The 230,686-nt window shown below is 51.5% G+C and carries 201 protein-coding genes, 15 tRNA genes and 1 riboswitch (2 of these 217 cut by a window edge); of the genes, 90 read left to right on the forward strand and 126 right to left on the reverse strand.

Going from position 1 to position 230,686, the window contains the following annotated elements; translation table 11 throughout:
- From arcA to KHS78_RS00855, 13 genes are all read left to right on the forward strand, one after another.
- Positions 1 to 402: the end of an arginine deiminase gene (gene arcA, locus KHS78_RS00795; RefSeq protein ID WP_211824266.1), read on the forward strand. 822 nt of this gene lie to the left of the window's left edge; 402 of the gene's 1,224 nt are visible here — the last part of the coding sequence; its start codon lies off the left edge, out of view; the stop codon is at positions 400 to 402.
- Between the two features lie 172 nt (positions 403 to 574).
- Positions 575 to 1,576 carry an ornithine carbamoyltransferase gene (argF, locus tag KHS78_RS00800; RefSeq protein WP_211824268.1) on the forward strand — a complete coding sequence of 334 codons (1,002 nt, stop codon included), beginning with the start codon at positions 575 to 577 and terminating at the stop codon, positions 1,574 to 1,576.
- 214 nt (positions 1,577 to 1,790) lie between these two features.
- On the forward strand, positions 1,791 to 2,795 hold the full coding sequence (gene argF, locus KHS78_RS00805) for an ornithine carbamoyltransferase (protein WP_211824270.1): 1,005 nt from the start codon (positions 1,791 to 1,793) through the stop codon (positions 2,793 to 2,795).
- A 144-nt stretch (positions 2,796 to 2,939) separates the two neighbouring features.
- Positions 2,940 to 3,878 carry a carbamate kinase gene (arcC, locus tag KHS78_RS00810; RefSeq protein WP_246505965.1) on the forward strand — a complete coding sequence of 313 codons (939 nt, stop codon included), beginning with the start codon at positions 2,940 to 2,942 and terminating at the stop codon, positions 3,876 to 3,878.
- A gap of 446 nt (positions 3,879 to 4,324) precedes the next feature.
- The gene (locus KHS78_RS00815; RefSeq protein ID WP_211824272.1) at positions 4,325 to 5,704 is read left to right on the forward strand and encodes a V-type ATP synthase subunit B; all 1,380 of its coding nucleotides are present in this window, start codon (positions 4,325 to 4,327) and stop codon (positions 5,702 to 5,704) included.
- A 3-nt stretch (positions 5,705 to 5,707) separates the two neighbouring features.
- Entirely contained in the window at positions 5,708 to 6,301 is a 594-nt protein-coding gene (locus KHS78_RS00820; protein WP_211824274.1) for a V-type ATP synthase subunit D, read from the forward strand.
- Positions 6,302 to 6,337: 36 nt separating this feature from the next.
- Entirely contained in the window at positions 6,338 to 8,137 is a 1,800-nt protein-coding gene (locus KHS78_RS00825; protein WP_211824275.1) for a V-type ATP synthase subunit I, read from the forward strand.
- A gap of 3 nt (positions 8,138 to 8,140) precedes the next feature.
- The gene (locus KHS78_RS00830; protein WP_211824277.1) at positions 8,141 to 8,590 is read left to right on the forward strand and encodes an ATP synthase subunit C; all 450 of its coding nucleotides are present in this window, start codon (positions 8,141 to 8,143) and stop codon (positions 8,588 to 8,590) included.
- A 34-nt stretch (positions 8,591 to 8,624) separates the two neighbouring features.
- The gene (locus KHS78_RS00835; RefSeq protein WP_211824279.1) at positions 8,625 to 9,299 is read left to right on the forward strand and encodes a hypothetical protein; all 675 of its coding nucleotides are present in this window, start codon (positions 8,625 to 8,627) and stop codon (positions 9,297 to 9,299) included.
- Between the two features lie 82 nt (positions 9,300 to 9,381).
- Positions 9,382 to 10,068 (forward strand): DUF2764 family protein, encoded by a 687-nt coding sequence (locus tag KHS78_RS00840; protein ID WP_211824281.1) that lies wholly within the window; start codon positions 9,382 to 9,384, stop codon positions 10,066 to 10,068.
- A gap of 64 nt (positions 10,069 to 10,132) precedes the next feature.
- Positions 10,133 to 11,980 (forward strand): V-type ATP synthase subunit A, encoded by a 1,848-nt coding sequence (locus tag KHS78_RS00845; RefSeq protein ID WP_211824283.1) that lies wholly within the window; start codon positions 10,133 to 10,135, stop codon positions 11,978 to 11,980.
- Positions 11,981 to 12,357: 377 nt separating this feature from the next.
- Positions 12,358 to 13,308 carry a carbamate kinase gene (arcC, locus tag KHS78_RS00850; RefSeq protein WP_211824284.1) on the forward strand — a complete coding sequence of 317 codons (951 nt, stop codon included), beginning with the start codon at positions 12,358 to 12,360 and terminating at the stop codon, positions 13,306 to 13,308.
- 92 nt (positions 13,309 to 13,400) lie between these two features.
- Complete coding sequence (locus KHS78_RS00855; RefSeq protein WP_211824286.1) at positions 13,401 to 13,826, forward strand: nucleotide triphosphate diphosphatase NUDT15; 426 nt, start codon at positions 13,401 to 13,403, stop codon at positions 13,824 to 13,826.
- 88 nt (positions 13,827 to 13,914) lie between these two features.
- Here KHS78_RS00855 and KHS78_RS00860 read toward each other — a convergent pair.
- Positions 13,915 to 13,990 (reverse strand) — tRNA-Glu (locus tag KHS78_RS00860).
- A gap of 125 nt (positions 13,991 to 14,115) precedes the next feature.
- Here KHS78_RS00860 and KHS78_RS00865 point away from each other — a divergent pair.
- Both KHS78_RS00865 and KHS78_RS00870 read left to right on the forward strand, forming a co-directional pair.
- Positions 14,116 to 14,769 carry a glutathione S-transferase family protein gene (locus KHS78_RS00865; RefSeq protein ID WP_211824288.1) on the forward strand — a complete coding sequence of 218 codons (654 nt, stop codon included), beginning with the start codon at positions 14,116 to 14,118 and terminating at the stop codon, positions 14,767 to 14,769.
- A 65-nt stretch (positions 14,770 to 14,834) separates the two neighbouring features.
- Positions 14,835 to 17,189, forward strand: coding sequence for a hybrid sensor histidine kinase/response regulator (locus KHS78_RS00870; protein ID WP_211824290.1), 2,355 nt, complete (start codon positions 14,835 to 14,837; stop codon positions 17,187 to 17,189).
- A gap of 9 nt (positions 17,190 to 17,198) precedes the next feature.
- Here the strand turns inward: KHS78_RS00870 and msrB are convergent, their stop codons facing one another.
- Positions 17,199 to 17,609, reverse strand: coding sequence for a peptide-methionine (R)-S-oxide reductase MsrB (gene msrB / locus KHS78_RS00875; RefSeq protein WP_211824292.1), 411 nt, complete (start codon positions 17,607 to 17,609; stop codon positions 17,199 to 17,201).
- A 95-nt stretch (positions 17,610 to 17,704) separates the two neighbouring features.
- On the opposite strand from msrB, the gene KHS78_RS00880 reads away from it, so the two are divergent.
- Together KHS78_RS00880 and KHS78_RS00885 are read left to right on the forward strand one after the other, a co-directional pair.
- Complete coding sequence (locus tag KHS78_RS00880) at positions 17,705 to 18,919, forward strand: pyridoxal phosphate-dependent aminotransferase (RefSeq protein WP_211824294.1); 1,215 nt, start codon at positions 17,705 to 17,707, stop codon at positions 18,917 to 18,919.
- Positions 18,920 to 18,954: 35 nt separating this feature from the next.
- Positions 18,955 to 19,419 (forward strand): hypothetical protein, encoded by a 465-nt coding sequence (locus tag KHS78_RS00885; RefSeq protein WP_211824296.1) that lies wholly within the window; start codon positions 18,955 to 18,957, stop codon positions 19,417 to 19,419.
- Between the two features lie 57 nt (positions 19,420 to 19,476).
- Here the strand turns inward: KHS78_RS00885 and KHS78_RS00890 are convergent, their stop codons facing one another.
- Positions 19,477 to 20,502, reverse strand: a complete 1,026-nt coding sequence (locus KHS78_RS00890; RefSeq protein WP_211824298.1) for a hypothetical protein — start codon at positions 20,500 to 20,502, stop codon at positions 19,477 to 19,479.
- A 162-nt stretch (positions 20,503 to 20,664) separates the two neighbouring features.
- Here KHS78_RS00890 and KHS78_RS00895 point away from each other — a divergent pair, with 162 nt between their 5' ends.
- Both KHS78_RS00895 and KHS78_RS00900 read left to right on the forward strand, forming a co-directional pair.
- Entirely contained in the window at positions 20,665 to 22,170 is a 1,506-nt protein-coding gene (locus tag KHS78_RS00895) for a M81 family metallopeptidase (RefSeq protein ID WP_211824300.1), read from the forward strand.
- A gap of 96 nt (positions 22,171 to 22,266) precedes the next feature.
- Complete coding sequence (locus KHS78_RS00900) at positions 22,267 to 22,686, forward strand: META domain-containing protein (protein WP_211824301.1); 420 nt, start codon at positions 22,267 to 22,269, stop codon at positions 22,684 to 22,686.
- Positions 22,687 to 22,709: 23 nt separating this feature from the next.
- Here the strand turns inward: KHS78_RS00900 and KHS78_RS00905 are convergent, their stop codons facing one another.
- Positions 22,710 to 23,636 (reverse strand): DMT family transporter, encoded by a 927-nt coding sequence (locus KHS78_RS00905; protein ID WP_211824304.1) that lies wholly within the window; start codon positions 23,634 to 23,636, stop codon positions 22,710 to 22,712.
- Between the two features lie 111 nt (positions 23,637 to 23,747).
- Here KHS78_RS00905 and KHS78_RS00910 point away from each other — a divergent pair, with 111 nt between their 5' ends.
- Positions 23,748 to 24,287 (forward strand): DUF924 family protein, encoded by a 540-nt coding sequence (locus KHS78_RS00910; RefSeq protein WP_211824306.1) that lies wholly within the window; start codon positions 23,748 to 23,750, stop codon positions 24,285 to 24,287.
- Positions 24,288 to 24,429: 142 nt separating this feature from the next.
- Complete coding sequence (htpX, locus tag KHS78_RS00915; RefSeq protein ID WP_211824308.1) at positions 24,430 to 25,302, forward strand: protease HtpX; 873 nt, start codon at positions 24,430 to 24,432, stop codon at positions 25,300 to 25,302.
- A gap of 66 nt (positions 25,303 to 25,368) precedes the next feature.
- On the opposite strand, the gene KHS78_RS00920 is transcribed toward htpX, so the two are convergent.
- The gene (locus KHS78_RS00920; RefSeq protein WP_211824310.1) at positions 25,369 to 26,688 is read right to left on the reverse strand and encodes a cytochrome P450; all 1,320 of its coding nucleotides are present in this window, start codon (positions 26,686 to 26,688) and stop codon (positions 25,369 to 25,371) included.
- Between the two features lie 11 nt (positions 26,689 to 26,699).
- Positions 26,700 to 27,404, reverse strand: coding sequence for a hypothetical protein (locus KHS78_RS00925; RefSeq protein WP_211824313.1), 705 nt, complete (start codon positions 27,402 to 27,404; stop codon positions 26,700 to 26,702).
- A 134-nt stretch (positions 27,405 to 27,538) separates the two neighbouring features.
- Between KHS78_RS00925 and KHS78_RS00930 the strand changes: the two genes are divergently transcribed.
- Positions 27,539 to 28,276 (forward strand): SAM-dependent methyltransferase, encoded by a 738-nt coding sequence (locus KHS78_RS00930; protein WP_211824315.1) that lies wholly within the window; start codon positions 27,539 to 27,541, stop codon positions 28,274 to 28,276.
- 6 nt (positions 28,277 to 28,282) lie between these two features.
- Here KHS78_RS00930 and bluB read toward each other — a convergent pair whose 3' ends face one another.
- The 3 genes from bluB to KHS78_RS00945 all read right to left on the reverse strand — a co-directional run bounded on the left by bluB (position 28,283) and on the right by KHS78_RS00945 (position 30,971).
- On the reverse strand, positions 28,283 to 28,936 hold the full coding sequence (gene bluB, locus KHS78_RS00935; protein WP_211824317.1) for a 5,6-dimethylbenzimidazole synthase: 654 nt from the start codon (positions 28,934 to 28,936) through the stop codon (positions 28,283 to 28,285).
- 80 nt (positions 28,937 to 29,016) lie between these two features.
- Positions 29,017 to 29,556, reverse strand: a complete 540-nt coding sequence (locus KHS78_RS00940) for a hypothetical protein (protein ID WP_211824318.1) — start codon at positions 29,554 to 29,556, stop codon at positions 29,017 to 29,019.
- Between the two features lie 290 nt (positions 29,557 to 29,846).
- On the reverse strand, positions 29,847 to 30,971 hold the full coding sequence (locus KHS78_RS00945; protein WP_343216854.1) for an ATP-NAD kinase family protein: 1,125 nt from the start codon (positions 30,969 to 30,971) through the stop codon (positions 29,847 to 29,849).
- Between the two features lie 242 nt (positions 30,972 to 31,213).
- On the opposite strand from KHS78_RS00945, the gene KHS78_RS00950 reads away from it, so the two are divergent.
- A complete protein-coding gene (locus tag KHS78_RS00950) occupies positions 31,214 to 31,423 on the forward strand; it encodes a PA1571 family protein (RefSeq protein WP_211824320.1) in 210 nt (69 codons plus the stop codon).
- Here KHS78_RS00950 and pdxB read toward each other — a convergent pair.
- Positions 31,413 to 32,558, reverse strand: a complete 1,146-nt coding sequence (gene pdxB, locus KHS78_RS00955; protein ID WP_211824322.1) for a 4-phosphoerythronate dehydrogenase PdxB — start codon at positions 32,556 to 32,558, stop codon at positions 31,413 to 31,415. The genes KHS78_RS00950 and pdxB overlap by 11 nt on opposite strands.
- 45 nt (positions 32,559 to 32,603) lie before the next feature.
- On the opposite strand from pdxB, the gene KHS78_RS00960 reads away from it, so the two are divergent.
- The 3 genes from KHS78_RS00960 to KHS78_RS00970 all read left to right on the forward strand — a co-directional run bounded on the left by KHS78_RS00960 (position 32,604) and on the right by KHS78_RS00970 (position 35,529).
- Positions 32,604 to 33,185, forward strand: a complete 582-nt coding sequence (locus tag KHS78_RS00960; protein WP_246505967.1) for an elongation factor P hydroxylase — start codon at positions 32,604 to 32,606, stop codon at positions 33,183 to 33,185.
- Positions 33,186 to 33,324: 139 nt separating this feature from the next.
- Positions 33,325 to 34,713 carry an MATE family efflux transporter gene (locus KHS78_RS00965; RefSeq protein WP_211824324.1) on the forward strand — a complete coding sequence of 463 codons (1,389 nt, stop codon included), beginning with the start codon at positions 33,325 to 33,327 and terminating at the stop codon, positions 34,711 to 34,713.
- 102 nt (positions 34,714 to 34,815) lie between these two features.
- Positions 34,816 to 35,529 (forward strand): hypothetical protein, encoded by a 714-nt coding sequence (locus KHS78_RS00970; protein ID WP_211824326.1) that lies wholly within the window; start codon positions 34,816 to 34,818, stop codon positions 35,527 to 35,529.
- Positions 35,530 to 35,580: 51 nt separating this feature from the next.
- Here KHS78_RS00970 and KHS78_RS00975 read toward each other — a convergent pair whose 3' ends face one another.
- The 4 genes from KHS78_RS00975 to KHS78_RS00985 form a co-directional block, all read right to left on the reverse strand.
- Positions 35,581 to 35,889 (reverse strand): BolA family protein, encoded by a 309-nt coding sequence (locus KHS78_RS00975; RefSeq protein ID WP_211824328.1) that lies wholly within the window; start codon positions 35,887 to 35,889, stop codon positions 35,581 to 35,583.
- A gap of 134 nt (positions 35,890 to 36,023) precedes the next feature.
- Positions 36,024 to 36,650, reverse strand: a complete 627-nt coding sequence (locus KHS78_RS00980; RefSeq protein ID WP_211824330.1) for a tRNA-uridine aminocarboxypropyltransferase — start codon at positions 36,648 to 36,650, stop codon at positions 36,024 to 36,026.
- A gap of 159 nt (positions 36,651 to 36,809) precedes the next feature.
- Positions 36,810 to 36,926, reverse strand: a complete 117-nt coding sequence (ccoM, locus tag KHS78_RS22390; protein ID WP_281416953.1) for a cytochrome c oxidase subunit CcoM — start codon at positions 36,924 to 36,926, stop codon at positions 36,810 to 36,812.
- A gap of 64 nt (positions 36,927 to 36,990) precedes the next feature.
- The gene (locus KHS78_RS00985) at positions 36,991 to 37,620 is read right to left on the reverse strand and encodes an alpha-ketoglutarate-dependent dioxygenase AlkB family protein (RefSeq protein ID WP_246505969.1); all 630 of its coding nucleotides are present in this window, start codon (positions 37,618 to 37,620) and stop codon (positions 36,991 to 36,993) included.
- Between the two features lie 70 nt (positions 37,621 to 37,690).
- Here KHS78_RS00985 and KHS78_RS00990 point away from each other — a divergent pair, with 70 nt between their 5' ends.
- The 7 genes from KHS78_RS00990 to KHS78_RS01020 all read left to right on the forward strand — a co-directional run bounded on the left by KHS78_RS00990 (position 37,691) and on the right by KHS78_RS01020 (position 47,439).
- On the forward strand, positions 37,691 to 37,969 hold the full coding sequence (locus tag KHS78_RS00990; RefSeq protein WP_211824332.1) for a YebG family protein: 279 nt from the start codon (positions 37,691 to 37,693) through the stop codon (positions 37,967 to 37,969).
- Between the two features lie 309 nt (positions 37,970 to 38,278).
- The gene (gene rapA / locus KHS78_RS00995) at positions 38,279 to 41,191 is read left to right on the forward strand and encodes an RNA polymerase-associated protein RapA (protein WP_211824333.1); all 2,913 of its coding nucleotides are present in this window, start codon (positions 38,279 to 38,281) and stop codon (positions 41,189 to 41,191) included.
- A 264-nt stretch (positions 41,192 to 41,455) separates the two neighbouring features.
- The gene (gene minC, locus KHS78_RS01000) at positions 41,456 to 42,298 is read left to right on the forward strand and encodes a septum site-determining protein MinC (RefSeq protein ID WP_211824335.1); all 843 of its coding nucleotides are present in this window, start codon (positions 41,456 to 41,458) and stop codon (positions 42,296 to 42,298) included.
- A gap of 178 nt (positions 42,299 to 42,476) precedes the next feature.
- Complete coding sequence (minD, locus tag KHS78_RS01005; protein WP_211824337.1) at positions 42,477 to 43,289, forward strand: septum site-determining protein MinD; 813 nt, start codon at positions 42,477 to 42,479, stop codon at positions 43,287 to 43,289.
- Positions 43,289 to 43,558 carry a cell division topological specificity factor MinE gene (gene minE / locus KHS78_RS01010; protein ID WP_211824339.1) on the forward strand — a complete coding sequence of 90 codons (270 nt, stop codon included), beginning with the start codon at positions 43,289 to 43,291 and terminating at the stop codon, positions 43,556 to 43,558. Before minD ends, minE begins: the two co-directional genes overlap by 1 nt.
- Positions 43,559 to 43,620: 62 nt before the next feature.
- Entirely contained in the window at positions 43,621 to 44,940 is a 1,320-nt protein-coding gene (locus KHS78_RS01015) for a M18 family aminopeptidase (protein WP_211824341.1), read from the forward strand.
- A 351-nt stretch (positions 44,941 to 45,291) separates the two neighbouring features.
- Positions 45,292 to 47,439, forward strand: a complete 2,148-nt coding sequence (locus KHS78_RS01020; protein ID WP_211824344.1) for a carboxy terminal-processing peptidase — start codon at positions 45,292 to 45,294, stop codon at positions 47,437 to 47,439.
- 45 nt (positions 47,440 to 47,484) lie between these two features.
- Here KHS78_RS01020 and KHS78_RS01025 read toward each other — a convergent pair whose 3' ends face one another.
- A complete protein-coding gene (locus KHS78_RS01025; RefSeq protein WP_211824346.1) occupies positions 47,485 to 47,835 on the reverse strand; it encodes a hypothetical protein in 351 nt (116 codons plus the stop codon).
- 139 nt (positions 47,836 to 47,974) lie between these two features.
- Between KHS78_RS01025 and KHS78_RS01030 the strand changes: the two genes are divergently transcribed.
- Together KHS78_RS01030 and KHS78_RS01035 are read left to right on the forward strand one after the other, a co-directional pair.
- Positions 47,975 to 48,616, forward strand: a complete 642-nt coding sequence (locus KHS78_RS01030; protein WP_211824348.1) for a histidine phosphatase family protein — start codon at positions 47,975 to 47,977, stop codon at positions 48,614 to 48,616.
- A gap of 101 nt (positions 48,617 to 48,717) precedes the next feature.
- Positions 48,718 to 49,008, forward strand: coding sequence for a cold shock domain-containing protein (locus KHS78_RS01035; RefSeq protein WP_211824349.1), 291 nt, complete (start codon positions 48,718 to 48,720; stop codon positions 49,006 to 49,008).
- A gap of 63 nt (positions 49,009 to 49,071) precedes the next feature.
- On the opposite strand, the gene KHS78_RS01040 is transcribed toward KHS78_RS01035, so the two are convergent.
- From KHS78_RS01040 to KHS78_RS01085, 10 genes are all read right to left on the reverse strand, one after another.
- Positions 49,072 to 49,977 (reverse strand): LysR family transcriptional regulator, encoded by a 906-nt coding sequence (locus KHS78_RS01040; RefSeq protein WP_211824351.1) that lies wholly within the window; start codon positions 49,975 to 49,977, stop codon positions 49,072 to 49,074.
- Between the two features lie 242 nt (positions 49,978 to 50,219).
- Positions 50,220 to 50,696, reverse strand: coding sequence for a hypothetical protein (locus KHS78_RS01045; protein WP_211824353.1), 477 nt, complete (start codon positions 50,694 to 50,696; stop codon positions 50,220 to 50,222).
- A gap of 209 nt (positions 50,697 to 50,905) precedes the next feature.
- Positions 50,906 to 50,982 (reverse strand) — tRNA-Asp (locus tag KHS78_RS01050).
- Between the two features lie 23 nt (positions 50,983 to 51,005).
- Positions 51,006 to 51,081: transfer RNA gene (locus tag KHS78_RS01055), tRNA-Val, on the reverse strand.
- Between the two features lie 33 nt (positions 51,082 to 51,114).
- Positions 51,115 to 51,191: transfer RNA gene (locus tag KHS78_RS01060), tRNA-Asp, on the reverse strand.
- A gap of 23 nt (positions 51,192 to 51,214) precedes the next feature.
- Positions 51,215 to 51,290 (reverse strand) — tRNA-Val (locus KHS78_RS01065).
- A 32-nt stretch (positions 51,291 to 51,322) separates the two neighbouring features.
- Positions 51,323 to 51,399: transfer RNA gene (locus tag KHS78_RS01070), tRNA-Asp, on the reverse strand.
- Between the two features lie 22 nt (positions 51,400 to 51,421).
- Positions 51,422 to 51,497 (reverse strand) — tRNA-Val (locus KHS78_RS01075).
- A 60-nt stretch (positions 51,498 to 51,557) separates the two neighbouring features.
- A tRNA-Asp gene (locus KHS78_RS01080) sits at positions 51,558 to 51,634 on the reverse strand.
- A 14-nt stretch (positions 51,635 to 51,648) separates the two neighbouring features.
- Positions 51,649 to 51,724: transfer RNA gene (locus tag KHS78_RS01085), tRNA-Val, on the reverse strand.
- Between the two features lie 195 nt (positions 51,725 to 51,919).
- Between KHS78_RS01085 and rdgC the strand changes: the two genes are divergently transcribed.
- Positions 51,920 to 52,885, forward strand: coding sequence for a recombination-associated protein RdgC (gene rdgC / locus KHS78_RS01090; RefSeq protein WP_211824356.1), 966 nt, complete (start codon positions 51,920 to 51,922; stop codon positions 52,883 to 52,885).
- Positions 52,886 to 52,945: 60 nt separating this feature from the next.
- Here the strand turns inward: rdgC and acpS are convergent, their stop codons facing one another.
- From acpS to rpoE, 13 genes are all read right to left on the reverse strand, one after another.
- Positions 52,946 to 53,320, reverse strand: coding sequence for a holo-ACP synthase (gene acpS, locus KHS78_RS01095; protein WP_211824358.1), 375 nt, complete (start codon positions 53,318 to 53,320; stop codon positions 52,946 to 52,948).
- Positions 53,317 to 54,066 carry a pyridoxine 5'-phosphate synthase gene (gene pdxJ / locus KHS78_RS01100; protein WP_211824360.1) on the reverse strand — a complete coding sequence of 250 codons (750 nt, stop codon included), beginning with the start codon at positions 54,064 to 54,066 and terminating at the stop codon, positions 53,317 to 53,319. Before pdxJ ends, acpS begins: the two co-directional genes overlap by 4 nt.
- Positions 54,067 to 54,098: 32 nt before the next feature.
- The gene (gene recO / locus KHS78_RS01105) at positions 54,099 to 54,830 is read right to left on the reverse strand and encodes a DNA repair protein RecO (protein WP_211824361.1); all 732 of its coding nucleotides are present in this window, start codon (positions 54,828 to 54,830) and stop codon (positions 54,099 to 54,101) included.
- 8 nt (positions 54,831 to 54,838) lie between these two features.
- A complete protein-coding gene (gene era, locus KHS78_RS01110; RefSeq protein ID WP_211824363.1) occupies positions 54,839 to 55,750 on the reverse strand; it encodes a GTPase Era in 912 nt (303 codons plus the stop codon).
- The gene (gene rnc / locus KHS78_RS01115; protein ID WP_211824365.1) at positions 55,747 to 56,433 is read right to left on the reverse strand and encodes a ribonuclease III; all 687 of its coding nucleotides are present in this window, start codon (positions 56,431 to 56,433) and stop codon (positions 55,747 to 55,749) included. The genes era and rnc overlap by 4 nt, the downstream gene beginning before the upstream one ends.
- Entirely contained in the window at positions 56,433 to 56,804 is a 372-nt protein-coding gene (locus tag KHS78_RS01120; RefSeq protein ID WP_211824367.1) for a DUF4845 domain-containing protein, read from the reverse strand. Before KHS78_RS01120 ends, rnc begins: the two co-directional genes overlap by 1 nt.
- A 20-nt stretch (positions 56,805 to 56,824) precedes the next feature.
- A complete protein-coding gene (gene lepB, locus KHS78_RS01125; RefSeq protein ID WP_211824369.1) occupies positions 56,825 to 57,661 on the reverse strand; it encodes a signal peptidase I in 837 nt (278 codons plus the stop codon).
- 9 nt (positions 57,662 to 57,670) lie between these two features.
- The gene (gene lepA, locus KHS78_RS01130; RefSeq protein ID WP_211824372.1) at positions 57,671 to 59,470 is read right to left on the reverse strand and encodes a translation elongation factor 4; all 1,800 of its coding nucleotides are present in this window, start codon (positions 59,468 to 59,470) and stop codon (positions 57,671 to 57,673) included.
- Positions 59,471 to 59,648: 178 nt separating this feature from the next.
- Positions 59,649 to 61,070 (reverse strand): DegQ family serine endoprotease, encoded by a 1,422-nt coding sequence (locus KHS78_RS01135; RefSeq protein ID WP_246505973.1) that lies wholly within the window; start codon positions 61,068 to 61,070, stop codon positions 59,649 to 59,651.
- 107 nt (positions 61,071 to 61,177) lie between these two features.
- Positions 61,178 to 61,669 (reverse strand): SoxR reducing system RseC family protein, encoded by a 492-nt coding sequence (locus KHS78_RS01140; RefSeq protein ID WP_211824374.1) that lies wholly within the window; start codon positions 61,667 to 61,669, stop codon positions 61,178 to 61,180.
- A 41-nt stretch (positions 61,670 to 61,710) separates the two neighbouring features.
- Complete coding sequence (locus KHS78_RS01145) at positions 61,711 to 62,700, reverse strand: MucB/RseB C-terminal domain-containing protein (RefSeq protein ID WP_211824376.1); 990 nt, start codon at positions 62,698 to 62,700, stop codon at positions 61,711 to 61,713.
- A 22-nt stretch (positions 62,701 to 62,722) separates the two neighbouring features.
- Complete coding sequence (locus tag KHS78_RS01150) at positions 62,723 to 63,364, reverse strand: sigma-E factor negative regulatory protein (RefSeq protein ID WP_211824378.1); 642 nt, start codon at positions 63,362 to 63,364, stop codon at positions 62,723 to 62,725.
- Between the two features lie 58 nt (positions 63,365 to 63,422).
- Positions 63,423 to 64,010, reverse strand: a complete 588-nt coding sequence (gene rpoE / locus KHS78_RS01155) for an RNA polymerase sigma factor RpoE (RefSeq protein WP_211824380.1) — start codon at positions 64,008 to 64,010, stop codon at positions 63,423 to 63,425.
- 295 nt (positions 64,011 to 64,305) lie between these two features.
- On the opposite strand from rpoE, the gene nadB reads away from it, so the two are divergent.
- On the forward strand, positions 64,306 to 65,898 hold the full coding sequence (gene nadB / locus KHS78_RS01160; protein ID WP_211824382.1) for an L-aspartate oxidase: 1,593 nt from the start codon (positions 64,306 to 64,308) through the stop codon (positions 65,896 to 65,898).
- Positions 65,899 to 65,906: 8 nt separating this feature from the next.
- Here the strand turns inward: nadB and KHS78_RS01165 are convergent, their stop codons facing one another.
- Together KHS78_RS01165 and KHS78_RS01170 are read right to left on the reverse strand one after the other, a co-directional pair.
- Complete coding sequence (locus tag KHS78_RS01165) at positions 65,907 to 66,332, reverse strand: protein YgfX (RefSeq protein ID WP_211824384.1); 426 nt, start codon at positions 66,330 to 66,332, stop codon at positions 65,907 to 65,909.
- Positions 66,304 to 66,570 carry an FAD assembly factor SdhE gene (locus tag KHS78_RS01170; RefSeq protein ID WP_211824386.1) on the reverse strand — a complete coding sequence of 89 codons (267 nt, stop codon included), beginning with the start codon at positions 66,568 to 66,570 and terminating at the stop codon, positions 66,304 to 66,306. Before KHS78_RS01170 ends, KHS78_RS01165 begins: the two co-directional genes overlap by 29 nt.
- A gap of 75 nt (positions 66,571 to 66,645) precedes the next feature.
- On the opposite strand from KHS78_RS01170, the gene ygfZ reads away from it, so the two are divergent.
- Positions 66,646 to 67,737 carry a CAF17-like 4Fe-4S cluster assembly/insertion protein YgfZ gene (ygfZ, locus tag KHS78_RS01175; protein WP_211824387.1) on the forward strand — a complete coding sequence of 364 codons (1,092 nt, stop codon included), beginning with the start codon at positions 66,646 to 66,648 and terminating at the stop codon, positions 67,735 to 67,737.
- A 59-nt stretch (positions 67,738 to 67,796) separates the two neighbouring features.
- Here ygfZ and KHS78_RS01180 read toward each other — a convergent pair whose 3' ends face one another.
- Positions 67,797 to 73,247 (reverse strand): transporter substrate-binding domain-containing protein, encoded by a 5,451-nt coding sequence (locus KHS78_RS01180; RefSeq protein ID WP_211824389.1) that lies wholly within the window; start codon positions 73,245 to 73,247, stop codon positions 67,797 to 67,799.
- Positions 73,248 to 73,374: 127 nt separating this feature from the next.
- A complete protein-coding gene (locus KHS78_RS01185) occupies positions 73,375 to 74,484 on the reverse strand; it encodes an enoyl-CoA hydratase/isomerase family protein (RefSeq protein ID WP_211824391.1) in 1,110 nt (369 codons plus the stop codon).
- 261 nt (positions 74,485 to 74,745) lie between these two features.
- Between KHS78_RS01185 and KHS78_RS01190 the strand changes: the two genes are divergently transcribed.
- From KHS78_RS01190 to KHS78_RS01200, 3 genes are all read left to right on the forward strand, one after another.
- A complete protein-coding gene (locus KHS78_RS01190; RefSeq protein WP_211824393.1) occupies positions 74,746 to 75,123 on the forward strand; it encodes a hypothetical protein in 378 nt (125 codons plus the stop codon).
- Between the two features lie 91 nt (positions 75,124 to 75,214).
- The gene (locus tag KHS78_RS01195) at positions 75,215 to 76,270 is read left to right on the forward strand and encodes a DUF1521 domain-containing protein (RefSeq protein WP_211824395.1); all 1,056 of its coding nucleotides are present in this window, start codon (positions 75,215 to 75,217) and stop codon (positions 76,268 to 76,270) included.
- Positions 76,271 to 76,272: 2 nt separating this feature from the next.
- Positions 76,273 to 76,569: a hypothetical protein gene (locus KHS78_RS01200; protein ID WP_211824397.1), complete on the forward strand. Its 297-nt coding sequence runs from the start codon at positions 76,273 to 76,275 to the stop codon at positions 76,567 to 76,569.
- Here the strand turns inward: KHS78_RS01200 and ung are convergent.
- The 5 genes from ung to prfB all read right to left on the reverse strand — a co-directional run bounded on the left by ung (position 76,560) and on the right by prfB (position 81,270).
- Positions 76,560 to 77,291 (reverse strand): uracil-DNA glycosylase, encoded by a 732-nt coding sequence (ung, locus tag KHS78_RS01205; protein WP_211824399.1) that lies wholly within the window; start codon positions 77,289 to 77,291, stop codon positions 76,560 to 76,562. The genes KHS78_RS01200 and ung overlap by 10 nt on opposite strands.
- Positions 77,292 to 77,293: 2 nt before the next feature.
- Positions 77,294 to 77,605: a PA3694 family proteiin gene (locus KHS78_RS01210; protein WP_211824401.1), complete on the reverse strand. Its 312-nt coding sequence runs from the start codon at positions 77,603 to 77,605 to the stop codon at positions 77,294 to 77,296.
- 124 nt (positions 77,606 to 77,729) lie between these two features.
- The gene (locus KHS78_RS01215) at positions 77,730 to 78,434 is read right to left on the reverse strand and encodes a TetR/AcrR family transcriptional regulator (protein ID WP_211824403.1); all 705 of its coding nucleotides are present in this window, start codon (positions 78,432 to 78,434) and stop codon (positions 77,730 to 77,732) included.
- Between the two features lie 93 nt (positions 78,435 to 78,527).
- Positions 78,528 to 80,066: a lysine--tRNA ligase gene (lysS, locus tag KHS78_RS01220; RefSeq protein ID WP_211824405.1), complete on the reverse strand. Its 1,539-nt coding sequence runs from the start codon at positions 80,064 to 80,066 to the stop codon at positions 78,528 to 78,530.
- A 108-nt stretch (positions 80,067 to 80,174) separates the two neighbouring features.
- Positions 80,175 to 81,270, reverse strand: a protein-coding gene (gene prfB, locus KHS78_RS01225) for a peptide chain release factor 2 (protein ID WP_211824407.1) whose coding sequence is annotated in 2 segments (ribosomal slippage) — positions 80,175 to 81,197 and positions 81,199 to 81,270 — 1,095 coding nt in all. Because the reading frame shifts where the segments join, the coding sequence is not laid out codon by codon here.
- A 170-nt stretch (positions 81,271 to 81,440) separates the two neighbouring features.
- Between prfB and KHS78_RS01230 the strand changes: the two genes are divergently transcribed.
- The 4 genes from KHS78_RS01230 to KHS78_RS01245 all read left to right on the forward strand — a co-directional run bounded on the left by KHS78_RS01230 (position 81,441) and on the right by KHS78_RS01245 (position 84,294).
- Complete coding sequence (locus KHS78_RS01230; protein ID WP_211824409.1) at positions 81,441 to 81,824, forward strand: hypothetical protein; 384 nt, start codon at positions 81,441 to 81,443, stop codon at positions 81,822 to 81,824.
- Positions 81,825 to 81,854: 30 nt separating this feature from the next.
- Complete coding sequence (locus KHS78_RS01235; protein WP_211824411.1) at positions 81,855 to 83,264, forward strand: class II fumarate hydratase; 1,410 nt, start codon at positions 81,855 to 81,857, stop codon at positions 83,262 to 83,264.
- A gap of 85 nt (positions 83,265 to 83,349) precedes the next feature.
- Positions 83,350 to 83,865 carry a flavodoxin FldB gene (gene fldB, locus KHS78_RS01240; RefSeq protein WP_211824413.1) on the forward strand — a complete coding sequence of 172 codons (516 nt, stop codon included), beginning with the start codon at positions 83,350 to 83,352 and terminating at the stop codon, positions 83,863 to 83,865.
- Positions 83,866 to 84,096: 231 nt separating this feature from the next.
- Entirely contained in the window at positions 84,097 to 84,294 is a 198-nt protein-coding gene (locus KHS78_RS01245) for a flagellar biosynthesis anti-sigma factor FlgM (RefSeq protein ID WP_211824415.1), read from the forward strand.
- Positions 84,295 to 84,321: 27 nt separating this feature from the next.
- On the opposite strand, the gene recJ is transcribed toward KHS78_RS01245, so the two are convergent.
- From recJ to KHS78_RS01270, 5 genes are all read right to left on the reverse strand, one after another.
- A complete protein-coding gene (gene recJ / locus KHS78_RS01250) occupies positions 84,322 to 86,058 on the reverse strand; it encodes a single-stranded-DNA-specific exonuclease RecJ (protein WP_246505974.1) in 1,737 nt (578 codons plus the stop codon).
- A gap of 127 nt (positions 86,059 to 86,185) precedes the next feature.
- On the reverse strand, positions 86,186 to 87,490 hold the full coding sequence (locus tag KHS78_RS22540) for an MFS transporter (protein WP_211824417.1): 1,305 nt from the start codon (positions 87,488 to 87,490) through the stop codon (positions 86,186 to 86,188).
- A 144-nt stretch (positions 87,491 to 87,634) separates the two neighbouring features.
- The gene (thrC, locus tag KHS78_RS01260; RefSeq protein ID WP_211824419.1) at positions 87,635 to 89,029 is read right to left on the reverse strand and encodes a threonine synthase; all 1,395 of its coding nucleotides are present in this window, start codon (positions 89,027 to 89,029) and stop codon (positions 87,635 to 87,637) included.
- A gap of 112 nt (positions 89,030 to 89,141) precedes the next feature.
- Positions 89,142 to 90,443: a homoserine dehydrogenase gene (locus KHS78_RS01265; protein WP_211824421.1), complete on the reverse strand. Its 1,302-nt coding sequence runs from the start codon at positions 90,441 to 90,443 to the stop codon at positions 89,142 to 89,144.
- A gap of 318 nt (positions 90,444 to 90,761) precedes the next feature.
- Positions 90,762 to 91,151, reverse strand: coding sequence for a group I truncated hemoglobin (locus tag KHS78_RS01270; protein WP_211824423.1), 390 nt, complete (start codon positions 91,149 to 91,151; stop codon positions 90,762 to 90,764).
- Positions 91,152 to 91,467: 316 nt separating this feature from the next.
- Between KHS78_RS01270 and KHS78_RS01275 the strand changes: the two genes are divergently transcribed.
- Positions 91,468 to 91,544: transfer RNA gene (locus KHS78_RS01275), tRNA-Pro, on the forward strand.
- 185 nt (positions 91,545 to 91,729) lie between these two features.
- Here KHS78_RS01275 and KHS78_RS01280 read toward each other — a convergent pair.
- From KHS78_RS01280 to ffh, 12 genes are all read right to left on the reverse strand, one after another.
- Positions 91,730 to 92,965, reverse strand: coding sequence for an MFS transporter (locus KHS78_RS01280; protein ID WP_211824425.1), 1,236 nt, complete (start codon positions 92,963 to 92,965; stop codon positions 91,730 to 91,732).
- Between the two features lie 122 nt (positions 92,966 to 93,087).
- Positions 93,088 to 93,906 (reverse strand): arylamine N-acetyltransferase family protein, encoded by an 819-nt coding sequence (locus KHS78_RS01285; protein ID WP_211824427.1) that lies wholly within the window; start codon positions 93,904 to 93,906, stop codon positions 93,088 to 93,090.
- 151 nt (positions 93,907 to 94,057) lie between these two features.
- Positions 94,058 to 94,837 (reverse strand): DsbC family protein, encoded by a 780-nt coding sequence (locus KHS78_RS01290; RefSeq protein WP_211824429.1) that lies wholly within the window; start codon positions 94,835 to 94,837, stop codon positions 94,058 to 94,060.
- A gap of 108 nt (positions 94,838 to 94,945) precedes the next feature.
- A complete protein-coding gene (gene xerD / locus KHS78_RS01295; RefSeq protein WP_343216855.1) occupies positions 94,946 to 95,833 on the reverse strand; it encodes a site-specific tyrosine recombinase XerD in 888 nt (295 codons plus the stop codon).
- A 330-nt stretch (positions 95,834 to 96,163) separates the two neighbouring features.
- Entirely contained in the window at positions 96,164 to 96,517 is a 354-nt protein-coding gene (rplS, locus tag KHS78_RS01300) for a 50S ribosomal protein L19 (RefSeq protein WP_211824431.1), read from the reverse strand.
- A 41-nt stretch (positions 96,518 to 96,558) separates the two neighbouring features.
- Positions 96,559 to 97,329: a tRNA (guanosine(37)-N1)-methyltransferase TrmD gene (gene trmD / locus KHS78_RS01305; protein WP_211824433.1), complete on the reverse strand. Its 771-nt coding sequence runs from the start codon at positions 97,327 to 97,329 to the stop codon at positions 96,559 to 96,561.
- A 2-nt stretch (positions 97,330 to 97,331) separates the two neighbouring features.
- Positions 97,332 to 97,913: a ribosome maturation factor RimM gene (gene rimM, locus KHS78_RS01310; protein WP_211824434.1), complete on the reverse strand. Its 582-nt coding sequence runs from the start codon at positions 97,911 to 97,913 to the stop codon at positions 97,332 to 97,334.
- The gene (gene rpsP, locus KHS78_RS01315) at positions 97,913 to 98,149 is read right to left on the reverse strand and encodes a 30S ribosomal protein S16 (RefSeq protein ID WP_211824436.1); all 237 of its coding nucleotides are present in this window, start codon (positions 98,147 to 98,149) and stop codon (positions 97,913 to 97,915) included. Before rpsP ends, rimM begins: the two co-directional genes overlap by 1 nt.
- A 290-nt stretch (positions 98,150 to 98,439) precedes the next feature.
- Positions 98,440 to 98,976 carry a YadA C-terminal domain-containing protein gene (locus tag KHS78_RS01320; protein ID WP_211824438.1) on the reverse strand — a complete coding sequence of 179 codons (537 nt, stop codon included), beginning with the start codon at positions 98,974 to 98,976 and terminating at the stop codon, positions 98,440 to 98,442.
- Positions 98,977 to 99,274: 298 nt separating this feature from the next.
- Complete coding sequence (locus KHS78_RS01325) at positions 99,275 to 101,659, reverse strand: LDL receptor domain-containing protein (RefSeq protein WP_211824440.1); 2,385 nt, start codon at positions 101,657 to 101,659, stop codon at positions 99,275 to 99,277.
- 630 nt (positions 101,660 to 102,289) lie between these two features.
- Positions 102,290 to 104,107 carry a hypothetical protein gene (locus KHS78_RS01330; RefSeq protein ID WP_211824442.1) on the reverse strand — a complete coding sequence of 606 codons (1,818 nt, stop codon included), beginning with the start codon at positions 104,105 to 104,107 and terminating at the stop codon, positions 102,290 to 102,292.
- Between the two features lie 640 nt (positions 104,108 to 104,747).
- Complete coding sequence (ffh, locus tag KHS78_RS01335) at positions 104,748 to 106,157, reverse strand: signal recognition particle protein (RefSeq protein WP_211824444.1); 1,410 nt, start codon at positions 106,155 to 106,157, stop codon at positions 104,748 to 104,750.
- 320 nt (positions 106,158 to 106,477) lie between these two features.
- On the opposite strand from ffh, the gene KHS78_RS01340 reads away from it, so the two are divergent.
- Both KHS78_RS01340 and KHS78_RS01345 read left to right on the forward strand, forming a co-directional pair.
- Entirely contained in the window at positions 106,478 to 107,287 is an 810-nt protein-coding gene (locus tag KHS78_RS01340; protein WP_211824446.1) for a cytochrome C assembly family protein, read from the forward strand.
- Between the two features lie 157 nt (positions 107,288 to 107,444).
- On the forward strand, positions 107,445 to 108,713 hold the full coding sequence (locus KHS78_RS01345; protein WP_211824448.1) for an HlyC/CorC family transporter: 1,269 nt from the start codon (positions 107,445 to 107,447) through the stop codon (positions 108,711 to 108,713).
- Here the strand turns inward: KHS78_RS01345 and KHS78_RS01350 are convergent.
- The 4 genes from KHS78_RS01350 to KHS78_RS01365 form a co-directional block, all read right to left on the reverse strand.
- A complete protein-coding gene (locus tag KHS78_RS01350; RefSeq protein ID WP_211824450.1) occupies positions 108,689 to 109,486 on the reverse strand; it encodes an SGNH/GDSL hydrolase family protein in 798 nt (265 codons plus the stop codon). The genes KHS78_RS01345 and KHS78_RS01350 overlap by 25 nt on opposite strands.
- Entirely contained in the window at positions 109,483 to 109,680 is a 198-nt protein-coding gene (locus KHS78_RS01355; protein ID WP_211824452.1) for a DUF1289 domain-containing protein, read from the reverse strand. The genes KHS78_RS01350 and KHS78_RS01355 overlap by 4 nt, the downstream gene beginning before the upstream one ends.
- Positions 109,677 to 110,213 carry a gamma carbonic anhydrase family protein gene (locus KHS78_RS01360; protein ID WP_211824454.1) on the reverse strand — a complete coding sequence of 179 codons (537 nt, stop codon included), beginning with the start codon at positions 110,211 to 110,213 and terminating at the stop codon, positions 109,677 to 109,679. Before KHS78_RS01360 ends, KHS78_RS01355 begins: the two co-directional genes overlap by 4 nt.
- 76 nt (positions 110,214 to 110,289) lie before the next feature.
- Positions 110,290 to 110,913: a CoA pyrophosphatase gene (locus KHS78_RS01365; protein ID WP_211824457.1), complete on the reverse strand. Its 624-nt coding sequence runs from the start codon at positions 110,911 to 110,913 to the stop codon at positions 110,290 to 110,292.
- 249 nt (positions 110,914 to 111,162) lie between these two features.
- On the opposite strand from KHS78_RS01365, the gene KHS78_RS01370 reads away from it, so the two are divergent.
- A complete protein-coding gene (locus KHS78_RS01370) occupies positions 111,163 to 111,693 on the forward strand; it encodes an NUDIX hydrolase (RefSeq protein ID WP_211824459.1) in 531 nt (176 codons plus the stop codon).
- Between the two features lie 11 nt (positions 111,694 to 111,704).
- Here KHS78_RS01370 and KHS78_RS01375 read toward each other — a convergent pair whose 3' ends face one another.
- Together KHS78_RS01375 and KHS78_RS01380 are read right to left on the reverse strand one after the other, a co-directional pair.
- Complete coding sequence (locus KHS78_RS01375) at positions 111,705 to 112,016, reverse strand: YqfO family protein (protein ID WP_211824460.1); 312 nt, start codon at positions 112,014 to 112,016, stop codon at positions 111,705 to 111,707.
- Between the two features lies 1 nt (position 112,017).
- Positions 112,018 to 113,175, reverse strand: a complete 1,158-nt coding sequence (locus KHS78_RS01380) for a 1-acyl-sn-glycerol-3-phosphate acyltransferase (RefSeq protein WP_246505976.1) — start codon at positions 113,173 to 113,175, stop codon at positions 112,018 to 112,020.
- Positions 113,176 to 113,441: 266 nt separating this feature from the next.
- Between KHS78_RS01380 and KHS78_RS01385 the strand changes: the two genes are divergently transcribed.
- From KHS78_RS01385 to KHS78_RS01395, 3 genes are read left to right on the forward strand one after another with little or no spacing between them, the layout of a single operon-like run.
- A complete protein-coding gene (locus tag KHS78_RS01385) occupies positions 113,442 to 113,981 on the forward strand; it encodes a tetratricopeptide repeat protein (RefSeq protein WP_211824464.1) in 540 nt (179 codons plus the stop codon).
- Between the two features lie 21 nt (positions 113,982 to 114,002).
- Positions 114,003 to 114,242 carry a putative signal transducing protein gene (locus KHS78_RS01390; RefSeq protein WP_211824465.1) on the forward strand — a complete coding sequence of 80 codons (240 nt, stop codon included), beginning with the start codon at positions 114,003 to 114,005 and terminating at the stop codon, positions 114,240 to 114,242.
- A 7-nt stretch (positions 114,243 to 114,249) separates the two neighbouring features.
- Positions 114,250 to 114,903 (forward strand): SOS response-associated peptidase, encoded by a 654-nt coding sequence (locus KHS78_RS01395; protein WP_211824467.1) that lies wholly within the window; start codon positions 114,250 to 114,252, stop codon positions 114,901 to 114,903.
- A gap of 14 nt (positions 114,904 to 114,917) precedes the next feature.
- Here KHS78_RS01395 and KHS78_RS01400 read toward each other — a convergent pair whose 3' ends face one another.
- The 3 genes from KHS78_RS01400 to KHS78_RS01410 are packed head-to-tail and all read right to left on the reverse strand — an operon-like array spanning position 114,918 to position 118,516.
- Positions 114,918 to 116,090: a serine hydrolase domain-containing protein gene (locus KHS78_RS01400; protein WP_211824470.1), complete on the reverse strand. Its 1,173-nt coding sequence runs from the start codon at positions 116,088 to 116,090 to the stop codon at positions 114,918 to 114,920.
- Positions 116,087 to 118,228 (reverse strand): ATP-dependent DNA helicase DinG, encoded by a 2,142-nt coding sequence (gene dinG, locus KHS78_RS01405; RefSeq protein WP_211824472.1) that lies wholly within the window; start codon positions 118,226 to 118,228, stop codon positions 116,087 to 116,089. Before dinG ends, KHS78_RS01400 begins: the two co-directional genes overlap by 4 nt.
- A 9-nt stretch (positions 118,229 to 118,237) precedes the next feature.
- Positions 118,238 to 118,516: a DUF1145 domain-containing protein gene (locus tag KHS78_RS01410; RefSeq protein WP_211824474.1), complete on the reverse strand. Its 279-nt coding sequence runs from the start codon at positions 118,514 to 118,516 to the stop codon at positions 118,238 to 118,240.
- A 213-nt stretch (positions 118,517 to 118,729) separates the two neighbouring features.
- Here KHS78_RS01410 and KHS78_RS01415 point away from each other — a divergent pair, with 213 nt between their 5' ends.
- Together KHS78_RS01415 and KHS78_RS01420 are read left to right on the forward strand one after the other, a co-directional pair.
- A complete protein-coding gene (locus KHS78_RS01415; RefSeq protein ID WP_211824476.1) occupies positions 118,730 to 119,218 on the forward strand; it encodes a DUF6231 family protein in 489 nt (162 codons plus the stop codon).
- A 10-nt stretch (positions 119,219 to 119,228) separates the two neighbouring features.
- Positions 119,229 to 119,714, forward strand: a complete 486-nt coding sequence (locus KHS78_RS01420; RefSeq protein ID WP_211824478.1) for a YchJ family protein — start codon at positions 119,229 to 119,231, stop codon at positions 119,712 to 119,714.
- A gap of 114 nt (positions 119,715 to 119,828) precedes the next feature.
- On the opposite strand, the gene KHS78_RS01425 is transcribed toward KHS78_RS01420, so the two are convergent.
- Positions 119,829 to 121,226 carry a hypothetical protein gene (locus tag KHS78_RS01425; protein WP_211824480.1) on the reverse strand — a complete coding sequence of 466 codons (1,398 nt, stop codon included), beginning with the start codon at positions 121,224 to 121,226 and terminating at the stop codon, positions 119,829 to 119,831.
- A 368-nt stretch (positions 121,227 to 121,594) separates the two neighbouring features.
- On the opposite strand from KHS78_RS01425, the gene KHS78_RS01430 reads away from it, so the two are divergent.
- Both KHS78_RS01430 and KHS78_RS01435 read left to right on the forward strand, forming a co-directional pair.
- Positions 121,595 to 122,569, forward strand: coding sequence for a TAXI family TRAP transporter solute-binding subunit (locus KHS78_RS01430; RefSeq protein WP_211824482.1), 975 nt, complete (start codon positions 121,595 to 121,597; stop codon positions 122,567 to 122,569).
- Between the two features lie 155 nt (positions 122,570 to 122,724).
- On the forward strand, positions 122,725 to 125,334 hold the full coding sequence (locus KHS78_RS01435; protein ID WP_211824793.1) for a TRAP transporter permease: 2,610 nt from the start codon (positions 122,725 to 122,727) through the stop codon (positions 125,332 to 125,334).
- Positions 125,335 to 125,431: 97 nt separating this feature from the next.
- Here the strand turns inward: KHS78_RS01435 and dinB are convergent, their stop codons facing one another.
- Positions 125,432 to 126,520 (reverse strand): DNA polymerase IV, encoded by a 1,089-nt coding sequence (gene dinB, locus KHS78_RS01440; protein ID WP_211824484.1) that lies wholly within the window; start codon positions 126,518 to 126,520, stop codon positions 125,432 to 125,434.
- A 141-nt stretch (positions 126,521 to 126,661) separates the two neighbouring features.
- Here dinB and KHS78_RS01445 point away from each other — a divergent pair, with 141 nt between their 5' ends.
- Positions 126,662 to 127,279 carry a lysophospholipid acyltransferase family protein gene (locus KHS78_RS01445; protein WP_211824486.1) on the forward strand — a complete coding sequence of 206 codons (618 nt, stop codon included), beginning with the start codon at positions 126,662 to 126,664 and terminating at the stop codon, positions 127,277 to 127,279.
- A 120-nt stretch (positions 127,280 to 127,399) separates the two neighbouring features.
- Positions 127,400 to 128,116, forward strand: a complete 717-nt coding sequence (locus KHS78_RS01450) for a response regulator transcription factor (RefSeq protein WP_211824488.1) — start codon at positions 127,400 to 127,402, stop codon at positions 128,114 to 128,116.
- A 249-nt stretch (positions 128,117 to 128,365) separates the two neighbouring features.
- Here the strand turns inward: KHS78_RS01450 and KHS78_RS01455 are convergent, their stop codons facing one another.
- The 3 genes from KHS78_RS01455 to KHS78_RS01465 form a co-directional block, all read right to left on the reverse strand.
- Complete coding sequence (locus tag KHS78_RS01455) at positions 128,366 to 130,213, reverse strand: ankyrin repeat domain-containing protein (protein ID WP_211824490.1); 1,848 nt, start codon at positions 130,211 to 130,213, stop codon at positions 128,366 to 128,368.
- A gap of 300 nt (positions 130,214 to 130,513) precedes the next feature.
- On the reverse strand, positions 130,514 to 133,999 hold the full coding sequence (locus KHS78_RS01460; RefSeq protein WP_211824492.1) for a hybrid sensor histidine kinase/response regulator: 3,486 nt from the start codon (positions 133,997 to 133,999) through the stop codon (positions 130,514 to 130,516).
- A 158-nt stretch (positions 134,000 to 134,157) separates the two neighbouring features.
- Positions 134,158 to 136,545 (reverse strand): RICIN domain-containing protein, encoded by a 2,388-nt coding sequence (locus tag KHS78_RS01465; protein WP_211824495.1) that lies wholly within the window; start codon positions 136,543 to 136,545, stop codon positions 134,158 to 134,160.
- A gap of 430 nt (positions 136,546 to 136,975) precedes the next feature.
- Between KHS78_RS01465 and KHS78_RS01470 the strand changes: the two genes are divergently transcribed.
- From KHS78_RS01470 to acs, 5 genes are all read left to right on the forward strand, one after another.
- Positions 136,976 to 137,455 (forward strand): invasion associated locus B family protein, encoded by a 480-nt coding sequence (locus KHS78_RS01470; RefSeq protein ID WP_211824497.1) that lies wholly within the window; start codon positions 136,976 to 136,978, stop codon positions 137,453 to 137,455.
- Positions 137,456 to 137,544: 89 nt separating this feature from the next.
- Positions 137,545 to 137,856: a DUF485 domain-containing protein gene (locus tag KHS78_RS01475; RefSeq protein ID WP_211824499.1), complete on the forward strand. Its 312-nt coding sequence runs from the start codon at positions 137,545 to 137,547 to the stop codon at positions 137,854 to 137,856.
- Positions 137,853 to 139,517 (forward strand): cation acetate symporter, encoded by a 1,665-nt coding sequence (locus tag KHS78_RS01480; protein ID WP_211824501.1) that lies wholly within the window; start codon positions 137,853 to 137,855, stop codon positions 139,515 to 139,517. The genes KHS78_RS01475 and KHS78_RS01480 overlap by 4 nt, the downstream gene beginning before the upstream one ends.
- 191 nt (positions 139,518 to 139,708) lie before the next feature.
- Positions 139,709 to 140,770, forward strand: a complete 1,062-nt coding sequence (locus KHS78_RS01485) for a PARP domain-containing protein (RefSeq protein ID WP_211824503.1) — start codon at positions 139,709 to 139,711, stop codon at positions 140,768 to 140,770.
- A 239-nt stretch (positions 140,771 to 141,009) separates the two neighbouring features.
- Complete coding sequence (gene acs / locus KHS78_RS01490; RefSeq protein ID WP_211824795.1) at positions 141,010 to 142,959, forward strand: acetate--CoA ligase; 1,950 nt, start codon at positions 141,010 to 141,012, stop codon at positions 142,957 to 142,959.
- A gap of 76 nt (positions 142,960 to 143,035) precedes the next feature.
- Here the strand turns inward: acs and KHS78_RS22405 are convergent, their stop codons facing one another.
- Positions 143,036 to 143,158, reverse strand: coding sequence for a hypothetical protein (locus tag KHS78_RS22405; RefSeq protein ID WP_281416956.1), 123 nt, complete (start codon positions 143,156 to 143,158; stop codon positions 143,036 to 143,038).
- 438 nt (positions 143,159 to 143,596) lie between these two features.
- On the opposite strand from KHS78_RS22405, the gene KHS78_RS01495 reads away from it, so the two are divergent.
- The 5 genes from KHS78_RS01495 (at position 143,597) to KHS78_RS01515 (ending at position 144,084) form a co-directional block, all read left to right on the forward strand.
- Positions 143,597 to 143,673, forward strand: a tRNA-Met gene (locus KHS78_RS01495).
- A 25-nt stretch (positions 143,674 to 143,698) separates the two neighbouring features.
- Positions 143,699 to 143,775 (forward strand) — tRNA-Met (locus tag KHS78_RS01500).
- A 26-nt stretch (positions 143,776 to 143,801) separates the two neighbouring features.
- A tRNA-Met gene (locus KHS78_RS01505) sits at positions 143,802 to 143,878 on the forward strand.
- A gap of 26 nt (positions 143,879 to 143,904) precedes the next feature.
- Positions 143,905 to 143,981 (forward strand) — tRNA-Met (locus KHS78_RS01510).
- 26 nt (positions 143,982 to 144,007) lie between these two features.
- Positions 144,008 to 144,084: transfer RNA gene (locus KHS78_RS01515), tRNA-Met, on the forward strand.
- A 49-nt stretch (positions 144,085 to 144,133) separates the two neighbouring features.
- Here KHS78_RS01515 and KHS78_RS01520 read toward each other — a convergent pair.
- From KHS78_RS01520 to KHS78_RS01555, 8 genes are all read right to left on the reverse strand, one after another.
- Positions 144,134 to 145,549, reverse strand: coding sequence for a purine-cytosine permease family protein (locus KHS78_RS01520; RefSeq protein WP_211824505.1), 1,416 nt, complete (start codon positions 145,547 to 145,549; stop codon positions 144,134 to 144,136).
- Positions 145,550 to 145,627: 78 nt separating this feature from the next.
- The gene (locus KHS78_RS01525; RefSeq protein ID WP_211824507.1) at positions 145,628 to 146,047 is read right to left on the reverse strand and encodes a hypothetical protein; all 420 of its coding nucleotides are present in this window, start codon (positions 146,045 to 146,047) and stop codon (positions 145,628 to 145,630) included.
- A 241-nt stretch (positions 146,048 to 146,288) separates the two neighbouring features.
- Positions 146,289 to 147,020 (reverse strand): ABC transporter ATP-binding protein, encoded by a 732-nt coding sequence (locus KHS78_RS01530; protein ID WP_211824509.1) that lies wholly within the window; start codon positions 147,018 to 147,020, stop codon positions 146,289 to 146,291.
- Positions 147,021 to 147,030: 10 nt separating this feature from the next.
- Complete coding sequence (locus KHS78_RS01535; protein WP_211824511.1) at positions 147,031 to 147,915, reverse strand: ABC transporter ATP-binding protein; 885 nt, start codon at positions 147,913 to 147,915, stop codon at positions 147,031 to 147,033.
- Entirely contained in the window at positions 147,912 to 149,240 is a 1,329-nt protein-coding gene (gene livM / locus KHS78_RS01540; protein ID WP_211824513.1) for a high-affinity branched-chain amino acid ABC transporter permease LivM, read from the reverse strand. Before livM ends, KHS78_RS01535 begins: the two co-directional genes overlap by 4 nt.
- Entirely contained in the window at positions 149,240 to 150,157 is a 918-nt protein-coding gene (locus tag KHS78_RS01545; RefSeq protein WP_211824515.1) for an ABC transporter permease subunit, read from the reverse strand. Before KHS78_RS01545 ends, livM begins: the two co-directional genes overlap by 1 nt.
- 109 nt (positions 150,158 to 150,266) lie before the next feature.
- Positions 150,267 to 151,388 (reverse strand): branched-chain amino acid ABC transporter substrate-binding protein, encoded by a 1,122-nt coding sequence (locus KHS78_RS01550; RefSeq protein ID WP_211824517.1) that lies wholly within the window; start codon positions 151,386 to 151,388, stop codon positions 150,267 to 150,269.
- A 192-nt stretch (positions 151,389 to 151,580) separates the two neighbouring features.
- A complete protein-coding gene (locus KHS78_RS01555) occupies positions 151,581 to 152,489 on the reverse strand; it encodes a sterol desaturase family protein (RefSeq protein WP_211824519.1) in 909 nt (302 codons plus the stop codon).
- A 180-nt stretch (positions 152,490 to 152,669) separates the two neighbouring features.
- Between KHS78_RS01555 and KHS78_RS01560 the strand changes: the two genes are divergently transcribed.
- Complete coding sequence (locus tag KHS78_RS01560) at positions 152,670 to 153,902, forward strand: metal-dependent hydrolase family protein (protein ID WP_246505981.1); 1,233 nt, start codon at positions 152,670 to 152,672, stop codon at positions 153,900 to 153,902.
- 59 nt (positions 153,903 to 153,961) lie between these two features.
- Here KHS78_RS01560 and amaB read toward each other — a convergent pair whose 3' ends face one another.
- A complete protein-coding gene (gene amaB / locus KHS78_RS01565) occupies positions 153,962 to 155,500 on the reverse strand; it encodes an L-piperidine-6-carboxylate dehydrogenase (protein WP_211824523.1) in 1,539 nt (512 codons plus the stop codon).
- A gap of 163 nt (positions 155,501 to 155,663) precedes the next feature.
- Here amaB and KHS78_RS01570 point away from each other — a divergent pair, with 163 nt between their 5' ends.
- Both KHS78_RS01570 and KHS78_RS01575 read left to right on the forward strand, forming a co-directional pair.
- A complete protein-coding gene (locus KHS78_RS01570; RefSeq protein ID WP_211824525.1) occupies positions 155,664 to 156,119 on the forward strand; it encodes a cupin domain-containing protein in 456 nt (151 codons plus the stop codon).
- Positions 156,120 to 156,277: 158 nt separating this feature from the next.
- Positions 156,278 to 157,288 carry a 2-dehydropantoate 2-reductase gene (locus tag KHS78_RS01575; protein ID WP_211824527.1) on the forward strand — a complete coding sequence of 337 codons (1,011 nt, stop codon included), beginning with the start codon at positions 156,278 to 156,280 and terminating at the stop codon, positions 157,286 to 157,288.
- Here KHS78_RS01575 and KHS78_RS01580 read toward each other — a convergent pair whose 3' ends face one another.
- A complete protein-coding gene (locus KHS78_RS01580) occupies positions 157,289 to 158,209 on the reverse strand; it encodes a DMT family transporter (protein WP_211824529.1) in 921 nt (306 codons plus the stop codon). It lies immediately after the preceding gene.
- A 265-nt stretch (positions 158,210 to 158,474) separates the two neighbouring features.
- On the opposite strand from KHS78_RS01580, the gene KHS78_RS01585 reads away from it, so the two are divergent.
- Entirely contained in the window at positions 158,475 to 159,959 is a 1,485-nt protein-coding gene (locus KHS78_RS01585; protein WP_211824531.1) for a S10 family serine carboxypeptidase-like protein, read from the forward strand.
- Positions 159,960 to 160,015: 56 nt separating this feature from the next.
- Here KHS78_RS01585 and KHS78_RS01590 read toward each other — a convergent pair whose 3' ends face one another.
- From KHS78_RS01590 to metN, 3 genes are all read right to left on the reverse strand, one after another.
- Positions 160,016 to 160,834: a MetQ/NlpA family ABC transporter substrate-binding protein gene (locus tag KHS78_RS01590; RefSeq protein ID WP_211824533.1), complete on the reverse strand. Its 819-nt coding sequence runs from the start codon at positions 160,832 to 160,834 to the stop codon at positions 160,016 to 160,018.
- 91 nt (positions 160,835 to 160,925) lie between these two features.
- Entirely contained in the window at positions 160,926 to 161,585 is a 660-nt protein-coding gene (locus KHS78_RS01595) for a methionine ABC transporter permease (protein ID WP_211824535.1), read from the reverse strand.
- Positions 161,575 to 162,609, reverse strand: a complete 1,035-nt coding sequence (gene metN / locus KHS78_RS01600; protein WP_211824537.1) for a methionine ABC transporter ATP-binding protein MetN — start codon at positions 162,607 to 162,609, stop codon at positions 161,575 to 161,577. The genes KHS78_RS01595 and metN overlap by 11 nt, the downstream gene beginning before the upstream one ends.
- Before the next feature lie 112 nt (positions 162,610 to 162,721).
- Positions 162,722 to 162,799: riboswitch (SAM riboswitch) on the reverse strand.
- A 333-nt stretch (positions 162,800 to 163,132) separates the two neighbouring features.
- Between metN and KHS78_RS01605 the strand changes: the two genes are divergently transcribed.
- Entirely contained in the window at positions 163,133 to 163,843 is a 711-nt protein-coding gene (locus tag KHS78_RS01605; protein WP_211824539.1) for a hypothetical protein, read from the forward strand.
- A gap of 7 nt (positions 163,844 to 163,850) precedes the next feature.
- On the opposite strand, the gene KHS78_RS01610 is transcribed toward KHS78_RS01605, so the two are convergent.
- From KHS78_RS01610 to zapE, 4 genes are all read right to left on the reverse strand, one after another.
- On the reverse strand, positions 163,851 to 164,843 hold the full coding sequence (locus tag KHS78_RS01610; protein ID WP_211824541.1) for a DsbA family protein: 993 nt from the start codon (positions 164,841 to 164,843) through the stop codon (positions 163,851 to 163,853).
- A 79-nt stretch (positions 164,844 to 164,922) separates the two neighbouring features.
- Positions 164,923 to 167,169 (reverse strand): heavy metal translocating P-type ATPase, encoded by a 2,247-nt coding sequence (locus KHS78_RS01615; protein ID WP_211824543.1) that lies wholly within the window; start codon positions 167,167 to 167,169, stop codon positions 164,923 to 164,925.
- Between the two features lie 170 nt (positions 167,170 to 167,339).
- Positions 167,340 to 167,642 (reverse strand): ArsR/SmtB family transcription factor, encoded by a 303-nt coding sequence (locus KHS78_RS01620; protein ID WP_211824545.1) that lies wholly within the window; start codon positions 167,640 to 167,642, stop codon positions 167,340 to 167,342.
- Between the two features lie 46 nt (positions 167,643 to 167,688).
- On the reverse strand, positions 167,689 to 168,807 hold the full coding sequence (zapE, locus tag KHS78_RS01625; RefSeq protein WP_211824548.1) for a cell division protein ZapE: 1,119 nt from the start codon (positions 168,805 to 168,807) through the stop codon (positions 167,689 to 167,691).
- 212 nt (positions 168,808 to 169,019) lie between these two features.
- On the opposite strand from zapE, the gene KHS78_RS01630 reads away from it, so the two are divergent.
- The 4 genes from KHS78_RS01630 (at position 169,020) to KHS78_RS01645 (ending at position 172,205) form a co-directional block, all read left to right on the forward strand.
- Positions 169,020 to 169,490, forward strand: a complete 471-nt coding sequence (locus KHS78_RS01630) for a Z-ring associated ZapG family protein (protein ID WP_211824550.1) — start codon at positions 169,020 to 169,022, stop codon at positions 169,488 to 169,490.
- 182 nt (positions 169,491 to 169,672) lie between these two features.
- On the forward strand, positions 169,673 to 170,299 hold the full coding sequence (locus KHS78_RS01635) for a transglutaminase-like cysteine peptidase (RefSeq protein WP_211824552.1): 627 nt from the start codon (positions 169,673 to 169,675) through the stop codon (positions 170,297 to 170,299).
- A 37-nt stretch (positions 170,300 to 170,336) separates the two neighbouring features.
- Positions 170,337 to 170,819: an acyl-CoA thioesterase gene (locus KHS78_RS01640; protein ID WP_211824554.1), complete on the forward strand. Its 483-nt coding sequence runs from the start codon at positions 170,337 to 170,339 to the stop codon at positions 170,817 to 170,819.
- A 99-nt stretch (positions 170,820 to 170,918) separates the two neighbouring features.
- On the forward strand, positions 170,919 to 172,205 hold the full coding sequence (locus KHS78_RS01645) for an MFS transporter (protein ID WP_211824555.1): 1,287 nt from the start codon (positions 170,919 to 170,921) through the stop codon (positions 172,203 to 172,205).
- A gap of 27 nt (positions 172,206 to 172,232) precedes the next feature.
- On the opposite strand, the gene trxB is transcribed toward KHS78_RS01645, so the two are convergent.
- A complete protein-coding gene (gene trxB / locus KHS78_RS01650; protein ID WP_211824556.1) occupies positions 172,233 to 173,195 on the reverse strand; it encodes a thioredoxin-disulfide reductase in 963 nt (320 codons plus the stop codon).
- 116 nt (positions 173,196 to 173,311) lie between these two features.
- Between trxB and cysZ the strand changes: the two genes are divergently transcribed.
- Positions 173,312 to 174,064: a sulfate transporter CysZ gene (cysZ, locus tag KHS78_RS01655; RefSeq protein WP_211824557.1), complete on the forward strand. Its 753-nt coding sequence runs from the start codon at positions 173,312 to 173,314 to the stop codon at positions 174,062 to 174,064.
- A 73-nt stretch (positions 174,065 to 174,137) separates the two neighbouring features.
- Here the strand turns inward: cysZ and KHS78_RS01660 are convergent, their stop codons facing one another.
- Entirely contained in the window at positions 174,138 to 176,468 is a 2,331-nt protein-coding gene (locus KHS78_RS01660) for an ankyrin repeat domain-containing protein (protein ID WP_211824558.1), read from the reverse strand.
- A 232-nt stretch (positions 176,469 to 176,700) separates the two neighbouring features.
- Here KHS78_RS01660 and pta point away from each other — a divergent pair, with 232 nt between their 5' ends.
- The gene (gene pta, locus KHS78_RS01665; protein ID WP_211824559.1) at positions 176,701 to 178,794 is read left to right on the forward strand and encodes a phosphate acetyltransferase; all 2,094 of its coding nucleotides are present in this window, start codon (positions 176,701 to 176,703) and stop codon (positions 178,792 to 178,794) included.
- Here the strand turns inward: pta and KHS78_RS22620 are convergent.
- Positions 178,791 to 179,156, reverse strand: a complete 366-nt coding sequence (locus tag KHS78_RS22620) for a nitrous oxide-stimulated promoter family protein (protein WP_211824560.1) — start codon at positions 179,154 to 179,156, stop codon at positions 178,791 to 178,793. The genes pta and KHS78_RS22620 overlap by 4 nt on opposite strands.
- Positions 179,140 to 180,252 (reverse strand): CNNM domain-containing protein, encoded by a 1,113-nt coding sequence (locus KHS78_RS01675; protein ID WP_211824561.1) that lies wholly within the window; start codon positions 180,250 to 180,252, stop codon positions 179,140 to 179,142. The genes KHS78_RS22620 and KHS78_RS01675 overlap by 17 nt, the downstream gene beginning before the upstream one ends.
- 192 nt (positions 180,253 to 180,444) lie before the next feature.
- On the opposite strand from KHS78_RS01675, the gene KHS78_RS01680 reads away from it, so the two are divergent.
- Positions 180,445 to 181,374 carry an acyltransferase gene (locus tag KHS78_RS01680; RefSeq protein WP_211824562.1) on the forward strand — a complete coding sequence of 310 codons (930 nt, stop codon included), beginning with the start codon at positions 180,445 to 180,447 and terminating at the stop codon, positions 181,372 to 181,374.
- A 42-nt stretch (positions 181,375 to 181,416) separates the two neighbouring features.
- Here KHS78_RS01680 and KHS78_RS01685 read toward each other — a convergent pair whose 3' ends face one another.
- Positions 181,417 to 182,094 carry a YiaD family glycine zipper/OmpA-like lipoprotein gene (locus tag KHS78_RS01685; RefSeq protein WP_211824563.1) on the reverse strand — a complete coding sequence of 226 codons (678 nt, stop codon included), beginning with the start codon at positions 182,092 to 182,094 and terminating at the stop codon, positions 181,417 to 181,419.
- 6 nt (positions 182,095 to 182,100) lie between these two features.
- The gene (locus KHS78_RS01690) at positions 182,101 to 182,742 is read right to left on the reverse strand and encodes an MBL fold metallo-hydrolase (RefSeq protein WP_211824564.1); all 642 of its coding nucleotides are present in this window, start codon (positions 182,740 to 182,742) and stop codon (positions 182,101 to 182,103) included.
- A gap of 365 nt (positions 182,743 to 183,107) precedes the next feature.
- Between KHS78_RS01690 and KHS78_RS01695 the strand changes: the two genes are divergently transcribed.
- On the forward strand, positions 183,108 to 184,070 hold the full coding sequence (locus KHS78_RS01695; RefSeq protein ID WP_211824565.1) for a carcinine hydrolase/isopenicillin-N N-acyltransferase family protein: 963 nt from the start codon (positions 183,108 to 183,110) through the stop codon (positions 184,068 to 184,070).
- 100 nt (positions 184,071 to 184,170) lie between these two features.
- On the opposite strand, the gene KHS78_RS01700 is transcribed toward KHS78_RS01695, so the two are convergent.
- The 4 genes from KHS78_RS01700 to KHS78_RS01715 all read right to left on the reverse strand — a co-directional run bounded on the left by KHS78_RS01700 (position 184,171) and on the right by KHS78_RS01715 (position 188,289).
- Positions 184,171 to 185,058 carry an EamA family transporter gene (locus tag KHS78_RS01700; RefSeq protein WP_211824566.1) on the reverse strand — a complete coding sequence of 296 codons (888 nt, stop codon included), beginning with the start codon at positions 185,056 to 185,058 and terminating at the stop codon, positions 184,171 to 184,173.
- A gap of 17 nt (positions 185,059 to 185,075) precedes the next feature.
- Positions 185,076 to 185,906 carry a phosphonoacetaldehyde hydrolase gene (phnX, locus tag KHS78_RS01705; RefSeq protein WP_211824567.1) on the reverse strand — a complete coding sequence of 277 codons (831 nt, stop codon included), beginning with the start codon at positions 185,904 to 185,906 and terminating at the stop codon, positions 185,076 to 185,078.
- A 48-nt stretch (positions 185,907 to 185,954) separates the two neighbouring features.
- Positions 185,955 to 187,061, reverse strand: coding sequence for a 2-aminoethylphosphonate--pyruvate transaminase (phnW, locus tag KHS78_RS01710; RefSeq protein ID WP_246505983.1), 1,107 nt, complete (start codon positions 187,059 to 187,061; stop codon positions 185,955 to 185,957).
- Between the two features lie 214 nt (positions 187,062 to 187,275).
- Positions 187,276 to 188,289 (reverse strand): alpha/beta hydrolase, encoded by a 1,014-nt coding sequence (locus KHS78_RS01715; protein ID WP_211824569.1) that lies wholly within the window; start codon positions 188,287 to 188,289, stop codon positions 187,276 to 187,278.
- A 204-nt stretch (positions 188,290 to 188,493) separates the two neighbouring features.
- Between KHS78_RS01715 and KHS78_RS01720 the strand changes: the two genes are divergently transcribed.
- Positions 188,494 to 193,395, forward strand: a complete 4,902-nt coding sequence (locus KHS78_RS01720; protein WP_211824570.1) for a ricin-type beta-trefoil lectin domain protein — start codon at positions 188,494 to 188,496, stop codon at positions 193,393 to 193,395.
- A 64-nt stretch (positions 193,396 to 193,459) separates the two neighbouring features.
- Here KHS78_RS01720 and KHS78_RS01725 read toward each other — a convergent pair whose 3' ends face one another.
- Positions 193,460 to 195,082, reverse strand: a complete 1,623-nt coding sequence (locus KHS78_RS01725) for an NAD+ synthase (RefSeq protein ID WP_211824571.1) — start codon at positions 195,080 to 195,082, stop codon at positions 193,460 to 193,462.
- 117 nt (positions 195,083 to 195,199) lie between these two features.
- Here KHS78_RS01725 and KHS78_RS01730 point away from each other — a divergent pair, with 117 nt between their 5' ends.
- Positions 195,200 to 196,855: a sensor histidine kinase gene (locus KHS78_RS01730; RefSeq protein WP_211824572.1), complete on the forward strand. Its 1,656-nt coding sequence runs from the start codon at positions 195,200 to 195,202 to the stop codon at positions 196,853 to 196,855.
- Positions 196,856 to 196,860: 5 nt separating this feature from the next.
- The gene (locus KHS78_RS01735; protein WP_246505984.1) at positions 196,861 to 198,228 is read left to right on the forward strand and encodes a sigma-54-dependent transcriptional regulator; all 1,368 of its coding nucleotides are present in this window, start codon (positions 196,861 to 196,863) and stop codon (positions 198,226 to 198,228) included.
- Between the two features lie 26 nt (positions 198,229 to 198,254).
- Here the strand turns inward: KHS78_RS01735 and KHS78_RS01740 are convergent, their stop codons facing one another.
- The 13 genes from KHS78_RS01740 to ribF form a co-directional block, all read right to left on the reverse strand.
- The gene (locus tag KHS78_RS01740; protein WP_211824574.1) at positions 198,255 to 199,973 is read right to left on the reverse strand and encodes an EAL domain-containing protein; all 1,719 of its coding nucleotides are present in this window, start codon (positions 199,971 to 199,973) and stop codon (positions 198,255 to 198,257) included.
- A gap of 89 nt (positions 199,974 to 200,062) precedes the next feature.
- Entirely contained in the window at positions 200,063 to 200,518 is a 456-nt protein-coding gene (locus KHS78_RS01745) for a type IV pilin protein (protein ID WP_211824575.1), read from the reverse strand.
- Between the two features lie 60 nt (positions 200,519 to 200,578).
- Positions 200,579 to 200,887 carry a hypothetical protein gene (locus KHS78_RS01750; protein WP_211824576.1) on the reverse strand — a complete coding sequence of 103 codons (309 nt, stop codon included), beginning with the start codon at positions 200,885 to 200,887 and terminating at the stop codon, positions 200,579 to 200,581.
- A 2-nt stretch (positions 200,888 to 200,889) separates the two neighbouring features.
- Complete coding sequence (locus KHS78_RS01755) at positions 200,890 to 204,762, reverse strand: pilus assembly protein (protein ID WP_211824577.1); 3,873 nt, start codon at positions 204,760 to 204,762, stop codon at positions 200,890 to 200,892.
- A 183-nt stretch (positions 204,763 to 204,945) separates the two neighbouring features.
- On the reverse strand, positions 204,946 to 205,518 hold the full coding sequence (locus KHS78_RS01760) for a pilus assembly PilX family protein (RefSeq protein WP_211824578.1): 573 nt from the start codon (positions 205,516 to 205,518) through the stop codon (positions 204,946 to 204,948).
- Positions 205,509 to 206,678, reverse strand: coding sequence for a PilW family protein (locus KHS78_RS01765; protein ID WP_211824579.1), 1,170 nt, complete (start codon positions 206,676 to 206,678; stop codon positions 205,509 to 205,511). Before KHS78_RS01765 ends, KHS78_RS01760 begins: the two co-directional genes overlap by 10 nt.
- 29 nt (positions 206,679 to 206,707) lie before the next feature.
- Positions 206,708 to 207,589 (reverse strand): type IV pilus modification protein PilV, encoded by an 882-nt coding sequence (gene pilV / locus KHS78_RS01770; RefSeq protein WP_211824580.1) that lies wholly within the window; start codon positions 207,587 to 207,589, stop codon positions 206,708 to 206,710.
- A gap of 286 nt (positions 207,590 to 207,875) precedes the next feature.
- A complete protein-coding gene (gene fkpB / locus KHS78_RS01775; RefSeq protein WP_211824581.1) occupies positions 207,876 to 208,319 on the reverse strand; it encodes an FKBP-type peptidyl-prolyl cis-trans isomerase in 444 nt (147 codons plus the stop codon).
- Positions 208,316 to 208,840: a signal peptidase II gene (gene lspA / locus KHS78_RS01780; RefSeq protein WP_211824582.1), complete on the reverse strand. Its 525-nt coding sequence runs from the start codon at positions 208,838 to 208,840 to the stop codon at positions 208,316 to 208,318. The genes fkpB and lspA overlap by 4 nt, the downstream gene beginning before the upstream one ends.
- A gap of 447 nt (positions 208,841 to 209,287) precedes the next feature.
- Positions 209,288 to 211,132: an ankyrin repeat domain-containing protein gene (locus tag KHS78_RS01785; RefSeq protein WP_211824583.1), complete on the reverse strand. Its 1,845-nt coding sequence runs from the start codon at positions 211,130 to 211,132 to the stop codon at positions 209,288 to 209,290.
- A gap of 269 nt (positions 211,133 to 211,401) precedes the next feature.
- The gene (locus tag KHS78_RS01790; RefSeq protein WP_211824584.1) at positions 211,402 to 212,454 is read right to left on the reverse strand and encodes a hypothetical protein; all 1,053 of its coding nucleotides are present in this window, start codon (positions 212,452 to 212,454) and stop codon (positions 211,402 to 211,404) included.
- A 191-nt stretch (positions 212,455 to 212,645) separates the two neighbouring features.
- Positions 212,646 to 215,462, reverse strand: a complete 2,817-nt coding sequence (ileS, locus tag KHS78_RS01795; RefSeq protein WP_211824585.1) for an isoleucine--tRNA ligase — start codon at positions 215,460 to 215,462, stop codon at positions 212,646 to 212,648.
- A 219-nt stretch (positions 215,463 to 215,681) separates the two neighbouring features.
- Positions 215,682 to 216,611, reverse strand: a complete 930-nt coding sequence (gene ribF / locus KHS78_RS01800) for a bifunctional riboflavin kinase/FAD synthetase (RefSeq protein WP_211824586.1) — start codon at positions 216,609 to 216,611, stop codon at positions 215,682 to 215,684.
- A gap of 343 nt (positions 216,612 to 216,954) precedes the next feature.
- On the opposite strand from ribF, the gene KHS78_RS01805 reads away from it, so the two are divergent.
- Positions 216,955 to 220,227: a hypothetical protein gene (locus KHS78_RS01805; protein WP_211824587.1), complete on the forward strand. Its 3,273-nt coding sequence runs from the start codon at positions 216,955 to 216,957 to the stop codon at positions 220,225 to 220,227.
- Between the two features lie 2 nt (positions 220,228 to 220,229).
- Here KHS78_RS01805 and KHS78_RS01810 read toward each other — a convergent pair whose 3' ends face one another.
- Positions 220,230 to 221,099, reverse strand: a complete 870-nt coding sequence (locus KHS78_RS01810) for a LysR substrate-binding domain-containing protein (RefSeq protein ID WP_211824588.1) — start codon at positions 221,097 to 221,099, stop codon at positions 220,230 to 220,232.
- Between the two features lie 114 nt (positions 221,100 to 221,213).
- Between KHS78_RS01810 and KHS78_RS01815 the strand changes: the two genes are divergently transcribed.
- The 3 genes from KHS78_RS01815 to KHS78_RS01825 all read left to right on the forward strand — a co-directional run bounded on the left by KHS78_RS01815 (position 221,214) and on the right by KHS78_RS01825 (position 224,598).
- On the forward strand, positions 221,214 to 222,338 hold the full coding sequence (locus KHS78_RS01815; protein ID WP_425513949.1) for an S-(hydroxymethyl)glutathione dehydrogenase/class III alcohol dehydrogenase: 1,125 nt from the start codon (positions 221,214 to 221,216) through the stop codon (positions 222,336 to 222,338).
- A 15-nt stretch (positions 222,339 to 222,353) separates the two neighbouring features.
- Positions 222,354 to 223,235: an S-formylglutathione hydrolase gene (fghA, locus tag KHS78_RS01820; RefSeq protein WP_281416957.1), complete on the forward strand. Its 882-nt coding sequence runs from the start codon at positions 222,354 to 222,356 to the stop codon at positions 223,233 to 223,235.
- A gap of 184 nt (positions 223,236 to 223,419) precedes the next feature.
- On the forward strand, positions 223,420 to 224,598 hold the full coding sequence (locus tag KHS78_RS01825) for a hypothetical protein (protein ID WP_211824589.1): 1,179 nt from the start codon (positions 223,420 to 223,422) through the stop codon (positions 224,596 to 224,598).
- A 56-nt stretch (positions 224,599 to 224,654) separates the two neighbouring features.
- Here KHS78_RS01825 and murJ read toward each other — a convergent pair whose 3' ends face one another.
- Positions 224,655 to 226,223, reverse strand: coding sequence for a murein biosynthesis integral membrane protein MurJ (gene murJ, locus KHS78_RS01830; RefSeq protein ID WP_211824590.1), 1,569 nt, complete (start codon positions 226,221 to 226,223; stop codon positions 224,655 to 224,657).
- 197 nt (positions 226,224 to 226,420) lie between these two features.
- Between murJ and rpsT the strand changes: the two genes are divergently transcribed.
- Positions 226,421 to 226,690: a 30S ribosomal protein S20 gene (gene rpsT / locus KHS78_RS01835; RefSeq protein ID WP_211824591.1), complete on the forward strand. Its 270-nt coding sequence runs from the start codon at positions 226,421 to 226,423 to the stop codon at positions 226,688 to 226,690.
- Between the two features lie 71 nt (positions 226,691 to 226,761).
- Here the strand turns inward: rpsT and proB are convergent, their stop codons facing one another.
- The 4 genes from proB to rplU form a co-directional block, all read right to left on the reverse strand.
- Entirely contained in the window at positions 226,762 to 227,886 is a 1,125-nt protein-coding gene (gene proB, locus KHS78_RS01840; protein ID WP_211824592.1) for a glutamate 5-kinase, read from the reverse strand.
- Between the two features lie 21 nt (positions 227,887 to 227,907).
- Positions 227,908 to 229,104, reverse strand: a complete 1,197-nt coding sequence (cgtA, locus tag KHS78_RS01845) for an Obg family GTPase CgtA (RefSeq protein WP_211824593.1) — start codon at positions 229,102 to 229,104, stop codon at positions 227,908 to 227,910.
- 171 nt (positions 229,105 to 229,275) lie between these two features.
- A complete protein-coding gene (gene rpmA, locus KHS78_RS01850) occupies positions 229,276 to 229,533 on the reverse strand; it encodes a 50S ribosomal protein L27 (RefSeq protein ID WP_211824594.1) in 258 nt (85 codons plus the stop codon).
- 17 nt (positions 229,534 to 229,550) lie between these two features.
- Positions 229,551 to 229,862 (reverse strand): 50S ribosomal protein L21, encoded by a 312-nt coding sequence (rplU, locus tag KHS78_RS01855; protein WP_211824595.1) that lies wholly within the window; start codon positions 229,860 to 229,862, stop codon positions 229,551 to 229,553.
- Positions 229,863 to 230,158: 296 nt separating this feature from the next.
- On the opposite strand from rplU, the gene ispB reads away from it, so the two are divergent.
- Positions 230,159 to 230,686, forward strand: the 5' portion of a protein-coding gene (gene ispB / locus KHS78_RS01860) for an octaprenyl diphosphate synthase (RefSeq protein ID WP_211824596.1). It continues 453 nt past the right edge of the window; 528 of the gene's 981 nt are visible here — the first part of the coding sequence; the start codon lies at positions 230,159 to 230,161; its stop codon lies off the right edge, out of view.

Genomic DNA, 230,686 nt, shown 5'->3' on the forward strand with positions numbered 1-230,686 from the left:
TTCACCCAGATGGATGTTGACTGCTTCACTTACTACCCTGACATCATGCGTGACGACATCGCCTGCTGGGAACTGACGCCTGGCGACAACGAAGAAATCGTCTTCACCACCGTTAAGGACGGCTTTGTGAAATCCATCGCCCGCGCTCTGGACCTGCCTGAACTGCGCATGATCCCGACCGGCGGTGACATCTTCGAAGCTGAGCGTGAGCAGTGGAACGATGCCAACAACGTTCTGACCGTACGTCCTGGCGTTGTTGTGACTTATGAGCGCAACATCTACACCGTCAAGAACATGGAAGAAGCCGGTATCACCGTGCTGACCATTCCCGGTGAAGACCTGGGCCGCGGCCGCGGCGGCGCTCGCTGCATGAGCTGCCCAATGGAACGTGAAGGTATCTAATTACCTTCCTGCAAGAATCAGGCACTCTGACGGGACAAACGGTAAAGTACTACTGACAAGACGGTCAGTGATTCAGAACCCGCCGCCGGAGTACCATGAGTGAAACAACAATCTGCCGCGAAAAGCGGCAGATTGTCCTTAACAAAAAATTGTTTTTAGGGATTTAAAGACCATGTCCTTCAATCTACGTAACCGTAACTTCCTGAAGCTGCTCGACTTCGCACCCAAAGAAATCCAGTACATGCTGGACCTGTCCCGCGACCTGAAGCGCGCCAAGTACGCTGGCTGCGAACAGCAGCGCATGAAAGGCAAGAACGTTGCCCTGATTTTTGAAAAGACCTCCACCCGTACCCGTTGCGCATTCGAAGTTGCCTGCTTCGATCAAGGCGCCAACGTCACTTACATCGGTGGCGGCTCCCAGATGGGCCACAAGGAATCCGTTAAGGATACCGCACGCGTTCTGGGCCGTTTTTACGACGGTATCGAATTCCGTGGTTACTCCCAGGAAGCCGTTGAAGAACTGGGCGAATACGCTGGCGTTCCTGTCTGGAACGGCCTGACTGACGAATGGCACCCCACCCAGATCCTGGCTGACTTCCTGACCATGATCGAACACGGCAAAGGCAAGCAGCTGAGCGAAATCAAGTTCGCTTACCTGGGCGACGCTCGCAACAACATGGGTAACTCCCTGATGGTTGGCGCAGCCAAGATGGGCATGGACATTCGCCTGGTTGCTCCCAAGGCATTCTGGCCAGAAGAGTCTCTGGTTGAAACCTGCAGCAAGATCGCTGAAGAAACCGGCGCCAAAATCACCCTGACCGAAGACGTTGCTGAAGGCGTTAACGGCGTTGACTTCCTGTACACCGACGTATGGGTATCCATGGGTGAAGCTGAGTCCGCATGGGCCGAGCGTATCGACCTGATGAAGCCTTACCAGGTGAACATGGACGTCATCGCCAAGACTGGCAACAAAGACGTTAAATTCATGCACTGCCTGCCTGCTTTCCACAACACTGAAACCAAGGTTGGTCAGGAAATCGCCGAGAAATTCGGCATGGAAGGCCTGGAAGTGAACGAAGAAGTCTTCGAATCTGCCTACAACATCTCCTTCGACGAAGCTGAGAACCGTATGCACACTATCAAGGCTGTTATGGTTGCCACTCTGGGCGACTAATCTGCTATTGATAGACCAAAAGAGGGGCTAAGCCCCTCTTTTTTATTACCCTGAATAACACACCGTTACCGCAACCTCCCCTGCCTCAGCCCTTCCCACAACGAAAACAAGCAGCGAATGCAGTATGTACTATCCTGTAGTCGTGTTTCATCACCTGCCACTTCAACGACAGGCTATCTACTCAATCCCTCAGTATCCAAGAGGATTCAGTACCATGTCTTTCAACCTGCGCAATCGTAAATACACCAAGCTGCTGGATTTCACCCCGAAAGAAATGCAATTCCTGCTGGACCTCAGTCGCGACCTCAAACGCGCCAAGTACGCCGGTTGTGAACAACAGAGACTGAAAGGTAAAAATATCGCCCTGATCTTTGAAAAAACATCCACCCGGACCCGCTGCTCATTCGAGGTAGCCGCCTTCGACCAGGGAGCTAACGTGACCTACATAGGTGGAGGCTCTCAAATGGGGCACAAGGAGTCCGTAAAAGATACGGCGCGGGTCCTTGGCCGTTTCTATGACGGTATCGAATTCCGGGGTTTCAAACAGGAACACGTTGAAGAGCTGGCAGAATATGCCGGCGTTCCCGTATGGAACGGTCTCACCGATGAGTTTCACCCCACCCAGATTATCGCTGACTTCATGACCATGCTGGAACATGGCAATGGCAAACAGCTTCACCAGATGAAGTGGTGCTATCTCGGTGACGGCAAAAACAACATGGGCAACTCACTCATGGTCGGCGCTGCGAAGATGGGCATGGATTTCCGCATTGCCGCCCCCAGCAGCTACTTCCCGGAAAAATGGATTGTTGATGAGTGCAACAAGATTGCTGAACAGACAGGCGCCAAAATCACCCTGACTGAAGACGTCGGCAAGGCCGTTAAGGACTGCGACTTCCTGTACGGCGATGTCTGGGTATCAATGGGCGAACCCAAAGAAGTGTGGGATGAGCGGGTGGGCGCCCTGAAGCCCTATCAGGTCAATATGGATGTCATCAAAAAAACCGGCAACCCGAAGGTAAAATACCTTCACTGCCTGCCCGCATTCCACAATACGGAAACCGTTGTCGGCAAAGAGGTCGCAGAACAGTATGGTCTTAAAAATGGCGTAGAAGTGACTGAAGATGTGTTTGAGTCAGAATACTGTATCGCCTTTGACGAAGCCGAAAACCGTATGCACTCCATTAAAGCCATCATGGTAGCCACACTGGGCGACTGACCGATCATCTTCCCCCGCACCCCCAAAGAGTGCATTTGAGCGCGGGTATTGATTGACCACAAATGCCATGGATGACACCTGTCATCCATGGACAATACCTGTCACGATTCGATCATTGACCGACCCATCCAGAGGATCAGGGATATGTTAGTTGTCATGGCCCTGGGAGGAAACGCGATTCTACAGCGTGGCCAACCCCTTGAGGCACACATCCAGCGTGAAAATATTCGAACCGCTGCCAAGTCCATCGCCGAAGTCGCCAAAGATCACCAGGTGGTACTGACCCACGGCAATGGCCCGCAGGTTGGCCTGCTGGCCCTGATGAATGAAGCCTACGAAGCGGTGGCCAATTACCCACTGGATGTTCTGGGCGCGCAGACCCAGGGCATGATTGGCTTTATGTTTGAACAGGAACTGCGCAACTTCATGCCGGGCCGCAAAGTCTGCACGGTTTCCACCCAGACGATCGTTGACCCCAATGATCCCGCGTTTGAGAGTCCTGATAAATTTGTCGGGCCGGTTTATACCTACGAAGAAGCCCAGGTCATCCAGGAAGCCAACCCGTGCTGGACCCTGAAACAGGACGGCAACTATTACCGCCGTGTCGTACCCTCGCCGCAACCCATGGAAATACTGGAACTGCCCTCGTTGCGACACATCGTGTCATCGGGCGATATCACCGTGATCTGTGGCGGTGGCGGCGGTATCCCGGTCCGTCGGGATGCTGACAACATGCTGCATGGTGTCGAAGCTGTTGTGGACAAGGATCGCGCTTCACGCACGCTGGCCGAAGGCCTGGAAGCTGATGCCCTGATACTGCTGACTGACGTCCCAGCCGTCGAAACCGACTTCGGTCAACCGGATTCGAAAAAGATCAAAGAATGCTCACCGGACGAATTTGAGAAGTTCCCCTTTGCGGCTGGTAGCATGGGACCTAAGGTAGAATCCGTATGCCATTTCGTTCGCTCCGGTGGTAAGTTTGGTGCCATCGGTTCGCTGGACAAGGCGGCGGAAATCCTGCTTGGACGCTCCGGCACCTTTGTCAAGGTAGATGTACCCGGTGGTATCACCTATTACGACTGAACCGACCAGACAACTATTCCAATTACAGCCTCTCACTAGCCGGGAGATGTCAGCCTCACACTGCGAAGTGGTATGACTGGGATCTCGCGGCAAAGTAGTGTCTGCGCATGGTATGTACGGACACAGCCGGCGGCGACGGTTTATACCATTGCCAACGGTGTTTGAAAACAGGGTTTGCCACGGGCCTGGTCCCGCAATTGCCGCCGGTTTAACCGGCTAACGTTGTTTGGCAGGCTTTGATCTATCACCGGATAAGGGTTTACGAAAACTGCGGCGCCGTTAGTTGTTCAGGGTGACAGAGTTTTCGTCGGCAAGGTGACGGAATCTGTTTTCAGCCATAACGGGCGGTTGCGTATTGTGGATATATGCCCATCGGGTCTGAAGCATTTGTTTTCCCTTTGACGCAGGGCCCCATGGCCCGAATTATAAAGGACAGGAAGAAGGCTATGTCCCAGAGTCTGTTACGTTATACCAACATTCTGAGTATTGTTGGTGACATTATCCGGGTCGAAGTACCCAACCTGAGCGACAGTAATGCTCAGGCGCGAAACGGTGATCTCGCCCTGATTGAGCAGAATGGCCAGGCCTATTCGCTTGCGCAGATCATCAAGCTGAACCGCGAAGAAGTTTCCCTCCAGGTGTTTGCGGGCACCAAAGGTCTCTCCACTGACGCCGCTGTCTGCTTCCTCGGCGAACCCATGAAAGCCGTATACTCCCCGAACATTCTGGGTCGTATCTTCAACGGCGCGGGTGAGGCGATTGATGGCGGACCGGCACTGGACCAGGATCCCCGTGTTGAAATCGACGGCCCCTCCGTCAACCCGATTCGTCGGGTACTGGCGTCACGCATGGTACGGACCAACGTACCCATGATCGACGTCTTCAACACCCTGGTTGAATCCCAGAAGATCCCGATCTTCTCCGTCTCCGGCGAGCCCTACAACAAGTTCCTGGCCCGGATCGCGATCCAGGCAGAAGCGGACGTCGTTGTCTTCGGTGGCATGGGTCTGATCTTCGATGACTACCACTTCTTCAAGACGGCTTTCGAAGAAGCCGGCGTATCTTCCCGTACCGTCATGTACACCAACCTGGCCTCTGATCCGACCGTTGAGCGTCTGATGATCGCCGATATGTCTCTGGCAGTGGCCGAGCATTTCGCCGTGGAAGAAGGCAAGAAGGTCCTGGTTCTGCTGACCGACATGACCTCCTACGCCGACGCCATGAAAGAAATCGGTGTTGCCATGGACAAGATCCCGGCTAACCGGGGTTACATGGGTGACCTGTACTCCCAGCTGGCTCGTCGTTACGAGAAGGCTGCCGACTACAAGGGCGCCGGTTCCGTCACCATCCTGGCAGTGACCACCATGCCAGGTAACGACCTGACTCACCCGGTTCCGGATAACACCGGTTACATCACCGAAGGTCAGTTCTACCTGCACGACGGCGTTATCGACCCGTTCGGTTCCCTGTCCCGTCTGAAGCAGATGGTTATCGGCAAGGAAACCCGGGAAGACCACAGCCAGATCATGAACACCATGATCCGCTTCTATTCCGATTCCGTGAACGCCAAGCAGAAGCAGGCGATGGCTTTCGAACTGTCTCCGTACGATGAGAAAGTCATCCGCTTCGGTGACCAGTTCATCGAAAACTTCATGAAGCTGGACGTTTCCATGAGCCTGGAAGAAGCCCTCGACCTGGCATGGAAGATCCTGGCTGACTGCTTCAGCCCAGAAGAGACGCTGATGAAGCAGAGCCTGATCGAGAAGTACTGGCCCGTGAAATCCCAGGTTGCTGCGGCAGCTGCCACTGAAACCGCCGGGGCATAAACCATGGCCAAGATTGCGCTGAACAAAAGCTCGCTTAACCGGGAAAAGCGCAACCTGAAAACGTTCAACCGTTACCTGCCGGCGCTGGAACTCAAGCGTCAGCAGCTGATGGCGGAGCGGAAAAAAGCAGAGGATGCTGTCAGGGAAGCGCGCGAGCGTATTGAGCAGATCGAGAAAGACGTCAGTGAGCAACTACCAATGCTCGCTTGTGAGGATATCAACGTCGAAGGTCTGGTACGGGTGACCAATGTCGTTCTGGGCGAACAGAACATCGTCGGTACCACCGTTCCTGTCGTTGAGAAAGTTGAGGTAGAAGTCGCACCGTACAGCTACCTGACCAAACCTCACTGGGTGGATTTCCTGGTGGAACGCCTGAAGGAAATGGTGGAACTGCATGTTGAGATGCTGGTGCGCGAACTGCGCTACCAGGAAATCAGCAAAGCGACCCGCACCACGTCCCAGCGTGTGAACCTGTTCTCCAAGGTTCTGATCCCACGCAGCAACAAAAATATCGCGAAGATCAAGATCTTCATGTCCGATATGGATCGTGCTGCGGTGGTGAACGCCAAGATCTCCAAAACCAAGATGGCCAGCTGACCTGCCCCGGCAGTCAGCCTAAAGCTGGAAAAGAGCATGAGTATCAAAACACTCAAGAAGATCACGCTCTATGGGCTAGCCAGCGAGAAGGAAGCCGTGCTCAGCGGATTACAGGAAATGGGGTGTATTCACCTGATTCCCCTGGCTGAGACTGCGGCTGCCCCCGAAGGCGAGCTCAGTGAGCCCCGGGCTGCAAAGGAGGCCTATAGTCACCTCCTGAGCTGCCCGGTCAAGCGACGGGAAATCCGTCGCATGGATGCCATGGACACTGACGAGGTAGTCGCCAAGGTTCTTGCCAACAAGAACCAGCTGCGTGCCGCGTCTGATGCCCGTGACAACCTGATCAAGCGGATCCAGGAAGTTCGCCCCTGGGGCGATTTTTCCTTTCCGGAACTGAATCAGCTGGATGATATCCGACTGTGGTTTTACGTGATTCCCCACCATGACATGGCGGCACTCGAGGATATCGAGATGCCCTGGGAAGTGGTGCACCGTGATCACAAAAACTGCTACGTCGTCCTGCTGAACAAAACAGAACCGGACGTCAACCTGCTGCCGGTCAAGCGCTCCCATGTGGGTGGTGACTCCCTGTCCAGCCTGGAACACCAGCTGGAAGAAGCGGAAATGAAGGTGGAGGATATCCAGGGTGAACGGGAGTCTCTGACCCGTTGGCTCTACGTCCTCAGCCAGATCGTTGCCCGCAAGGAAGACACCCGCTCATTGGAAGACGCTCGTCGTGTTACTCTCGACGATGACCAGTTTTTCCTGGTCTCAGGCTGGCTGCCTGCGGACGAAGAAGAGCGCGCCAGTAACTTTGTCGCCTCCTTTGCCGTAGCCGCCACCATCGAAGACCCGGCGCCGGAAGACAATCCGCCGACCCTGCTGGACAACCCGGAATCCGTCGCCGGCGGTACGGAAGCCATGGCTTTCTACCAGCTGCCCGGTTACCGGACCTGGGACCCCAGCACTGTGGTGTTCTTCTCGTTCTCCCTGTTCTTTGCCATGATCATGAACGACGCGGCCTACTGCGCCATCCTCGGCGGGCTCGTGTTCCTGTTCCGCAAGAAACTGGGTGCCAGCGAGACAGGCATCCGCATCCGTAATCTGGCCTACTTCATGTCAGGTATCGGTATTGTCTGGGGCATCAGCTCCGGCAGTTATTTCGGTTACACGCCAGACAAGGACACGCTCTTTGGCTCGCTGCATTTCATCGATATGAATAATTACGGCGCCATGATGAAGGTCTCTATCATCATTGGTGCGACGCATATCGTGATCGCGAACCTGGTCACTGCCTGGAATAACCGAACGCGCCTCTATGCACTGGCCCCCCTGGGATGGACACTGGCTATAGCCGGTGGCGTTGCCATCTGGCTCGGCATAACAGGTGACCTGGCACTGGTCTGGAAAACAACGTTTGGTCCTGCATTAGCCATCGCCGGTGCAGTGCTGATCTTCCTGTTCACCAGTACACGCCCGGTCTCCAGCGCGAAAGACGTACTGTTCCGGATCGCTGACGGCCTGCATGCGCTTTACAATATCTCCAGTGTTTTCGGCGATATTCTGAGCTATATGCGTCTGTTTGCCCTTGGCCTTGCCGGCGCGTCTCTGGCTGTGACCTTCAATACGCTGGCATTCCAGGTTCTGGACCGCATGCCAGGTATCGGTGTTCTGTTCTGTGCCCTGATCCTGATCGCGGGTCACCTGCTCAATATCAGTCTCTCCCTGATGGGTGGTGTTGTGCACGGCCTGCGCCTGAATGTGATTGAGTTCTTCAAGTGGAGCCTGACTGAAGAAGGCTACCCGTTTAAACCATTTAAAAAGCAAGAGGATTGATTCATGGAAAACTATATGCTGCTGCTGGGTTGGGCTGGTATTTTTGCTCCTATGGCACTGGGCGCCATCGGTTCCGGCATGGGTTGCTCCATCTCCGGTCAGGCGGCCTGTGGCGCCATGCTGGATGTTGAAAGCGGTTACGGTAAGTTCATCGGTCTGTCCGCACTGCCTTCCTCTCAGGGCATCCTGGGTATCGTTATCATGTTCATCCTGATGGGTACTCCCCTGACCGTTGACACTGCACCGGCCTTCTTCGGCATCGGCCTTCTGGCGGGTCTGGCGCTGCTGTTCACCGCTATCTACCAGGGTAAAGCGGTTGCCGGCGCCATCAATGCGTCCAAGAACAAGCCTGAAATCTTCGGTCTGTCTATCGCCCCTGCGGCTATCGTAGAAGGCTTCTCTGTATTTGCCTTCGTATTCGCCCTGGTACTGGCTGGCAACATCGCCGCCTAAGCCTGTCGATTAACGTTGCCAACAGGGTGAAGTCATGACTGAAGTAGCAAGTAACGTATCCGTCGGGGTACAGGAGCTGATCGAGAAGCTCCGCAATCAGGGCGTTGCCAACGGCCGCTCTGAAGCCGACAAGATTGTTTCCGACGCCCGCGCTGAAGCGGACCGGATTCTGGAAGAAGCACGCATGCAGGCCACTGACCTGGTGAACAAGGCGAAAAAAGAAGCCGACTTCACCATCAAGGCTGGCGAAGAGTCCCTGGAACTGGCCGGCCGTAACGCCGTGCTGGAACTGAAAGACTTCCTGCTCAAGCAATTCTCTGAGCAGATCCGTCTGACGGTCGCTCGCGATATGGAAGACCAGGGCATCCTCGAGAAGATGATTCTCGAAGTGGCCGGTCGCAATAGCCTGCGCGGTGAAGAAAACGTCGAAGTGATCCTGCCCCGCAAGGCCATCGGTGTTGAAGATCTGCGTGAGCACCCGGAAGCACTGAAAGAAGGCTCTCTGGCCTACTTCGCAGTGCGCCAGGGTAAGGAAATGCTGAGCAACGGCGTCACCTTCAAGGTCGGTGGCGAGAAGCAGACCGGCGTGACCTTCCGCCTGCGCGAGAAGAACATCGAAGTTGAGCTGGATGACACGGCTGTCAGCACCATGCTGCTGAAGCACCTGCAGCCCCGCTTCCGCGCGCTGCTGGAAGGCATCATCAATTAAGGCTTACGCTGCCGGCTGACGGTAACCGGACTCTTTTGAGATCCGGCTATCGGCTCCGGCAGCGGCTGTTAAGGAGCAAGCCATGGCTGAGAATGCCTGTTATACCTTGCTGACCTCGCTGCCGCACATTGATTCTCTGTTCAACAGCCGGATCACCCCGATCTCCCGCTTCCAGCTGGACCGTCGCCTGTCCATGCTGGATATGGCCGATCAGGAACGTCTGGTCATGATCGAGAATCTGCTGCACTGGGATCACCTGGCAGACGATGTCAACGAAAGCGCCCTGATCCGCCTGGCTGAAAAAGCCCGGGATCAACTGGATAGCCAGACGCTGCGCGAACTCGTGGACTGGCGCCTGGATATGCGCACCATCGTAGCCGCCCTGCGCCGCAAGCACCTGGGTGAAGCGGCGCCAACCACTGCCAAGTGGAGTTACGGCACCCGCTACGAATACATTCGTAGCCACTGGAGCTCACCGACCCTGGGTCTTGGCAAGGCGTTTCCCTGGATCAGCAAAGTGGCTGAGTGCCTGCGCACCGGCAACTGTGTTGAACTGGAAAAAACCCTGCTGCAGGCTGTCTGGGATCAGCTGAACCGGCTGGCCACCCGCCACCAGTTCGACTTCGAGGCAGTGGTTATCTACGTACTGCGCTGGAACCTGGTAGCCCGCTGGACCAGTTACGACACTGGCAAAGCACAGCTCCGGTTCCGCAAGCTGATCGACAAGAGCCTCGGCGAATTCAGGGACCAGTTGCCGGTCAGCAACTGATCACGACGATTTCATCTGCAGAACGGTCAATGTACCGACTGTGCTAGAAAAAGGTTATCGCGTTATGAGTACAACGCACGAACAAAACGCCACAGCCCGCGTCGTGGCCGTCAATGGTGACATCATCACCATTGAAACCATCGACAAGGGCGATGACAGCCGCGCCCTCGTCAAGAACGAAGTGGTTTACGTCATCCCCAGCCGCAAGCAGAACGAAAGCATTGATGAGATGCTGATGTCTGAAGTGCTGCGGGTTCACGGCAAGACCGCTGACATCCAGGTCTTCGAAGACACCCGCGGCGTCGCTGTTGGTGACTATATCGTCCAGACCGGTCAGCTGCTGTCCGTGGAACTGGGCCCGGGTATCCTGAGCCAGATCTATGACGGCCTGCAGAACCCGCTGGAAAACCTGGCCCAGCTGCACGGCACCTTCCTGCAGCGCGGCGTTCAGGCAGAAGCCCTGGACCGCACCAAAACCTGGTCCTTTGTCGCCAAGGCCCGTGTCGGTGACGTCCTGCGTGGTGGTGAGACCCTGGGTACTGTCCAGGAAGGTCGCTTCACCCATAAAGTGATGGTTCCCTTTGATCTGACCGGCAGCATCACCGTTGACTGGATTCAGGAAGGTACCTTTACCGTTGATACCGTTGTGGCCCGTGTCCGCGACGAGCAGGGTAAAGAACGTGAACTGAACATGATTCAGCGCTGGCCGGTACGTCGCTCCATTTCTGAGACCCTGTCCCAGAAAGGCGGCAAGACCACCCGTCACTACCCGACTGAGCCCCTGATCACCCAGCAGCGTCTGGTTGATACCTTCTTCCCGATCGCCCGTGGCGGCACCGGCTGTATCCCCGGACCGTTCGGCGCTGGCAAGACCGTACTGCAGCACATGCTGTCCAAGTACTCCTCTGCCGACATCGTTATCGTTATCGCCTGTGGTGAACGTGCCGGTGAGGTGGTTGAAACCATCGACGAGTTCCCGAAGCTACAGGATCCCAGTGGCGCCGGCTCCCTGATGGACCGTACCACCATCATCTGTAACACCTCCTCCATGCCGGTTGCGGCCCGTGAAGCCTCCATCTACACCGGCCTGACCCTGGGCGAGTACTACCGTCAGATGGGTTACAACGTTCTGATCCTGGCTGACTCAACATCCCGTTGGGCGCAGGCGATGCGTGAAACCTCCAACCGTCTGGAAGAGATCCCAGGTGAAGAAGGTTTCCCGGCGTACATTGACTCCGCCATCAAGGGTCTGTACGAGCGTGCGGGCGTGATCAGCAACGAAGACGGTGAATCCGGCTCCCTGACCATGATCGGTACGGTATCCCCGGCCGGTGGTAACTTCGAAGAGCCTGTGACACAGTCCACCCTGTCCACAGTAAAATGCTTCCTGGGCCTGTCCTACGACCGCGCTTACAAGCGTTTCTTCCCCGCTGTTGACCCGCTGATCTCCTGGTCCCGCTACCTGGATCAGATGAAGCCCTGGTATGATGCCAATCTGACTGCTGACTGGGTTCCCATGGTCAGCGAGATGCACAAGCTGCTGGTTCGCGGCGAAAGCATCAACCAGATGATGCAGGTCACCGGTGAAGAAGGTGTCACGCTGAGCGACTACATTCAGTTCCAAAAGTCCCTGTTCCTGGACATGGTCTACCTGCAGCAGGACGCCTTCGATCATATCGACGCAGCCTGCTCCCTGGAACGTCAGAAGTTCAGCTTCCGCCTGATCGTTGACCTGATTCGTCAGGACTACAACTTCGCTGACAAGAACGTCGCCCGCGACTTCTTCGTGAAGCTGACCGGTCTGTACAAGAACTTCAACTATGCGCACATGGATTCGTCCGAATACAAGGACTACCTGGAAAAGATCAAGGATCTGCGCAACCAGTATGCTGTCAGCGCCGAAGCGGCCTGATAGACGACTGTATCCTTACAGAAACAAAGGCCGGCATTTTCCGGCCTTTGTTTTTTTTTCACTGAAAATGGTCGATTCAACCGAATTTTCACTACCTGAAAAGCCAATAAGAAAACGATATTTATCAACAACACCGCCACTCACTTACCAAGTGTTAAATAACTATAACCGTAGTGACACGTAAACCTTATCCCATGTCAATGCACCGTCGATTATTGGTCGAAATACGTACAAAACACACTAGGAATCGGAACTAGCGCACCTAATATGGGTCTATACCGGAGTGAATCCCCTCTCGGATATACAATCCAGTACCGGTGCCGATAAAAAACCGGAATGGATCATCGAATCACCTAAGAAAGTAAGGGAATCCTGTCATGCGTATTGTCATCGCTCTGGGCGGTAACGCCATGCTGCAGCGCGGTCAGCCATTGGAAGCTGATATCCAGCGCGAAAACATCAGCAAAGCCGCTGAAATGATTGCCAAAGTTGCCCAGGAACACGAAGTAATCCTGACTCACGGTAACGGTCCCCAGGTTGGTCTGCTGGCTCTGCAAAACGCTGCCTACACCAAAGTTGCCCCTTATCCGCTGGACGTACTGGGCGCAGAAACTGCCGGTATGATCGGCTACATGATGGAGCAGGAACTGTACAACCACACCAATGGCGCCCAGATCGCGACCATGGTGACCCAGACTCTGGTTGACGCCAACGATCCTGCTTTCCAGGACCCGACCAAATTCGTTGGTCCGGTTTACAGCAAAGAAGAAGCTGAAGCCCTGGCCGCCGAAAAAGGCTGGGCCATCAAGGCTGACGGCGAATACTTCCGTCGCGTTGTACCTTCTCCGCTGCCCCAGGGCATCATTGAAGTTGAAATGATCCGCAAGCTGGCCGAGCAAGGCGCTCTGGTTATCTGTGCTGGCGGTGGCGGTGTACCGGTTCGCAAGGACGAAAACGGCAAGCTGGTTGGCGTTGAAGCCGTTGTCGACAAAGACCTGTCCGCTGCCATCCTGGCAGAACAGATGGGTGCCGATGCGCTGATCATCATGACCGACGTCAGTGCCGTATGCATCAACTTCGGCAAGCCTGACCAGAAAGAAATCCACAAGGCGACGCCTGACGCGATCACCTCTCTGGACTTCCCTGCTGGCTCCATGGGTCCGAAGATCGAAGCCGCTGCCAACTTCGTCCGTAAGGGCGGCAAGTTCGCCGGTATCGGTAGCCTGTACGACGTCGTTAACATTGCTAACGGCGTAGCCGGTACCTGGATCACCGAAGAAGCAGAAGGGATCTCCTACCACGAAGGTCGCAAGGCTGCCCAAGCCTGATCTGCCTGGCGGAGGCTTTGCCTCCGCCTCTTCTCCCTCCCTTCTTTATACTTCCCCGTACCAGCCCCCCTACCTCCAAGGTTTATTGACCTATGAAAACGCAATCCACCATTGCCGTTGGCGTTGGTGTCTTTATCATTCGAGCCGGCAAAATTCTGCTGGGTGAACGCACGGGTTCACATGGTGCGGATACATGGGCACTGCCCGGTGGCCACCTGGAATTCGGCGAAACCCCTGCAGACTGCGCTATTCGCGAAGCACTGGAAGAAACAGGTCTCAAGATCAGCGATATTGAGCCTGTAGCTTTCACAAACGACATTTTCGAAAAAGAAGGAAAGCACTACGTCACACTGTTTGTCAGGGCCAGACAATCTGAGGGGGAACCCTGCACAATGGAACCGGCAAAATGCAAAGGCTGGTCATGGTTTGACTGGAACGCCCTGCCGAAACCACTCTTCACTTCGCTGGAAAACCTGAAACAGCAGGGATTTGTTCTGCTTTCTGATGAACAATCATAACGAGAAGCCGAACAATACCGGCATTATTTGGCATTTATTACCGACATAAAAAAAGCCTTCTTACTAGGCAAGAAGGCTTTTTCAAATATGGCGTCCCCTAGGGGACTCGAACCCCTGTTACCGCCGTGAAAGGGCGGTGTCCTAGGCCACTAGACGAAGGGGACCTCATGGACGGCGGCAATAATAGGGGTTCACTTTCCGAGAGTCAACAGCCTGATCGCTATTCTTTTTCACATTCCATCGCGGTCATGTACACTCTCCTGACGCATAAAGGAGAGGAATGATAAGAATGAAACTCAAACTCCTGGGGGCACCGCTGTCGCCTTTTGTCAGGAAGACCATTCTGACCCTGAAACTCAAAGAACTGACTTATGAGTTGACCCCTGTTTTACCCTTCAATTTCCCTGACTGGTTTGTAGAACTCAATCCTCTCAAGCGCATACCCGTTTTAACTGTTGACGACACACCCATTGCCGATTCCAGTGTGATCTGCCAGTTTTTGGATACCCTGTCTGATACAACACGACTGATACCTGATAATCCGTTGGATGCAGCTCGTGTGCGATGGTTTGAAAAGTATGCCGATTATGAACTGGCGCCTCATTTAACCTTCACCATTTTCAGAAACCGTTTTCTTCTTCCGTCTTTGGGAAAACCGGGCGATGAAGCGGCAATCGAAAAAGCATTAACCAAGAAACTCCCCCCCATGCTCGCTTATCTGGAGCAAACACTGACAGACAATGAATTCCTGGTAGGCGACAGCATCACTCTGGCGGACATTGCCGTTCTCAGTCAGTTTCTCTCCTTTAGGCATGGGGGTGAACAGCCTGACAGTGACCAGTATCCACACCTGTGCGCTTACCTTGACCGGTTAATGCAACTCACTGCCGTGGTGGAAACCTGGGAGAAAGAGTGCGCCATTATCCAGAAAATGAAAAAATAGTACTCACCAACAGGGAAATCCGGCATCCTGATAAAACAGGTAACGGGCAGTATGACAGGGATGTTATGAAAACCAGACTCAGTGAACGCCTGTCTTACAAACAGGCCAGAAATACGCTGATACTCACCTTCCTGATTGGTGCACTGTTCAGCGTTATACAGGTCACACTGGACTTCTACGAACAGGATCATGCCATTGATCAGGAGATGCAGGCACTGCTCAATATCAGCAGTACACCGGCTGCACGCATCGCCTACAATATTGACGAAGAACTGGCCCAGGAACTGCTGCTAGGCCTCCTCCGATCCCCCGCTATCATCCGTGCCGAAATGACGGATGAAAACAACACGCCACTGGCAGCCATTTCCCGAGACATACAACACGACACTACCCGTGTTGTCAGCGATACCCTGTTTGGCAAGACACGCCAATACAAAAAACCACTACGTGTCGCCTACGATCCAGAAGAAAAGCTGGGCTTCCTGATACTGGAAATCGATACCTATATTTACGGCAGCAGTTTTATCAAGCGCTCAGTCGTTACTGCCGTCACTGCCATTATTAAGGGATTGATTCTGGCTATTGTCCTGTTGCTTCTGTTTTACCGCATGACAACCCAACCGCTGTCCGCGTTGACCCGGGATCTACGTCGGGTAAACAACCATGCCCGCACCCCCATTGCGCTGAAGTATCCGGCAGGTCATGAGTATGATGAGATCGGTAGCCTGGTTGACTCCATCAATCGCCTGCTGCATGTCATTTCCACCAACCTGAAAAAACGTCGGCAGGCAGAAAAGCAATTAAGAAATTACCTGGTTGATCTGGAAAACATTGTTGATAACCGAACCGCTGAACTGAATGCCCGTAACCGCCAGCTCAGGGATTCCAACGAGGAACTGGATCAGGCCCGCCAGGACGCAGTACTGATGGCTAAAACCCGTGCCTCCATGCTGGCCAGCATGAGTCATGAAGTGCGAACCCCTATCAATGGCATTCTGGGCATGATTGACCTGTTACTCGGGGACAACCCAACTGAGTCACAACAGGAAAAACTGCAGCTGGCCCGTGAATCCGGCATTATTTTGGTCCAACTGCTCAATGATGTTCTCGATTTCTCGAAATTTGAATCCGACAAACTCACGATAGAAGCCATTGTTTTTGATCTTCACGATACGCTGGAAACCGCGACGGCACTGCTGGGGCAAAGCGCTGCTGACAAAAACCTGATCCTGCAGAATCAACTGAATCGCTCCCTCCCCCATACTGTTGTGGGCGATCCCACCCGTTTACACCAGATACTGACCAACCTGCTGGGTAATGCCATCAAATTTACCCATCAAGGTAGCGTCACTCTCAGAGCCTGGGCCGATGTGCAGACTGATCAACGGTGCCAGCTGCATGTTGAGATTCGTGATACAGGCATCGGTATTCCCGAAGCCATGCAGGGGGATATTTTTACCGCTTTTTCACAGGCATCATCTGATACCACCCGAAAATTTGGCGGTACCGGCCTGGGACTGGCCCTGTCGAAAAAAATTGCTGAGGCGATGGGAGGCTCCATCACCGTGGAATCTCAACCCAATGAAGGAAGTCGTTTTACGGTGGTGTTGCCCTTTGAACAAACAGTGCAGGAAGCACAGCCATACCTACTAAACCACCCTGCAACAATCATCACCAGTACGACCGTGGCGATCGTAGCTCCCCCCGTATTAGCCTCTATCCTTTACAACTACTGTCGTGAATGGCGACTTGATAGCTGGGTTCCCAGCTGGCACGGCCCATGGCAGCAGCAGGACCTGGTACGTTTTTCAAAGACGGCTCTCCTGCTGACACACATTCAGCACCTGGTTGTTGAGAGACAGAATCCAACCCTATTGCTACAGAGTTCAGGTAATACCGCCTCCGATGTCCCTAAAACCGATGCTGTCGCATTGTCATTACCCATCAGAAAAGATCACCTTCATGCGACTCTTTCAGAACTCATCGGTCCTGACATTCACCATGCAACAGCCTCTTCAATGACGCCACCCAATGTCATTATCCAGGAAACACACCCCATGACCACCCGTATTCTGGTTGTTGAGGACAATCCAACGAATCTGATGGTCGCAGAAGGCATGCTGGAGCAATTAGGTTACCAGGTAACAACAGCACGGAACGGACAACAATGCCTGGATCGCTGCCAGCAAGCGTTATTTGATCTGGTATTAATGGATTGCAACATGCCCGTTATGGATGGCTATGAAGCCTGCCGACAACTGCGGAACAACGCAAAAACCTGTGATATGCCCGTGATAGCGCTCACAGCCAACGCCCTCAGTCATGACCGTGAACGCTGCTATCGGGCCGGCATGCAGGATTACATCGCCAAGCCCTTTGACCGTAGCACCCTGAAGCAAACGCTCGAAAAGTGGCTTTAAGGGATAGTGTTATTGTTCGGGTGGGACAAATGACAGTGCAACAGAGTTAATGCAGTAGCGCATACCTGTTGGCTGGGGTCCATCGGGAAATACATGGCCAAGATGAGCCTGACATCCGGCACATTTCACTTCAACCCTCACCATTCCATGAGAGGTATCGTATTCTGTGGTCACTGCGTCATCCGAGAGCGGTTGCCAGTAACTCGGCCAGCCTGAGCCCGAATCATATTTTGCCTCTGAACTGAACAACGGCTGATGACAACAGCTGCAGTGATACTCACCTTTCTCCTTGCAATGGTACAAGGCACCAGTAAATGGCGGTTCAGTCCCCTGCTGCCGACAGACCCGGTACTGCTCTGGTGTCAGCTGTTCCCGCCACTTGTCGTCAGTACGGCTATCGTTACGATCTGATCTTGACAATGGTTTCCCTCCTCCGGACGCGGTATGATTTCGACCTTAACACCCACAATGACCGCTGACCAGAGCCTGCAGCGGTCAGTTTTTTCGGGACAGCTATGTCTGAAATTCTCAAGTCGACCAAACTGCTCGACGTCTGTTATGAAATTCGCGGCCCCGTGCTCAGCGAAGCCAAAAAGCTGGAAGAAGAAGGCCAGCGCATCATCAAGCTGAATATTGGCAATCCGGCGCCGTTTGGTTTTGATGCCCCGGAAGAGATCATCCGGGACATGATCCTCAATCTGCCCGCGTCCCAGGGTTACTGCGATGCCAAAGGCCTGTTTTCCGCCCGCAAGGCCATCATGCAGTATTGCCAGCAACGGGACATCCGTAACGTTGAGATTGAAGATATTTTTGTTGGCAATGGTGTCAGCGAACTGATCGTCATGGCCATGCAGGGACTGCTGAACAACGGCGATGAAATGCTGATTCCCGCGCCGGACTACCCCCTCTGGACGGCGGCAGTCAATCTTGCCGGTGGCAGCGCGGTGCATTACATCAAGGATGAGCAGTCCGACTGGTACCCTGACCTGGACGACATTCGCAGTAAGATTTCTGCGAAAACCCGTGGCATTGTGATCATCAACCCCAATAACCCAACGGGTGCCGTTTATCCGCAGGAGATACTGGAAGGCATCGTCGAGCTGGCTCGCGAGCACAACCTGATCGTTTTTGCCGATGAAATTTACGACAAGATTCTCTATGACGGTACCGAACACACGGCACTGGCCTCTCTGGCCGACGACGTGTTGTTTGTAACGTTTAATGGGTTATCCAAGTCCTGGCGAGCGGCTGGTTTCCGTACCGGCTGGATGGTGATGAGCGGTGCCAAACATAAGGCGAAGGATTATATAGAAGGTCTGGGCATCCTGGCCTCCATGCGCCTGTGCGCCAATGTACCTTCCCAGCATGCCGTTCAGACGGCGCTAGGTGGCTACCAGAGTATCAATGATCTGGTATTACCAGGCGGCCGCCTGCTAGAGCAGCGAGACAAAGCCTGGGAAATGATCACCGACATTCCCGGCGTCACCTGTGTAAAGCCAAAAGGCGCACTGTACCTGTTCCCGAAACTTGATCCGAAGATGTACCCCATCGAAGATGATGAACAGTTCATTCTGGATCTGCTGCGTCAGGAAAAGGTGCTTCTGGTTCAGGGCTCCGGTTTCAACTGGCCGGCCAATGACCATTTCCGGATTGTCACCCTGCCGCGGGTCGATGAGCTGGAAATTGCCATTAACAGGCTGGCAAAATATCTGGACAGAATTCGCCAGTAATAGTCGCATCAAACAAAAAAGGACGCAGCAGGATCATGGCTGATATTCATATCGATGATTTCTTTCAGGACTGTGCATACATACTCCTGAAGCTGTATGGCCATTTTCCGCGCAAGGATGCGCTGTATGTGGATGACATTGCAGACTGCGCCCCTGTGGATGAGTACGGCATTCCCTCTGAACGCCACATGGCCTGTTATCAGACCATGCTATGGCTAGCGGAAGAGGGTTATCTGCGGTACGAGGATCGCATAGGTTTCAACGGACTGGATCAGGTAACGCTTACAGAAAAGGCATTTCTGAAGTTGGTCACACCAGTGAATCATGCAAGTATCGACTCAACATCACCTCCAATTGTAGGCCTGCAACAAGCCACTTTGGCGGCGCAACTGCGGCAAGCTAAAAGAGATGGAACCCCTTACAAACTGCGAAAAGTACTGGCAAATATGTGGCATGAGATTTTACCCGCCGACTGTAATACAACCGACGGCACTTCATAAGTGATCTCACCATTCCTGAAGGGCTGAAGCATTAGTAATACTAATGTTCAATGCCTTTTAGCCTTTTTCATCCTCTCGTTCAAAATCAAATGATTCCAGAATACTTTCCAACTCTGTTGAGTAAACGTCAATTTCCACTCTAACAACATCTGTAGTTTTTAGATGATGAAAGAAAACATTAAACAACTCACTTAAACAAAAATCCTCACGCACCATTGGCGGTGCAAAATATTGCACCATTTCAACCATGGCAGTTTTTTGCTTTCCTGTAGCTACTACATACAAAAAACAGGCACCACACCCAACATTTTGCTTATCTTCTACATAAAGCGAAATAGTACTCTTTTCAGTTATAGAAGAAAGAAGCCGCATATCATTGCCAATTCCATTGATTAATTTCCGCAACATCAAAGAATTAATATCACACCCTTCACATGACAACCTTACCTCATAACCAGACTTCCAATTTTCAAGACACGTTCTAACACGTACTTCTTCAGAATCCGTTAAATAATTTTCACGGCACGCATATTTACCCATCAAATAGTTTGGATATTCAAGCGTTGTTATATCCCTGATAGCAGTATGCATAAACAAACGAGAACCATCATCATCAGAAAAATCTCCCATTGAATCTTCTGAATCTGATGATGCAGAGCTAGCACTATCTTCACTCTTTGCACCTGACAGTGTCTCCTGTTCTTCATCACTAAAAAAATCAGCCAATAAATCCTCAACGCCTGAAATATCAGAAGATACATCATTTAATTCATGAGTGAAGGATGAATCCATTTCAGAAAAATCATCACATAGAATCTCCACACTTCTACCCGAAATAGTTTCAACATCAGATAAAGATTCCTGCACCTCATAATTTGCAACCTCAGCATTGACTTTCGATGGCTCTAATAGCTCAACACCCGGATTTCTTTTTGGGCTATTACCTGCTGAACCAGATTCACATCTGGCTCTCTTTTTAGATGTCGAGCGAACACCTCCCTCCCCATCTAAATCCTGAGAAGATCTTTGCTGTCCAGCATTCTTCAAATTTGAAGAACTACAGCTTGGACGTGATAATTCCATAATGATATATCCCTATACAATTTCCATAAAATAGCCAGTAATAATGGCAGACACCCATAAAAAATCACTAACAGATTCAGTTACCTCAGCTATCCATTAGTAAAAAACCAAAAGACTGCCATTATGAGGACTTCTCTGTTCATTCAAATATTGTTATTCACTATGCGTAGCCTGATCGCCATGCTGAAACATGAAACCAATACTTTCTCCCCAATTCCCACCAACTGGCCAAGATTTCAAGACTGGAGTGGTCTCACCGGCAACGAAGCACTGGCCTTTTATCGCGGTACACGCACCGTCATGGGCGCATTTATTGATCTGACAGAGCAATGGGGTGACAACATAGTCTGCCCTATCGCTGCTGAAGCCATGCCTTCGGCGCCTGCTGATGCTGAAACCTATGAATATCTGTCCAGCTTAATACTCGAATCAGTAGCAAAAGGGGTGGACAGAATACTCCTGGATCTCCATGGCGCCATGATCACCGAAAACACCAATGACGGAGAAGGCTCCCTGCTGTCGCGTATCCGAGCCATTGCACCGGCTACCCCCATCGCTGTCAGCCATGACTTTCACGGCAACCTGACACCCGTAACCCTGGACAACTGCACAGTGTTAACCGGTTATAAGACCTACCCTCATGTCGATCTTTATGAAACCGGCCAACAGGCAGGCATGATCCTTAATGAAGCCATGCAGGGTCACTGTCATCCCGTTATGGCATGGCAGAAACTGCCATTAATCTCCCATACCCTGAAACAGGGTACGGATGACAAACCGTTTAAATCACTCATCAAACTCTGCCAGGAAGCCGAACGGCAAGCTGGCGTGCTCAGTGTGTCTCTCTTTGGCGGTTTTCCCTTGGCAGACAGCCCTCATACTGGTTCATCCGTTGTGGTAGTTACAGATAATGATGACTTGCTCGCCAACCGTATTGCGACAGACATCGCTGAAGCCTGCTGGACCAAGCGCCATCAGCAGGTTTACCAGCCAACCTCGCTGAGTGATCAGATTCAAAAGGCAAAAAAACTCACAGAAGGCCCGATTATCCTGCTGGATCACTGTGACAATTGTGGCTCCGGAGGCACACAGGATGTCATGACAGTGATCCGTGCCGTCATGGAAGCCGGGCTGGAAGATGTCATCGTTGCCGCAGTCTGGGATCCCAAGGCAGTGGCCAGGATGCAGGCGGCAGGTGTGAACGCAGAGGTGGCATTATCACTGGGAGGCAATACCGATATGCCGGCTATCCAGCAATCCGGGCAGCCCCTACAGGTTCAGGGCAAAGTGATCAACCTGACCGACGGTCGTTTCCGGATTGATGGGCCCATGTATCACGGCCTCGAAGTCTGCATGGGACCTACCGCCGTACTGGATACCGGAAACATGCAGATTATCGTTGTTTCCCGCCATATAGAACCCTGGGATCCCGGCCTGTTCCACAGCCTCGGCATTGACCCTGAGCAAAAGCGCTACCTGCTTCTCAAATCCCGTATTCATTACCGCGCCGGCTTTGCAGACATAGCCAGGCACACCCTGTTGCTGGATGGTGATGGCGTCACCACCTCTGACTATCAGTTACTGTCCTTTCAGCAGCTGCAACGCCCTGTTTTTCCATTGGATCCCCTCTGTTCATTTGAACCAAACCCAGCGCCAAATAGTCTATGATCGGTGATTAATGCCAACACTCGCTTGACCGTACGATTTTAACGGTTAAAAGTAATCAGCATTAACGCTTTCGTTCCACTGAAAAAGCAGGTCATCATGAAACAATCATTCTGGGCTCTGGCACTCTTGCTGCTGGCGGGCTGTACCACGCATGAAGCCGTTACCCGCCAGGATCTTATGCATCATCACTGGGTGCTGACCTCTATCAATCAAAAAGCCGTCCCCGGCAAAGCGGCTGGACAGGCGCAACCCGATCTGGAAATTGGCGAAAACCTCACCGTCAACGGTACAACCGGTTGTAATCGCTACCGGGGCCAGGGAATCCTGGACGGCAGCCTGTTCAAGGTGCAACAGCTGTCCACGACCCGGCGTGCCTGTCGCCCCCCTTACAGCAATATTGAGCAAACGCTGACATCCGTACTCAATAGCGGCGCAGAGATCACATTGACCAAAGAGACGCTGACACTGAAAAATGCCCAGCACACGCTGGTATTTACCCTCAGGGACTGGCTATAAGCCGTCCCTAATCGGGCTGCAGCTCAGGCATGACGACGATGCAACGCTAACCACAAACCAGTCAGGATCAATCCACCCCCCACAAAATGATAGGAATGGAGCGATTCCCCCAGAAACAGAAAAGCCAGAAATGCCACAAACACCGGCATCAAACTGTTGAATAGCGAGGCACTGCTGGAGCCCAGCACTCTGACGCCATTATTCCAGGCGAGGTAAGAAAGAATCGAGGCAAACACCGTCACATAAATAAGCAACGCCACGCTCTGAAACGTCAAGGCAAAGCCTCCGACAAGCGAGTATTCCCATAGATAAAAGGGCATCAGTACCGGCATGCCGATGCCAACCAGCACCGTCAATATCACGATCCCCGGCAATGGTATGGCAAACCGTTTATACAGAACGGAGTACAGTCCCCAGAAGGTCACTGCCACTAGCATATAAAGATCCCCTCGCTGACTTTTCAGCTGCAATAATTGCTGCCATTCACCGCGGGAAATGACATACAACAATCCAGCCAGAATAATCAGCAGACCCATGACCTGACGCAGGCGCGGGATTTCATTCAGCAAAAAAATACTCAGAAGAAGGGTGACTAACGGCAGGGACGTCTGAATCAAGGCGATATTGACCGCTTGTGTACTCTGAGCGGCAAGATATAACAGGGTATTGAATGTCGTGATACTGAGCACTGCCAGCGTCAGTAAGCAATAGCGATAACGCCAGATAGTCCCACGATGTGCATGTATCTGCCGCCAGGTAATCAGCAATAAGCAGACAAAGGCAAAGAACCAGCGCCAGAATGCCAGCGCTACCGGAGGCACGACCCCAATACTCATTCGTCCTGCCACGCTATTCCCTGCCCAGAACAAAATCGCAGCCACCAACGCAATGGTTGCCGCCGCCCGATTGCCTGATGGCAAAAACCGCGCATAACCCTGACTATTTAACATGACACTCAACATCCCCAAGGCAGGGCATTGCTGCTGTACCCCGCCAAATGAAACTTTTATGATAAAAACCAGTCAACGCTAAGGCCTGATATCACTCAAAGGAGCCTGTGCATGGAATTATCCGACATCATTACGTTCTGGTTTGAAGAAATTTCACCGCGCCAGTGGTTTATTAAAGACAGTGACTTTGATGAACAGATTCAGCAACGTTTTTCTGATGTACATCAGACCGCGACACGGTGCGAACTGTCACCCTGGCGCGAGGCGCCGGAAGGCAGGCTCGCAGAAGTTATTATACTTGACCAGTTCTCCCGCAATCTCTACCGGGATACCGCACAAGCCTTTGCAGCCGACTCACTGGCCCTGGCACTGGCTCAGGAAGCGGTCAGAAACGGGGATGATAAGGCACTGACACCGCACCAGAAAGCATTTCTCTATATGCCATGGATGCATTCGGAATCAGCGGTCATTCACCATGAAGCCGTTGCGCTCTTTAGCCAGCCAGGATTGGAAGATAACTACCAGTTTGAATTGCGCCATAAAGCGATCATTGACCGCTTTGGTCGTTATCCTCATCGCAATGCATTACTGGGTCGCCAGTCTACCCCGGAAGAACTGGAATTTCTCCAGCAACCGGGTTCATCTTTCTAAACCCCTCTAATGCGTGTGGTCATACCATTGACTACACGCCATTTCTGACACAACCGTTACAAAAAAAGCTGGCGCAATGCCTTTGAAATCCTGACAATCGCCCGCATATAACCTTGACCTTACCCGCACCTGTGGAGATGCTATGAAGCGGATTGTTCTTTTCCTGGCGACCAACTTGGCCGTCATTTTGGTTTTGAGCATTGTCTTGAACCTGGTGTACACCATGTTCGGCATTAACCGTTCCAGCATGAGCGGACTGCTGGTACTAGCCGCCGTGTTCGGATTTGGCGGTTCCCTGATTTCCCTGTTCATGTCCAAATGGATGGCACTGCGCAGCACCGGCGCCCAGGTCATCGAACAACCCCGTAACGCCACCGAAAAATGGCTGCTGGATACCGTCGCTCGCCAAGCCCAGGCAGCAGGTATTGGCATGCCACAAGTGGCCATCTACAACGCCCCGGACATGAATGCCTTTGCTACCGGTGCCAATCGAAATAATGCGCTGGTTGCTGTCAGCACGGGACTGCTGAACAGCATGAACGCTGATGAGGCCGAAGCGGTTCTCGGTCATGAAATCAGCCACGTCGCCAACGGCGATATGATCACCCTGACCCTGATCCAGGGCGTGGTGAATACGTTTGTGATTTTCCTGGCGCGACTCATTGCCGGCGCCATCGACAGCGCCATGCGTAACAATAACGAAGATGGCCAGGGCTTGGGTGGTTTTGCCTATATGGGTATCGTTATGGTGCTGGAAATGGTCTTTGGTGTACTGGCCAGTGTCATTGTCATGTGGTTCTCACGGCAGCGTGAGTACCGGGCGGATACCGGTGGTGCGAACCTGGCCGGTCGCCAGAAGATGATTGCCGCCCTGCGGCGGTTGCAGAATAACATGGAACCCCAGCTGGAAGGCTCACTGATGGCGTTTGGAATCAGTGGAAAACACGGTGTCGCAGAATGGTTCATGAGTCACCCGCCGCTTGAAAAACGGATTGCAGCTCTTCAACAAGCCTGATCCTGCTTGGCAAACACGCTGAAACCCCAAATGCCCCGGCTGATACCGGGGCGTTTTTTCATGTTTTCAAAGCAGTTCAGGAGAAGCTGTTTGCTCCTCCTTATCTGATGACTTGTCCGGTACCGGTGGCGTCCAGGCCAATTCTAATGACTTCATGGTGCGATAGAGAAAATTGGGTTGGTACTCAATCACTTGATCCGCCTTGAGGTGTAAATCCGGGCAACGATCCATTAGCACTTCAACAGCAACTTGCCCCTCAAGGCGTGCCAGCTGGGATCCGAGGCAATAATGAATCCCTTTCCCGAAAGCAAGATGATGCTTAGAAACGTCTTTCCGGCCAGGCGTAAATGCCTCTGGATTCGTAAAGACCCGATCATCATGATTCCCTGAACCAAACAACACCTGAACCGCTGCGCCTTTGGGAATCGTCATCCCCCCCAGTTCCGTCTCCCCTGTTGTATAACGCATCATACTTTGCAGAGGTGAATCAAACCGCAGGACTTCCTCTCGAACCGTGGCAATCATACTGCGATCATGGCAGCAGGCTTCCCAAAGGGCGGGATCAGCCAAAAGGCGGTAAAGCAGATTACAAATCATGCTGGTGACTGTCTGATGCCCTGCCCAGGTGGCACTCATACAGACATTCACCATTTCCAGGGTAGTCAGGGGCTCCACACCCTCCTGCCGGGCATGGATCATATGCGAAATCAGATCCTGTTTCGGATGCCGACGCTTCTCCTCAATCAAATCATGAAAAAAGTGCTGGAAGGCGACAAACCCCCGGGCATTCTCCAGTTGTTCCTCCAGAGACAGAGGCGCTGCCAACAGAGCGACCCAGTCGTCACTCCATTGCTTCAGGTTAGCCAGGTGCTCACGATCCACACCGAGCACATCGCCAATGACAATCAGCGGAAAGGGGAAGGCGTAATGCTCAAGAATATCAACCTCACCACGATCCACAAACTGATCCACCACTTCGTTGGCAATGAATCGAATGTGCGATTCCATCGCCGTGACTATGCGTTGCGAAAAGGCCTTTCCCACCAGGCTTCGAATGCGGTCATGATGCGGTGGATCATTGTCAGTCATGCCCGGCACCTGGGGGTAACCCTGCTCCAACACTTCAACGACTTCTGTCGGCAACCGGCCACTGTTAACCGTGATAATACCTTTGCTGGAATAGGTATCGGTATCCTTGAGCACCTTAACGACGTCGTCATAATGTGTGACGATCCACATCTGGTAACGCTCACTGAAAAAGACCGGCTGCGTTTCCCTGGCCAGACGGTACATGCCATAAGGATCGCGGGTCTGTTCTGGCGACAATGGATTATAGGTAGTGCCGATATCCGTTGTTTCAGTCTGATGGAAAGGACATCCTGTCATTGTGCTCACCTTCACTGATTATCCGGTTGTTCAAAGGTTGTTGGCTGATGGCGAACCACTTGGCTCATACGCTGATGGCGCTCGGAGGCTTTCCTGTGACGCTCAAAATGTTCTTTTAACAATACTTCACCGGATTCAGGATCAAAGACCCAGAACCGGGATAGCTCCTCAAGCAGAGGTTCTTCTTCCTTAGATTGTGCGACTTCCGGCAAGGCGCTCGGACACTGCCCATGATCACGAATGAATGCCTGCAAACGTTGGTTTAACAGTGTCTTTTGTCGCTGGTATAAATCACCTGACTGACCCGACTTCCCTTGATGTAACACCTGCAAGCGATCGCTGATTGCCTGACACACTATCGGTGTATCAATCAACTGCGCGATTTCAGACATCACTGTTGTACAACGCGCCACATCCTGCACGACAGTAAAATAGTAATAGCCCAATAAAACACCGAGCAACCAATCTCCCGGTTCAGCACGATAGCGTGCTTCAAGCTCACTGAGGCCTGATGACGACTCATCATCGGATGATTGAACAAAAAAGAGGCTTTCCAGTGCATCTTTGCTTTTTCCCACTTCATGAAAGAAGTCGATCACATCCATCCCGTTATTGGTGTAGTTCACGGCCCTGAGTGGGCGGATATCCCTGATCTGCTGCTCCAAACGACTTCGCGGTATATTGCTGTCCTTCTTTATTGTAACTGGCTCGGTCATTTGCCCTTCCCTTGCCTTTATGCGCGCGCATCTTGCGACAGGTGATCGCATTTTGATTTAAAGCAGCCACCTCATCTACTCTATTTTTAGATAAGCACAGAGATCACACCATTGCACCGGGGAGGGGAAAAACCATGGACGTTCCCGTTATACCAAACACAGGACGTATATTAGATGTCTGGTTAGGCGGCCAGCATCATACGTCGGCAGACCATGAAGCGGCTCAACTGTTCAGTGGTATCTATGAGCGATTCCCGGAAGTTTTCCAAACCCTGAGGCAATACATTGTTCGCGCCTCTCAACAGCTTCATCAACAGGGCATTGATCGTTTCCTGGTATTGGGAGCAGGTATTCCATCCTGTGGCAATGTCCATGAAGCCGTTCCAAATGCCAGAGTGCTGTATACCGATATTGACCCATACAACATCGAACTGGGTAAACAGCTCTTAGAGAACACTTCGCGGGCTGATTACAGTTATTGTGATGCGAATGATTTCTCGACCTGTGACAAAGACGCGTTAAGGCAGGTGTTAGAAACCAGTGACACGTCGCCCATAGGCTATGTCGTTGTGGGTATTACTGTATTTATGCGAGATGAGGCGGTTTCCGCGTTGTTTCAATCGCTGTATGAGCATGCGCCTGCAGGCAGCCGGGTGATCTTTGATCTGGATAGTCACGCCTTGAGCCATTTCCCCGAAGCATTGGCAATACTTGGTGATAATTTTCATATGCGTACGCCGGAAGATTTCGCCACACTGATTCAACCCTGGCGCGTATCAGAACCAGGTATCCAGCCTGTACAGAGCTGGAACAACCACCAGCCAAATACAGACCTGCCGGTTTTCATGTATGGCGGCATTGCCAAAAAGTAATTCAGCCTAGCGACGTATCACCTTATTGCTCAGCGAACGACGCGTCTCCCAGCCTGACAGCTGTAGTTCCGGTTCTGTATGCTCTTCCTGGGGGTAGCCAAGACAAAGGTAGGCAATGAATTGCCAGTGATCCGGGACGTCGCAGATACCCTTCACCACGTCGGGATTCAGAATAGATACCCACCCTAACCCGACACCATGCGTTCTTGCTGCAAGCCACAGGGAGTAAATGGCCAGAACGGACGAGTAATGCAAGGTTTCAGGCATTGTCGACTGTCCCAGACCGTGCCCCTGATCAGGATTCACATCAACAAAAGTGGCAATCTGTACAGGCGCCTCACGGAGTCCGGCCAGTTTCAGGCTGGCATACCGGGCCGCCCGGGCACCTGAGAACTGCTGTAGCGCAGCGCTATTACACTGTTCAAAGTCTGCCGTTATCTGCGCCCGTCGCTCCATGTCGTCAACCATAATAAAACGCCAGGGCTGACTTAACCCAACCGAAGGCGAGAGATTGGCAATATCCAGCAACTCATCAACTAACCCATCAGGCAATGGACGAGTATCAAAACGTCGCACATCACGCCGCCACTCAAGCAGTTGCCGGAACTGGTTTCTGAAATCTTGATCAAAACGAGGTGGCGTCGCTGCCATTTTTTGCATAGAAAAGCCTCTCCCTGGCTCTGATCGAATGATTGTTTTTTACGGGATAACGGATCCCTGATTACACGTTACATTCTGACTTATTCACTGACAGGCGATGTCGATTCATGGCTGATCACCGGCTCATCCTGCTCTGTGTTAATTTTCAATGTTGCACTTAACGGCTTCTCGTTGGAAGTTAAGCTCGCATGATCATGGCTATTCAAGGTGACCTTGATCTCATTCTCACCCGAGGTGAAGTAATGCCCGGGCAGATGCTCATATGGCCCATAAAGGCGTTTAACTTTCTTGCCATTGATAAACAGATGCGCATGCCCCTGAGCCAGCTCGTCATGTCTAACCGCTGCATACTCGGGTGATTCCAGCTCAAAATTCCGGATATTAAGATGCAGATTAAAACCCGTCACTGCGTCGCGAAATAACAGCAGCGATAATTCCGGTACTTTCACACCCTCAGGCAACGCAACCATTTCCTCATGATGACAACAGGCACGATCTTCCCCGTGTTGCGCATGGGCAGAATGCATACTGTCTGCCAGCAGTGGTGTGATAGACGTACCCAACACACTGGAAAGAAAGAAAGACATCAAAATACGATTATTGCTGCGCCATTTGGCCATGACCACATCCAACCTCACATAATTGAAAAAGACTGATCAAGCGTGGCAACCGTTTATAAGGCTACCTAATAAAAAACATAGAACATTACGCATTGATTGCCTTATACCAATCCGATGGAGGAATAAGGTTGGAGGAGAGGGCTCTGAAGTGACAGTGCAAAAAAGTGCCTATGCTATCGACACTTGAACCCATTCGCTCAATGGCATATTGATAGCGAATGAAAAAAAGAAACTGACTGATACTTATAAGACAAGCCATGCCGAAGAAAACCCTTTCTCCGGCTTAACCGCTATAGCGTTGTAACAGGATAAAGAATCCGATCGTTATATCCCGTCAGTACAGTCATGGTGCCAGATAACGCCTTATCCAGTTCGGTATCGCCGGTATCCAGCAATAACGGCCGCCCATCCAGCTCCCTGATCTTGGTTTTTGTGGCCAGAACCAGAATATTGTCCCGCCCCACTGTACGGATGACCTCTGGACTCAGCTGTTGATTACCCCGCCCCAACAAATGTCCCTGACCACCTATCGCTGTGACCAACAGTTTGACCGGTTTATCCTTGATGTGCGCCAGTATGTCCTGTTCTGTCATATCCGAGGCAATCAAGGTTTCATTGCAGATCAGATCAACACCAAGCAGTGTATTTTCCAGCCCCAGGACATCCATCACTCCTTTGGTCGTTGAGCCCGGACCTACCAGGTAAAGGACATCCTCTTGCATGATTTCATCACGGAAATAATCGGCAATATCCTGAACCACCAGCGCTTCGACTTCACGCCCCGCCTGTTTAACCTGTTGAACAAAACGGCCTTCTTCCGGTACCAGCAAATCACCATAGTGCTTGGCCCTGACGCGTCCTTCCCGAAATGCGGACTCATCAATATCCCTGACATCCTGTTCCCGCAGGCCCACCAGCTCACCCCGAACCAGCATGGCGACCACTTCCCCTGCCGCAGACGGTGTCACCGCGTATACGCCTGAGTGAATTTTGACGCCTGCCGGAATCCCCAGCACCGGCTGCGCGGCACTCACACTGTTACAGATATTTCTGGCGGTACCATCGCCACCGGCAAAGAGAATCAGATTAACGCCAGCCTGCTCCATGGCGGTTGCAGCCGCTTCGGTATCTTCGGGGGATGTCGGCTTTTGCTCAGACCTGCCGAGCAACTGGTTTCCGAAACCCATGCGCTTCAACAAGGCGCTACCCATGTCATCACGCCAGGTCAGAAATTGAATCTGATCCTTAAGCGAAAGCAGTTTTCCCAGTGCAACCTCGGTTCGCGCCTCAGCCCGGGGAGTAGCCCCAAGCGCCAGCGCCTGCTCGACCGTTTCAACACCATCACTGCCCTTCAGGGCAACACGTCCGCCAAGGCCGGCAACCGGATTGATAATCAGTCCTATGGTAAACAACACAATCCCCCTAAATACCACAAACCGTTACAGAAACTGTTCTTGATGGTAACAGCCACTCAAGATACCCTGAAAGCGTCCGGTATCGGGTGACTGAAGACAACCTTTGATGATCCATGCGAGTTTTCAGTCCCCCTTTGTCACCAGGTTGTCATGGCTTGGTCATGGCATTGCCATAAAGGTTAGATAAGCTAAAGCCAATGGTAACCCGATAACACCGGACCCCAGGCCGAAGGAGATGATCAATGACTTACACTCTTAGCTCACCGACACAACAGCCGGTACAGGATCCCACCCAGGCCCAAAGACAGGATTGTTTTAACGGCGCCGCTATCGTTACTGAGGATGGCCGCGAGATCCCGATTACCGAAGCCATGCTGAAGGCAGCCTTTGAGCAGTTTGATGCCACTGGCACCATGTCCTGTCCAACCCATGGGTTTTCAGTTACTCACTGATCACCCGGAACCCCTGACCTTCAAGCAGGATTTGAACGTCTGGGGTCGTATTACGCAGGCGCACTTTCAATGATTGAAATTCACGCCGTTCCAGGTAGTTTTTTCGAAGCCTGTCGAAAACCATCGGAACGGCCTCCTCTCTCTGCCTGAGCGCCAGACGCAGGCGAACATCATCCCGCCTCACATCGTAGACTGCCCGCAGCGCCGTCGTAATTGCCTCTTCCGCCTGCACATCACTGGAGAACGTCAGACTCCGTAATACGGGAATCGGCATGACATTGTTGATTCTAACCCTGGCAGGCAATCCAAAATAACGGCACAGCGCCTGGTATATCATCCCGGTACCACGAATTTTTGCTTCCAGGCTATACCCGGCAATATGGGGTGTACCGATGGCCACATGATCCAGCAGATCAAGAGAAATGTCGGGTTCCTGCTCCCAGACATCCAGCACAGCAGTGATATTCCTCTGCTGCAATCGCGCCAGCAGCGCCAGGTTATCAACAACCGGTCCTCTGCTACTGTTGATCAGAACACTGCCTGGGCGAATCAACCCAATACGCTGCTCATCCAATAGATGGAAGGTCGGATGATCCCCCCCATTTGTTAAGGGGGTATGCAATGAAATGATATCGGCCTTCTTGAGGAGTTCATCCAGTTCGACCCTCTGTTCGGCTTTTTCCGCCGGAGCGAAGGGATCATGCACCAGACAACGTACGCCTGACGCTTCCAGGCGCCCGAGTAACCGCCCACCGACATGACCTTTACCAATAATGCCAACCACCTGATCCTTCAGCACAAAACCTAACTGCTCTGACAGGATATTGATCGCACTGAGGACATATTCAACAACCGAATCAGCGTTACAGCCGGGCGCATGAGCAAAGCCAATTCCCTGTTTCTGCAACCAGTCGGTATCCACGTGATCAATACCACTGGTTGCCGATGCGACAAATCGCACATTGCTGTTTACGAGCAACTCACGATTCACCTGGGTTACGGAACGAACCAGCAACACATCGGCATCAGCCACTTGAGCGGCATCCAGAGTCCGGCCGGGAACGCTGACAACCTCGCCCAAACCACCAAAAAACACATCCGCCAGCGGGATGTTCTCATCGGCGACAATTTTCATTCAACGCCCGCATCAACCTGATAGCCAAGATGACCGGATGGTATAATGCGCCCCGGCATTCCGCAAACCTCCGGCAACATTGACGTTATCATGCAACACAACACCCAGGATCTGGTTACACTGTTTAACAAAACCTTCCTTACAACGGACAATACCGAGCTAGCAGGCGGCTACAACGAACCGCTGTATCAGCCGGCAACACCAGATAACCCCACACATCGCATTCTCTTCACCCATGATTATTTTGCCAGTGCCCTGCATGAAGTCGCCCACTGGTGCGTAGCCGGACCCACGCGTCGGCAGCGGGTGGATTATGGCTACTGGTATGAACCGGATGGCCGAACACAGGAACAACAACACCTGTTTGAACAGGTCGAAGTCAGACCCCAGGCGTTTGAGTGGATTTTCGCCAACGCCTGTCGTTACCGTTTCCGAATCAGCGCAGATAACCTCATGGCAGGTAACAGCGCCTCTCACACCTTCAAAGACAATATATTCAAGGAAGTTCAGACAATTTTCTGCACAGGCTTACCTGCCAGAGCGCAGCGGTTTACCGATGCACTGGCACGATTTTATGGCTGTCACTCTCCACTGGAAGGATTTTCACGGCAATATCTCGATCAGTAGCAAAGCTACTATCAACGTTTCCTCCTGAAACCGGCGCACTTTGAGTAGCAATACTGACTTCTATCGTTTTTATAACAATTTAGAATCAAAACTAACGACAAATAACTTTTATATTCCGAAAAAACGACAGAAGTTATCAATGCACAGCCAAAAAACCCGGTTCCAGCGCTTTATGGCCGAAGCGAAGGAACTGATGATCCTCGCCGCCCCCATCATCGTCTCCCAGCTCTCCATGAGCGGTATGGGATTTATTGACACCAGCATGGCCGGCCAGGCCAGTGCGCGTGACCTTGCCGCCATTGCCATTGGCGGCAGCCTCTGGATGCCCTTCTACCTGCTGGTCAGGGGCACATTGATGGCTACTACACCCACTGTCGCTCATTTGTTTGGCGCGGGTAAAACAGACGATATTGCAGGTGAAGTTCGCCAGGGACTCTGGATTGCATTGATAGCCGGCTTGGTGGCCATGATCTACCTGCACAGCACAGAGCCCTTGCTGCGCCTGATGAAGGTTTCCCCTGACCTGATTGTCATTATCGACGAATACCTGAAAGCACTGGCCTATGGCGCGCCCGCCATCGCCATCTACCAGACATTGAATGCCTATTGCGAAGGTACATCAGATACCCGGCCAGCGATGATATTCAGTGTTATTGCATTGTTGCTCAACATTCCAGCCAACTACATCCTGATTTATGGCAAATTCGGTTTTCCCGCCATGGGCGGCGTCGGCTGTGGCTGGGCGACAGCGCTTGCCTTCTGGAGTATGGCGATCATGATGATGATCTATACCGCCTTTGGCCGAAAGCATAAGCCAAGGGGTATATTTGCTGCCATCGACCGACCTGTCGGTTCACGGATAGCGGAACACCTGAAACTGGGCTTCCCTATCGGAATGACCATGTTTATTGAGGGCAGTATCTTTGCCATTATCGCCCTCCTGATTGGTCGCCTGGGCGCCAGTACGGTTGCCAGCCACCAAGTGGCCCTGAACTTTTCCTCCCTGACGTTCATGCTGCCGTTAAGCATCAGCTTTGCCATCACCATCCGGGTCGGTCAATCGCTCGGCGCCAACAATCCGGAAAAAGCCCGGTTTGCCGCCTATGTCGGCCATGCCGTCAGTCTTTTCTTCGCCTGCCTGAGCGCCGGATTAATGCTGATCGCTCCTGAGATGATTGCCGGAATCTACAGCAGCAACCCGGAGGTCATACAGGCCGCCTCCGCTTTGCTGTTTTATGCTGCCATTTTCCAATTTTCTGACGCCATGCAGGCAGCGGCAGTCGGCTCACTGCGCGGCTACAAAGATACCCGCACACCAATGTTTCTGGTTGTCATGGCCTACTGGGCCGTCGGCTTGCCGATGGGCTATATCCTTGGCATGACCGATATCGCTGGTGACTCCATGGGCCCACGAGGCTTCTGGATCGGACTGGTAGCTGGCCTGACCATAGCGGCCTTGCTGCTTGGGCTCCGCCTCTACGCCACCAGCCTGAACCGGTGCCGGATGATTACCCCTCAAACGGCTTGATTCATCGTTCAGCCCTCCTCCAAATGGGCGATACATAACTCTATCGGCCTACATATTTCACTGGCCGGCAGGATGCCGGCCCGCCTGTCAGAAGGAGCTGTAATGGGTAGTGACAGCAATAACAACACCCCGTCTATCGACAAAGGCGACGGCCAGGTCGTCGACCTGTTTACCGGCAAGACCTGGAATCCTGACGAAGCCAGCAAAATCATCCGCATTGCCCCTGAGCTGGACGGGCTGGAAATGCTTTACAGTAACGATGCCAACCCGGATAAGCTGTTCAGCATGAAAATCCTCTGCTGGGCGCTGAACCAGAATGGTGAAATTGATGCGATGGTCCCCTGGCTGAGCCGGCTGGTCCCCTGCCGGGAATTAAATGATCCGCTGAATGGGCACTGGGAAGGCTATTTTGACAACTTCCATGAAGCCGTGTTTTATGACGCACCGCTCCACAAGGTCGTGGAACTGGAGAGTTCTGCATCCTATTACGACGCTGAATACACCACTGAACAGGACACTATCCAGGAAATTCCTGACCCCATTGGTACACATGCCGTGCTGACAGGCGACAAATTCCAGACAATCACCCTGACCCAGGTGACCAGCTGGCGCCTCCTTAACAATGGCGCCATCCAGGCCATGCTGGCAGACAGTGAGAAAGTAGAAAACACACCGGTGCTAGTAGGCGACGAGAGCTTGTATGCGGCCCAGGAACACACCGATTTCAAATACTTTTTTCACCATATCATTGCCAACAAGATCAAGGCGGGCGATCCGGAAGCTATGGCAGCCTTCACCCGCCTGCTTGATCTTTGACGACTGAGCAATCACCCAGCTTACTGGCAAGATAGTCTTTCGGAGCAGTGGCTATTTTCCGCCCCCTTTGCAATTGGGCGAAGCTGGCGCCTGCTGAACCGTTTGCCACTCATCCGGCGTATAGGTATGTAACGCCAGGGCATGGACACCACTTTCCAGCTCTTCAGACAGTACGCGGTAAACCATCTGATGCCGTTTGACCGGTAATTTACCGGCAAAACTGTCAGTCACCAGAACCACCCGGAAATGCGATTCCGAACCTGCTGGCACATTGTGCATGTGGCTTTCGTTGTTGATTTCCATATGCACGACAGCAAATGCTGATGCCAGTTTACTTTCTATCCGTTCCTGTACTTCCATACGTGCGACCTGCGATTATCGATGCCACTGACCAACAATGTCTGTAACCAATGGCTTCGCATGATAACACACAAGCCCGATTGAAAGGCTTACCACCCTCAGAACCTGACGGTTAAAACAGTGCTTTCCTCTATTCAGCTCATCTGATTTTTTTCATAATTTCTGGCATACAACGATTCCCCCATGGCGGTAATCTGATTACCTATCAACCGGTCAAATGCCGCCAGCATGCTGTCACAGGCAAACTGATCATGATCAAAGGCCCTAAGCACGTCTACCGCCGCCTCTACGGTTGATAGATAACCGGGCGCCGGCACTTTACGGATACGATACGCCGATAACTTATCCGTCGTAATTTGCACGGCAGGGAGCGTATGAAGGCAAGTGGACAGATAGTATATTTTCCGCGCTTTACGCCATGTTGCATCCAAGAGAATAAACAACGGCTTCCTGTCACCTGACCCGGCATTTACCACTGTATTCAGCGGCACAGCCCCTTCCTTTGGGAAAAGCAACCAAGGTTGGCAGCCCGGATCATTCAATCGTTCCATCAGGTAGGTATCCGATGAAAAATCTTCACCGACAAGAATCTCGGCATTCCCCACAGAAAGCGTGACGATTCTCGCCGTATTCAAGGCATGACGGGATTCATCGGGATGTTGGAGAATCAGTAAATCGACCGGTGCCTGATAAGCGATCAAATCATGACAGTAGCAGACAGATTCAGGACGACCGCAACGCGGGCAAGAAATACGGCTCATGAGAGAGAACAACAGGTAAGAGGAAAAAACGGACTATACGAGCACAGTACCACGTATATCAAACAGACAGGAAAAGAAAATCACTACCGCAAGAATAATAAAACAATAAGACAGCGCGTGAGTGGCTACTACCCAAAAACCACTCTCGATTGATTACGATTACTTGTCAGAATGGCGCTCCATATCTTTCTTGATAAACCAGGCGAAACCACCACCAAACGCAATCACCAATCCAACGGTGACTAAACCCGCTACCACAACCGTATCCAGGTACATAACCCCTCCTTCCTGCATTTTCGTTCTCTTTATGAATTCAGGCTAGCAGCACCCGGAAACCGCCCTATTGACACAGATCAATAACCCTTCGAAAAGTCAGGTTGATGCGGGAGGATATGTTTCTTTGTGTCTTTGGAATCTGATGTTGCCAGTGCTGCTGCATGCCATCCCCCATAAAGAGCAGCGACCCTGCTTCCAGGTTCAGGGTTCGCACTGGAATTGAACGATCCGTTTTATGACGCAACTGAAACCGTCGCGTCGAGCCAAGGCTCAGTGAAGCCACCAGCGGATCGCCCCCCAGTTCTGGCTCATCGTCCGCATGCCAGCCATTGCTATCCTGCCCCGACCGGTAAAGGTTCACCAATACACTATTGAATTCAGCCCCCGTCGCCTGCTCGACCCGCGTTTTGAGCGCATACAAATCCGGCAGCCAGGGCAACGGCTCCAGCTGAATCCCCGAGTAGCGATAACTGGCACCGGAATCACCATACCAGGCTTGCAGCCGGGGCAATGGCAGGGTTCGCCCAAATAATCGGATCTCATCCTGTCGCCACGAAACCGCGTCCAGCAGCTGTTGATACAACCGGCTGGCTTCCTCGACAGTCAACCAAGCTGGCCAGTACCGGCAGACACCGCCCGGCAAGGTGATGACTTCGCCACTCATGACATCTCTGCTGGAATCAGGACTTAACATTTGCCAACACCTGCCCTAGAATACTGTATAGATATACAGAATATCACAGACAAAAACCAAGAGGACCACCATGGCCGTTATCCCCATGTGGCAATGTGACCGGGACGGAAGCATGTTTGCAGATAAAAAAGCTGCCGAAGAGTATGATCGTCAACTGGAACTGGCTGCCAACCTGAGCAGCCTGCTGGAAAAACATTTCAGCACACTGGATGAAGAACTGGCCGAAAATATCGGTCTGCTGCTGGCCCGTCATAAGGACACCCTGTCTAAAGCCTTCAAAGGCAAACCCGAGCTGGTGCTGGAACTGCTGGGCGAAACCCGGCCAGAACCGTCAGCCGAGCCGGCCTGATAGGCACAGCACCCCAACAAACAAGCACTCCGCCTGCCCTGTCATCCACACAGCGGCGGCGTAGACTGAAAGCCGTTATCCGAAGGTGCCTCCCACTCCAACATCTTTGGATGCTTTCAGGTAAATCCCTGCTTCGCCGGAAAGATTCACTTTCCGGCATTTTATTCTCTAAATTTTCCAGCTTCACCTATGCTGTGCACCGACACCAATCATCCGGATTGTTTCCCGTTTCGGTCACCCCCATATTGAGTCTTTCCGGTTATCCGCTAACATACGCACCTTTTTATGTAGAGGGAGCAGGCAACCCCTATGGCAACATTCGTTTCTGGACAACGCTGGATCAGTGATACAGAGATCGAACAGGGGCTTGGCACCATTCTTACCATTGAGGCGCGAACGGTTACGCTACTCTACCCCGCCACTGGTGAAACCCGTGTTTATCGACTGGAAAACTGTCCGCTGACCCGCGTTATGTTCGCGGTGGGCGATACCGTTGAAAGTCATGAAGGCTGGTCACTCACCGTTATTGGCGTCAGGGAAGAAAACGGCCTAGTCACTTATACCGGTACGCTCGACAATGGTGAGCAACGGGACCTCCCCGAGTCCTGTCTCAGCAATTTTATTGAATTTAACAAGCCGCAGGATCGTCTGCTGGCGGGTCAGATTGACCTGAACAGCAATTTTTCGCTGCGTTACCAGACGCTCTGTCACTTCAATCGGGTCATTCAGTCACCCTTGCTGGGTTTGACTGGCGCTCGTGCCAGCCTGATTCCCCATCAGCTGCATATCGCGAATGAAGTGGGCAATCGCTTTGCCCCCCGGGTGCTGCTGGCAGATGAAGTGGGTCTTGGTAAAACCATCGAAGCCGGTCTTGTCCTGAGTCAGCAGCTGCTGACCGGTCAGGCTAAGCGCGTGCTGATTGTCGTTCCGGAACCTCTGGTTCACCAGTGGCTGGTCGAAATGCTGCGGCGTTTCCACCTGCGCTTCAGTGTGTTCGATGCAGAACGCTGCCGCAATGCAGATGGCGACAATCCGTTCAGCAGTGAACAGCTGATTCTCACCAGTCTGGAATTCCTGCGTGATCATCCGGAGCATCAGGAGCAGGTCGTTGACGCTGGCTGGGATCTCCTCGTGGTCGATGAAGCCCATCACCTGCTGTGGACAGAGTCCGAGGGTGGCAGCCCGGAATACCAACTGGTCGAAATACTGGCAAACAGCACTCCCAGCGTACTGCTGCTGACAGCAACACCGGAACAGCTGGGTGTGGAAAGTCACTTTGCCCGATTGCGACTACTGGATCCGGATCGTTTCCATGACCTGGAGCAGTTCCGTCAGGAGTCCGCCGGGTATGAGCCACTGGCCAAAGCCGTACAGCAATTGCTGGAAGCCGAGCAACTTCCCACCGAGCAGGCAGAGGTTATTGCCTCACTGGTGGGTGAAGAAGCGCAGCCACTGCTGGATATCCTGACGGCTGAAAGTCGGGAAGAGGAAGCCTACGATCAGGCAAAAGAGCAATTGATTCGTCTGTTGCTGGACCGCCATGGTACAGGCCGCATCCTGTTCAGGAATACGCGAGCCTCTGTCCCCGGTTTTCCTGGTCGTGTCGTGCAGGGATATCCACAGCCACTGCCGGAGCTGTACCAGATTGCGCTGGAAGAGTCCCGGGAAACCGAGCATCAGTTCAGGCATCAGCTGTTTCCGGAGCTGGCCTACCAGACCAACATCAAGGTTGATGATATGGATCCCTGGTGGAAGGTCGACCCTCGGGTCGAATGGCTTGCCAACCTCCTGAAGCTGTTGAAAAAGGAGAAAGTACTGGTTATCTGCGCCAACGCCACCACCGCCATGGATCTGGAAGCGGCTTTGCGCATTACGTCAGGCGCCCAGGCATCGGTGTTTCATGAAGGCATGTCCATCATTGAGCGTGACCGTGCCGCCGCCTGGTTTGCGGATGAAGACTATGGCGCCCAGCTGCTGATCTGTTCCGAGATTGGCAGTGAAGGCCGTAACTTCCAGTTTGCCCATCACCTGGTGCTGTTTGACCTGCCCTTCAACCCGGACCTGCTCGAACAGCGCATTGGCCGGCTCGACCGGATTGGACAATCTGAAACCATTCGCATTCATGTGCCTTACCTGGAAGGTACCGGTCAGGCTCGCCTGTTTCACTGGTACCAGGAAGGACTGGACGCCTTTGCTGACACCTGTCCTGCCGGTAGCGTCGTTTTCACCCAGCTGGGCGAAGAACTCACCGAATGGGTCAGCCAAATAGCGACAAACGAAACCGATGAAACCGGCGAAGCAAGCAGTCATGAGCTGATCAGCAAAACCCTGGCGCTCAACACAGAGATAGCCGGAAACCTGCGTCAGGGACGAGACCGTCTGCTTGAACTCAACTCCCGTGGTGCCGGTAGCAGTCATGATCTGGCCGCCGAGATTCGAAAACAGGATACACCAAAGGTTCTTCGAAACTACCTGGAACGGCTGATGGAAGGATTCGGCCTGGAAACCGAAGATCACTCCAAACACTGCCTGATCGTTCGACCGGGCAGCCACATGACAGTATCGAGCTACCCTGCTGTGCCTGTTGATGGGACAACCATTACCTTCAACCGCGACACCGCACTGGCACGCGAGGACATGCAGTTTGTCACTTGGGAACACCCCATGGTGCGTGAAGGCATGGAGATGCTGCTGACCAGCGAGACCGGTAATACGTCGGTAGCACTGATCAAGAACAAGGCGCTGAAACCCGGCACCATGCTGATGGAAGCGGTCTTTGTGGTTGAAGCCGGCGGTGACAGGAAACTGCAACTGCACCGGTTCCTGCCACCCACGGTGATTCGCACACTGATTGACCCCAACCTGAATAATCTGGCAGACAAAGTCAGCTTTGAGGGACTGGACAGTCAGCTGCAGAAGCTCAAGACCACCATGGCTCGCAAGGTTGTCAAAGCGCAACGCGAACCTATCCTGAAAATGGTCAACAAGGCGGAAGATTTCGCCCGTACCCGCGTGGCGGATATTATCAATGAGGCTTGCCAGGAATTGATTCAGTCGGTCACACGGGAAATCCGGCGACTTGCTGCATTAAAGGCGGTTAACCCAAATATCCGGGATGAGGAAATTGAATTCCTGAAACAACAGGCGGCCATTGGCCACCAGTGCCTGCAAAAGGCGCAGCTGCGTCTGGACGGCATTCGATTGATCTTCGCGGCGCAATAGTAAGTAACAGTCTCTCGGATTGGGTCTGCTCAGAGCATGAGCCCCTGCCCAATTCGAGAGGTATCTACCTACAAAACCCTGCATAACAGACACTCTTCCCCACCCCTAAAAAAAACGAATAACACCCAGCCCCCCCCTTCCTCCTTATCGTTTGCTCAGTTTTTATCCATCCTATTTCGGAGAGGGCAATAGTGCTTGCCACTCACTATCACAATCTCTAACCTAGCTCTAAGATGCCTGCACGCATGATCACCGGTAACTGCCATGACCAGCACGATTACACCCCATACTGTAAGCCCTTGCTTTCAGCTGAAAGGAAGCATGGTCACGCTGATGACCCTGGAGTTGTTTCACTTCAGCGAGATTGAATTTCGCGCCCAGCTTCAGACTCTGGTTGCACAGGCACCACGCTTCTTTGAAAACACCCCTGTCGTACTGGCTCTGGAACGCCTGAGCAATAACAGCAGCACACCGGACTTTGACCATATCCGTTCTCTCTGTGCCGGGTTTGGCATTAACATTTTTGCTATCCGCGGGGGCAACCATGCACTTCAGCAGGCGGCAGCCAATGCAGGGCTGGCCTGTCTGCCCGCGCAAAAAGGCAATACCGTCAAACGCAAGCTGGACCCAACCTCTCCACCCGCCAAGGAAATACCGTCAGCCAGTATCCTGCCTATGACACAGGCTGAACTTCCCCTGGATCAGAAACCTGAGGAAGGGACACCCGCATCAGACCAGAAAACAGCCGGAAACAATTCATCACAGCAACCTGAAAAAGCTTCACCGACGACCCGTATCATCACCCATCCCGTACGCTCTGGTCAGCAAATTTATCACCCTGGTGAACTGATCATACTGGCGCCCGTCGGTGCAGGGGCAGAAATTCTCGCGGACGGCAACATTCACGTTTATGGCCCCCTGAGAGGTCGTGCACTGGCCGGTGTTAATGGCAACAACAAAGCCCATATTTTCTGTCAGCATTTCGAGGCCGAACTGATTTCCATCAATGGCCGCTTCAAGCCGGCAGGTACAATAGATGAGAAATACTGGAAATCGGCCGTTCACGCCTGGCTGGATGAAGACAATCTCTGCTTTGAAGCACTGTGATACGAAGCTGACTTCGGCTTTCCAGACTGACGCTCCGCGCCAAAAATAGATACAATGACGCCGTGGTGCCACTGCCATGAGATCCGGGCACAGTTTCAGTCGCGACCACTGATTGTACAAGAATAAATCAGTCGTCTATTACCTGTACCCATGTAGTTTGTTTGTAAGGGATGATTCATTGGCCAAGATAATTGTTGTCACATCAGGCAAGGGAGGCGTGGGCAAAACGACATCCAGTGCCGCCTTCTCTACCGGCCTGGCCATGCAGGGTCACAAGACCGTTGTGATTGATTTCGATATCGGTCTGCGCAACCTGGACCTGGTCATGGGGTGTGAGCGTCGTGTCGTCTATGACTTTGTCAACGTCATCAATGGCGAAGCCGCGCTGCACCAAGCCTTGATCAAAGATAAACATACCGACAACCTCTACGTCCTACCCGCGTCCCAGACCCGGGACAAGGACGCGCTGACACTTGAGGGGGTTGAAGCCATTCTTAACCAGCTCAAGGAAGACTTTGACTACATTGTCTGTGATTCCCCGGCAGGTATTGAGAAAGGCGCACTGATGGCACTCTATTTTGCCGATGAAGCCATTATTACGACCAACCCGGAAGTCTCTTCCGTCAGGGACTCTGACCGCATCCTGGGCATTCTGCACAGCAAATCCCGTCGGGCCGAACAGAACCTTGAACCGGTCAAGGAACACCTGCTACTCACCCGCTACGATCCCGAACGGGTCATCAAGGGTGAGATGCTGAGCGTGGACGATGTCAGAGACATCCTGGCCATCCCCCTGCTGGGTGTTGTGCCGGAATCCATGGCCGTCCTGAAAGCCTCCAACCAGGGGCAGCCAGTCATTCTGCAAGATGATAGCGACGCCGGACAGGCATACAATGATATCGTCAGCCGTTTTCTTGGCAAGGATCTGCCTCACCGCTTCCTTGATATCCGGAAAAAAGGCCTGCTGGAACGGATGTTTGGGGGACGCTAATGAGCCTGTTTGACCTTTTCCAGAACAAGGAGAAAAAATCCTCGGCCTCTGTCGCCCGGGAACGACTGCAGATAATCGTCGCCCATGAGCGTGCAGGTCGGGACAGTCCCGACTACCTGCCGGCCATGAAGCAGGATATTCTCAACGTCATCAGAAAATACGTAGCGGTGGAAAATGAGGATGTCAGTATCCAATTCGACACTCGCGAAGAAGTCTCTATCCTGGAGCTCAATGTGACCCTGCCAGAATCATTACCTGGCACGAAATAACTTCATTCCGCTACAGGCCACTGGTATTCTGTCAGGCATTCACTCTGCCTGACAGAATACCCATGACAAAGCACACCTTCGACCGGAATACCTTCAATCAAAAACTGCTGACCTTTCTGGATCAATCGCCGACGCCATTCCATGCCACCCGGGAGATAGCGCGTCAGCTGGACAATGCCGGCTTTACGGCACTCAACGAACGCGATGCCTGGCAGTTGGCCCCTGGCAAAAAGTACTACACCATCCGCAACGGCTCCTCCATTATTGCCTTTACAACAGGCACAGGGAATTATGCGGAACAGGGATTTCGCATGGTCGGCGCGCATACTGACAGCCCGTGCCTGAAGGTAAAACCCAATCCTACGTTACAGGAAAAAGGCTGCTATCAACTGAGTGTCGAGGTCTATGGTGGTGCATTGCTGAACCCCTGGTTTGACCGCGATTTATCACTGGCCGGGCGAGTGACCTGGGCTGACCCACAGGGTCAGCTACACAGCTCCCTGATCGATTTTCGCGACCCTATTGCCATCATCCCCAACCTGGCGATCCATCTTGATCGGGAAGCGAACACCACTCATCCCGTCAATCCACAGAAAGATATCCCCCCTATTCTGTCTCTGCTGAAAAATGACGAAAAGATCGATTTCATGCAGCAGCTGACGAATCGCCTGAAAGCTGAGGAGCCGTCCAGCCAACCAGCGGAAATACTGGATTATGAGCTATTTTTCTACGACACACAGAAAGCTGCCATCATCGGAATGGAACAGGACTTCATCGCCTCTGCCAGACTGGACAACCTGCTGAGCTGCTTTACGGGTCTGCAGGCCCTGCTTGCAGCCGACAGCGAATCTCCCTGCTTGCTGGTCTGCAATGACCATGAGGAAGTGGGCAGCCAATCCGCCACTGGCGCACAGGGGCCGTTTCTGAAAAATGTACTCGAACGCATTATCGGTACAGGTGAACCACTGACCCGCACCATGCAACGCTCCATACTCATTTCGGCAGACAACGCCCATGCCGTTCACCCGAATTACGCCGACAAGCATGATGGCAACCACAGCCCGATAATGAACCAGGGGCCGGTTATCAAGATCAACGCCAACCAGCGTTACGCCACCACGAGCGAAACCAGCGCACTGTTCAGACATCTCTGCCAGAAGGCCAATGTACCGGTACAGAGCTTTGTGGCCAGAACCGATATGGGCTGCGGCAGCACCATCGGCCCGCTCACAGCAGCAGAACTGGGCGTGATGACGCTGGATGTCGGTCTTCCGACGCTGGCCATGCACTCCATCAGGGAACTCGCCGGCACAGAAGATGCCACCAACATGGCTAACCTGCTAACGCATTTCTACAGCGAAGAAAACCTGACCATTCTTTAAACCTGGCCGGGCAGAACCACACGGGTTTTGCCCCATTACCACCTCCCGGCATGACGTATGAATCAAGCCGTCCTATCCTGAAAACATAACGCAGGCAACCTGATCACCCCTTGGCATAGCGGGCTGCACGTGCAGTAGCAAATGCAGCTGTGGCGCGGCAAAAGGCAAAACTATCGCTTTCCCTGCCGCGACAGTTGTAGGTATCATGCTTGAGACGTCTGTAAAAAGGCTGAGTAGACGGCCGATTACCCAGAAACAGCCATCAGCGGGCTGGGTAGAAAAAGGAGTTGTCACCCATGCCGGTTATCCATAACACGCCAGGCAGACACTGATAAGAGAGCGAACCATCTGATGCATTTTAAGGCCCGAACTGCCCGTCTGAATCTGTTTTTTGTCCTGCTGTTGTCATTATCATCGACATTGGCTTTCGCCAAGGATAGCGAGAATAGTCATGTCGATACGGATAAACTGCTCGAACAGCAGCTTGATGTTCTCAAGCCAACGCTGAACCAGGCTATTGCCAGTGTCAATGTCGTGCAGCTACTGCAACGAAACTCCTACGAAAAAATCACCATCGACAACAACAGTTCAGACAAAATTTTCCAAAGCTATCTGGACACACTGGATCGCAATCGCAGTTTCTTCTTAGCCTCTGACATTAAAGAATTCGAACCTTACAGGAACGAACTCGACAGCGCACTGAAAAGCGGCAACCTGAAACCCGCTTTTGATATTTTCAACCGCTACATGCAGCGCAGCGAAGAACGCATCCGATTTGCCCTGAAGTATCTGGAAGCCGGGCTGAACAACATCGATTTCAACAAGAAAGAATCACTGACGATCGATCGTGAAAAATCCCCCTGGCTTGCCGATCGCAAGGCACAGGAAGATCTCTGGCGGCGTCAGCTGAAAGACAGCGTTCTGAACATGAAGCTGAACGAGAAGCCGCTGAAAGAGATCCAGGAGCTGCTTCACAAGCGCTACACCAATCAGCTGCGCCGCCTCCATCAGACCCGTAACGAGGATGCTTTCCAGCTTTACCTGAATGCATTCACGCAGCTCTATGATCCACATACCCAATACTTTTCCCCTCAGCGTGCCGAAACCTTTGATATCAATATGAGCCTGTCACTGGAAGGCATTGGGGCGGTACTCCAGTCAGAGGATGAATACACCAAAGTCGTCAGTATTGTACCAGCCGGGCCGGCAGACAAAGCTGGGCAACTGAAGCCTGGTGATCGCATCATTGCAGTGTCTCAGGGTGAGAATGGCAAGTTCGAAGATGTGGTCGGTATGCGTCTGGACGAAGTCGTTAAACTGATCCGCGGCCCCAAGGGCACCCAGGTGAAACTGGAGACCATCCCATCCACCAGCAAGGATGGCAAGACCCGCATTTACCCCATCACCAGGGACAAGGTAAAACTGGAAGAACAATCCGCCCAAAAAGAAATTGTGACCATCAAGCAGGGTGACAGAGATTACCGTATTGGCGTAATTGAGATCCCAGCCTTTTACATCGATTTCAAAGCCGCCCAGGCTGGTGATCCTGATTACAAGAGCACAACACGGGATGTGCGCAAACTGCTCAAAGAACTCAACAAAGAGAACATTGACGGCTTGATTATCGACCTGCGCAGCAATGGAGGTGGATCACTTCAGGAAGCTAACCAGCTCAGCGGCCTGTTTATCAATGACGGTCCAACCGTTGTTGTTCGTGACAGCCGGGGACGCACCGAGCCTCAGCAGGATCCTGACCCTGAAGAGGTCTACCACGGCCCCATGGCGGTCATGATCAACCGACTGAGCGCCTCGGCGTCAGAGATTTTTGCCGGCGCCATGCAGGACTACCAGCGCGCTGTCATCATTGGCAGCCAGAGCTTTGGTAAAGGCACTGTCCAGACCATCCAACCGCTCAACCACGGCCAGCTGAAACTGACCGTCGCAAAATTCTACCGCGTCTCCGGGCAGAGCACCCAGAATCGGGGGGTCATCCCGGACATCAGCTTCCCCTCCCTGTTCAATAAGGAAGATATCGGCGAAAGCGCATTACCCAATGCCCTGCCCTGGGATGAAATCAACCCAGCCAAGTTCAAGGCGTTTGATCCGCTGACCCCGTTCATGCCCGCTTTGCGCGAACGGCATAACAAACGCATCAGTAACAACCCTGACTTCCTCTATCTCAAGGACTTGAAGACCTTCCAGCAGCGTTATGACAGCAAAAACAGCATTACGCTCAACGAGAAGGAGCGCCGTAACGAAACAGAGGCTATGCGCAAAGAGCGACTCCGCCTTGAAAACCAACTGCGCAAGGCAAAGGAAAAACCGGTTTACAAGAGCCTTGAAGAGTTAGAGGAAGCGCAAAACGCCAACGTCTCCCAATACGGCAAACGTGAGGATGACAAGCCCGAGGAAGATGCCCTGCTGATGGAAAGTGGGAATATTCTGGCTGACATGATCGAACTGTCCTCCCGCTATATCGCAGATAGCGCCAAGCAATAACGTCCCTATGCGGCAGACAGCCCCTGTCTGCCGCAGCCTTTCTCCCTATAAAACGTTCAAATCAGCCCGCATTAACGGCTGCTCACTGACATCAAAACATACCAGCTGAGGCTCTATATCAAACCATTGAGAAAAGAGGCTGTAATCACGCGTACTTGGCCAAAGATCCTCATCTTCCACCCAGGCTTCCAGCTCATTCTCAAACAGCTGCACGGCATGTAACTTCAACCACTGGCCGAAATCGCCCTCCTGCTCCACCTCTTCGAACAGGTAAATCGAACCTTCAGCCCTGAATGCCTCAAGAGTCATTGCTTCATCCGGGTTCACTCGATTGGCCCATTCAACAAACACGGCAGTTGGCTTCAGGGAAACCGCGGACCGATTCAACAACTTCATTCTGTCACCCTGTCATTCGTTCAATAACAACCATTTGGCGCGGAATAATGACGGTTCAGCGCTGAACACGCAAACAACCAGATAATTCATCCCTTTTTTCTAGAATTAGCGCATCTTGCCGAAAACGAGGAGTAGGAGAATGCGCAAAGCACTCATCATTGTCCTGACATTTATCATGACATTACTGAATGCACCTTCGATGCTTGGCAAGGAGCACACCATTATCGTGATGCGACACGGCGAAGCCGATCACAATATCAGCGATCGCTATAATACAAACTCTGAGCACCCTGCTTATAGTCCGTCATACCTGACCGACAACGGCAAAGAACAGGTCAAAAGCAGTGCCCGCGCAATCAACAACCTACTCGACAAAGAAGTCCGTATCGCTCTATTCGCCTCCCCCCTGCCTCGCACCGTACAAACAGCAGAAATAGTGGCCGGAGAACTCCGCATGACTCAACAAGCGATCACGACAGACAGCCGATTGATAGAAACCAATGTGGGAAATCGTGAAGGCCTGCCACATGCTCAATTCGATGACAAAGATCCCTGGTTTCCCGATGACCCCATCGCCTTTGGTGGCGAAACCACTGAACAGATTACTGCCCGATTACAGGCATTTTACGACGAGACTCTTGCAGGGAGTGATACTGACGTCTTCATCATTGTGACCCATGGCTCTCCTGCACTGCTTTTCGCTCACTTAATACAGCCAAATGTTGCACATAGTCGCCTTGCAACGGCGGGCTTTAGCGTTTTTGTCATAAAAGACGATTAGCGTTGTTTTATTGCCTCTCTCAAGATCAATAAATGGGATTGCCTCAGCCGCCCTGATAAGGTTATCGTTTAATCAGGATCAACAATAATGAGAAGAGAAATATGGAGTATTTCATCGGCACCATAAAATGGTTCAGTAACCCGAAGGGAATCGGTTTCATCAACCCTATCAGCGAATCCAATAATCAGGATATTTTTATCCATTACAGCTGTATCAATATGGAAGGCTTCAAAACCCTCAAGGCCGGTGAAACCGTGAAGTTCCTGATGGGCAATGGCGCCAAGGGATTCATGGCAACAGAAGTCGTTCCCGAGACCGAGACACAATCAACCCAGCCAGCTTCTAACATTGAAGAATCAACGCAGGCTCAGGAACCCGAAATGGTCGATTAGCAGGCTAACGCCCTACCCCATCAACATCCTGACAATATCGACGATTCCCGGTTTGATGGTTAATCATTCCGGGATCAACCCGACTCCCTCGGTCACTGAAAACGCAATCTGCCCGCCGTCGATAGCAACCTGATGGTTAAGTTGCTTCATTAAGACCTGCAGACTCTCCAGACGATCGCACTCTTCGTGCCAACTGCAATAGATATGTCGACTGATGACCGGCACATCCTTCACTTGATACAAATCACCCGCAGCAATCAGCGTCTGCACCATTGTCAGCGGCAGATAAGCACAGCCACCATTATTCAGCAGGAAATCCAGTGCTACTCGGGCACTGTTAGTATGGAGAACAGGGGATGGCAAACTACTTAAATGACGCGATAACTCAATACCAAAGCGGGTCCCCCAATCGACCATCACCCAACCCATCTGCCAGGGCACACTACCCTCCATTATCGCTGTACTGGTGACCATCACAAGCTCCACCATCGAGAGTTCGCAATAACCCAGCTCATCCGCTTTGGGCGGATCAAACAAAATAGCGAGATCCAGAGTTCGATTCAGGAGTCTGCGCGCAACCACTTCCGGACTGACACTTTCTGCCCGGACAGCGACTCCCGGATTATCACTGAATATCTGATTAATGCGCTCCTGCAGCAAAATATCCCAGACATTTGGCGTCGCACCAATGGATATCTGAACATTCTGATCACGATCCAGCGCCACATCCAGCCGGGCTCGATCCCACGCGGCAAGGATTGCCTCTGCATGGCTTCTGAGCCGCTCACCGGCCGGTGTCAGCTGAATATTGTTACGGTAACGGGTAAATAGTGGTGCAGAGAGCTGTGACTCCAACTGCCGCACCCTTGAGCTTACAGCTGACTGAGTCAGATAAAGATTTTCTGCAGCCTTACCAAAATGCCGGGTCTTTTCGACTTCCAGAAATGTCTTCAAAAGCTCGGTATCCACAGAACAAAACACTCCTGACAGGCATTAATTGCCATTAAGCATAATAGTCACTCAGGCAACAGCGTTGCCTGTAAGACAAAAAAATCGGGATGCGATTGTCCAACAGTGTCTACCGATTTTCCACTCCATGGATCATCAAGGTAGGAGAAAGCCAGAATAAATACGACAGAATCAAAACAATCGGCATGAGAACCTAGAACACAAGCACCCACGCCGGGAAAGCAGATCAGACACAAACTGGCTTACACTTCATCCATCAGCGATTTGTAACCAAAAAGCTGCTTAATATCAGGCTGCTTGAGAAACTTCTGCAGCCAGAAATGACACCACTGCTGATTATCCAGTGCTGGATCCATGCCGGCAGGTGATACCTCTGCCCGCAACAACACGATCGGATGACGCTCCCCTTCCTCACCGACAACCTGGAACAGCAAACCGGCAGGACGCATCTCGTCTTCATCGTCAATGTCATCCAGAGGCTTGATCGATAGCATCAAATTAATCGACCAGAGCTTGTAATCCTGCTGAATCAGCAACTGAACGGGAACATCAAGCCCACCATCACTCTCAACAGAGAGACGCCTCCCATGCAGCACCACCGAACAGTCAAACTTCCTGATCATCAGTGACTCAATGGTTCTTTCGGAAGAATCACTTAACCACTCATTCAACGACGCTGCACGTGATACGAGCGCATCCTGCATTTCTTGTTTGTTCATACCCATTTCCAGACACGAAAAAACGGCGATTACATGGCTAGAATATGCAGTTAAAACAAATCCGGATTCAAATAAACTTTCTACTTGTGACGATTAAATTTTTTTATCGAGATAACACTGGAAACAGTCGCTTAAACGCGGAGCTTGGAGAGATCATTTTGGAGAAGACAAAAAAAAGCCGATCATTTCTGATCGGCTTTTCTGAAATATGGCGGACCGGACGGGGCTCGAACCCGCGACCTCCGGCGTGACAGGCCGGCATTCTAACCAACTGAACTACCGGTCCGCAGCATACTTGCTTTACTAACCTGGTGGGTGATGACGGGATCGAACCGCCGACCCTCTGCTTGTAAGGCAGATGCTCTCCCAGCTGAGCTAATCACCCAAAATCTTGCAATACATCATCTAGCAAATTAAATGGCGGACCGGACGGGGCTCGAACCCGCGACCTCCGGCGTGACAGGCCGGCATTCTAACCAACTGAACTACCGGTCCGCGACAAACTTGCTTTTTAACACTGGTGGGTGATGACGGGATCGAACCGCCGACCCTCTGCTTGTAAGGCAGATGCTCTCCCAGCTGAGCTAATCACCCAAAAATTCTTTCAAATATCATCAGTAAATAAATGGCGGACCGGACGGGGCTCGAACCCGCGACCTCCGGCGTGACAGGCCGGCATTCTAACCAACTGAACTACCGGTCCGCGACATACTTACTTTGCACACTGGTGGGTGATGACGGGATCGAACCGCCGACCCTCTGCTTGTAAGGCAGATGCTCTCCCAGCTGAGCTAATCACCCTTCCCGATGCGGTGCGCATTATAACCATAATGCGACTTAAATCCAGACCTTGTTGCAACGTGGCGGACCGGACGGGGCTCGAACCCGCGACCTCCGGCGTGACAGGCCGGCATTCTAACCAACTGAACTACCGGTCCGCTACAGTCTTGCGTGGTGGGTGATGACGGGATCGAACCGCCGACCCTCTGCTTGTAAGGCAGATGCTCTCCCAGCTGAGCTAATCACCCCTCGTCAGGACGGCGCGAATTATAAGCAGCATCGGTTACGATATGCAACCGATATATGCCCACCTGCGGGATTTACCCATTCCGGCTATTCTGGCGATCATTTCGCGACACTCTATATCCGTCTTTATCGCATCCGTCATCAAATGCCGAATGCATCTGTTACCATGACAGATACCAACAGTGGGACAGAGCATCATGTGGTTCAAAAACCTGATTTTGTACCGTTTCAGCAAACCGTTTGAATACACTGCTGAAACCCTGGAAGAAAAACTGGCGGAACAACGGTTTCGCCCCTGCAGCAAATCGGAGATGGCCAGTTTTGGCTGGGTGTCACCGGTGCCGGATGGTGACAGCCTGATTCATGCCAGTGGCCAGTTTCTGGTACTGACTGCAAAAAAAGAAGAGAAGCTGTTACCGGCCAGCGTCGTGCGTGACGCACTGAAAGAAAAAGTCGACATCATTGAGCAGGAACAGGGCAGAAAAGTCTTTAAGAAAGAGAAAGACCAGCTCAAGGATGAAATCACGCGCGACCTGCTGCCGCGAGCCTTCAGCCGATCTAATCGAACCAGCGCTTATATTGATAGCCGTAACGGCTGGTTGATTGTGGATGCTTCCAGCTTCCGGAAGGCAGAAGAATTAACCAGTTCCCTGCGCAGCTGCCTGGGCAGCTTACCTGTACTGCCTCCGGCACTGAAGTCAGCACCTTCTGCCATTATGACCCACTGGCTACAGCAGTCTTCGGATCTGCCCGCACCTTTCATTCTGGGCGATGAGTGTGAGTTGAAGGAACCGGGCGAAGAAGGCGGCATTGTCCGCTGCAAACGAGTGGATTTATTGTCTGAAGAGGTTAGCCTGCATCTCACGTCCGGCAAAGTCGTCAGCCGTATTGCCATGCAATGGGATGAGTCTATCGACTGCATTCTCGGCGAAGATCTCTGCATCAAACGACTCAAGTTCACTGACACGTTGCAGGAGCAGTCTGACGCACTCGATATTGAGGATAAAGCGGGACGTTTTGATGCCGACTTTACGCTGATGTCCCTGACACTGGAACGCTTTCTCAGCGAGCTCATCAACGCGCTTGGCGGAGAAGACACTAGTCGCACAGGGCAGGAAGCAGAACCTGTGATCACCGCAAAGCCTGAACTGGCAGAAGCTTAAACAACAAAAAAGGCGGAAGGGATTTTCCTTTCCGCCTTTTTTGTTCAATGATCGACGCCTCTAACGCTCCAGCACGACAAATGCTACCGCATAGTCCTTCTCATCACTGATCGTTACATGATGGGCACTGATTGCTAACTGCTCTCCCAACTGCTTTGCCGCGCCATGGAATACCAGAGAGGGCGCACCCTGCTCACTATTGGTCACTTCAATATCCTGAAACGAAACTTTACCAATACCAGTACCCAAAGCTTTGGCAGCCGCTTCTTTTACCGCGAAACGCGTTGCCATATAGGACACATGGCTACCACGAGCGATAAAAACGGCATATTCAGACTCGGTCAGAATGCGCCGAACAAACCGATCCCCCTGCCGTTCCAGCACTTGCTGGATACGCCGTATATCAATGATATCGGTTCCAATGCCCGCGATCATGCCTGATGCCTGGCCGCATCCAGCATGAGCATTTTCATTTCTCTTACCGCTTCTTTCAGACCTGTAAACATGGCCCTACCAATAATGGCATGACCGATGTTCAATTCATTGATGCCCGGAATAGCGGCCACAGGTTCAACATTCTGGTAATTCAATCCATGCCCGGCATTGACGATCAACCCCTGCTTGCGACCATGAGAAACAGCCCGCCGGATTCTCTCCAGCTCTGTGTGCAGGTCTTCCGGGGTTTTCGCTTCAGCATAACAACCGGTATGCAGCTCAATGGTCGGCGCACCACATCGGACGGCAGCATCAATCTGGACAGGCTCGGGATCGATAAACAGTGAAACATCAATGCCTTTTATAGCCAGCCGCTGGCAGGCTTCAGCAATACGCCCTTCCTGACTGAGCACATCCAGCCCACCTTCCGTGGTCAACTCTTCACGCTTCTCTGGCACCAGGCAGACATGGACTGGCAGCACCTGCTCCGCAATTACCAGCATCTCTTCGGTAACCGCCATTTCCAGGTTCATACGGGTCTGGAGCAAATCCTTGAGCCGATACACATCATGATCTTGAATATGGCGACGATCTTCGCGCAAGTGCAGGGTGATCCCATCGGCACCCGCCTCTTCAGCATCCAGTGCGGCCTTGACCGGGTCAGGAAATCGTATCCCTCTTGCCTGACGTATCGTGGCAATATGGTCGATATTAACACCCAGAAGAATACGGTTAATCGGAATCACTGACTACTCCCTCCACTGACTTGATCATTGACTCATACCGGATCGGCCTGCCGAAAAAGTTCACGACTGCGCAATGGTCTATTGCCGAGCAACGGGGCCAATGCCATCCGAGTCAGACGCTTAAGATCCGGTAACATCGAATCGGTAACCTCATTACGAGCAAACGCGTTCAAGACCACCCCGGAAAAACAGGGAACCCTGCCCGCCGGATCCAGCGCTCGGCAGGGTACAAACCCACTATCCTGCTGATAGAGATAATACTGATCATCACGAATCGCCTGCCCCTTCTCTCCGTCATACGACAAAGGAATCCCATAGCCCAGCGCTTCCAGCAAGAGTTTCTCAAAAACTCTCAGCTTGATCTCCAGTGGTAGCTGTTGGCTCAGACCGTCAACAAGCCACTCATAAAGATCAAACAGATTCGCTACCGCATCACCGGGCTGAAGCAGACGTATCAATAACTCATTGGCATACAACCCGCTATAGAGATACCTGCCCGTCAGCAGCAGATAACGATCCTGCTCAAGCTGTCGCAGGGTCTTGAGCTCTGCTTTCCCCGTCCAGCTAATCAGCAGACGGGAAAATGGCTGGAGAAGATGACCTCGCCGGGGCTTTCCCGCCTTAGTGGTAGCTCCCCGGGCGCCTGAAGCGACCAGGGATACTTTCCCATGATGACGGGTCAGGCAATCCACCAGCAAGCTTGTGTCACGGTAGGGCCGGGTATGAAGCACCCAGGCAGGTTGCAGGTCGAAGGTGTTAGCCATCAACCCTCTCAGGGCAACTCGGTATAACCAAGACTGGCCAACGCCCGCTCATCATCCGACCAGCCGGAGCGTACCTTGACCCACAGATTCAGCATCACCTTGCTGTCGAACAGTTTTTCCATATCCAGGCGGGCATCATGACCAATCACTTTCAGGCGACTGCCTTTATCACCAATCACAATCCGCTTCTGGCCTGGACGCTCAACCAGGATCAATGCGCTGATATGCAGCACACCACCATCTTCCTTGAACTCTTCAATCTCAACTGTAATCTGATAGGGAATCTCATCACCCAGCTGACGCATAATCTTTTCCCGTACCAGTTCTGCCGCCAGGAAACGGGAACTACGATCGGTAATCTGATCATCACCATAAAAATGAATACTTTCCGGCAGAAATCCGTGAACCAAACGCTCCAGCCGGTCAACATTGTGACCATTCTTGGCCGACATCGGCACGATATGGGCGAAATCCATCTTCCGCGACAGATCATCCAACCAGGGGAAGAGTTTATCCTTCTCAGTAATACGATCAGTCTTGTTCACAACCAGAATGACAGGACAACGACTGTGACGGACCGCTTCCAGCACCATCTCATCTTCATCGGTCCAGACCATCCGGTCGACAATAAAGATAATAACGTCCACATCTTTGACAGAAGAGGTCGCTGCCCGGTTCATATAGCGGTTAATGGCCCTGCCATCGTTTTTATGAATACCGGGTGTATCCACGTAGACAGCCTGCACATCACCATCGGTCTTGATCCCGAGAATCTGATGACGGGTTGTCTGGGGTTTACGTGAAGTAATACTCAACTTCTGACCCAAGATATGATTGAGTAGCGTTGACTTCCCAACATTAGGGCGACCAACAATCGCCACATAGCCACAACGACCTTCAGATACTGCCTGCTCAATCATTCTTCAACCTCCACCCCAAGCGCGACGAGGGCTCTTCGAGCAGACTTCTGCTCTGCCGCCCGCCGACTACAACCTTCACCTGCTGTCGATTCCACACCTGCAACAGAACAGTGAACTGTAAACGTCTGATCATGGGCTCTGCCATCAATACTGACCAGTTCATAGTGTGGCAGGGGCTGCTGACGAGACTGTAAATATTCCTGCAGCCGGGTTTTCGGGTCTTTGTTCTGCTGATCGCCCACTGAGAGTTTTTCAAGCCGACTGGCAAACCATGCGAGTATACGAGTACGGCAGACATCCATGCCGGTATCCAGATAAATGGCTCCAATCAGCGCTTCGACAGCGTCTGCCAAAATGGATTCACGACGATATCCACCACTTTTCAGTTCACCGGAGCCCAGACGAAGAAAGTCGCCCAGACCAAATTCCCGGGCAATCTCCGCCAGCGTAGCACCACGCACCATGCAGGCGCGCAGCCTGCTCAGTTGGCCTTCCTTTGCCTGGGGAAAACGCTGATAGAGGTCTTCGGCGATCACAAAATTAACGATGGAGTCGCCAAGAAATTCGAGCCGCTCATTATTACGGCCACCATAACTGCGATGAGTCAACGCCAGAACAGCCAGCTCACTATCGTTAAATTGATAGCCGAGCTGCTGTTCCAGCTTGTCTATGGATTGTTTCACTATTGCCTGATTTTCCTGCTATTCTTGAACGTCAGAACAGCATCTATGTTGTAGATCATTGGGACACGACGTTCATAGTTTACATCAATGATGATTTCGTTGCCTTCACGTCTGACTTTTGCGCTGTCTTCGATCAATTCCGGCAGATTATTGACCTGAAAACCTCGATCCAACCAATCGCGAACATCTGCTACAGAGGCATCTTCAATACCATAACGGTCTTCTATGGAATCCAGCGTTTTCTCAACGCTGAAGTTGTCATGATATAAAGGCGTAAACTTGACGATGCAAGTAAAGACGGCCGCTGCGAATGTCAGCCAAGCCAACACGGCAATCATCGACACCCCACGCTGCTCTTTCATTCCCTTCATGGCAGATCTCCAGCTGTTCTTCAGATTATCGATCCATTGTTTTTCAGATTAGGCAGATCAAACCAGCTCGGCCAGTGCATCCAGATATAGACTGCTTTGCCGACAATATTCGCTTCCGGGACAAATCCCCAATAACGGCTGTCATTACTGCGATCGCGATTATCGCCCATCACGAAATACTGCCCTTCAGGCACCGTCCATTCCGTCTGCGGCAGGCGATTTTCGATATCCATATCCTTACGGATCTGATGAGTTACTCCACCAATGGTTTCTTCATAGATCCGATAAACCAGATTTCTCCCCAGGCGCGGCTCAAACTCATCACGTAATTCAGCCACGAAGGTCTCTGGAACCCTCTCGCCGTTCACAAACAAGGCTTTATTACGATAAGCAATTTTATCGCCAGGAGCACCTATTACCCGCTTAATGAAGTTGATATTAGGATTCATCGGCTCCTTGAACACCATGACATCACCACGCTGCGGCTCATTCACCGCCACGACTTTGGTGCCGACCACCGGAAGCCGGAGGCCATAGGTGTACTTGTTAACCAGAATAAAATCGCCGACCTGAAGCGTCGGGATCATGGATCCCGACGGAATCTGAAACGGTTCATACAGGAATGAACGCAATACCAACACTATAAACAGAACAGGGAATACGGACTTTGCTGTTTCCACCATTCCCGGCTCTCTGGACAACCTGCCCAGAGTTTCCTCGTCTGCTTCTTCGACCTGCTCACGGTAACTGGCGACGGCGGCCCGGCGCCTCGGCGCCAGAACCAGAATATCGACAAGCCCGATCAAACCACTGGCAAACACGGCGATCACCAGGATAAGGGGGAAATTAAAGTCCATATCAGCCTTTTAATTGTCAACTTTCAATACAGCCAGGAACGCTTCCTGGGGGATTTCCACGCGACCAACCTGTTTCATGCGTTTCTTGCCGGCCTTCTGCTTCTCCAGCAGCTTACGTTTACGGCTAACGTCACCACCATAACATTTGGCCGTTACGTTCTTGCGCAGCGCCTTCACCGTTGACCGTGCCACAATCTGACCACCCATCGCTGCCTGAATCGCTACATCAAACATCTGCCGCGGAATAATCTCCTTCATGGCATCTGTGAGCTTGCGTCCCTTGCCAGCCGCATTGTCCTTATGCACAATCAACGCCAGCGCATCAACCTTCTCGCCGTTGATAAGAATATCCAGCTTGACCATTTTCGCCACTTCAAAACGATCAAAGGAGTAATCCAGGGAGGCGAAACCACGACTGACCGATTTCAGGCGATCAAAGAAGTCCAGTACCACCTCGCTCATCGGCAGGTCATAGGATACAGACACCTGAGTCCCCGTGAACTGCATATCACGTTGGATACCGCGCTTTTCCACACACAGGCTGATGACATTACCCAGGTACTCCTGCGGCACCAGGATATGAGCTTGAACGATGGGCTCACGAATTTCCAGGACAGCGGCCGGGTCGGGCAGGCGGGACGGGTTATCAATCTCCAGCACGTCCTCATTTTTCATCACGACCTGATAAACTACCGTAGGCGCCGTGGTAATAAGGTCAAGATCATACTCCCGCTCCAGGCGCTCCTGGATAATTTCCATGTGCAACATGCCAAGGAAACCACAGCGGAAACCAAATCCCAGTGCGTCACTGCTTTCCGGCTCATAAAAGAGGGAGGCATCGTTAAGACTGAGCTTCTCCAACGCTTCACGAAAATCTTCAAAATCATCAGAGCTGACAGGGAACAGGCCGGCATAAACCTGAGGCTTCACGCGCTGAAAACCGGGAAGCCGTGCGACTTCTGGTGTCTTGGCATGGGTCAGGGTATCCCCGACCGGCGCGCCATGAATGTCCTTGATACCGGCAACAACGTAACCCACCTCACCGGCTTTCAGCTCACCGGTAGACTGCCGTTTCGGGGTAAAAATACCGATATCATCCACGACATAGACTTCGCCGGTCGATTTAACCAGCATTTTGTCTTTCTTGCGTAGCGTACCGTTAACCACCCGAACCAGGGACACAATCCCCAGGTAGTTATCAAACCAGGAGTCAATGATCAGCGCCTGCAGCTCACCATTGATATTCCCCTCTGGTGGCGGAATAGCCGCCACCAGCGCCTCAAGCACATCTTCAATGCCCAGGCCACTCTTGGCAGAGCAACGCACCGCATCGGTTGCATCAATGCCAATGATTTCCTCAATCTCTTGAGCAACACGCTCTGGCTCGGCCTGGGGCAAGTCCATTTTGTTCAGCACGGGCATGACTTCCAGCCCCTGCTCAATAGCGGTATAGCAGTTGGCTACAGACTGGGCCTCCACACCCTGGGCCGCATCAACCACCAGCAATGCACCTTCACAGGCCGCCAGCGAACGTGAGACTTCATAGGAGAAGTCAACATGACCTGGCGTGTCGATAAAGTTGAGCTGGTAGACCTGGCCATCCTTCGCGGTGTAATCCAGCGTTACACTCTGTGCTTTGATGGTGATACCACGTTCGCGCTCAAGCTCCATGGAGTCGAGCACCTGCTGTTGCATTTCCCGATCACTCAGACCACCACAATGCTGGATAAACCGGTCAGCCAGCGTAGATTTTCCGTGGTCAATATGGGCAATGATCGAAAAATTTCGAATATGTCGTAAATCACTCACCGTGTGTCACTACTGCTCTAAATAGATTAACCCGCCCGCCTGTGTCAGGCGGGCGGGTTACGGCTAATGGAAACCTCTGTTAACGTACCAGTCTACCGTATTTACCAGTAGCCTGCTATCCGGGCATGGATCGTCAGGCTATTCGTTTCTACGAGTAGTGAACGTTATCCAGTCAATATCACTCCGCCAGACGGAACGTGATAAACCCAGGCATACCTCTGCGCACCACCAGCATGGAGATCGTCTTGTCCGCTGGCAGCTTTTTCACAATATTATTGAATTCCTGTACGGTCTTGACGTCCTGATGGTTAATCTGAGTAATGATATCGCCGTTACGCAGTCCTACCGCACGACCAGCACCACGACCTACCTGCGTGACCACCAGGCCAGACAACGATTTATCAACACCGAGGCGCTGACGATAGTTGTCGTTCAATGACTCAACATTGATCCCAAGTCGATTATCCTCACGGCTCTGTACTTGAGGCTTGGTTTTACCCTGCTCATCAGGCAGTTCACCGAGCTCGACGGTCTTGGTCAGTGACTTACCACGCCTCACCAGATCAACCTCAACTGCCTTGCCGACAGGTGTACGACCGACCTCCATGGGAAGATCGCTGGAAAACTTGATATCCCGTCCATTGAATCGAAGGATAATATCCCCCGGCTGCAGACCGGCCTTGCCCGCAGGCCCCTCAGGAATCACCTGACTGATCAGGGCACCGTGGGGCTTTTTGAGGCCAAAGGATTCAGCGAGACTTCTATCAACATCCTGAATCACGACACCCAGCCAACCGCGGGTGACATACCCTTTTTCTTTCAGCTGTTCAGCGACATCCATGGCATCATCAATGGGAATCGCAAATGAGAGCCCCATAAATCCGCCTGAACGTGTGAATATCTGGGAGTTAATACCAATAACCTCACCGTCCATGTTGAGCAGCGGACCACCGGAATTACCGGGATTGATCGGTACATCAGTCTGGATAAACGGCACATAACTTTCAGTCGGCAGGCTACGATTCAGGGCACTGATAATCCCCTTGGTGACCGAATACTCAAAACCAAAGGGAGAGCCAATGGCAAAAACCCACTGACCTGGCTTCAAATCATCAGAATCACCCAGCCGAATCGCAGGAAGACGCTTGGCATCCACTTTCAGCAATGCCAGGTCAGAGCGCTTATCCGCCCCTACCAGCTTGGCCTTGAATTCACTGCGATCATTGAGTCGCACGAGAATTTCGTCCGCACCTTCCACTACGTGGTTATTGGTCAGAATGTAACCATCATCGGAAATAATAAAACCTGAACCCAGCGACTGCGGGCGTGGCTGCTCAAACTGGGACTCATCCGGAATCTGCAGTCCGAAATAACGCCTGAAAATCTCAGGCAACTCATCACCATAAGGCCCATAAAGCTGCTGCCTGCCGGATTGCTTCGGCTTGGACAACGTACTGATATTCACAACAGCCGGCGATGCATTCTCCGCCAGACTCGAAAAATCCGGTAACTGCTCACTGGCAATTGCCAGCTGCATACTGAGCAACAGGGCGAGCACTCCGCCAAGCCAGCCGGCAACATTGACTCCAGGATATCTCATAGGATCCGTTTCCCCATCTCACAGATGATCAAACATTTCTGATACATTTCACCAGTCATCACAAACACAGAGATGACCTGACCGCCGCAGCATGACAATGACCATACTCATGTCATCGCAGGCTGATGTTCCGACACACCCTTTACTGCCTTTTCCTGATTCATTAATTGCCAGCTGAGCACGACTGGCTGCAACTGTTTCTGCCGATTTTCATTGTGGAAAAGACAAGCAGTAATACCAAAGCCTGCTCCCAGAACGAGCAAGCTAAAAATAATCAAATAACCTTCAGGCAGTCCAAGCCAGCTCCCAAACCCAATGGCAACAATCAAAAACAGCAAAGGGGATAGATAAACCCAAAATGAGGCTCTTAACATGGCAGATTCGGGTATACCGATAACCACTGCATCACCTTCCCGAACCGGAAAGTCACATAATGCGCGAATATGCATATGGGAAGCACTGTGATCGCTGATATGTCGTTTGAGCCCCTGCCCACAAGCATTTTGGGCAGAACAGGCGTCACAGGCGGATTTTCTTACGGTTTCCACAACAGCCAGCCGCTCTTCGACGGCGACAACACGTCCACTTTCTTCAATCATGAATCGTCTTCAAATGCTCTGACGTCTGTTATTACTACCGCCTACTTCGCCGGTGCTTGAGGGGGCGTTTCCATCTGGCGGGGTTTGACCGATACGGCAATACGTTCTGCCGTCCCCAACGGAATCTCGCCGACAACCGTCACATTATAATAAGCATCACCATTGCGGAAGACCCTGGACACAGCGGCGGTCGCTCCAGACTGTTCTGATGACTGACTCAACACCCGGGTCATGTCTTCTTCAACAAACACAGAAAATGCCGCCAGACCATCACTGTAAAGGAGACTGTCTACCGGTTTTTGACTGACAGGACTGACTGTTTTTCGATAACCGGTTTTATCAAAACCTTCAGGCACCCAACCCATCTCCCAACTTAAGGAAGCATCATCAGACGAGGCCACAGCGGCAGAACGATCCCTCCAGGCATGCTGCCCGGGAGGTATGACATTGGCTGCATCCAACGACCCTACATCCAGATCGACAAACTGGAAACGCTCCAGCACAGCCCCTTTGTCACCATGCATTTCAGATTTCAACAATAAGCCGGAGTCGTGATCCAGCCAGAGGTGATAGCCGTAGCGATGCTTGTCTCGGGGTAACAATTCGACATGACGACCGATACGATTGGCAACCCGTGCGTCACCGGCAAAACGCAGCTGATAATGATTACTGAGCTGCTGAAAATCCGTCTTGAAGCGGCCAGACAATGCCGACAGGTAACCCGGTTTTAGAGTAACCCCGCCCTGCCCCTGCCGGATATAGGCGATTTTCTGCCCATCTCGAATCATCTCACGGTAGGGGCCATCCAGATAAACCAGGCGTTCTTTCTCCTGGCCATCAACCACACCATGCATGACTTTGAGCGTCAGCAACCCACCAAGATTTTCGTAGATAAAAAAACCCTGATAATTTTCACTTCTAAAGGCTGTGGACATCCGGTCAAGCCATTCAACCGGTGATCCCTGCGGGGCTGCAGCGACTGGTAGAGCCCAGCTCAATACCAGTAGGCCGATCAGTTTCCGTGCGTGCAAAACCATTCCTTCCATCGCCAAACTAGGGTCTCTCAAAGCTGGCAGCCCTGACGAACGGCAACATACCCTGTGCGGTATAAGACGATTGCTGTTCAGCATGCTGTAACATGTAGGCACTGAAACGCTCACGGGCGACGCTGTCGGCAAAGACCCGGGCGCGGCTCAGCTGCGACGGCGTCAGGCCTTTCTGCTCCGTACCATAACCGGCCAGAACACCCACTGCGCCATAATCAGCCACCAGCGTGCCATTATCAGTGGCAACCGGCTGGACAGGCTCCCGAATGGAAGCAATGTCCTGCTGCCCTGCATCCTGGCCATTCCAGACCTGGACACCCACGATCACGGCCAGTGTCACGGATGCCGCGACAGCAAAACGCCCCAGTGATTGCCACCGCCCTGTCGAACGTTCTTCGGTATTAACGGCGGGCTCCTCACCGATGGCTTCACTCACAGCAGAAGACAGATCAATCCCGGCAAAGGCATTGTTCTCTTTACGCAGTGTTTCACCAATCAACTGGTAACTGAACGCCGTCTTTCTGAAGGCTTCATCCTTCTGCAGATGATCGAGCACCCGATGCATCTCAAGTTCATTGGCTTCATTATCCATCAGTGCGGATAATGACTCTTTCAGACGCCGGTCAGGCTGGTTATCGATCGCGGTCATGGGACACCTCACTGGACATGGTCGGCTTTACCCCGTTTCCCCACAGCATCATTAACGATTACCCCGATTTGCTCAGCAATGGCTGAATCACTTTATCTATGGCTTCCCTGGCCCGGAAAATACGTGACCGCACGGTCCCTACCGGACAATCCATGATCTCGGCGATATCTTCGTAGCTCAAGCCATCAAACTCCCGCAACGTCACCGCGGTACGGAGTTCATCCGGCAGGCCCTTGATAACCTTGAAGATCACCGCCTCTATCTCGTCTTTCTGCACATTGTGCTCCGGTGTCTCCAGATCTTTCAGGGGGTACGAACTATCCAGAGTCTCGGTGTTGTAGACGTCGACATCGGTATCCGGCGGACGGCGTCCTTTCGCCACCAGAAAATTCTTGGCCGTATTGATCGCAATACGATACAGCCAGGTATAAAACGCACTGTCACCTCGAAACTGCCCCAAGGCGCGATACGCCTTGATGAACGCCTCCTGGGTCACATCCTGCACTTCCTGAAAGTCATGCACATAGCTCCCAACAAGGCCGAGAATCTTGTGCTGATATTTAATCACTAGCAGGTCGAATGCACGTTTGTCCCCCTTCTGAACCCGACTCACCAACTGCTGGTCGGTTTCCTGTGCATCTGCCATAAATTGTCCTCAATTCTTCTGTCCAGGCTTCAGAGCCTAGCGCAAGAACCAACTACCCTGTTCTAACTCAATAGACAGTATCACTGACCAAAAGTTCCCAACATTCACATTTTTTTTCGCAAGACTGCCTGAGATGGGATTCAGGGAAGCATTTTTCAAGGAAAAACCGTCTTTGGAAAGGCCTGAAATGCACGGCAACTCCGTTTTCCCTTATTCTGGTTAGTACCTTTCCCTATAAGACCTGACTGCCTTAATATTCAACTCTAGCAAACATGACACGCGGTATCACAGAACAATGCAGCAGCATCAGTATGACGCTCTCGTGATTGGCAGTGGCGCGGCCGGTCTGGCCGTCGCCTTGAACCTTCCTGAAACAACCCGGGTTGCGATTCTGAGCAAGGGAGACCTTTCTGCCGGCTCAACCTATTGGGCCCAGGGGGGCATCGCTGCCGTGCTGGATGAGGGAGACAGCCTGAACAACCATCTGGGCGACACCCTGAGCGCTGGGGCAGGCCTGTGTAATGAGCAGGCCGCCCGCTTCACGGTCAGCCATGGCCGCGAAAGTATTGAGTGGCTGATCGAGCATGGCGTCCCCTTCAGTGAGGCCTCAAACCAGACGAATCTGCACCTTACCCGCGAAGGTGGACACAGCCATCGCCGGATCGTTCACGCTGCCGATGCCACCGGACGAGCGGTTTCCACCACGTTGATCAACAGGGTTCGTCAGAAAAACAATATTGATCTTTATCAGGATCAGATTGCCATTGATCTGATCACAACCCAAAAACTGGGCCTACCAGGCAACCGCTGCCTGGGAGCCTATGTGCTGAATCAAGCCAATGAATCTGTCGATGTCTTCAAGGCGCGATTTGTCATCCTGGCAACGGGTGGGGCAAGCAAGGTGTATCTTTATACCAGCAATCGGGATGGCTCATCCGGCGATGGTATTGCCATGGCCTGGCGCGCAGGCTGCCGGGTTGCCAATATGGAATTCAACCAGTTTCATCCAACCTGCCTTTATCACCCACAAGCTAAATCTTTCCTGATCAGCGAGGCCGTTCGGGGAGAAGGCGGCCAGCTGCTACTGCCTGATGGCTCCCGTTTCATGACCCGCTTTGATGAACGGGGCGAATTGGCACCACGGGACATCGTTGCCCGCGCTATCGACCATGAGATGAAACGGCTCGGCAGTGACTGCCTCTATCTGGATATCAGTCACCGTCCACGGGCATTTATTCTTGATCATTTCCCCAATATTCATGAGCGATGCCTGAAATACGGCATCGATATGAGCCAGGAACCGATTCCTGTCGTACCCGCCGCCCACTACACCTGCGGTGGCATTATGGTGAATCACGCGGGCAGAACCGATCTGAACGGGCTCTATGCCATTGGTGAATGCAGCTTTACTGGGCTTCATGGCGCCAACCGGTTGGCCAGCAATTCCCTGTTAGAATGCATTGTCTTTGCCCAATCAGCCGCCCGGGATATCTGCCAACAGCTGGATACGATAGCCGATACCCATGACATACCCGCCTGGGATGCCAGCCAGGTGACCGACTCCGACGAAGATGTTGTGATCAGCCACAACTGGGATGAGCTGCGCCGTTTCATGTGGGACTACGTCGGCATTGTACGAACCACCAAACGTCTGCAGCGAGCGTCCCACCGGATCAAGCTCCTGCAGCAGGAAATCCATGATTTTTACAGCAACTACAAAATCAGCAGTGACCTGATTGAATTACGAAATCTGGCACTGGTTGCCGAGCTGATCATCCGCTCCGCCATGAAACGCCATGAAAGCCGGGGGCTTCACTTCACGCTGGATTATCCTGAAACACTGCCAGTGGCCACAGACACTGTGCTAACCCCTACCCTATCCCTGTAAAAAACGACTCAATGGTTCAGCAGCAAGCGTACCCGAAGCGCTCTGAACGCTTCGGGATCCAGCGCATCAGAGAACAGCACGGCGTTATGAATTCGATGCCCGGAACGAAACTGAAGAATGGTCAGAAAAGGGGTAATCAGTGGCTGCCCGGTCAGCTCAACGCGAACCCACCCTGTTGCATCCAATGCGATGGACCACTGCTCACCGGCATACCGAACACCGTTGATAGTACGCGACTTGCCTAACCAGCCCTCCTCACGGAGTGCATCAAGCCAATGAAGCAAAATAAGAAAGGATAAAATAGCAGACCAGCCCCCTGTTCGAGCCAGCCAGGGTGCCATTCCCGCGACCAGGTGCGCTCCCGATACCAGCCACAACTGATACCGGGATCGCCTCAACTGCAGTTCAATGAACTGCAGGCAGGCTACGGGCACGATCCAGAATCATTCTTACCATATAGGCAATATCCGTATCCTTCGGCGCTTCCTGCTCCATAAACCAGGCAAACAGGTCAGCATCCTCACATTCCAGCAACCGGACATAACGCTGCCGATCCTCCTCTGACAGGGTCGGGTAAACCTCCCTGGCAAACGGCACCAGCAGAATGTCCAGCTCCAGCATCCCTCTTCTGCTGTGCCAGAACAGACGATTCATTTCTTCCTGAGTAGTCATTGGCTGCAAACCTGTCAGTAAAAACCGGCCACCATTATAGAAAGTAACAACATCGGCGGGAAAGGGATTTCAGTAGTGCTATCAAATGCCAAAATGCTCTATGATGAGCCCTCATCCATCGACGATTCACGATACACCATGAGCGACAATAACTGGAAAAACCGGCTCGAAGCACTGGGCGGGCGTTTCTCTGGTAACACATTCCTGGGACTGGCGGCGGACAATCCATCACCGGCTAACAACAGTGACTGCATGACTGTTCTCAGCCATGAGACCATAACGTCTGTATCGGGCCCTGATGCTGCGCGCTTCCTGCAGGGCCAGGTGACGTGCGACATCAGCCAGCTTGCGCCTGAACACAGCAGCCTTGGCGCCTGCTGCACCCCCAAAGGCCGAATGATTGCAAACTTCAGGGTACTGAATCATGACAGTCAGCTGTTACTCACCATGCCGGCCAGTGACAGCAACAGTCAGCACGACGCCCTGAAAACCCATCTCAGCAAATACATTGTTTTTTACAAAGCTGAAATTGGTGACGCCTCAGGCGAATGGCTCCGGATTGGCATTTTTGGGGATACCTGCGAAAAAGCACTCGGCAACCACTTCACCCTTCCAGAGCCCAACCACAGCGAATGTGGTGGTGGCTATCGCCTACTGCGACTTCCCGGCGTCAACCACCGCTATGAGTTGTGGCTTCAGCCTGACGCCGTCGATACCTGGTGGCCTCGCCTGACTGGATTATTTCAGGTGCAGCCAACCAGCGCCTGGCAGTGTGAAGATATACGGAACGGCATCGCCTGGGTTATTCCGGAAATCCGCGAAGCGTATATCCCCCAGCACTTCAACTGGCAGATACTGGAAGGCGTCAGTTTCAAGAAAGGGTGTTATACCGGGCAAGAGATTGTGGCCCGCATGCAATATCTCGGCAAACTGAAAAGTCGGCTCTATCGCCTTACCGGCACACTGGAAGAACTACCAACACCCGGCACGAAAGTACTGACATCATCAGGAAAAAGTGCCGGGGAAATCGTCTCTGCCATGACCGCTGAAAACACTGAAATTTTAGCCGTTCTACGATCAGATGCGATGGGTGACACGCTTTCAACAGAATCGTCTATAAATGCACCGCTCTCTGTTGAGTCGCTCCCTTACGACGTAGACGCATAAATACAGGGGTCACAAATACTGTTTCGTGCCTGTGCTGATATCAGGCGCGAAGCATTACTTCACGCGATCTCCTGCAGCAATTCTTCCAGCACTTTACCGGCATCCTCAAAATCATAATGCTCCATGCATTGCTTGAGGTCATTCAGCTTTTCCGTATAGCAATCCGCCTGAAGCTCAGACGCCAGCAGCGGGAAATAGTTAATAACCTCAGCATCGCCTTCCCTGAGTTTCAAACGTATCTGATCAATGATCTCAGCAATATCAGTCGCAGGATTCACCGGTATCGAAGAAGGCAGCTCGTCGGGCGCCGTCTCACATTGCTCCAGTGTGTCCAGCCCTGCCAGAACCTCTGACAGGTGACTTTCCAGGTGGAGAAGAAGGTCCTCACAATCAATATCGGATGCCGGATTTTGACGCAATCGATATTCCAGTGCTTTTGCGGTTCGGAACACACTGACGGCACCGATATTACCCGCTCCACCTTTCAATGAGTGACACTCATGCAGTGCAGCGTCATAGTCCCTCTCCCCCAACGCCTTACGAATAACCGCAGCCGACGCAGCATGCTCTCGTCGGAACGTAGCTAATAACCGGTAAAAGAGCGCACGATTATTCATCACACGCTGCAGACCCTGCTCAATGTCGATACCCGGCAACTCAACAGGCTTACTGGCAGACGGCAAACCTGCATCATTCTCTTTATCGTGAACATATCGTAACACCAAGCTATACAGCTCATCGAAAATCAATGGCTTGGAAATATGGTCATTCATGCCCGCTTCAATGCAACGCTCACGATCACCCGCCATGGCATGTGCCGTCATGGCTACAATGGGCAATGTTGCCAATTCAGGTATTCGTCGAATGATTCGGGTTGCTTCGTAGCCATCCATTTCCGGCATCTGGATATCCATGAAGACCAGATCCACCCGATTCTGACGCGCCATGTCCACCGCTTCCCTGCCATTGACTGCGAGGATGACATCAATCCCCATAATCTCAAGCAGCTCGGTGGCAACCTGTTGATTGATCTCATTGTCTTCCACCAATAGCACAGTAAAGTGCTTGCCGATCGCCTCATCCGCCAGAATGGCCGCTTCATTCAAGCCGGTATTATCGGTGAGTCTCAGTTGATGCAATGACTCCGGCAAATCTGCCAGTTCAGCATTCTCATCCGCCATGCCCAGCTCGACAGTGAAAGTAAACATGCTTCCCTTTCCAGGCTTGGACTCCACACGAATACTGCCATGCATCATCTCAACCAGACGTTTACAAATCGCGAGCCCCAGACCTGTCCCACCAAATTTCCGTGTCGTCGTGCCATCTACCTGGGAGAAAGAGGCAAACAGACGTGACAGCTTCTCACTCCGTATACCAATACCCGTATCCTCAACGGTAAGCTGGAGTTTCACCTTGTCTGACTCTTTGCTGAGCAAGTCCGCACTGACGGTCACCCGTCCTTTCTCATCGGTAAATTTGACAGCGTTGTGCGTGAGATTTAAGAGCACCTGACCCAGCCGAACGGGATCACCAATGTATTTGATAGGAAGATCTTCAGCAATCTTGCACTGAAAATCGATTTCCTTGGCCCTGATTTTCATGCTGAGCATATTAGTCATATGCGCAAAGACTGCCGACAGGTCGAAGACCACTTCTTCCATATCCAGCTTGCCGGCTTCGATCTTTGAGAAATCCAGAATGTCATTTATGATCCCCAGCAACGAGTCGGCTGCCGCATGGATCTTCTGGAAATAGTCCCGCTGGCGGGGCGACAACTGGGTTTTCATGGCCAGTTGGCTGAGTCCGATAATCGCATTCATCGGCGTACGAATTTCATGGCTCATATTGGCCAGGAAATGACTCTTGGCCTGGTTTGCCTGATCCGCCTCTTCCTTGGCTTTCTGAAGGGCGGCTTCTGCCTGTTTGCGATCCGAGATATTCCGCCCGGAAGCAAAGAGAAACCCCTCACCTTCATATTCCATGTAATTCGCGGTGATTTCGACCGGAAATACTTCATTATCCCGTGTGACTCGCAGCACCTCATAGGTCGACAGTTTACCGGTTGTGACCTTCTCCCATTGCTGCTTCCATGCATCCTCAGTCAGGCCCAATGTGATATCCATCGCATTCATGTTCAGGAACTCTTCCTGACTGTACCCCAACGCCTTACAGATCGACTTATTGACGTATTTGTGACTACCGTCTTTTCTGACCCACTGCACCTGGTCGGCGGAATTATCCAGAGAGAAACGGGCCATGGATAATTCTCTCTCTCGCATACGCTGTTCCGTGATATCAACCAGCGTACCCACCGCCCGTAACGGACGGCCTTCCAGGCTGTGGGATATCACTTTGCTTTTAATGCGCACTGTCGCATAACTGCCATCCTTGCGGCGCATGCGATAAACATACTGAAACGGTTCGCGACAATGGCTGAACATCTCGTTCATGTATTTGACCGTTGCGGCCTTGTCGTCGGGATGAATCAAGCGCTTCCAGGCCGATGGCGTCCCTTGCACCTCTCCGGGGGTATACCCCAGAATCAGCATATAGCGTGGGCTGAAATAGATTTTTCCCTCGTGAAGATCCCAGTCCCACAATCCGTCAGACGCTGCCTCCATAGCAAGCTGATAGCGCTCTTCGCTCGTCCTCAAGGCATCTTCGGCATTTTTTCGGGATTGGGCGATGGCAATCAACTCGCCAGCACGGCGTAACAGAATAATCTCATCTGCACTCCAGTGCTTGTCATAGTCACCTGTCACTTGAGCAATACTGCCTACCGCCCTCCCGGCCAGCATCATCGGCACATGAATGACAGACTGTACTTCCAGCCCCGTCATGGTCTCCAATAGCGCGGGTGCCGTTTCACCATTCAGCTCATTCCTGCTAACTTGGCAGACCTGACCCGCCAAAGGCCCTTCTCGCAGTGGTTGATAGTCGCTGCAGGTCAAATCTCTCAACCGTTCCTGCCCCATCCAGCTACCAACACGACACCATTGGAAGGGCACAGAGACAGCTCGACTATCGTTATCGTAACGAACCACATAGGTTCGATCAGCGGCCATAAATTCCGTCAGAACCTGCAAGGTAAAGCGAATCGCCTCTTCCAGCGGTTTATCCATGAACTGCCGGGTCACGTTACTGAGTACCCGATCAGCCTCCGCTCGAATCCTGAGCACCGATTCAACCCGTTGACGCTCGGCAACCTCCCTAGCCAGTTTACGGTTCCAGTAAACAATCAAAACCAGGGTGAAAATAATCAGAAGCAGGCCAATGGCGAATTCCTTATTCGGTCGCCAGGTATCCACCCCAAGCCTGACCCACTGCTCCTCAATGGTCTGTCGCTCCGCTTCCGATACGGAGTTCAATGCCTTGTTGATCAAGGTATTCAGCGTGGGATCATCTTTATGGCTGGCCATCCGATATCGAAAACTGAAACCCGCCTCGGATGCCACCCGCAGATTCGTAATTTTCAGCCGGTCTATCATGTAGCTGGCCGTCGCCAGGTTCACAATAAAGGCATCGATATGCCCCAGCGAAACCATCTTGAATGCAGCAGAAACACTGGGTACTTCCACCAGCCGCATCTTGACCTGGTGATTACGTAAATAGGAACGCACGCCAGTACCCGGTATAAAGGCCACTGTCTTGCCGTGAAGGTCATTTACCCCCTGGATACTATGATCAGCATCACGGGTAATAATCACGGAGGGTATTTCGAGATAGGACTTACTGAAATCCAGGTACTTGCCCTGATCTTCCGTAAACAGTGCGGAAGAACTCATGTCAGCCTGCTTCTGATAAATCAGACCCAGACTTTCCTGCCAACTGGTCACCCCGCTGATCTGGAATGTCACCCCCAGACGATCTTCAATCAGCTTTAAGTAATCGATCGCGACTCCTTCCAGCTGGCCATTATCACCCACAAAAGACAGTGGCGGCATCGTCTGATTCACCACCACACGAATGACCGGGTGTTCCTCAAGCCACTCTTTTTCCTGCGAGGTTAAATCCAGCTGACGGAAACTCACGCCAAAAAACCGGTCCGAGGCCTCAACAATCCAACGTTCTTCAATGGCCGCCAGTTCTGCCGGGGTGATCGCATTAAAGCCCTGGTTGATGAGCGGTAGTACGTCGGCGTTATCCAGGCGTACGCCCGCCGCCATGGTTTCTCGCACCAGGCTATTATCATTGGCGGTGATTTCACCGATTACGCCTAACTGATTCAATATGATACGAATCGCAACCGGCTCACCAACAAAGGTACGGATTTCACCCTCCAGCAATGCATGAATCATCTGTTCGTTGTTACTGAAGGTGATGATTTTGGCTTCCGGCAACCACTGCTCCATAAAGGACTGCTGTGACGAGTCGCCCAGAACCCCAATGCGTACACCCGCCAGGTCACTGTAGCTACTCACAGGCATATCGACACTGCGGTAAAAGAGTGTCGAAGACATCCCATACAGCGGCTCAGAAAAGGCGATCCATTTCTGCCTGTCACGGGTAGGGGTCAGGGCAAAATGAATATCCGCCTTGCCATTTTCCAGTGCTTCAAGACTGTCACTCCAGTTGCCCGTCCTGAAGCGAATAGGCCGTCCGGTCTTCTCAGACCAGAGCTTCCACATATCGATGAACAGGCCTGCCGGCTTGCCCAGCGCATTCACAAAAGCCAGTGGAGGAAAGCCATTATCGACCGCGACCGTCAACACGGATGCATCATGACTACTGGTATCTGAGCGCTTAAGCCAATCATCCTGTATCTGTGATTTTTCATATACAGGGATACTGTCCATTCCCTGGGCAATCATTCGCGGCAGATAAAAGTGGGATTTTGAGACACCGGCTTTGAACGTTGTGGAATACAGGGGCTTCTCGACCACACGGAAATCATCCAGAATGCCGCGGTTTGCCAAAAAATATTCAATCGCAGGCATTAGCCCTGCAATGACACGCACATCCCCCTGAGAGGCCGCATTAATCAATGCCATATAATCCGGGTAACGTACCAGAAAACGGTAACCCGCCGATTTCAGGACAGACTCACACCGACTTCCAGCAATGACGCCCACGGCTTCACTTTTCAGTGACTTAATCCGTTTTTTATTGGTATCAATATTGGAGACATAGAGACCCGCATTGGCGATCAGAATGGTGGTATCCGTATCGATGCTGTCCGGCCACTCCTCGAAATCGGGAATAGCAGCAATGATATCGACCCTGCCTCGCTGCTCCTGCTCCAGGGCCTCCTCTTTTGTCATTTCAACAAATCGCAGAGGAATCCCCACCCGCTTGGACCATCGTTTCCAAAGCTCAATGACAAGCCCTTCGGCCTCGCCCTGATCATTGGTATACATCAGTGGCACATGGGATTGATAGGCTACGGTCAGCGGCTGATACTGGTAACTCCGCGACACCAGCAGATCATCCGCTGCTGAGACAGGCAGGACCAATGAGAGTAACGCCAGCAGGCAGCAGATCCACACTGCCTGTACTCCAGATATTCGCATGAAATTCTAATCTTGTTCGGGAGCAGAAATAATTCTCGTGCCGCAAGCAAGTTTATCTGAAAGCTGACAGCTTACATAGCCAGGCTACTTCAGCGCACACAACCCCCAGTCCTTGCCATGATATTCATCAAAGATCAGCCAGTGGATGCCTGTTTTCAGGCCAATCCATCGAAAAATACTCATCCACCTGTGTCATGGGCACATCTTCAATGGAAGGATAACGCCAGCCAGGGTCATTCGTACGCTCAACCAGTAAGGCCCTGACGCCCTCAGCGAAGTCGCTATGGCGTGTACACTGGATCGCCATCGTCAATTCCATACGGAAGATATCCGCCAGAGAGAGCGCCTTCCCCCGGCGCAACTGCTCAAACACCAACCATGCAGAAACCGGGCTCCCCGTTGCCAGTGTCTGTGAAGGTCGACTGAACCAGGATGGCAAGTCAGGTTTCGTCAGGTTGGCCAAAACATCTGCAGGGGATGCGACATCCATTAAGGTGTCGATCAGAGGTTGATACGTTTGCAGCGAAGATTCGCCATCCGGTTCACGCGCTAATGAAGACAGGATGTCAGTGACCTGCTGACAATTCACCGGCGACTCGCTATGCCAGGGTGCAGCGATCAATGTTTGCAACAGGTCATCCCATCGCATGGCATCAAGGTAATAATCCGCCAACCGGGCATAGAGAGTATCAGCAGCCTTCATTCTGACGCCGGTCAGCCCCACAAATAATCCCAGCCTTCCCGGCATCTTATTCAGAAACCAAGTACCTCCGACATCGGGAAACAGACCGATGGTGACTTCCGGCATGGCCATCATGGTAGATTCCGTGACAACCCGATGAGACGCGCCAGCCATCAGACCCATCCCTCCCCCCATAATAATGCCGTTGCCCCAGCATATCAGTGGTTTGCCGTAGGTATGGATCTGATAATCCAGTCGATATTCGCGGGAGAAAAAAGCACTGGCATAGGCATTATCGCCATAATCACAGTCAATGATGGACTGATACAGGTTTTTGACGTCTCCGCCGGCGCAAAAGGCTTTATCGCCGCTACCTGACAGAATAACGCACACGACGTCATCGTTTGACTGCCACGCTGTTAACGTTGCGGATAGCTGGTCAATCATATCCAGCGACAGTGCATTCAGCGTGTCCCGGGCATTCAGACAGACATGACCAATAATCTTACCGGAATCGCTTTTTAACTCTTCCACCAGAACCGGATTCTGCCCCATTAAAACACCCTCCCCTGATGCCATGTGGGAAACACAAACACCCATCAGTCACTGCAAGCCGCGACGGCAGATGGCTGGTATATCATGAATCAGCATAATAATAAGTCAAAATATTTCGATTTCTTGCAAACCAAACCTCGACGACCCGCTTACTGCACGCCTCAAGGCTCGCACGCCCTTCACTCATCTATGCTTAAAGAACATATATTGTTACTGGACAATCCGTTACGCCTGTCCATAAGGCAGGGAGAACAGAGCCATATGCCCGTATCCACGACCGTTAGCCCCAAGAAACGCAAAAGCCGGTCAGAGCTGCTGAGCGAAAAACTGGACCAGGTAGTCGCTGACGCAGAAGAGCAAATCACCCGCTTTGCCACCATCAAGAACGATCTGGGCTATGACCCTGACCTTATCAAGGAAGCCAACGAGAAAGGCCTGGTTTCTGGCGAAGACCTCAAGGAAGCCATGCAAGAGACGAATGACTGGAAAACCCAGCTCAAAAACGATATCAAGGAAGCGGTCTCGCTGGAGAAGCGTCGCCAGAAGGCCGAGCGCAAAGAACAACGTAAAATGCGGGGCGAGCCTGAACCTGCCGAGAACAAAAGCGGGGGCCGAAAGCGGCGAGGCAAATTTATATGACGGTCATCCGTGACAGATCGTATTTAACGTACGACTGACACACCGCAAGGCTGACCACAGGTATCGATAGACACAAAGGGAGTTTGGCGTCATGTCTGGCCAGAACATTGGATCAACAGGTGGTATACAAGGTGTCGATCTAAAAGGCATCGGCGAAGCTTCAGGGGAAAAGCTCAGCCTGGCTGACCTGATGATGCAAACCATGCTGGATCGTTCCGAGATGCTGGATCAACAGATCCGCAACCAGGCAGCACTGGTAAAAAGCCAGAACGACCAGATCAAGCAGCTAAACCAGATCTACTCAAAACTGGCCAATCACAAAACCCAGACAGAAACCGTCAGCAAACCCACCTGGACGGTCGATCACGAGAAGGATCCCAAAGAAATAGCACTCGATAATGGCAACAAGATTGTCATCCATGGAAACAGCGAAGCCTGGTCGATCGTCGATGCCAATGGTAACAGCACAAAAATATGGGGTGATCCCCACGTCTCAGAAGGCGATCGAAACGGCTACTGGGACTTCCAGTCTGACGGCACCTTTATGCTGGATGACGGCACAAAAATCCAAGTGAAAACCACCGCCAAAGACAGAAAAGACGGTAACGTCTATACCGACTCACTGACGATCACCAAAGGCAACCAGTCTATCGAAGTCACCGGCATTGCGGATAACAAACCCCAAATTGGTGAACCCGCACTCAATGGCGCCATGCTGGATCAAGCCACCAATGACGGCCACGTCTTCAAGATGGGTGATCAGGCGGATGACTGGGTCTATGAGGGCAGCGAGCTGAAACTCGGCAGTAAAATCACAGAGGAGCGTCAGCACGAAGAGGCTTCGGCGATCGACGAGAGCAGTAATGTCTACAATCAGGTACTGACCCCGGAAGATGCCAAATTGCTGGAAGAAGTCGGTGTGACCGTCTATGACGCCAGCGGAACCGGCCTGTTGACCCCGGAAGAAATTGCCAACCTGCAAACCCAGATCAAGGATATGCGGGATTCCGTGTCCAGCATTTCAAATATCGAGCTGACAAAGCTGGATTCTTACAACAAGAAATACACCCAGTCACTGGATCTGGCCTCCACTTTCATGAAGAGCCAGTACGATCAGGCCAAGAATATTATCAGGAACATTAACTAATCATGGCGACTGAAGACGAAAGCCTGCATAACGCAATCTACGAGAACAACAAGCTCGTTAACAACGTTGAAGACCAACTCAAGCAACTGGATGCCATGCGCCAGGAACTTGGCCTGGAGCAAGGCGCAGGAAAGGCTTTTATGGAGCAGATTCCGGAATCCGCTGAAAAACGTAATGAAGCAGAAAAAGAACTTCAACAACTGGGCTCAACAGCGCCTTCCACCAGCAAGAAAAACCGTAAAAAACAGAAAAAACGCAGCAAGATGGCACGAGCCATGAAAAACAAGCTTCAAATCTGATCCGCTTCCTGCAACGTCGGCTCACTGCTGACAAATCCACTCACATCCGGCAACTGCCAGTCGATCGGTCCTATACCATGAGCAACCAGGTATTCATTCGTTCTGGAAAAAGGGCGGCTACCAAAAAAGCCCCGATATGCCGATAGTGGCGAAGGATGGGCGGACTTGATCACCCCATGACGCTGCGGATCAATGAATGCCCCCTTTTTCTGAGCATACGAACCCCACAGGATAAAAACCAGGTTCTCCCTTTTCTCATTTAACTCAGACACAATTCGGTCGGTAAACTGCTCCCAACCCCGCCCTTGATGTGACGCTGCCTGTTTATGTTCAACCGTCAGCACACTGTTCAGCAGCAGTACGCCCTGCTTTGCCCAATGCTCGAGAAAGCCATGGTTAGCCGGCGGTATACCCAGATCACTTTGTAGCTCCTTGTACATGTTCACCAAAGAAGGAGGAGTCTGCACCTCGGGCCTGACGGAAAAACATAACCCATGCGCCTGCCCCGGTCCATGGTAAGGATCCTGGCCAAGAATCACGACTTTAACTTGGTCAAAAGGCGTGAGATCCAGCGCTCGGAAGTATTCACTGCCTTTCGGGTAGATGCATTTACCGGCTTGTTTTTGTCCCAAAAGAAAGGTTTTGAGATTACGCATGTAATCCTTGGAAAACTCCTCGCTGAGACGCTCCTTCCAGCTTTCTTCAATAACAACGCCAGGCATGATTAAAGCTCCCCATTAAATTCACAGCGAACAGGACGCTGTTTTCTGTCAACCAACAAACCCACTGCCCCTGCCGTTTCTGTAGACTCCAACACCAGGTAATGGTCTATACAACGAGCTCGCTTTTTTGCAGGAATATGGGAGACGTACTGATCTTGTCCAGGCACATTGGCAATCAAGCTGAATTCCGCCATATACATTGCATCAGATTCATTGGAGTGACGAAGATAACCGTAATAATCCAGAACAAAGACGGTTGCTATCAGCGTAACGATGGCAACGGCAAGCAACTGGGCCTGGTGATTTAACTTCATGATATCCCGCTCTATCAGTCTTTGCGGGCATTCTATTACAGGGGCAGGGGTAGAAGGAAACCGCATTCGCAAAGACACGCGAGAATGAATGCCTCTGAGAATACGGTAACAGCATACGCGTCAATCAGCGCAGTACGACATGATGCAGCATGAGTTCAATCTGTCGATGCAGGTAGCCGCGAATAATCGTTTCATCCAGATGATCCGGATTCTGAAGCAAGCCTTCATATTCTACGGTCATGATCGCCGTGAACATCAAACGGGCATCCATCTCTGCATTGTCTGAACCTGCCTGCTTGAAAAATGCCACCAGATCATTCAGCAGGTATTGCTGATGCTTGAAGGCAATTGGTCGCAGGTTTTCATTGCGCAGACACTCCAGCTTGAAGGCCTGCTCTGCCATCAGATAATCCCGGTGATGACGCAGCTGATTGAGTACATAAGCAACCGCCAGGTCCGTCATGGCGTTAATCAGCTGTTGACCGGATTCGGCAGAATCCGAAATGTGCGCGATGGTATTATGGAGCGTACGGTGTGAATCTTCCCAATAGGAACGAAACTTCTCGGCCCCCATTTCGACAAACAGCGTAAACGTGTCGGTAATAAGGTCAGAGATATCCTTGAAATAATATGTGGTAGCAGACAAAGGAACATCCGCCTCCTTAGCAACCGCGCGGTGTCGCACACCTCGAACACCATCCCGCACGACGATACGAAGCGCCGCCTCAAGAATAGCCCGTCGCCGTTGTTCACTGCCGGCTCGACTGGTTTTCCGGCCCTTGTAGGTCAGGCCTTCCACCAATTGTGGTGTTTCTTTGATCGCTTCCATAAGGAATGCCTTGATTTTTCCAGGTTTGCCACGGCCAGTCCCTGGCCCGCCAGTCCTTCGGGTTGGCCGGTGACGAGCACCGGCCAGTCGGTCTTATGCTTCTGGGCGCATATGGGGGAACAGTATCACATCCCGGATAGAGGGTGAGTCAGTAAACAGCATGGCCAGACGGTCAATGCCGATACCTTCGCCTGCCGTCGGCGGCAGGCCATATTCCAGCGCCCGAATATAGTCTGCATCATAGTGCATGGCTTCGTCATCACCGGCGTCTTTTTCCTGCACCTGCTGCATGAAACGTTCATGCTGGTCTTCAGGGTCATTCAGCTCGGAGAAGCCGTTAGCCAACTCGCGACCGCCGACAAAGAACTCGAAACGATCGGTAATGTGCGGGTTATCGTCATTACGACGTGCCAGCGGTGAAACTTCCGCCGGGTACTCTGTAATGAAGGTCGGCTGAATCAGCTGGTGCTCAGCGGTTTCTTCGAAGATCTCAGTCTGAATCTTGCCCAGACCCCAGATCTCTTTCACTTGAATACCCAGGCTTTCAGCCACCGCTTTGGCGGATTCGCGGTCAGACAGCTGCTCACGGGTGATGTCCGGGCGGTAATGCATAATGGATTCCACCATCGACATACGCACAAACGGCTTACCCAGATCATATTCGACGGTTTCCGCCACCTCACCGCTCTTGTCGTAAATCGTGTTGGTGATAGTGGTGGAACCCAGAATATCCTGCGCCAGTGTACGCAGCATATCTTCGGTGAGATCCATCAGGTCACGGTAATCGGCATAGGCCTGGTAGAATTCCAGCATGGTGAATTCCGGGTTATGCCGGGTGGACAGACCTTCATTACGGAAGTTACGGTTGATTTCAAACACCCGCTCGAAGCCACCCACAACGAGACGCTTCAGGTACAGCTCCGGTGCAATACGGAGGTACATACCGATATCCAGGCTGTTGTGGTGGGTGACGAATGGACGCGCGGTGGCGCCACCAGGGATCACCTGCAGCATGGGCGTTTCTACTTCCATGTAATCACGCTCTGCCAGGTAACGGCGAATACCGTCTACCAGCTTGGAACGGATACGGAACACTTCACGGGAACGCTCGCTGGTGATCAGGTCAACATAGCGCTGACGATAACGCAGCTCCATGTCAGCCAGACCCTTGTGCTTTTCAGGCAGCGGACGCAGTGACTTGGACAGCAGTTCGAACTGCTCGATATTGACGTACAGATCACCTTTGCCGGAACGCTGCAGGGTGCCGGAAACACCGATGGAGTCGCCCAGGTCAAGCGTTTTGATCTCTGCCAGGGTGTCAGCGGCCAGTGACTTACGATCCACATACAACTGGATGCGGCCGGACATATCCTGCAGCACCATGAAAGCACCACGGTTCAACATGACACGACCAGCGACGCTTACCTGGATACCGGCCTCAGCCAGACCGTCTTTACTGGCATCTTTATACGCTTCCTGCAGTTTGCCCGCATAGTGCTCACGGCGGAAGGTATTGGGAAACGCGTTACGCTTTTCACGGATCGCGGCCAGTTTCTCACGGCGCATGGCAATCAGGCGGTTTTCGTCCTGTTGTTCTGTCACGCTGTTCTCGGAAGCGGTTTCGTTCGACATGTTAGGTAGCTGTCCTGAAAACTCAGGGAGCGGGCCTCGCCCGCTCCGGATTGGAATCAATGATAGAAGATGGCACAGATTTTTTCCCGATCATATACGGGGGGACGCTTAAAGTCCCTGTTTCAGACTGGCCTCAATAAACTTGTCCAGATCGCCATCCAGTACCGCATTACAGTTACTGGTTTCCACGCCTGTACGCAAATCCTTGATGCGGGATGCATCCAGTACATAGGAGCGAATCTGGCTGCCCCAGCCGATATCCGACTTGCTGTCTTCCAGCGCCTGCTGATCCGCCGTGCGCTTCTGCATTTCCAGCTCGTAGAGTTTGGCCTTCAGCTGCTGCATGGCCTTGTCACGGTTCTGGTGCTGAGAACGCTGGTTCTGGCACTGTACGACAATACCCGACGGCATATGGGTAATACGGATCGCCGAGTCCGTGGTGTTAACGTGCTGACCACCTGCACCACTGGAACGGTACGTATCGACCCGCAGGTCCGCCGGGTTGATTTCAATCTCTATATTGTCATCAATTTCCGGAGATACAAATACCGATGAAAACGACGTATGCCGGCGATTACCGGAGTCAAACGGCGACTTACGCACCAGACGATGAACACCGGTTTCCGTTCTCAGCCAGCCAAAGGCATACTCGCCGGTAAACTGCACTGTCGCGGACTTGATACCTGCCACTTCACCGGCAGAAACTTCGATAATTTCCGTTTTGAAACCGCGTTTTTCGCCCCAGCGCAGGTACATGCGCAGCAGTATGTTGGCCCAGTCCTGAGCTTCTGTGCCCCCGGAACCCGCCTGAATATCCAGATAGGCGTTATTCGCATCCATCTCACCGGAAAACATGCGCCGGAATTCCAGCTGCTCCAGGTGATGCCCGAGGCTTTCCAATTCAACGACGATTTCATCCACACCGTCGCTGTCGCCTTCTTCAACGGCCATGTCCAGCAGTTCCTGAGCATCCATCAGACCCTGGGTCAGATCCTCAATGGTCCGTACCACCCCTTCCAGCTGAGAGCGCTCGCGCCCCAGCGCCTGGGCATTTTCCGGATTATTCCAGACAGCCGGGTCTTCCAACTCTCTTTCAACTTCTACCAACCGGTCTTTCTTGTTGGCGTAGTCAAAGATACCCCCTGAGCACAGTGGTGCGCTCGGTCATATCTTTGATGTTATTCACGATGGGATTGACTTCCATTACTGTAATTCCGCGCTGAATCTTGTTACTGAGACAAAGCCGATAACTGTACCAGATTGCCTGTCAGGACAAAATACACTCACCACGACCGATCTCTGGAAGCATGATGACTTGAATATTTAATGAGAATGATTATCATTTATTAAAATATGTATTTGGGTGATACTGCCATGATGAAAGCAAACCCCAATCTGGCTGAGCAAGAGCAGGTGCTTCACCAGACCCGCCTTGATTTCATGAGCACAGGGGCTGATCCCGATAGCCCCGGCCTGATTGATCGTTACCTTGACCAAGCTATCACCCTGGCGGACATCCTGCAGCAGTCTGGCAAGCGCTTTCAGCAGGAAGCCCTGCTGTTCAGTGTTTTTAATGATCTGCTGAACGCTATTGCCGATCCCCTGCGCCCCAGGGTGTTTCGCACCAATTGTCTGGACCGGCTCTATCGCCCCCTAGTGAGTCTGAACCACTTTTATGGCAGCCATCCCAGAGGTAAAGCTTCACTCAGGAAACTACACTGGGAAATGCAGCTGGTAAGCCACTACTTCTCACCCTGACCCTGTGACAATTGTAAAGGAATCAAGGCCATGCCAAGCAAATCAAAAGGAGCCACCCGAACAGAGGCCGACAGCATGGGTGAAGTCACCGTTGCTGCCGATGCGCTCTATGGCGCCCAAACCCAACGTGCCATCGACAATTTCCCTGTCAGTGGCCTGCACATGCCAGACGGCTTTATTCGTGCGCTGATTCTTATCAAGCAAACAACCGCTGATACCAATCGCGCATTGAAACTGCTCGATGACGGCCGCGCAGATGCCATCATTAATGCGTGCTCCAAACTGCTGGAAGCACCCACCATGTCAGCATGGAGCCAGCATTTCCCCGTCGATGTATTCCAGACCGGTTCCGGTACCAGCAGCAACATGAACGCCAACGAGGTGATTTCCCACCTGGCATCCGAAATGCTCGGGGAACCTGTCAGCCCCAATGACCATGTCAACATGAGTCAAAGCAGCAATGATGTCATACCAACAGCCATTCATCTCAGTGCAGCTCTGGCGCTGGACGCATCATTGCTGCCGGCGTTGAAACATCTGGAAGCCATCATTCGAGGTAAAGCAGACAGCGTTGATCAAATCATCAAAACCGGCCGCACCCATTTAATGGATGCCATGCCGATCAGAATGAGCCAGGAACTTAATGGCTGGGCTGATCAAATCCTTCATGCCCGCGAAATGATGGAAACGGCAAGACCCGCCCTGCATCGACTGGCGCAGGGTGGCACTGCGGTTGGCAGTGGCATCAATGCCCATCCGGATTTTGCGACACGTTTTGCCCAGACACTGACCAGCAAGACTGGTATTGCCTTCTCCCCATCCCGACAGTGCTTTGCCAGTCTGTCAGGTCAGGATGCGGCCGTCACACTGTCAGGCCACCTGAAAACACTGGCGACCGCACTGATGAAAATCAGTAATGATTTGCGATGGATGAATTCTGGCCCACTGGCCGGACTTGGCGAAATTGCACTCGAAGCATTACAACCCGGTTCATCCATCATGCCCGGCAAAGTGAACCCGGTGATTCCTGAAGCCGTCGCCATGGTTTCTGCACAGGTGATCGGTAATGACACCACCATCACCCTTGCCGGTCAGTCCGGCAATTTCCAGTTGAATGTCATGCTTCCAGTCATTGCCTACAACCTGCTGCAAAGCATCGACCTGTTGACCAACAGTGCCACGCTACTGGCAGACCGGGCAATCACTACATTTACGGTTAACCAGGACAATCTCAATAAAGCGTTGGCGCTGAATCCTATCCTGGTCACAGCACTCAACTCTAAAATTGGCTATCTGAAAGCAGCCGAAATCGCCAAGAAAGCCTATAAGGAAGGCCGCCCAATTATCGATGTTGCAGAACAGGAAACCGATCTCACCCGCGAGGAACTGCAACACCTGCTGGATCCTGCCGCCCTCACTCAGGGAGGCATACCGGACTAATGCAACATACATGCTTCACCCCTGCCGCAAGGCGCTGATAGTGTTTTTCTTCGAGATAGTTTTTGCTCTATAAGGTGTACGACACGTGTCTAAAATAGGACTTTTCTTTGGTAGTGATACCGGCAATACGGAAGTGATCGCCCGCAAACTGGCGGAACGACTGACCGGTGCAGAAATCGATTTATACAATATTGCCGAAGCCGGTCCGGATGATATGGATCGCTATGACAAACTGATTCTGGGGATTCCTACCTGGGACTTCGGCGGTATACAGGAGGACTGGGAAAACTTCTGGCCCAGCCTGGAAGTACTGGATTTTTCCGGTAAGACCGTCGCTCTGTTTGGCCTGGGTGACCAGTTCGGTTTCGGGGACTACTTCCTTGATGCCATGGGACTGCTTTATGACGTCATCGTGGCACAGAAAGCCACCGTCGTTGGCTTCTGGTCAACGGAAGGGTACGACTTCGAGGAATCCAAAGCACTGACACCGGACGGCAGCCATTTTGTTGGACTCGCCATTGATGAAGACCAGCAATTCAACCTGACCGAACAGCGCCTGAATACGTGGTCGCAGCAACTAATCCAAGCATTTGAGTTGTAGAAGATTCCATTGAAACACTCTAGCCTGCCGCCACAATCATCCTCTCCGTAACGATAACGAATGGCTGTCAATGTGCCTCTTCGAATACATTGGCAGTTTTCCCACCCCAACAGCACAGCTGGAAAATTTGATTCATTTGTGATTAGCATAGTGATTACTGTTTAATCACAACAGTGATCTGATAACGAACATCAGACTAACCATAAAATTCATTTCTTGAGTGTGTAAATCATGCCCAAAACCAACACATCACCCCCTGAAGAGCCATTAAAACCAAATGTAACGCCTGAACCGGATATTGACTGGAACCGGATAGAGGAAGCTCGTCTAGCTATCGCTAACGGAAAGTTATCGATTGACCCCAATCGTCTGGCTCAAAAAATCATAGCACTGGAAATAGCTATTGAGAGATCCAGTCCAAAGCCATGATTCTGCCATCTTGCATTCAATACCCTCTTATCCAGCAGGTTCCAGGTGGTCAACCAGTAACTGTAATGTGCGGTTACCGCGAAATTCATTGATATCCAGCTTATAGACCGCCCGTACTTTTTTGACGGACAGATCCGGCCATGTACCAGTATCGACATTGAAAGCAATACCATCAATCCAGTGATCCGCGCCGGGACACATCAGGACCATCTTCAGATGTTTTTCACCCACAAGGCGCTGCTCGATCAATTCAAAGCATCCGTCAAAGACCGGCTCGGGAAAATTCTGCCCCCACGGACCGGCCTCTCTTAGCAATTCGGCCGTTGCCATTGTGAAGTCATTCATTGCCAGCTCCCCGTCTGTCAACATAAGAGCTTTTAACTGGTCTTCCTTAATAATGCGCCGCGCTTCCTCATCAAAGGCTGCCGCAAACCGGTCATAGTCTTTCTGTCGTATGCTCAATCCGGCCGCCATGGCATGACCACCAAACTTCAGGAGCAACCCGGGATTACGGGTGGCAATGGCATCCAGCGCATCGCGTATGTGAAAGCCGGGAATGGAACGGGCTGACCCTTTGATTTCACCGTCCTGACTGGCGGCAAATGCAATCACCGGACGGTGCAGCTTTTCTTTCACCCGAGACGCCAGGATACCAATCACCCCCTGGTGCCAATCCTCCTGAAACAGGCACAGCCCCCATGGAAGCGTCTGTTCTTCATCCAGTTCCAGCCTGGCCAGCGCACGCAAGGCATCATCACGCATACCCGACTCAATGGATTTGCGCTCTTCGTTCAAGCTATCGAGCTCTGCCGCCATCTGCCGCGCCTGCAGAATGTCGTCAGTCAGCAGCAGTTCAATACCCAGGGACATATCATCCAACCGACCCGCAGCATTCAGGCGAGGCCCCAATGCAAACCCCAAATCCGTTGCCGACAACGTATCCCTGCGACGCCTGGCGACATCCACCAGTGCCAGAATACCCGCACAGGCACGTCCAGCACGAATACGCGCCAGACCTTGGTGAACCAGAATCCGATTATTGGTATCGAGGCTGACAACATCGGCGACCGTACCCAATGCCACCAGATCCAGCAAATCTGCCATATTCGGTTTTGCCATGCCGCTTTGGCTGAACCAGCCACGCTCCTCCAGCGTCGTACGAAGGGCACAAAGTACATAGAAGATAATGCCGACGCCCGCCGTATTTTTTCCGGGGAAAGGGCACTCCGGCTGATTAGGGTTTACTATCGCATCCGCCGCAGGTAGTTCTTTCCCTGCCAGGTGGTGATCGGTCACAACCACCTGTATCCCCAGCGCTCTGGCAGCTTCTACCCCAGCCATGCTGGAAATACCATTGTCGACGGTCACCAGAACATCGGGCTGTTTCGCCGTGGCGACTTCAACAATTTCCGGTGTCAGCCCATAGCCATATTCGAATCGGTTCGGCACTAGGTAATCCACCCAGGCCGCCCCCATGGCACGTAGTGCCCTGACGGCAAGGGCACTGCTGGTTGCACCATCACAGTCAAAATCCCCGACAATCAATATACGACTACGACTGCTTATAGCATCAGCCAGTATCGTCGCAGCTTCCCGGATACCCTTAAGGTCTTCATAGCGGTACAACCCCTTGAGAGTTCGGGCAAGATCCTGATCATTCAGCACGCCACGCGCAGCATAGATACGCTGTAGCAACAGAGGCATGTCAGCTGGGAACGAGGCATGGGACAGATCGGGTGTGCGTTGCACGATAGATAGTGTCATAGAGGAACTACAGTGTAGTGAATGAGAAAGCCGGCGGCGCTTACTGATCATCCATTCTACCAGTAAGCACCAGGACTCTACACATCTATGACACCGATGCATTGATACTGCGTTTAGCAGAACGGCATCAACTTATACACCCATCGTTGTTTATCATGCCAGTCTTCACATCATGCCTGTCCCGTGTCATGTAAAGCACCAGACAGGCAATACAGGTGACAGCCATCAAGAGCAAAACCGGTGACCAGACGATGTCCGTTTTTTGTATCAACCAGGTTGCGGCCAGCGGTGCGCAACCACCAAATATCGCAAAGCCCGTGTTGTAGGTAAAACCAATCCCCGTATACCTGACGGCGGCCGGAAAAAGCTGGAGCAACATACCCGGTCCGGCAATACTGACAACACCGGTCAGAAAGGCACCCAGAATAAACGCAGGCGCCAGCCACTGTTCTGACTGTGCCGGCAAATAAAATATTGGAAACATCAGCAGAAATTCCATAATGACCGCAAAGACAAACACTTTACGGATACCCACTCGATCCGCCACAAAACCTACACCAACAGAACATAGCCCTGCCAATAACAACACGACGCCCCCCGTCAGCGACAGCCATTGCCGGGATTCGGTAAATACCGTTTCGAGATAGGTTGGCCAAAACACATTAATGAGAATGGTTGTTGTGCTGTTAAGGGCGATACAAAGCACACCACACAACACGGCTCCCCTGTGACGCTTAAACAACGCCGCCAACGGCACAGCCTCAATTCCTCCCTGGCATTGAAGCTGTGTGAATGACAGCGTTTCCTGAAAACGGGTTCTGATCACAAACCCGATTACCCCCAGCAATCCGCCGATCCAGAAGGGGATACGCCAGCCGAAGGCTGCCATGGCGTCAATCGTCATGAGCAGCAGTAACCCGGCATGTATCAGGTATCCCAGGGTCAGCCCGGCGAACATACCCAGCACAATGCAACCACAGCCGGCATAGCACTGTTTTGGCAGAATCTCACGAATATACGTGAATGCCCCTCCCGACTCTCCGCCCATGGACAACCCCTGCAGCAACCGCAGCATGAGCAGGGCGACAGGCGCGGCAACGCCTATCTCACGGTATCCGGGCAAACACCCCATAAGCGCTGTCGATAACGCCATCAGTAACAGGGTCCAGGCAAAGGGCTTCTTCCGCCCTCGGCGGTCACCATGGTGGCCGAACAACACACCGCCGAGTGGACGGATAAGATAACCGGCACTGAAAGTGGCGAAGGTTAACAGCAACCCTTCCACCTGCGCTTCGGCAGGAAAAAAAACGGATGACAGGTAAGGCGCCATCAAGGCATAAATCAGAAAGTCGTAGGTTTCCAGCACACAACCCAGTGCTGTGATAATGACAAACTTCCGCGTTTTAATGTTGCTATTCTCTGCGCTGTTCACTGCATCAATCCTTTTTTAAAACAGAAAAACATGGCACACAGGCGGGCAGCTGCCAGATTTTTTCTCTATGAAGGATTCAGGCAAAACAGCAATCAACAAAAAGGCCGGTATTTTTACCGGCCTTTAGTGAAAGTTGACAACAACTTAGCGCAGTGTCGTGGCAATAAACTCATGCACGACTGAGAGCGAATTGGGCAACACTCCCATCCGCTCTTCCCGGCTATGCAGATCCTGCAGATGATGCGGCAACGCCGGGGCATCCAGTCCTGCCGCCAGAATGGCATCCGGAAACTTGACCGGGTGCGCCGTAGCCAGCGTGATCACCGGCACCTCACTGGAAGCATGGCAGTCACGTGCAGCTTTGACACCTATCGCGGAGTGAGGATCCAACAGGTATCCGGTCTGGTCGAAGACCTGCCGAATCATCGCAACGGTTTCATCGTCATTGGCACACTGGCTATCAAACAGGGTTTTGACTGATTGCCACCTGGACTCATCAATGGAGATCGCACCTGAGGCATCAAACTCTGCCATCAACTCAGCCATCGCCTTGCCGTCGCGATTATGGAGATCAAACAGCAAACGCTCAAAGTTGCTGGAAACCATAATGTCCATACTCGGTGACAAGGTATGCCCCAACGATTCCTTACGGTAACTGTTGGCACTGAAGAATCGATGCAGGATGTCATTACGATTCGTGCCCACTATCAGCTGCTGGACAGGCAATCCCATTCCACGAGCAATATAGCCGGCAAAAATATCCCCGAAATTCCCCGTGGGCACGGCAAAGGAAACTGGACGGGACGGACCACCCAGCGACAATGCCGCATGGAAGTAATACACCACCTGCGCCATAATCCGTGCCCAGTTGATGGAATTCACCGCTACCAGCCGGCGCTCCCCATTCAGAAAACCCTGCTCTGCAAAGCTGGCCTTCACGATCGCCTGACAGTCATCAAAATTCCCTTCAATCGCCAGGTTGTGCACATTATCACTGAGCACCGTGGTCATCTGACGGCGCTGAACTTCAGACACCCGGTTATGGGGATGCATGATGAAAATATCGACGTGATCGCTGTGGCGACACCCTTCGATGGCAGCAGAGCCGGTATCGCCGGAGGTGGCGCCCAATATAACCGCCCGCTCATCGCGCTGGGTCAGGAAATGATCCAACAGACGCCCCAGTAATTGCAGGGCGAAATCCTTGAACGCCAATGTTGGACCATGGAACAATTCCATCACCCACTCATTGGGGCCCAACTGAGTCAGCGGTGCGACGGCACTGTGACTGAAACCCGCATAGGTTTCTTCAATAATCGTTCTAAGTCGTTCATCAGGAATGGTGCCGCCCACAAACGGACGGATAATTTCATAGGCCAGCCCGGAATAAGACAATCCGGCAAACCCGGCAATCTGGTCAGCGGAAAAACGGGGAAGTTCTTCGGGAACATAGAGACCACCGTCCGACGCCAGGCCGGCCAGCAGTACATTTTCAAAATCCAGCGCGGGGGCAGCGCCACGGGTACTGATATATTTCACACTGTCTTCCTGCTGTGCTTCCGTTTATGACGGCGCCTGCGCACCTGTTATTCTGACCACCCTGTCCGTCGTGGGTTCACAGGCTACGGACAGGGCAACAGGGATGGATCGCTTACTTCTCCAGGTGATCAACACGAATCCGGATAATGGAACCGGTCACATCCGCGAGCTGCTCCAGCTCAATGATTGCGGTATCCATGATGGCCTCAAGGGTTTCATGGGTAAGGATCACAATGTCGGCGCAGCCGTCACCTTCACGCACTTCTTTCTGCATGAGCGCATCAATATTGATGCCATTATGGCTGAGGATCTCGGTCACACGGGTAAGCACACCCGGCTGGTCGCTGACATGGAGCCGCAGGTAATAACTGCAGTGAATCTTGTCAATCGGCAGCACCGGAATCTGCGGATCACTTTCAACAAAGCCCAGGGGCGCAACCGCTGCGGCTGGCGCATCCAGCAATCTCGCCACATCCAGGATATCGGCAATTACGGCGGAAGCCGTCGCGTCACTGCCGGCACCGGGTCCGTAATAGAGGGTCTGCCCCACCGCATCACCCTCCATCAATACCGCGTTCATCACACCATCTACGCTCGCCAGCAGGTGCGTTGCCGGTACCAGCGTCGGGTGTACGCGCAGTTCGACACCATCACTACGGCGGCGGGCAATCCCCAGGTGTTTCATCCGGTAACCTAATTCGGTGGCGTATTGAATATCCTGAGGTGTAATGGCGCTGATGCCTTCGGTATAGGCCTTATCGAAATGCAGGGGGATACCAAAGGCATTGGACGCCAGAATGGTCAGTTTGTGCGCGGCATCAATCCCTTCCACATCGAAGGTCGGGTCAGCTTCTGCATAACCCAGTTCCTGGGCCTGCTTGAGGACATCAGCAAACGGGCTGCCCTTGTCGCGCATTTCGGTCAGGATGAAGTTACCGGTGCCGTTGATGATACCGGCCAGCCACTGAATGCGGTTGGCAGAAAGCCCTTCCCGCAGCGCCTTGATCGCAGGAATGCCACCCGCCACACCCGCTTCATAGGCGACAATCACACCCTGCTCCCGGGCGGCGGCAAAAATCTCATTGCCGTGCTCAGCAATAAGCGCCTTGTTTGCGGTCACCACATGCTTGCCATTGGCGATCGCGGTCAATACCAGTTTCTTCGCGGTGTCGTAACCGCCAATCAGTTCAACCAGTACATCGATATCAGGATTATTGGCGACATCAAAGATATCACGGGTCACATTCATCCCCGTGGTGTCACAGGCAGGATTATCCCGCCTTGCGCCAATCTGCACGATTTCTACACTGCGTCCCAACCGCCGGGTAATTTCCTCGCGGTTCCGGACAAGTACGTTCACGGTTCCACTGCCGACTGTTCCCAGTCCACAGATGCCTACTCTGACCGGTTTCAAACTGGCACCCCGCTTTATGACACGCCGACGATGCGACGGCTGTTCTTTTATGTTTATAGCTTTTTTCGGGTTCATGACCCGACTGGTGACCGATTATAGCCTTAACATCAAGCATTCTGCGACCGTTAACGGCCTGTTAAATGAACAGGGAAAACATCGGAAATGGGGAGAATAGCAAGATAAAGACTACTCACACAGGAGCAGTATCAGAATAACGAATCAACTGAATCCACCAGCAGACTGACTGTCTGCCCAAATGGCCACCCGTCACCAGTAAAGCAAACAACGCCCTGTCAAGATAGCGTACCTGACAAAGCATCACCCTTCATAAGGATCAATATGGCCGGAATCAGAGCGTTGTACGACATCTTTTCGTGTGGCCTCCACGATGCCAAGCACCTCTTTTCGCAACGCTTCATCAACCTCAATCTCCACCAGAGTCTCTTCCAGACAGTTGGCGACAATATCAAATTCAGCGTCGGTAATACCCAGGCCGGCATGGGCTTCTCGAAGCCCCCTGACCTCATCATCCAACGGGCCTTCAAACGCAATCGAGAGAAAAGCCGCCTGTTTTCTGGCCAGTTTGTCGATATCAAGGTTATAGAAATAATGCCCCACTACGGGATGATTCGACACCTTGTCATAGAAGACATTCACTGCCAGCAAAATAGCCTGACCACCGCCAATGCGATCATAAAGCGATGCCATAATTCCCTTTCCCCTTAAGCCATTCTTTTTCTGATGCCTGACAAAACCATGACCTCCGATCATTCATTTGCTCGAATGCACAAGCATTGCTCACATGGCTGTTACGAATAATCTTTTCCTATTCATACAGCTTATGTGCTCACTGCCCCATTACAAGCGGACGTTACAGTATTTCCCCAACCTGGGGCCACACAACACTATTGAGCATTTTGTAAAAAAACGCTGACACCAAAAAAAACTTTTGAATTACAGAACGTTATCCTTTAAAGTACGCGCCGCACCCAACGAGACGGTTCACGAATCACGGGTGAGATAACGGGGTATAGCGCAGTCTGGTAGCGCGCCTGCTTTGGGAGCAGGATGTCGGGAGTTCGAATCTCTCTACCCCGACCACATTCTGAAAGCCTGTCACTGACAGGCTTTTTTTATGCCTGACATTTTCTGATTCACCTCCCCAGCCTCACTCTGCGTAACGCAACACATTACCCAATAAAAAAGCCCTGTTTTATCAACAAGGCTTTTGGCGATCCCGCCACCAGCATCTAGCCAAGGTATTCATCTGACCCATCTCACCGGAATCATTTATCCACCAAGGCATCCTGATCGGTTCTCGGGTTAATCTCTGACACCACCGGAGTATGACCCGGCATAGGCACAAACACCTCTTCGGGGCCGGTAATAATCGGCGGACGCTGCCGCAGACGGAAGATAAAGAAGACCGCCAGCGCTAACATAACCACCGCAAGCGAGACAAACAGACCATTCGGCGCAAGCTTCATGGCCACCGAGGAACCCAGCGGTCCGATGGTAGCGCCCAGACTATAAGCCAGAAGCATCCCCTGTGTCGCCGCCACCATATCCTCCGGCGGCATATGGTCACAACCATGACTAATAGCCAAGGGGTACAACGTAAATATCACGCCCCCCAACAGGAAGAGCCAAACCCACATTAAGGTACTGAATAGCGACAATATCAGGAATACCGATACTGCCACCCCCAGGAAGCTGATCGCAATTAACACCTTACGACGGTCCACCCGGTCAGAAAGACGCCCGACCGGGTATTGCAGCAACATCCCACCCAGAATGGTGATGGCCACCAGATTACCGGTGGTTTTATCATCCACCCCCTGATCCGCAAAATGCAGCGGCAGCAGGCCATACAATGAACCAATCGCCAGACCACTGGCCATGCACCCCAGCAGACCGGAAGGTGTCAGCTGATATAGCTTGAAAATATTCAGCGCTGACGGCGGATGAATGGGTGGCGCCGGCAAGCGGGTCAGCGAAGGTGGCATACTGGAGGCCGCCAACAAAGCCAAAATCACCAGGAATGGCGCGTAGCCTTCCACCCCAAACGGTCCGAGGAACATCTGACCTGCCGCACTCGCCCCATAATAGGAAATCATATACAGCGCCAGCAGCGTGCCCCGATTAGACGGTTCACTCCCCGATAACAGCCACGACTCAACCACCAGGAAGATCCCGGCCACAGCAATCCCTGACAATAACCGCAACACCTGCCAGAGCACCAGGTCGCTGACCAATCCCTGTATACCGACGACGGTTCCCAACAGCGCCATGAAGGCTGCAAATGCCCGAATATGCCCAATGGCGCTAATAATGCGCTCCGTTCGAAAAGCCCCCAACAGCAAACCAAAATGATACAACGCGGCCGCCAGACCAATTTCGAAACTGCCGCTCCCCTCCAGGTTCAAGCGCAACGGGACCAGCGACATCAAATAACCATTTGCCGCAGAAAAAATGGTCAACCCCACCAGCGGCGCCACGAAGGAACGAAACCCGCCAAACATAGAACACCCTCAAAACAGGAAGTGAGCAGAAAATGGCGCAATCTATCATGCAGAAAGCCCCTACACGCATCAGCATATACCGTGATCAGACATGGCAGACCGCAGACTTCCTGATCGAAAATCTACGACTCTTCAGCCATTGCCGTTCGACCGTCCGGCGCCAGCAAGGCTTCGACAGGCGTGCAACCCGGTAGTTCAATGCCGAATACTGAAGCCAGCACATCCAAATAATCGATTTTATCCACCTTACGATGTGAACAGTGCTGAGCCTGAAGATGGGTCAATGTGTCGGTATTCAGCAACAGGCGCCCCGTTCCGGCCGAGCGATAAACAATCGTTCTATTGCGATACGCTGACAGTGGGGAAGCCTGAGTCCACGCAACCCGCGAAAGAAACTGCCGAAAACAGCAAGCCTTTAGAGTAAAGCGATATTGAGGTACCCAACCGTCACCACCCGATCGCCTGAGCAGATGCCAGTCATCCCCGACGTTTCGCAAGCAAAACTCGCCCACAGGCTCAGCCTGAACGCGGCCATCCTCCAATGGCATGGGGTTATCAAAGACATCGCCATGCCCAACATCCAGCAACCAGAGCGGATCACCTTCAACCAACAAAATCAGGTGCTCATACTCAGGCCCGAACCCTCTCTCTCCATGCCAAAGCGAAGCTGATAAATAATGCAGCTTGAAACCCAGTTTGCGCAGCAACCAGGAAAATAACCGATTCAATTCATAGCAATAACCGCCCCGATGACGATAAACCACTTTCTCATAGATAGCAGCGATGCCCATTGAGAGCGGGATAGCCAGCCGAAGATCAATCGTTTCATAAGGAACATGATTCAGGTGCGCGACATGTAACGCCCTGAGGCATTCAGCGCTGCTGTCGATATTGCGGACGTATTCAATCCTGTCCAGATAACGCTGTACATCTGCAGTCATAACAGGTTTCAAGGATAGGGCAAAATAAGACTGATAATAGACGATACATGTTATTGATGGAGAGGCAGAAAAATCAGTATGACAGACATCCAAAAACAACAACGCCGTGATAAACACGGCGCATTGATCAAACCCTGAAAAACAGAGACAGTTACTTTTTAGTCACAGCCTGTTCAGGCATAAGCCCCATCATCTTGGCAATATCCTCAGCGGGGCGATAGCCAGGAATAGAGGTGCCATCTTCCAGGTAAATCGCCGGGGTACCACGAATCCCCATTTTCACACCCAGCTCGTACTGCTCATCAACCGGGTTGATGCAGGACTTCTCCGGAATGGAACCACCACTCTTGAGAATGTTCATGGCCTGCTTGGGATCATCAGAGCACCAGGCGGATACCATTTTCTTGTAAGCCGGTGAACGTTGCCCTCCGCGGGGAAAGGCGACATAACGCAACTCTATACCCAGGCTGTTCAACTCACCCACTTCGGTATGCAGTTTGCGGCAATAACCACAGTCCACATCGGTGAAGACGTAAACCACACCCTTAACCTCGCCTTCCGGCGAAAAGATAATCATGTTCTTTTTCGAGAGCCCCGCCAACTCCGCCTTGTTGGCCTTGGCCCTGACACCATTGGTCAGGTTATTGATCTCGCCATTTTCCAGCTTCAACAGGTCACCCTGGAAAAGGTATTGCCCATCAGCACTGGCGTAAAGCACATTATTGCCGGACAGAACCACTTCAAAAACGCCTTTCATCGGCGTTTCAGTCACGGATTCAATGGGAATCGTGGGGTCAATCGCTTTCAGACTGCTCCGGATGCTAACAGATGCCTTATCAGTAACGGATGCCTCAGCAGCCGCTTCCTTTGCATGACCTCCCGCGGAGACCAGCAAAAGCAGCGACGCAAGATAAATTGAAAAGAACCGCATAAGCATCCTCATTGAGTCAATAACAGATAGTTTAACCATAGTCCCAAACGGCATAGTGTACCGAGTCACACCCCAATTCACGACACCCAAAATGAACGATTCATACCATTATCCCCTCGGATGATGCTCAGCATGGAGCTGCTGCAGGCGATGCCTGGCCACATGGGTATAAATCTGTGTTGTGGATAGATCGCTATGCCCCAGAAGTAACTGGACAACACGCAAATCGGCTCCATGATTCAACAGGTGCGTCGCAAAAGCATGCCTCAATGTATGGGGTGACAGCGGCTTGTCGATACCGGCTTTCATGGCATATTTCTTGATACGATGCCAAAACGTCTGCCGGGTCATCGGCTTGCCCTTCCGCCCGGGAAAAAGGGTATCCGTCCGCACTTCGCCCAACAGCGCTTGACGGCCATCAGCCAGATACCGCTCCAACCAGTCGAGGGCATTTTCACCCAAGGGCACCAGCCGCTCCTTGCTCCCTTTACCCAGCACCCTGACCACGCCCTGTCGAACATTGATATTCCCCGTTCTCAGGGCAACCAGCTCCGAAACCCGCAAGCCACTGGCATACAGTAGCTCAAGCATCGTACGGTCCCGCAACTCCAACGGCCGCCCCACCGAGGGCGCCTGAAGCAACGCATCCACATCGGCCTCACTGAGCGACTGGGGCAACTGCCGACCCAGTTTGGGTGACTCAATCAAACAAACCGGATCTTCACTGATCAAGTCCAAGCGTAACAGATAGCGATAAAACCCTCGTATCGCTGACAACACCCTCGCCGTCGACCTTGCACTGTAAGCCTGCTCAACTCGCCAGCCCAGAAACTGCTGGAGCAATGAATGAGTCGCTTCCATCAACGTTTTTCCGTGCTGCTCCAACCACGCAGCAAGCTGATCCAGATCCCTTCGATAAGCTGACAAACTATTGTCCGACAGGCCCTTTTCCAGCCATAGACTCTCAAGAAACTGATCAATCAGAGTATTTGCCACAAAACAATCCAGTTAACAGACAATAGTTTTAGCGTATCAATCACTACACGCTTCAGACAACGGGAACACTATGAAGGTTCAACATTCAGCGCATACCGACAAACACCATAATCAAAATGGAAACACGCTTTCCGTAAACCCTTCCTCATTCAAGACGACTAACACAGTAAAAGATCACGACAATTTACTCCCTAGAAAAGCCTAATCAAGAAATGCTTGCCATGCTCCCTGACCACATCAATACCGAATTATCTATTTGACGCCATAAAAAAAGGGCAGCCTGTTGGCTGCCCTTTTTCCGCCGGAAAGCGAGAAATTAAACGGTCGGGATTAGTTAAGCTTTTCCTTGATGCGCGCAGCACGGCCGCTACGCTCACGCAGGTAGTACAGCTTGGCCTTGCGCACGTCACCGCGACGCTTGACCTGGATTTCTGCTACCAGCGGGCTGTAAGTCTGGAATACACGCTCAACGCCCACACCGTTGGAAATCTTGCGTACAGTGAAAGCAGAGTTCAGACCACGGTTACGCTTGGCGATAACCACACCTTCGAACGCCTGCAGACGCTCACGGGTGCCTTCCTTTACCTTGACCTGTACGATCACGGTGTCACCGGGACCGAATACAGGTACTGTTTTTTCCATTTGCTCAGCTTCAAGCTGGGCAATGATCTTGTTTTTGCTCATGTGCAAAATGCTCCCAAAGTCAGTCAATTACTGTCCGCAGATTACTCTGCCTCAGGACTGTCGTTTACCGCCGTCCGGCCGGACTCTGCGATAAATTCTGCCAGCAGTCGCTCTTCCTCCCGGTTCATCGCCCGCCCTTCAAGAAGGTCCGGTCGACGCAGCCAGGTACGTCCCAGCGACTGCTTCAGACGCCACTTGCGGATCCTTTCATGGTCACCGCTCAACAGCGTCTCAGGCACCTGGCGCTCCTCAAACACCTCAGGTCGGGTGTAGTGAGGGCAATCCAGCAGTCCTTCGGCAAAAGAATCCTCTTCAGCGGAATTCTTATGACCCAGGGTGCCCGGTACAAAGCGCGATATTGCATCAATCAGCGTCATGGCTGGCAGCTCACCGCCGCTCAGCACGTAGTCCCCCAGAGACCATTCTTCGTCGATCTCGGTTTCCACCAGACGCTCATCAATGCCTTCGTAGCGTCCTGCAACCAGTATCAGCCGCGATCGTGCGGCCAGCTCTTCCACGCCAGCCTGGTCGAGTTTACGACCCTGCGGCGACAGATAGATAACACGGGCTTCAGGACCTGCGGCAGCCTTGGCTGCCCGAATCGCATCACGCAGAGGTTGAATTTTCATCAACATGCCGGGACCACCGCCATAAGGCCGGTCATCCACTGTCCGATGCTTGTCGTGGGTGAAATCCCTGGGATTCCAGGTATTCACCTCGATCAGTCCTTGCTTCACCGCTCGCCCGGAGACACCGAAATCGGTAATCGCCCGGAACATATCGGGAAACAGGGTTACTACACCGAACCACATTTTTAAAAGTCCGGATCCCAGAGGACCCGCATAAACCCTTCTTCAAGGCTTATCTCTTTCACCACCTGCTCGAGCAGGTAAGGCACCATACGTTCCTGCTTATCGACACTGCCTTTGGCAGCACGCACCACGAGAACGTCGTTGGCGCCTGTCTCGATCAGATGGTCTACCTTGCCCAGGTTTACCTCATCGCCAGATTCGGTGAGGGCAAGCACTGTCAGACCTTCAAGCTGATGCCAGTAATAGTCACCAGCCTCCAGTTCCGGCAGCTCATCCCGGCTGACCAGAATATCCGCCCCGGTAAATGCCAGGGCTTTGTCCCGGTCATCGCAACCCGCGACATGGGCAACGATGCCCTTGCCGTGCTTGCGACCGCCGTCGATGCTAACGGCCTGGAGTCGGCCGTCCGGGTGCCGCAACAACCATTGCCGGTAGTTGAGGATATTCTCCATCGGATCGGCAAAGGAATAGACTTTCACCCAGCCCTTCACGCCGTATACCGAGGTGATACGCCCCATGGTCACACCCTGCTCAACCCCGAAGGACTGCCCAGACGGACGCACAGCTGCACCGGCAACGCTCATCAGGCAGCCTTGACCAGCTGCTGGACGCGGTCGCTCATCTGAGCACCCTGCGCCAGCCAGAAGTCAACGCGCTCACGATCGATACGTACGCGCTCTTCCTGACCACGGGCAACGGGGTTGAAGAAACCCACGCGCTCGATGAAACGGCCACCCTGTGCATTGCGGCTGTCAGCAACGGTCAGGTGGTAGAAGGGACGCTTTTTGGAGCCGCCCCGGGCAAGACGAATAGTTACCATGGAATCTGTCTTCCTGTAGTCTTTGCTTTCCGGCATTACGGGGATTTACCAGCACCCACAACAAATGGGGACACTGACTAAAACAGAACGCCTGTACTGCTGTACCGGACGCACAGAGACCCGAGCCTCTACCCGTAAAGGCGGTGTATTCTACGGGAAATCAAGGGAGATGCAAATCCTGACAAAGGCATATGAGCAAGACAATAATAGGGACTTTACCCAGGGAAAGCGCGTATTAATGCACAAACGGCAACGTAATACCGATCAAATAGAGAAACAGGAATAATCCGTTAGAACCCAAAACCAATCGCTGCAGATTTCACCGAGGTATTACCAGAGACGCCGTACCGGGCCTGCACCACCACTCCACCATCAAAATGCCTGGACAACCCCAGTGCCGTACCGTTATATCCATCAAAGCGCCCTACGCCGATAGCCACAAATGTCTTGTCTGGCATATATCCCGACGGCAGAGCCGCAAAAGCGGCGTTCACACTGATCGCTTTGGATTGACGATCAATCCGGCTCTTCATGCTATTCAAGGACAGCAATGCTGTTTGACCAGCCGCATTCTCACCTGATGACGATGAATACTGCTTCAGGGCCGCGCCGAGATTGAGATCAACATCTCTGGCATGCACCGTATACGTCTGCCCATCCCGGACATAGGTGTAAGCCCCTTCCGGCCACGAGGGCTTTAAATAAAGAATTTCATTATTCAGTGACACCCTGCGTAGATCCGGATACACCGAATCCAGGTGCACCTGCTGCATATTAATCGCTTCGCGATTCTCGTGAACCATTTGCTGAAATGTTGCCTGATCCATCCCTGTCACCGTAGCAAGCGTATGCGGCTCCAGTATAAATTCGCCGGGAGGACTGACTGAGTAAACGAAGGAAGCCCCAAAAAACAATGTAAAAGCCAATAAGGATTTCATACCCACCCCAAATGCGATTGGGAGACCACCAGAGGATAGCAAGGTATTGTTTTTAATCTACAGAGCAGTTGAAGAACCAGAAAACCTAAACCACGACGACTGCCCCAGCATAGGGGACGCCCCCTATAAATCAGCATTATCAAAAAAGACAGGACCATAAGGAACACTAAAAGCCTTATAGATCTATTTAGACTGTACTCACACTCACTGCCGCTACCTGTTCATATGGAGGAAGCGGCTCATCTGGGTCATGTATTTCACCTGCTGATGAAGCTGCCACGAATGCCGAAGCATATTCAGCAACATCCATACTGCCATTTGCATGTTCATCAGATTCCATCAACAGCTCTGAATCAGCACCCTCATCTGACCTTACAGAAGGACGATATGGCGCCACATCCATTTCCATCATTTCCATGGCCTCTGCATAAGTTGGGGGAGCCATCCCGTACACAAGCCCCAAACCAGACAGCGATACACTTTCGTGCAATGAATCATGCTGACCTAAAGCGGCTGCAGCTTCTATGTGTGCTGAGTTACTACTGGCCACCTCGTCTCCTGATTGTTGCGACTGCTCCCCTTCCCGCCGACAGCAGGTGGCAAAATACCTGATAATCCCAAATGTTTGTCTCGCAGATTGCGACAATAGGGCGCAGGGGCGTATATCAGCATCATCTCGCCTAATCACAACTGCACGCCAGATACAGGTGACGCCGATCAGGAACACAATAAAACCGGAAATTCCACCAAAAACCTTAGCAGGAATATTCCACCGAACCCACTTACCTTTGAGTGTTGGTTTTAAGGGGACTAATACAGGTTTCGGTGTCAACGTATAAACCGGTGCCATTGGCGTCGTCACTAAAGGCATTTCAACAGCTTCACAATGATGACTGCAAACACCCGTTACATTACAGTATGACTTCAGTGCTTTTTCAGTACAGGTTTGATTATTAATATCCCATTCATCAGAACCATCCGTGCAATCTGGCTTACCATCACCAAACCAGCTTCTAAGAAAACAGGCACGCTTGCCTTCCTTATACGCCACCTCACTATTATTGCAACGAAGTGGCCAATAGAATGTAAAATAACCAAAATCAGTTATCCGTCCCGAACATAATTCTGGATTATTTTGCCACCAGTTACATAAACGCTTGCCTGATCCGACCCCCTCCATAGTGACGCCAGATCGACCTGTGTAATGCTTAACATCAAAGATAGAGTTCCACTCAGGACAATCCACCCCTTCCACATCTAGCCTTGGCGTCCAGTAACGGTACTCATAATCACTGCCGGCTTCCTGTTGATTAAGGCAAGCCACTTCTTGAACAGAATAAAACGTATTTTGAGGACAAAGATCAGGACTACGATATTTTTCATCCCATCCATTAAAACAATCAGGTTTACCATCAAGAATCATTTCTTCATAAATGCAACGCCTATTAGGGTATAAAGTCCGATCGTCAACATAATATGATGACCATCTCCATTGACCATCGCGATAACCCTCATCTTGCCAACTATATTCGCTCATATTCTTCCCTGCATCTGGCCCACAAGCTATCGGCATCAACCCCTGACCGTGACACAACCCAACATCCTCATCCAAGCCATCGGGACATTGCTCAATACCATCACCCACTTGATATCGAGAAAAATGGATGTCACCTGTATGGCATCTCAGTGTTTTCCTGTTTCTCAGCTCTTCAAGCGAAGGCTTGTGTTCAACCTCAACAAAAGGGTGATGCGTATTTTCTTCCGCACTCACGCTGGCAAGAGGTATTTCTGTTGAACGCAATGGTAACGATGTAGACGCCAAACCAACAGCTGTCTCATTCTCTTGACGGTAAGGCGCTGCAATAGAAACAGACAGAGAAGACAAACCCAAAAACAGTAAAAAACTTTTTTCCAGGCTAAAAGAAACTTTCGAGCATTGATTGCTATCAAAACATTTTAGTTTACCCTTATTTCCACCCTCCTCACCATCAAGCATACAAAAGTCAAAACAGGTCAAATTAGGAGCTGTTTCACGTAAATACCTATAAAGACACTTAATTTCTACACGTGTAAGTATGAGAGCATTTTTAGACGGATCATACCGCTTAAAAATAGCTTCAATTTCATCAGGGAAAGACCTCAAAGAATCAAAAACACCCCCATCACCAGAGAGCATGTCGGCACCGTCATCTTCAGCTGAAATAAAATCAGGCACCTCATAACCAGAAAAGTCGCATGCATCAAAAGGCTTGAGCGTTTTTAATGCGAATAATGCTTCCTCTCTGGTTTGCAGTCCCAATATATCTTTTACTTTCTTCTTTGCAACTTCATCTCTTAACTGCTCAATGAAATCTTGCATAGAAAGCGGTTTGCTTTGTACTTTTTCAATTGCCCGCCCCATTAAAGAACAGCATTGATCAACAACATTACTCGTGATTCGACCAACAAAGCGCCCTATATCAGCAGAACAAATAGCAGATACTTTTCTTTGACCTTTACCCACAGCACTTACAAATGCATTAAGAACGCGACTCGAGCCACTCAATTTACAATAAAAAAAACTAACATCCATACCACCACCAAAACAATTACAACACTGCCAATACTAACCAGATACAACAAGCCCCACTATTGCAAAGAAAGCTCCATAAACTCTAGACACCACATTAATACAATTTAGCCAGCACATTTAAGCTGAACACACTTAACATTCATTAATTAAAAAATTCCACCTAAAAATAAAACCACCTAAATTCTACCAACCCCAAAACAATAACCCTTCTCAATATTCATAAAAACCAGAAGATTCAATTAAATAAGCAGCAGAATATCTTATAAAAAAGGCACCTTAGCCATAACCATCATAGAGCTGCACATAAAAAACAGAATCAAAACTATTCTTATGAGATATTAAAGATAAAAAACATCCTGATTACCATCATTCATCAGCCACTGTAGAAACGAATGCTCTAAAAGCCTTGATGGACTGGCGATAAGAGCAGCTGATTAATTTTTTAGGTATCAGTGCAGAAGATACTTCTGCGCCACCTATCCCGCGTAGAATCTGGAAGTCTCGCAAAAGAACTGAAGAATGGTGGTAATCAGGAAAAACATAGCACCTCTTGCATTAAACCAGAAACCCTAACCACTGCATTATCAAAACCAAAACCAAAAATGAAAATGAAAATGAAAATGAAATCCATCATGGCATTTCGTTAAAAATGACATTCATAGACGCACGCTGCTCGCTATCACTACTATCTTTATCTTCTATTATTACGAGATCTGAGACTGACTCATCTGATATTGATTCTTCTGGAACAGCTAATGGAGCTAAATGCGTAGACTCCGGCGCTTTCATGTGGCTTTTACCAAAGCGCCTACTTAAAGGATTACATGGCCTAATCCAATCAGCCACCAGGTTCAAAAAGATAAATAAAGGCGTGAAAGACAAAATGAATGATATCAAAAACGATCCATTTGCAACAACATATCCCGCCCCCTCAATTGACGGCAGCTTAACATTAAGTCCTTTTATACTACATTCTTTTAAACGCTGAAAAATTTCCAAATGCTCAATATTTGCCAGCGCCATCCCACGAAAGCATAAACCTATAGGTATAGCTAAACCTGCTGCAATAAGCTTTCCTACAATCCGTTCGACAAAGATGACTCTTAGCTCATCTCTACACGAATGATCACACAAGGCTACATAGACATTACCAAGTTTCTTTAAAATATCCTTTGCTAATAAAGTAACAATTGATCTTGACAAAAGCGCTGCAGAAACCGCCCCAGCATATCCGATGGCATTATAAATGCCATTCCAAACTACATGCATCTCTTCGGCATAATGATAACAACTAAATGCCTGACCAGTAACATTTACAGCTGTGTAATTGTAAGAAAGACTTAAATGCGATGTAAATGCTCTCGCAGAAAAAAACTCCGCCGTGTACGCATATATAACAAAACATAAACCAATAGAAACTACAGCATCGATACCTGCCAAGGCCTTTGACCGTGCTTCAGAACAATCAAGAATTTTTTTAACATCATCCCCTATTAATACCGCAGCATCAACCTTTTCATCAACAATATACGTTAAGACTTTAACAACATGAGACTGAAACCTTCGATCTCCATCAAGAAGAGCAACTTTTTTGGCAATACGATCTACTTCATTTTCAACAACTGCCAAAAGGTCATCATCAGTTTCACCAATAGTACTGTAGATTATTTTAACCACTCGAAGAACATCATCGAAATATTCACCCGGAATCCCTTTACAAAGGATTTGCAAGTCATAATTAAGTGAATAGAGCAAATCTTTCGCCAATAGATTATAGGTGACTGTTTCAACAAGAATATTAACCAATGCACAGAGAGCAGAAACAACAACGCTGCCTATCCTAGGAGCAAGTCCGAAAAAAGTTAACGCGCCATCAGGTAATGTGCCATAGGCAGAAGGTATTACTGTACTGGACTGTTTAAGGATGCATAAAATTTTACCCGATACTGTCTTTTGCTTAAAATCCTCCCTTTGGTCTAAAGCATACATTATCTGATAAACAAAACTGGAACCATGTAATATAGCAGTACCCATTATGCTAAAAACTAGCATCCGTTCTTGCTGCTCGGATGGTGATGAGCTAGACATACCAAATATATTTAATGCGCCAGCTAGCCCACCGACCAAAAACAACGTGAAATAAACCGCTCTAGCTTTTATTGAAATTCGACTAGGTGAGATGGAATAAATATGATGAATTGCTGCATCGATCACTCTTACGTGGCAACCTAAATCTGCCGTATTCTTAATTGTGCGAAGCGCTTGTGTTTTTTTATTATCTATAGCACTATTGAGCCGTTGCATGGAGCCTATTAGCTCAACATCCTCAACAGAAGTAACAGAAATCTTGCTACGCCTCACACTCACTACATCAGACTTTGACTCAGGAAAATCTTCTACAACTGGCAATACGTTTCTGCATGGCGCCCTACTAATCCCTATATCCATAAATTTATTAATCTTAAATACAATTTGCGTTTCTAACCAAAAACCATAAATAGAAGAAATACAATATATAAGACTAAATCGATAATATTGATAACAAAGCAGTTAGACGAACAATGAACCTAAAAGCCGAGCCACATTAATACAATAAGTGCAATAGACTGAAAATAGAGAAGTATGACAGCTGTCAGAAGATTTCTAAGCTGTCACACTCTGAAATGGGTTCCTGGAATGAGAACTCAAACCAAACACTACCAGAAAATGGCTCAGTACCAACTGATACCTGCTTCAGGTGCTGCTGAAATGCGGACTGCCCAATACAAGCTATTGCTGAAGCTCTTGCTGTTAATCTGAGGCAATAGTTATGGATATTTCCCTAAGAGCGTTAAATCACTCTTTGAGGTGCCCAGTGACTACCAAGAAAAACGGAAATATCATTCGCCAGAATTCAAAGCCGAAGCCCTGAAGCTGGCCGAGAAAATCTGTATTCCGTCAGCAGTCCGGTGAGAGCCATCCACGAGTGATGCCCCTTCAACTCATAATCAACCAGAAAACTACCTGTTACCCATAACAACAGAGGGGAAGCCCACAGGCTTCCCCTCCATACAAAACACCCTCTGTAATCCGGCGTTAAACACCACTGTCAGAACGGAAACTTGCCACCACCACCGGGAGGCATCATACCGGCAGGCATCTGCCCCTTCAGACCACCCAGGCCGCGCATCATCTTCGCCATGCCGCCCTTGCCACTCATCTTCTTCATCATCTTGCTCATCTGCTTATGCTGCTTGATGAGACGGTTGATATCCTGAATCTGGGTACCGGAACCGGAGGCAATCCGCTTCTTGCGGGAGCCGTTGAGGAGATCGGGGTTACGACGCTCCTTCGGCGTCATGGAGTTAATAATGGCTTCCATCTGGGAAAACATCTTGTCTCCCACCTGGGATTGCTGCCCCATTTGTGCCATGCCGCCCATTCCCCCCATACCCGGCAGCTTGTCCATCATGCCGGCAATGCCGCCCATGTTTTTCATCTGCTGCAGCTGGTCCTTGAAGTCTTCAAGGTCAAAGCCCTTGCCCTTCTTGAGCTTGGTGACCAGCCGGTCGGCCTTTTTCTTGTCGAGCTTCTGCTCCGCTTCCTCGATCAGGGAGAGCACGTCACCCATGCCGAGGATACGGGAAGCAATCCGGTCAGGATGGAACGGCTCCAGGGCATCGGTCTTCTCACCCATACCGAGGAACTTGATCGGCTTGCCGGTGATATGACGTACTGACAACGCTGCACCACCACGGGCATCACCATCAGCCTTGGCCAGGATCACACCGGTCAGCGGCAGCGCATCATTGAACGCCTTGGCCGTATTCGCGGCATCCTGACCGGTCATGGCGTCAACCACAAACAATGTCTCAATCGGGTTGATCGCCTGGTTCAGCGCCTTGATCTCCCCCATCATCTCATCATCAATATGGAGACGACCGGCGGTATCGACAATCAACACATCTTTCTGACGCAGACGTGCTTCATTGATCGCCGCATTGGCGATATCCACGGGCTTCTGCTCGATGGATGACGGGAAGAAATCAATACCCACTTCACCGGCAAGGGTTTCCAGCTGCTTGATGGCGGCCGGACGGTATACGTCGGCACTGACCACCATGACCGACTTCTTCTTCCGCTCCTTCAGCCACTTACCCAGCTTCGCCACAGACGTGGTTTTACCCGCGCCCTGCAGACCTGCCATCAGGATCACCGCCGGCGGCTGGCAGGCGAGGTTCAACTCGTCGTTGGCCGCACCCATCACATCAACCAGTTCGGCGTTGACGATCTTGACGAACATCTGCCCCGGATTCAGGCTCTGGCTCACTTCCTGACCGACCGCACGCTCACGGACCCGGTTGACAAAATCCTTCACCACCGGCAGCGCGACATCCGCTTCCAGCAGGGCCATGCGCACTTCACGCAGGGTATCCTTGATATTGTCTTCGGTCAGTTTTGCTTTGCCTGTCACATCGCGCAGCGTTTGCGACAGACGATCAGAAAGATTCTCAAACATCCAGCGATCCTTGGTTCTCGCACACCATTAACGGTTATTTGATCGATTATAACGCAGCAATGCAGCCGGCATCACCACCTCTATCCCGTGTTTTTCCCAAATACCGTGCATAAAAATGGAATAACCGGGCAACGACATGAGTTACCCACAACTTCTGTGGACAACTTTGTGGGTTTCCTCGGGACGATTCCCCGAAAAAGCGTCCCCTCCGATCTCGGCAGCAAAATGACCATTTTATGAACACACCGTCACCGCATGCACAATCGAACCCTTCACGGCGACGACCGCTTATGCGAAACTCTGCGGGTTCAGACAGGTTTATGGAAGCAATGAACATCGCCATCTCCAGCATTCTGGCCATCGCCTTTTATGTCAGCGGCACCCTTTGCCAATGGGGGCGTCTTCGAGGACGCGACATTCATCGCCCACTGGTACAGACACTGGTCTTCGCCGGTGCGCTGGCGCAGACATTAAGCATTTACCTGATTATTCACACCCCGAATGGCGTCAACCTGAATTTTTATACGGTAGGCTCACTGAGCAGCTGGATGATCATATTGATCATTCTTGCCAGCAGCCTGCGTAAGCCCGTGGAAAACCTGCTGATCGGTCTGCTGCCAATTGCCATCGCTGCTGTCGGCTGCTCGCTCCTGCTCAGCGGACCGGAAGATATCATCCCTTCCACCCAGCCGGGCATGCTCCTCCATATCATCATCTCCATCCTCTCCTACAGCACCCTGACCGTGGCTGCGTTTCAGGCCGTGCTACTGGCCTGGCAGGAAAGCAGGATCAAGCACCACCATCCGGCCAGCCTGATCAAAGCCTTTCCCCCCATGCAGACCATGGAAAAATTGTTGTTTGAATTTCTCTGGGCAGGGCTGATTCTGCTGACCCTCTCACTGACAACCGGCTTTATCTATCTGAATGACATGTTCGCACAGCATGTTGCTCACAAGACCGTCTTGTCAGTTCTCGCCTGGTGTATTTTCGGTACCCTTCTGACTGGACGGCACATCCTGGGATGGCGCGGACAAACCGCCATCCGCTGGACACTCGCCGGCTTCGCCTGCCTGATGCTGGCTTATTTCGGCAGCAAGTTCATGCTGGATATGATTATCAACCGTGGCTAAAATCGCAGGTATAAATACAAAATCCACCAGGATGGTTATGATCCAATTGGCCAACAGTAATGAACCGCCTCCGTGCCAAGACGGTATCCGTCCGGCACATCACCGGCTGCGTGCCCGCATGATTTCCCCGACCGCATCGACAGAGGTATAGATTCCCTTGAACGAAGCACCGCTAAGCCTCCTGCTGGGAGCGCTTGTTGTACTTCTCCTGCTTTCCGCGTTTTTTTCCAGCTCAGAAACAGGGATGATGGCGCTGAACCGCTACCGGTTACGCCATAAGGCCAGAAGTGGCAACCGTGCCGCCAAACGCACCAGTGAACTTCTGGATAGAACCGATCGTCTGATCGGCGTTATCCTGATCGGCAACAATTTTGTCAACATACTGGCCTCTGCCATCGCCACGATTATTGCTGTCAGGATGTGGGGCGACGCTGGTATTGCCATCGCCACCTTTACCCTGACCTTGGTTGTCCTGGTATTTGGCGAAGTCACACCGAAAACCCTGGCCGCCCTGCACCCGGAAAAGGTCGCGTTTCCCGCATCACTGATTCTCAAGCCGCTGCTTAAGCTGTTCTACCCGCTAGTACTGGTCGTTAACGGGATTTCCAATGTTCTGCTGCGCTGCTTGGGTGTTGATACATCCAAAGGCGGTACGGATCAGCTGAGCCAGGAAGAACTCCGCACCGTGGTTCACGAAGCTGGGGGACTGATTCCCGGCACACGCCGAGGGATGCTACTGGGCATTCTGGATCTGGAAAAAGTCAGCGTCGATGACATCATGATCCCCCGCAACGAAGTGGTGGGTATTGATATCGAAGATGCTATCGATGAAATACTGGAACAACTACGAACCGCCCAGCACACCCGGCTGCCGATCTACAAAGGTGATATCAACAATATCATCGGCATACTGCACATGCGTAAAGTGGCCCGCCTGCTGAGTCTGGACGAAGTCAATCGTGCCGCCCTGCTGAATGAGACCCGCGACGCCTATTTTGTCCCGGAAGGCACACCGCTCCACACCCAGCTGTTCAATTTCCAGAAAGAAAAACGCCGAACCGCCATCGTGGTGGATGAGTACGGCGATGTCATGGGACTGGTTACACTGGAAGATATTCTTGAAGAGATTGTCGGCGAATTCACGACTGATGTCGCCAGCAACAACCGCGACATCACCCCTCAGCCCGATGGCTCCTTCATTATTGATGGCACCGCGACCATTCGGGATATCAACAAGGCACTTGAGTGGCATCTTCCCGTAGACGGCCCAAAAACATTGAACGGCCTGGTGACCGAGCACCTCGAAGAAATTCCCGACACATCGGTCTGTATCACCATCAGCGGCCGTTATCGCATGGAAATCCTGCAAATCCGGGATAACCGGGTACGCTCCGTACGCGTTTATCCCCCTATCGCGTCATCCTGAAACCCACACGTTTCCACGAGGCCCGCCGCATGAATCTGGCGGGCCAACTGCTCTCCCCACAATCGATACCCTTTCTCTGACGGATGATACCCATCAGAAGCCAGGTAATCGGGCTGAAAACGAAAAACAGTATCCATATGAAAGACTTGGGGATGGGCATCGGCTACATCTTGCAATACCTTGTCCAGCAGTCGTGCCCGTGCACCCAATACCGTCGACAACGGTTGCGGCAAGGCAGAAAACAGATGTACTGGAGGAATAGCGGCAAAGACAACCGGGCAATCAGTGACTGAACGAATATCTGCCAGCAAGCGAACAATCTGATGACGCCAGGCTCTCAGGCTAGTGAGACCCGTTGTATCATTGACACCGAGCGCGATTACCACCAGATTGGCAGCGGCATTTTTCTGAGCCCGCCGAAATGAGACCAACAGTTCAGAGGCTATATCCGCACATTTCAGTCCATTTTTTCCCAGCGCCTGCCAATGTACCCTGTCGCCGCTCTCGATCGATAATGCATTCGCCAACTGCCCAGCCAGGGCGTTACGCATTACATCAACCCCGACACCGGCAATGGTTGACTCACCCAGCAGATAGAGATTCCTGACAATGCCCCCGCTACCTGAGCTACCCCGCCACTCTCCACGAGCCTCCGGCAGGCGGGGCGTCTTTCGCCTGACCCATCGCCCCTGTACGGCAAGCACAGGCAAACCGGCAAGCCCCATCCACCAGAACAACCGGTGTCTCCAGACAGATCGACGAACCACGTTCATGACTGCCCCATGCTTCCTGAGAAAATTCTTTCCCGCGCGCGCGTCAGCACATCAAGCTTCTGCTCTCGGGTGAGTTCAGGCCAATCACGAATCTCCCGGATGTGACGACCACAGCCAGTGCATATTTCCATTGCATCCAGCTTGCATACGGCAACGCAGGGAGAGCTAACCAGGTAATCCCGCAGTTTCATCATGAGGAAAAACGCTCATCAACCACCAGTTGTCGTTGATAGCGTTGAAAGTTCTGGACGTAATGGGCACTGGAGAGCTCCAGCATTTTCTTCTGAGGATCGGTGACCGTCTTGATGACCCGGCCAGGCGACCCCATGACAACAGAATAATCGGGGATGACCTTGCCTTCCGGAATCAGGGCATTGGCACCAATGACGCAATATTTGCCAATCGTTGCACCATTAAGGATCACAGCGTTGATCCCCACCAGGGTATGTTCCCCGACCTCACAACCATGCAGCATTGCCTTGTGGCCAACCGTTACCCCCCGACCTATCGTCAGCGGGAAACCGGGATCCGTATGCAGAACAGCACCATCCTGAACATTGCTGTTCTCACCTACCGTAATCAGCTCGTTATCCCCACGCACAACGACGTTGAACCAGATGCTGGCGTTATTTTCCAGCGCCACCGCACCAATGACACTGGCGCTGTTGGCCACAAACCAGTCATCACCACGTACATCCAGACAGCGGTCACCCAGGCGATAAATCATGCAGGAAGCCTCTCCCTTAGAGGGATGATTATTATTCTCGGGAAAGAAGTTTACCGGAAAACGGTAGAGAAGGAACTCACGCCTGCTTGCGCCAGATACCACCCTCGACACGCTGCCCACGTTGCTGCGGCACGTCCAACGGAATGCCGGCATTGAGTCCGACGTTAAGGAATTCCACCAGCATAATGGCCGTCAAGCCCCAGATCTGGTAATCGCCATACTGCCAGGCCGGCACAAAAAACGATTGCTGTTTATACCGTAACTCATCGGTACGCAGGCGCTCAGCTTCCAGGAAGAAGGCGAGGGGCACCCGAAAAACACGATCAAGCTCATCCAGGTTGGCATGTAATTTTATGGATTCCGGCACCAACCCCACAAAGGGCGTAACCTTGATACCAAAGCGGGAAATCACCTGTCCGGTACGGCCCAAGACATCCACCGAGTCACCGGGCACACCAATCTCTTCATGGGTTTCCCTGAGCGCGGTCATCTGCAGATCCCGGTCTTCAGGATCACGCTTGCCACCGGGGAAGGCCACCTCACCGCTATGGGTGTTTAATCGCGTAGAGCGACGGGTCAGAATAATTTCAGGGTTATGGGCATTATCCGTAAGGGCAATCAATACGGCCGCTTCAGGAAGCGGTACGGCCAGATCCCTGGGGGAGTGTTCTATCAACTGGTTTCGTATTTGTTTCAACATAATCCGGCATGCATCCTTGCCTTTCGTTGCGACTCCGGGAAAGTCATCCTACTTTCCAATACATTCAGATTACTATATCCCCGGTTCCTACTATTCTCCAGCGACAAATCGCTTGAACGGTCATTCTCTATCGATAAAAGCAATATTAAGGCCAATTATTTCTTTAGACGTGACTTCCCCCTGTCAGGTTCAATCCTGTCTTCACGGAGGGTAGACTGATGCATCGGGGGTAGTCTGGATGATAACGTCATGAATTATTGCAGTCATTGCGGGGCATCGGTTGAGCGGGCCGTACCGGATGGGGATAACCGGGAACGCTATATCTGCCGTGAATGTGGCCTCATACACTACCAGAACCCGAAGATTGTCGCTGGCATACTGCCTTGGCGAGGTGATCAGATCCTGCTCTGCAAACGGGCAATTGAGCCCCGCCGTGGACTCTGGACACTTCCTGCCGGCTTCATGGAACTCGGGGAAACCACCCGAGAAGCCGCCTTACGGGAAACCTGGGAAGAAGCAACAGCCCAGGTCAAACACCCGGAACTTTATCTGGTCTTCAATATTCCTCATATCGATCAGGTCTACATGATCTTTCGAGGCGAACTGGAAAATACAGATTTTGCACCCGGCGAAGAAAGCCTGGAAACCCGACTGTTTTCAGAAGCAGACATTCCCTGGCGGGAACTGGCCTTCTCATCCATCAAAGCCAGCCTGACCCAATACTTCACCGACCGGCGGGATAACCATTTCCCGGTACACATGGAAGATCTGAAACGCTAGATTGCTGACCATTACACAACAGTGATTGGCCAGGCTTCCAGCGCGGGTTGCTCATATGGATGGGCAGCCCGTAACGCGCCAATAACAGCAGATAGATAATGATCCTCTACCACCGTTTCCACTTTCACTTCCGGTACGGTTTCGAGGCATCCCCTCTCACCACGGTAGGGCTGACTGCCAGCTAAAGGGCGAAACTGAGCCGCCCCCTCGCACTGCCAGCAGTATTGATCGTAATCACCCACCCGGCCAGCACCGGCGGCAAAGACCGCGCTCTTAACCTGTTCAAGGTGACTTTCCGGCACAAAGAAACAGAGCTTGTGCATATCAGCTCGACAAATCCCGGTAATGATTGATCACAGGATTCGCGTAAATCTTCAGAAACCAGTCCTGACTGGCCGGCGAACAGGCGTTCAAACGCTCGCTGAACGCACTTCGTTTCTCGTCCAGGTCAATGCCTGAAAACTGCTGTTCCCAACCTGCTATCTTCTGACCACCCTGATGCTCACATAACAGGTCATGGGCAATATAGTTGGAAGGATGCAGGTGGTAGAGGGTATGGATCTGTCTGTCGACTTCCCGCGCCACGTCAACCGCCGAATCAAACTCAGCAGCCAGCGGCTGGCCGAACGACACATGTACATGCCCTTTCCAGCCTTCAATTCCCGTTGCGATGCTCTGGAGATCCTCATCCGTCGCCTTGTCATAGTTCCCCTGGTCCGACCTGACCTGCAACTCATTCGCCTTGCGCTGGTCACAGGGATCATATTCATAGGCAACGGATACCGGCACGATCCTCAGCCTCCCCATGACTTCACCAAGACTGTGGCCTTTGCCTTTCTGACTCATGTACAGCATCTTGATGATGGCGCTGTCGGTTCGGTCGTCACCGTCTTTCGCACGCCCTTCCCGATGCGCAATCCAGACAGAATGACCGGTTTCAATGGAGTGATTCACAAAGGCAGACAGTTTCTGGTAAGCCCCCAATTTTTCCCGCAACGAGACCAGTGACCGTTTTACGATGAAACTCTTGTTCAGCCGCATCAGGTCACTGACGTATGGACGACTCAGCAGGTTATCGCCAATGGCAACCCGCATGGTCTCCATACCCCGGTTATAGAGGCCGTAGTTCACAAAAGCCGAGTCCATCACGATGTCGCGATGATTGCTCAGAAACAGGTAGGACTGACCGGGCTCCAAGGCATCCAGTCCGGTCCAGGTTACGTCGCTGGTCGTTTTTTTCACGACACGCTCAATATAGGGTGCAATCACGTGCTGCAGACCACGCACATCACTGATACCGGCGAGCTTGCGCTGCAAAAGAAAACGGGTCAGCGGACGAAGAAAGCCCCCCAGGGACATCGCCAGGGAGGGATAACTGAAATGCACCAGTGCTGACAGCAGCTGTTGATCCTGTAACAGACGATCCAGTATCGGTCGAACTTCCTGATCACTGTAAGGACGAATATCGTCGAATTGCTCCATTAACACGCAGTCGCTCAAAAATTTATAACTGGATGGCATTATAAACAGATGATCATTCGATTTCTGTATCTGCTGGTTTCGCTTTTGTAAATGCCGCACTCCTCTGTCTGACAAGGGGTAGGCGGTAGTTTATGCTTTTGTATGGGGCTCGCTATCGCTTTCCCGTGTAACAGAGGCAAGCAACAGTAAAAACAGTGTAAACATAGCCTTTAGGCTGCCAGCGAGTATAATCCGGCGTATATAACGTCAAGAATGTCGAGGAAACGATGCAGGTCAAATACGGGGTACTGGCAGCCGCATTACTGGCAGCAATCGCCACCACCGCACCCGCTGAAGAAAAGGCTGCTGAGAAAGGGGATACCCTTGAGGCCATGATCAGCCAAGGGCGCGAGCTACTGTCCAGTGGCAACCAGGAGCAGATGCAACAGGCGATCAGTGAGCTTCAGCAGGCGGCAAAAGCACATTCAGCAGAAGCCAAGCGACTGCTCGGTGAAGCCTACAGCAAGGGACTGGGTGTCGAGAAAAACCTGACCCGCGCCTTTGAGCACTATGCCGACGCTGCCCGCCAGCTGGATCCTGTTGCGCAATACGAAGTGGCCAAAGCCTACTTCACCGGCCAGGGCACAGACGCCAATATGATCTCTGCATACATGTGGGCCACACTGAGCCAGTTGAAAGAATCCTCAGTCAAGGAACAGGCCGTCAAGCTGCGCGATGACATCAGTAAACTGCTGACACCTGAGCAGATTGAAAAAGCCCGCATGCTGTCTGATCAACTGCAGCAGATCTACCTGAATACGCAATAACACGTCACGCGGTATAGGGTCATGATCAAGATATACAGCCCCCGGAATCACCTTGAAGCGCAGTGCCTGAAGGACATGCTGGCCAGCCATCACATCCATGCCCATATTTCAGGCGCCTATCTGCAGGGCGCCGTTGGCGAGCTGCCTGCGCACGATCTCCTGGGACTGCATACCGATCTTGCTGATGCGGATCGTGCCCAGGAGCTGGTCAACGAGTGGCTCAATGCCACTCCCATCATTGAAGACACTCCTGAGGAATGAACCCACCGTGTGCGGACGCTTTACCCTGCTGAGAGACAAGGTGGACTGCCGGCAATTCGGGCTGGATCTCCAGTTCAGTCAGCTTCCACACTACAACATTGCTCCTCGTGACCAGGTCACCCTGATCCGTAACGACCATCAACGAGAATGTGTGACCGCCAGCTGGGGACTGGTGCCCGGCTGGCTAAAAGACCTGTCACGGGCACAAATCAATGCCCGGGCTGACACTATCGCGGAAAAACCCATGTTCCGTCACGCGTTCCGCCAGCGTCGTTGCCTGATACCGGCAGATGGGTATTTTGAGTGGCAGTCGCTGCCTGATCGCAAGCAACCCTGGTATATCCGTAAACGCGACAAATCACTGATGGCCTTCGCCGGCATATGGGAACGCTATCATGCGTCAGACGACGTTTTTTATGACTCCTGCGCTATCATCACGACAACGGCCAACCCCCTAACGGCCAAAGTACACGACAGAATGCCCGTTATTCTACAACCGGAACACTATAAAACCTGGCTCTCCGCTGACAGTGACCCGGCCTCTTGCCAGACACTACTGCAACCCTTGTCGCCAGAGCTTCTGCAACTTTGGCCTGTGTCCACGTACGTGAATAATCCCGCGCATAAAGGACCACAATGCATTGAAGCTATTGCAGGATAATTCCCTGCGATAGTTCAGCCGCCTTCAAAAGCGCGGTAAACAGCATTGACCAATAGCTCAGCCCTTGGATCCACCAGCACATATGGCCCCATCCGGTTGGTAACGAATGCAAATCCGATCTGCCGTTCAATGTCAGCAAATGCCAGTGAACCACCCGCGCCAGTATGCCCAAAGGCATGACGTGACGGCCCAAACCCTGAAAGAGGATGATCCGGCTGGCTTAACATAAAGCCCAGCCCAAATCGGCTGCTGCATTTCAGTACGGTATCGACGCCGCAGACCTGCTCCCGGATTGCTTCCTGCAGCAGCTGATTATCCAGCAATTGCCCGTTACCCGTGGATAGCTGGCCATACACGTTGGCCAACGCCCTCGCTGTTCCATGGCCATTAGCGGATGGAAGCTCCATACGACGCCACTCCGGCCGGTTGGCGCTGGTCAACACACTCATCGGATTGCTGAACGCCCGCGCTGTTACGCCGGTGGGATTACCCGTCATTTCCTTGAACAGCAACTGTGCGGCTTTATCACCACGCACCGGTTCCCCTTTGGTCATCCGGGCAATCAATCCATGATCTTCATCGGGAATACCGAAGAAGAAACTCTCACCCATAGGCGCCATGATATTACGCTGCAGCCAATGCCCCATACGCTCACCAGCCACCCTGTGAAAGAGTTCACCCAGCAACCAGCCAAACGTAATCGGCGCATAACCATGACGGGTACCCGGCTCCCACCAGGGCGACTCCTGCTCTACCCATGCCACCATGGTGGGCCAGTCAAAAAGATCTTCATCAGGAATACGAGGATGAAACGCTGACACCCCCGCGGTATGGGTAAGAATCTGACGAAGCGTGATGGTCTCTTTACCATTCTGACCAAATTCAGGCCAGTAGTTGGCGACAGGCGCATCCAGAGACAAGAGGCCTTCCTGAACCAGGCGCAACATGCAGAGAGTGGCGACCCCCTTGCCACAGGAAAACACATTTACCAGCGTGTCATGGTGCCAGGGCTCCGTACGCTCCTTGTCCATGAAACCACCCCAGAGATCCAGCACCGGTTCACCGGCAACCGTCACAGCCAGCGCGGCACCCAGCTCTTCATCCTCGGAAAAGAGCTGAACAAAGGCTTCACGTACCGATTCAAAACGCAGGTCATGATAACCCCGGACTCCATCTGCCGCTGTCATGCAATCTCTCTCCGGTAAGGGGGCATGGAGTTCAACAACGCCTGCCCGTAACGACGCGTCACCAACCGCCGGTCCATCACCGTGATTCGGCCGGTATCATCCTCCCGGCGCAACAGTCGACCACTGGCCTGAACCAGACGAATGGCTGCATCCGGCACGGCAATCTCCATAAACGGATTACCGCCACGGGATTCAATCCATTCAGACAACGCCGCTTCCACCGGGTCGTCCGGCACGGCAAACGGAATCTTGGCGATGATGACATGCTCGCAGTAGACCCCGGGCAAGTCGATCCCCTCCGCCAGACTGGCCAGACCAAAGATCACGCTTCGACCCTCATCGTCGATGGTTTCCTTGTGTCGCCGAATCAGTTCCTGCTTGGTGTAGTCATCCTGCAGCATCACCCGGTCACGGAACTCGCCCGTCAAACCAAAATAGACTTCACGCATCTGCCGGCGGGAAGAGAACAGCACCAGCGCCCCCCGAACCTCACCAATCAGCGCTGGCAACTGCTCAATGATTTCTTCAGTATGCCCACTGGCATCACCCGGATCTGACCGTAATACCGGTACTGACAGCACCGCAGCATCACCATGGCGGAATGGACTGGGGACAATCTGGCAGTTAGCGTCTTTTGGCAGCCCCGAACGCGTGCGATACCGGTCAAACTTCCCAAGCGCCGTCAATGTCGCCGACGTCACCACCACCCCATAGGCCGTATTCCAGAGATGCTGACGTAAAATCTTGCCTGCAAGAATCAGGCTGCTGGAAACCACCAGGTCCTGGTTGCCATGGTATTCCACCAGCCGTAACCAGCGAGCGGCAGGCGGCTCACCTTCCGGATCAACAATGCTCCACGACTCCCACAACGCCAGGTTGTTCTGCAGACGCAGCAGCATCATGCCGATCACCGGAAACACTTGCTCGGCCTGCAGTCGATCGACGCCGGTCACCTCGTCATCCATCGCTGACTTCAGCTCAGCGACAATGCGATCCGCCAGATCCACCGAGGCACTGAAGCCCGCTTTCAAACGTCCTGCCAGCTCTCGCAGGGGTTCCGGAATCACACCATCAGGAAAACGGTACAGCAGGGTTCTGCCTGATTCCGTCTCTTCTTCCTGACGAAACTCAGCCGCCGACATCAGCGCTTCACGCATAAACTGCTGATCGGTCACCAGTTCTTTGTATTTCCCAGCCAGACGCTCAAACCAGCCGCCAATATCACCCGGCAGCGGATGCTGTGCCAGGATCTTTTCCAGCTGCTTAGTCGACTGTTCCAGCCAGCGACCGGTATCACCCAACCGGGTTTCACAGGCGAAATGATCAATGGCCTTATCGGGCAAATGATGTCCTTCATCGAAGATATATATGCAATCCTTCGGTGGCGGCAGGATCGCCCCACCACCCAGCATCAAATCTGACAGCACCAGGTCATGGTTGGTGACAATGACATCGACCTTATCCAACGCCCCCCGTGCCTTGTAGAACGGGCAGTTGGAAAAATGCGGACACCGGTGACCACTGCACTGGGCATGGGTCGCCGTCAGCTGCTGCCACTGCTCATCATCCACAGCTACCGGCCAACTGTCCCGGTCACCGTCCCAGCGGCTGCCCGCCATGGCGCCGAGCATCTCTTCATAGAGTTTCTGGGCGTCTTTATCCAGGTCAATGGAGAAACCTTCTTCCTGAAACATAGCCATGGTGGCAGAGGCCGCCTGCGTCGATTGCAGCAACAGATCCAGTTTCTGCAGACACAGATAACGGCGACGCCCCTTGGCCAGGGCAAGGGAGAAATCCATACCGCTGTGCTGGCGAATCTCGGGAAGATCTTTGTTGATGACCTGTTCCTGCAGGGCCACTGTTGCTGTCGCGATCACCAGTGTTTTATCCATCGCCTTGGCAACAGGAATCGATGCCAGGCAATAACCCACGGTTTTACCGGTACCGGTACCCGCTTCCACTACGCAGACAGCAGGATCAGAGGTGCGCTTGCCGCTATCGTCCTGGTCAATGGCGCCCAGGGTCTTGGCGATCTCGGCAATCATCAGCTTCTGGCCAAGCCGGGCCTTGAGCTGCTTACCATTCAGAAAAGACGTATAGGCTTTCTGGATCGATGTTTTGATCTCGTTACTGAGCATTCGCGACCGTCAGAGCTCCTGTACCGGCTGCTGACGTAACATCAGCGTCGCCATATGGAAAAAACCGAAGACGAGTATCAGCACACAATCCATCGCAAAACGCTCACTCATGGCACGGATACGCTCACGCCAGATCGCCACCTCAATCGCATGCACCAGCAGAATCAAACCACCGGCAATCAGGAAAATGCTATCGAGAGGGGCCGAAAACGGCATAAAGAAATTCAGGATAACCCCCAGCCAGAAGCCCAGCGTTACCAGTTGACCAAGTGCGAGCATTGCTTTCATGAATGACCTGCAGGAATCAGGAATACAAAGCAGCAGTGTATCGCAACTCCTATTAAAAGACTGTATCTAGATACAGGTAAATCATTGCAGTTTTTGCATAGTATCGGGTGACATTCCCCATTGTGAAACAGCACCTCTCCCCAGACAGGCTGGCTACGGGGCGCGGTTTTGGCGATAATCCGGAAACCGAATATCGGAAACCTTACCAGCAGCATGACCACGCCTGAACACAGCCCCAGTCACGCCATCATCGCCGTACTTGAACAGTATCAACCGGTGAAACTGCTGGTATGCGCGGATGCAATGCCTGCCGTCGTGACCACCTGGCTGGCGCAGAACACGCATTGCGATTGCACACTGATCAGGGATTTATCAGAACTTTCTGATGCGGCGCATTTTGATCTCGCCATCATTGCCGAGCGCCTGGAAAGCCTGGATAAACCGACGGCCATGACACTGGTTGCAGGGCTTCGAAATCGATACAGCGAACGGATCGCCCTGCTGCTTGATCCAGCCTCTGCCGACAACTGGCTGGATACTGATATCTACAGTCTTGGCCTGCGGATCAGCGAACGATTCCAGCGCAATGGCCAAACGCTCTGGTTCTGCACCTACGACATCGCCTCCTACAAAACCACACCGGACTGGCTTAACGCAAAGCACTGGGCCAACCCGGACCATTTTGGCAAATACTGGTGGTAACCACCGTCTTATGACTGAACAACACAACTGCCCCTGCGGTACCGATACCGCTTATGACGACTGCTGCGCCCGCTTTCACCGCGGCGATGCCCGACCGGAAACCGCTGAACGACTGATGCGTTCCCGCTACAGCGCCTGGGCGTTAGGACTGATTGATTACATCATCACCACCACCCGGCCCAACCAACAACGCTACCTGCAACGCAAGGCACTGGAAGACTGGGCTGATGCAACAGAATGGCTGCAACTGGAAATCGTCGATACCGACCAGGGACAAACTGGCGATACCACCGGTGAAGTGGAATTCCGGGCAACCTACCGCTTAAAAGCCAATGGTAAAACCGATGTCCACCAGGAACGCTCTTCGTTTATTAGAGAAGAAGGACAATGGTTTTTCATTGATCCAACCAGTGCAACAGGCACGAATATTGGTAGAAACGACCCGTGTCCCTGCGGAAGCGGAAAGAAATACAAGAAGTGCTGCCTGACCAAGTAAATCAATCATAGATTGATCAGTGCAATTAACACGTACATTGAAGAACGTGTTAACTGCACTGATCACCTTAAATAAGACATGTAAACCATCAATCTCTATATACTGTGATAAACATTAAACTGATGTCGACTTACTTACTCGAGATATTTTAAGGGGAGGATTATTCATATCTTCAATAATTTTATCAAAAACTTTACCTGCCACTACTGGTGTTACTAGCGTGCTATCTGCACACCAACAGAGACGATGCTTTTGCCACTTGATAAAGTCACTGATTTTCTCATGACTGAAAACATCACCACTTTGAACTAAAGACCACTCCTGCTCCTTCCAGGTAGCCAGCAACTGGCAAACCAACCTCCAATCGCACTCGATTTTTTCTTTATCGGCAATACTGTACATTAACAAATGAACGCCTGTATTGTGAAACCTTCGTCTTCTATCTATTGTTTTAAGCTCATTATTGATTACTCCACACACTTTTTCCATATACAAACCATTAACCAATTGAAATCTGAAAAAGTTGCAATAAACCGACTCCAAACGTTGCTGAATAGCACTATTCCAAAGTCTGTCAGGACTCACTCTTTCTTTCTGTTCATTAATCATTTGGCATAACCCCATATTCCAGTTTTCATATGGATAATCAGCCTCAACAGATTCATTGGCGATATCAAATAACTCATCGGCATATTCATCCGTTAACAGGTCAACCTGTTCAAGGCTCTCCAACATCTCCTGGCTGACAACACACTGATCACCGTTCGCTCTCTTAAAGCAGGGATAGCTATCCACTGTACTCCATGATAATTCGACACTTGTATTTTTCATAAACTGTCTAATTAAAATCAGAATTTTTCCATAGTCAGAAACCACATCTCCTTCATGATCCGGAATAGCAATCTCCCTATTTGCAAGTTTATCAGGATGTATTATCCGCAATAGCTCAGAACACTCTTCTTTTACTCTGTAAAAATCGCTACAAAGTTCCAGATCAACAAGTTTCGCAATATAATATCTTGCAATGACCAAGCACTTGGTCTGCTTCTCTTGCAATTCAACCTTCTGAGTCTTTTCAGGAGTTTTCTTCGCAGCTTCACTTATTGATAAGAAAGTAAAAAATACATCATCTACTAATTGATCTATTTTTTTAAAGGATTCAGTCATAGACAACATAACCATCGAAAAACGGACATCTTGAGGAAACACTCCAATACTCTCCACATTAAAAATACTCAACATTTTCAATGAAAACTCAGAAAGAAATATTGGTGATAAATTAATCATCCTTTTTATATCATATAAGGAAAGGGCTTTATCACCTGACTTAGAAAATCTGGAGTAATCCGTAAAATACTCAAGTTGAGCTAATAATGGCTTCTGTTGCTTCCCAAGTCTGTCAGTCTTATCAACCTTGACAAACTGGCCTCCCATATAGCGTACATAACATTGCTTAACGCTCGACTTTATCTTTCGAAGAGCCTGATAAAATGATGTTTCCAATATATGCATACACTGCTCCCCCAGCTGAAGCTGGTAGTTAGTCTCCCCCTTGCATAGACGCTGTTAAACTTTATTAGTTCACGACGAAACACAACGCATTGCCCCCTCAGCATCACACTGAGAATCTTCCAGAAGTGTTTAATACCTGTTAGCATGCGTAACACTACGGATAGCGCCTCGGTCGCACCAGGCTGAAAGCTGGATCTCAGCCCGCCATAACAACAACATCGACACTCATGAGCCATGGGTCGCCGGTGACACAAAAACAACATACCCCACGGCAGGTCGTGTCCTGCACGCCAAAACAACAGACTGCCACCAGTCAAACAGCGTGCGTTCCTGTTGTGGACATTGCTAAAACCTGACAGGGGGAACCTATGTCGATATTCAAGAAAGTCAGCCTTGCTCTTTGTACTGCCGGCCTCGCTGCCGCGGCGGTGAGTGCCCAGGCCGCCGAACGCCAGTTTGTCACCATCGGCACCGGCGGTGTGACCGGTGTTTACTACCCTACCGGTGGCGCCATCTGCCGACTGGTGAACAAGGGTCGCAAGGAACACAAGATCCGCTGCTCCGTGGAAAGCACCGGCGGCTCCATCTACAACATCAATACCATGCGTGGTGGCGAACTGGATCTGGGCGTTGCACAGTCAGACTGGCAGTTCCATGGCCTGAACGGCACCAGCAAGTTTGAAGCCCAGGGGCCGTACAGCGACCTGCGCGCCGTTTTCTCCCTGCACCCGGAACCCTTCACCATCGTTGCCCGTAAAGATTCCGGCATCAAGACCTTTGAAGATCTTAAGGGCAAGCGTGTGAATATCGGCAACCCCGGTTCCGGCCAGCGTGGCACTCTGGAGCAGCTGCTCAAGGAATACAACTGGACCTTTGATGATTTCAAACTCGCCACAGAGCTGAAATCTGCCGAACAGTCCAAGGCCCTGTGTGACAACAAGATTGACGCCTTTGTCTTTGTTGCCGGCCACCCCAGTGGTTCCATCAAGGAAGCCACCACCTCTTGTGAAACCCTCATCGTACCGGTGGAAGGCCCACAGGTGGACGCCCTGCTGGCTGACGCTCCCTACTACCGTAAAGCCACCATCCCCGGCGGCATGTACCAGGGCACACCGGATGACGTCACCACCTTTGGTGTTGCTGCCACGTTCGTCAGCTCTACCAACACCTCACCTGACGTCGTCTACCAGATCGTCAAGTCTGTCTTCAACAACTTCGATGACTTCAAGAAGCTCCACCAGGCCTTTGCGCATCTGAAGAAAGAAGACATGGTGTCACAAGGTCTCTCTGCCCCTCTGCATGAAGGCGCTGAGCGTTACTTTAAGGAAGCGGGCCTGCTGTAAGGTCTGCCTTCCTCTGTCAGCCAACGACTGCCCACGTTGTTGGCTGACAGGTTCTTCCCACCCCATGCTCGCGACCTGCATGACGGGATTTCACCAGGGAAACCGCATCCACAAGACTGCAATCCCTGATGCCAACCAGACAGGCTAACGAGACCATGAGCGACACCAGAACACCCGAGACTGTGCAGTCCACCGCGCAGCAGATTGTCGATGAAGCCGATTCCGGCGCCCGCAGACTGAGCGGACTACCCGGCACCTTATTGCTGGTCACTGCCCTCTGCTGGTCACTGTTTCAACTGTGGTATGCATCACCACTGCCGTTTATTTTTGACTTTTTCATCCTGAATGATACCGAGGCACGGGCAATTCACCTGGCCTTTGCCATTTTCATGGCATTCCTGGCCTGCCCGGCACTGAAACGTTCCCCCCGAAACAAAGTGCCCGCCCAGGACTGGCTGCTGGCACTGGCTGGCGCGTTCAGCGCTGCCTATATTTTCCTGTTCTATGACTCACTGGCCGAACGGGCCGGCGCCCCGATCACGCCAGACCTGATCTTTGCCGGCATCGGGATTCTGTTATTGCTGGAAGCCACCCGACGGGCACTGGGACCACCCCTGATGTGTGTGGCAGCGCTGTTCCTGGTCTACGTGTTCGCTGGCCAGCACATGCCGGAAGTCATTGCCCACAAAGGCGCCAGCCTTAACAAAGCCCTGTCCCATTTCTGGCTGACGACAGAAGGCGTTTTTGGCGTTGCGCTCGGCGTCTCGACCAACTTTGTGTTCCTGTTTGTTTTATTTGGGGCATTGCTGGACCGTGCCGGCGCCGGTCAATATTTTATTCGTGTCGCCTTTTCCCTGCTGGGACACCTGAAAGGGGGACCTGCCAAGGCAGCGGTGGTCTCATCCGGACTCAGCGGCATTATTTCCGGTTCAAGTATTGCCAACGTTGTGACAACCGGTACATTCACTATCCCGTTGATGAAACGGGTAGGCTTTCCCGGTTCCAAGGCGGGCGCCATTGAGGTCGCAGCCTCCACCAACGGACAGCTGACACCGCCCATCATGGGTGCCGCCGCATTCCTGATGGTTGAGTATGTCGGGATTTCTTACCTGGAAGTCATCAAGAGCGCCATTCTACCCGCCGCGATTTCCTACATTGCACTCTTCTATATCGTGCACCTCGAAGCCGTGAAAGCCGGAATGGAAGGCCTTCCCCGTCGAAATAAGCCGGGTCTGCTGCGTTCACTGCTGTCGTTCAGCGGTACCATCCTGGGGCTCTGCATCCTGAGCCTGGCGGTGTATTACGGCATTGGCTGGACCAAGACGGTCTTTGGTGACGCCGCAACCTGGATAGTGGCCTCAGGGGTTCTACTCGCCTACCTGGGATTGACCTGGCTGGCTTCCCGTTCACCGGAAAACCATTTTGAGCAAAACGAGACGGAAGTGCTTGAAATGCCTCCCGTCGGCCCAACGGTACTGAGCGGCCTGCACTTCCTGTTACCCATTGTCGTATTGATATGGTGTATTGCGGTAGAGCGCTTCTCACCAGGGTTGTCAGCCTTCTGGGCGACGGTCTTTTTGATTGGCATTGTCGTGACACAACGCCCTCTGATTACGTTCTTCCAGAAAACCGGTTCCGTGTCAGCGGCGCTGTCAGACGGTATCACTGACCTGCTTCAAGGTCTGGTCAGCGGTGCGCGGAACATGGTGGGCATCGGCGTTGCCACGGCCGCAGCCGGTATTGTGGTCGGCGCCGTAACACTGACCGGTATCGGGCAGGTGATGACGGAATTTGTCGAATTCATCGCCAACGGCAATATCCTGCTCATGCTGATTTTTACCGCTGTTATCAGTCTGTTACTGGGTATGGGATTGCCGACAACGGCCAACTATATCGTGGTATCCACCCTGATGGCGCCGGTCATCGTCACGCTGGGCGCCCAGCATGGCCTGATTGTTCCGCTGATCGCCGTGCATCTGTTCGTGTTCTATTTCGGCATCCTTGCGGATGATACCCCACCGGTCGGACTGGCAGCCTTTGCCGCAGCAGCCATTGCCAAAAGTGATCCAATCCGTACCGGTATCCAGGGCTTTACCTACGACATCCGCACAGCCATTCTGCCGTTCATGTTTATCTTCAACACGGAGCTGCTGCTGATCGGCATTACCAGTATTGGACACCTGGTGCTGGTCGTCACCAGCGCGCTGGCAGCCATGCTGATCTTTGCAACAGCGACACAGGGCTACTGGCTAACCCGAACCCGCTGGTACGAAACCATTCTCCTGCTGGTCATTGCCTTTGTCCTGTTCCGCCCCGGCTTTATCTGGGACCGGTTCTGGCCAGAACGTATAGACCTGCCAGGGACAGCCCTGTATCAACAACTGGAAACGCTGCCTGAAAACACAGACATTCGTTTACGGGTTTCTGGGGAAACTCTGGAAGGGAAAACGGTTGAAAAAACAATCTTTCTGCCAACGGGAAGCGGTTCCGTCAATGAACGACTGGCAACCATGGGACTGGAACTGTTAGAAGACGGCAACAGCCTGTTAGTCGATAACATTGAATTCGGTTCTGCGGCTGAAAAAGCCGGACTGGACTTTGACTGGAAAATTCTGAATGTAGAAACCGACAATACGGAACGCCCTGCCAAGCAGTGGCTCTATTTACCCACACTGTTATTACTGGCGGTACTTTATCTGGGGCAGCGTCGCCGACGCGATCAAAACCGTACACTTGATAGTACAACGGACGCTCTCCCCACCTGATCGGTATGGGCCATCAGGGTATGCCTTATACCCTGATGGCTTCATCGACATGCCGACAAACAGTTACCACATGCCATCATTCAGACAATGAATCGGATCAGGATTCAAACAGTTCCAACTGTGCCTGGGCTTCCGGTGGTTTCAAATCATGAAGCCTGAAACCAACACCCAGCAACCTGACCGGCTTTTCTCTTCGCTCCCAGGCCCTGGTTGCCAACTTGATAAAGTAATCCGGTGAATAGAGTTCTTTCTCGCTTAATGCGCAGAGTTCTTCCAGTGTCGTCTGGGTAAAATCGTTGAACTTGATCTTCACAAACCGTTTTGAAACCGCATACTCCTGCCGGATTTTCTCATAGCGAACCCTCAGCTCATCGAGCACATCCGGCACTTGCTGCTGAACGGCCTCGATATCTGGCAGGTCGTGGTCATAGGTGTTTTCAACTGATAGTGATTTACGCCGCCAGCTGACTTCGACTGGGCGCTGGTCAATACCGCGCGCCAACTCATAAAGCCTTGCGCCAAAACTTCCGAAATGCTGGGTCATATCGACGAGTGAAAACTGTCGCAGGTCTTCACAGGTTTCTACGCCCATACGCTTGAGTCGCGTGGCGGTTGCCTTACCCACGCCGTGTAACTTCCGTACCGGCAACTGCCGCACAAAATCATCTATCTGGTCAGGCGTTACCACGCAAAGGCCATCCGGCTTATTCCAGTCACTGGCAATCTTGGCCAGGAACTTGTTAGGTGCCACACCGGCTGAGACCGTGATACGGGTCGCTTCCTTGACCCGTGCCCGTATCTCACGGGCAATCAGGGTGCCACTGCCATGGCATTTATCGCAATCCGTCACATCCAGAAAAGCCTCATCAAGCGACAGTGGCTCAATCAGGTCCGTGTAATCGGCAAAGATCCGGTGAATGTCGCGAGAGACGGTTTTATATAAATCAAAGCGTGGCTTGAGGATAATCAGGTCAGGGCAAAGCTTGCGGGCGTAGGCCGACGCCATGGCGGAATGGATGCCGAAAGCACGGGCTTCATAGTTACAGGTCGCGATCACCCCGCGTTGATCCGGCATGCCACCTACCGCAACAGGACGCCCCCGGAGATCGGGATTTTCCCGTATTTCAACCGATGCGTAAAAACAGTCACAATCGACATGGATGATTTTTCGTCCGGTATCCTGCATAAACGCCAGCTGCCTGATCACTCACTCGGGCCATTCTATCACCCGTTACCTGAATAAATGTACAGGCTTATACGAATAAGCTTGCCATCCGTCAGGTTCACTATTTTCCCCCATTGACAGAGAACGCTAAGGCACACTTCCATGCGCTTGACGATTTTTGACACGCCGGTCATCAGCCACCTGATGGTATTCATTGCCTGGCTGAGCATGAAACTGACCGGCTGGAAAACCGAAGGGGAAAAGCCCGCCATGAGCCGTTATGTGCTCATCGGCGCGCCGCATACCAGCAACTGGGACTTTCTGCTGTTCATAGCCATTGCCCTGCGTTTTCGCATCAAGCTGTACTGGCTGGGCAAGGCCTCCCTGTTCCGCGGTCCCATGGGGCCGATTATGCGCTGGCTGGGCGGTATCCCGGTGTATCGTGATCGCAACTGCAACCTGGTTTGCCAGACGGTTGCCGCATTCCGCCGCTATCCCCGGCTGGTACTAGCCCTGAGCCCGGAAGGAACCCGCAGCTATGTCAGCGAGTGGAAAACCGGCTTCTACCATATCGCCCGAAAAGCCGGGGTGCCGATCCTGCCCGGTTACCTGGATGCCCGCACCAAGACCGTCGGCCTCGGCCAACCCATTCGCCCCACGGGCAATATTGCCAAGGATATGGCCTGTATCCACCAGTTCTATTCTGCCTTTACCGGCATCCGGCCCGAAGGCTCCAAACCGCCGTCCGTGCCCCTTCATCCCAAGAATGATCCTGCCTGAACCAAGCATTCGACTATATTAGCAATAAAGGAAGGAACCACTCACTGCCAGATCGCTGATAAATTGACGGGCACCGGTCCCGATGGCAATCTGACAACGCGTACAGGAATGGAAGACACCATGGCCCATACGATCATCATTGCCGAAGACCACCCGCTGTTTCGTACCGCGCTGCAGTCAGCCCTGAACCAGGTGCTGGATGATGTCCGAATCATTGAGACCGATACCATCGCCGCCCTGCAACAGGCGCTGGAGGACACTCCGAACCCGGATCTGGTGCTACTGGACTTCCATATTCCCGGTGCCCATGGTTTTTCAGCCCTGATGTTCCTGACCGGCCACTATCCTGATGTTCCGACTCTGGTTATCTCCGCCCGGGAAGAAGAAACCATTATCCTGAAGGCCATTGGCTATGGCGCCTCTGGCTTTATCCCCAAGTCAACACCGCTGGATGTCATGAAGACCGCTATCCAGCAGGTGCTCGACGGAAATATCTGGGCGCCAGCCAACATCGATCTCAACCGGGATACCGACCGGGTCAGCAGTGAGATGGAAGAGAAAATCGCATCCCTGACGCCACAGCAGTTCCGGGTGCTGGGGATGATCAGTGAAGGCATGCTGAACAAACAGATTGCGTTTGACCTGAATGTCTCAGAAGCCACCATCAAGGCCCACGTCACTGCTATTTTCAAGAAACTGGGTGTCCGCAACCGTACCCAGGCCGTGATTGCACTGCAGCAGCTGGAAGTGGATTATGAAGAACCCGATACCCATAGTAACAAAAAGGCTGAAACGCCAAACAATACGGATAATGTTCCTCCGTCGCCAGCACCATAGGCCAGTATACTTTAATAGCTTTTCTCGCCGACCATGCTGAATAATCAGCATGGTCGGCTTGATAATCTCTTCACTCAACACTTGCATTTTGCTATTTACGTCAATACATTATTTTCAGGAAACAAAGCACTATCAAACGTCAACGCATTATCCGCTATCATACTGACATTTATATCGACATGAAAACGCCGATTATATACAACCGGAACAAATCATATTAGCCCAGCATCACTCAAAAAAAAACAAAGGCTATCTCGCCACCATTAATTCATCCGCATATATAAAACTCTTAAACTTTTGCGTTTCAGGCAATGGTAGCAACGTAATGAGTTTATCAATCCTTTTTTCATCAGAAACATTAATCATCAATGATCTCCAGATAACCTTCCTAGACAATTCCTGAAGCATTAATAATTCTTTATGCTCAATTCTCTCATCATCCTCATCTCTTATACTCTTATAGGGTAACAAGTCACAAATTAAAACCATTCTTTTTATATCATTATTTTTAAATCTATAACCCGTCAAAGGCCGCAAAGATGCCATATTTGCCCCAAGAGCAATAAACAGCGCCACCATTGATGGATTATCACCCTTAATTAAGAGATGATGCAGAACTGGCCGGTCATTGGCACTCAACTCATTAACATTAGCCTGCCTATTCAACAAAGCGAGGACACAATTTCTTGATCCGCTTTCCGCTGCAACATGCAAGACCGATTTACCTTCTACGCCATCTTTAACATGGATATCTGCACCGGCATCCATGAGCATTTCAAAGTTATCATAATGTCCCGCTTCAACCGCTAGATGTAACGCGGATCTTTTCCTTTTCCCTGTCAATTGATCAATCTCAGCGCCAGACTCCAACAACAGCTTCAACATCTGAATATAACCTTTACGTGCTGCAATATGTAAACCACTTTCAGTGTCAAATTTCTCACCCCAAAAATATGAACCTAACATCCCACAATCCGCACCTCGATTAAGTAGCAAAGCAGCACATTCGGTGAAATTTTGATCCGTCGCTATATGAAGTGCCGTATAACCAATGGATGCCAAGTTTGCAGTTCGCAGATTAATATCAGCACCAAAGTCAAGTAGCATTTCCAGGCAATCAGTATGTCCTTGCTCTGTTACCAAGTGAATTGGGGCTTTATAAGCTTCATCATTCGGATGATGGATGAATGATGCATAATGGACTTCATTGTCCATTTTATTAATATCAGCCTTATTCTCCAACAAAAGAGCGATATTTCTCATAATCCCACTGACAGATGCGATCTGCAATGCAGTATACCCATACCGTGAGACTAACTTATTATATGATTGAGCAAGCATAGCTCTAAAATCATCGGTATTAGCCGATTTAAGCTCAGCAAGCATGTTAGTTAGCCCGTCACCACTCTTAGGGCATACTTCATACCTTTCGGAATTAATATCAAAAAACAAGCGGTGCATGTGAAGCGCATAGCGCATACAGGTCTCATCCTCTTGCATGGCTGCCAAGTGGATAGGCGTTTGCCGTTTACAAAATGTATGTACTATGCGACCTTGCTGTTTATCTTCAAGAACACTGTCTATTAAAAAAAACGAATGCCACATAGGATTAATAACATTTTTAACATACCAGTTATTCATGGCAAACAATTTAAGGCTCATAAGACATAAAACTGGAGTCAAAAAGTATAAAGTAGAATATCTTAATGATGGCGACCCTATAAAGTGCTTACCCAAACCACTAACAACAATCCCACTCCCCATAGCCATGAGAGTGACATCCATTAAGGTAGCAGTGTTTAAGAAATTTAAAAATTGCACCTGGATCCGATAAGACACCAGAGAGTTAAATAAATAGGGCGCACAGGCAACAATGGCTATGGATCTAACTGACAGTTTAGAAGCAGGATTGATAGCTTCCTTAATTCCAGTGACATCAATACCCACAGCCAGACTACACAAGCTGTTAATTCCAACTATTTTAATGCGTGCAGAACAAACCGCACGATGATGCCACTGCCAATAAACAGCATGATCATCAATAACTTTTCTGGGAGCCCATCTAAAACAATCCCTTACCCTTGACATCAACCCCATAAGAAAAACCCAATCAAAAACGATACTCAACCCAATTTAAAAACATACACATTATGCAACCAACAGAAACTACATTAAATGCTTACTTTCCAGAAATAGCTGGCAAATGATCATATCTGAGACAGCATTCCAACTTAACCATCGATAACTAATACGTTAGATTCAACAACTAAATGCCATCTAACTGATTTATTAATTATGAACGCTCATTTAATAATCTAGAACCCTGACAACAATCATAGTATGTGCCTCTCTCCCAAACGGATAGGGCACATCACAATCACAAGGTATCTAATGCGTTCAAGTCACCAGCTCACGATCACGTAAGGCTTCTGTTCTATCCCGTAACAACCGGCTGAGAAGTGCCCGCAAAGCAGCCGGTTTAAGTGGTTTAGACAGGTAGCGCACATCCATACCCTTCAACTGTTCCCGCAACTGGGCCGAACCATCCGCCGTTATCATGACCGTTGGTACAGACAAATCGGCTTTCTGGCGTAGATCCCGGATCAAATCCACCCCATTACAGCCATTATCCAGATGGTAATCCACCAATATGGCATCCAGGGTATGCGTCAAATGCCTTTGAGCACTCTCTGAATCAACGGCCGTTAACACCCTGCAACCCCAGCGCTCCAACAATTCCCGCATGCCTTCCAGGATTGTGAGATCATTATCAATGCAGAGAATGGTACGACCTGACATCATATCGCCCTGATTAACAGCCAACGTTGATGCGGCAATCTCACTCGTCGGCATGATGCTCCGCTGCCCCAATGGCACCACGATAAAAAATACCGAGCCCTGACCGGGGTGAGATTTCAGCCCGATCTCACACTCCAGGACGCTGGCAATCCCCTGTACGATCGCAAGACCCAGACCAAAGCCCTGCGACACATGCCCGTCCAACCGTTGAAACGCATTAAAAATTTGCGCTTGCCGCTCTTCAGGAATCCCGGGACCGTTATCCCTGACCTCAATCCTGAGATAATTTCCCTGCCGTCTACATCCCAGTATCACCCTGCCTGCCGGCGCATAACGGATGGCGTTGGAAAGAAAGTTCTGCAATACCCGGCGCAGAAGTTTTCGGTCACTGTAGACACTGTAATGACCGGCCCAGTTGTGAACGACAACGCTCTGGCTTGCGGCCACACCCTGGCATTCCACCATCAAGGGCTCGAAGAGATCAGTCACAGTGAAAGCAGAGAATGACGGCTTGAACTTGCCGGATTCAAGGCGAGACAGATCCAGCAAATCATTAATGATCTCTTCTGCGGAGCGTAGAGACGTTTCAATATGGCCCGCAAGCCGAGCCTCGTCACTGCCCCTCCCGGATTGCTCCACCTGCTCTGATAATGTTGCAGAGAACAAGCGTGCTGCATTGAGCGGCTGCATCAGGTCATGACTGATGGTGGCAAAAAAACGACTACGATCGTGATTAGCCTGTTCCGCCTGCTGCTTGGCCCTGCGCAGCGCCGTGTTTGCAGATTCAAGATCCTGTGTTCGATCAGATACCCGTTGTTCCAGGCTCTCATTCATCTCCTTCAACGCCTGCTCGACTCGGCGGAAACCCGTGATGTCCGTAAAACTCATGACAAAACCACCGCCAGGCATAGGATTCCCCTGCATCTGAATGACACGACCATCGGCACGGACACGCTCGGAACGATGGGCATTCCCCTGCTCCATCTGCCTCACCCGTTTTCTGACGTGCGCTTCAATATCACCGGGGCCACACAATCCCTGCGTCGCATTATGCCGAATGATCCCTGACACATGCCGACCTATACGAATAAGTCCATCCGAGTAATCAAATAGCGTGAGGTACGTCTGATTCCAGGCGACCAGTCGCAACTCACGATCTACGACACTGATCCCCTGGCTGACGTTCTCCAGCGCCCCCTGCAACAGTTCCCGGTTGAACCGCAAGACAGACGACGACTCGCCAATGATAGTCTCCACATCATCCAGCCCCATTGCATCACCGGACAATGCGCTGCGCATGACCACCCGGGCAGATGACCCCCCCAGCACCCGCGCCAGTAAGCGCTCCGTAAAATCAATCAATGCCTGAGTCGCTTGCTGCTCCCGCAAGGCAGGCTGGGCATATCCTGCAAAGGATGAGAAGGCAGCGGTTGTTTTATCCTGTCCAATAAAGCGGGCCGCCAGCGTTTCAAGTTCAGCAACCGTAACTCTTGGCAACCGCTCCATTTCTTCAGGCAAGGCAGTACCCACAAAAGCGGCGGCTTGTTGTCGCTCCATCAACGTCGGCCGAAACCAGAAAGAACCCAGGATAAAGGCAATCAGGTTACCTCCCAGGCTCAACAACATGCCCCATGAGGATGAACGCCATTGACCAACATCAGACACATTGCCATCGATGAAACCCGTCGTCTGGAGTACCGGTAAAACCAGGGTGTAAAGCCATATAAACATTCCAACTAAAAGGCCTGACAGTACCCCCATGCGGTTACTCTCTCGCCACACCAGCCCACCGATTAAGGCAGGTGCCAACTGGGCAACAGCCGTAAATGAGAGGTAACCGATAGATGCCAGAGACTGTCCCTGCTCCAACAACCGATACATAAGATAAGCGAGGAGAAGAATAACCAGTATCAGGCTGCGACGAAGACTCAACAGCATACCTTTCAACTGGGAAAAATCTTTACCTGCAAAGGACTGGCGGCGGACAAGCAAAGGAACGATCAGTTCATTGCTGATCATAATAGTCAGTGCAATGGTTGCCACGATCACCATGCTGATCGCCGCTGACGCTCCCCCAACAAAAGCCAGCATAGCCAACCATTCCTGCCCCATGCTTAAGGGCAGGCTGATCACATAAGTATCAGGCAATACTCCCTCAGGCAATAAATGCTTTCCTGCCATAGCGATAGGCAAAACAAAGATACCTGCAAGTACCAGATAGACAGAAAATACCCGCCGTGCCAGCTTAAGATGACCAATATCAGCGTTCTCCACCACCATGACATGGAACTGTCTCGGCAGACAAAGAAAGGCAGCCATGCTGAGAAGAATGTGGGGCACCAGGGAAAAAACATGGAAATTAGAGACATTGGCCTGTGAAGCAACACTATTCTGCAAGAACGGCCATGGCTGTGCTGAATCACCAAAACAGGCATAAACAACGAAAACACCAACACCGATAAATGCCACAAGCTTGATGACCGATTCCACCGCTATCGCCAACATGACACCATGATGATGTTCTGTCGCATCAAGATGACGGGTACCAAACAACACGGTAAAGGCTGCAAGTACCAGGCTGACAATCAGCGCTGTATCATGACCGGATCGGTTGAATGAATCACTGACAGTGAGTAAACCGCTGTCGGCTGACAACAGGGTATATCCCATGACAATGGCTTTCAGCTGTAATGCGATATACGGCAGAATACCAAGCAAGAGAATCACGGTTGCTACGGCGGCCACCAGTCGAGACTTGCCATAACGTGCAGCCAGGAAATCAGCAATGGACGTAATGCTCTGTTGCTTGCTGATCAGAATCATTCGGGTCAGCAAACGCCGTAACAGGATGAAAACCAGAATCGGCGCCACATAGATTGGCAGAAAAGACCAGGGCGCCAGTGCCGCCTGCCCCACCGCACCAAAAAACGTCCATGACGTACAGTAAACGGCTAAAGAAAAGCTGTATATCCAGGGCTGCCAGCGCCGAGAGAGAATATGGCTATTCCTGTCCCCATACCAGGCAACCGCAAACAACGCACCGACATAGAAAAGAGATACCAGTGCAATCAATACACCTGACATACTACTCCCTGACTGCCAGATTAAATCGCGTGTCATTGTTATGACAGTCAGGTTAACGCTATCAGAGTTATGATCTGATGAACATGTAAATCTCTTACACTACGGAGTGACTATGTCGATACGAGATACGATCGATATTCACAGTAAAGCTTCAAGGATTATTGATGCCGATCACCGATAACATCACGCTGCTGTATTCCGATCGGTGCAACATGGATTACATCACCATTATCAATACGATTGATACTCCGCCAGCCAGCTGTCCGTTTAGAGCATTGCCGAACATAAAGATCCCCACTGTCTGAGATATCCAAACATTCCTTTTTATTATTCGTCAGACGATTGATGTCCCAGAACCATTTCTGCGTACCTTTCTGGGCACAAGGGCAAATAAGCAGCGTACCCGTTTTAGCATATTCCAGACATCGATCCTGAAAAAAGATTGACCGAATCCTGTTGGTACTGTCCATAACCCAGTTTTGATCCCTATGCTTTCGGCACCCCTTTAACGAGACCTTTTCATTATCACCATTGGCAGCACTGGATAAACATAACCGTTCCATGCCATCCTGTTTGTTAGATTCCAGAGAAACGGGGAGTTGTTCCTGGAAGACATCAGCATCCCAGTTAATCGTGATCGGCTGTATAAATTTGTACTCCGTTCCCTTCTGGCTCCAGGGTCCATACTCCTGATAGAAAAATTTGTATTGTATTCGCCCACCCAGTGCAACAATTTTCACAGCTGCGACAAGATCAAATGTTGACTGCTCCACAGTTTCGCTAGGCACTTGATAGGTGACGGAAAAACCAGGATTGAAATTGGCATAAGCTGCTGGTGAAAACCGTGTGTCATTAAAAAACCAATCCTGACACCAGATCATACATTTATCATGGTGACGCCATAGATGACTGGTATAATTGAATCCTCTGTCCCAAGTCAACAATATATCATCGCTGCCAGACACACTTTGTCGACGCGTAATCATATATTCATAATTGCTATAGTTAATAGAACGCTCACTGATATAACTGAGAACGGAAGACATTCCGACATTATTCAGACTTCGATTGCGTGAAAAATGCGTAGTATAAAGACGTCGTATCTTTCCATCATCAGCTTTTTCATCGCCATCACTTTCTCTTGCCGACAAAGAATCATCATGCGTTTGTGGATTGATATACTGATTTAATTTTTGCAAATCAGCATAAAGCTGCTGATGGCCTGCATCCCTTTCCCCTTGCACATCACCATAATATGACTCAAAAACATCACAAGCATCATTCATTTCTTGACAAGCATCACCAGTTAAGCTCAGCCAATCTTTAAATGCATTAAAACTTTCCCTAACCACCGGTATATCAATCCCTTCTGGCTCATGCACACTTTGCTCTGTATTAGGGCCAGGTTCAATATACTCATCATACATATTGAGTGAATTAAAAGAATATTCATCTCTTTCAATACCATCCATATCATTTATTTCATGAATACCTTCATTACTACCTAGACCAGAAATACCACCATAAAAACCTATTTTTATTTTCGTTCTTTCGCTTACATTACTATGCGCGGGAAGGTTCCTGGGAATTGCGTGGTACAACCTTGGCCTATCGTCACGAGGAAGAATACTTATCGAGTATGAATCAACTACTGGCCCGAACCATGTTTCTCGATCTGACCAGCTGAGAAACCAGCTGTGCCGATGACTTGGCTTGTCAAATATATGCCATCCAGCACCGCCATTCGATTCTGGATCCAGCGTGATTCTGACATATTTTGCATCTTCTGTTCCAAGGTTTGAGTCTGCGATCGAACGAATGAAATCAATCGTAAAAAACAGAGAAACACTGGCACTCTTGTCGCATGCATCAATTTTACCCTTCCTCCAGCGCGAATACCCAGTAACAGCATTCCCTTCGTAACTTTTTCCAACCATGCAGGGGAGGCTAATATACCGTAGATTAAGATAAATTGTATTTTCTCTAGGCTTTTTTACATAGTATCTTGAGTCCTGCCGCCGAAGTTTTTTCTGAGCACGCCATTCCCTCAGAATTTCCACAACATCATTCACTAGCTTCTCTCTATCATCTCTAGTCAATTGTCGTTTTGTTTTTATTGACTCAGCACCATTACCCACCACTGACAACTGATGTAACACCGGACTACCATCATCCGATTTTCTAGCGATGACAATATGACTATTGGCAGCGATCCCACTAAAAAATTGATTCATCACTTGGGAGTTCACATTACCATCAACCATATCAAAAACAATAAATTTACCCTTATCCATATTACGAATGACATCATTAAAACTCTCAACCCTATTATCGTCCCCAACATAAACAATATCATCTAAAACCCCTTCTCTCTCCGCCAACATTTTAATCATTGACGACAATTCACCCTCTTTTTTCAACAAATCATTATAACCGATAACCTCCCTCCCATAAGCTTCGACAGCAAACACTGTAATATATATAAAAGACAACTGCCCCATTACACACAAGTAAGACATAAAGACAAAAAAACGTGAGGCCGTCATTGAGATAGCAACCATTCCAACTTAAAAATATTGACTCACTTGACTAGACTTTTTACATACACCGGCTCCCCCCAACAGCCAATGAAAAACAAAGATAGTCACTCCACTAAAATTCACATAGATTCAATTGTTATTTACACTTTAAAAATTAGAGAAGCAGGGCCATTACAAAAACAGAGAAAAGAAAACATCAACAAAACACAATAACTACGCTATTTAATTAGACAATTCATACGACACAAAAGATCACAAAAATGCGCACAACCTAAAATACTTACCCCAGCTTTTACTCCACCACCAGACCAAGTCAATAGCATAAAAACAACGTCTTTATCTCAAACAATTCGATCGGAATAACATTACTCTATCTGCTAGCGCGAATATGGCATAATCCACCTATACAACAAACACCACAGAGGAACGACGAATAATGCCAAAAACCAACACCTTTCTTCCTCTTTTTGCTCTCATGCTTCTGCCCATTTCCTCATTGTCGCAGGCCGAGTGGGTATTCGATACCTTTAGCAGTGGCAATCTGAAACATCATATCGCCCGCTCGGACACACTCAGCGCCCACCAAACTCTGGAATTTTTCTGCACCACCTATGATCCACAGCTGGCCATAGCGATGTATTTGCCCGACCAGAACCAGCGAAAGAAAATAACGACGTCCTTTCACCTACGTGTTGATAAGGAGCGCCAATGGACACTGCCTGCCAGCGCCCACACCATGAGCCTGATCTCACGCCAGACGCCAAGTCCGGAATTACTCTCAGACATGAAAACCGGCAATCGCGTCACCGTTACGTATCCACTTAGCAAAGACACGAACACATCCTTACACTTCAGCCTGAAAGGCTCTGGGAAGGCGATAGCACGTCTTGAAAAGCAATGCACGACATCAGGCTAAGACTCCCTACGACTAAAGTCTGATATGGCCGCACATCACTTCGCGTTAGCGTGGGCATGGTCTTCTATAACAACAATAAGGACATGCCCATGCATGATGAAACCTATAAGAAAATTGCACAGGATCCCCGCTTCCAGCAATTAGTCCAGCGACGAAACCGGTTAGCCTGGACACTGTCGTTTGCCATGCTGGCACTGTATTTCACCTTTATTCTGGTTATTGCCTTTGCACCTGAACTGCTTGGACAACCGGTTGTAGCAGGCAGTATCACTACGCTCGGCATCCCGGTCGGCATCATCATTATCCTCAGCGCCTTTGTGCTCACCGGCATCTATGTTCACCGGGCCAACCAGGAGTTTGATCAGCTTAACCGGTCCATTATTGAGGAGGCAGTACAATGAGAATATTGTCGTCCGCTCTGGGTCTGATAAGCACGACACTTGCCACACCAGCTGCTGTTGCAGCGGGCAGTATTGACGGTGATGTTCAGCAACAGGCACTGAACATCCCTGCTATCGTGATGTTCCTGGCGTTTGTTGCCGCAACACTGTCGATCACTTGGTGGGCCAGCCGCCGTACTCGTTCAGCAGCGGATTATTATGCCGCCGGCGGCAATATTACTGGTTTTCAGAACGGGCTGGCCATTGCCGGGGATTACATGTCTGCGGCCTCTTTCCTGGGGATTTCCGGCCTGGTCTATCTCTCAGGGTTTGACGGCCTGATTTACTCTATCGGCTTCCTCGTTGGCTGGCCGGTAATTCTGTTCCTGATGGCGGAGCGCCTGCGTAACCTGGGTCGGTTCACTTTTGCGGATGTTGCCACCTATCGTCTTGGCCAGAAATCTATCCGTACGCTGGCGGCCTGTGGTTCACTGGCCGTAGTGGCCCTTTATCTGATCGCCCAGATGGTCGGCTCCGGCAAACTGATCCAGCTACTGTTCGGCCTGCCCTATGAATATGCCGTTATCCTGGTTGGCATTCTGATGGTGCTCTACGTCACCTTTGGCGGGATGATCGCGACGACATGGGTACAGATCATCAAGGCTGTACTACTGCTCTCCGGTGCGACATTCATGGCCGTCATGGTGATGTACTATGTTGGTTTTGATTTCGGCGCCCTGTTCCAGAAAGCCGTTGAAACCCATCCGAAGGGCGAAGCCATCATGAGCCCCGGTGGACTGGTGTCAGATCCTATATCTGCAATATCCCTCGGGCTTGCACTGATGTTCGGTACCGCCGGTTTGCCCCATATCCTGATGCGCTTCTTTACCGTCAGTGATGCCAAGGAAGCCCGTCGTTCCGTCTTCTACGCAACAGGCTTTATTGGCTATTTCTATATTCTGACCTTCATCATCGGTTTTGGCGCGATTGTCCTGGTCTACACCAATCCGGAATTCCGCGACGCGGCAGGCAATCTCCTGGGCGGAAACAATATGGCCGCTATCCACCTGGCGAAAGCGGTCGGTGGCGATGTCTTCCTGGGCTTTATTTCCGCGGTGGCCTTTGCCACAATTCTTGCAGTAGTGTCCGGCCTGACCCTGGCAGGCGCATCGGCGGTCAGTCATGACCTTTACGCCAATGTCTTCGCCAAGGGAAAAGTCAGTGAAACCCGTGAAATCCGGGTCTCGAAGATTGCCACGGTTGTCCTGGGCATAGTTGCCATCGGCCTCGGGATTCTGTTTGAGAAACAGAACATTGCCTTCATGGTCGGCCTGGCCTTTGCGATTGCCGCCAGCGCCAACTTCCCGGTGCTATTCCTCTCCATGTACTGGAAAGGTCTGACCACCCGGGGTGCCAAGATCGGCGGTTGGATGGGACTGCTCACCGCCGTTGCGCTGGTGATTCTTGGCCCGATTGTCTGGGTACAGATCCTCGGGTTCGCTGATCCGGTATTCCCCTACAAGTATCCGGCCCTGTTCTCCATGCTGGTTGCCTTTACCGGTATCTGGTTCTTCTCAGTCACGGATACGTCAGACCTTGCAGAAGAAGAAAAGGAGCGCTTTGAAGGACAATATATTCGCTCCCAGACAGGCCTTGGGGCATCTGGCGCTTCCTCACACTAGTCGGGTAATAGCCATATATGAGCCTTCTGTAATGGTGTGACAAGATATCAAGATGGATATCTGTCACACCATTACAGTACCAATCGATATTCCTAATAGGACTATAAACTTACATTTATGAGTATTTTCTCAGATTAAAAGCGCACTACAATATCCTATAGTGGAATTAAGACAATCTATTGGTAGCCTCAATGGATAGAGCAAAAGGGAGTTCTTCATCGCCCCAACTGCCTGACAATGGCTCAGTTTCTTCAGAGAGGAGCACTGACAAGCAAGCCACGCAATTATCACCCTGGAAGCAATGGAACCTAAAAAAAACCAACTCAGCTCAAGCCAAACTCGTTAGACATCCCCCCAATAACCTTCCCCAAGAAAATGACAAACAAAGAGAGGTAAAATTAACCGCCTCTGTACAAAAAACAGCACCGACTACTCGCATAAATCAAAATGAACTGAAGACTGGCAACAATGCAACAGCCTCCCAAGAAATAACATATAAAGAAATAAACCCAGACAACCCGATTTACCAAATGATAAATAATTATCTTCAATGTTCTGCCAGAGAGCCAGTCTCAGAACCACTATTAAAATCAGAGGGGATGATGAGTCTTAGAGATAAAAAAAGAGCACTACAACTGGATATTCTCAACATTACAGAAGTCGAAAACCTAGCATTAGAAGAGCAATACAACCAACATAAGAAAATCATCAGATCAGCCTTCAACGATAACGCTCACCCCCTAGAGAAAATTAAACCTACCACCTACCTTTTAACAACAGGATTAGAGGAGTCTATAGGTGAGCTTTACTTATTGCATGGAACCTCAGAAACAGTCATGGGAAAAATTATTCAGGAAGGATTCAAACCTGAAATCTCTGCTATGACAAACATGCTAAAGGGATATGGCATGCTTGGGCAAGGGACTTATTTCACGGACTCACTCAAAAAAGCGATGATTTATATACCGCCCGGTGATAGTCAACCAGACCTACCTCACACAAAAACGTTTAAAATACTAGTGGCTAAAGTGATCCTTGGCCACCCCAAAAAACGACGTGGAATTTTGCACCCTGGAAATTTGCGCAGAGATAATCATCAAACGATTAAAGAAAATCGGCACTCTGTCTTTAGCCAAGGCCTGGATATTGATCCTAACCCTTTCTCCGGAGCCGGTCCTTCCAATGAGTTTCTTCTCAAAAAAGCAGAGGCAATGTGCCCAAAATTCATTGTCACTATCAGACTGAAACGTTAATTTCTAACCCATTCTCACCACCACGTTGAAGATCTTACAGGCATTAGACCAAGGTCTAATGGAGTCCTCGTGATGATCAATGCAATCTGGCCCTGAGCTTGAAATCTCCCACGAATCGGTGAACTATCAACGCCAGTGGCGAAATAATCAGACAACAAAAACAAGCAAAACAACAAAAAGGACCGCCCGTGAATACTCACTATACTTCTGCACACGTTGCTGACGAGTCCTCCAAGGATATGCCTGAATACCGTACCTACCCGGTGAACCCCGATGTAGCCGCCAACGCCTGGGCCGACGACGAAAAATACCGAGAGATGTACCAGCAATCCGTCGTTAATCCGGAAGGGTTCTGGCGTGAACAGGCACAACGCATTGAATGGTTCAAACCCTTTAGCAAGGTCAAAGACGTTTCCTTCGACGATCACCATGTCGAAATCAAGTGGTTCTATGATGGCACCACCAATGTCTCCCACAACTGCCTGGACCGTCACCTGGAAGAGAAAGGTGACCAGGTGGCTATCTACTGGGAAGGGGATGAACCCGGTGACGAGCGTCAGGTCACCTACGCGGAACTTCACGACAAAGTCTGTCGCGTTGCCAATGCCCTGAAATCCCAGGGGGTTCGCCAGGGTGATGTTGTTGCTATCTATATGCCGATGGTTATTGAAGCTGCAGTTGCCATGCTCGCCTGCACCCGGATAGGCGCCATTCACTCAGTGATCTTTGGCGGATTTTCCCCCGAAGCCGTCGCTGGCCGGATCATCGACAGCGGCGCCAAGGTCATGATCACGGCAGACGAAGCCGTACGTGGCGGCAAGACCGTGCCACTGAAAGCCAATGTGGATGAAGCGCTGACGCATCCTGAAAACAAATCGCTGGAAAAGGTTATTGTCTATCGCCGTACCGGCGCTGATATTGCCTGGCACCATCACCGCGATGTCTGGTGGCATGACCTGGAAAATCTGGCCTCACCCCACTGCGATGCCCGGGAGATGAGCGCAGAAGACCCGCTCTTTATCCTCTACACCTCCGGTTCCACCGGCAAGCCAAAAGGTGTCGTGCATACCACCGGTGGTTACCTGGTGTATGCGTCACTCACCCATCAGTATGTGTTTGATTACAAAGACGGCGACGTCTACTGGTGTAATGCCGATGTGGGCTGGGTCACCGGACACTCCTACGTGGTATATGGCCCACTGTGCAATGGCGCCACCGTCGTCATGCATGAAGGACTGCCCAATTACCCCACCACCAACCGTATCAGCCAGATTGTCGATAAGTACCAAGTCAACATTCTTTACACAGCACCGACGGCCATTCGTGCCCTGATGGCCCAGGGAACAGCAGCCATTGATGACACACACCGTTCCAGCCTGAAGCTGCTGGGCAGTGTCGGTGAACCCATTAACCCGGAGGCCTGGGTCTGGTATCACGACACCATTGGCAACAGCCAATGCCCTATCGTTGATACCTGGTGGCAGACTGAAACCGGCGGCATCATGATCACTCCGCTGCCCGGCGCCACAGCGCTCAAGCCCGGTTCAGCCTCTCGACCGTTCTTTGGTGTCTTACCCGCCGTGGTCGATGGTCAGGGCAATCTTCAGGAAGGCGCTGCCGAAGGTAACCTGGTGATGATCGACAGCTGGCCGGGACAGGCGCGCACAGTATTCGGTGATCATGAACGGTTTGTGCAGACTTATTTCTCCGCCTTCAAGGGTATGTATTTCACCGGCGACGGAGTACGACGGGATGAAGATGGTTACTACTGGATTACTGGACGGGTCGATGATGTGCTGAATGTCTCAGGCCATCGTATGGGAACCGCTGAAATTGAAAGCGCTATGGTCGCCCATATGCAGGTCGCTGAAGCGGCAGTCGTAGGGTATCCCCATGACATCAAGGGTCAGGGTATCTATGTCTATGTCACCCTCAATCAGGGCGTGGAATACAGTGTTGATCTGGAAAAAGAGCTGAAGCAGTGGGTTCGCAAGGAAATCGGCCCCATTGCCACACCGGACATTATCCAGCACGCACCCGGACTGCCCAAAACCCGCTCAGGCAAAATCATGCGCCGGATTCTGCGCAAAATTGCCAGTGGTGAATTTGAAAACCTGGGCGACACCTCCACCCTGGCCGACCCCGCTGTCGTCAATCATCTGATCGACAACCGCGTTTCCGCGGCGTAAATCTAATAACAGGGCTTCTTCCGGAAGCCCTTTTTGAGCCTGCTGCCGTGATACCCCTTATCACTGACGAATCCTGTTATTCCACAATCAGATGAAAACCTGCTGTAGAAAACAGAAGACCCGCGGCCATAAACAGCATGAACAAGGTGACGATAATGGCTCCAAGGACTTCTTCCCAGGTCATAAGAAACTTTTTCATGACTTGTCCCTCCTCTTCTGCCCACCATGGAGGTTTCTACCTCCACAGCCAAGATGCCCTAATAGCAAAGCGATAGAAATGGCACGACAGCCACAATTTTTCTAGGTATTTGTGCGTGGTTTTGCAGTCGTCAGATTCCAGGCTTCCAACAGTTATCAATGCCTGACGCACCTATAATGGATACGACCTCAATGACACTCGAGGAATAACGAGCACACCGCTCCCTTGGGAACACTGCAGTATCGGAATGGCGCGTACTAAACGGCTACTTGTCATGTTATTAGATGGCCCCACCACTTAAGGACAACGCTAAGCATCGTACACCGCCCCCGAACAAAAGGGTGAGTAACGGCACCTGATCAGATATAAAACATTCGTCCATTTCTGGTTATCAATTGACATTAGCGCTTTGCTCCTTATAATTCGGCATCTCTCTGGTGCGGGGTGGAGCAGCCTGGTAGCTCGTCGGGCTCATAACCCGAAGGTCGTCAGTTCAAATCTGGCCCCCGCTACCAACAGAGTACATGTTGTCTTTTTCGGTGCGGGGTGGAGCAGCCTGGTAGCTCGTCGGGCTCATAACCCGAAGGTCGTCAGTTCAAATCTGGCCCCCGCTACCAACACAGTGTACGTTTTATCTTTTCGGTGCGGGGTGGAGCAGCCTGGTAGCTCGTCGGGCTCATAACCCGAAGGTCGTCAGTTCAAATCTGGCCCCCGCTACCAACACAATGTGCGTTTTATCTTTTCGGTGCGGGGTGGAGCAGCCTGGTAGCTCGTCGGGCTCATAACCCGAAGGTCGTCAGTTCAAATCTGGCCCCCGCTACCAACACAGTGTGCGTTTTATCTTTTCGGTGCGGGGTGGAGCAGCCTGGTAGCTCGTCGGGCTCATAACCCGAAGGTCGTCAGTTCAAATCTGGCCCCCGCTACCATTATTTTATTTCATGTATTTCCCCTATCTTTCCAGTCCGTTTTCTCTTTTTAATTTTGATTCAAATAACGTTCTTCTGAATGTCCTTGAAACTCACGACGCGCATACAACCAGTAGATCAAACTCGCCAAAAACATAATCAGTAACGCAGGCAAAACCGTCACGGGCAAGAAAAAGCTGAAGAGCAATCCCGCAGGTGCCAGCAAACAGGCAAATACGTTGAACCCCTTTCGATACCAGTAGGCCCCGTTCTTCTGGTAAAGGGCCGCCAAGTCCAGTTTTGAAAATTCATAGTAATACCAAACCAGCATCACCCCGGTAATCGGTGCAAAGAAAGCCCCTATACAGCCCATCACGTCTGAGTATTTATTGATCAAAAATGGGAAACAGGCCAGAACGGATGCCGCCAGCACAACGATAACCGTCGCCCAAAAACGTCCCAGCCATTCCACGCTGTTGCAGAGAGAAAGTCCACCGGTATACAGATTAATGACATTGATCGTCCAGTTATCCAGAAAAATAACCAACATGATCAACAGGATAACGAGGCCACCTGGCTGTAGCTGTGTAATGGTTTCAAAGGGATTGATACTGACAGCCCCACCCGCCACCACAGCGTAGGCGCCAAACAAGGCACCAATAACAATACCGACCAGCGAGCCACTGAGCGTACCAATCCACAATGATTTCTCAGAGCGGGTATAACGGGAAAAATCCGAAGCATCGGTGACACAGGTGAAGCAGGTACTGACAATGGTATTCAACCAGGTTGCTATCAAGGGCCAATGCCAGTGGTACCCCGGCCATGCCAGCACCACACTCACACTGGCTTCATCACCACCATAACGATACAAAAAGACAAGCAGCGCTGAAAAACACAGAACCTTAAGAGGAAAAGAGACCAGCGAGACACCTTTCAGCCAGGAATATCCCACTATGGCTACCACGCCCTGGAACAGAGCAAAATTTAGCGAAATCACCCAAAGTGGTAGAAACAGCTGAAAGCAATTGCGCAGGATGGCCTCAATGGCGAGAGCGCCTGCTGCCGTCTGGAACGCAAACCAGTAAATCGAGCATAATAGGCGTAACATCGACGTCAACCACTGTGACCCGCGAACGCCAAACACTGCACGGCATAACACTTGTCCGGGAATACCATACCGAACACCGGCACGGGCAAAGAGCAAGAACGGAATCATCCCCAGCATGACTGAGAAAACCTGCAGCAATACTGTTGTCTGGAACGACAACCCTGCCATAATCATCATTCCGGACGTAATGAGCGTTCCCGGATTAATAAACAGATTGGAAAAGATATTGAATAAGGGCCAGATTCCGCCCTGCCTTAGCGGTTTTGGAACAGGCTGTAAGCCATAGATTTCAGCTCCCGCAGGACAACGGATAGATTTGGCAGAAAGTAATGACTTTGATTGAATACCAGCATCATGATTATATTCAAGAGACATAGCAAATTAAAAACAATGCCTTAAAAAAATGCCTCCAGTATAGTTATATTTATCAGAGTGCAAAAATATAGCCTATCTCTATGAAGCATAATTCAATAATACATTATGAATCGCTGGACCTATAATCGGAATCAATACCACCACCTCTTTACACTCTTTAGCAGCAGGCACCCCCAATGGCGAATCAGGATTGACTCGATGTATTATACGGCTCATACAGTAAACAAAAGCACCAAGCCCAGGCGCAGGATAGAGAAATGCCCTTAGCGTTGAGAAAAACAACGTTTTTCCATCTGCTCGCTCATCGTCAGGAGCGTTACATTTATACTCAAAAATCGCATTCCTTATACAGACGAAAATACAACTCAACCCAACGAGAAATGTTGATACATCCTTTAATACCAAAACAGTTTTTTTGCAAAATGTAGGTTGTCTTTCTGAACCATCAAAACCCACAGAGGCCATATTTCCAAAGCAGCAAGGAATACAATAAATCATAAGCATCTCCCTATTTTATACATCAGCATTATCATGCTCATCTCAACAAATAAAATAACACTAAATACAACGACTATTCATTAGGCAGAAATATATAGATTGAGTTCACATCCTCAAAGGTTGCTAACAATTTTTGTTAGCATCTCAATTATTTCACGACTGCCACCCACTCTAACACCGCAGCATCAATTGATATTGCCTATCATTTTATGGCCATTATCAATTGATGCTTGCAGAGGGATCAGGCTGCCTGATGCCCCCCCAGGTAAGCTTCCCTAACTTCACTGTTAGTCAACAGATCAGCGCCAGTTCCTGTCATTCGAATCACACCGTTCACCATTACATAACCGCGATCCGCCAGTTTCAGGGCGTGATTGGCGTTCTGCTCCACCAGAAATATCGTCATGCCCTGCCGAGCCACCTCCCGCAGAATCTTAAAGATCTGCTTGACGATGATGGGTGCAAGCCCAAGGCTTGGCTCATCCAGCAACAGCAGGCGGGGCCGACTCATTAAGCCCCGGGCAATCGCCAGCATCTGCTGCTCGCCACCGGAGAGTGTCGAAGCCCGTTGTCCGGAACGCTCCCGTAACCGGGGAAACAGCTCATACATACGCGTCTTGTCTTCCTCAGCGTGTTCCGCCCCGATGGCAACGGTCCCCATCATCAGGTTCTCTTCCACCGTCATATGGGGAAAAACATGACGCCCTTCCGGCACCAGGGCAATGCCCTTGCTGGCGATATCCGGCGTATTCACCTCGCGGAGATCCTCCCCTGCAAACAGGATCTGCCCAGACGATGCTCTGGGCTGGCCAAACAACGTCATCAACAGGGTTGATTTACCGGCACCATTGGCGCCAATCAGACTGACGATCTCACCTTCCTGTACCGTCAGTGACACATTTCGGAGCGCCTGTATCGGACCGTAAAACGTATCCACATTACGGATATCAAGCAGTGCCGGACTTGTACTCATCATTCTCTCCTTAAACGGCCGCTTCCAGCATATCTTCCTCATCGGTGCCGAGGTAAGCGCCAATGACATGGGGGTCGTCCCGAATCGCGGCGGGTTTTCCGCTGGCAATCACCTCACCATGATCCAGCACCACAATATGATCGGAAATGTTCATCACCATCCCCATATCATGCTCAATCAGTAAAACCGTTACTCCGAAATCATCCCGCAACTGACGAATCATGGCGCTCAGCTCCACCGTTTCGTTGGGGTTCAGGCCTGCTGCCGGTTCATCCAGGCAGACCAGATCCGGCCCGGTGCACATCGCCCGGGCAATCTCCAGCCGTCGCTGCTGACCATAGGGCAACTCACCGGCCAGTCGGTTGGCATGCTCAACAAGGTTGACCACATCCAGCCAGTACCAGGCCTTTTCCAGACCGTCGGCCTCCGATCGCTGAAACCCCGGAGTATTCAACAGGCCGGACATCATGTTGCGGTTCATCTGCATATGCATGGCCACCATCAGATTTTCCAGCACCGTCATCTCCTTGAACAGACGGATATTCTGGAACGTGCGGGCCATACCCGCGCGGTTGACCTGGTGCGAACCACCAAACATCTTGAAATAAAGGCGTGACCCGAACTGTACCGGATTCAGAAAATCGTTTGCTTGAAAGGCCTCTCCCAGCACTTGACCGATATCTGTTTCACGGCCTTTGGCATGAAGCACGATACGCCCCTCTGTAGCCTTGTAAAACCCGGTCAGACAATTAAAAACCGTGGTTTTACCCGCCCCATTAGGGCCTATCAGTGCCGTAATACTGCCTCGCCGAACACTGAAAGACACATCGCTCAGCGCCTTGATCCCGCCAAAACACATCGACAACTGATCAACCTTGAGAATATCCGTGCTCATTGTGCACCTCCCATGGCAGGCGCCATGCCGGCTTGAGACTCCCCCTTCGGTCGTGAATGCGCTTCACGGCTTAACCGCACCAGCCCACGTGGACGCCAGATCATCATCAACACCATCAATGCGCCAAACATCAGGACCCGGAATTCGGCAAAATCGCGCAGCACCTCCGGCAGGATGGTCAAGACAAACGCAGCCACCACAACACCACGGGTAGAACCAAGCCCCCCCAATACGACAATGGCCAGGATCAGTGCTGATTCAAAGAATGTAAACGACGATGGATTCACAAAACCCTGGTAAGTCGCAAAAAATACCCCGGCTATTCCACCAATGGCTGCCCCGGTCATGAACGCTGAGAGCTTGACTACCACATGATTGATCCCCAACGACCGACAGGCAATCTCATCCTCTCGCAGGGCTTCCCAAGCACGTCCCAACGGCATGCGGGTAAGACGTCGATTGATATGCAATACGACCCACACCAAGGCCAGCAGTATCAGGAAGATAAAGATAAACTTGTAGTTGGAACTATATTCCAGGCCAAAGAACTCATGAAACGGCGTTCCCTCCTTGACCCGGCGCTTGAACTCTAACCCAAACAACGTCGGCGCAGGTGCAGACATACCATTGGGACCACCGGTAAAAGCTGTCCAGTTATTCAACACCAGTCGGATAATTTCACCGAACCCAAGGGTGACGATCGCGAGGTAATCCCCATGCATACGTAGAACCGGAAAACCGAGCAACGCACCAAACACTGCCGCCAATAATGCAGCCAGAGGCAGCATGGCCCAGAATCCCAATCCAAGGTATTCATAGCCCAGTGCCAATCCATAAGCACCGATGGCGTAAAAGGCCACAAATCCCAGATCCAGCAAACCCGCCAGCCCAACAACAATATTGAGCCCCAGCCCCAGCAACACGTAAATCAAACCGAGGATCACCACGGTGATCCAGTACTTGGTGGCCACAAAGGGAAAGATCAAACCGGCAATAAACAACAATGGAACGATATAACGCAGGTGGCTTTTCTCACCCAGGGGTTTGACATAAACGCCCGTCTTGCGATTACCAAAGCGCTTCAGCAACGATTGCCCTGCTGTGGTTTGAACAAACAGCGACATGGTCAACCGCCCGATGGCAATCACCCCGACAATGGCGAACAGCGTTTCCATCCGCAACTTAAACTCATAACCATCCAGCAGAAAGCCGATCATGGGCCCGAAAATCACCAGCGACAGCAGTGCGGCGGCCGAGGTATCAATCAGGCTGCGCTTCCAGTCAAGGGTGCCGGATATGGTGGTTGCTTGCGCGTTCGGCTGCATCAGACTTTCTCCACTTCCGGCTTACCCAGCAGGCCACTCGGCTTGAAGATCATGATCAGCACCAGCAGGCTGAAGGCAAAGACATCCTTGTAGTCCGTATTGATCATGCCCGAGAACAGGGATTCCGACAGGCCAAGGATAATGCCGCCCAGCATGGCTCCCGGCAAAGAACCTATCCCCCCGAGCACGGCCGCCGTAAATGCCTTGATGCCGGTGATGAAGCCGACATAGAAGTCAAAGGTTCCATAATTCATGGTCACCAGCACCCCGGCCAGCGCCGCCATCGACGCACCGATAACAAACACCGTGGAAATCACCTTATCAGTATCAATACCAAGGATGGAGGCCATCTTACGATCCTGCTGGGTGGCCCGACACTTACGGCCCAGGCTGGTACGGTGAATCAACCAGGTCAGCAAGCCCATCCCCAGCAATGCAGCAATGACAATCAGCATCTGGATATACGACATCTGAACAAAGCCATCGCCCATATTGATGCGGATGCTGCCTTCCAGCAGAACCGGCACCCCCTGGTTCCTGGCACCCTGACTGATCTGCACATAATTCTGTAACACCAGTGACATGCCGATGGCCGAAATCAACGGCGCTAGTCGTGTAGAGCCTCGTAACGGCCGGTAGGCCACCCGCTCAATGGTCCAGCCATAAACGCCATTGATAACAATGGTAAACGCCAGCGTCGCCAGCAAAATGATGGGAAAAGATTCAATACCGAAGAAAGCCAGAATGGCAATAATGATGGCGGTCAGGTAAGCCGAGACCATGTAAACATCACCATGGGCAAAATTGATCATGCCGATAATGCCGTACACCATCGTATAACCGATGGCGATCAGCCCGTATACGGAACCCAGGGTGAGTCCGTTGACCAGCTGCTGAAGAATGATTGAAAGATCCATACGTTACCCGGTTACGACTTGAATTATTGTTATTACCGGATAGACGGGTCGTCTCACCCGGTCGTATAACTGCCAGGGCCCCGGGGATTACCCGAAGCCCTGTGCCGGATCAGAGCTGACCGTAAGAACCGTCAGTACCCCACTGGTACATGACGTAATCGGATACTTCCAGATCACCCTTGTCATCAAAGGCTTTCTTGCCGAGCACGGTATCGACGGTGTTGTCCTTCAACCAGGCCGCCACCTTGGCGCCATCCGTACTCTCTACCGCCGTTGCACCTGCGACGATCGATTGCATCGCCGCATAGGAATAGAGCGTGTAACCTTCAGGCTCATAGCCGGCTTTCTGGAAGGTGCTGACCACTTCCTTGCCATTGGGAATCTGGCGAGGATCGGCACCGAAGGTCATCAGCACGCCATTGACAAAGCTGGCGCCACCGGCAGCCTTCAGGAAGTCTTCAGAAACAATACCGTCACCGGAGATGAACTCGGCTTCCACACCCTGCTCACGCATCTGACGTACCAGCGGGCCAGCCTCTGAGTGCAGACCGCCAAAATAGACGACTTCCGCCTTACTGGAACGGATCTTGGTGACCAGGGCATTGAAATCTTTCTCACCACGAGTCAGACCTTCATACAGCACTTCCTTCACACCCAGCTTGTTCATATGGGCTTTCATGGCGTCCGCCAGCCCTTGGCCATAGGTGTCCTTGTCGTGCAGCACGGCAACCTTGGTCGCGCCCAGTTCGTTGACAATATGTTCAGCGGCAACGGTTCCCTGCTGGTCATCCCGGCCACAGATGCGGAAGACCTGGTCAAAATCCTGTTCGGTCAGTTTAGGGTTGGTAGATGCAGGCGTGATCATCAGGATGCCGGCTTCATCGTAGATCTTGGAAGCAGGAATACTGGATGATGAGCAGAAGTGGCCAATGACAAAATCGGCACCATCAGAGTCCACCAGTCGGTTGGCGACAGAGACTGCCTGTTTAGGCTCACAGGCATCGTCCGCCTTGACCAGTTTGATCAGTTCCCCGTTAATGCCCCCCTTGGCATTGATATCCTTGGCTGCCTGTTCTGCGCCTTTCCAGAGCTGTTCACCAAAGGCCGCGTAGGCGCCCGTGTGGGGACCGGCAACCCCTATCACCACATCCGCCTGAGCCACACTGGCCATACCCATGGCGCCGGCTACGGCAACAGACAGAAGGCTTTGCTTGAGAAGAGTCTTGCTCATGATTGTTCCCTGCTTTCTTTATTGTTGTTATGACCGCCGGCACTCCGCACGGTCATCCGAGGGAGCTCATAGGCAAGTTTCACACCAGATCACCCAGTGTCGGCGGATCGGGATAAACTGCCCATGATTAAAGCCTGAGTGCAGCATCGTTTCTGCACAGGGAATTCATAATGGCACAATCAACGCACCGATTTAAAGCCTTGGTTCCACCTTCTCCAGTGACGATGCGTGGGAGGGTTCAGGCGATGATTCGTCAGGCTGCCAGTCCGGATAACCAAAAAGATGCCTCAAGCGCTGGCCCATGCGTTTTCCCGGCGCAAAGGCATCGCGCAGCATGTCGCGCCATTCATGAAACGACAGCGTGATGGGGTTATGGGAGCAGATCTGGCGGGTAATCCCATATTCACAGGCTTCGCCCGGTTTCTCATCAACAAAGGTACCGAACAGCCGATCCCAGATGATCAGAATACCACCGAAATTCCGGTCGATATACGACGGATTACGAGCATGATGCAGCCGATGATGGGCAGGCGTATTGAAGATCCACTCAAACCAGCCCAGTTTAGGAATGACCTGGGTATGAATAAAGAACTGGTAGAACAGGTTCATCAAAACAACGGCGATTACTGTTTCCGGCGGAAATCCCAACATAACCATCGGCGTCCAGAATACCCACATGCCAGCGACCGGGTACATTAGGCTCTGACGAAACGCCGTGGAGAAATTGAGTTTCTCGGATGAGTGATGAACCACATGTGCTGCCCACATCCAGCGAATATTGTGACAGGCACGATGAAACCAGTAGTAAAAGAAATCCTGTAGCAGGAACAGCAGGGCAATTGACCAGGCGGTCACGGGTATCTCGAACAAGCGGACATCAAACAGCCAATAATAGACGGCAATGACCATCACACCGGTGAGTGCTTCCACCAGCTGATACATGCCCGCCAGCATGGCATTGGATACCGTATCGGCCAGTGAATAGTTGGCGCTTTCAGGGAAGTGGCTCCTGTGTTTACGGAGATAAAAGAACTCTGCGCCAATCGTCACCAGGTAAAGCGGTGTCAGCAGCAACAGGAGAAGATTGATATCAAAATCCATGCAACACTCTCTGTGATTTTTATTGTTCTTACGCTGCGTATTATTTCACGCCTTTACCGTGAAACCATGACTCCAGTGCTCGCTCTATCGGTCATAAGGGGATAAAAAACACACTGCAGCCCCTGTAGGCTATCCTGCAGAGCGGCCTATAAATCCGAATACCTGACTGCCTGCAGGAGCATGAGTGTGACAACAATTCGCATCATCAATACCCATATCCTTGATGCAGCGAACGGTCATCTGCTGCCGAAACAATGCCTGAGTATTGCTAATGGTCACATTACGGCGGTCAGCGATGTCATTCCCGACGAACCAGCGGATATCTCCCTTGATGCGGAAGGGCGTGTTGTCATGCCTGGCCTCTGCGACGCCCACGTCCATATCACTGCGGCGACACCAGATTTTGTCGCCTTGCGCCACTGGCCACCTTCCTACGTCACCGCCCATGCCGCAGGTATCCTGAACGGTATGTTGATGCGCGGCTTTACTACAGTACGGGATGCCGGCGGTGCCGATTTTGGCTATGCACAAGCCATCGAGGAAGGGCTCCTTATCGGCCCCCGCCTGCTCTTTTGCGGACATGCCCTGTCGCAAACGGGCGGACACGGTGACATGCGTCTCCCGGGGGATGAACACACTGACCACTGCTTTTGCTGTGCGGGGTTAGGGAAAGTCTGTGATGGCGTCGCGGAGGTTCGACGCGCCTGTCGTGATGAAATCCGTAAAGGTGCCCACCAGATCAAACTGATGGTCTCCGGTGGCGTCGCGTCCCCAACAGACCGGATCACCAGCACACAGTTCGCCGAGGATGAAATCCAGGCGGCCGTTGAGGAAGCAGAAGCGGCTAATCGCTATGTGATGGCCCATGCCTATACTAACCGTGCAATTGTGCGGGCACTAAAGTGCGGCGTACGCTCCATTGAACATGGTAACCTGATAACGCAGGAAGGGATTGAATTACTCAAACAAAAACAGGCATATCTGGTGCCAACCCTGTCGACCTATGACCGGCTGGCTCGCGAAGGTGTGGAAGCGGGTATGCCCGTAGCACTGCAGAAGAAAGTCTATAGCGTACTGGATGCAGGGATTCAGGCCTTGGAAACAGCCTGGCAGGCCAATGTGAATATTGTATTTGGCACGGATTTGCTGGGCAGCATGCACACATCCCAGTTGCAGGAGTTTGCCATACGCCGGGAGGTCATGCCCGCCAGCTCGCTAATACAATCCGCCACCCTGAAGGCGGCAGAACTGTTCAATATGTCCGATGAAATAGGCACTCTGGCAGAAGGTTACCGGGCAGACTTGCTGATAGTGGATGGCAACCCACTTGAAGATATCACTGTATTACAAGACCCCGAACGCTATCTGAAAGTCATCATGAAGGATGGCAGAATTTATAAAAATACCCTGTAGTGCCCCACTAATGGCTCTTAGGGAAACAACAGAAAACCCTAAGAGCCCGCTGACTTCTATCAACCAAACTCAATACCCTGGGCAAGCGGCAATTCGCCCCCGTAGTTGATTGTATTAGTGGCACGACGCATATAGTTTTTCCAGGCATCACTGCCAGATTCCCGGCCACCACCGGTTTCCTTCTCCCCCCCAAACGCCCCGCCAATTTCTGCCCCGGAGGTGCCAATATTCACATTGGCGATACCGCAGTCAGACCCTGCAGGCGACAGGAACCGTTCTGCTTCCCGCATATTTTCCGTGAATATGGCCGAGGAAAGCCCTTGGGGAACCTCATTATGAATGGCAATGGCTTCGTCCAGATCGTCATATTCCATGACATACAGAATCGGTGCGAAAGTTTCGTGATGGACGATGTGCGCATCATGCCGGATCTTCACAATGGCAGGGCGCACATAAAAACCACCGGCAGGAACATCATGCAAGACCTGATCGCCGCCAAACAATACCTGTCCGCCTTCTCTCTGGGCTTCACCCAACGCCAGTTGCATGGCATTAAAGGACTGCTGATCTATGAGGGGGCCAACCAGCGTACCGGCATCCCTTGGGTTGCCAATCGGTAATGTCTGGTAGGCTTTGACTAACCGGTGACAGACCTTGTTGGCTAACGCGCTATGGCAGATCAACCGACGCAATGTCGTACAACGCTGCCCGGCGGTACCTACCGCCGAGAAAACGATCGCACGAAGTGCAAGATCAAGGTCTGCCGAGGGTGCCAGAATCATCGCATTATTACCGCCGAGCTCCAGCAGTGAGCGACCCAGTCTGCCAGCCACTGTCTGTGCGACCTTTTTCCCCATGGGAATCGAACCCGTGGCCGATACCAGCGGAATCCGGCTGTCTGCGCTCAGTTGCTCTCCGGTGTCCCGATCACCAATCACTACTGTTGAGACCGACCGCGGGATTTCCGGCATGCCGTCCAGTACCTTATCGACCACAGCCTGAACCGCCAGCGCGCACAGGGGCGTTTTCTCTGAGGGTTTCCAGATAATCGAATTACCACAGACAATCCCCAACATGGCATTCCAGGCCCAGACCGCCATGGGAAAGTTAAACGCGGTAATGACCGCCACCGGCCCCAGCGGGTGCCACTGCTCCATCATCCGGTGCCCCGGTCGTTCACTGGCAATGGTCAAACCGTAGAGCTGGCGGGAAAGCCCAGTGGCAAAATCACAGATATCAATCCATTCCTGCACCTCACCGAGGGCTTCCTGGGTAATTTTCCCGACTTCCAGGCTGATCACTTCAGCCAGCGCCTCTTTATGTGCACGGGCTACTTCGCCAATGCGTCGGACAAACTCCCCCCGAACCGGGGCAGGCAGTGTTCGCAGACGCTCAAACGCGCTCTGCGCTTGCAAAATGACACTATTGACCTGTTGTTCACTGGCCATCTTCCCCCGGGTCAGGCCCTTGCCATCAATCGGTGAGGATACGATCAACAGATCGCCATCACCGGGCATTGCCCCATCACCCGCGACAGCCGTAAAGGCCTTTTCCGTCGCATACCCTGAGCCAAGTTGTGAAAAAATTGCCAGTGTCATTGTCCGCCTCACCTGAACCGGTTATCCGGGTTAACCGACGCTGTCTGCCGGTTACATTATCTATCGTCCTTGATTGTTAAAAATACGCACTAAACAATCGTGATGCCAGAACCAGCGTCTATGATTGATTGGATTCATACGCTTCATACCAAGGATTGTCATCATGATTAAACCCCTGCTCCCTCTGTTTATGGTCATTGGCAGCACTGTGACTTATGCCGCATCCGATGACAAACCCTATGGAGGCAGGTTGCAGGTTGAAACCGTCAAAGAGCAAAGTGTCACGGACGATGGAAAACCCATTCAGTATCCTCTCACCGAGCATCCACAGGTAAAAACGCTCAGAATCAAGACACTTCCCGGTGGCGAGACCGGCTGGCACTATCACCCTCTGCCGGGGTATGGCTTTGTGCTCGCGGGTACGATGGAAGTCACCCTGGAAAATGGTCGAAAAAATCGTTACGAAACCGGGGAAGCCATTTATGAAATTGTAAAAATTCCTCACAACGGTCGCTGTGTCAGCACCACCCCCTGTGACGTGATTGTTACCTTTACCAGCGCTGAAGGCGTACCGGTCACAGTGATGGTTCCACCGATGGAAGAGTCGTCGGCGCTATAGCGGTCGCGACCATCCTGAAGGTGACATCACAGGAAGAATCCTGCTAGGCTGAATGACGCCTGTATGTCGATAGACGAAAATAACGCATCATCCCGGTTGCCGGCAGATGGCTGTAATCGCTGCAGCAATGAACAACGGATCTGACAGAGAAACACGACATGACGTCACGCATTGCGATATTCGGAGCCGGATCTATCGGCTGTTTCATCGGCGGCAAACTGGTCGCTGCCGGTTACGAGGTCATTTTTTATGGCCGTCCTGACCTTCAGAAAGCGATTCAGACTTCCGGCCTGCAACTGACCGAACTGGAAGGCACTGAAACCCACATTCCTGCAGAACAGATCACCTTCAGCACGGATCCTGCCATCTTATCGGATGCCGACCTGATTCTGGTCACCGTCAAGAGCCGTAACACCGAGTCCGCCGGTCGCACCATTCGGGATCATTGCAGTCATTTCCCAACCATTATCAGCCTGCAAAACGGTATCGAGAACACGGCAATCCTGCGACGCCTGCTGCCTGGCTACAAGGTAACGGGCGGCATGGTACCCTTCAACATCCTGAGGATGGATAAAACCGCATTTCACCGTGGCACAGACGGCACGCTCATACTGCAGGAGTCTCCTGAGACACTGCCGCTTCAACAGGCGCTGGAGCGGGCCGGACTAACGACCGAAACCCACAGGGATATCAGCAGCATTCTCTGGGGTAAATTACTGCTCAACCTGAATAACGCCATTAACGCACTGTCAGGCCTGCCGTTAAGACAGCAGCTCGCCCAGCAGGCCTACCGCAGAGTGCTGGCGACGTGCATCCGTGAAACACTGACCGTGTTGCGCGTAGCCAATATCCGACCGGCAAAAACGGGTAAAGTGATCCCAAACCTGCTACCACTGATCCTGACACTACCCGACCCGTTATTCATCAAAGTGGCCGGCGCCATGCTGAAGATGGATGACAATGCCCGCTCCTCCATGTGGGAAGACCTGCAGCGGGGACGGGAACCGGAAGTGGATTACATCAATGGCGCGGTCATTCGCCTGGGTGAAAAGATCGGTGTCGCCACGCCTGCCAACCAGACCATTACTCGACTGATGCGGGCCGCCCATGCCAATGGCAAGGGCAGCCCATCGCTCTCAGCAGAGAAACTGCAAAACTACTTTAACTGATCAACCGGCTGACGAGGCGGCTGGCGTTTTGCTCAGCCATCGCCTCAACAGGCGAATATTGATCTGCGAAAGCAACATACCAGACAACATGACAGCGCAACCCGCCAGGGTTTGCAGTGTCACGGTTTCATCCAGCAATAGCCAGCCGCCCAGTACCGCAAATACCGCTTCCAGGCTGAGGATGATGGACGCATGGGCCGCCGGTGCATTTTTCTGGGCAATGATCTGCAGGGTATAGGCAACACCGGTCGACATCACACCGGCAAAGGCAATAGCCGCCCAGGCGCCCTTGACCCCAGTCATGGTGATATCCTCAGTAGGCAGTGCAACAGCCAGACTGAGTCCGGCACAGGTCAGAAACTGAATCACCGCCAGCAACAAACCACTATGCCTGGGCGCCAGCCAGCCGATCAGCAACACATGCAGTGCCCAGAACAACGCCCCGACTAACATCAGCATATCCCCCTTGTTCAGGGTGACATCTCCATGCATGGTGAGCAGGTAGAGTCCGACCATCGCAAGCAACATACCCACCCAGGTGTTCAAACCGGTTTTCTGTCCCCACAACAGTCCAATCACTGGCACCAGAACAATATAGAGTCCGGTAATGAAGCCCGCATTACCCGCCGTCGTATACAGCAGCCCCACCTGCTGCAGTGATGCGCCCGCGAACAGTAGCACCCCCATCGCCATCCCTCCCAGTATCAGCGACCGGCTGATAACCAGGCTGCCACCCGGCTCCCGTCGTCGCAGCCAGACAATCACCGGCAGCAGCGAACAGGCGCCGACAAAAAAGCGAATGGCATTGAAAGCATAGGGTCCCAAATGGTCCATCCCGACACGCTGGGCGACAAACGCCAGCCCCCAGATGGCCGCGGTCAGTATGAGCAATCCGTCAGATGCGAGCGTGCTTTTTTTCATAAACGACTTATGACTTCCATTTTATGAGTTATGTTTATTATTCCTGCCAGACCCTGCTGGCATGGTCGGAGGTGGCCTCCACCCCGGATCATATCGGCATCCCTGCCTGCCGGACAGTGGGGTTCAGCATATTCCCCGAATTTCTTACGATGAAGAGCAAACCACCCGTGCTGAACTAAGCTGTTCCGGTGCTCATGCCACAGGTTTTCTCAACAAGGGCGCCTTTACTCCATTCGTCTTCATACAATCCGTGAGGTCTTCATTGATGCATCTGCCAGCAATGGCTGCAGCCAGCCTGATACTGTTATTGTGTTTCTATCAATCAGAGACGATTGCAGACACGGAGAAACCAACAGAAAAAGAAGTCGCCGTACGCTATACCCGCTGTGGCGGCCAAGAGGTTGCTTACCAGGTAACACTGGAATCCTTCGCCATTGCAGCACAGGGCATGCGACCCGCCGTGGACATTCATGCCTGGCGCTATAGCCGTACCCCCAATGACACTGATTTAAGCGATCCAACCCGCCGGGCCACACTATTTGCCTGGAGCGGGGGTCCTGGCGCATCGGCCATGACCCTTCACATGGGCCTGCTGGGGCCAAAACGGATCAATCTCCAGAACTGCCCGGATACCGGTGACCCTCTGGCGGCAAGCCTCGAAGACAACCCGGAATGTCTGCTGGACTTGATGGACATCGTCCTGATTGATCCGCCGGGTACCGGGTATTCCGGTTCCACGGACAAGGACAACCTGCAGTATTACTTCAACAGCGACCGCGATGCCAAAGTACTGGCTGACACCATCAGCCAATACGTCAAACGCTACAACCTCTGGCGTCAGCCACGCTTTGTGCTGGGAGAAAGCTATGGCGCCGCCCGTGCCGTCAAAGTCACACGAGAGCTGATCCAGCAGGGTCTGCCGGTTTCCGGAATGATTCTGTTGGCGCCTCACCTGTTCTACAGCTGTACCGACAACATTGACGCCCTGTGCTGTAACTGGAACCTGCAGTCCTATGCAGTAACCGCGCGCTACCATGGGTTGTCTGCAGAAAAAAACCTCAACCTTGACCACTTTCTGAACACCCTGAAAAGCTTCAGTGACAGCACCTACCTGCCGGCCATGATCAATGGGCATCATAGCCACCATCAGTATCCAGACAACCTGCCCCAGTCACTGGTTCGCTATACCGGTATGACCGAGCAGGATTTCCAGGTGTACGGTTACTGCCCATCACCCACTGATTTCATTGAAAGCACCCTGCGCAATGCCCAGATTATCCCGGCATTGAAAGACAGCCGGTTTCACATCCCCTTTGAGGCCTACACCGGTGCCCGCACCCTGATCAACCCCATCATCCTGATCAACCAGACCTACATCCCACTGTTCAACGAGTACCTCTACACCGAGTTGAAGCCGGAAAAGGAACAGCCCTATGTCAGCTTTAATCCGAAAATACTGGGAGACTGGCAACAGTTGACCGGTGACACCATGAATGCGGTAATCGACGACATGACCACCAGCATGATGGCTCAGCGCCAACTCCGTATCCTGGCGCTGGCCGGGCTCTATGACCTGCAGATTCCGTTCCGGGCCATTGAGTATGTGCTTTCACGTCCGGGTATTGACCCGTCACGGGTGGACTTGCGCTTCCTGCCCTCCGGGCATGGACCGTATGTGGATGAAGATGGCCTCGTAACCGTCAGCCAGGCGATACGGTCAATGGTCACCAAAACACTGTCTGATCACTGAACCATAAAAAAAGCCCTGCGCCTAAACGGAACAGGGCTTTTCATTCATCTCAATGCTCAGCGCCAGCCTTGAACGGCGCCGCCTTTGAACAATTCCTCAGCTTTCTTTTCTACCGCTTCAGACTGGAAGGAAGCCACCAACTGCGCGATACGGGGATCCTGACGGTTGTCCTGGCGGGAAACGATGATATTGACATAAGGCGAGTCCTTATCCTCCATCAGCAGTGAATCCCGGGTCGGCAGCAGGCCGGACGCAACAGAATAGGTGGAATTGATGAACGCCAGATCAACGTCATCCAGTGAACGGGGCAGCTGGGCGGCATCCAGCTCAATGAAGCTCAAGTCATGGGGATTATCGATGATATCAACCGGGGTTGCTTCCAGGTTGGACGGATCCTTGAGGGTCACCAAGCCCGCTTTATGCATCAGAAGCAGGGTGCGGCCTTCATTACTGGGATCGTTGGGAATCGCCACTTTGGAGCCATTAGGCAAGTCTTCCAGACTGGTCAACGTCCGGGAATAAGCACCAATGGGGTATACGAAGGTATTGCCCACAACTTCCAGCTTAAAGCCACGATCATTGACCATACGATCCAGATAGGGTTTGTGCTGGAAAGCATTGATATCAATGCTGCCGTCGGACAGGGCAATGTTGGGCGCAACGTAATCCTGGAATTCCACCAGTTCTACGTCCAGGTTATACGTCTGCTTTGCTTCATCTGCGGCCGTACGCATCAGGTCGGCCTCCGGACCCGCGATCACACCAATTTTCAGTGCGGTATCACCACTCTCACTGCTACAACCAGCCAGGACCAATCCCGTACAGGCAACGGCTGCCGCCAACCACTTACTGACCGATTTCACTACAGGTACCATCGAACGCCTCCTGACTACAGTGCTTTATACCGTGCGCCATCGCACGTTGTTATACATAACCCGGCACGCAATGAAGCCTTGCCGGAATCAATCAGGCCTGTTTGTGCTCAAACCGGGCCTGCAGGCTTTCACCTGCCCACTGGATCAATTGAACCAGCACGATCAATACCACCACGGTTGCCAGCATGATGACGCCGTCAAACCGCTGATAACCATAACGAATCCCGAGATCACCCAGACCGCCACCGCCAATAGCGCCCGCCATGGCAGAATACCCCACCAGCGTCACCAGGGTCAGTGTCATGCCATGGATCAGCCCGGGCAGTGCCTCGGGCAACAGGACACGGCTAATAATCTGCATGGGTGAGGCCCCCATGCTCTGGGCGGCTTCCACTAATCCGGCCGGCACCTCGTTCAGCGCACCTTCAACGATTCGTGCGACAAAGGGAATCGCCGCAATCGTCAGCGGCACAATGGCTGCGCTGGTGCCAATGGAAGTCCCCACCAACAAGCGGGTGAAGGGAACAATCGCCACCATCAGAATGATAAACGGGATAGAACGCCCGGCATTCACCACGCCACCCAGCAGTTGGTTCAGGACCCGACTTTCCATGATTTTCCCGGGCCGGCTCACATGGAGCAACACTCCCAACGGAATGCCAAAGACAAAACTGAGAGCACCGGCCACGGCCACCATGTAGAACGTTTCCCAGAGCGCCTCCCCGAGCATCAACCAGGCATTAATGGACATAACCTACCACCTCCACGCTAACCTCCTGGCTCCGGAGATATTTAATCGCCTCATCAACCGCTGCCTCAGAACCGAACAGTTCCACCATGAGGAATCCCATACTTTTGCCGTTTACGGTCTCGATATCCGCCTGCATGATGCTGAAGTCCACCCCAAACTGGCGAGATGCCTTAGTGATCAGGGGCTGACCTACCGTGCGACCGACAAAGGTGATGCGAATAACCGGTCGTGCCCCAGGCGCAGGCTCCGTTTGAAAGCCGGATTCCAAATCATTAGGTCGCTTCTCATGGATGGCCGTCCGCACAAACTCACGGGCGAGCTCTGTTTTCGGACTCAAAAAGAACTGCTCAACGTCATTCTCTTCAATCAGCTGTCCCTGGCTGAGAATGGCCACACGGTCACAGATGGATTTCACCACATCCATTTCATGGGTAATCATCAGGATTGTGAGCCCCAGCTTGCGATTGATGTCTTTCAGCAGGTTGAGGATGGCTACGGTGGTCGCCGGATCCAGCGCCGAGGTTGCCTCATCGCAGAGCAGCACACGGGGACTGCTGGCCAGCGCCCGGGCAATGGCGACCCGCTGCTTCTGGCCACCACTCAACTGGGACGGATAGCTGTTGCGCTTATCGCTGAGCCCTGTCAGCTCCAACAGTGGCTGAACGGTTTTTTCGATCTCGGCGCTGGACATGCCGGCCAATTCCAGCGGCAGCGCGATATTGCCAAACACCGTACGGCTGGAAAGCAGGTTAAAATGTTGGAAAATCATGCCGATATGCCGACGCGCCTGGCGCAGGTCACTCTCGGCCATGGCAGTCAGGTCCTTGCCCGCAACGATCACCTGGCCGGAGGTTGGACGCTCCAGCAGATTCACACAACGGATCAGGGTACTTTTACCGGCACCACTGGAGCCGACCACACCATAAATGCAGCCTTCCGGTACATGAAGGGAGATTGAGTCAAGGGCTCGCACCGCTGATGCGCCCTGACCAAACTGTTTTGTTATCTGTCTGAGTTCGATCATTTCAGCTCCGCATACTGCTCGTCCTGCGGCGCTAAAAGAGAAGAAGCCTAACCGGTATGGAGGCCGGTTCGGGCATAAAAAACCACTCTGCCCAGAGAGTGGTTTTTACGAATCCCGTCGTCAACCTTTCTCTTTAGCGATATTTATAATGCGCCCGCAAGCCGAAATACAAATCAGCGCCATGTCGCGAGGCTAAGTGTTGCCACCGATGCTGTCAAGCCCTCTATACTGCCGGTTAGGTAATATGTGTCCGTACAGCCCAAAAGCGTCAGTCACGATAAGCAGGCAGTTAACATCACTGACAAGCGCGGTGGGATTCTATAGAGTGACGGAAGCCATCGAACTGGGGCTTTGTCAGGCCACCTGACAGTAATGTTTTATTATTCCGGCCGCCGATGCCGATATGATTAGCAATACAAACAATGGCGCCAGTATGCATGCGAAATAACGCGCGCATAGCACAGATGTACAAGTACCGGCGCCAACGCATAATCACAACCAGAACGCAGGAGGACACAGCATCATGTCGGACAGTAAGAATGCCCTGAATCAGCCCGATGCACCCGCCCAGGATGGCATGAACCTGCTATGTGATGGTTTCCGTGATCAACTCATGCAGAACATCCAGTACCTCCGGCAGGGCGACGGCCGCCTGGTGCTCGACACACTGGATGAAACCGGCCAGTGGCACGCCACCCAGATGAACGGTTTTCTCAAAACCCTGGTTCTCCCCCCCATCACCGACGCCATTATTGCCCTGCACACCCATATTACGGAGAAAAACAACGCGGGTAATGGCGCTGCGACAGAAGCCAGTATCCAGCACGGTGTGGAATTGTCTGACCTGAGTTATCACGGGGCATTCACCGTTACCCGCCAGCCGGGGGACCGGAAACAGGTAACCCTTCTGGCGCTGCACTTTTTGCGGCAGCAGATGGACGCGATGCAGCGCCAGACCGCCATTGAGCTGGCTGACCAGTCCGAAGACATCGGCCTGATTCGCTGCAGCATGATTCTTGATGGCCTCAACCAGTCTCTGAAAAACCTGATCCAGTGCCTGCTCTGCGCCACCTTTCCGGATTACTGCAACAGCGACCGTTTCAGCCATATCCGAATCATTGAAGATAATCAGTGTCTGTTTGACAGCCTCTCCGTCTGCCCCCGGGGCCGGAACACCTGGGCTCCGGCTGGCATCCCGGTGGCAGGGCAGTCAATTTATAGTCAGCCGGATTAATCCCCGCTCAGGATGATTTCGACTGGCTAAGCAGGCCCCGAATCTGGTTTTCAATATCCGCACCCGACAGTCTTTTTCCATTCAGAAAAAACGTCGGCGTGCTGGATACGCCGTATTGGCGACCAAAGGCTGTTGCTTTTTCCACTGAACGCTCTGATTCCTTCGATGCCATACAGGCTTCAAACACCCGGGTATTCAAACCCAGTTTTGCCGCAATGGTTCCGGGCGCATTTTTGGACAATGATCCCTGTTGCGCGTAGGCGAGCGTGTGATAATCCCAGTATTTATCCTGCTGCCCGGCACACCAAGCGCCGCGCATGACGGTGGTTGATATGCCGGAGGCCAGATCCACCACAGGGAAGTCCACATAATACACCTTCAGGCTATCGGGAAAGGCTTCCATAAGACGGTTAACCATCTCTGCGCCCTTCTTGCAGTAGGGACACCGGTAATCAGCGAATTCAACCAGCGTGAATGGGGCATCCGGCTTCCCCTTGACAGGATAACCAGCCATGGGCAAATCAAAGACGGGGGCTTTCGGTTCCGGAACAAGCACCTTCAGACCACTCTCCTGTCGGAGCTTCTCCATGACGGCAGCCATTTGCTGCTGCTCACGAATACTTTCCAGCTGCTCGCGGATGGCATCCCTCACTTCATTCAAAGGCGCCTGAATATGATCGCGGTAATTCTCATAAAACGCCTGAATCTCCCCGTCAGAAACCGGCTTTATGGTTAACAGCGCCGATCGTATTTCATCGGTTGTCTTGCCCTGTGCCTTGGCCTGTTTCTGAACATGTAGTTCCAGAGCCCCCCGCTCAAGCAATGCCCGCTCACTCTCCCAGGCCTCACGACGGATTTCATAAAGCGACTGCTGCACCCAGGGTGACAACTGAGACTCTGCAATAGACTGTTGATCAAAGTGCAACAGCGCTGGAGTGTCAGCAACAGCAGAAACACTGAACAGCAGGCTACTGATGACCGCAAAAACAACGTTTTTCATCAAGGATGATCCCAGGTATTCAAGAAAAACAACCTCCCTGTCACCCATTCCCGAAAGTAGATTCAACGCGGGTAAAGACTCAGTCTTTACCCTTTCGCAACAACCGCAACGCATTGGCCGTCACCAGCGCCGTGGCGCCACTGTCAGCCAGAACCGCCACCATCAAGCCGGTTACCCCCATAAGACTGGTCACCAGGAAAATGGCCTTGAGCCCCAGCGCAAGTGCAATATTTTGCCGGATAATGGCCATCGCATGACGCGACAGGCTGATAACATCCGCGACTTCGCGCACACGGTCATGGGTCAGTGCGGCATCCGCCGTTTCAAGCGCGACATCGGAGCCCTTACCCATGGCAATCCCGATATCGGCCGTTCGAAGTGCCGGCGCATCATTGATGCCGTCTCCGACCATGGCAACCGGTGCGGACACCTGCAATGCACGAACCGCATTGACCTTGTCTTCCGGCAACAGCCCGGCACGAAAACCCATCCCAAGCTGACTGGCAATAGCCCTGGCGGCCCGGGGATTATCCCCAGTCAGCATGACACTCCCGACGCCAATACCCTGCAGGCGTTCAATCGCATCACCACTATCGCTGCGCAGCGTATCACTCAGCGCCAGCAAACCGACAAGTTCGCCATCCACTGAGGCACAAACAACGGTATTACCCAATTCTTCAAGGCGAACGATCTCTGCTTCGATAGCCGGTAAACGCGTCACAATCTCAGCCATGGCAGTAGGGGAACCCACTCGAATACTCTGCCCCTTTACAACACCGTGAACGCCATGCCCGGCCAGTACGGTAATCTCATCGGCAAGCCCGACACGGATACCGCGACGCTCCGCCTCCGCCAGTATAGCCAGCGCCAGTGGATGGCTCGTGCCTTTTTCAACAGCCGCTACCAGGGGCAACCATTCGACTTCTGACGCCCCAAAACTGACCACCGCCGTGACTTCAGGTTTACCCAGCGTCAATGTACCGGTTTTATCAAACGCCACCTGGCGAATACTGGCCAATTGCTCAAGCGCTGCGCCGCCCTTGATCAGAATGCCTTTGCGGGTCGCTGCCGCCAGCGCCGATGTGACGGCGGCGGGTGTCGAAATAATCAGCGCACAGGGGCAGGCTATCAGCAAGAGTGCAAGGCCACGATAGACCCAGACATCCCAGGGCTGCCCGACCAACAACGGTGGCAATACAATCACCAGCCCAGCTACGACCATCATCAACGGGGTATACCAGCGGCTGAACCGGTCAATGAATCGCTCGACCGGCGCCTTATGGGCTTCCGCCTCTTCAATCAGGGTCAAAATGCGATCGATGGCATTCTCGCCCGGCTCGGATTGAACTCGCAGTTGCACCAGCCGATCCGTGGCCAGACTGCCGGCCAGGATCCGGTCACCGCCAACATGTTCAACGGGCAGTGATTCACCGGTCAGCGCACTCTCATCGAAACTGCCCGCCTCGGTAAGCAATTCTGCGTCCACAGGCAAACGATCACCCGGCCGAATCTCGATAACATCTCCCGGCCGGAGACTATCTGCCATGACCTCCTGTCGCTCCTCACCACGGATCAGGATGGCCGTATCCGGCGTGAGCGCCATCAGCGACTTGACGCCGCTGCGTGCCCGATCAGCCGCCAGGCTCTCCAGCTTCTCCCCGATCATGAAGAGAAACACCACCATGGCCGCTTCGAAACTCTCCCCTAATGCCAGTGCGCCGATAACGGCAACCGTCATCAGGGTTTCCATGCCAAAAAAATTGCCGCGCCCGGCCTGGCGCAGCACGCCCTGCATGATCGGGAACAACCCCAAAAGCGCCGCAGGCCAGAATGCCCAGGCTCCCCATTCCGGCACCACCAGCCGGCTGAGACCACCCGCAACCATCAACCCTGCCAGAATCAGCAATTGATGATGCTGCCGCATTCGGTCAGTGAGAGAAGACTTGGAAGCAGTACGGTCGTTAACGCCGGATAATCCATACCCCAACCCGGTCACGGCGGCTTCAATCTGGGAGAGGTTCAGGCGGGAGACGTCAAAATCAACAGTAAGACGGAGGGTAGCAAAGGTAATGTGCGCTTTGATCAGGCCATCCAAACGATGGAGGGCGGTTTCTACCTTGCTGATACAGCTGGGGCAATCTATGCCGCTAATCGTCCAGGTATGGCGGGAAGGTGGACTGTCGCCTTCTTCATCCTCTTCCGCACAACGGGCGCTGGAAGCACTGGCCCCTCCGGATTCAGCACCCGAAGCACAGCACGCTGTTACGTCTTCCGAGGCCTGCAGGCAACAGCTTTTGACCGTAGGAGCAGCCTGCGTAGTATCCATGGTGCCAACATGCGTATTACAACGATGGTTTGAGCAGCATGACATCATTACACCCTCCACAGATAAATTATAATTCATATGAATTATAATTTATTTATCGGGTAAGGCAACCGGTTTTAAGCTTCATATTGATCGGTAACAATGCCCAACAGGTAACGATCCGCCGGTCATCACTCCCGAACATGCTGGATCAAGTCATTAAGAACACACCGAATATGGTCATCATCCAGCGTGTAGAGCACCTGTTTACCCTGGCGGCAGGCCTTAAGAATACGGGCATCACGCAGCCCTTTGAGGTGATGGCTGGTCAGCGACTGGGACATGCCCGCCAGCTCCGATAAGCGGGCAACCGGCTGGGGCTCGACCATGCAGGCCAGCACTAGCTTCAGCCGGCCTTCATCCCCCAACTGTTTGAACAGGCCGGCCAGCGCACTGTGCTGTTCCGGATTCAATGAGAGGCTGTCAGAGGTCATAAATTGGTTTTCAGCAAGTATTGATGATTATTCATCCTGCCAGACTTCAGGGATTATGGGGTCTGGCCAGGTATTCACGGGATTGCATTTCCTGCAATCGGCTCAACGTCCGTTTGAACTCAAACTCCAGTCGTCCATCGCGATACAGGGATTCCAGCGCCGTTTCACCTGACATAATCAGATTCACCCCCCGATCATAGAACTCATCCACCAGATTGATAAAGCGCCGCGCCTGATCATCCATACTGCCATTCAGCTGCGGCACCTGCTCAATCAATACGGTATGAAATTCCCTGGCCAGTTCAATATAGTCATTCTGGCTCCGCGGGCCATCACAGAGGGCAACAAATGTGAACCAGCCGATATCATCACAGACCCGGATCGTCCGGATCGGACGCCCTTCAATCTCCAGCACTCGCCCTTCCTGGATATGGGCACTGTCCGCCACCAGCTTACAGAAACTGTCATGCAGACTGTCCCTTGCGGTTTCGTCGAGCGGGTGGTGGTAAATCTGCGCCTGTTCCAACACCCGCAACCGGTAATCCACGCCACTGTCGACATTGACGACCTCGGTATACCGGTTTAACAACGCTATCGCCGGCAGGAATCGGGCTCGCTGAAGACCATCCTTGTATAACTCATCCGGTACGATATTGCTGGTTGCCACCAGCGTGACGCCATTTTGGAACAGTTGCTCCAAAAGACCGGCCAGGATCATGGCATCGGTAATATCGGAAACGAAAAACTCATCAAAACAGATGATTCTGGCTTCTGCGGCCAGCCGCTGCCCCACAATCACCAGAGGGTTCTTTTCACCGTCCAGGGATTTCAGCTCATCATGCACCCGTCGCATGAACCGGTGGAAATGGGTTCGCATCTTGTCGGGAAATGGCAGACTGTCGAAAAAGGTATCCACAAGATACGTCTTGCCCCGACCCACACCGCCCCAGAAATAGAGTCCCTGCAAAGGCTCGGGCTGGCGTCGCTGCAGTTTTGAAACGAGGCGTTTCAGGCCGGATGACTGACGCGCATCCGCGGCCAGCAGGTCATCATAAAGCCGCTGAAGATGGTGCACCGCGTTTTCCTGGGCCTTGTCATGGACAAAACCCTCCCGCTGGAGATCCAGACGATAACGCTCAATAGGTGTCCGCTCACTGGGTGTCATTGTATTCCCTGCGCTGATGTTTCTTCTGACTACTGCACGGCCTGCGACAGGCCTCCAAGCCCTGGCTTCGCAGGCGCGACACTTTACCGGCCTGTATCAATAGTGGCAACAATTTGCCACAGATGGTAACCGCCCCGCTCTATACAGCAGGGGTAAAAGATTATAAGTTAGAGTCTCAGCCGGGAACTACTGATGAATCAAAGAGGCTTATTTTGGAAACAGCGAACTTGTTGTGGATGACGGGTGGACTGGCCTTTTTTACCGGCCTGGTGATGGGAATGGTCATCAATCACCTCCTGGGTGGTTCCCGCACCGGGAGCAGCCAGCTGCGCAAGCAACTGGACAAGGCCGAAGCCGAACTCAATGAATACAAGGAAAAAGTCGCGGATCATTTCAGCACCACCGCGCACCTGGTCAACCGCATGACGGAAAGCTATCGCGACGTGCATGAGCATATGGCCGCCAGCGCCAATGATCTGTGCACCGATGAACTGACCCGCCAGCGCCTGAACGATGCCCTGCTGGGCAGCAACACCCTGCTCTCAGGTAAGAGCGACGAAAAAACGTCGGATATGGTCGAACCGCCGAAGGATTACGCGCTCAAGAGTGATCCGGCAGAAGCCGGTACCCTGGCGGACAACTTTGGCATGGATAGCACCAAGAAAGCGGTCAACAACGCCTGATTTCAACGCCTTTCGGGCAGGCCCGTGTGCCTGCCCGCCCTCATAATAACCTTCCACCAACTACAAACGCCGCGTTATCAGGATTCGCCATAAACACGCCTGTCCCCTGGCCAATACGCCGCAAACCAACCACGCCTGCCAACTAGACTTGATGGTATAGACCTGACAAATCGCTGTGATGTATGTCTGGCACACAAAGGACGTCCGGACAGGGAACGCAGAGCAACCTGCTGAACACCCAGTCTGAATCAACACAAAGCAAAAAACCGGTAGAGCGAAAGCATGCTGATGAATTTTCCCGCTATTTGGGAAAAGATCAGGAACCGCCTGCAGAACCCTCTCCCTCGGCGATCAGCAAGCCGAGATCGGGTAATCAGGCCGCAAAGCCAGTCCCTGACCAGGTATTTATGGTCAATAACATGGTGAACAATAACTACCAGTATGTGCGGGATTCCCGGCAGTTCAATGCAACTGATTACTGGCAGACACCCGATGAAATGAAGCAGAACATGGCGGGAGACTGCGAGGATTTCGCTCTGCTGAAATACCAGATCCTGCAGGAGCGCGGCGTCAGCGAGGATCGGCTGTCACTGGCCTACGGCAAGCTGAACGGCGAAGGCCACCTGATCACGCTCTACAAGGACAATGAAGGGCATGAGCATGTACTCGACAACGCCGCCAGTGACATTCGCACCGTGGAAGAGCGAGACGACTTGCGGGTACTGGTGCGATTCAAAATGGATGACGTCTCCTATGGCAAAGACGGCTGGCTGAAAGTACTGGAAAAGATTCGCTCTCGCGCCGACTGATCAACGAATTCAATAAACCAGGAACAGGAATATCACCATGAACAACCAACGCACACTCAACTTACGCTTCCTGGCAGAGCCTGCGGATGTCAATTTCGGCGGCAAGGTCCACGGCGGCGCCGTGATGAAATGGATTGACCTTGCCGGTTACGCCTGCGCCGCAGGCTGGAGCGGACGTTACTGCGTCACGGCCTATGCCGGCGGCATCCGGTTTGTTTCCCCTATTCATGTCGGCAACCTGGTGGAAGTGGAAGCCCGGGTCATCTACACCGGTCGCAGCTCCATGCACATCGATGTCAATGTGCTGGCCTGTGACCCCAAATCCGGCGATCGTCGCCAGACCACCCACTGTATCCTCATCATGGTGGCGGTCGATGAATCGGGTCACCCAGTTCGCATTCCCGAATGGGTGCCGGAAACCGAGGAAGACATCCGGCTCAAGGAAACCGCCATCAAACTGATGGATATGCGCAAGCAGATCAGCGATGAAATGGCCATATTATTCGGTGACAGGACATAACCCCGGGCGCGTTTAGCGCCCTCCCATGCTGGCAGTTTCTTCAATATTGACCATACTGGCTTCGCCAACTTTTTCCCATGAGGGTGTCACCGTTCTCACATGGCCAGCATGCTGTCTCTCTCCCCGGGCACCCTGAAGATATTGTCTGCCGCAGGCAGCACCCTGGAATTTTACGATTTCACCCTGTTTATTCTCTTTGCTCCCCAGATTGCCGCCAATTTCTTTCCTGCGGAGAGTGGATGGAACGGTATCCTGCCGGTGATGCTGCTCTTTGCCGTGGGCTATATCATCCGTCCCCTGGGTGGGCTCCTGTTCGGGCATATCAGCGACCGCCATGGTCGACGAACCGTTTTCCTCAGCTCCATCACGTGCATGTCCCTGGCAACACTGAGTATTGGGCTACTGCCTGATTATCAAACAATCAGTTCGTTTGCCCCGTGCCTCTTGTTGGTATTACGCGTCATCCAGGGTATCTCACTCGGCGGCGAACTGCCTGGCGCCATTGTGTACTCTGCAGAACACGCACCGGCAAACCGGCGAGGGGGCGCTACCGGACTGGTTATCGCCGGTGTGACCTTTGGCAATGTGATGGGCAGTCTGAGCGGCGTACTCCTGTATAGCGTATTGAGTGATGTCCAGATCAACCAGTGGGGATGGCGTTTACCCTTTATTGTCGGCGGAATCCTGGGCATTGCCGGTTACTATTGGCGCAGAAAATTCACGGAAACCCCTGTATTTCAGGCTGCCATTTCAGGAAACACGCCTTCAGCGTTGCCTCTGAAAATCCTCATTACCCGGTTTCCTACCCGCTTAATCAGGGGACTGCTGATTGCCTCCGTACCAGCATCGCTTATCGCTGTATTACTCTTCATACCGAGGTACCGTCAGCATTATCTGCACAATACAGGACTGTCTGACTTCACCCTGACCACCGTACTCTTTTTATTGATCTGCCTGAATACCGTGATATTTGCGCACTGGTCGGATAAAACCGGGCGACGCCCTATTCTATTTACAGGCCTGGGGCTGCTGACGGTGTCGGCGCTTCCCCTGTGGTCAATCCTCCTGCACGCCCCTGATTGGAGCTATGTTATTGCATTGCTCACCCTGCCTTTCGGCATGATCATGAGCTGTTATGAAACCATGCTGGTCGAACTGTTTCCCACAGAGGTACGAACAACAGGGGTTGCCTGTTGCCATAATCTGGCATTTGCGCTGATTGGCGGACTGACCCCCGCCCTACTGGAAAGTCTCTGCCAGCAGGGGCTGTTATCCAGCCCCGCGTGGATCCTGACCGCGTGCAGCCTGACCACTGTGGTGGCAGTCTTTGGCCTGAATGACAGATACCGGCAACCGCTCGCATCCCTGGCAGCAAAATCCCGTTGAGATTCTCGCTACTAAAGACAAAGCGATTTACTGGCCTTCCTGCTCAGTATCAAGAAAACGTTCAGCATCGAGTGCTGCCATGCAACCGGTGCCTGCCGAGGTAATGGCCTGACGATAGATATGATCCATGACGTCTCCGGCAGCATACACACCGGGGATGGAGGTTTGCGTCGCATTCCCTTCGGTGCCACTCTGAACCTTGATATAGCCATCTTTCATGTCGAGCTGGCCGGCAAAAATCTCTGTATTCGGACTATGGCCGATGGCGATAAATACGCCCATCACATCAATATCTGACGTTTCATCAGTCTTGACGTTTTTCACCCGCACTCCGGTTACACCGGCGTCATCCCCAAGCACTTCCTCAAGGACAGAGTCCAGCACCAGTCGGATATTGCCATTCTTCACCTTGTCGTAGAGCTTATCCTGCAGGATTTTTTCTGAACGGAACTGGTCGCGGCGGTGAATCACGGTCACGGTTTCAGCAATATTGGAGAGATAAAGCGCCTCTTCCACTGCAGTATTGCCGCCACCGACAACCGCGACATGCTGCTTGCGATAGAAGAATCCGTCACAGGTTGCGCAAGCGGAAACACCGCGCCCCTTGAAGGCTTCCTCGCTGTCCAGCCCCAGGTAACGGGCACTGGCGCCGGTAGCAATGATCAGGGCATCACAGGTATAAACGCCACTGTCACCCTCCAGACGGAAAGGACGCGTCTTCAGGTCTGCCGTATGGATATGGTCAAAAATGATCTCGGTATCAAACCGCTCGGCATGGGCTTTCATCCGCTCCATCAGGGCTGGCCCCTGCAGGCCTTCCACATCACCCGGCCAGTTATCCACTTCCGTCGTGGTGGTCAGCTGTCCACCCATCTGCATACCGGTGATCATTACCGGGTTCAGGTTTGCCCGGGCGGCATAAACCGCGGCGGTATAACCGGCCGGGCCAGAGCCCAGGATCAGCAGGCGGGCATGTTTCACTTCACTCATCAATCGCTCCGAATTCCGTTACCATTGTCCGGCGAAAACTGTGGCAGACATCATAACGGTCTGCGAATATCTGAACCAGTGAATCCTTTCAATTGTGCTGATAGACAGGTAACCCAATGCCTAACCCCCTGCAGTCGCCAGTCGGTGGACTCGATTATTTCCTTCAGGGCCTCAAGCGCCTGAAGGAACCGGCGGTATTGCCCTTTATTGCCATTCCCCTAGCCATAAACATCCTGGTGTTTGGTCTGCTGATCTGGTGGGCCGGTCAACAATTCTCCGTATGGGTTGATCAGGCCATCGCCTGGCTGCCGGACTGGCTGTCGTTCCTGCACATTCTGCTATGGCCCTTATTTGCTCTCACGATCGCACTCGCGGTGTTTTTCACCTTTACCTTAGTGGCAAACTTTATCGCCGCCCCCTTCAATGGCTTCCTGGCAGAAAAGATTCAGCGTGAACGCACCCCTCACCTGCTGCCGGAAGATAATGGCTGGAAAGACCTGGTCGCTATTATTCCCCGCAGCATCGCCCGGGAAGGCCAGAAACTGGTGTATTACCTGCCACGGGCGCTGGGACTGTTAATACTGACCTTCATTCCTGTGATCAACCTGGCTGCGCCTTTTCTCTGGGCCCTGTTTTCCGCCTGGATGATGGCGGTTCAATATGTAGATTATCCAGCGGATAACCAGCAGATCCGCTTCAGGGATATGCTGATACAACTCAAGAGCCGTCAGCGAACACAACTGCTGGCTTTTGGTGGTATTGTCGCTTTATTTACGCTCATCCCATTGATTAATCTGATAGTTATGCCTGCTGCGGTCATTGGGGCAACACTATTATGGATTGATCGCCAAGCAGGACAAAAAAATTAATTTCTGAAACCTGATCAGGAAAGATTGATAGCAATATTTCCTGATCACAGAAATACCATCCCCCTTTCATGAATTAGTCAACTTTCATTTTATCCGATGCAGCTGCTGTTTTTTTTGTTAGCTTTAACTCTGCCAACTCTTCATTAAGAACCACCACATCTTTAAAGTACTTGATATCAGATTCATTCATTGAAGAAAAAACCTCATCAGCTTCAACTCCACGATTAAGTAATTGGACAACAACTTCCTCATAATGCTTTTTCACTGCAAGCATCAAAGGTGAACATGCAAAAATATCAAGCAACATTAATTCTTTTATATTTTTCGTTTGCCTAATAAAGAAAACAGCCAGCTCAAAATTTTCATTTAGGATTGCCCTATGCAAAGCCGTCTGATTTCGTTTATTTTGTGCAGATATCAAACATCCTTTCGCAACACAAAACCTTACAACACCTTTTATAATTGAATTTACCCTGGCGCATTTCGCAAAAAGACTCAATTCTCTCAAGCTATGATCCCGCGCAAGCACTCTTTGAAAAAACAATTTACCAGCAACATAATGGACAGGCGTATTTTTTTGATCATCGACACACAAACCTTCCATTCCCAAATACTTAAAACAGCATTTAAACCCCTCAACATCAACTTGCCCAAGGCATTCCAACCCTCTGCTAATATTATCTTCTTTCACTAAGGGATACCGTAAGAAAAAGTCCTGTAAAACCACCTGAGCTTGCTTAAACGAGACTGCATCATCACTTATAGCCTGCTGTTCCGCATCACCACCATGAGCTTCAATGCCATACTTTTCACTGTAATCTTTCACTATCATCATCGTATCAACTTCATCGCGTACGGCTGATGGCTCTGATACTTTATGTTGATGCGCCGTTTCCAATGAGAAGTCGGCTACAGCTTCTGTATCATGCACTGGTGTAGATGCATTATCTGACACCTTTACTCCAACACCCTCAGATTTCTCCGCACTGGTAGCGGGTACTATATTTCCTGTCCCTGCACTATCCTGACCAACTTTTTTCTGAGAAAGGTTTGACCGATGCTGCTCAAGCGCATCCAGAAACTCACTCACTCCTTCTTGTTGAAGAATATCCTGCAACCTCTCATTTTTTTCGCTTTTATATAGCAGCATTTCACCATCAGTATCAAAATACTGAAGACAAGATTGAAACGCCAAAATATTAGCTGCCTTGAATTGCTTTATGAGAAAGCTGTACATCCTTTCAGTATTATCTACATCAGAAAATCTCGCTCCAGCCTCAGCCAGGACTTTAATAACCAACTCTCTTGATTCGCTTTTAGACTCAAGCGCTTCCTGCAATGGACAGCTATCTTCGCCGGACAAATCACCTACAGGCATATTCATGTAAAAGTGCCAGAATCGTTTATCATCTTGTTTAACCTCTCCAATAATTTCTGCATTACCATCTCGGCATGCCGTCATTACCTTTAGATAGGTGTTAATTTTAAAACGTATATGACCATATCGTGCTATTGCAGCAACATCCTTAGACAACCAGTTTTCTTTTATTGCATAACGCATCACACCTTCAACATCCGCTATTTTTGGATATTGCTTTTTAATCACCATGACAGAAATAGATCCCGATTGCTTAGATATATAATCACAGACCCTAATCGCCATAGTACGCCTTACCCTGACAATAATCTCATACTGTTCAAGGCATGCCTTTATATTTTTATTACCATAAATAACTGCCACCTCAACAGGAGTTCGACCTTCACTATCCAGCCTACTCAAACATTTACCTTGTATATCCTCATTATCTATAAAATACCGAATCGCCTCCGCATTCTGACTAGCAGGACTTTCATCACCAATAAACCTTGCCTGCACATGAAGAAATGTTTCTCCCTTATAAATAAGATGAGGTATTCTGGCACCTTTTTCCTTTAGAAACTCAACAACTGTCGTTCTTTTATCCTCATCAACATCCGCACCAAAAGCTTCAACCAATGGACAACTCCAGTAACCTTCAGGTGAGTAGGGAAGTTCAACAACTTTATTAATACCTATACCACCTTGAGCCTCTAGATAACATCTGATACTGCTCAAGTCACACTCGTGACAATACAGACAAAAATCAATATACGGGTTACTACTATATACTGTCTCGTTATTATCATTGACACTCTTAGCAATCCATTTTTTTTTAACAAGCTTACTAATGGCACACTCAACCTGATCAATAGCATACAAACCAATATCTCGATTAACTCTTTCGTGAATGGCATTGCAGATATCAGGTTGCGGCAACTGGGATATCACCCGCCAGACTTTGCGTATATCACAGCTCTCTTCCTGTAATATATCGATTAGAGGCAAATGGGGCGGATATTGCATCTCTCCTACAGGCGTTGCCATAAATAGAAACCATCATAATTGGAAAATTACCTGCTTTAGACAAATCTACCGACAAATGTTCACTGACAGTCTTCTATCAATTGCCTAAGCAAAACTAGCTAATTAACAATCCTGTCAACGAGTACTGACAAATCCCCTCGATTCTTTATTGTTCAAGACAATATCAAAAACAAACAGGTACAATAACACTCATATCCTGCGACAAAGACAACAATCTGCCGGGAGACTGAGGATGCATGTCTTTTACATCGCTCCAACCAGCTATGGTGTTGGCCTGACGTCCATCGCCTTGGGACTAGTCCATGCGCTTGACAAGCTGGGGCTGAGAGTTGGCTTTCTCAAGCCAGTGGCACAACAGCACCGCTCAGACACCGGCCCGGAACGCTCCACCCAACAGGTTCGGGCAGCAACTTCACTGACACCACCCGATCCAGTCCCACTCTCCAAGGTCGAAAATCTGCTCGGCGACAATAAACGCGATGAGCTGCTGGAAAAAGTGGTCAACCAGTTGGCCCAGGCGGCAAAAGATGCTGACGTTGTGGTTGTGGAAGGCTTGGTGCCCAGCCGTACCATGCCCTACGCCGGACGACTAAATGTTGATATCGCCCGCAGTCTGAATGCCGACATCATCATCGTCCACGCACCGGATGATGAAACACCCCATGACACCGCAGACAAACTGCAGATTACCGCCGATACCTTCGGCGGCACCGGTAACCCGAATGTTATTGGCTATATCCTGAACAAGGTTAAACCCGACTACCTTGCCAGCGTGACTGACCGTAACGGCGAGTGTCAGACATTGCGTCCCTTTCGGCGCAAGCCTTTTAAAGCGATTGGACACATTCCCTGGAACAACACCCTGTCAGCGCCAAGGACACGGGATGTCGCCACCCTGCTGCAGGCCGACATTCTGAATGAAGGCGACATTGACAACCGTCGTGTGGCACAGCGGGTGCTCTGTGCGCGCACTGCGGCCAACATTGTCCGCCACCTGCGCCCGGATGCATTGATTATTGCCCCCGGTGATCGTGATGACATCATCATGGCCACCTGCCTGGCCGCACTGAACGGGGTACCGTTAGCAGGTCTGCTGCTAACCAACGACCTCCCTCCACAGGAACAGATCGCCACACTCTGCCGCCGGGCCATCCAGGAAACCGGTCTGCCGATCCTGATCACCGACAGCAACTCCTACACAACCGCCACTCGTCTTGACCGAATGAATACTGAAGTTCCACTGGACGATCAGGAACGCCTACAGAAAGTCATGAATGACGTGGCAGAACACCTGAATATTGACTGGATTCAGGCCCGGTGTGGCGAACCCGTCGAGCCCCGTCTGTCGCCACCAGCATTCCGCTACCAGCTGGTCGAAAACGCCCGAAAAGCTAACAAACGTATCGTGCTACCCGAAGGTGATGAGCCGAGAACCATCCAGGCCGCCATCCTGTGTCAACAGCGAGGCATTGCGCGATGCGTACTGCTTGCCCGAAAAGAAAGTGTGCAACAGGTGGCCAGTGACCTGGGCATTACTCTGCCGGATGACCTGGAAATTCTTGATCCCGACACACTCAGACCACAATATATCGCCCCAATGGTCGAACTCCGCCGCAGCAAGGGCCTGACCGAGCCCATGGCCGAAGCCCAACTGGAAGACAACGTGGTACTGGGCACCATGATGCTGGCGCTGGACGATGTCGATGGCTTGGTATCCGGCGCTGTCCATACGACGGCCAATACCATCCGTCCTGCCTTCCAACTGATCAAGGCCCGCCCAGGCACAAGCACAGTGTCGTCAATCTTCTTTATGCTTCTGCCCGATCAGGTGCTGGTCTATGGTGACTGCGCGGTAAACCCGGATCCTGACGCCAGCGCCCTGGCAGACATTGCGATCCAGAGTGCCGACTCCGCTGCGCGATTTGGCATTCCACCCCGGGTCGCCATGATCAGTTACAGTACGGGGTCATCGGGCCATGGCACGGATGTAGAAAAGGTTCGCGAAGCCACTCGTCTGGCACGGGAAAAACGACCTGACCTTTTGATTGACGGCCCACTCCAGTATGACGCTGCCGCCATTGCTTCCGTTGCCGGTAGTAAGGCGCCGGACAGCCCCGTGGCCGGTAAAGCGACGGTGTTTGTCTTCCCTGACCTGAACACAGGAAACACAACCTATAAAGCCGTGCAACGCAGCGCCAATGTCATCAGTGTCGGCCCCATGCTTCAAGGACTGAGAAAACCCGTCAACGACCTGTCCCGCGGTGCGCTGGTTGACGATATCGTCTACACCATCGCTCTGACAGCCATACAGGCCGCCAGCAACTAATGCGGCGATTTGCGTTTTGAAGGTAACGGTGGAGCAGCCCTGCGTTCATGCAACAGGTGACGCACAGTCAGTAGCGGATGCCTGAACAGCATACGCGGCCCGGCGTAACGCATAATGGCTTTGGCCCTGTCGCGCATGACTGGTTTGTAACAATGGATGGGACAACGGGAACAGGTGGGTTTGGATGGCCCATAAGGGCATTTGTACAACCGGAATGCTGCGAAAGCTAAGAATTCACGGCATTCCGGACAGAGATCATCATCACTATTATGGTGACCGCGGCACCAGAGCCTGACCATCGCGGTCATGGTCTGGTGCTCACGCTTAAGCACGCCGGTCAGGGGCTCAGGAAGCTGCCGCATCCGCCTTGCCAACCGGAGCCATATTGGCTGGCTCCAGTTTTCCGGTAGCGCCGAACATCTGCAAGCGATGCTTCTTCAGCCAACGCATACGACGGCGGCGGGCAACGCTCTGCATATCCACATCCCGGTCACACTCATCGACAATTTCCATGCCGAGCAGCGTTTCGATCAGGTCTTCGAGGGTAACCACCCCCTGCATGTCGCCGTATTCATCCACCACCATCGCGATATGGGAACGTTCGATCACCAGCCGTGAAAACAGGCTGTCCACCCGCTCACGATCCAGTATCCGAAGGATAGGACGACAGAGGCTACCTAATGTCGCGGTACCACCAGACTGATGGTGCGCGGCCAGCACTTCGGCACGCAGCACAAAACCGGTGATATCATCAGGCTCCCCTTCGTACACCGGGATACGGGAAAAGCCTTTGTCACTGTACTTTTCCAGGTACTCCGCCGTGGTCACGGATTCGGGTAGAGAGAAAACCACCGTGCGCGGCGTCATGATGGTATTCAGTCGACCATCACGGAAACGCAGCAGACTCTGGAGAATCTGGTTCTCTTCTGATGCCAGTTCACCCTGACGACGACCCAGCTCAGCCAGTGCAGAAATTTCCGCCCTGAGTTCACTGTCATTACCATGACCGTGGGTCATACGGGAGGTCAGCAATTCAAGACACCAGATCACCGGCGCCAGGATACGCACCATCCAACCCAGACAGATCGCAGTCAACGGTGCCAGTTGTCGCCACCAGGTAGCGCCAATGGTTTTGGGAATGATCTCGGAAAGTACGAGAATCAGCACCGTCATCACTGCAGAAACAAGGCCAAGATACTGGTTGCCAAATACGACAGCCGCCTGCGCACCAACACCTGCAGCACCAGCGGTATGCGCTACGGTATTCAGGGTTAGGATTGCGGCAAGGGGGCGGTCAATGTTGTCCTTCAGCGCCTTGATGCGCTTGGCGGAACGATCACCTTTCTGCTCAATACCAGCCAGCCAGGACGGCGTGATGCTAAGAAGTACAGCTTCAAATACTGAGCACAGAAATGAAACGAGAATGGCTACCAGTGCAAACACTACCAGCAGTAACAAGGCGGGATCCTCATACTATTAAACATGATGGCATCGTACCTGAGTCCGATCCAAAAAAATGCAAAGAGACTGTAAATGTCAGAAAATAAATCCTGTTTGGTCAGCCCTGCTGACAATGCCGTTTGCCAACCGGCGGGAGATACGTAAAATTGCCCACATTGAATATTCAGATTGGACCATAGACTTATAGCAATGCTGTCATTTCTGCCTCCCTTGCTGCGTGGTTGCCTCTCAGCCCTGCTGCTGGGATTGAACACCCTGTTACTGTGTTTGCCACTGATCCTTTTCAGCGCGAGCCGTTTTCTGATACCCGTAAAATCCTGGCACCGGTTCAGCACCAAGAGTTGTATCGTGATTGCGGAATTCTGGATCACCCTCAACAGCGGCTGGATGAAATTGACCCGGCCAATGCAATGGCAGATCAAGGGGCTTGATGACCTCAAGAAAGATGGCTGGTACCTGGTGACCTGCAACCATCAGTCCTGGGCCGATATTTTTATCGTGCAACACCTGCTGAATCGTCGCATACCCATGCTGAAATTTTTCATCAAACAGGAATTGATCTGGGCCCCCATTATCGGTCAGTGCTGGTGGGCGCTGGATTTTCCTTTCATGAAGCGTTATTCCAAGGCTTACCTGGAAAAGCACCCGGAAAAACGGGGAGAAGACCTCCGGGCAACCCGCAAAGCCTGTGAGAAGTTTCAGGAAGTACCGGTCTCCATCTTCAACTTCATGGAAGGCACCCGCTATACCGAGACCAAGCATAAGCTACAGCAGTCGCCTTTCCGCCACCTGCTCAAACCACGGGCCGGCGGTACGGGTTTTGTTCTGGGCGCCATGGGCAGTCAGCTGAAAACCATGATCAATATCACCATCTCCTACAATGGCACCACTCCCTCATTCTGGGGTTTTCTCTGTGGGAAAGGGGATACGGTCAGCGTTACGATTGAACAACTGCCCATACCGGATCACTATCTTGGCAAGGATTACAGCAATGACGCGGCATTCCGCGAACAGTTCCAGACCTGGGTCAATACGTTGTGGACGGACAAGGACAACTTGCTGGACACCATGACCAACCAACCCTCGCAGACAGAACCAACCTACGCAGAAGTCAATTGAGCTAAAAAGGGGCAGTTTGTACTGCCCCTTTTTAGTTACGCCTTATTGATTCGCGGGTGGTTTGAGCGAAATTTCAACCCGACGGTTGGCCGCCCGCCCTTCCGGTGTTTTATTGGTAGCAATCGACTGGCTCGATCCCACACCATAGGCAGTAATGCGGGTGGAGGAAATCCCCTGCCCCATCAGGTAGTCTGCCACACTGTTAGCCCGATTCTGCGACAGCGGCAGGTTGATACGCTTTTCATCGCCGGTTGAATCGGTATGCCCAACCACAACAATGGTGTTGTTGTCATACTCTTTCAGCACCTTCGCCACAGAGCCCAGCACCGGATAAAAGTCGGCTCGTATGTTGGCGGAGCTGGACGCAAACGTAATATTTCCGGGCATAATCAGGTTCAGCTGATTGCCGACACGCTGAACCTGGACACCGGTACCCTGTAACTGCGCACGCAGCTTGCTTTCCTGCTGATCGACGTAATAGCCGTATCCACCACCGGCAGCAGCACCTAAGGCCGCACCCGCCAGTGCGCCATCCTTACCATTCGCCAGTCCGCCGACGACTGCGCCAGCCAAGGCGCCCAGGCCACTGTACTTCGCAGACTTCTGGGTTTCCTGCTCACCGGTGTAGGGATTGGTTGTCTGGCAGCCGGCCAGCACAGCCCCCACTAATACGACAGCAGTCAGCTTCTTCAATGCACATTGTGATTTGGCAACTGTCATTGCGCGTTAACCTCTAATAACCATGTTCTCGCGGATTTCTTCACCGATAGTGGTATCAGGACCATGCCCTGCTACCACTACGGCCTCTTCATCCAGTGTATAAAGTCGCTGACGAATGGAGCGTTCAATGGTTGGGTAATCCCCGCCCCACAGGTCAGTCCGGCCAATCGCACGACGGAACAGTGTGTCGCCGGCAATCAACAGTTTATGATCAGCAAACCAGAAGCTCATGGAGCCCGGACTGTGTCCCGGCGTATGCATGGCAACGCCACAGCAGCAGGCCAGCTCCTCATCATCATGCAACCAGAAGTCAGGACCTGGCACGGGACGATAGGGTACGCCAAACATACGACACTGGGTCTCAAGATTGTCCCAGAGGAATTTATCCTCCTTGTGCAGATGGATGGGCGCCCCAGTCTTCTCTTTCAGCTCGCCGCTGGCCAGGAAGTGATCCAGGTGAGCATGAGTATGGATCAGGGCAATGATATGAAGATTATGTGCCCGTACCTTCTCAAGGATCAGCTCGGCATCACCACCGGGGTCAACTACAATCCCTTTCCCCGTCACCGGGTCACCGATAATCGTGCAGTTACATTGCAGGGGACCGACCGGAAAGGTTTCCCTGATCATTCCAGGCGTCTGATTCATTCGCGTTCCGCTTTGCTCATCGTTAAACGGGTTGATTTTATCAACCCCCAGCCCAAATCAAACCCGGGAGGATACTACAAAGCCCCTGAAAGATTATGTCAAAGTCTGTCAATCACTCGATAATTAGACGCGCCACAATCAATAAAAGTAAACACCTACAAACCCACGACATCAGACTAACTGCCTAGAACCACTGGAAAAACCATCAATCACTGATACTTTTTGTAGTGTGAATCAACCTGCACAATGTCGATGCTTGCCTTTCATTTTCCAAGCCTTGGACAGCTCACAACAGTAGCGACTCACCAACACAGAGTTTCCAGTACCTTCCTGTAACGTCCACATTGCCTGCGAGATCATGCGTTATGACTAGCTTTTTTAACCTGCGTCCATTCTCCGCGCTTTTATTACCCATTATCGGAGCATTGCCTGGCCTCACGCACGCCTGCACGACCTTTGCCTCTACCGGTAATGCCAATGCCGATGGCGGACTGTTGATTGCCAAAAACCGCGATTCGCTGGCGGCTTACCAGTCAGTGGAGGTCAGGCAATCTACTACAGGGAACCGCTACATCGGCCTGTTTTATCATTCACACAAACGAAAACCGTATCCCTACATTGCTGCCGGTGTTAACCAACATGGTCTGGCAGTTGTTCAGAATGAATCCGCCTCAATCAATAATGCCAGCCATTTCAATGATGACGACCAATCCGCTGCCATTTACACCATTCTTGAAAACTACCGATCAGTCGCAGAGGTGAGAAAAGCCAAACAAACACTATTTGCTGATGGCCTGGCGAATTTTCTGATTATTGGCGATAAACATGAAGCCATCCTTGTCGAGGTTGGGCCTGACAAAGGTTCCTACCAGACCCTTAGCGCCAAACAGAATGGAAACAAGCTATACCATACCAACCATTATGTGCTGAAAGGCATGGAACACTTTAACAAGGTCTTCTATCCCGATTCACAGCACCGTTTTACCTCGATTAAATCGCAAATGAATGAAGCACCCAGCCAGTTAACCATGGCGGGCAGTTACTACAACTGGGTGAACAGCGCTAAAAATGGACCAAACGACAGTATTCTAAGAAATGTCACCCTGGCAAGTTGGGTCACCCGTATCACTGACAATGGGGCATCAGAACTCTGGGTCAGAGTGGCCTCACCGAATCATAAATATCAACACTATCAGCTCACGCTGGATCAGGCTTTCTGGAACAATCCCCCATCAGAGATCGGCCCTGTGCCTTTATCTGCTGAAGGTATTGTCAGTTATCCGGTTGGCAGTGAAGATCAGTATGAGTACCAAGGCGGAGAACTCTAAATAACGCTTTGATGGCTATTATTTGGGGCTAACAGCGCCCTGCTTATTACATGGGCGCTGAGGATTAACCTTCAACACAGGTCAATGCTTTACGTGGCTGTTAGCCTAACGCTACCAACAACAATCCACATAATACTACGGCGCTGCCCAGCCATTTCCCTGGCCAAAACGCCTCTTTAAACCAGAACAAGCCAATCAGTACGCCAATCGGTATCGACACCTGCCGGAAAGCCGCCACATAACTGACATTGCTGACATAACCCATGCTAATCAGAATCAACACATATGTCGCACACATCATGCCGCCTGTTACGACAGCAGTCCTGTTTTTCGCCATGGAGAGCGCCTGCCGGTCATGCCTTAGCAGAGCTGACATGAATCGATACCATACACCGGTCGTTAATGCCTGAAGGCACATGTAGGCAATGGCTGCCAGCACAGCGTTGAGTTCCATCCGGAGAAACTGCATGCCTTTGGCATCAATCAGTGTGTAGCCGGCGGTCGCAAAAGCAGCCAGTAACGCAAAGGCGATACCTGGTCCGGCGTAGTCACGCCAATGCCATTGTGACACTCGCTTAACCGGTAGCAGTAAACAGCCTCCAACAACCAGCACAGTGCCCACAATCGCCTGACCACTGATCTGATCTCCTTGCCCAAGCATTAAAGTGGCAATAGTCACCACAATCACAGGGGCCGAACGGGCAATCGGATACAGCATGGATAAATCACCCAAACGATAGGCCTGTGCCAGTGATGTCAAATAGACATACTGGCACAGGCCACTACCAGCCAGTAACAACCAGAATACTGGATCAATGCGAAACCAGGCAGAGCCGACCATCAGCGCGGCCGGCGAAAACAACAGGGCAGCGGCAAAGTTTGCCCGCTCAAAAAACAGGGGATCACTGCCCCCCTGCTTTCCCAGTGCATTCCAGAGTGCATGCATCACGGCAGACAACAACACCAGAGTGACAGCAATACTGCTCATAGCCGCGGCATTCCCATTCAGGGTGTTTCGCCGCGGGACAGACGCAATTCGATATCATCTAGGCAGGACACCAGATCCGCGATCGTATCAATCACATAATGCGCCCCAGCCCGTTGAAGCCCTGCACTCGCCCTGAGTCTGACAGCCTGCTGTTCTGCAGCAGACAGGGATTGCCATTCAGCAAGCGATAAACCCGCTTCATTACCACTGATCGCCACACCGACGGTCCACAGGCCGGCATTCAGGCCTTCTTCAATGCCTACTGGCGTATCATCAACCTTGACGCAGGCCGACACATTATTGATACCCAGTTCAACCATGTTTCTCAGACACATGTCGGGGGCGGGACGACCACGGGGCACTTCGGTCGCGCAAACATTGCTGTCTGGCCGGTAACCACAATCAGCAGCAGCATCCAGCAAACCGGCCATCATTTCGCTGCTGTAGCCCGTATTGGCGCCAATGAGATAGCCACGTTCACGTAGTGCCCCCATCACGGTGGTCAGGTGGGGGACAGGGTCTGCATACTGGGCGATAGCTTCAATCTGCAGCGGTACCAGTGCCTCGTAAAGACGATCAATGTCGTCGTCATCGACGGGGCGACCATGGACGGACTGCCACAGCCCTGCGACCCGGGGCATATGAGCAATTTGCCGTATATGCTCACGCTTCTCAGTGCCCATGGGTATCCGGGCTTCCGCCTGGGTGATGGGCACCTGCTGCCTGGCGAACAGCTGCCGGAAAGCCGCAATGGGTGCCATACAGCCAAAATCAACGGTCGTCCCCGCCCAGTCGAATATCACCGCCTGTATCGGCCCGGTGTAACGCCGCTGCCAGATGTAGTTCATCGTCGATTTCCCCTGCTTTTTATTCTGTCGTTTATTAGTTGATGCCGGCTATTGCCAGTAGATGGATTCCCTGACGGCAGTCAGAAGTCGCTGATAATCATCCGGGAAAACATGACCAATGGTGCCAATCCTGAAGCAATCCGCTTCAGAGACTTTCCCCGGATAAATCACAAACCCCTTGCCTTTCAAGCGTTCATAAAACTCAACAAACTGGAAATCAGGATGATCAGGGGTATAAAACGAAGTAATGACAGGAGAACGGGATTCAGCCGGTAACAAAGGTCTGAAATCCAGTTCTTCCATGCCACTGATGAGAATCCGGTGATTCTCGGCGTAGCGGCGGTTGCGAGCGGCAATGCCACCTTCCTCATCCAGCTCATCCAGCGCCTGGCGGAAAGCACGTACGACATGGGTCGGTGATGTGAAGCGCCATTTGCCATAGTTCAGGGTCATGCAGCGCCACTGGTCATAGAGATCCAGGCTAAGCGAACGGGCGTTGCCTTCCAGTCGATGCAGGGTTGCTGTGCGAGCCACGACCAGCCCAAACCCCGGTACCCCCTGGATACACTTGTTGGCGGAGCTGATCAGGAAATCAATGCCCAGTTCGTCAATATCCATGGGAATGCCGCCAAAACTGCTCATGGCATCCACAATCCAGCAACGTCCAGCCTCTGTGACCACTCGGCTAACAGCTTCCAGCGGATTTAACCGCCCCGTGGTGGTTTCACAATGCACCATGGCTACATGGGTAATGGCCGGGTCATCAGCCAGAGTCTGTTCCACGACGGAAGGATCCACTTCCCCCTGCTCACCAAAATCCAGTAACTGATGATCAATCCCAAGGTATTCAGCAATCATCGCAATGCGCTGGCCATAGACCCCGTTTGCAATCACCAGCAGCCGCCCATCTGAGGGCAGCGCCGTACCAATCACAGATTCAACGGTCGCCGTTCCACTGCCCTGCATCAGCACAGAGGTATAACCCGGCGCTTTCGTTGCCAGGCGCACCAGCCTTGCACGGATTTCCTGAACGATCGCGTTATAGTCATCATCCCAGGTACACCAGTCGCGTAACATGGTTTCCTTGACAGAAGGCGACGTGGTGATCGGCCCCGGGGTAAGAAGCAGGTAAGGTACATCCGGATTCTCGGACATAGGCATTCCTTATTAATGCGGCAGACAACCGGACAGCGATAATTGCACTGTCCGACTCATTGCCTACAAGCCTATTCCGGGAGTGTGACAATTCTGTGATGCCGAAAAACAAGCCATGCCTATTTCTGGATACCAGAAAGAGTGTATGAATCAGCAACTGGCACGTGCCGTCATTACCCTTCCATCAACCCTGAGCCTGTCTTTCCTCTCGCCATCAGATCGTATTGAGCCAAGGTTCCAGCCAGTCATTCATTTTCTGGATAGCCAGCTTCGCCTCAGGCCAATCCCAGTGAATCTGGAAAACATGGGGCATGCCTTCATACAGGTCGAGTTTTACCGTATGCCCTGGCTGATCCATTGCCTGGTATAAGCGGACGGCATTGCTGAGGAATGTTTCCCGGGTTCCCCCCTGAATCAGCACCGGCGGAAACGGCTTCTGGTAATCGCCATAAACGGGAGAAACGTAGGGATGCTTCTGCTCCAATTCCGGTGCATAGGCGTCTGCGGATGATTTCAGGTGCAACTGATAGTGATAAGCGGGTTCTGAGTCCTTCAGCGTAATATAGGTGTCGCCTGTCTCGGTGATGTCTGACCAGGGCGACCAGAGAACCAGTGCGGCAGGCAAGGGCTCACCCTGGTCTCGAAGCTTCAACACGGCACTGGCTATCAGGCTGCCTCCAGCCGACTCCCCGTAAGCGGCGATATCCTTCCACTGATAGCCTTGTTCAATCAGCCCCTTGAAGACGTCGATCACTTCATCGGTTATCGTCTGGTAATTGCCTTTAGGCGCTGTCGTATAATCAACGGAAATGACTTTAAGCCCCGTTTCATTGGCTGCAGGAATACAGCGCAGCAACGTCGACTGGGCATTGTAACGGGTATAACCACCACCATGGGCGTAAACAAGCACCTTGCCGTTATCTTTCCAGCCCTTTGGAAGCACTTCTATCACGGGTACCGAGTGAATGACTTTCTCTGTAATGGTTGGCTCAAAACGTTTAATGATGGCCTGATTGCCGGGCCGTAACTTTTCATCCAGCGCCTGATTAACGGCAGCCCAGCCCTGTATATCATCAGTGTTCGGATTGGGTTTCACCGTCAATGGATCAGGTATGGCCTGCATATGGGTTTTTGCTTGATCCGAAATGGTCTCCGGAAAGGATGATTCATACGCAAAAACCAATGTCGGCATAAGAGCCAAAACAGCACCCTTCCACATGTTGATCATACAGTCAGCCTCGTCATAGTTTTGTTAGAGCGACAGAAGCATGAAGGTTTAGTGGGGATAACCGGATTTTTCAATGTGATGACATACCGTCTTTTGGCTGCAATGTCATACCCACTCACAAAATAGAACCATGGTGTCAATAAAGAAAAGTATTGGTACTATTACCCCTGTAATAACAAAAATAACAACACACTGGAGTCCATCATGCGCAGGCATGTTCTATTCGCCTGGCTGGTCAGCGTCCTGCTGCCTGGTCTGGCCTGGGGCAGCGGCCCGGGTCTCGGCAACCTTTCATATAATGCATCGGAGCTGTTCAAACCCGTTTCATGGATCAACCGGGATAACGGCGTTCCTTCCACCTACCCGTTTCGAAAAGCCTTCGGCACCAATGTCGGCATCATGCATAACGGGTATTTCCTGACGCTGTTTGCCCCGGATAGCGGCTGGGGCCCCGGCGGTTTTCTGCTCTATGATGTCTCCGACCCCCGCAATATCAAACTGGCCAAACGCATTTATGAGCCTAACGGGCGCACCAGTGAATTTCGTGAAGCCCATGCTATCGGTGCGACCAACCTGAATGGGCGCCGGTATATCACCATCCAGACCACCACAGGCATTGAGTTCTGGGACTTCACCGATATCAACAACATCCAGCAGGTCTCTAAACTGTCATTGCCGGGTGTGAATGCCGGAGACTATACCAGTGTCGCATGGCAGCTCTGGTGGCAAGCCCCCTATGTGTACGTGGCGGTCGCCAACCAGGGCATCTACATTGTGGATGCCACAGACCCCACCAACCCTCGCATTGCTGACCGTGGCGGTAACCGGCCAAATCCAGTGCCACCAGCAGAACTGGGCGGTTTCAGGGTAGGACCGATTTTCACCATGGGTAATCAGCTGGTGATCAGCTCCATGGATCAGCAGGATGGTTTCGCCAGCCTGGATATCAGTGACCCACTGAACCCGCTGCTGCTGGACAAAACCCCGGACCTGCCACAAACCTACTACGCCACCTGTTTTGATGGTGAGAAAGTGGTTGCGTCCGTACGGGGCAGTGGCGCCCGCATGGTGACGTATAACCTGGATGACCCGGCCCGTTTCGTGCTGGAGAACAATACGCTGGTTATAAATGAACAGCTTTACTGCAGCATGCAGGATGATTACGTCTTCCAGGGTACCGAAGAGAGCGTTCACAAGGTCGATATCAGCAATACCGGCGCCTACCGTGATGTGGGTAAAGGTAGCCTGAATGTCAGCAATGCCGATCATGGCCAGGTCTTCCCTTTTGGTAACCTGGTGTTTATCGGTAATGACCATGGCACCGGCAATGCCTTTATGGTGCATGACCTTGATCCGGATACCACGCCACCAGCTGTTCGACAGGTGTCGCCGAGAAACCAGGCGACCAATCAGGCGACCACGTCCCGAATTGGCATTGGCTTCTCCGACAGTATTGATCTGGAAAGCGTCAACAATAACACCTTTATTGTCCAAACAATGGATGGCACGCCGGTTAGCGGACGCTACAGCGCCCAACTTGGTATTGTGAACTTTTCACCAGAACAGACACTGGCACCCAATACCACGTATGAAGTCATTATTCCTGTGGACGGTATTCATGACTATGCCGGTAATGCGGTTGACCAAGCCTTCCGGTCAACCTTTACCACGGGAGAGGAGAATGATCGGGGACTTGTCTACCACTGGACCTTCGATGGCCACCTGAATGATGTCTGGAGCGGTAATACCGGCACACTTTCAGGTACCGTCAATTATGAAGACGGCGGTATCCGCCTGTCTGGCCAGCAGTCCATTCGAACGGATGTCGCGTTATCCAATGTGCTGGGCGGAACCGGCACTGTCAGCCTCTATCTGAAAACCAGTCAGAACGGTAACAATAACCCCTGGCAGGCGCCCGGCCTGATGGGTCGTGATCAGAATGGCGGTACCGGCGATGTCTTCTGGGGATGGATTGACGGTAACGGTCGTTTGCGGGTCTCTGCTGGCAATGATGCCGGTGTTGCTACAGCTTCCGCCATCAACGACGGACAATGGCACCATGTCGTCATGACCCGTGATGCCGGCAATGGCTCCGTCAAGATTTATGTTGATGGCGAACTGAGCGGCCAGGGATCAGCACGCAGTGGTATTTTCGGCGGAGGCTACAACTTCGACACCATCGGCCAGATCAGCGGCAACTCCGCCAAACTGGCTGGCAGTCTGGATGATCTCAAGGTTTATAACCGGGTGTTAAATGCTGATGAAGTCCGCGCACTGGCTGATCGTATGGTGGTCAGTCTGGATAAATCCATTGCCAGCAGTGCAGTAGAAACCGGTGACGCAACCGTTATCGCTGCAACAGGCCGAGGCAGTAACCTGCAATATCGCTGGGACCTGGGCGACGGTACGATTATTGATGCCGGTAACAACGCCTCGGTATCTCATACCTGGACGACACCCGGCCATTACCAGGTCATTCTGACCGTGACGGATGACAACAGCAGTTATTCGACATCTTTCGTCAAGACCGTCACCCGTCCTCTGACACCGGTTCAGCCGGTCAACAGTGGCCCTATCACCCGGGATGGAAACAAGATCTATAACATCAACCCGGACAATGGCACCGTAACCGCCATTGACGCCTTCTCCTACGGTAAGGCCTGGGAAGTCCGGGTGGGCGAGCACCCGAGAAGCATCGCGGCTTTACCCGATGGACGACTGTGGGTCACGGTTGAAGGTGAAGATCGTCTGGTTGCACTGGACAGCAGCGGTCGCATTGTTGAGAACATCTATCTCCCCTATGGCAGTCGGCCTTATGCCGTTGCCGGCAGCCCGGACGGCAGCAGCCTCTATGTCACGTTGCAGGGAACCAATGAGCTGGTTCGGTATGATACGGCCAGCGGAACTGTCTCGGGACGCGTGGCCATCAACCAGGATCCACGGGCAATCGCCATTGCCGGCAACGGGGAGCAGGTCTATGTCACCCGTTTCCGCTCAGCCATGACCAGCGGCGAGGTGACGGAAGTTTCCGCTTCCTCAATGAGCATCACACGACGTATTCCTCTGACGGTCGATACCACAACCGTCGATGCTGAAGACCGTAGCCGGGGAATTCCCAATTACCTGCACAGTGTCGCCATGTCACCGGATGGTTACCGCCTCTGGGTACCGTCCAAGAAAGACAACATTGTTCGTGGCAGCTACCGGGATGGCCAGGCCCTGACCCAGGACAGCACGATTCGAACGATAGTGACACGGATTGATCCGATAACGGGTAAAGAGCTGTTTGAGGAGCAAATTGATTTCAACGACCGTGACTCGGCGCGCGCCGTGGCCTTTACGGCAATGGGTGACTATGCCTTTGTCGCCCTGCAGGGTTCCAACAGTGTTGAAATCATTGATGCCTATAACAGCGCCAGTCGGGGGGCTATCGACAACAGCGGGCTGGCCCCCCAGGGGGTTGTTGTTGGCCCGGATAACAAAACCTTGTTCATCTATAACTTCACATCGCGAACCGTCTCGGTGTACGACATTACCGACGTGATTGAGTCCACAGGCTTTGCACCAGTGAAACTGGCGGAAATCAAAACAGTTGGTAGTGAAAAGCTGACAGCGCAGGTGCTTCAGGGCAAACAGATATTCTATAACGCCCGGGATCAGCGTATGAGTCGTGATGGTTACATCAGCTGTGCCAGCTGTCACGATGACGGTAGCGAAGATGGCATCGTCTGGGACTTTACCGATCGTGGTGAAGGCCTGAGAAACACGATCTCCCTTCGAGGCCGCATGGGTGATGCCCACGGCAATGTCCACTGGACCGCGAATTTTGATGAGATCCAGGACTTTGAGAATGACATCCGCAATGCCTTTGGTGGCAGTGGTTTCCTGAGCGATGCCGAATTTGCCGCAACGGCCGATCCTCTGGGCGCGCAAAAAGCCGGTCGTAACGCCGAACTGGATGCCCTGGCAGCCTATGTTGCCTCCCTGGAAGATTACCCTCGCAGCGGTCTGCGCAAGGCCAGCGGTGGACTAACTGACGATGCGCAACTTGGCAAAGTGGTGTTTGATAGCCTGAACTGTGCGTCTTGCCACAGTGGTTCAACCTTCACGGATGGACAGCGCCACGATGTAGGCACCATTCAGCCATCGTCCGGACTGGGCATCGGCCAGCCGCTGGCAGGCGTCGGGTTTGAAACCCCTACCCTGCTTGGTGTCCATAATACCGCGCCTTACTTCCATAATGGCCAGGCGGAAACACTGCTTGACGTCTTCCGCAGCGGCCATGGCAATACTGCCGGCCTGACAGATCCGGACTTGCAGTTACTCGTTAGCTACGTCAGCTCTCTGGATGGCAGCGACAAGCAATACCTGCGCATCCACAACGGCGATGGTCATTGTCTCGTGGCCCGGGGCGCCAGTGAAGACGCCAATATCGAGCACTGGTACTGTGGCAGTTATGATGACCAGTTCTGGTATCAGGACGCCCAGGGACGACTGCACACTAAACTGAACGAAGATTACTGTGCAACCGGCCAACCCTGGAATAATGGCTGGTTCTACCTGACCCGCTGCAGCGACAGCAGCTACCAGAAGTGGGAGTTCAATGGCAACCAGCTCCGGCTGAAAGAACACCCCCAATATGTGGCAGATGACTACAAAGGTGGCGTCTGGCAGGTCGGCATGTGGCAGGCCAGCGGCAGTGCCAACCAGCGCTGGTATGTGGATAACACAAACTTTGTCCAACTGCGCAATGGGGCTTACGGCTGCCTGACAGCTACCGGCACGGCATCCAACAGCAACGTGGTGGTCAGCACCTGTAGAAATCAGGCCTCACAAAAATGGTGGGAGGATGGCAATGGTCGATTCCACTTGCAGAGCAACCTCAATGTCTGCCTGGATTACAAGGGTGAGACATGGAATGGCGGTGGTGTCGTGGTCTGGGAGTGTAATGACCATGAGAACCAGCGTTTCAACAAAGTCGACAATACCCTCAGGACCCGCAAGAACACCGGTTATGCCGTCACAGCGGCACAAGCCAGTGATGGCGGTAACGTCGTGGTGTGGAATGCCAATGGTGATGCCAACCAGGCATGGATACAGGAGTAATCTGACATAAACAGAAAACGGCAGCGTCTTAGGACGCTGCCGTTTTTTATGTGCTATCGCAAAGTTAGATGCCGGGCTTCCAGCCAGATGTGATGGGGTAACGACGATCACGCCCAAACCCCCGCGGTGTAATGCGCACCCCTACAGGCGCCTGACGTCGTTTGTATTCATTAATATCAACCAGCCTCAGCACCCGATAGACAGTTTCCCGATCATATCCCTGCGCGGTGATATACTCCGCACTACGATCCTGCTCAATATAAAATTCCAGGATTCTGTCCAGGTCGTCGTATGGCGGCAGACTGTCTTCATCCACCTGATCCGGTGCCAGCTCTGCTGACGGTGGACGGTCAATAACCCGCTGAGGAATGGCTGGTGACAAACTATTACGGTAACGGGCCAGACGATACACCAGCGTTTTAGGCACATCCTTGAGGACATCAAAACCGCCGGCCATATCGCCATACAACGTCGCATAACCCACCGCCATTTCACTCTTGTTGCCAGTGGTCAGGACGAGATAGCCTTTCTTGTTGGAAATCGCCATAAGCAATACACCGCGACAACGGGATTGCAGGTTTTCCTCTGTGGTATCCCGAACTGTGCCTTCGAATTCCTCTTTCAGCGTCTCCATAAAACCATTGAACATGGGTTCAATAGGCAAGATTTTGTAATCAACCCCCAGGGTTTTGGCTTCTGCCTCCGCATCATCAAGACTCATCTGGGAGGTGTAACGAAACGGCATCATAACAGCCTCTACACGATCACTGCCCAGGGCATCAACCGCAATGGCCAGCACCAGGGCGGAATCAATCCCCCCGGACAAACCCAGCACGACGCCCTTAAAGCCATTCTTGCTCACATAATCCCTGACGCCCAGAACGAGGCTGTCATATACCCGGGCTTCCAGAATTTTACTGTCGTGGGACTCACCCTGGAGAAACTGGCCACTGGCAATATCAAACTCTGCCAGGGATAGAGACTCTTCATGACTGATTGCCGTCATGGCCAGGGAAGCGTCCGGATTCATAACAAAGGAACCACCGTCAAAGACCAGCTCATCCTGGCCGCCCACCTGGTTCACATACACGACTGGCAATCCGGTTTCACGTGCACGCTGGCTGACAACATCCAGACGATAGTCATGCTTGTGGAGGTGAAACGGGGAGGCATTCAGATTCATGATCAGCTGGGCGCCGGCAGCTTTGACATCGGCAGCCGGATCCGGGAACCAGATATCTTCACACACCGTCAGGCCGATCTTGACGCCCTGGCACTCAAACACCCCATAACCAGTGCCTGGTATAAAATACCGCTTTTCATCAAAGACCTGATAATTCGGCAAATGGCGCTTGGCATGACGGCAGATAATCTTTCCATCACGGATTACGACAGCCTGATTCTCCAGACCGTTGTCGCCCATTGCCGGCAGTCCCAGAACCATATCGATGCCGCTGACCGCCGACAGCTGCTCAAGCGCCTTTTCAATCCGCAATGCCAGGCTTTCACGTAACAAAAGGTCTTCCGGGGGATAACCGCACAATGTCAGCTCCGGGAAAACGATAATATCCGCCTGATGTTCACTGCGGGCCTTTTGCGCGCATTCGATGACCTTGCGGGCGTTGCCTTCAATATCACCCACCAGCAAATTGAGTTGTGCTAATACGACACGCAGCGTCGGTGCCATGTAAACCTCTGACTAACGGACTAGAAAGGCAGGGTATTTTCCGTGAAACTTCCCTGCATCACAACGACATGTGTACAATCAACCCTAATAACAGAATAGAAGTTTTCGGGGGCGTCGTTGCAGCATAGCGAGCCAGCCGGCCAGGCACTGCGGGAAAAAGTAGACTGGTCGACGCTATTTCATCAGTCAGAAACACCACTCTTCGACTGGGGAAGCCGATATCGGCTGCTCAGGCTCTACAACCTTTACCGCTGCCTGCTGGGTATGATTCTTTTGGGGCTGTCGCTCACGCCCGTAGCAGAATGGTTATTCAGTTATGTCCCCCAGCGTGAAGTGGGCTGGTACCTGAACCTTTACCTGACCGTCAACTTTGTCCTGTGGCTTGTCCTGACCTTCCGTAACCAACCGGGGACAACCTATACCTTCTTTGTCATCACACTGGACATCATGATGCTCAGCGTTCTGATGCACATGGTGGGGTTTGAGGACAACGGGCTGGCGAATCTTTACTTTGTCCCAATCGTGATCGGCAATATTCTGCTGAAAGGACGTTTGGGAATATTACTGTCAGCAATAGCCACCTTGTTCCTGCTGAGCATTGATATCCATCACGCATTGTTGGGGCGAGTCTCTCAACATGTGGATGCAGGTCTCAGCGGTCTGCTGTTTTTTGCCACCGCGTTGTTTGTCCAAAGCGTCCGGACCCGTTTGCAGTCCTCTGCCCTGGCTGAACGCCTTAGCAGAACCCGAGCCTTCAACCTGGAACGACTAAGCACCAGTATCATCCAGCGTATGCGTACAGGTATCCTCGTGCTGCAGGAGCCGGATACCATTGTGATGATGAACGAGTCTGCCCAGTACCTGCTATCAACAGACGATACCAAGGGGCAGCTGGATGCCCTTTCGCCATCCCTGATGGCCAGTTATCAGCAATGGCTGGCCAATCCCCACCTGCGGCCAAACAGTTTCAACAGCTCACCCGGCTCACCGGAAATACTGCCGAACTTTAGCCGACAGTCATTCGAGCAGACCCACTACGTTCTGGTATTTCTGGATGATAAAGCCGCGCTGTCACAAGAAGCTCAGCGGCTGAAGCTCGCTTCACTGGGCCAACTCACTGCCAGTATTGCCCACGAGATCCGAAACCCACTGGGCGCTATCAGCCACTCAGCCCAGCTACTGGCTGAATCCGATACGATGAATGACATGGATCAGCGTCTGCTGACCATCATTCACAAACATTGCAAACGCGTAAATGGCATTATCAATAACATCCTGCAACTCTCGCGTAAGCAGGGCATACACCCTGAACCTGTATCCTTGAATGCGTGGCTAAGGGAGTTTATTGATACCGAACATTTCCAGGATATTGAAACACCCGATATTCAACTGGAAATGCCGGAAGCACAGATAACCGTCAATGTCGACCTTTCCCAGTTACAACAAGTGCTGCATAACCTCTGCCAGAACGGCTTACGGTACAGTCTGCAACATGCCGGTAAACCCAGTCTGATTCTTCGGGCGGGAATCAGCGCGTCCGAGCATCCCTGGCTGGAAGTTGAAGATTTTGGAGCTGGTATTCCCGATGAATTCACAGAATCCGTCTTTGAACCCTTTTATACCACCGATAAAAAAGGCACAGGTCTAGGCCTCTATATCTGCAGGGAACTCTGTGAAATCAACCAGGCCAGTCTGGGGCTGTTGCCATACCAAAAAGAGCGGGGCAGTGTCTTCCATATCTCGTTCGCTCACCCGAAAAAACTAATAAGCTGACGATGATGACCCATACCAATGTATTAATCGTTGATGATGAGCCCGATATCAGGGAATTGCTCGAAATCACGCTGGGACGCATGAAGCTAACGACCAACGCCGTGGCGACAATCAACGAAGCGCATGAACGCCTTAACCAGTGCCATTATGACCTTTGCCTGACGGACATGAACCTGCCGGATGGCAATGGGATTGACCTGGTTGCCCATATCCAGCGTACGATGCCGCAAACACCTGTTGCTGTGATCACCGCTTATGGCTCCATGGACACCGCCATACAGGCCCTGAAAGCCGGTGCTTTTGACTTTGTTTCCAAACCGGTAGACCTCTCAAGGCTGAGAGAACTGATACAAAACGCCATGAAAGTAAGCACCTCAGCAGAGGTCAGTACCGGCGACAAGATGCAGCTTCTGGGTGAATCCGGTGTCATGCTGCAGCTCAAGAAGACGATTCGCAAACTGGCAAGAAGTCAGGCGCCTGTCTACATCAGTGGTGAGTCTGGCACCGGTAAAGAGGTCGTCGCCCGCATGATCCATGAGCAGGGGCCACGCAGTAGCCACGCCTTTGTGCCCGTCAACTGCGGTGCCATACCGGCAGAACTGATGGAAAGTGAATTTTTCGGGCATAAGAAAGGCAGCTTTACAGGCGCCGTCAGTGATAAGCCCGGTCTGTTTCAGGCCGCCGATGGTGGCACGCTGTTTCTGGATGAAGTCGCCGACCTGCCCCTCCATATGCAAGTCAAGCTACTCAGGGCCATCCAGGAAAAGAGTATTCGACCGGTAGGCAGTCAACAGGAAATTCCTGTTGATGTGAGAATCCTGAGCGCCACCCACAAAGACCTCGGACTGGAGGTGCAAGAAGGACGCTTCAGGCAAGACCTGTTCTACCGCATTAATGTCATTGAACTACTGGTGCCACCGCTGAGAGAGCGAGGCAAGGATGTTCACCTGCTGACTCAGCACTTCCTCCACAAACTGAGCCAGGACTGCGATTTACCAGACGTCACGTTATCAGACGAGGCACAAATCCATCTTGCCAAGTATCAGTTCCCCGGTAATGTACGTGAGCTTGAGAATATTCTTGAGCGCGCCTTTACGTTGTGCGAAGACGACACAATCACGTTAGAGGACTTACAGATTCAATCATCCGTCCCTCCCACTGGACCACAATCTACTATCAGTGATACAGGGGAGGTCGACAACCTGGAAAGTTACCTGGAAGACCTTGAGAAACAGGTCATCATACAAACACTGGAAAGCACCCGCTGGAACAGAACTGCAGCGGCCAAAAAGTTGGGGATTACATTCCGTGCGCTACGTTATCGTCTCAAGAAACTGGATCTGGATGGTCCGGAAAGTGATTTGGCAGAATAAGTAGAAGCGGTTTGCTTAAAAGCAGCTCATTCGTCCATGGAAAAATCATAGTCCATGTCCGGCTTGGGCTGCTGTACAAAGAAGCCCTGGACATAATCAACCTGTGTACGCCAGAAAGCACTGAGTGCATTCGGGTTTTCCACTGGCACAGCAATGGTCTTTCTGTTCAATTTGGTAAGAGCCTTAATCATCTCAGAAACATTCTCTTCCTGTGCTTTGTCGTCTTCCATGTTATTCGTCAATGTAGCATCCAGACGGACATAGTCGGTGGATAGCTCCTCTGCCGTCTTCAAGGGTTTCATACTAAGCCCAAAGTCACACAATGATGTCCTAAATCCAACTTTCTTCGCACCCTGAAGTAAACGCTGTATGTCTTCCCGATATCGCATGGCGTTTTTTTCTGAGAATTGAAAGACCAGTGAATCAGCGCCAACAGGTATTTTCTGTAAAACACCCAAGACCCAAGGCAACAATGTTTTATCCTGCAATGAAGCAGAACTCAGGTGGATAAACAAATGTGCCTTTTTACGCACCTTCTTTCTGTGGATGACCAGCTGTTTGATACTCTGCAGGATTACCCAACGATCCATCTTGGCACCTAGGGCAATTCTGTCTACTTCACCTGCAAATTGCCCAGCAACCACCTCTTTGCCACTGGGATCAACAATTCGCAGTAGCACGGCATAATGCTCTTCTTTGTCCCCCGTCAAACTGATAACCGGCTGATAAAGTAGTTTGAATTGCCCATTATCCAAGGCATATCGAACCAATGCTGATGCATCGCCCTGACAGGCCAATTCCGCCAATTCTTCCTTACTGTCAAAAAGATGCCAGTGATTCAGGCCTTTCTCAGCGGCCCTTGCCAGGGTTTTCTCTATCCTGGACTGCAGCAATTCAGCATCACTCTCTTTATCAACGGGGAGAATACTGATTGCGGTTGCCACCTGAACCACCTGCTCTGAGACTTCTATGACCAGCTCGTCCATAGCACGGGACAAATTATCAGCCACCTGCTTCAACTTTGCCTGATTCTGAGTGCCGACCAGGATATGAAAGAGAGAAGGGAGTGAATTTTCAAGCAATACCTCTTTACCAAGCACGCTTTTAAATTTATCAATGATGTCATTGGCAATTCGGTGAATATTATTTTCTCCCAGTGCAAGCTCAAGCTGTTCGTGGTTTTCGAGACGAATACTCAGGAGTGTAACCAGCTTTCCTTTAGCCGCATTGGCCAAAGCCTTTCTCACTATAACAGGGCTTTTTGCACTGCTGGTTTTTACCCGTTTTTGTTCTTTGGGTGTTTCTATTGCAGGCTCAGGTGGAACAGCGTCAGGCTTTATTTGTTGCTCAGAGTCAACTTTCTCATTGGTTTTTAACGAAGTTTCCGTCAACTTTTCGACAATGATTCGAAGCAATCCCTGCTTTTGATGCAGTAACGGCATAATGGCAAGCTGTACGGGGAGTTGATTACCGCCAGCGTCCACAACCATGCAATTCTTCTGTTCACCGACAGCATTTTTAGCCAAAACATCATCCAGGATCATTTTCAGATCCACATTTTCACACACCAAACGGCCATCAATGACTTGGCCATCAAGTACTGCGTCTTTATCGCCCGCAAATAGCTCCCGTGCTTCTGGATTGGCATAGGTAATACAGCCTTCCAGAATCTGAAGGATAGCGAGCGAAGATGAATCCAGAATCAATCGTTCATAAGATTCAATGTCTGATGGTACTTCATTCATACGGCTCAAACCTCATGAACCGGCCCCCTGGCAAACCTGTTTAGTGCTGTACTCTATAAAGTCTAGTGCAGCTTTGCGACAGGATAGCGCTACCAGCAGTCTGCGGGATCAGTTCTTGCGCCGGAGGAACCCCGGAAACCGACATCCGTCATAAAAATACAGGTACAGTCAGCATCCGCCTGCTGAGAAGTCGACAACGGCGTTGCAATAATCGTATATTGTCGCCGGTTTGGTGACGCGGGCGTCGTAGCGGCTGCGCAATCATCACCACTATCCAATTGACTGTGCACAATTTTGATTGTGTAATGCGATTCCGCCGAACTTGTGGCGCCAGCCCCCAAAAGATCAGACACACTATCCGTATAACGATTGAATTGTGCCATCCAACGTTCTTGCAGAACCGCCACATTCTGTATGGTGATATGGGCGTCAGAGCGACTGGCAGTGCGCACATAGCTGTTGTAGGCTGGAAACGCTATCGCCGTCAAAATTCCGATGATCATCATGACGACAAGCAGTTCTATGAGTGTGTAGCCTCTATTCATTCCCACGGGATTCTCCATTCCCACATGACAGTAAATACGCCGTTACTTCAGCGCTATGACTCAATGCTTCATTAACTGTCGCTTGAACTGTGGGCTACCCATAAGCTCAACACGTCCAACATAGCCCGATTTATTCGTATAGAACTTCACCATAAACCCTTCCTTTAGGAACTGAAGCTGTATTTCATGCCCATCAATTACTGCCTTGAAAGAGTAAGGATCCATGGAATATTCTTTGCTATTGATCGTAATTTTCGCTGTTTGGAAGTCCAGCTTATCAATGCGCCCAGAGCCTTTATAATTCAATGTAGCGGCCCACGTAAAAACCGGGAGCATAGTCAACATCAGTGCCATCATTAATGGTCTCATGATCACTCCTCCAATAAAATCTGACGCCAGGATTGTCGTCCTGTTGTCTGTTGCCCATCGTTTTCATGAATGGTATTGATACTACCGCCAGCACCACTCATTAATTTACATTCCGAACTCTGACAGGGAATGATGGTCGGCTGCTGGACAATACCCTCATTCTTAATCCCTGTAGCGACGATATTATCAGTCGGGTAATTGGGATCTGATGGATTCAGCGTCATGCCTAAACTACTGTAGGAGCTATCCTTTTCATCAAATTCACCATCATCATTTACATCAAAGACATTTTCCTCCAGACGGGCGCCTGAATAGGCATTGACTTCCATAATCCAGCTATCGCCACCCGATTCACACAACCCCCCTGTTGGCATCTGTGTCAAGAAAATAACATTGCCATTCCGAAGGGCGGCCTGCGCTATAACGCGCTCGCCATTATTAAAGTTGGTGATACCACTCTGCTGCAATATCAACTCCATTTTCCAGCCTTTATGGGTATCCCAATCAATGGCATTCGCTGTAGTCTGGCGCAGAGCAACATCCTTTGAGTTAACTTCGACTTCAAATTCCGTCGTGATTTTCTGCTCAAGCAGATCATCATCCTTAACGGTAGAAGTCACACTACTGCCATCATTTTTATCCCAGATTGCATACACACTCTGTGTGCTCTGTCCTTTTCTGGCATTATCCCCTTCTGCGAAATAACGTCCGGTACCAAAATAAACCAAATACCCCTTATTAGGATGTCTGCCAATGGTTGGTGTGGATGTTATCGGTCTGGATGAGCCCGCACTGAATAATGGCCTTGGTCTCCCACTATTACCAAAAGCGACTTCCCAGTTACTTGAATTTCTATTTTTAAAATCAAACTTCCAAAGATCACCATTCAAGTCACCGGCATAAACATAATCAGTAACAAAATCACCATCGACATCAACGGCTGCAATCGATGAAAGTCCATTCGGATTGGTTTTATTACCTGATTTGGTACTGATTTTTTTAATTAGATTGCCATTTCTGATATCGACGACATAAAGCACCGCCTCGCCGCTAGCATCGGCATTCCCTTCCGTACTGTTATAACCATTACCAAAAATTGCCACCCAGTCACCGCTCGCCAGCTTGGTCACCATGGGTTTACCAAAGGTATAACCCATGTCATCATCATCGTCAGGGGTAAATTCCCACAAAGCAATTTTCTTTGCATTAGCTTCAGTAAACTGAGATGGATCCGTCACATCCAGGGCATAAATGGCTTTACCGCCGGCACCTAACCCTCCAATCAGAACCGTTTTCCAATCCCCCTCCGTTCTGCCACTATTCGTGTAAAAATAGGCATCTACGGCATTGGGGTTAGCATCCACATAAAAGCGATGGGGATAGTGCGGAAGGACTAATTCATGCAAATTCGGAAACAATATCGGTGACACATAACCCAGTTTTTCATCACCTGTCGCTGCATCAAAGCCATGCACCATGCCGTCATTCGCACCGACATACACCATAGGGCTTCTACCCTTATGGGTTTTCTTGAAATCAGAATACAAGCTGCCGGAAGCAATAGCATCCGGGTATTGGAAATTAGGGTATCCAACATAGACCGGGGATGAATTAACAACATCCCCCATCCGACTGGACCTCTGCCTGAAACCATTTTCTCCTTCAAAGGTCTGACTACCCCGGATGTAATTCAACACCTCATGACGATATGCATCGGAAGACGCCGTACTGGTGCTCAAGTTCACCGGAACCTGGCGACTACTACTTACTCGCAAGGCATCATAAAGCGCTGTGTTTCCGGCAGCATTGGTAAATGGGCTACCTTCGGTTGTGCTACCTGCCGTACGCTTTCTGGTAATAATCACGCGGCGTGAGTGCCCACTACTCCCCAACGCCGCCAAACGGCTTTTAGCAGACCAGTCGGTTCGCATGGTTCCATCGGGGTTTTTCACTACTTTGCCATCACCATCGATATGAATGGCTACCAGATCACCCGCCCAGTCCTGGGAGTCAAAACGTGCCTGAAAAATACGCCGATCCGTCTGCAGTGAAGTTGAGCCTATGGCTAACTGTGCAACAGAGCTAGTAACGTTAATAATATTTTGGAAAACGTCGTTAAGCTGCCTTAACAGCGAGAAATAATTTCTGGCTGAAAAATAAGCGCCGCCGGAATTAAAACTCGCATGCCAAAGGTCATCAAATTTGTTTGCGCCCCAATCATCTTTCACTTTCAAAGGGGGATTGGGCCAACCATCATCATCCGTATCGACCTGTTTACCAATCTGACCAAAAGTAATACCTATCGTGCTCATATGCTGTTTTTTGTTTGTATTGTTATCACCCAGCGGCACTTCATCAGCAAGGTCTGTACGAAGGTCATTCTCATAATGGTACAGGGCCACATCAGACACCCATCCGACGCGCTTATCATAATCAGTATCACCGACAGCACGTTCTTCTCCAAACCATTCCCCATCGGTCAAAAGCATCGTATAATTGAGCTGGCATTCACTGATGATTGGCGCACCAGTGCCGGTTCGTCGATAAGATTGACCCGCTCGATGTAATGCCTTCGGTAACGGAGTCCCTCCATCCCCTCGACTTCTTTTAATCAACTGAGCGATAATCTTTTCATTATGTTTCGCATTACCAAACTGGGTATCTGGAAAATCAACAATAAGGTTGCTCTGGTTGATATAACCCAGGGCATAACGAACACTGGGAAATGAGTCCACGATCTTGGTTGCAGAAGCAACAACACTGAACATGCGATTTCGGTAATATTGATGCCAGTTCGCATAGTTTTGCTGACGTTCTGCCACTGCAGCCGGGTCGGTGATATCTGCGTTTTGCTCAATACGCTGTATCACTTCCGGCCCTAAGGGGCCATCCCGATATTCAAACGTGACCCGCCATGAACGTACCCTGTCTGCACGTAATTGGAAGATTGTGTGATCATCCCACCAGTCAATCTGTCCATTCGGGACTCTTTCATAATTAATCTGACTGTAACGACGCGGCCTGTTCCCGGTAAAACCCGCCGTATCCTCAGCAACAACATAAAATCTGTCAACAAGATCGACAATCGCCGAATAATTCATCGAACCCGCCGGATGATTAAAATCCCGAATACCTGGCAGGGGATGATTACGTGCTGCCCTGAAATCCGCATCCGACATATCAGCCCAAGGCGTATAGGTTACCGTTGCGTCATAAAAGCTGGCTTCCATATCAGGCGTATACCCCCGCCAGTCACCAACATTACCGCTAGAATCGCCTACGAAATGATCAAAACCCTGATCTTGATTCTCTGAGGCTCTACTACTAATTGATGTATTATTAAAAGCGCCACACGCTGCGTTAGCTACATTTTCAGTCGTTCGATATAATTCAAAGGAGCGAATAAATTCACTAGTACCAGGGTTATTCCGACCTGAACCCCAGTCCCCCCCAGTATGATTTGTTCCACGATATGCACGTATTCCAAAACCGGGTCTAAGCCGAAATGACCGGGTCTCGACATTAGGTAAAAACGTTTCATCATTGGCATAACATCTTTCTGTGCCCCGATAATTAGGATCTTCATAAAAACACACATTATCTTGTGTTTGAAATGGCGCCTTAGTTGGCGAAAAAGAATTACTTCCATCATTGCGGTAAGCACACAGATTCCAGGCAGGTTGCCATAGTTTGCGCCAGTTCATCGAACCAGAATCATCCAGCATCATAATGACATTAGAGGCAGACGCCTCCACCAGAAATAATGGTTTCTGTGCAATCATCAAACCTGTGGCAGATACATATCCGGAGAAAAGAACCCCACTCACAGAGAGGTATAAATACCGCCTGGCATGTTGTATTGCAGCTAGTATCATATCCCGAATCCTTTCTGCTTTATCCAGTTCGCATCCCGCAGTATTCCGGCGGAATACGACGATTCCTTTAACTATCGTATATTCAACAAATATAGAGTGGCTTTTCCTACAAACGCCACATTTTTCATAATTCGCTTCTTCTGAGCTACCCGATCACCTTCTCAACAAATCGATCATTGAATATCAGGGAGTCAGCCTAACCGCCAGGATACTTTGCACCATGGTCAATGTTCTGGGACGGTCACCAGCATTGGCATTGGCAACGGTATACGTCGTATCAGTACCCAGCGAAGTCACCCGGAAATAATAGATTTTTGAGCTGGAAGAACTTCCTACGCCCAGCGAATTATTCACTTCCTTAATATACTCGATGATTATCATGGTAATACCCAGACCCGCCTGATCCACGATATTCGCATCACTGCCAGTGAGCACCTGCCCATTGGCGTAAACCGGCACACTGGCCCAAAAGCTGGTATTCAGGTAATTGGACGACAGACTGGAATAATAGACGCCCTCGCCTGTCAACTCACTTTCCAGTGTGGCAAATGATGAGTAGTCCAGCAGGCGGTTCTCTATGGATCGCAATCCCAGCTCCGCATTCTGGAACGCCGTTTCATGGTCCACATTGCCACGGGCCATGCGCTGCTCCATGATGGCATTATCCAGGCTGGTCGTACCGAGCAGCGTGAGCACCAGCAACGTGATCAATGCCATAATCAGGGCACTGCCAGATTCATGCCTGCCTACATCCATGGCATGGCCCCCAGCGTTCGATTACGCAGGTTGATGGTCATCGACATCTCCCGTCGGAATCGCCGATCCGTCGGTGTGTAGGTTTTGCCGATATAGCTATAATCTTGGCTCGCGGCACTCACAATGAAATCATTGGTTGTTTCAACCAGCAGCCACATTCTGACACTGACGACACGACTCCAGTCTGTCACCTTATCCGCTGTGACATAGCGACTGGCAGCTATCTGACTGGTTGTACCGGTCGTTTCACCATAAACAATCTGCATGTTGGCAATGCCTTCCACCAGCTCTTCTGCATCATCAAGCGTGCCATCAGCCTTAATGCGTTTACGATATAAAGATGGATGATTGCTGGCTGTACTGTCTCTTTTGCCAATATAGTACTGAACACCCCGTATGATCACGGCCTCCATATTTCTCATGGAAGTCAGTTGTGATGTTCCACCACCATTACCTCCCAAGGTAATGACGCCTGTAGTGCGATTGAAATTGGTTGCCTTGACGATAAGTGTCTTTTCACAATCACTGACAATCAGAATTCTGTCATTCGCATCTGCGGCACCGCCAGCCTCAGGAAACCCGATGGTTGAAGTACCATCCACGGTTAAACTGGTAGCCGTCGCACTGGTAATATTGAAGACATACGGTTCAATACCCCAGATTCTAATGATATCCGACCCTCTCGCTGCCGTACTGCTTGTAGGAGGCATATTATTCGCTTGGGCACCGCTTGTTGTTGTCCAGCTCGCCGAGGACTGGGCACTTAAGCTCCCCCAGGAGGCAGGCGTCAACGTGTCCGAATACGCGGTTCCACTCGCCTCCCAGCCCTGAATTCCCCGCTCTGGCTGAAAAACCGTCCCGCTTGAAGTGATCAAGTTGTCAAACGCGGTATCACGTTTACTCACACAGCCTTTATAACCGGCCACCCTCAAATCACCACCAATGAGATCAAAGGTAAAATTCCCAGCCTCTTCCACACTGCTCATGGCATCCCTGATCAGGAAATCCCGTTTACTGTTAACCAGTATCTGCACAGCGCCCAGCAGCATAATGGCACCGAGCAACAGTGAAACCATCACTTCTACAAGGCTGGAGCCTTGCTGTCTGCTCAGAGCCATAGCGCAATACTCATCGGATGCTTTTAAGGTTTTATCGTCCATTGAATGTCGAAATCCAATCACACTGAAATTTATGGTTCGAACGTCATCATGTAACTTAAATCCCCGTTGATATCGAATGCGAACGGGTTATCGAGCGTACCGTCGTTATTCGTATCCCAGACAATCCAGATGCTGTAGACCGAACCATCATTACTACAAGCCGCTGTGATAGCCGCTTGCGCATCTGCCGCACCGGCAACATTAGTCGCAGTATTCGAACTGTTGATCGCCCGTTGTGCCTGAGCTGCAATCGTCTGAGCCATCGGATTCGCAGCTACGCCAGCTGGAAACAATGCATTCAGAACCTGCTCGGATTGTTCAGCGGATTGTCTCGCCAAATCTGCAGCATTAGCGGCATTACCCGCCAGTGAAGCAGCCTCGGCCTGCTGAGCCAGGGCTTCAGCCTGTGCTGCTTGGGCCTGTATGGCAGGCGTCGTACCAGGCTGCGTAGAAGCCAGATTAACAACCTGGCTGGCAATAGAAGTCGCCGCTGTACTGGCAAAACCAGTACCGCCATCTGCGGGTGTACCATCCCTGCAGACAAGCCCCAAACCACCGGGAAGATTGTTCTCAATCAGTTGGTTCCATTCCCAGATATCATTTCTGGCCATTTCCTGCGCCGTACAGCCGGATGCGGTGTAACAACGGGACACCTGCGTAAATCCTGTTGTTATCAATGAATAAAAATTACCATTAACACCTTCTGGGTTCGCCCGCATCCTGTCGGCAATATTAATGGCCAGACTAACCGCCTTGTGTTGAGAAAAAGCCTGATGATTGATACGAAGTGAGGTCGCCTGTAAACCGGCAAGACCGAGCAAGCCTACCGTCAGAATGAACAGCGTTACCAAATTTTCAATGAGGCTGAAACCAGCCATCGCCGCTGGCGGGCGGTATGCACCGTCTGGCATAGTTCGTCCTTGATATCACTGTTTGCAACAGCCATCCATAACTGTTGCCACAAACTGTCCCTACTCGTTATCTCTCATTAATAATCTAGAACGACCAGAAAGGAATAGAATCAAAACAGGCTTATACCAAGATTAACGCTATAAGAGGCCTGATAAGCGGTATGAATTGAAACGGGCATGCAGAAAGCGACAAAATACCGCCATACTTGACAGCGTTTTGAGCGAAAAGATGTGAGACAGCCATCCGGAAACATCGCCCGAAAATGACTTCAGGCGACTGTGCAGCTTAATCGGCGTCAAGCACTTCCAGGATTTCCACCTGAAACATCAGATGCTTGCCCGCCAGAGGATGATTGAAATCAATCGTGACCCGCTCATCATCAAAATCTGTGACAACACCCGGCAACTCTGAACCCGATTTGTCGGCAAACGAAACCACCAGCCCTTCAGATAGCGCCATCTCAGGATCAAACTGGCTTCGGGGCAACATCTGAACATTCTGGGGATTTGGCTGGCCAAACGCATGCTCCGGTGCGACCGTGAACGTCTCACCATCACCTTCTTTCATACCAGTGAAGAGAGCCTCAAAGGCGCCAGGCAGATTGCCGTCACCTACCACAAACGAAGCAGGCTTCCCCGTAAAGGTGCTGTCAACCACTTCACCACTCTCAAGCTTCAGCGCAAAGTGCATGGTCACCTTGCTGCCGGCTGTAATCACCGGGGTTGTCATGTGTTCTGCCTGTCCTTATCGGTATCTGTCGGTTGGGGGTGGATAAACATATCCAGGATCAGTAAACCAGCGCCCAGTGTAATAGCAGAATCTGCCAGATTAAAGGCTGGGAAATAGTAGCGATCGTAATAAAACAGCAGGAAATCCACCACATGTCCCAACGCAATCCGGTCCCAGACATTGCCCAGCGCCCCCCCAAGAATCAACGCCAGGGCCACAGCCTGGAGTTTTTCATCAGATCGTAACCGCTTCATCCAGATCACCAGCACCACACTGACAATCAATGCTATGGAGACAAAAAACCAGCGCTGCCAGCCAGAAGCGTCACTGAGAAAACTGAATGCCGCCCCCGTGTTATAAGCCAGCGTAAAACTGAAAAATGGCGTAACGGGCACCTGCTCATACAGTGAGAAGTGATTATTGAAATAATACTTACTGAGCTGATCCAAAACGATGACGACCACGGATAGCCAGAGCCAGCGCAGCATGGGATATGAGCGAGACGAATGCAGAGCAGTCATTGAGCAGTATTCATCCTGTTATCAATAACGGAAGTGAAGGCAATAGGCCGGTATTCTCAAGCCAAAGGCGGTGGATGTACAGTCTTTGTGCGAAGAATGAATGATACTATCTGCTCTTTCTCTGACAGGCTTCAAGGTCCATCTCAGAAACTGACTTGTAAAGCGTTAGACTTGAACAGGCGCCATTTCTTAACGTCCACGATACCCTAACCTGGATATAAGAATACATAGAAATAGACACTAGACGTTCGATGAAAATGCAAAGCTAGCTCATACACGTGAAACGGGTAAATTCGACAAGATTTGTTGGTAATACTCGTTAAACGTTACCCGATAAAACGAGGGACTCCCTACGGCATGAAGCCCCTTACACCAGACCAGCAACCTTTAGTCATGCCCTAGTATTTACGACATATTATCTGTGGTGTCTTTAAGTATTCATCATAGCTAAGAGGCCTGATTTTCTTGGTTTATTACAATCAAAGGTTGAGAGACACTATCACTTGATGATGCACTGGTATCAGTAATACATCTTGAACGTACAAATTGTTGAAGAGAAGGCGCGATAGGTAATTGATCAATATCTAATCGTTTGTGTAAAGCACCGCGAACAACATGACTGATCTGACTCTGCAATGAGAAACACGAATGCCAGCCTCGCTTGTAAGGTTCAACAGGCTTCAAATCTATGAATGATCTATATTGCTGTTCATCATTTGCAAAGATTTCCTCAAGCATAGCTCTAGGCGATGAGTATCGGGAGCCTGGAACTATTTTATCCAGATCAGCACCAGACCTTATCATTCTCCTGATAATTTCTTTCAATGCCTCTGCATCCGAATCTGTATACCCCTCCAAGGTCGCTCTTAGGTCCATAATTGCAACTAATAAAAGACTTCTCCCCAAGTGCTCAACCTGCTCAATATTGGCTCCAGCATCCATAAGAAAATGGGCAATTTGTGGGCGACGCCCTATCGCAAAGTACAAAGGCGTCCTTTCTCCACCATCAGTTTTATCTATGTTGGCACCTTCCTCTAACAGCCGTTTGACTACCTCCAAATTCCCTTGCTGAGCAGCATAATGTAAAGGTGCACTTTTTTTTATAACCGAAAAATCTCTATAAGTATCGATTGAACCTGGTGTTATTGCTTGATTCACATTAGCCAGAGATTCAACCAAACCCTTGAACGCTGCCAGATTGTTTTCATAAGCAGCAATGTGTAAAGGTGCCATACCACGGCTATCGGACTCGTTTACAGCAGCACCTGCATCTGCGAGGAGCTTGACTGTCTCTTCATAATCGAACTCCCGACGATCTTCAGAACCCAAGCTACACCCCCTTGCTGCGCAATGTAATGCTTGTCTTCCTTCATAATCAGTAAAAGTGACATCTGCTTTAGCATCCACCAATGTGCGTACAATATCACTGTAGCCCCAGGTGGCAGCCTCGCATAAAGGCGAACTCTTGTATCTTTGACTTGCTACATTAACATCTGCTCCGGCGGTTACCAGATGACTCACCGCCTCACTATGCCCACGTGCTGATGCAAAGTATACGGGTGTTTTTCCATCGCAATCACGCAGATTTATCTTACTACCTGCTGCTATCAGAATAGGTACAGCTCCCGCACAACCGCTATAGGCGTTAGCAGCGTTATGTAAAGGTGTCCTGAGAAACTCATTGAGCTTGTGAATCATATCAGGATTGGCATTCAGTAAAAGTCTGACAGAATCGGTATCACGACTAGATGCCGCCAAATGTAACGCGGTATTTCGACCATGGTCCAGATGATCAGTCCTGACACCGAACTTTATCAAGAGATCAACGCTCTTTGGCTGACTATTTAATGCCGAATTTCCCAATGGGCTATGACCATATTTACCTTCTGATTCAATATTTGCATCATAAAAAAACAAAAGATTAACAGCGTCTGTGTTTCCATATATAGCGGCATTATGTAGGGGTGTACAGAGATTTTTATCAGCCAACTCCATGTCCGCGCCCTTCTCTATCAATAGCCCAACAACAGCGCTTTGCCCATGGGTTGCAGCAACATTCAAAAGCGTTGAATTGTCTTCATTCATCGTATTGATATCGCTGTAATGGGTTAGAAGACTTTCGATTTCAACAGGCTCTACGGTTCGATCCCCAATCAGCAATGCATGGATTTGGCCGTATATATCTTCGTCACTAAAAACACTTGATTCCAGCTCAGCAGCACTTATTCCTGCGGCTAAATGTCCCGTTGCCGTGGTTGCCGTGGTTGCTGTTGTTCTAGGTAAACCTTCCATATACATTACCGTTAAAACTTGAAAAATTATAAACCCATAAATAAACACACATCGGTGTGTACAGTTAGAGCAATACCTAACCTAATTGTTAGAAACACAAACAATCATTAAAACATCAAATCTCACAAATCATAAGTTAAACCTTAATAATTTAAACCAACAACCGAATCCACAAAAAATATTATATTAAAAACCATTCCACTGATTGTTTTTAATGCAGAAAGCTTTACCCCGACTGACTACGCACACAAAACAAAGACCACCAATAATTAACCGACACCTTTTTTAATAACAAACATTCTTATATACAGAATCTTTGCATACTCTTGCACATCCCCTTTACTTGTCAGATTTTCACCATTTAAGGCTTCGACCATCCCACCCTCGATTAACTTATCATTCAAAGCCTGCATAAAAAGCTCGTTACTTAACGAAATACTCTGTTTCTGACAAATCAGATATACTATCAGTCTTTTTCTGACCTTTTCTTCTCGGAGTAAAACCAAACTGGAGCCCAATAACTTCATCATCTGTACTTCGCCTGGCATGTCAATCGAATAGCGTCTCAAGCCATGCTTAATGAATAGCTCAGGACAATTACTCTCCAACTGCTTATATATTTTCTGTTCAGCTTTTTCCAAAAATTGCTTTTTGTTACCCTGAGCGTGTTTTAATGGCACATTGACTGACCCCAACAGTATTGTAAAAACCTTACCTATGCCTTCAGGTGGCAACCGACCACGAACTCGCATCAATCGGGCATAACATATCACGACTTCAGCGACCTCCTGATCTGACAGCATTGGAACTTCAGATTCAGCCAATGCACCAAGCATGAGATCAAACTCTTTTTGACTCAGTGCCAGTGACTTACCATTCCATCTAACATCCAGTAACTCCTTGTTAATGCTGTCCAGACATTCACAGGATAATCGTTGAGAATGGAGTATGACTTGGCTACCAGCAGGATCGTGAATACCTCCACTCGTGTCAGCAGTTGTAACATCCTCCTGATTGACAGATATCATTGACTCTACAGTGGCTTGTCGATCAAATTCGCTAGCGATACATGATTCGGTTGCATTCCCTGTCATTAGGGTATCAACAGACGCCTTAGTCACTCGCCGCTCAAAAATAGAGGCAACCAATTTTTCAATCGCATGCCCAACACGATATAAGCAATAATAAAAACGATTAGTCTCGCTCTTGCTCTGTATTTTGGCCAGCCAATACCTGAAGCGAGATAAACAGACACATTCTGAATGAGTGTCAGATTCTTTATTCGAGCCAGATGGAACACGTATATTTTCTGTACGAATCATGTGCGATTTCTGCACCCTATATGTTTAGTAACATATAATTTTGACAACCGAGCGATCAATTATCATTGTCCGCCAGCCTAACGAAACCATCAGAATCACTAACAAAAGCACTATTCATAAAAAACCCGCAGCATGCTGCGGGTTTTTCTAGTACGTCTATTTAACGATCAGCACCAGCCCATTCAAGGCTATTATGCAAAGTGCCTAATCTCACCTTTACCATCAACATTCTCAATGCAGCGGCCACACAGCTCCGGATGTGCCTCACTGGTGCCCACATCCTCACGACGGTGCCAGCATCGGACGCATTTTTCAAAGGTTGAGGCTTTAACCGCAACCTTGAGACCGTCCAGATCCGTTGCTGAAGCCTCTGATGCATCTGTCAGCGGCTTGAGATCCACACGGGATGTGATCAACACAAAGCGCAATTCATCGTCCAGTGCAGCCAGATCCTTCATCAATCCTTCATCGGCGAACAATGTCACTTCTGCTTCCAGGCCGCTGCCAATCACGCCAGCACTACGTGCCTCTTCCAGCGCTTTGTTGACGGCGGTTTTTGCCATCATGATCCGTTGCCAGAACTCACGGTTCATGGTCGAATGCTCCAGCGCGTGCAAACCTTCATACCAGGTTTCCATGTGGATGGACGCACTGCGCTCGCCCGGCAGCTGCTGCCAGATTTCATCGGCAGTGAAGCTCAGAATCGGCGCGATCCAACGAGCCAACGCTTCAACGATATGGTACATCGCAGTCTGGCAGCTACGACGCGCAAGGCTGTTCGCCTGGGTGGTGTACTGGCGATCCTTGATGATATCCAGGTAGAAACTGCCCAGATCCAGCGCACAGAAGTTCTGTACTTTCTGGTATACATTCAGGAAGTTGTACTTCTGGTAGCTGCTGACAATCTCCTGCTGCAACTGCAGGGCACGATCAACAGCCCAGCTGTCCAGCGGCAGCATCTCGGCGGCAGGTACGCAATCAGTCGCCGGATCAAAGCCGTTCAGGTTGGATAGCAGGAACCGGGCAGTATTCCGGATACGGCGGTAGGTATCAGAACTCCGCTTGAGAATCTCGTCAGAAACGGTCATCTCTGCGCTGTAATCTGTCGCAGCGACCCACAGGCGCAGTACATCAGCACCCAGTGAATTCATGACCGACTGCGGTGCAATAACATTACCGATGGATTTGGACATCTTGCGCCCCTGACCATCCACCGTGAAACCGTGGGTCAGCAGGGTTTTGTAAGGCGGTACATTCTTAATAGCGATACCGGTCTTCAGTGAAGACTGGAACCAGCCACGATGCTGGTCAGAACCTTCCAGATAGAGATCCGCCGGGAATTGCAGGTAATCCCGCGCATCCAGTACCGCCATGTGTGTCACACCGGAATCGAACCAGACATCCAGCGTATCCGTCACTTTGATGTAATTGTCTGCATCTTCAGCAGAGAGCAATTCTGACGGTTCCAGATCAAACCAGGCGTCCATCCCCTCTTTCTCGACCCGCAGGGCTACCTGCTCGATCAGCGCCGGCGTATCCGGGTGCAGCTCTTCGGTGTCCTTATGGATGAACAGGGCAATGGGCACGCCCCAGGTCCGCTGACGGGAGATACACCAGTCCGGGCTACCTTCCAGCATGGCTTCCATGCGGTTGCGGCCCCATTCCGGTGTAAAGCTGACATCCTTGATGGCTTCTTTAGCGCGTTCCAGCAGACCATTCTTGGTCATGCTGACAAACCACTGCGGTGTTGCCCGGAAAATCAGCGGAGTCTTGGTTCGCCAGCAGTGCGGATAACTGTGCTGGAAGGACTTCTCATGCAACAGACGCCCTTTTTCCATGAGGACTTCCACCACATGGCGATCCACCTTGTAGACGTGCTCACCGGCAAACAGCTCAACATTGCTGCGGAAGCTGCCGTTGTCGTCAACATAATTCAGTGTGCCCAGGCCATACTTGCGGCCTACGTTAAAGTCATCCACACCGTGGTCAGGCGCGGTATGAACACAGCCGGTACCCGCATCCAGCGTAACGTGATCGCCCAACAGGATAGGCAGCTGCTTGTCATAGAAAGGATGGTTAACTGTCAGGTTTTCCAGCGTCTGGCCGGTTGTGGTTGCCAGTACGGTGTAATCTTCCACGTTGTAGCGCTGCATGATGGACTCCAGCAGCCCTTGTGCAACGATCAAACGCTCGGCACCCAGACCGGCATCACACTGCACCAGCACATAGTCCAGTTCAGCGCCCAGGGTGACGGCCTGGCTTGAAGGCAGTGTCCAGGGAGTGGTGGTCCAGATCACGACTGAAACTGGACCTTCGCCCTTGTCACCACCGAATGCAGACAAAACATCGGCTTCACTGCTGACAGGATAACGGACATCAATGGCCAGTGACGTCTTGTCCTGGTATTCCACTTCCGCTTCAGCCAGGGCGGATGCGCCCACGACACTCCAGTAAACCGGCTTGTAGCCCTTATGCAGATGACCATTCTCCGTCACCTTACCCAAGGCGCGGATGATGTCAGCTTCGAACCGGTAGTCCATGGTCAGGTAAGGGTTATCCCACTCACCCAATACGCCCAGGCGTTTAAAATCCTCACGCTGGCCGTTGACCTGCTTGGTTGCATACTCACGGCATTTCTTGCGGAAGGTCTTCACGTCGACTTTGACGCCCGCCTTGCCGACTTTCTGCTCCACCTTGTGCTCAATGGGCAGACCGTGACAATCCCAGCCCGGCACATAAGGGGCGTCGTAACCACTCATGGTTCGGGACTTGACGATAATATCCTTGAGAATCTTGTTAACCGCGTGACCGATGTGAATGTCGCCGTTCGCATACGGAGGGCCATCATGCAGAATAAACTTGTCCCGGCCAGCAGATGCCTTGCGAATCTCGCCGTACAGATCCATTTCATACCAGCGCTTGAGCATCTGCGGCTCGCGCTGCGGCAGGTTGGCTTTCATGGGAAAGCCGGTTTGGGGCAGGTTTAACGTCTGTTTATAGTCACTCATCTGTTATCTACCAGCATTGACATCATCACATCGGTCACAGGCAGTCCGGTACAGGACTCCGGCTCGCTCTGACTGCAACAGAGTCCGTGTTCACATTAAGCGGAATGCAGCCGTTCAAAAACAGCAATGGGGATTGCACCATAAAAAGTACAATCCCCGTCATAGTGGAACCTCACATTCCGGCAAGGTTCCCGAGAATTTATTACTTGGGGCGAAAAACTATTGGCCGTTCAAAAGCACCCGAGCCCGAACTATATCATCTGCAATCGCCGCTTTCAGGTCGGAAATGGACCGGAAGGACTGCTCATCGCGGATTTTATGGAGAAATTCCACCTGAATCCGCTGGCCATAGAGATCACCCTGATAGTCGAGCAAGTGTACCTCCAGTCGCGCGCCCTGTCCCGCAACGGTTGGGCGGGAGCCAACATTGGCCACGCCGTTGTACACCTGATCCAGCAGGCCATGCACCCTGACGGCAAAGACTCCTCTTACCGGTAACGACTTGCGCTTGAGCACAATATTGGCGGTCGGGACACCCATGGAACGGCCCAGGCGCTGGCCGTGGCTGACTTTGCCGGAAATAAGATAGGTACGGCCCAGCAGCGTATTGACGTCTACGAAGTCACCCGCAGCTAACGCCTGCCGGATACGGGTACTGCTGACACGTTCGTCATTAATCATAACCGTACGGGTATGATCAACAGAGAATCCCAGCGTCTTACCGGCAGACGCTAACCGGGCGAAGTTACCGGAACGATCACAACCAAACCGGAAATCATCACCCACAACAAGGTGGCGGACTGCCAGAATATCGACCAGTACTGTCTGGATGAATTCATCCGCCGTCAAGGATCGGAACGCTTCGTTGAAAGGCAGACACAAGACCGTATCAACCCCTTCCGCAGCCAGCACTTCCAGTTTATCGCGCAGAGTATAAACCCGGGCAGGCGCCTGCTCCCCCGTGAAGAATTCCCTGGGCTGCGGCTCAAACAGGACCACGCAGGCGGGTAGGTTAAGCGCCGCAGCCTTCTCCCTGACCTGAGCCAGGATATCCTGATGCCCCAGGTGAACCCCATCGAAGTTACCGATGGTCGCGACACAGCCCTGCGGCAGTGGCTGAATGTTCTGAAAGCCCCGTATCAACTGCATTGAAAAGTAGTCCGACCCTGTTCCGTGAAGCGTTATAAAGCCGGGTTATGATAAAGGTCCGTGGCGCTGACGGCAAAGTGAAATGATATCCCCTATCAAATGTTCGATTATATCCTGATAAAAAATTCAAGCTACGTAGTCATTCGTATATTTTAAACATGGCCATACTATCTCATTTTGTCTGAAACACTGACGAAAGCATCATTAACATTCCAATTATGTTTTTATGGCTAACAATCGTGAAACATAGGGCTCTTCAACAAAAACAAAATAATGAAAAAGCAATCCAACATAGATAATCACACATCTATCAGGATATCAGAGAACATCTGCAAGGATTAATATGGCAAATCAAGCAACATGTGATCGAAGTGCGAGCAAGACTCTTGCTTTTTCAGTCATTGACAAAAACATCCATGATAGCGATTTTATCTATATGGATAGGCGATCGTTAAAAAAAGTCCCGCCTACTGTAACCAATGTACTTCAAACCCAAGACTCACTTCGCAAACTATTATGTGAAAAGCTTAACAACGCAGGTAGAAAAAGCTTAGCAAATAGACTATCAAAAAAAAACATAACATACAAAGAACTAAAATCACTCACCCAGCAAATAAACAATCCACGAACAAAGCAAACACTACTGAATAATAGCACCAAACTTTTTTCAACCATACCTTATGAAAACCTTCCATCTGTAGTAAGGGAGGACATTGAAAAAAAAGACATTCCTAGTATTCCGGAGAACATCCATATACTGCACCAGATAATGACTTGTCATGAATTTGAAATGCACTCAATAGCACTTATCAAGCACTTTACCACTCAGTGCATGCAAATTGACTTTAACAGTCCTTTTGAAACACTAGAAGAGGAATATAGCGATTGTGCACGGCTGCTTTTAACCCCAGGCTCAAACACTGAAGAAGTTCAGCTGCAAATGTGCTATATAAAAAATCTGGAAAGCTTACATGATATATGGAAACAACAAAACCCTGCTGACTGGAACCAAGTACTCCTGCAACATACATCTCAAGCGCCTTCTCCCAGATTTATAGGACCTGAAGACGTCCAGGTAGATGAAGTTCAATCACTGGAAAAAGACAGCCCATCGCAATGGCAAGGCATTACGACTATACCAACCTTATCCCCAATAGAGCCAAAAACCACTATTCAAAAGGAACCAGAACACCTTTTACGAGCACAGGTAACCCTGCCGCAAATCTTGACTTGCACACAAGAACAAGCAATTAGTGCTACGGCACCATTAACAGTGGACAAAATCGAGAAAGGCAAAGACGACAATTCAGACAGCACCATAACAAAATCCGATACAGTCTCTGAACCAAAAGTACAACAACAAGAAGAACAGGCTGATATGTTGCCGGGCGCACATAAGCCAACCCAGCCAGATGTTAGACCTAAAATTCAGACACGAGATAAGTCGCGCGTTACTGAATCAAGCAAAGGATCTGAAAAAAAGCCATCAGAAGAAAGTCAACTGCCCCCTGCAAAAGAACAACATCAAAGACCCACCTTCACACCATTGAGCGCTATACCAGAGATGGGCTTAGACTTCACCAACGAAGAAGATTTTAATAACCATTTGGCTGAACGAACCCTAGAACTGCATAATCTTTTTATGCAACAAGAAGACGCTGTCTTGCAATATATTCAGAATCCAGGCAACAGAGATGCATTTATGAATGCACTGAGGGCAGTTAATACAGGCCCCTGGATTAGCAGTAGACTTTACACATTACTGAAGCAAGCTGCTGATATAACATCTGGAGTGAACAACCCCTTCCGTTCCAGGCTAAACGCCCTGATCGATAGCAATGCTTTTTTTAATGGCCAACCACCTAAAGAACTTTCCACGGGAAAAGTTTTTATGGCTCTTGAAGAAAACAAAAAACTTGATGGGACTATGTTGTTCTATTGCCATGAAAATATTTCACCAACGGAGGCACTGGGAAGCTTCCCTAAATATTTCAGTGTCCTTGACTCTGACTCCGCAGCATTTCTTGCATTTTTTTTCAGCTTTCATGATTACCTAGGGCAATTCTTTGACATATATGCCAGGGATGAGTGCGATATTGAGTTTGACATAGTTCGTGGCTTCTTTCTCGGCACATACTCTCGAATAAAAGACATAAAATTAAAACTTGCAATAGTCGCCCCCCTAGATTCCTTCCTAGAAGGAGCAGGAACCCCCCCTCAAAAAGGCTCGATATTATTCGCAAAAAATCATAAGGAATATAAAAACAGACATATCAACCATCAATATGAATTACTTACAATGATATGTACTTCCAAGCAAACACAAGAAACAACATTCACTGCACCAGGCTTGTTCACTGATCTTAACAAAGACAAGGTGGATGAATTATTAGTAGCATTATACAATCAAGATCCAGCCATTGAAGAAATGATAAGTAAATCACTATGGAATAAGCTTCATCGCCACAAAAGTGCACTATATTACGGCTGGAACACTCCACCAGGCAACATGAGCTCTGAAAAACTCAGAAAAGACGGAGGAGGCCTTAATATTGAACACCCCGCACACATCGACTTTGAGAGTCTACAGTCATTTAAGAACAAAAAATTAAAAGAACAAAAAGCAAAAGAAAAATCACGAAAAAAACGAAAGACCCAAGAAAAAAAAGACTCATCACAAACAAGCACAAAACCAAGTACTCCCTCAATGCCAAAACGCACTAAAACCAAAAGAAAAACCGAACGAAAATTCTTGCGTGAACAAAATCCACATAAAGATAAACAAACAACCGAAAACCCAATAACCTCACTCGAAATGCAGCAAAAAGAATTACAACAGCTGTGTCAAAAAAGAGAGTTAGTATCAGTATCCGAAATAAAAAGGAGAGCAAGCAACATCAGTAAACGCATGCAGGAAATGGAGAATCAAAACATCCAAGTCCCAGATGAACTAAAATATCAGATTGATCAAAACTTCCGCACTGCTGAAGAAATACACGCGCTAGCACCACTCGAAACAATACAATTAAAACTACACAACCTCTGTGAAAAAAGAAATTTACAATCATTACATGAAATAAGCGAGACAGAAAAAAGCGCCAGAGGACTCATGCAGGAAATGGAAGATAAAGACATCAAGATTCCGGATACACTAAAACGTCAGATTGATCAGGATTTTCGCGTTGCTCAAGAAATACGCAAAATCGCACCACTCGAACGACTACAATCAAAACTACACAAATTGTGCGAAAAAAGAAATTTACAGTCAGCACATGAAATAACCGAGACAGAAAACAGCACCAGAGAACTCATGCAGGAAATGAAAAACAAAGGTGTCAAGATCCCGGATGATCTACAAAGCCAGTTTGATAAGGACTGTCAAATTGCTGAAGAAATGCGCGAAGCAGCCCCACTCGTCCAGATGCAACGTAGAATACACAAGCTGTGGAAAGAAGGCAGAAAACTTTCACCTCAAGAACAAGAGATTAACAAGGCCATAAATGAAGCCAGAACACTGATCGATACACTTAAAGTAAAAGGGGTGCCTATTCCTGAAGAATTCATTGATCTCCTTGAGAGAGATATTCGCGATGCAAAGAAACTACTATCCCAGTAACTTCAGCCAAAATGATGTTTAAAGTATTCGACCAACAATCTGACTTTAGGAGACAGGTGTCTATTTTGAGGATACACAGCCCAAATCCCATCATCAGGCAACCGGTACTGATCCAGCACAGACACCAGCTCACCACGTTTCAGATGTTTTTCAACATAATAATCAGGCAGCTGGACAAGCCCCAATCCGCGCAACGAGGCATCCTTTAATGCGAGGCCACTATTACAACGCCACTGTCCATGCACTCGAAAATACTTCTCCTGCCCATTTTCAAGGAAGCGCCATACATCCACTGAACCATGCAGGCATTGGTGCTGACTGAGCTCGCCCAATGTATGCGGCTGGCCATAACGCCGGAAGTACGCTGGCGAGCCACAGACGTATTGGGTACGACGGCCAATTTTTCTGGCGATTAATGAGCTGTCTTCCAGTTTGCCCAGGCGTATCGCCAGGTCATAGCCATGACTGATCAAATCCAGTTTCTCGTTGGTCAGGATAAATTCCAGACGCAGCTCCGGATGATCACAGAGAAACTGGTTCACCAGCGGCGCGACAAAATGCTCGCCATAGAACACCGGTGCAGTCATTTTTAATAACCCTCTCGGGTCACCATTGAGATCGGCCACCGCCCTGTCGGCTTCTTCAAGCCCCACCAGCAACTGGCGGCAATGTTGATAGTAAAGATTACCGGATTCCGTCAGCGTCACCTTCCGGGTCGATCGATAAAACAGTTTGGCGCCCAGCCGCTGTTCCAGCGCGTTGACCTTGCGGCTGACATGAGCAACGGATACATCCAGCTGCTTGGCCGCTCCCGTAAAACTGTTTGCATCCGCAACAGCGACAAATTCTGTGACGCCCTGCCAGCGCTCCATTGTTACCACCTGGTAATAGTGATTTACCTGAAACGGCAATTATTGTTTCATCAGAAACAAATACAATACGTGCATCAACACGATCCACTCACCCACAACACAGGGTATGACAGAATGGAAATGATCAAGACACGCGCCGCCGTTGCCTGGGCACCAGGAGAACCACTGAAAATCGAAGAAGTCGATTTGATGCCGCCGCAAAAAGGTGAAGTATTGGTGCGCATTGTCGCATCCGGCGTTTGCCATACCGATGCCTACACGCTGTCAGGCAGTGATCCGGAAGGCGTTTTCCCCGCGATACTCGGCCATGAAGGCGGCGGTATCGTCGAAGCAGTTGGAGAAGGCGTTACCGGCCTGGCCATCGGTGACCATGTGATTCCGCTATACACCCCGGAGTGTGGCGAATGCAAATTCTGCAAATCCGGCAAGACCAACCTCTGCCAGGCCATTCGCGCTACACAGGGTAAGGGACTGATGCCCGATGGCACCACCCGTTTCTATAAAGACGGCAACCCCATCTACCACTACATGGGGACGTCGACCTTTTCCGAGTACACCGTCGTACCGGAAATCGCACTGGCAAAAATCCGCAAAGATGCACCGCTGGAAAAAGTCTGCCTGCTGGGCTGTGGTGTGACCACCGGTATGGGTGCCGTCATGAATACGGCGAAGGTTCAGGAAGGTGACACCGTTGCCATCTTTGGCCTGGGCGGCATTGGCCTGTCCGCCATCATTGGCGCCACCATGGCGAAAGCGGGCCGCATCATTGCCATCGATATCAACGAAAGCAAGTTTGAGATTGCACGACAGCTGGGCGCTACCGACTGCGTCAATCCCAAGGATTATGATAAACCGATCCAGGACGTCATCGTGGAAATGACCGATGGCGGTGTGGACTACTCCTTTGAATGTGTAGGAAATGTGCATCTGATGCGTTCGGCCCTGGAATGCTGCCACAAGGGCTGGGGTGAATCGGTCGTTATTGGTGTGGCCGGTGCGGGAGAAGAGATATCCACCCGTCCGTTCCAGCTGGTAACCGGCCGGGTATGGAAAGGCTCAGCCTTTGGTGGCGTCAAAGGCCGTTCAGAGCTGCCGGATTACGTTCAGCGTTATATGGAGGGTGAATATGAACTGGATACCTTCATTACCCACACCATGGGGCTGGATGAGATCAACACCGCGTTTGATCTTATGCACGAAGGCAAGTCCATCCGCACTGTGATTCATTTCGACCAATAAATCAGCAAGACCGGGATGCACCGCATCCCGGCACAGGTAACATCCATGCCGGAAACACTGGAATTACTCAACAGCTACCGCTGTTTCGAGGGATGGCAGAAACAGTATCGCCACCCTTCAACCACCCTGCACTGCAACATGACGTTTTCAGTTTACCTGCCACCGCAGACCAACAACGGTGAAAAGGTACCCGTCGTATACTGGCTGTCAGGCCTGACCTGTACGGATGAAAACTTTTCCACCAAGGCCGGCGCCCAGCGAATTGCCGCTGAACTGGGACTGGCACTGGTGATGCCCGACACCAGTCCTCGCGGTGAAGGCGTGCCCGATGCAGACGACCAGGCTTATGATCTTGGATTGGGTGCAGGCTTTTACCTCAATGCCATCCAGGCGCCCTGGAATCGCCACTATCAGATGTATGACTACATCACAAAGGAGCTGCCAACATTAATCGAGCAGACGTTCCCCGTCACCCATCAGCGCGCGGTTTCCGGTCACTCTATGGGCGGCCATGGCGCTCTGATGATTGCACTGAAAAATCCGGACAGATATGTCTCAGCCACAGCCTTCTCCCCCATCGTCAATCCAACACAATGCCCCTGGGGTGAAAAAGCCTTCACCCATTACCTGGGTAATGATAAGGAAAGCTGGAAGACCTGGGATACAACGGAACTGATTGCAGCAGGAGCAGGAAATCTACCTGTACTCATTGATCAGGGCTCTGAAGACAGTTTTCTGGAACAGCAATTGTTAACGGAAAACTTAATATCCGCCTGCAAGACAAAACAGTACTCTGCCGAGATTCGCTACCAAAAGGGTTATGATCACAGCTATTACTTTATCGCCTCATTTATTGAGGAACACTTACGTTTTCATCACAAACACTTCAGCGCATGACAATGATGCGGGCTTTGCTTCTATGCAAAGCCCGCATCATTCAGAGTATTCCATTCCTATTACCTTCGTCAAAATATAGCGTTTTAGAATAAAAAAAAACAATATCCAACGAATTCACATGGAACATTTTCCTTTGCTATCTCTCTAATATTTATCACCATTCAACAACGGGAGATTAATCAGTATGGAAGGCATAAAGGGAAATACACCCATCTTCAAGAATAGTCAGGAAGATAAACCTACAACAGGCAATAGCCCCAACGTGACCAAAGCACTAAGCCAGCAAGAAAAAAAGACTCCTGTCATAAAAATTGGAAACCGCCTTATTTATAAGTTGTACGATCAAGTTGTCATCCATGGAATAAGTGCTCCAGAAGCAATAAAAAAAGAACTTAACATTGATCCTCAATCCCCCCAAGGTTTGGCAGTACAGAATCAGCTTCAGGAACATACCCGACAACAACAGGGTAAAAGCCAGACAAAAAAAGAAAATGAGCACAACTCCCTCTCTACCGCAGGAGCCACTGCTGCGCCCAAAGAGATCGAAGACACATCCATGGACGATAGAAAAAGAGCCGAAACAGACTCCCTTTACCAATTTATTGAGCAAGACCGGGCGCAAAAGGGAGAACAATTTAATTTTAAAAAGTATTTAAGAAAACTCCGTCCAGATAGCAAAAACTCAAAAATGATGTCTGCGTATATAGAACAGATCCAATCAATAACCGATGAAATTTACACTAGATTCCCGATATTCTATGATTCTGCTCTAAGGGCTGCCTATATCGTAATCCAAAAAAGCATGTTTCTTAACGAACCTATTCTCGAAGTAAATCTTGACACGCTTGACAAGCCTGAAGTCAGAAGCATCATCGATAGGCTATTCACTATCAATCTTTATGATTCAGAAGAGCGCCCAGAAGATATTCATAACATTCCTGAAGAATTTCGCAACCCATGCCAAGCATCAGTGCCATACGCCATGAGAAGTGGGCCAGCTCGCCCCCTCCTTGAGTATGGCACCTATGCTTTCGAGGCCATTCTGGCAACACTGACAGTCAAATTTGAATGCTTTCCTTCTGCTATTCAAAAGATTGCAACCTGCATATGTTCGCTTGAAATGTATATCCAAGCTTACAGAACACCTTACAGACTACAAACCACTTTAGAGCAGGATATCAGACGAGAAATTGCCGAGCGCCTGGATCACAACGGTGTAGATCAAATTCTTATAGACGCTTATATGGAGCAGTTACGAGAAAGCGTTATTGATCCCGACATCATTTCTGGATTGGCAAAAATTGATTCCCTTATCGCCACACCAGATCCCGCTTCGGAACAACCAAAAGCTGCGATAGGATAAGCTGGAATATTAGGGGTGGTGATAGTCCTAAACACTTCACCACCACCAATTTCATCTTAATGCCTGAAGTGTCGGATACGCATACCCATCATCAATAGCGCAATAGCGTAAATCAACACACCGCTGACCACGAGAATCACGATATTCTCCACTCGCGCCCACAAGCCCCAGTTCAACCACTGCTCAGGATCAGCACACAGCCATACCAGCACAGCCCCCATGGCGACATTCGCCATAATCAATCGGAAGCCATACACCGACCAACCAGCAGCCGGCTTGAATACGCCTGCTTTTCGCAATCCACTAAACAGCAAACCTGCATTCAACAAGGCCGACATGGACGTCGCCAGCGCCAGTCCAACATGATCTAACGGCCAGACCAATATAAGATTGAACACCATATTGGCGACCATGGCGGTGACCCCAATCTTCACCGGTGTCTTGGTATCCTGACGAGCGAAATACCCTGGAGCCAGCACCTTGATCAGCATGAACGCCGCCAAACCTAACGCATAGGCACGAAGGCTCATGGCGGACATCATGACATCATGCCCGGTCATCTGACCGTGGTGGAAGAGTGTGGCAATCAGCGGCTCCGCTAGAATAAACAGGGCAACACCGGCAGGAATACCGATGAGCAGCACCATGCGCAGCGCCCAGTCCAGTGTCGCTGAAAACGCTTCCGGCGATTCCTTGGCATGATTACGGGACAGGCTTGGCAAGATCACTGTGGCAATGGCGATGCCGAAAATACCCAGGGGTAATTCAGACAGGCGATCAGAATAATAAAGCCAGGAGACACTCCCCGTCTGAAGGAAAGACGCCAAAACGGTATCCAGTAACAGGTTGATCTGGCTGACAGACACACTGAACAGCGCCGGGATCATCAGGGTCATGATTCGCCGCACCCCTTCGTCCTGCCAACTCCATTTAGGCGTCGGCAGCATATCGATCCGCCAGAGGAACGGGATCTGCAGCAACAACTGGGAAATACCGGCAATGACCACGCCCCAGGCCAGCGCCATGACGGGCTGCTCAAACCAGGGGCTCATCAATATAGTGGCGCCAATCAAACTGGCATTGAGCAGTACCGGTGTGAATGCCGGCACCGCAAACCGTCCGTAACTGTTTAGAATGGAACCCGCAAAGGCTGTCAAGGAAATCAGCAACAGGTAAGGAAAGGTAATACGCAGCATACTGCCAGCCAATTCAAGCTTGGCAGAGTCCTGATAGAAACCGGGCGCAAACACCATAATCAACAACGGGGAGGCGAGCATGCAAATCGTCGTCACACCAACCAGCGTTAAACCAAGCGTACCCGCCACATGGTTCACCAATGCCTGCACCTGCTCCTTAGGACGCTTGGTTCGGTACTCAGACAACACCGGCACAAAGGCCTGGGAAAACGCCCCTTCGGCAAATAAACGACGGAGGAAGTTGGGAATCTTGAACGCTACAAAAAATGCGTCGGCTTCCGCCTTGGAGCCGAAATAAACGGCAATGACCACATCCCGCGCCAGTCCCAATACACGGGACAGCATGGTCATAAAACCGACGGTGACACTGGAGCGTAACAGCCCCCGTTCCGGTTTTCCGGAACCTGGATTTTCAATGGGTGATGACATGAACACGATGCATTAGCAGGGTTTACCCAGAGTGTACCCAATCACCACTACCAGCGACCAGTGAAATAAATACGCATGCCGCGCGAAGGCAGGCCACGCATGGCGCGGCACCGAGAAATCCCTGTTGACAAGTTCAGGCTCTGCCTTCATAGTTCCGCGTTTAGAAATACAGTCCGAAGTTTCAGGAGCACCTAAAGTTGGCTAACTCTCCTTCTGCTAAGAAGCGCGCCCGTCAGGCCGAACAGAGCCGCAAGCACAATGCAAGTCTGCGTTCCATGGTTCGCACATCCATCAAAAAAGTGATTGCAGCCGTTGAAAGCAAGGATGCAGAAGCCGCCAAGGCCGCTTACGCCGCCGCCGTTCCGGTTATCGACCGCATGGCAGACAAAGGCATCATCCACAAGAACAAGGCTGCTCGTCACAAGAGCCGTCTGAACGACCAGGTTAAGGCTCTGGCAACTGCCTGATCCGACACCCGATCATAGAAAAGCCGGCAATCGCCGGCTTTTTCTTTATCTGCACAATGACCAGGATCGACTCAGACCAATACCAGATTATCCCGGTGCAACAGCTCCGGCTCATCAATATAACCCAGTATTGATGCAATCTGGCTGGAGGGATGACCGGCCAGCTTAACAGCATCTTCACTGTTATAGTTGACCAGACCACGGGCCACTTCATTACCCGACTCATCCACACAGGCCACCATCTCACCGCGCTGAAATCGGCCTTCAACGGAACGTACACCGACCGGCAGCAAACTCCGACCCGAATCCCGCAAGGCTCTAATCGCCCCGGCATCGATGACCAGACGCCCCTGAACCCGCAACTGGCCAGCCAGCCACCGCTTACGCGCCGCTTCCGGCGCATGGTCCGGCAGCATCAGGGTACCCAGCGACTCACTACTATAGAGACGCTCAAGCACACTCTCCATTCTGCCGCCGACAATCAGGGTTTTAGCCCCTGAGCGAGCCGCCAGTCTTGCAGCACGCAACTTGGTTGCCATGCCACCACGACCCAGCTTACCGCCGCCAGAGCCCGCCAAGGCATCCAGCTTTCGGTCCGAGGCATAGGCTTCATCGATCATTTCAGCGTCAGGATCAGTACGCGGATCAGCCGTAAACATACCCTTCTGATCCGTCAACAGGGTCAGCACATCCGCTTCCACCAGATTGGCCACCAGCGCACCCAGGGTATCGTTATCCCCGAACCGGATCTCATCGGTCACTACGGTATCGTTTTCATTGATAACCGGAATGACCCCCAGATCCAGCATCGTGACCAGCGCACTGCGGGCATTCAGATAACGCTGCCGGTTGGACAGGTCAGCATGGGTCAGCAAAACCTGTGCAGTCTGGATACCATGCCGCTCAAACGCCGACTGCCAGGTCTGCGCCAGCTCCATCTGCCCAACGGCTGCGGCCACCTGCAATTCATGCATCGCGGCCGGTCGCTCTTTCCAGCCGAGCCGGGACATGCCCGCTGCAACAGCACCGGACGAGACCAGCACCACTTCCACACCCTGGCGACGCAGCGCCGCCATCTGGGCCACCCAATGGGAAATACCTTCAACATTCAGGCCACGGCCGTCATCCGTCAGCAGCGCACTGCCAATCTTGACCACCCAGCGATGGGTGTCGGCCAGCATCTCCCGGTTCGACATCGTTTTCCTTGCTCCTGGAACTTACGGGGCGTAAATAACTTCCACCTCGCCGTCATCATCGTCTTCTTCAAGCTGCACTTCTTTCATCGCCCGACGCTTGAGCCGACGCTGCTCAGACTGCTCATGAATCCTGATACGGCCTTCCTCTTCCATACGGGCGCGGTGTTCGGCTTCCGCCTGGGCGAAGGTTTCATCTTCCGCTTCCTGCAGGTTTTTCTCTTCAACGAAACGCATGATGTCCTGGCAAAGACGCTCAGTCCCTTCCCCACTGATCGCGGCAGTCCGGTATACCGGCCCTTCCCAGCCCATCTCGCTGACAATACGGTCACAGATCGCATCACGATCCGATTCCGGCAACAGATCAACCTTGTTCAGAACCAGCCAGCGATCGCGCTGCGCCACGGCCGGACTGAAGCTTTCCAACTCATGAATAATCGCTTTTGCCGATTCTACCGGATCAGACTCATCAAATGGCGCCACATCTACCAGGTGTAGGAGAATCCGGCAACGGGACAAATGCTTCAGGAAGCGAATACCCAGACCCGCACCATCAGCCGCCCCTTCAATCAACCCGGGAATATCCGCAATCACAAAACTCTGGTGTTGCTTGACACTCACCACGCCCAGATTCGGCACCAGTGTGGTAAAGGGATAGTCCGCCACTTTCGGCTTGGCATGGGATACGGAGCGAATAAAGGTCGACTTACCCGCATTCGGCATACCCAGCAGACCGACGTCGGCAATCACCTTCAACTCAAAGCGCAGGTTACGCGCCTCACCCGGCTTACCCGGTGTGGACTCGCGCGGCGCCCGGTTGGTGCTGGACTTAAAGCAGCTGTTACCAATCCCGTTATGACCGCCCTTGGCCACCATGAATTTCTGGCCGGCATGGGTCAGGTCACAGATGACTTCTTCGATATCTTCATCAATGACAGTGGTACCCACTGGCACTTTCAGCACCAGGTCTTCACCCTGCTTGCCGGTACAGTTGCTACCACGACCCTGCTCACCGCTTTCCGCCTTGAATTTGCGCTGGTAACGGTAATCTACCAGGGTATTCAGATCATTTTCCGCCACGACATAGACATGACCGCCCTTGCCGCCATTGCCACCGTCAGGACCACCATTGGGGATAAACTTTTCCCGGCGGAAGCTCACACACCCATTGCCGCCTTTGCCCGCTTCCACGAAGATCGGTGCTTCATCGACAAACTTCATAACTCTTTCTCCATCTGCCGGGCCATCCGCGCCCCGTTTTCCCCAACGGTACGAACCACCCGGACATAAAAGAAAAGCCCCGACCGTAGGCGGGGCTTTTCAACCATGAAAACGCGCTGACTTCACCTGTGTGAAAACACCGCATTCCTCACGGCTTCTATCACAACGGGATCAGGCCGCTTCGATTCGCACATACTTGCGATTCTTGGGACCTTTCACCTCGAAGACCACCTTGCCGTCTGCCTTGGCAAACAGGGTGTGATCCTTGCCAACACCTACGTTTTCACCGGCGTGGAAACGGGTGCCGCGCTGACGTACCAGGATGTTACCCGCAGCAACGACCTGACCACCGTAGCGCTTCACACCAAGGCGTTTACTTTCCGAGTCGCGGCCGTTACGAGTACTACCGCCTGCCTTTTTATGTGCCATTGATCAATCTCCTGATATTAGCCGCTGATACCGGTGATCTTCACTTCGGTGAACCACTGACGGTGGCCCATCTGCTTGCGATGGTGCTTCCGGCGGTGGAACTTGATGATCATGACTTTCTTGCCACGGCCCTGAGTAACCACTTCAGCGGCTACTTTAGCGCCTTCAACAACGGGTGCGCCGAGTTTTACGTCGTCGCCGTTGCCGATCATCAGCACCTGGTCAAATTCAACGGTTTCACCTGTGGCAATATCGAGTTTCTCGATCTTCAGGGTGTCGCCTTCAGCAACACGGTACTGCTTGCCACCAGTTTTGATAACTGCGTACATTTTAATCTCCGAAAATCCTGGGCCTTTTTGTTAAAGGCATCCACCCGGACGGGTGGAATTTTCTGTTAACCAACACTGTTTCCTGTGCCTGTGCTGCATGATGCTTTCCGGTAAACCGGTACACCATAACAAAGTAGCAACGGGCGGGATCTCCAGATTGGGGCGGCCATTGTAAGGAATGTCCAATAAGTGCACAAGCCTGATCTTCCCCCAATCTCTCCGCCTTTGCTTGACAGTCTACCCGCCACCCCATAGGATTCGCGGGAATTTACCTTTAGTTATAAGCGCCCGCCTCAATGACTCAAGACCCTGCAGTCAGCACTATTTATGATACGGTCAGAGACGACTTCACGGCCGTTAATGCCTGCATCCTCCAGCAACTGCAGTCAGATGTACCGCTGGTTGAGAAGATCGGCCATTACATCATCGAAGCCGGCGGCAAGCGTTTACGTCCCCTGCTGGTGCTGCTGGCTGCCCGAGCCTGCGGCTATACCGGTGAGCGCCATGTAGAACTCGCGACTATCATTGAGTTCCTGCACACCGCCACCCTGTTACATGACGATGTGGTCGATTCATCGGATTTGCGCCGCGGACGTTCCACCGCCAATGCCAAATGGGGTAATTCCCCCAGCATCCTGGTCGGTGACTTCCTTTACTCCCGCGCCTTCCAGTGCATGGTCAACATTGGTGATATGCAGGTGATGAACGTACTGGCCGATGCCACCAACGTCATCGCTGAAGGCGAAGTGATGCAGCTGATGAATGTGCGCGATGCGTCCATTTCTGAAGAAAAATACATGGATGTCATTCGCTGTAAAACAGCT

Origin of the sequence: Kistimonas asteriae (assembly GCF_018263925.1) — a bacterium.
GTDB classification, from domain to species: domain Bacteria; phylum Pseudomonadota; class Gammaproteobacteria; order Pseudomonadales; family Endozoicomonadaceae; genus Kistimonas; species Kistimonas asteriae.

Excerpts from the sequence above, each read along its gene's own strand:
- argF (WP_211824268.1), top strand. The coding sequence starts at position 575 with ATGTCCTTCAATCTACGTAACCGTAACTTCCTGAAGCTGCTCGACTTC.
- argF (WP_211824270.1), top strand. The coding sequence starts at position 1,791 with ATGTCTTTCAACCTGCGCAATCGTAAATACACCAAGCTGCTGGATTTC.
- arcC (WP_246505965.1), top strand. The coding sequence starts at position 2,940 with ATGTTAGTTGTCATGGCCCTGGGAGGAAACGCGATTCTACAGCGTGGC.
- KHS78_RS00815 (WP_211824272.1), top strand. The coding sequence starts at position 4,325 with ATGTCCCAGAGTCTGTTACGTTATACCAACATTCTGAGTATTGTTGGT.
- KHS78_RS00820 (WP_211824274.1), top strand. The coding sequence starts at position 5,708 with ATGGCCAAGATTGCGCTGAACAAAAGCTCGCTTAACCGGGAAAAGCGC.
- KHS78_RS00825 (WP_211824275.1), top strand. The coding sequence starts at position 6,338 with ATGAGTATCAAAACACTCAAGAAGATCACGCTCTATGGGCTAGCCAGC.
- KHS78_RS00830 (WP_211824277.1), top strand. The coding sequence starts at position 8,141 with ATGGAAAACTATATGCTGCTGCTGGGTTGGGCTGGTATTTTTGCTCCT.
- KHS78_RS00835 (WP_211824279.1), top strand. The coding sequence starts at position 8,625 with ATGACTGAAGTAGCAAGTAACGTATCCGTCGGGGTACAGGAGCTGATC.
- KHS78_RS00840 (WP_211824281.1), top strand. The coding sequence starts at position 9,382 with ATGGCTGAGAATGCCTGTTATACCTTGCTGACCTCGCTGCCGCACATT.
- KHS78_RS00845 (WP_211824283.1), top strand. The coding sequence starts at position 10,133 with ATGAGTACAACGCACGAACAAAACGCCACAGCCCGCGTCGTGGCCGTC.
- arcC (WP_211824284.1), top strand. The coding sequence starts at position 12,358 with ATGCGTATTGTCATCGCTCTGGGCGGTAACGCCATGCTGCAGCGCGGT.
- KHS78_RS00855 (WP_211824286.1), top strand. The coding sequence starts at position 13,401 with ATGAAAACGCAATCCACCATTGCCGTTGGCGTTGGTGTCTTTATCATT.
- KHS78_RS00865 (WP_211824288.1), top strand. The coding sequence starts at position 14,116 with ATGAAACTCAAACTCCTGGGGGCACCGCTGTCGCCTTTTGTCAGGAAG.
- KHS78_RS00870 (WP_211824290.1), top strand. The coding sequence starts at position 14,835 with ATGAAAACCAGACTCAGTGAACGCCTGTCTTACAAACAGGCCAGAAAT.
- KHS78_RS00880 (WP_211824294.1), top strand. The coding sequence starts at position 17,705 with ATGTCTGAAATTCTCAAGTCGACCAAACTGCTCGACGTCTGTTATGAA.
- KHS78_RS00885 (WP_211824296.1), top strand. The coding sequence starts at position 18,955 with ATGGCTGATATTCATATCGATGATTTCTTTCAGGACTGTGCATACATA.
- KHS78_RS00890 (WP_211824298.1), bottom strand. The coding sequence starts at position 20,502 with ATGGAATTATCACGTCCAAGCTGTAGTTCTTCAAATTTGAAGAATGCT.
- KHS78_RS00895 (WP_211824300.1), top strand. The coding sequence starts at position 20,665 with ATGCGTAGCCTGATCGCCATGCTGAAACATGAAACCAATACTTTCTCC.
- KHS78_RS00900 (WP_211824301.1), top strand. The coding sequence starts at position 22,267 with ATGAAACAATCATTCTGGGCTCTGGCACTCTTGCTGCTGGCGGGCTGT.
- KHS78_RS00905 (WP_211824304.1), bottom strand. The coding sequence starts at position 23,636 with ATGTTAAATAGTCAGGGTTATGCGCGGTTTTTGCCATCAGGCAATCGG.
- KHS78_RS00910 (WP_211824306.1), top strand. The coding sequence starts at position 23,748 with ATGGAATTATCCGACATCATTACGTTCTGGTTTGAAGAAATTTCACCG.
- htpX (WP_211824308.1), top strand. The coding sequence starts at position 24,430 with ATGAAGCGGATTGTTCTTTTCCTGGCGACCAACTTGGCCGTCATTTTG.
- KHS78_RS00920 (WP_211824310.1), bottom strand. The coding sequence starts at position 26,688 with ATGACAGGATGTCCTTTCCATCAGACTGAAACAACGGATATCGGCACT.
- KHS78_RS00925 (WP_211824313.1), bottom strand. The coding sequence starts at position 27,404 with ATGACCGAGCCAGTTACAATAAAGAAGGACAGCAATATACCGCGAAGT.
- KHS78_RS00930 (WP_211824315.1), top strand. The coding sequence starts at position 27,539 with ATGGACGTTCCCGTTATACCAAACACAGGACGTATATTAGATGTCTGG.
- bluB (WP_211824317.1), bottom strand. The coding sequence starts at position 28,936 with ATGCAAAAAATGGCAGCGACGCCACCTCGTTTTGATCAAGATTTCAGA.
- KHS78_RS00940 (WP_211824318.1), bottom strand. The coding sequence starts at position 29,556 with ATGGCCAAATGGCGCAGCAATAATCGTATTTTGATGTCTTTCTTTCTT.
- KHS78_RS00950 (WP_211824320.1), top strand. The coding sequence starts at position 31,214 with ATGACTTACACTCTTAGCTCACCGACACAACAGCCGGTACAGGATCCC.
- pdxB (WP_211824322.1), bottom strand. The coding sequence starts at position 32,558 with ATGAAAATTGTCGCCGATGAGAACATCCCGCTGGCGGATGTGTTTTTT.
- KHS78_RS00960 (WP_246505967.1), top strand. The coding sequence starts at position 32,604 with ATGCGCCCCGGCATTCCGCAAACCTCCGGCAACATTGACGTTATCATG.
- KHS78_RS00965 (WP_211824324.1), top strand. The coding sequence starts at position 33,325 with ATGCACAGCCAAAAAACCCGGTTCCAGCGCTTTATGGCCGAAGCGAAG.
- KHS78_RS00970 (WP_211824326.1), top strand. The coding sequence starts at position 34,816 with ATGGGTAGTGACAGCAATAACAACACCCCGTCTATCGACAAAGGCGAC.
- KHS78_RS00975 (WP_211824328.1), bottom strand. The coding sequence starts at position 35,889 with ATGGAAGTACAGGAACGGATAGAAAGTAAACTGGCATCAGCATTTGCT.
- KHS78_RS00980 (WP_211824330.1), bottom strand. The coding sequence starts at position 36,650 with ATGAGCCGTATTTCTTGCCCGCGTTGCGGTCGTCCTGAATCTGTCTGC.
- ccoM (WP_281416953.1), bottom strand. The coding sequence starts at position 36,926 with ATGTACCTGGATACGGTTGTGGTAGCGGGTTTAGTCACCGTTGGATTG.
- KHS78_RS00985 (WP_246505969.1), bottom strand. The coding sequence starts at position 37,620 with ATGTTAAGTCCTGATTCCAGCAGAGATGTCATGAGTGGCGAAGTCATC.
- KHS78_RS00990 (WP_211824332.1), top strand. The coding sequence starts at position 37,691 with ATGGCCGTTATCCCCATGTGGCAATGTGACCGGGACGGAAGCATGTTT.
- rapA (WP_211824333.1), top strand. The coding sequence starts at position 38,279 with ATGGCAACATTCGTTTCTGGACAACGCTGGATCAGTGATACAGAGATC.
- minC (WP_211824335.1), top strand. The coding sequence starts at position 41,456 with ATGACCAGCACGATTACACCCCATACTGTAAGCCCTTGCTTTCAGCTG.
- minE (WP_211824339.1), top strand. The coding sequence starts at position 43,289 with ATGAGCCTGTTTGACCTTTTCCAGAACAAGGAGAAAAAATCCTCGGCC.
- KHS78_RS01015 (WP_211824341.1), top strand. The coding sequence starts at position 43,621 with ATGACAAAGCACACCTTCGACCGGAATACCTTCAATCAAAAACTGCTG.
- KHS78_RS01020 (WP_211824344.1), top strand. The coding sequence starts at position 45,292 with ATGCATTTTAAGGCCCGAACTGCCCGTCTGAATCTGTTTTTTGTCCTG.
- KHS78_RS01025 (WP_211824346.1), bottom strand. The coding sequence starts at position 47,835 with ATGAAGTTGTTGAATCGGTCCGCGGTTTCCCTGAAGCCAACTGCCGTG.
- KHS78_RS01030 (WP_211824348.1), top strand. The coding sequence starts at position 47,975 with ATGCGCAAAGCACTCATCATTGTCCTGACATTTATCATGACATTACTG.
- KHS78_RS01035 (WP_211824349.1), top strand. The coding sequence starts at position 48,718 with ATGGAGTATTTCATCGGCACCATAAAATGGTTCAGTAACCCGAAGGGA.
- KHS78_RS01045 (WP_211824353.1), bottom strand. The coding sequence starts at position 50,696 with ATGAACAAACAAGAAATGCAGGATGCGCTCGTATCACGTGCAGCGTCG.
- rdgC (WP_211824356.1), top strand. The coding sequence starts at position 51,920 with ATGTGGTTCAAAAACCTGATTTTGTACCGTTTCAGCAAACCGTTTGAA.
- acpS (WP_211824358.1), bottom strand. The coding sequence starts at position 53,320 with ATGATCGCGGGCATTGGAACCGATATCATTGATATACGGCGTATCCAG.
- recO (WP_211824361.1), bottom strand. The coding sequence starts at position 54,830 with ATGGCTAACACCTTCGACCTGCAACCTGCCTGGGTGCTTCATACCCGG.
- era (WP_211824363.1), bottom strand. The coding sequence starts at position 55,750 with ATGATTGAGCAGGCAGTATCTGAAGGTCGTTGTGGCTATGTGGCGATT.
- KHS78_RS01120 (WP_211824367.1), bottom strand. The coding sequence starts at position 56,804 with ATGAAGGGAATGAAAGAGCAGCGTGGGGTGTCGATGATTGCCGTGTTG.
- lepB (WP_211824369.1), bottom strand. The coding sequence starts at position 57,661 with ATGGACTTTAATTTCCCCCTTATCCTGGTGATCGCCGTGTTTGCCAGT.
- KHS78_RS01135 (WP_246505973.1), bottom strand. The coding sequence starts at position 61,070 with ATGAGATATCCTGGAGTCAATGTTGCCGGCTGGCTTGGCGGAGTGCTC.
- KHS78_RS01140 (WP_211824374.1), bottom strand. The coding sequence starts at position 61,669 with ATGATTGAAGAAAGTGGACGTGTTGTCGCCGTCGAAGAGCGGCTGGCT.
- KHS78_RS01150 (WP_211824378.1), bottom strand. The coding sequence starts at position 63,364 with ATGACCGCGATCGATAACCAGCCTGACCGGCGTCTGAAAGAGTCATTA.
- rpoE (WP_211824380.1), bottom strand. The coding sequence starts at position 64,010 with ATGGCAGATGCACAGGAAACCGACCAGCAGTTGGTGAGTCGGGTTCAG.
- nadB (WP_211824382.1), top strand. The coding sequence starts at position 64,306 with ATGCAGCAGCATCAGTATGACGCTCTCGTGATTGGCAGTGGCGCGGCC.
- KHS78_RS01170 (WP_211824386.1), bottom strand. The coding sequence starts at position 66,570 with ATGACTACTCAGGAAGAAATGAATCGTCTGTTCTGGCACAGCAGAAGA.
- KHS78_RS01180 (WP_211824389.1), bottom strand. The coding sequence starts at position 73,247 with ATGCGAATATCTGGAGTACAGGCAGTGTGGATCTGCTGCCTGCTGGCG.
- KHS78_RS01185 (WP_211824391.1), bottom strand. The coding sequence starts at position 74,484 with ATGGGGCAGAATCCGGTTCTGGTGGAAGAGTTAAAAAGCGATTCCGGT.
- KHS78_RS01190 (WP_211824393.1), top strand. The coding sequence starts at position 74,746 with ATGCCCGTATCCACGACCGTTAGCCCCAAGAAACGCAAAAGCCGGTCA.
- KHS78_RS01195 (WP_211824395.1), top strand. The coding sequence starts at position 75,215 with ATGTCTGGCCAGAACATTGGATCAACAGGTGGTATACAAGGTGTCGAT.
- KHS78_RS01200 (WP_211824397.1), top strand. The coding sequence starts at position 76,273 with ATGGCGACTGAAGACGAAAGCCTGCATAACGCAATCTACGAGAACAAC.
- ung (WP_211824399.1), bottom strand. The coding sequence starts at position 77,291 with ATGCCTGGCGTTGTTATTGAAGAAAGCTGGAAGGAGCGTCTCAGCGAG.
- KHS78_RS01210 (WP_211824401.1), bottom strand. The coding sequence starts at position 77,605 with ATGAAGTTAAATCACCAGGCCCAGTTGCTTGCCGTTGCCATCGTTACG.
- KHS78_RS01215 (WP_211824403.1), bottom strand. The coding sequence starts at position 78,434 with ATGGAAGCGATCAAAGAAACACCACAATTGGTGGAAGGCCTGACCTAC.
- lysS (WP_211824405.1), bottom strand. The coding sequence starts at position 80,066 with ATGTCGAACGAAACCGCTTCCGAGAACAGCGTGACAGAACAACAGGAC.
- KHS78_RS01230 (WP_211824409.1), top strand. The coding sequence starts at position 81,441 with ATGATGAAAGCAAACCCCAATCTGGCTGAGCAAGAGCAGGTGCTTCAC.
- KHS78_RS01235 (WP_211824411.1), top strand. The coding sequence starts at position 81,855 with ATGCCAAGCAAATCAAAAGGAGCCACCCGAACAGAGGCCGACAGCATG.
- KHS78_RS01245 (WP_211824415.1), top strand. The coding sequence starts at position 84,097 with ATGCCCAAAACCAACACATCACCCCCTGAAGAGCCATTAAAACCAAAT.
- recJ (WP_246505974.1), bottom strand. The coding sequence starts at position 86,058 with ATGACACTATCTATCGTGCAACGCACACCCGATCTGTCCCATGCCTCG.
- KHS78_RS01270 (WP_211824423.1), bottom strand. The coding sequence starts at position 91,151 with ATGGCATCGCTTTATGATCGCATTGGCGGTGGTCAGGCTATTTTGCTG.
- KHS78_RS01280 (WP_211824425.1), bottom strand. The coding sequence starts at position 92,965 with ATGTTTGGCGGGTTTCGTTCCTTCGTGGCGCCGCTGGTGGGGTTGACC.
- KHS78_RS01285 (WP_211824427.1), bottom strand. The coding sequence starts at position 93,906 with ATGACTGCAGATGTACAGCGTTATCTGGACAGGATTGAATACGTCCGC.
- KHS78_RS01290 (WP_211824429.1), bottom strand. The coding sequence starts at position 94,837 with ATGCGGTTCTTTTCAATTTATCTTGCGTCGCTGCTTTTGCTGGTCTCC.
- rplS (WP_211824431.1), bottom strand. The coding sequence starts at position 96,517 with ATGAGCAAAAACAAGATCATTGCCCAGCTTGAAGCTGAGCAAATGGAA.
- trmD (WP_211824433.1), bottom strand. The coding sequence starts at position 97,329 with ATGTGGTTCGGTGTAGTAACCCTGTTTCCCGATATGTTCCGGGCGATT.
- rimM (WP_211824434.1), bottom strand. The coding sequence starts at position 97,913 with ATGAGCGTTGCCGGTGCAGCTGTGCGTCCGTCTGGGCAGTCCTTCGGG.
- rpsP (WP_211824436.1), bottom strand. The coding sequence starts at position 98,149 with ATGGTAACTATTCGTCTTGCCCGGGGCGGCTCCAAAAAGCGTCCCTTC.
- KHS78_RS01320 (WP_211824438.1), bottom strand. The coding sequence starts at position 98,976 with ATGGATCAGGCAACATTTCAGCAAATGGTTCACGAGAATCGCGAAGCG.
- KHS78_RS01325 (WP_211824440.1), bottom strand. The coding sequence starts at position 101,659 with ATGGATGTTAGTTTTTTTTATTGTAAATTGAGTGGCTCGAGTCGCGTT.
- KHS78_RS01330 (WP_211824442.1), bottom strand. The coding sequence starts at position 104,107 with ATGGATATAGGGATTAGTAGGGCGCCATGCAGAAACGTATTGCCAGTT.
- ffh (WP_211824444.1), bottom strand. The coding sequence starts at position 106,157 with ATGTTTGAGAATCTTTCTGATCGTCTGTCGCAAACGCTGCGCGATGTG.
- KHS78_RS01340 (WP_211824446.1), top strand. The coding sequence starts at position 106,478 with ATGGAAGCAATGAACATCGCCATCTCCAGCATTCTGGCCATCGCCTTT.
- KHS78_RS01350 (WP_211824450.1), bottom strand. The coding sequence starts at position 109,486 with ATGAACGTGGTTCGTCGATCTGTCTGGAGACACCGGTTGTTCTGGTGG.
- KHS78_RS01355 (WP_211824452.1), bottom strand. The coding sequence starts at position 109,680 with ATGATGAAACTGCGGGATTACCTGGTTAGCTCTCCCTGCGTTGCCGTA.
- KHS78_RS01360 (WP_211824454.1), bottom strand. The coding sequence starts at position 110,213 with ATGATTTATCGCCTGGGTGACCGCTGTCTGGATGTACGTGGTGATGAC.
- KHS78_RS01365 (WP_211824457.1), bottom strand. The coding sequence starts at position 110,913 with ATGTTGAAACAAATACGAAACCAGTTGATAGAACACTCCCCCAGGGAT.
- KHS78_RS01370 (WP_211824459.1), top strand. The coding sequence starts at position 111,163 with ATGAATTATTGCAGTCATTGCGGGGCATCGGTTGAGCGGGCCGTACCG.
- KHS78_RS01375 (WP_211824460.1), bottom strand. The coding sequence starts at position 112,016 with ATGCACAAGCTCTGTTTCTTTGTGCCGGAAAGTCACCTTGAACAGGTT.
- KHS78_RS01380 (WP_246505976.1), bottom strand. The coding sequence starts at position 113,175 with ATGGAGCAATTCGACGATATTCGTCCTTACAGTGATCAGGAAGTTCGA.
- KHS78_RS01385 (WP_211824464.1), top strand. The coding sequence starts at position 113,442 with ATGCAGGTCAAATACGGGGTACTGGCAGCCGCATTACTGGCAGCAATC.
- KHS78_RS01390 (WP_211824465.1), top strand. The coding sequence starts at position 114,003 with ATGATCAAGATATACAGCCCCCGGAATCACCTTGAAGCGCAGTGCCTG.
- KHS78_RS01400 (WP_211824470.1), bottom strand. The coding sequence starts at position 116,090 with ATGACAGCGGCAGATGGAGTCCGGGGTTATCATGACCTGCGTTTTGAA.
- dinG (WP_211824472.1), bottom strand. The coding sequence starts at position 118,228 with ATGCTCAGTAACGAGATCAAAACATCGATCCAGAAAGCCTATACGTCT.
- KHS78_RS01410 (WP_211824474.1), bottom strand. The coding sequence starts at position 118,516 with ATGAAAGCAATGCTCGCACTTGGTCAACTGGTAACGCTGGGCTTCTGG.
- KHS78_RS01415 (WP_211824476.1), top strand. The coding sequence starts at position 118,730 with ATGACCACGCCTGAACACAGCCCCAGTCACGCCATCATCGCCGTACTT.
- KHS78_RS01420 (WP_211824478.1), top strand. The coding sequence starts at position 119,229 with ATGACTGAACAACACAACTGCCCCTGCGGTACCGATACCGCTTATGAC.
- KHS78_RS01425 (WP_211824480.1), bottom strand. The coding sequence starts at position 121,226 with ATGCATATATTGGAAACATCATTTTATCAGGCTCTTCGAAAGATAAAG.
- KHS78_RS01430 (WP_211824482.1), top strand. The coding sequence starts at position 121,595 with ATGTCGATATTCAAGAAAGTCAGCCTTGCTCTTTGTACTGCCGGCCTC.
- KHS78_RS01435 (WP_211824793.1), top strand. The coding sequence starts at position 122,725 with ATGAGCGACACCAGAACACCCGAGACTGTGCAGTCCACCGCGCAGCAG.
- dinB (WP_211824484.1), bottom strand. The coding sequence starts at position 126,520 with ATGCAGGATACCGGACGAAAAATCATCCATGTCGATTGTGACTGTTTT.
- KHS78_RS01445 (WP_211824486.1), top strand. The coding sequence starts at position 126,662 with ATGCGCTTGACGATTTTTGACACGCCGGTCATCAGCCACCTGATGGTA.
- KHS78_RS01450 (WP_211824488.1), top strand. The coding sequence starts at position 127,400 with ATGGCCCATACGATCATCATTGCCGAAGACCACCCGCTGTTTCGTACC.
- KHS78_RS01455 (WP_211824490.1), bottom strand. The coding sequence starts at position 130,213 with ATGGGGTTGATGTCAAGGGTAAGGGATTGTTTTAGATGGGCTCCCAGA.
- KHS78_RS01460 (WP_211824492.1), bottom strand. The coding sequence starts at position 133,999 with ATGTCAGGTGTATTGATTGCACTGGTATCTCTTTTCTATGTCGGTGCG.
- KHS78_RS01465 (WP_211824495.1), bottom strand. The coding sequence starts at position 136,545 with ATGACGGCCTCACGTTTTTTTGTCTTTATGTCTTACTTGTGTGTAATG.
- KHS78_RS01470 (WP_211824497.1), top strand. The coding sequence starts at position 136,976 with ATGCCAAAAACCAACACCTTTCTTCCTCTTTTTGCTCTCATGCTTCTG.
- KHS78_RS01475 (WP_211824499.1), top strand. The coding sequence starts at position 137,545 with ATGCATGATGAAACCTATAAGAAAATTGCACAGGATCCCCGCTTCCAG.
- KHS78_RS01480 (WP_211824501.1), top strand. The coding sequence starts at position 137,853 with ATGAGAATATTGTCGTCCGCTCTGGGTCTGATAAGCACGACACTTGCC.
- KHS78_RS01485 (WP_211824503.1), top strand. The coding sequence starts at position 139,709 with ATGGATAGAGCAAAAGGGAGTTCTTCATCGCCCCAACTGCCTGACAAT.
- acs (WP_211824795.1), top strand. The coding sequence starts at position 141,010 with ATGCCTGAATACCGTACCTACCCGGTGAACCCCGATGTAGCCGCCAAC.
- KHS78_RS22405 (WP_281416956.1), bottom strand. The coding sequence starts at position 143,158 with ATGAAAAAGTTTCTTATGACCTGGGAAGAAGTCCTTGGAGCCATTATC.
- KHS78_RS01520 (WP_211824505.1), bottom strand. The coding sequence starts at position 145,549 with ATGTCTCTTGAATATAATCATGATGCTGGTATTCAATCAAAGTCATTA.
- KHS78_RS01525 (WP_211824507.1), bottom strand. The coding sequence starts at position 146,047 with ATGATTTATTGTATTCCTTGCTGCTTTGGAAATATGGCCTCTGTGGGT.
- KHS78_RS01530 (WP_211824509.1), bottom strand. The coding sequence starts at position 147,020 with ATGAGTACAAGTCCGGCACTGCTTGATATCCGTAATGTGGATACGTTT.
- KHS78_RS01535 (WP_211824511.1), bottom strand. The coding sequence starts at position 147,915 with ATGAGCACGGATATTCTCAAGGTTGATCAGTTGTCGATGTGTTTTGGC.
- livM (WP_211824513.1), bottom strand. The coding sequence starts at position 149,240 with ATGCAGCCGAACGCGCAAGCAACCACCATATCCGGCACCCTTGACTGG.
- KHS78_RS01545 (WP_211824515.1), bottom strand. The coding sequence starts at position 150,157 with ATGGATCTTTCAATCATTCTTCAGCAGCTGGTCAACGGACTCACCCTG.
- KHS78_RS01550 (WP_211824517.1), bottom strand. The coding sequence starts at position 151,388 with ATGAGCAAGACTCTTCTCAAGCAAAGCCTTCTGTCTGTTGCCGTAGCC.
- KHS78_RS01555 (WP_211824519.1), bottom strand. The coding sequence starts at position 152,489 with ATGGATTTTGATATCAATCTTCTCCTGTTGCTGCTGACACCGCTTTAC.
- KHS78_RS01560 (WP_246505981.1), top strand. The coding sequence starts at position 152,670 with ATGAGTGTGACAACAATTCGCATCATCAATACCCATATCCTTGATGCA.
- amaB (WP_211824523.1), bottom strand. The coding sequence starts at position 155,500 with ATGACACTGGCAATTTTTTCACAACTTGGCTCAGGGTATGCGACGGAA.
- KHS78_RS01570 (WP_211824525.1), top strand. The coding sequence starts at position 155,664 with ATGATTAAACCCCTGCTCCCTCTGTTTATGGTCATTGGCAGCACTGTG.
- KHS78_RS01575 (WP_211824527.1), top strand. The coding sequence starts at position 156,278 with ATGACGTCACGCATTGCGATATTCGGAGCCGGATCTATCGGCTGTTTC.
- KHS78_RS01580 (WP_211824529.1), bottom strand. The coding sequence starts at position 158,209 with ATGAAAAAAAGCACGCTCGCATCTGACGGATTGCTCATACTGACCGCG.
- KHS78_RS01585 (WP_211824531.1), top strand. The coding sequence starts at position 158,475 with ATGCATCTGCCAGCAATGGCTGCAGCCAGCCTGATACTGTTATTGTGT.
- KHS78_RS01590 (WP_211824533.1), bottom strand. The coding sequence starts at position 160,834 with ATGGTACCTGTAGTGAAATCGGTCAGTAAGTGGTTGGCGGCAGCCGTT.
- KHS78_RS01595 (WP_211824535.1), bottom strand. The coding sequence starts at position 161,585 with ATGTCCATTAATGCCTGGTTGATGCTCGGGGAGGCGCTCTGGGAAACG.
- metN (WP_211824537.1), bottom strand. The coding sequence starts at position 162,609 with ATGATCGAACTCAGACAGATAACAAAACAGTTTGGTCAGGGCGCATCA.
- KHS78_RS01605 (WP_211824539.1), top strand. The coding sequence starts at position 163,133 with ATGTCGGACAGTAAGAATGCCCTGAATCAGCCCGATGCACCCGCCCAG.
- KHS78_RS01610 (WP_211824541.1), bottom strand. The coding sequence starts at position 164,843 with ATGAAAAACGTTGTTTTTGCGGTCATCAGTAGCCTGCTGTTCAGTGTT.
- KHS78_RS01615 (WP_211824543.1), bottom strand. The coding sequence starts at position 167,169 with ATGGATACTACGCAGGCTGCTCCTACGGTCAAAAGCTGTTGCCTGCAG.
- KHS78_RS01620 (WP_211824545.1), bottom strand. The coding sequence starts at position 167,642 with ATGACCTCTGACAGCCTCTCATTGAATCCGGAACAGCACAGTGCGCTG.
- zapE (WP_211824548.1), bottom strand. The coding sequence starts at position 168,807 with ATGACACCCAGTGAGCGGACACCTATTGAGCGTTATCGTCTGGATCTC.
- KHS78_RS01635 (WP_211824552.1), top strand. The coding sequence starts at position 169,673 with ATGTCTGGCACACAAAGGACGTCCGGACAGGGAACGCAGAGCAACCTG.
- KHS78_RS01640 (WP_211824554.1), top strand. The coding sequence starts at position 170,337 with ATGAACAACCAACGCACACTCAACTTACGCTTCCTGGCAGAGCCTGCG.
- KHS78_RS01645 (WP_211824555.1), top strand. The coding sequence starts at position 170,919 with ATGGCCAGCATGCTGTCTCTCTCCCCGGGCACCCTGAAGATATTGTCT.
- trxB (WP_211824556.1), bottom strand. The coding sequence starts at position 173,195 with ATGAGTGAAGTGAAACATGCCCGCCTGCTGATCCTGGGCTCTGGCCCG.
- cysZ (WP_211824557.1), top strand. The coding sequence starts at position 173,312 with ATGCCTAACCCCCTGCAGTCGCCAGTCGGTGGACTCGATTATTTCCTT.
- KHS78_RS01660 (WP_211824558.1), bottom strand. The coding sequence starts at position 176,468 with ATGGCAACGCCTGTAGGAGAGATGCAATATCCGCCCCATTTGCCTCTA.
- pta (WP_211824559.1), top strand. The coding sequence starts at position 176,701 with ATGCATGTCTTTTACATCGCTCCAACCAGCTATGGTGTTGGCCTGACG.
- KHS78_RS22620 (WP_211824560.1), bottom strand. The coding sequence starts at position 179,156 with ATGCGGCAGCTTCCTGAGCCCCTGACCGGCGTGCTTAAGCGTGAGCAC.
- KHS78_RS01680 (WP_211824562.1), top strand. The coding sequence starts at position 180,445 with ATGCTGTCATTTCTGCCTCCCTTGCTGCGTGGTTGCCTCTCAGCCCTG.
- KHS78_RS01685 (WP_211824563.1), bottom strand. The coding sequence starts at position 182,094 with ATGACAGTTGCCAAATCACAATGTGCATTGAAGAAGCTGACTGCTGTC.
- KHS78_RS01690 (WP_211824564.1), bottom strand. The coding sequence starts at position 182,742 with ATGAATCAGACGCCTGGAATGATCAGGGAAACCTTTCCGGTCGGTCCC.
- KHS78_RS01695 (WP_211824565.1), top strand. The coding sequence starts at position 183,108 with ATGACTAGCTTTTTTAACCTGCGTCCATTCTCCGCGCTTTTATTACCC.
- KHS78_RS01700 (WP_211824566.1), bottom strand. The coding sequence starts at position 185,058 with ATGAGCAGTATTGCTGTCACTCTGGTGTTGTTGTCTGCCGTGATGCAT.
- phnX (WP_211824567.1), bottom strand. The coding sequence starts at position 185,906 with ATGAACTACATCTGGCAGCGGCGTTACACCGGGCCGATACAGGCGGTG.
- phnW (WP_246505983.1), bottom strand. The coding sequence starts at position 187,061 with ATGTCCGAGAATCCGGATGTACCTTACCTGCTTCTTACCCCGGGGCCG.
- KHS78_RS01715 (WP_211824569.1), bottom strand. The coding sequence starts at position 188,289 with ATGATCAACATGTGGAAGGGTGCTGTTTTGGCTCTTATGCCGACATTG.
- KHS78_RS01720 (WP_211824570.1), top strand. The coding sequence starts at position 188,494 with ATGCGCAGGCATGTTCTATTCGCCTGGCTGGTCAGCGTCCTGCTGCCT.
- KHS78_RS01725 (WP_211824571.1), bottom strand. The coding sequence starts at position 195,082 with ATGGCACCGACGCTGCGTGTCGTATTAGCACAACTCAATTTGCTGGTG.
- KHS78_RS01735 (WP_246505984.1), top strand. The coding sequence starts at position 196,861 with ATGACCCATACCAATGTATTAATCGTTGATGATGAGCCCGATATCAGG.
- KHS78_RS01740 (WP_211824574.1), bottom strand. The coding sequence starts at position 199,973 with ATGAATGAAGTACCATCAGACATTGAATCTTATGAACGATTGATTCTG.
- KHS78_RS01745 (WP_211824575.1), bottom strand. The coding sequence starts at position 200,518 with ATGAATAGAGGCTACACACTCATAGAACTGCTTGTCGTCATGATGATC.
- KHS78_RS01750 (WP_211824576.1), bottom strand. The coding sequence starts at position 200,887 with ATGAGACCATTAATGATGGCACTGATGTTGACTATGCTCCCGGTTTTT.
- KHS78_RS01755 (WP_211824577.1), bottom strand. The coding sequence starts at position 204,762 with ATGATACTAGCTGCAATACAACATGCCAGGCGGTATTTATACCTCTCT.
- KHS78_RS01760 (WP_211824578.1), bottom strand. The coding sequence starts at position 205,518 with ATGGATGTAGGCAGGCATGAATCTGGCAGTGCCCTGATTATGGCATTG.
- KHS78_RS01765 (WP_211824579.1), bottom strand. The coding sequence starts at position 206,678 with ATGGACGATAAAACCTTAAAAGCATCCGATGAGTATTGCGCTATGGCT.
- pilV (WP_211824580.1), bottom strand. The coding sequence starts at position 207,589 with ATGCCAGACGGTGCATACCGCCCGCCAGCGGCGATGGCTGGTTTCAGC.
- fkpB (WP_211824581.1), bottom strand. The coding sequence starts at position 208,319 with ATGACAACCCCGGTGATTACAGCCGGCAGCAAGGTGACCATGCACTTT.
- lspA (WP_211824582.1), bottom strand. The coding sequence starts at position 208,840 with ATGACTGCTCTGCATTCGTCTCGCTCATATCCCATGCTGCGCTGGCTC.
- KHS78_RS01785 (WP_211824583.1), bottom strand. The coding sequence starts at position 211,132 with ATGGAAGGTTTACCTAGAACAACAGCAACCACGGCAACCACGGCAACG.
- KHS78_RS01790 (WP_211824584.1), bottom strand. The coding sequence starts at position 212,454 with ATGATTCGTACAGAAAATATACGTGTTCCATCTGGCTCGAATAAAGAA.
- ileS (WP_211824585.1), bottom strand. The coding sequence starts at position 215,462 with ATGAGTGACTATAAACAGACGTTAAACCTGCCCCAAACCGGCTTTCCC.
- ribF (WP_211824586.1), bottom strand. The coding sequence starts at position 216,611 with ATGCAGTTGATACGGGGCTTTCAGAACATTCAGCCACTGCCGCAGGGC.
- KHS78_RS01805 (WP_211824587.1), top strand. The coding sequence starts at position 216,955 with ATGGCAAATCAAGCAACATGTGATCGAAGTGCGAGCAAGACTCTTGCT.
- KHS78_RS01810 (WP_211824588.1), bottom strand. The coding sequence starts at position 221,099 with ATGGAGCGCTGGCAGGGCGTCACAGAATTTGTCGCTGTTGCGGATGCA.
- KHS78_RS01815 (WP_425513949.1), top strand. The coding sequence starts at position 221,214 with ATGGAAATGATCAAGACACGCGCCGCCGTTGCCTGGGCACCAGGAGAA.
- fghA (WP_281416957.1), top strand. The coding sequence starts at position 222,354 with ATGCACCGCATCCCGGCACAGGTAACATCCATGCCGGAAACACTGGAA.
- KHS78_RS01825 (WP_211824589.1), top strand. The coding sequence starts at position 223,420 with ATGGAAGGCATAAAGGGAAATACACCCATCTTCAAGAATAGTCAGGAA.
- murJ (WP_211824590.1), bottom strand. The coding sequence starts at position 226,223 with ATGTCATCACCCATTGAAAATCCAGGTTCCGGAAAACCGGAACGGGGG.
- proB (WP_211824592.1), bottom strand. The coding sequence starts at position 227,886 with ATGTCGAACCGGGAGATGCTGGCCGACACCCATCGCTGGGTGGTCAAG.
- cgtA (WP_211824593.1), bottom strand. The coding sequence starts at position 229,104 with ATGAAGTTTGTCGATGAAGCACCGATCTTCGTGGAAGCGGGCAAAGGC.
- rpmA (WP_211824594.1), bottom strand. The coding sequence starts at position 229,533 with ATGGCACATAAAAAGGCAGGCGGTAGTACTCGTAACGGCCGCGACTCG.
- rplU (WP_211824595.1), bottom strand. The coding sequence starts at position 229,862 with ATGTACGCAGTTATCAAAACTGGTGGCAAGCAGTACCGTGTTGCTGAA.